Origin of the sequence: Neoaquamicrobium sediminum, assembly GCF_040970315.1 — a bacterium.
Lineage (GTDB): Bacteria > Pseudomonadota > Alphaproteobacteria > Rhizobiales > Rhizobiaceae > Aerobium > Aerobium sediminum.
Window position 1 is genome coordinate 1 of record NZ_JAZHFV010000004.1, and the last position, 223375, is coordinate 223375.

The following is a 223375-nucleotide window of genomic DNA, read 5'->3' on the forward strand; positions in this document are numbered from 1 at the left end:
CTCTGGTCGGGCTACGCCCTCCCGACGTTCCCCGCTCGCAGCAGCGCCAGTGGCCTGGTTTTGCGCCGCCCAATGGCCGGTTTTTGCTCCGCCGTTGACAGATAGAATACGCGCGATAGTTTTGGAGCTCAATATTATCCAGACTAAGCGACAGTCGTGTCGTTGGCGAGACGGGGCAGCTCAGCAATGGCACTGATCCGGCCTAGGCTAACCGACCATCACGGAATCATGGTCGCTCAGCAAGAGCTGGATTTCGCGATCCCGTTCTTCGATGAAGATATCCCACTATACGTTGACCCATTCATGTTGTGGAGGTCACCTTCGCAACAGGATCAGGCGCTTCATACAAGCCTCATCAACGCATTCAACCACCTTGGCCAACTTGTTTCTAAAGGTCATGAAGCGCAAGCCCAAGCGACCCTAATTGCGGCATCCGAGTGCGACGAAGTTGGGTTAGGGTCTTCGGCCACTAGGAAAGGGAAGCGTATAGGAGAGGGGAAGGCGAAGGAGATTTTGGCCCTCTTCAAGCGGATTCCTCGTTATTCTCAAAGTGGATTCCGCCACTTTGAAGAAATACAGTTATTCGTAGACGGTATTTCTAAAGATAGAATTAGCGATATCAGCTGCAGCTTTCTTAAGTCATTTTTGATCGATTTTACTATTCAGCAGTGCGATAAGATAGGTATTCCGCGGCAAGCGGTTGATGTTGAAAATGTCTACGACTACCGGAAAAACGTATTTGAAACGCAGCGAGGACTGCTGCTCCCGGTGCATCCATCTGACGGCCGACCGCTTCTCTTTGTACCCAAGAGATGGCTGCGGTTCGTGCCTTGGCTCAGCTACGATGACTACTTTGAAACCTACTGTCCGCAGGACGAGATATCGCATAAGCCGGAAGAGCTTACCCGTGTAGAGGTTCTAGATTACAATCGCGATCACTATGGCATTGTTGATGCCTATGTGCAGACAAAAGAGCGTACGTTCGAGGATTGCAAAAATGATCCGCTATTCTCACAGATTCCGATTACATCCGCAAAGCGTAAGTTTGCGGCAATTAGGAAGCTACCCACCGGAAAAGACGACAACTCCGACCAGAAATATGAAAAGGCTATTGGTCAGTTATTGCCATCACTCCTATATCCGAAACTAGATTTTGCCCAAGAGCAAGCGAGAACAGACAGCGGTGCAAGTATCAGAGATCTTATATTCTATAATACATTAAGCACACCTTTCCTGCAGGATATGCACAAAGACTACGGCTCTAGGCAGATCACCGTTGAAATGAAAAACGTCGCAGAAATTAGCCGCGAGCACGTTGATCAGCTCAATCGCTATCTAGCCGAGGAGCTGGGCAAATTTGGGCTTTTTGTCACCCGGAACCCACTAAAAAAGGCGGTGTTTACTAGGACTATCGATCTTTGGTCCGGTCAGCGAAAGGCTTTAATCGCGCTCACCGACGATGACGTTGGGCAGATGGTTGAACTTTTTGAAAGCAAGCAGCGCGATCCGATAGATGTGATCGTAAAGAAATACAACGAGTTCAGGGCTAAGTGCCCCTAAGGAGAACGATGAAAAGCGAGGAAGATATTTATTCTCTGGAAAAACTCATTGGACAGCTGAAGGGGCTGCACGCGGAGATATCGCAGCTAGCAAAGAAGTCTCCGAACGATGGACTGAATGTGTTCAAGCTAAAGCTTGTGAACAAAGTTATTGCTTCAGCGAATGACATCCTGGAGGGCGATTACAAACCGTTCGACGACTTCGAACAATTCGATGCTGACGATGTGCCAACCAATAGCGACGTTACAATGATCCTCACCCAATACATGGATCAGACCGAGAGATTCCGATCCGACCATGTTGGTTGGTCTACCAGTAGCTACAGGTGGTACTACTTGCTTGGCGGAAAGCTTTCTACGTACGAAGGTGCCGCGCCCTCAAGAGTTGGCGAGGGGAAAAAATGAAAACGTACGATGCTGAGTTCGAACACGTCACTACAGCCGCAACGGTCGCTATCTACGAGTCCAGCCATCCAATATTTGAAGGCATCATTCGCGAGGTTCGGGAGCTCTCGAGGAAGAAGCCCGAGGCGACAATGAGCAAGAGCAAGGTCACGCTGATTAATCGCGTGTTGGCTGATTTATTGGTGATCTTGAAGGATGAGCCAGCAGGTAACTACCTTGAGATATTGGATGATGCTGCTCTGCCGCAGGTGAGCGACGCGGTTCTGGTAATGGTGCAATTCGAGACAGCTCTCAAAGCGTTTAAGATCCGGTACTATCGGCTCTTCGACGATGTTCGAAAACATTACTGGGTCACAGAAGAGCTCCTATCAAAATTCCGCAGCAAAAAATAACGAGCTCCAACGTCGTCGCGATACGCCTAACATACACTCACGGAATCGATAGGTTTCGGGTATTGCTGCAGCCAGCGCGCTGGGTATCAACAAGTTATTGAAGTGGTGCATCGTGGATGTGGCTTCGCAATTTCGCACGAAGCCGAGCGAGTGGGGCTTCTGTGGCCTAGGCGAAGCGCTGCACATAGGTGGCGTCGAGCGTCATTGTGGTGTTTATTCAATGGAGTTGGTAGTACTTCCAATGAAGTTGCCTTTGTCATCGAATAGCACTGACAGCTTGCCGCCCAAAATTGCTCTCTCGACTTTGTCCCTCGTGACGCCTGCGAACCTTAGTTGTGGCCATGCATACTCGAAGATGTTCCATAACATTAGCCCCCGCAATTCATAATTCCACTCTTGCAGTTCGGGTCGATCTGGGAGGTGCGCGACAATCTTGTGCTGTTCATTTCCCATATCCAGCTCGCTGCGAAACACTGGTCGCTCCTTTAGGTGCATGTTCAACAACGCGAACTCGGTCATAATCTCGCGAGCTTGCAGCTCGTTGATCGGCCCAGTGATCTTCGCCAGTTTGTTTTCCTGAAAGAAGCGCAGTGCGCCAGTCGAGTCGTTGAATACGACAAAGATGGCCGCTTCTCCCAAGCGGAGCATCATCGTTTGGCCAAAATGGAACTGAGCGAAATCAAATCGGTCCGGACTCCCATCCTGACGGCATGGGAGGACAAGCAGCGAGCCCATGACGTTCGCCTCGATTATCGTTGGAACGTAGAAGCACCGCACGACGGTGTGTATGTGATGCAGCAGGTCCCAATCATAGTCGTCGGCGATCATGCCGCTCGGAATCCGCTGGTCGGGCTCCGTCCGGTATGTCCTGTCCTTTAGATGTAGCTTCAAATAGATAAGGCCGAGCCATACGAAGAGTTCTAGACTGCCGCCATTCGCAAGGAAGTTCTGGATGGAGTCAGGTTTACCGTCGATGACCGAGCTAATCCGTTCCTCGATCTCGTTCCCCATTAGCGAATTACATTCGGCGCAGCATGGGACAGTGTGGCGGGCGTAGCGCATCTTCTGCCCGTTGGGCAACGTTATTGTTCGGGCAAACAAATTGTATCGCCGGAGTAGCCATTCGGGGAAGACGTGCTCTTCATTGAATGGCTTTTCTTCTGGCTTCGCGCCACAAATAAAGCAGCAATTGCCATTGCATATGTCGTTGATGAACCGCCGAGCGCTGAAAAAAACAACCTTGCCGTTCTTATCAACGATCGAACCGTCACTGGCTTTAATCCACGCCATCTTGTCCTTGTCTGGTGCTTGAACTCGCTATCGGTTCGCCCGCACAGCCGTATCTCTGCTTTCGCTCTAAGTATCAGAATGCATTGCGTTCACATTCCACGAAGTTTGAATCCGGATGAAAGAAGCGGGATGGCCCTGTCGGAAAATACGCCGAGATGGCCTGAGTTTCGTGATTGCGCGCTCGAAGTCGAAGCGCGACGCCCATCGCCCTGCGACCCGTCTTCCCACATCCGATCGCGCGTTTACCCCCATCCGCAGCAACGTCATATTGATACTCCCGGGACGCTCGATGCTCGCAGTCAATTACAAGGCGATATTTATCAGAGACCTCCGCTTGTACGGGTGCGTTCTTGTGGCCGTTCCGACGCTGGCAGTTCAAGTATCCGGTACACCTGCATCCGAGAACATCCAAGCTGCTTACCGATCTCTGATGGCCCAAGGCCCTCCGTACGAAGTTGACGAACACGACCGTGGTCGATGCGCGGTCGGCCACCCTTGTATTTACCTTTCGCCTTCGCCTGCTCGATCCCTTCGCGTTGCCGCTCCTTTATGAAGCGACGTTCCATTTCCGCGACCATGCCCAGCACTGTGATGACAACGCGACCCATGTCGCCGCGAGTAGAGACATTCGGGTCGAGCACGGTAACGGAGGCGCCCTTTTGTTCGCACTCGTGAACAAGATTGAGTACGTCGCGGGTAGCTCGGCCAAGCCGGTCAAGCCGCGTAACGACCAGTTCGTCGCCCGGCCGGAGGAAACTGATGATCGTTTCGAGTTCGGCGCGGCCCTCACGCGAAGCGCCAGAAATTTTCTCTGCGCGCACCACGTCACAGCCTTCGGCCTCTAGTCGTTTGAGTTGCCCTTCAAGATCTTGGTCGTTCGTGCTCACGCGCGCATATCCAATTCGTGCCATGTGTCACCTCGGGGTTTTGACCCGAGCGTACCGTGTCACAAATAGTCGGGGTCAACCTTCATGTTACGGGCCGATCTGTCACCGGGCACCTGTCACGTCAGGGCATACCGCGAAGTGAAACATGTCGCGTCGCCGTCATTCGAGAGGCAGGGTTGGCTGGTTTGCCGGAGCGCATATTTCAATCAACTGGGAGCGCTATGTTCGCAGCCCATCCAACCCCCTTCCCGTCAACGGCCCGCCCCGCAAGCAGCCAACATTTCATTTCCTGAATGTCCAAAACCTACCATATGTGCAGGAATAGTGCGGTGCGGCAGCCGGGTGAGTGTCAGAGTGTCGCCGCCCAGACTGCAACATCCCACCATGTCCCCTGTAAGGATCGACGTCGTCGGCCAGTACGATTCGCCTCATCAAAGATCGCGAAAATTGACGAGCGTCGCGCGAGCGTAATCAGGTATATTTAAGATCGCCTGCCACGCTTTCTTGCCTTGCGTACCGCGTAGGATGACGGTCTGGGGAAGCACGGGGAAAGCAGCATCTTCTCGTTGCTCGGTCTCAGCTGTGATATGATCAGCATGAATGATCTTATTGCAGGCTTCTCGGAATGTGAGTTCGACCTCCTCGGCAACGTCTTTGTCAACATCCGGAAGAAGGGTACCGCACGCATGGGTTACCGGCTTGAAGCTGAGCTCTGCCTTGTCTTGTCGCGGACCCATCATGTGGTCATCATGCGATCGGTTCATCACCGCCGTCGCGATCAGCAGGTGAACCAGTTCGTCTTCTATGAATTGATCTCTAAGATGGACCAGCACATCATGTTCGTCCCGCGCCACTTGCGCGAGCTCGCCGTCCGCCAGTACTGCGCACAATAGACGGTACACATCTCGAAGCACAGTTTGTGAATTGAGGACGTAGTTGTGTCGGCCCCGCCACGGCAATTGAACCTCCGAAGCCACTTTCGGTCGACGGCGAGCTTTCGGCAACTTGGCCAGCTTTGCCTTCTTTCGCGCCTTGGCCAATCTGACCTCCTTTTCCATGTTGATGAGCGTTAGCGAGGATAGGTTCACTCTCCCTGCCAGTGCTCGCTTCTCGCAGAAAATGCGACCGCGCAAATGGCCAGAAACGGAGCGCATAACCAGCTCTATGAGCGATGTCCGACGAAACCATCGGTGCGGTGTATTATCGTCCAAAAAATGTGGGGTAAATTGAGGGCTTAAACCCTCCGCATCGTGTAAAAATACAATAAAAGCAGATGGATGATAGTCAGCGCTGGCGGAGAGGGAGGGATTCGAACCCCCGATGGGCTTGCACCCATGCCGCATTTCGAGTGCGGTGCATTCAACCACTCTGCCACCTCTCCGCGGGGCGCGTGGGCCGTTGCCGGCGCGGGCGCACACATAGCGATTGTCGGGGCGTGCGACAAGAGCAAACTGGACGAAGTTTTCTTCCGCCTTACGTGAACGCGGGAGCGCGGTCCCGCAGCGTTGCAGCGGATGATAAGCAAGCTGCGTGATTGCAAGGCCAGCCTCCGCTCGCCTAGTCTCCGCCGGCGGCATCGGGCTTGCACGAGGGGAAGGGCAGCGGCAATGGCGAGTGAGCGGTTTGCGCGATGGTCCCGAGACGGCCTTGCGGGGGCTTGTTGGACGATCGCCTTACTCGCGCTGATGCCCGATCAGGCGTTCGCGCATGCGGCCGATCGCGGCCACGTGCTGCTGTTGCCGACGGGGCATTATCTCGTCGGCGGGGCTGCGGCCGTCATCCTGACCTTCATCCTGCTGGCGTTCGCACCGCTGCCCGCGCTCGACCGGCTGGCGCGGCAAAGGGTGCCGCTTGGAAGCGTGCCGGTGTGGCCGCGACTTTTGGGCAGTGCGGCCTGCCTGCTGCTTGTCTGCGCGCTGGTGGCCGCAGGCTTCCTCGGCAGCCGCGACCCGCTTTCCAACCCGCTGCCGCTGATGGTGTGGACCGTCTTCTGGGTCGGGCTGACGCTTATCCAGGGCATGTTCGGAAATCTCTGGTGGTGGATCGATCCCTGGTATGCGCCCTGGCGCGCTCTGGCGGCAATCGCCGGGCGAAAAGAGGGTTTCGTCGCGCTGCCGGTGTGGTTGGGCTACTGGCCCGCGATCATTCTGTTCTTCGCTTTTGCGTGGTTCGAACTCATCTATCCGGCGCCGGACGACCCGGAACGGCTGGCGGTGGCACTTATAGGCTATTTTCTGGCGAACCTCGCGGCGATGTTGGTTTTCGGCCACGAGCAATGGTCGCGGCGCGGCGAGTGCCTTTCGGTGTTCATGCGCATGATCGCCCGGCTCGGTGTGGTGGAGGCGGATCTGACCGCTGATGGCCGCCGCAGCGTCGCGCTCTGCCCGCCGGGGGCGAAGCTGGTGAACGCGGAACCGTTGCCGCCAAGCGGCACGCTCTTTCTGCTGTTGGCGCTGGGCTCGGTCTCGTTCGACGGCTTGATGCGCACCTTCTTCTGGCTTGGGCTGTTCGGTATCAATCCGCTCGAGTTTCCCGGCCGCAGCGCGGTGATAGGGCTCGGTACGTTTGGGCTGGTTGCGACCTTTGCCGTGCTCGCAATCGCATTCTGCACATCGATCGGACTCGGCGAGCGGCTCGCGGGCGCGGCAGGCACCATGCTGCTAGCCGCCGGCGCGCTGGTCTGGTCGATCATCCCGATCTCCATGGCCTATCATTTCTCCCACTACCTCGCCGCGCTGGTGGTGAACGGGCAGTATGCGCTAGCCGCACTGTCCGACCCGCTGATGAATGGCGCGGATCTTTTCGGGACAGCCGGCCTGCATGTGCAGGCGGGCGTGCTGATGGGCGCTGAGCGGGCGTGGATGCTCTGGAACATGCAGGCGGCCGCAATCATCGGCGGCCATGTGCTGGCGGTGCTGGTCGCGCACACGATCGCGTTTCGCCTTCACGGAAGTGCCAAGGCCACGGCACGCAGTCAGGCGCCGCTGGCCGTATTGATGGTGGCCTACACTGTTTTCGGCCTATGGTTGTTGTCGTCCCCCACGGGGGCGTGAGCCTTGTTCGAGGCTCGCATCCTTCCGCAACGGAATTGTCCGGTTGCCAGTCCCGGGGATTGGTGATTTAGTTTGTACACATGCAATTTTCAGCATCGGAAACTGCAGCAGATAATGGCGGAACGCTGCACCAGCAGGCTTATCGTCAAGGGGAACCCAGATGAACGATCGAACCAAGCCTTCCAGCCTTCTAATGACCGGCATTTCCAGGCGTGGCGCGTTGAAAGGGCTCGGTGCTGCCGCCGCGCTCGGCACGGCGCCGGGCTTCGTGCGCTATGCGCAGTCGCAATCGTCGGAGCCGATCAGGATCGGCTTCCAGGCGCATCGCACCGGCATCGGCGCGGCTTACGGGCGCTGGTACGAGCGGACAACCGCTGCCGCCATCAAGCGCATCAACGACGCGGGCGGCATCAACGGGCGCCCGGTGGAGATCATCACCGAGGATGACGGCACGGATGCGGCGCGCGGCGCCGAGGTGGTGGAGAAATTTGCCAACCAGCACAAGACCGACATCGTCTACGGAACGCTGTTCAGCCATGTGGTGGTCGGTTCCGCGCCGGCGGCCGGCGAACTCAAGATGCCGTATTACGTGGTCAGCGAGGGCTACCACGTCGCTTCCGGCAAGATGAACCGCTACGTGCTCCAGCCCGGCATCACCGATGTACGCGCGCAGTGCCGCTCCGTTGCGCCCTGGATCACGTCGAATGTAGGCAAGAAGATCACCATGATCTATCCGGACTATGCGTTCGGCCACGACCATCGCGACTTCTTCGGGCCGGCCGCCGCCGAGCAGGGCGGCGAGGTGATCGCACAGATCCCGATCCCGCCGACCGAGTCCTCGTTCACGCGCTACCTGCCGCAGATCCCGTCGGACACTGATGTGATCTATCATGTGATGGTGGGGCCGGCCGTGCTGACCTTCGTCAAGGAACTCGGCGAGTTCTACGGCGGCAGCGGTCCGAAGCTGTTCGGCTTCATCGACAGCCTCGAGGCCGTCGACATCAACAGCCCTGGCCTCGAATTCCTGGAGGGCAGCCATTTCTGGGAAGGCATGCCGCGCTATCTGCAGGACGGCGCGTCGGAGCATGAAAAAGCCTATCGCGAAGCTGTCGGCCTCGACGAGAACGGCGCGTCGGTGAACGATGCCAAGGACGTGTCCACGGCGGCCCACATGTTCGGCTGCTGGGAGACGCTCTACATCATCAAGGCAGCGATGGAAGCTGCCGGCTACCGTGGTCCCGAGGACCGTGCCAAGCTGGTCGAGGCGACCGAGGCGATGACCGAGTTTCCAGAAGGCGCCGAGCATCCACAGGGTGCGAAGGTCTTCGACGGCAAGGTCCATCAGGTTTTCGGCAGCCAGAACATCTCCGTCGTGGAGAACGGGCGGCTGAACGTCGTGCACCGCACCTCCATCGAGGACGGTCGCTACGAGCCGGAAGCCGACTACACCACGCAGCCGCTCTGACGGCCTTATCCTTCGGGCGCGACCCCTGCCTTCGCCAAGGCAGGGGAGCCGAACTATCGAAAAGACCTGAATGGCCTTCGGACCCTATTTCCTGCTCGCCTCGCTTGAGGGTCTCGTCACGGCGGCGGTGCTGGCGCTAACGGCACTTGGCCTGTCGCTGGTGTTCGGGGTTATGCGCGTCGTCAACGTCGCGCATGGCGAGTTCTTCATGCTCGGCGCGGTGCTGGCCTGGGCGGTTTCGACCGCCTTTGCCGGCCATCCTTCGGTGGGATTCGTAGCCGCGCTGTTCGTGGCGCCACTGGTCGTGGGTGGCGCGGCGCTCCTGTCCGAGCGGCTGGTGCTGCGCAGGCTGGGTTACGATCCCGAGGCGACCATCGTCGCGACGATCGGCATACTCTACATCATCCAGCAGCTCGCGCTGACCTTCTACGGCGCGGATGCGCGGCCGGTGCAGGCACCCTTCAACGTCCGTATCCAGCTCCCGTGGTTCGGCTATTCTGGTTACAAGCTTTTCGTGATCGTCGCGGCGATCGTGCTGATACTCGCGGCCTGGTTCGTGCTGACGCGAACGAAGATCGGCCTGGTTATGCGCGCCACGCAATACGACAGGGAGACGGCGCAGGCGTTCGGCATCCCGGTCGACCGTGTCTATGCAGGCGTCTTCGCGCTCGGTGCGATGCTTGCAGCGGTTGCCGCCGTGCTGATCGTGCCGATCCAGCAGGCGCACTACCTGATGGGGCGCGATCCGTTATTGCTCTCCTTCATCGTCGTCATCATCGGCGGGCTCGGCTCGCTGCGCGGCACCGTCATCGCAGCGCTGCTGATCGGGCTTTCGGACGGCATCATTTCCGTCTTCTTCTCGCCAACGCTCGCCAAGATGCTGGCGACAGGCCTCGTTGCCATGGTGCTCGTCTTCCGGCCCCAGGGCCTGTTCGGAGTGCCGGCACGATGACCATCACGACGCGCGACTGGGCGCTGCACCTCGGCGTGATCGCGCTGCTGCTCGCAGCCAACTTCCTGCTGCCGGAGTATCATCGCGGCGTGTTTTCGCGCGTGCTGGTGCTGGCGGTTTTCGCGATGGGCTACAATCTGCTCTTCGGCTACACAGGCCTTCTCAGCCTTGGCCATGCGATGTTCTTTGCCGCCGGGCTCTATGGGGCGGGCCTGCCGCTCTATCACCTTGGCTGGAGCGTGCCCGTATCCTTCGGCACTGGTCTGTTGGCTGGCATGGCCGTCGCGGCCGTCGTCGGCGTGCTGGCTCTGCGCACCACCGGCGTCGCCTTCATGATCGTGACCATGATGTTCGCGCAGGTGTTCTATCTGGGCACGCTCTACTTCACCACATGGACACGGGGCGAGGAGGGGCTGGTGCTGTCACAGGCAATGCGCAGCCTCGAATTCGGCGGCTTGAGCCTCAATCTCTCCGACCCGTCGACGCGTTACATGCTGGCACTGGCGCTTTTCGCCGTCGTGTTGCTTGTCATGCTGCGGCTCGTGCGCTCGCCCTTCGGGCGCACGCTGGTGGCGATCCGCGAGAACGAGGAACGCATGCGCATGCTTGGTTACGACGTGTTCCGCGCCAAGCTGACGGCGGTGGTTGTGTCCGGGCTTTTCTGCGCGGCAGCAGGCGCGGCTTACGGTCTGCTGTTCGGCTATGTCGGTTCCGGCTTCGCCTCGATCCAGTACTCGATCCTGCCCCTTTTGTGGGTGCTGCTCGGGGGGGCTGCGACTACGCTGGGGCCGCTGCTCGGCACGCTCTTCATGTTCTATATCATCGACTACAGCTCGGGGTACACCGCCGCCTATCTGCTTGTCGTCGGCGTGGCGCTGATCCTGCTGGTCCTGTTCTTCCCCAAGGGCCTGCTCGGGTCGGTCCGCGAGCGCTGGCTAAGGTGGCTGCCGTGACGGCGCTTGTCGAGACACGCGCTCTGACGCGCCATTTCGGCGGGCTCAAGGCCGTAGAGAGCGTCGACTTCAGGCTCGAGAAGGGCGAGATTCGGGCGATCATCGGACCCAACGGCGCCGGCAAGACCACTTTCGTGAGCCTGATCTGCGGGCGTATTGCGCCAAGCTCCGGCGCGATCGTGTTCGAGGGGCGAGATATTACCGCGCTGCCGGCGCACAGGCGCGTGCGCGCCGGCATTGCCTATACGTTCCAGATCACCAGCATCTTTCCGCGACTGACGGTCTTCGACAATGTCGCGCTGTCGGTGCAGCGTCGGCTGCTTTCGGCCGGGCGGCCGAAGCCATCTGCGCTGAAGGCGGGTGTCGGCGAAGCGCTGGAGCGCGTTGGCCTCACCGAGCGGGCCGGTACGCTTGCCGGCAACCTCGCCTACGGCCACCAGCGGCTCGTCGAAATCGCGATGGGGCTGGCGCTGGAACCGAAGCTGCTGATCCTGGACGAGCCGACGCAGGGACTATCGGACGGCGAGGTCGAGGGCTTCATTGCGCTGGTTCGCGAGATCGCCAGCGATGCCACCGTGCTCCTGATCGAGCACAACATGCAGGTGGTGATGGATCTTGCGCGCAGGATAACGGTGATGAATTTCGGCCAGGTGCTTGCCGAAGGATCGCCGGACGAGATTCGCGCCAACAACGCTGTCCAGGACGCTTATCTGGGGACCGGCAGCGATGGGTGACGTGCTCACGCTTTCCGCGGTCGATGCCTATTACGGCGAGGTGCAGGTGTTGCGCGGCTTCGACCTGGCGCTGACCAGGGGCGAGGTTTTGTGCCTGCTCGGGCGCAACGGCGCCGGCAAGACGACCGCGCTCAAGGCGATCATGGGGCTGGTCGCGGTGCGCGGCGGGACGATCGTGAAGGACGGGGCCGACCTGTCGAAGCTCGCCCCCCACGAGGTGCCCAAGGCAGGTGTTGCCTATGTACCGCAGGGCAGGCGGCTCTTCGCCGAGTTGACGGTTGCCGAAAATCTCGAGATCGGCCTGATGGCGCGGGGTAAGGGCCGCGTGACGCGCGAAGCCGTGCTCGACCTTTTTCCGGTCCTGCGCGAGCGCCTGTCGCAACGCTCGGGCACGCTTTCAGGCGGGGAACAGCAGATGCTGGCGATGGCGCGGGCACTGTGCATCGAGCCCGACGTGCTTTTGCTCGACGAGCCGACGGAAGGGCTGATGCCGTCGATGATCGCGCGCATCCGCGAGACGGTGGCCGGGCTGCGCGAACGGGGGGTGTCCACCATCCTTGTCGAGCAGCGTGTCGACGCGGTGCTATCGCTCGCCGACCGAGTGGCCTTCATCGAGAATGGCCAGAACCGCGAGACCGTCGACGTGGAAAAGGTGCGCGCCGATCCCGCCTATGTCCACCGATATGTGGGCGTCAGTTGATCGCTCAGGCGAGCGTTACTCCGGCCTTGGCCATCTCGTCCTTCATCGTCGCCAGCGAACCGCCGAGATCGATCGCCCGGCAGGCATCGAGTAGCACGGTTGCCTTGAAACCGGAGCGGACGGCGTCGAGGGCGGAATAGGCGACACAGAAATCGGTGGCGAGGCCGACGAGCGTCAGGTCGGAAATGCCGCGCTCACGCAGGTAACCAGCGAGGCCCGTCGGCGTCCTACGGTCGTTCTCGAAGAACGCCGAATAGGAATCGATCGCGGGGCGAAACCCCTTGCGAATGACCAGCTCGGCTTTGGTCCACTCGAGGTCCGCGTGGAATGCCGCCCCATCCGTGCCCTGCACGCAGTGGTCCGGCCACAATGTCTGCGTGCCGTAAGGCATTTCTGTCGTTTCGAACGGGTTTTTGCCGGGATGGACGGATGCGAAACTCGAGTGGCCGGCGGGATGCCAGTCCTGGGTGAGCACCACGTGATCGAACTCGCCGATCAGCCGGTTGACCATAGGCACGATCTCGTCGCCACCCGCAACGGCCAGCGCGCCGCCGGGACAAAAATCGTTTTGGACGTCGATGACGATCAGCGCTTTCTCACTCATGGCCTCTCTCCGTTTGGCTGGCGGCACAAGCTGGCGGCGAAATGATGGAATGGCAAGGGCGGCTTCTCGATATCGTTTGCATACGAACTAATTTCGGCGCATTCTCCTGTCGGGAGCAGGAACGATGCGATACGCGAAACCGAAGTCGATTGACGAGGCACTCGCGCTACTGGCCGATGGAAGCTGGACGCTTCTGGCCGGGGGTACGGACTTTTATCCGGCGCAGGGCAATCGACCCATCAAAGACCACGTGCTCGATCTCAACGGGCTGCAGCAACTGCGGCATATCTCGCAGACCGACAGCCATTACATCTTTGGCGCCCGCGCGACCTGGACGGATATCATCCGTGCCGACATGCCGCCCGCCTTCGACGCGCTGAAGCTCGCGGCGCGGGAAGTCGGCTCCATCCAGATCCAGAACAGCGGCACGATTGCCGGCAATCTGTGCAACGCCTCGCCGGCCGCTGACGGTGTGCCGCCGCTGCTCACGCTCTCAGCCGAGGTGGTGCTGCGCTCGGCCGGCGGCGAGCGCGTGGTCGGGCTGTCCGACTTCATCCTCGGCAACCGGCGGACGGCGCGTGCACCGGGCGAGTTGCTGACGGCCGTGCGGGTGCCCAAAGAGGCCGCCATTGGCAATTCGTATTTCGTCAAGCTTGGCGCGCGGCGCTATCTCGTCATCTCGATCGCCATGGCGGCAGCCCGCGTCGTCGTCGACGAGGCAGGCAAGCTGTCGGATGTCGCGCTGTCGGTCGGCGCCTGTTCCGCCGTGGCGACGCGACTTCAGGCGCTCGAAGAACGGCTGCGCCAAGCTGTTGCTCCGGGCGATGTCGCCCGCTTGGTCGAGGCCCACGATTTTGCAGAGCTGACGCCGATCGACGATGTGCGCGGCAGTGCCGAATATCGCCGAAAAGCAGCGCGCGAGATCGTCCTGCGCGCGCTAGTCGGTGCGCTCGCCGCCAGCGGCAAGACCGAGGATGTCGCGGCATGAGCATGGACCGTCTTTCCGTCAGCTTCACGGTCAATGACGAAGCGCGGCAGGTTGAGGTGCCGCCGCTTGCGCGGCTGTCGTCTGTGCTGCGCGAAGAACTTCATCTGACCGGCACCAAGGTGGGGTGCGACGCCGGCGATTGCGGCGCCTGCACCGTGCTGGTGGATGGCGCGCCGGTCTGCGCTTGCCTGGTGCCTGCGGCAGGTATGGAAGGCGCTAGCGTGCGCACGGTGGAGGGGCTCGCTAACGGACGGCTTTCCGCCTTGCAGGATTCGTTCCTGCGTCATGGTGCTGCGCAATGCGGGATCTGCACGCCGGGTCTGCTGGTCACCGCCACGGCGCTGCTTGAAGCGAACCCGAGGCCCAGCGAAGCTGAAGTGCAGGACGCGTTGGGCGGGGTGCTGTGCCGCTGCACAGGCTATCGCAAGATCGTCAAGGCGGTGATGGATGTGGGCACTGCCGGGGCACCGCCACCGGTCGCGCTCGCCGGCGTCGGGGCAGCGATCCCCCGGCTCGACGGCGAGCCCAAGGTGCGCGGCGACGATCTTTTCGGCGCCGATGAGCGGCCCGAAGACGCTCTCTCGGTCGCGGTGGTGCGCTCGCCTTACTGGCATGCGCGCTTCACCTTCGGCGACCTCGACGCATTCGTGAAAGCGCATCCCGGCATTGTTGGTGTCTTCACCGCAGCCGAAATTCCCGGTCGTAACCGCTTCGGCGTCATCCCGCCCTTTGCCGACCAGCCGGCGCTCGCAGACGGCACCGCGCTGTTCCGCGGCGAGGCGGTTGCCGCGATTGCCGGTGAACGGAATGCGATTGCGGCCCTGGACTTGTCTGCGTTTCCGATTGCCTGGGAGGAACTGGCCCATGCGCTGACGGTTGCCGAGGCCCGGAACGGGTTCGCGGCGCTGCATGAAGATCGCAAGGGCAACGTGCTGCTCGAAGGCACCGTGGAGCGCGGCGACGCGGATGCGGCGCTCGCATCCGCCGCAGTCACCGCCGCCGGTTCGCTCGAGACCTCCTATGTCGAACACGCCTATATAGAGCCGGAAGCCGGCTATGCATTCATGGATGGCGATGTGCTGGTCATCAAGGCGTGCACGCAGTCGCCGATCATGGATCGCGACGACACCGCCGCTATCCTCGGCCTGCCAGCAGAAAAAGTCCGTATCATCCCGACCGCGACCGGCGGTGGCTTCGGCTCGAAGCTAGATCTTTCGGTGCAGCCGCTGATCGGGCTCGTGGCGCTGAAAACCGGTCGCCCGGCGGCGCTCACTTATACGCGGCAGGAGTCGATGGCATCGACGACGAAGCGGCACCCCGCCGTGATGTCGGCAACCATCGGTGCGGACGCGGAGGGTCGTGTCGTTGGCATGGTGTTCGAAGGCGACTTCAATACGGGGGCCTACGCAAGCTGGGGGCCGACCGTGGCAACCCGCGTGCCCGTGCACGCCTCGGGACCCTACTACACGCCGAGCTACCGCGCGCTCGGACGCGCAATCCACACGAACGGTCCTATCTCGGGCGCATTCCGCGGCTTCGGCGTGCCGCAGGCCGCGCTGATGCAGGAAACGCTCTACGACGAACTTGCCTTGAAACTCGATGTCGACCGGCTCGAATTCCGGCTGCGGAATGCTCTGCGCGACGGCCAGCCGACGGTCTGCGGCCACGTGATGGATAGCGGCATTGGCATCGCCGCCTGTCTGGAAGCGTTGGAACCGCATTGGGCGCGCGCGATGAAAGATGCCGACGCCTTCAATGCCGAAAACCGACATCGCCGGCGCGGCGTTGGCGTGGCGTCATGCTGGTACGGTTGCGGCAATACTGGCATCGCCAACCCTTCGACGATCAAGATGGGCATCGCTGCCGGCGGTCGCGTGGTCATGCATCAGGGCGCGGTGGATATCGGGCAGGGCTCCAACACCGTCATCCCGCAGATCGCGGCCGAAGCGCTCGGCCTGCCGCTCGAAAGCTTCGATTTCATCTATGGCGACACCGCGCTGACACCCGATGCAGGCAAGACCTCGGGTTCGCGGCAGACCTATATTTCCGGCCGTGCCGCCGAACTTTCGGGCAAGGCGCTGCGCGAGAGGGTTTTGCGCTTTGCCAATGTGTCGGATGCCGCCGAGCTGTCGCTGAAGGATGGCATGCTCACGGTTCGCGAAGGCGAGGCGAGCCGGACTATAGCGCTTGCCGAACTGCCCACGGATGCCGACGGCTTCGTCTTTGCTGCCTGCGAAAGCTACGACCCGCCGACCGTGCCGCTCGACGCCAAGGGGCAGGGCAAGCCTTACGCCGTCTATGGCTGGGGTGCGCAGATGGCGGAACTGGAAGTCGACATGCGCCTCGGCACGGTAAAGCTTATCAAGATCACCGCCGCGCACGATGTCGGCAGGGCGATCAACCCGCTGCTCGCCGAGGGGCAGGTCGAGGGCGGCATCGCGCAGGGCATCGGCCTTGCGTTGATGGAAGAATATGTTCCAGGCCGCACCGAGAACCTGCATGACTATCTTATCCCGACCATCGGCGACGTGCCGCCGATCGAGACGATCCTGGTGGAGGTGCCCGATGCCGAAGGTCCCTACGGGGCGAAGGGGCTTGGCGAGCATGTGCTGATACCCACCGCACCGGCGATACTCAACGCGATCCGCGATGCTTCGGGGGCGAAGATCACCAAAGTACCGGCCACCCCCGACCGGGTTCTGGCGGCGATCAACGCGGCAAGAGGATGAGAGCTTTCGGCAAAGAACCTTGCGTTCCTTCGCGCCCCCCTCTGTCCTGCCGGACATCTCCCCCACGAGGGGGGAGATCAGGCGGCCTAGCAGTTTTCGCCAATAGCCAACGCGGCAGTACGGATGCCAGCGGCGAACTTGCCAATCTCCCCCCTCGTGGGGGAGACGTCCGGCAGGACCAACGTAGGGCATTATCGTCTCTCTGCCATGCAAGCACAGCAACAGCGCCGGTCGCGTCATGAGCGAACTGTCCGAACGTTTCGAAACACACGATCCCGGTCAGCCGAAGGTTGGCGAGAAGCTGCGCTGCGATGCCTGCCCGGTAATGTGCTACATCGCCGAGGGGCGCACCGGTGCCTGCGATCGCTACGGCAATTTCGGCGGCCGGATCGTGCGGTGCGATCCAGTGACGATCCTCGAACACCGGGCCGAAAGCGGCGGCGAGGTCGTGTCTTTCGCCGGCGAAGAATGGGATGGTAATCCCGTCAACCGCGCCCGACGCTTCGTGACCGGCATCGGGGCTGGCACGACCTATCCGGACTACAAGCCCGCGCCTTTCATCGTCAGCCAGGAGGTTGAGGGCGTCGATCTGGTGACGGTCGTCACGGAAGGCATCTTCTCTTATTGCGGCGTCAAGGTGAAGATCGACACTGACCGCCATCTCGGCCCCGAGACCGCGACCGTGCGGGCTGGAGGAGAGCCGGTCGGCCATGTCACCACCGCCGAATACGGTTCGCAGATGTTGTCGCTGGGCGGCGTGCGACACCTGACGGGCGGTTCGAAACCGGAAGGGCGCATCACCTGCGATACGCTGCTGGCGCTGTGCAATCGCCAGCCGGTCGAACTGACGATCGACGAGGGCTCGACGATTGTTGTGCAGGCGGGCAAGCCGCCGGTGATCGACGGCGCGGTTGAGCACCGGATGCGGGTCGGCTGCGGCTCTGCGACGATCGGCATGTTCGCCACGCAGTGGAAAGGTCTGGTCGACGAGGTCGTTGTCGTCGACGATCACATTACGGGCGTCGTTTCCGAGCATCAGGCGGGCAAGGTGATTGACTGGCCCGACACCGGCATCAAGATCCTCGGCCGCCGCTCGACGCCCGGGCGCTATTTCAAGGTTTCCGAGCCGGGGCTTGGATGGGGTGGCACGACAATCTCCGATCCGCTCGAAATCCTCGGACCCTGGAACGAAAAGAAAGGCGCGCGCCCCGGCCTTTCGTTGCTGATGGTCTCCACCACGGGCGAGCAGTTTGGCTATTACGAACTCGACGAGACGCTGACGCCGGTGGAAAAGCCGTTTCCGGACAGGCTGCGACGGTCCGTCGAACTGATCGAGGAAAATTGCGAGCCGGCGCTGTGCACGGTGCTTTTCATGGGTGGTGCCGGCGGCAGCCTGCGGGCGGGCGTGACCGAGAACCCGGTGAACCTGACGCGTTCGGTGCAGCGCCTGCAGACCTACGTCACTTGTGGCGGTGCACCGGCCTATGTCTGGCCCGGCGGCGGCATCACGCTGATGGTCGACGTGACGCGGCTGCCGGAAAACGCGTTCGGCTATGTGCCGACGCCGGCGCTCGTCGCGCCGATCGAGTTCACCTTACGGCGCGAGCACTACGAAGCGCTGGGCGGTTATGCCGGACATGTGCGCTCCGTCGACGACGTGCAGCGTGCAGGCGGCGAGTATTTCAACGACCGCGCCGTCCATGGTGCGATGCCAGACAATCCGTGGCCCCTGCTTCAGCAGCTTCGGCGCGAGCGGTCGACATGAGTGGCGCACAGGCGGCAATGCTGCCCGACGGCCGGCGGCTACACCTCAACCATGGCCCGATAGACCTGATCGTCGAAGCCTTCGGTGACACCGCCGAAGTGGCGACTGCATATGCGCAGGCAAAGGATCGTTTCGCTACCGTTCTGGAGGAATTGGTTGCCGAACTCGTTGAATTGCGGCGACCGACCAATGTTCAGCCCCGTGCGTTTCGTGGCCCCACGGCGCGACGCATGGAGGCGGCTTCCGTGCCGTTCTCCGACCGGTTCGTCACGCCGATGGCGGCAGTGGCGGGAGCGGTGGCCGACGAGATGGTGGCCGCGATGGTGAAAGGGCGACGACTTACCCGCGCCTATGTCAACGATGGTGGCGACATCGCCATGCACCTTGCACCCGGAACGGCGATGAAGGCGGCCATTGCCGGTACGGGCCATGGTGTCGTCGACCGTGTGACCATCGCTGCATCCGATCCGGTGCGCGGCATTGCCACCAGCGGCTGGCGGGGCCGCAGCCACTCGCTCGGCATCGCCGATGCCGTCACTGTGCTGGCACGCACCGCGGCGGCGGCGGATGTCGCCGCAACCCTGATCGCCAACGCCGTCGACCTGCCCGGCCACCCGGCAATCGAGCGGCAACCGGCCAGCGAATTGGCGCCCGATAGCGATCTCGGAGATAGACCGGTCACCGTCGCCGTGGGGCGATTGTCTTCGGCGGATATGGATGAGGCACTGCGCGGGGGCGTGCGGGTCGCCGACGAGTTCGTTGCAGCTGGCCTGATCGTTTCCGCGGCGCTGTTTCTGAACGGCCGGAGCCGGGTCGTCGGCGCGCTTGCTCTCGAACAAAAAACCAGCATTGAGGAGCCGGCTTATGGCTAATTTCACCATCCGCAAGATCGCGGTGCTGACCGAAGAGATCCATCATGACGGCGGGCCGGTGCCGGAAGAGCCTCGACGCAGGGCTGCGGCGCTCGCGTTGGTGAAGAATCCGTTCGCCGGCGCTTTCGTCGAGACCATTCAACCCGCGATGGACGATCTGAAGCCGCTGGGGCTGGAGCTGACCGACCGGCTGGTTGCCGCGCTCGGTGGCGATGTCTCGGTCATCGACAGCTATGGCAAGGGCGCGATCGTCGGCACCGATGGCGAGATCGAGCACGGCGCGCTGTGGCACGTGCCGGGCGGCTATGCGATGCGTGAGCGGCTGGGTGCTTCCAAGGCGATCGTGCCATCTGCGATGAAGGTCGGCGCGTTCGGCTCCAGCCTCGACGTGCCACTCGGACACACCAATGCCGCCTATGTGCGCAGCCACTTCGACGCGATGGTGGTGGGCATGCCCGACGGGCCGCGACCGAACGAGATCCTGTTCTGCCTTGCGATGGCTTGCGGCGGACGCATCCATTCCCGCATGGGTGGACTGGAAGCATGGCAGGTCAAGGGCGAGGATGGGCTCAGGTGAGCGGCCAGCCGCCCTATCACCTGGAAGACCAGATCGGCTTCGTCTTACGCAAGGCCAGCCAGCGGCATATCGCGATCTTTGCTCGCCATATCGGCGAGCTGACGCCGCCGCAGTTCGCAGCGCTCGCCAAGCTTGCCGAGGTTGGCGACACGTCGCAAAACCAGCTCGGCACGCTAGTGGCGATGGATGCGGCGACCATCAAGGGCGTGATCGATCGCCTGAAGGCGCGGGGCCTTGTGGCGCTCACCCGGCATGACGGGGACAGGCGGCGGCTGGTGGTCAGCCTGACCTCCGAGGGGCAGGCGACCGTGGAACGGCTGTTGCCCCTGGCAAAGCACATTACGCACGAGACGGCCTCCCCGCTAAACGACCGTGAACTGGCCACGCTGATGCGGCTTCTGTCGAAGCTTACCTGACCGGCACGCGCGCGGGACCGGTCGCAGTGGGCCGGCGCGTTACCCACCAGACGGTTGCGGCCGTCGCAAGCAGCATGATCACCGCCAGTCCGACGACCCCGACGAAGGCATTGTCGAAGGCTGCGCGCGCCAGGAAGACGAGCTGCTTCGCGAGTGCTGGATCGAGGCTTTCGGCAGCCAGCAGCGCCTCGTCGAGGCTGTCACGCGCAGTCGGGCTCACGCTGGCGTCGGTCGGCAGCACAAGGGTGGCCGAATAGAGTGCCGACATCACGCTGCCAAGAACGGCAATGCCCATCGCGCCGCCGAGTTCGTAGGAGACCTCCTCCACCGAAGCCGCCATGCCGGCGCGGTTTTCCGGCGCGCTCAACATGATCGCGCTCGAAGCTGCCGTCATGGCCGCGCCGATGCCGAAGCCCATGACACCCATTGCGGCCAGCCAGATCGCAGGATCGGCGTCGTAGCAAAGAAGAAATGCCGCCAGGCCGACACCTGAGATCGCCAGCGAGCCCGAAAGGATGCGCTCGCTGCCCAGCCGGGGCAGGGCGAGACCGGTGAGAGGGCCGGCGACGAACGATGCGAGTGGGATCGGAAGGATGAGCAGGCCGGCTTCCAGCGGCGAGAAGCCCGAAACGAGCTGCAGCCGCTGGCTGAAGACCAGTTCGACACCCATGAGCGCGGCCGAAGCGACCAAAGCAGTTGCAACGCCCGAGGAAAAGCGCCTGTTGCGGAACAGCGAGAAATCGACGAGCGGTGCGGCGCTTGTGCGCTGACGCTTGACGAACAGAACTGTCGCGACAATGCCGATCGCTGCGGCAACCAGCGAGGCCTCAATGGATGCTTCGCGCTTGCTCACTTCCTTGATCGCATAGGCAAGGCCGATGAGGCCGACCATGATCTGCAGCGAGCCGATCAGATCCCACGGTCTGCTGGCGTCGCCGGGCCGCGAAGGCAGCAGCAGGGCCGCGAAGAAGAAGGCCGCGACGACGATCGGCACGTTGATGAGAAAGACCGAACCCCACCAGAAATATTCGAGCAGCACGCCGCCGATCACAGGGCCGAGCGCCGCGCCACCCGAGGCGACCGCCGCCCAGATGCCGATCGCGAAGGCGCGTTCCTTCTCGTCCGTGAAGGTCAACCGGATGATCGAGAGTGTGGCGGGCATCATCATCGCGGCGCCGACCGCAAGCAGCGCACGGGCAGCGATGAGAATGGCGGGTGTTGACGAAAACGCCGCCATCAGAGATGCGGCGCCGAAGACGACCAGACCCGCCATGAAGAGGCGCCGGTGTCCGAGGCGGTCACCCAGGGCACCGAGACCGGGCAGCAGCCCTGCCACGACGAGCGGATAGGCGTTGACAATCCAGAGCTTTTCCGACGCGGTGGCACCAAGGTCGTGTGTCAGCCGGGGAAGTGCGGTGTAAAGCACCGTCATGTCGATAACGATGAGGAAAAGAGCGCTCGATACGATCGCCAGAACGAACCAGCGGTTGTTGGAAGTCATCGGTGTGGCCTCGGTCTTGCCGCCGCAAATGGCAGGCTGGTCATGTCGAGCAGCCTATATAAATACATTCGTATTGAAATTAAAGAGGTAAGGATGGCGGGCCGACCGAGAACGATCGATCGCGACAAGGTGCTCGATGCGGCGGAGGCCGTGGTGACGCGCGAGGGTGCTTCCGGGCTGACCATCGATGCCGTCGCCAAAGAGGCCGGCATCACTAAGGGCGGCGTGCAATACGCCTTCGGCTCCAAGGAGAACCTCATCCGCGCGATGATCCGGCGGTGGGGCGACACCTTTGAGGAGGAAGTGATGGCCTTTGCCGGCGAGAACCCGGCACCGGAAACGGTGATCCTCGGGCATATCGAAGCGTCGCGGCGCACCGACAAGGACGAGGCTTCACGCTCGGCGGTGATGATGACCGCCTTGCTGCAGCAGCCGGATCAGGTTGCCCAGAGCCGCGAATGGTACAATAGCAGGCTGCAAGGGCTCGACCCGTCGAGCGAGCATGCCCGTAGGACGCGGCTCGCCTTTCTGGCCAGCGAAGGGGTGTTTTTCCTGAAATCCTTCAACCTCATCGACCTCGACGACGAGGCGTGGGAGGAGGTGTTCGGTGACATTCTGGCGCTGGCAGGGCCGGATAGTGCTGAAAAGTAACCGCGCCGGCGACAGGACCGCTACTTGCCGACCTCATTGTCGCCCGCCGCAACGCCGAAGAGTTGCTCGGCCTGTTCGGCGGTAAAGTAGCCCAGCCGCACGTCGTGGCGCACCCTCTCGGGATCGCGCTCCGACGGGAGGCCGTAGCCGCCGCCGCCGGGCGTGCCGACGCGGACGCGATCGCCCGCCTTCATCGGAATGTCCTGCTCCTTGGACAGGTGCTTCGGCACGTGGGCCTGTCCGTCGCGATAGACGGTGACGGTGTTGACCGCGCCGTCCTGGCCGCCCAGTGCGCCCTGCGGCCCGTAGCGGCCGTGATCCATGACGAACGACGCCCGTGCCTCGCCGCGCAAGAGCTCGATCTCGTAATCGAGGCCCAAGCCGCCGCGATGCCTGCCGGCGCCGCCCGAGCCTTCCCGGAGCCGATAGTGGTTATAGAGGATGGGGTAGGACTGCTCCATGATCTCGACTGGCGGCGACTTGGAGATGCCGATGGTCGAGCAGCCGTTGGATAGGCCGTCATGGTCGGCGTTGCCGCCATAGCCGCCGCCGGAGAGCTGGTAGAGCACGAAGGGGCGGCCGCGCACCGGGTCGAACCCGCCAAGCCCGAAATTGCCGCTCGAGCCTGCGGGTGCTGCCGTCACCTGCTCGGGCAATGCTTTTACCATGGCGGAGAATACCGCTTCCGCGATGCGTTGCGAGACTTCCGCCGCGCAGCCGGAAACCGGGCGCGGATACTGCGCGTCGAGGAACGTACCTTCAGGGCGCCGGATCACTAGCGGCTCGAACGCGCCGGCGCTGATCGGAACATCGGGAAAGATGTGGCGCATGGCGAGATAGACGGAGGAATGCGTCGTCGCCAGCACCGAGTTCATCGGGCCGATGCAGGGCGGGCTGGAGCCGGCGAAGTCGAAGGTGAGCGTGTCGCCCTTCTTCTCGACCGCGAGCCTGATCTCCAGCGGTTGATCCACGACGCCGTCGGAATCGACGAAAGCGAGGCCGTGGTAGACGCCGTCTTCGATGGCCGCGATCTTTGCGCGCATCTGTACGGCAGCGCGGCGGCGCAGTTCGGCAATGGCCTCGTTGACAGTTTCGTCGCCGTAACGGTCGAGGATTTCGAACAGCCGCGACTGGCCGACCTGGAGAGCGGCGGCCTGGGCCTTGATGTCGCCGATGCGCTGTTCGGCAATCCGGATGTTGGACGTAATGATCGCGTAGATCTCGGGGTCGAGCGCGCCTTTCTTGAATAGCTTAACCGGCGGCAGGCGCAGGCCCTCCTGCTCGACCGCCGTTGCGGAAGCCGAAAACCCGCCCGGCACCGCACCGCCGATGTCGGGCCAGTGGCCCGTATTGGACAGCCAGCAGAAAATCTCGCCGTTTCGCCATACCGGCATGGCGAAACGCACGTCCATCAGGTGGGTGCCGCCGAGATAGGGGTCGTTGACGATGTAGATATCGCCTTCCTCCGGTGGCAGGCAGCGGCCGTCGCGGATCATCTCGATGAGCGTCCGTGTGGAATATTGCATGACGCCGACGAACACCGGCAGGCCGCCGACACCCTGCGCGATCAGCGATCCATCATCTGCCGCATAGATGCCGTCGGACCGGTCGTTCGCCTCGGCGATGATCGGCGAGAAGGCGGATCGGGAAAAGGCGAGGTCCATCTCGTCGCACGCCTGCTGCAAGGCGGCTTCGATGACCGAAAGCGTGATGGCGTCGAGGGTCATGCTCCCACCTCGATGATCAGATTGCCGTCGGCGTCCTGGGTGACACGGTCGCCGGGTTCCACAACCGTGGTGGCATCGAGCTGCTCGAGGATCGCAGGTCCTGTGATTGTCGCGTCGAGCGGCAGCTTTTCGCGGGCGTAGACCGGGGTCTCGATCCAGCTTCCGTCGAACCAGACGGGTCGCGTTCCCGTCTGCGCCTCAGTGAGTGTTGCCGTCCGGCCCGCGGGGTCGATCAGCAGCGACAGGTCGATCTCGCGGCGTTCGCCGATGACCGAGGTGTTGAGGTTGACGAGGTTGGCGCGAATTTCCGGCAACGACACCTTGAAACGGGCGAAGTAGGCGGCCTCGAAGAGCGATTGCAACTCGGCGGCCGACACTGTGGCGCTCGGGAGCGCGACGTTGATGAGATGTGTCTGGCCGACGAACTGCATGTCGGCGGAGTGCACGAAGCGCAGCGTCTGCGGCTTCACCGCCTCCTTGGCGATCAGCGTGCGGCCTTCGTCGGCCTGTGCTGCCAGAATGGCGGCAAGCTCGGCTTCGTCAATCTCGGCCACCGGGACGTTCACCGTGCGCACGAAATCGTGCCGCATGTCCGCCACCACGCAGCCGAGCGCATTGGTGATACCCGGGCGCGCCGGTACGATCACCTTCGGGATCGAGAGTTCGCGTGCGAGGGCTGCAGCGTGCAGCGGTCCGGCTCCACCGAATGCGAAGAGCGCAAAGTCGCGCGGGTCGTGCCCCTTGGCGACTGAGACCATACGAATCGCGCCTGCCATTTTCAGGTTGCCAAGTTTCAACACCGCGCCCGCAGCGCCAACGCCGTCCAGGCCGGCCCTGCGACCGATCCGTTCAGCGAAAATGTCGGTGACGGCTTCGACAGAAACCGGATTTTCGACAGCCAGCAGCCGGTTCGGGTTCAGCCGCCCGAGCACCAGATTTGCGTCCGAAACGGTCGGTTCCGTGCCTCCACGACCGTAGCAGATCGGGCCGGGGGTCGCGCCTGCGCTCTCCGGGCCCACGCGGATGAGGCCTGCGTCATCGATGCGTGCGATCGAACCGCCCCCGGCACCGACCGTATGCACGTCGACCATCGGGACATGGATCGGCATCGCATATTCGATCTCGATCTCATTGGAGACCGCCGGGCGGGCGTTGCGGATCAGCGCGACATCCGTCGAGGTGCCGCCCATGTCGTAGGTGACTACGTGCGGGAAACCGGCGCGGCGCGCCGTATAGGCGGCGGCCATGACGCCGGAGGCCGGTCCAGACATGACGGTTTTTGCCGCCTCCTCTGTGACGAAACGCGCCGAGATCATGCCGCCATTGCCGTTCATGACGAGGAAGTCGCGCGCGTAGCCCCGCGCGTTCAGTTCATCCGCAAGCCTGCCGATGTAGCGCTTGAGGATCGGCTGCACGGAAGCGTTGACGGCGGCGGTTACGCCGCGCTCGAACTCGCGGGCCTCCGACAGCAGCGAATGACCCGTCGTCACATGCTCGTTGGGCCACATCGAGCGGGCGATCTCGGCAGCGCGCAGCTCGTGCGCCGGATTGGCGTAGGCGTGAAGGAAATGGATCACCAGCGACTCGCAGCCAGCGTCCAGCAGGTGTTGGACTGCTTTGCGCACGGCCTGCTCATCCAGCGGAATGCGGACGCTGCCGGACGCCTCCATCCGCTCTGGAACCTCCAGCCGAAGGTCGCGCGGGATGACAGGCACGAACACACCCGTCATGCCGTAGGGTTGCGGGCGGGTACGCCGGCCGAGTTCGATCACGTCGCGGAAGCCGGCTGTGGTGATCATGCCGGTCCTGGCAAGGCGCCGCTCCAGCACCGCATTGGTCGTCGTGGTGGTCCCGTGGACGATGAGGTCGATTTCGGAGATAGCCTTGCCGGTGGCCTCGAGCGCCGCGACCACGCCGAACGCCTGGTTTTCGACGGTGGTGGGCACCTTGGCGATGCGCACCCTGCCGTCTTCGGCGCCATCGATCAGGAGCAGGTCCGTGAAGGTTCCGCCGACGTCGATCCCCGCAACCGTGCCTGCTGTGGCATCTTTCTCAATCATGGCGCAATTCCGGGATAGAGAATCTGCTGAAGACGCGCAATTTGGAAAGCCGCCCTACTGTGCTGCCTTGACGTAATAATCATTTGTATACTAATAAACTTGACTGGCAAGCACAGACCTTGCAACAGCCGCGACCTCTTTTCTCCGGCACCATTTCAAGCAGCAGGATCAAAGGAATGAACACAGCCGCGCGCCAGGAAGTCGGTTCAGCACGGCCGACCGAATTTCCAATTCCCGCCGGTGTATATGCCGAGCGCGTGGTCTCGGTCCGCCATTATACCGACCGGCTGTTCTCGTTCCGGATCACACGTCCCCAGGCCTTCCGTTTCCGCTCTGGCGAATTCGTGATGATCGGCCTGCCCAACGCCGAGAAGCCGGTGTTCCGCGCCTACTCCATCGCCAGCCCTGCATGGGACGAGGAGATCGAGTTCTTCTCGATCAAGGTTCCGGACGGTCCGCTGACCCAGCACCTGCAGAAGATCCAGCCTGACGACACGGTGTTGATGCGCCAGAAGTCGACGGGCACGCTGGTGCTCGACGCGCTGACGCCCGCCAAGCGGCTGTGGATGATCTCGACGGGCACCGGCATCGCACCGTTCGCCAGCCTGATGCGTGATCCCGAGACCTACGAGAAGTTCGAACAGGTCATCCTGACCCACACCTGTCGCGACGTGGCCGAACTCGTCTACGGTAACGACCTCGCCCAAGGACTGGTCGACGACCCGCTGATCGGCGAACTGGCGGCCGGCCGTTTCACGCACTACGCCACGACGACGCGTGAGAACCACCCCAAGATGGGTCGTATCACCACGCTGATCGAAAGCGGACAGCTCTTCACCGATCTTGAAGTGCAGCCCTTCGATCCGGCTGTCGACCGCGTGATGATCTGCGGCTCGATGGATATGATCCGGGACGTCAAGGCGCTCGTCGAAACCTTCGGCCTCACCGAAGGGGCCAACAACAAGCCTGCGGAATTCGTGGTCGAACGCGCCTTCGTCGGCTGACCTTGTCGGGGTTTCAGGCGACAGCTTGAAGCTCGGCCACGACCTTGTCGCGTCCGCTATCCTTGGCTCTGTAGAGCGACGTGTCCGCGCGGTGAAGCACGCTTTCGAAGCTTTCGCTTTGGATCTGGACAAGCGCGACGCCGGCGCTGGCGGTGCCGGAAATCAAACCGTTCGCTGTTTCGACCCGGCTCTGCGCGAAGATGGCGCGAATGCGCTCCGCCGTGCTGGTGGCAAGCAGGGAAGATGCATTCCTTAATACGAGGACGAACTCCTCACCGCCGATCCGGGCGGCAATGTCGTCCTCCCGCAGGGCCACACGCATGGCGTCGGCGAAACGGCGCAGGACTTCATCCCCGATCGCATGGCCGTGGCGGTCGTTGATGGCCTTAAAGTCATCAAGGTCGAAAGCCACCACGGCGTGTCCGGGTTGAAGGTCCTGTGCCGACATGCTGTCGAACAGGGCGCGGCGGTTGAGCAGGCCGGTCAGAATGTCGGTGCGGGCCTCCTGCCTGTGCCGCCGCGCCGCGCGCGCATGGTTGAGGCCGAGAGAAAGCGCGCCGACCCCGGTTATGCCGATTATGCACATGATGGCGTTGAACTGTTCTGCCCAGTTGTCAGGCCTGCGCCCCATGATCCATTCGGCCTCATGCAGAAGCACGGCGCCACAGGCAAAGAAAGAGAGGGCTGCCAGTACGTAGAGCAGGCAAAGGAGCGCCATCGATGAAGGCGCTTCGGAGCGGGTCGTCCAATACTGGCCCGCGCTCGCGGCGAGAAACCCGCCTGCGAGAAAGTTGTAGATCATGATGCCGAACCCGTCGAAGCCGAGCGCGATCGGGACTCCGACAGAGACTGCCGTCAGCAACAGCAGCATCACCTGCAAGAGGGAGGTTTCCCTGCCGGCGAACTGCCGGGCGGCAACGAACACGATCACGAAGCCGACGATTTCCATCGTGAACGCCGTGGCAGCAATCGCCATGTTGTCAGGCGGCAGCACGGAATAGAGGATCACACCGGTCGCGAGCAGGAGCATGCCGGCCGCCCAGCCTATCAGGAAGCGGTCGGAGCGATTGTGAATCCAGACACTAAGCATCGGCAGAGCCAGCGCCGCAGCGCACAGGCCTGCCGCAATGAAGAGCGAATCCCTATCGATCAACTTCGCACACCCTACGGATTTCCGCGTTTCTACCATGCGGGTGACTGCCGAAGTGTATAGGTCGTGCGAAAGCTCGCCGCGTGGTGAAAAATGTCTTATCCCGCGCTGGCGGGCTACAGCGGCAGCGCCGTTTCCTGCTTGATGTCCTTGAGCACGAGGTTGGTGCGGACATTGGCGATGCCCGGCAGGCGAAACAGGAAGCCTTCCAGGAACCGGTTGTAGGCGTCGAGATTCTCGCAGGCCACACGTAGGTGATAGTCGGCCTCGCCTGTGGTGGCGAAGCAGTCGAGCACTTCCGGTCGCCTGCGCACCTCGGCGATGAAAGTGTCGACGTGGCTGTGGTCGTGCCTGGTCAGAGACACATGTGCAATTGCGTGGAACTTCTGGCCGGCGCGGGCCGCATCGAGGATCGCCGCATAGCGTCGTATCACGCCGGCATCCTCCAGTGCCCTGACGCGTCGCCAGCAAGCTGATGGCGACATGCTCGCCTGTTCCGCAAGGTCCTGGTTGGAGATGCGCGCATTGTCCTGAAGAATGCGCAGCAGACGGCGATCCTGTTCCGTCAGTTCCTCCATATCTTTTTTTCCCTGTGGTTATTTCTTTCAATCTTTATGCTGATCTGGTCATTCTTACCGGATTTGTGCCTTCTTTGCGGAAATCTGGCAAGTTCTACCGCTACAGGCGCGTTAGAATGGGGAAAGGCACCTCAGGGAGGCACCCATGACCGCGCACGCGCCGCTTCGCGACCTCACACGCTATCGCCTGGAAGATCGCTACACGCAGACCAACGGCAGCGTCTTCATGACCGGAACGCAGGCGCTTGTGCGCATTGCGCTGGACCAGGCGCGACGCGACCGTGCGCAGGGCCGCAAGACGGGCGGTTTCATCTCCGGTTATCGCGGCTCGCCGCTGGGAGGGCTTGATCTGGAAATATGGCGCAACAAGCGCCTCGTTGCCGATGCCGGCATCGAGTTCCTGCCCGCAGTCAACGAGGACCTTGCAGCGACCGCCGTTCTGGGCTCGCAGCAGGTCGAGACCAACCCGGACCGGCAGGTCGAAGGCGTGTTCGCCATGTGGTATGGCAAGGGACCTGGCGTCGACCGGGCCGGCGATGCCCTCAAGCACGGTAACGCCTATGGCTCGTCATCGAATGGCGGGGTGCTCGTGGTTGCCGGTGACGACCATGGCTGCGTCTCGTCGTCCATGCCGCATCAGTCCGACGTCGCTTTCATGGCGTGGTTCATGCCGACGCTGAACCCCGCAAGCGTGTCCGAATATCTGGAGTTCGGCGAATACGGCTACGCGCTGTCGCGCTTTTCCGGCATGTGGGTCGGCTTCAAGGCCGTATCTGAAACGGTGGAATCGGCCGCGTCGTTCGAGCTGAAACCCGACCGATTGTTCAATACGCCCGATTTCATGCCGCCACCCGCAGGGCTCCACTATCGCTGGCCCGATCTGCCCGGCCGGCAGATCGAGGAGCGTATGGAGGCGAAGAAGCAGGCGGTCTTCGCTTTCGCTGAGGCAAACCCGATCGACCGTCACATCTACGACGTGAAGCACGCGCGGTTCGGCATCGTCACCACCGGCAAGGGCCATCTCGACCTGATGGAGGCGCTGCGCCTGCTCGGAATTGGTGAAAGCGAATGCCGCGAACTCGGCATCGACATCTACAAGGTCGGCATGGTGTGGCCGCTGGCGCGGCGCGACGCGCTCGACTTCGTGCGCGGCAAGGAGGAGGTGCTGGTCGTCGAGGAAAAGCGCGGCATCATCGAGAGCCAGTTCAAGGAATATTTCTACGACTGGCCGGGCGACAAGCCGAAGCGCATGGTCGGCAAGCGCGACGAGAACGGCGAAAGGCTGATCCCGTGGACCGGCGAACTGTCGCCGCGCCAGCTCGTGCCTCTGGTGGCAAAGCGGCTGGACGGGATCTTTCCGGGGCAGGGCTTTGCCGAACGCGCGGCGCGCATCGCCGGCGAGCCAGCGATTTCCATCAGCGTCGAGGGTGCGACGCGCACGCCCTATTTCTGTTCCGGCTGCCCGCACAACACCTCGACCAAGGTCCCCGAGGGTTCAAAGGCGCTGGCCGGGATCGGTTGTCATTTCATGGCGAGCTGGATGGATCGCGAAACGAGTTCGCTGATCCAGATGGGTGGCGAGGGCGTCAACTGGGCGGCTTCGTCGCTGTTTACCGGCAAGGGGCACATCTTCCAGAATCTGGGCGAGGGGACCTATTACCACTCCGGTTCGATGGCGATCCGGCAGGCCATCGCGGCAAAGGCCAACATCACCTACAAGATTCTCTACAACGACGCGGTCGCAATGACCGGCGGCCAGCCGGTTGACGGGCCGGTCAGCGTGCAGGCGATCGCGCAGGAGGTTCGCGCGGAGGGCGTTGAACGCATCGCGCTGGTTAGCGACGATCCGGCCAAGTTTCATTCCGGCGATTTTCCGCCAGGCGTGACCATCCATGATCGCCGTGAACTCGATGCGGTGCAGCGCGAACTGCGCGACGTCGAGGGCGTATCCGTACTCATCTACGAGCAGACCTGCGCCACGGAAAAGCGCCGGCGGCGCAAGCGCGGCACGATGGCCGACCCCGGCAAGGTGGTCGTCATCAATGAACTGGTCTGCGAAGGTTGTGGCGATTGTTCTGTGGAATCCAACTGCCTGTCCGTCGAGCCGGTCGAAACGGAGTTCGGGACCAAGCGGCGCATCAACCAGTCGTCCTGCAACAAGGACTTTTCTTGCGTGAATGGCTTCTGCCCCAGCTTCGTGACGCTGGAAGGGGCAGTGCGGCGGAAGCGGACCGGGCGAGAGCTCGATCTCACCGCCTTGGCCAGTGATCTGCAAGAGCCGGAACTTCCGGCGCTCGACAAACCCTACGACCTGCTGATCACCGGCGTCGGCGGAACCGGCGTGGTGACCATCGGAGCGCTTGTCACCATGGCGGCACATCTGGAGGCGAAGGGTTCTTCGGTGCTCGACTTTACCGGGTTCGCGCAGAAATTCGGCCCGGTGCTCTCATTCGTTCGCATCGCGTCGAAACCAGCTGCGATCAACCAGGTGCGCATCGACCGCGGCGCGGCGGATGCGCTTATCGGTTGCGATATCGTCGTCTCGTCGTCGCCCAAGGCTTCGGCCAGCTATAGGCCTGAAATGCGGGCGGCGGTCAATCTCGCCAAGATGCCGACCGGCGACATAGTGCGCCGGCGCGACGCCGACCTCGCGGTCGACCGACGTGTCACGGCGATCACCAATGTCATCGGTGCCGAGCGCCTGTCGGCAGTCGATGCCAACCAGCTTGCCGAGACGCTCATGGGCGACGCGGTCTTCGCCAACGTCATGATGCTTGGCTTCGCCTGGCAGAAGGGGCTCGTGCCAGTCGGCGCTGCTGCGCTTGCACAGGCCATCGAGCTGAACGGCGTCGCCGTCGAGGCCAACCATCGCGCGCTTCTCATTGGACGGGTTGCTGCCGCCAACCCGGAACGGCTGGTCGCCCTTTTACGCCCGGAAAAGCCGAAGCCCGAAACGATTGACGAGATGATCGGCCGCCGCGCTGATTTCCTCACGCAGTATCAGGATGCCGCCTATGCGCTGCGATACCGGGAAGTTGTCGACAAGGTGCGCGAAGCGGAGGCATCGCTCGGATCCGACCGACTGACTATGGCCGTGGCGCGCTCGCTGTTCAAGCTGATGGCCTACAAGGACGAATACGAGGTGGCGCGCCTGCACACGCAGACTGGCTTTGCCGACGGGTTGAGGGAGCAGTTCGAAGGCGACTTCCGCATTGTCCATCACCTCGCGCCGCCATTCCTTGCCTCCGAAAAGGATGCGCGCGGGCGTCCGCTGAAGCGGGAATTCGGCCCCTGGATCAGGCTGCCGTTTGCCGCGCTGGCGCGGATGAAGCGGCTGCGGGGCACGCCCTTCGACCTGTTCGGCTACACTGCCGAGCGCCGCATGGAACGCGAACTGATCGGCTGGTACGAGCGGGCGGTGGAGCACTGCCTGTCACGCCTTTCGTCTGAAAGCCATGACGCTCTTTGCTCGACCATGGAAAAGCCGATGCAGATTCGCGGCTACGGGCCGGTCAAGGAACAGGCGGCCCATCGTATCCGTGCCGAGGTCGACACCGCCTTGGCGGGATAGGCCCCAACCTCGACGTTTATTCCGAAAGAAATTGAACCCGACTGTCGGTCGGTAGCATAGTCGCGCGTCCTTAGAACCGAACGATGAGGAAGCGTCATGCTTTATGCCCTTCTCTGCTACAACAACGAGGCAGCCGTCTGCGGCCTTTCCAAGGAAGACGACGAGGCCATGATGAGCCGCGTCCGCGCAGCCGAGGAGAAGATCGTTGCCAAGAGCAAATTCGGTCCACGGTTGCGGCTGATGCCGACCACCGCCGCCACCTTCGTCAAGGCGGGGCAGGATCCTTTGGTCATTGACGGTCCCTTTGCCGAGACCAAGGAGCAGCTGCTGGGGTTCTGGATCGTCGACTGCGCCTCGCTCGAAGATGCCATCGAGGCCGGGAAGCATCTGGCGCGAGAACGCGAATTCGGCGGTGTCGAGGTGAGACCCATCTCGGCCTATGTACCCCCTGCGGAGGCAACGTGAACGACCTTTCCTGGATAGATCAGGCCCTTTCGGCGGCACGGCCGCAGGTTGTGGGCGCGCTGATGCGCTATTTCCGCGACCTCGATACGGCCGAGGAAGCCTTTCAGGAGGCCTGCCTGCGGGCGCTGAAGAATTGGCCGCAAAAGGGACCGCCGCGCGATCCTGCAGCATGGCTGATCTTCGTGGGGCGCAATGCCGGCGTCGACGACATCAGGAAGCGTAGCCGCCAGCAGGCGTTGCCCGACGAAGAAACCCTGTCCGATCTTGAAGACACCGAGCCGTCGATGGCGGAACGCCTCGACAATGCCGACTATCGCGACGACGTGCTGCGGCTGTTGTTCATCTGCTGTCATCCGGACCTGCCCGCCACGCAACAGATCGCCATGGCGCTGCGGATCGTATCCGGTCTCACCGTACCGGAAATCGCGCGGGCCTTTCTCGTTTCCGAAGCCGCCATGGAGCAGCGCATCACCCGCGCCAAGCGCAAGGTGGCTGCCGCGGGGGTCGAATTCGAGACGCCTTCCGCAGTCGAGCGTGTCGAGCGCATCGCCACCGTGACCGCGATGGTCTATCTGCTTTTCAACGAGGGCTATTCCGCAAGCGGCGGCGAGGCTCACATCCGCGAGCCGCTATGCGACGAGGCGATCAGGCTCGGCTACCTGCTCCTGAGAATGTACCCGGGCGAGCCGGAGCTGATGGGGCTGGTGGCGCTGATGCTTTTCCAGCATGCCCGCGTGCCCGCGCGGCTCGATGCCGAGGGCGAAATCGTGCTGCTGGACGAGCAGGACCGCAGCCTGTGGCGCGGCAAGCTGATGGCGGAAGCCGCAGCCCTGATCGAGAAGGCGGCACGTCATAGCCGGCCCGGCACCTACCAGCTTCAGGCGGCGATCGCCTATGAGCATGCCAGGGCAAAGCAGGCTGCCGATACCGACTGGCGCGCGATCGACCAATATTACCAGATGCTCGAGACCTTGCAGCCTTCACCGGTCATCACGCTGAACCGCGCGGTTGCGGTCTCCAAGCATGCCGGAGCGGCCGAAGCGCTTCGACTGATCGAACCGCTTTCAGGCTCGCTCGACGGGTATTTCCATTTCCACGGCGTGCGCGGCGCACTGCTGCTTGATCTCGGTCGGTCGCGGGAGGCAAGGGCTGCGTTCGAGAAGGCGATTTCATGTGCCAATACGACCGCCGAGGCGAGTCACATCCGACGGCATCTCGACAGGCTGCAGAAGGGCGCCGAGGGTATGCCGGCCTGAGGGACGGGGCCTGCCTTGGGCGAAACGTAGCGGTCGTTGCCTTAACTTTTAGCCGACTGGGCGCGCTTGTATTAGCGGCTTATTAATCTTGTGCGGACATGAGTACCAAAGCACCTCTGCTTGGGGCGACAGGTGCTGTGCCCGGCGCGGGGCCGGGGCGATTGCACGAGATTGTGGGGGTCACCGTGTCGTTCAAGAATCTGAAAATTTCACGGAAGCTGGCGATCGGCTTCTTCGCGGTTATCGCAACCATCATCGGTATGAGTGCGGCGGTTTACCTGAACCTTCAGACACTTAGGCAAGCAACAGCCGAGGAGAACGGCGCGCGGACCGCGATCGACCTCATCACGCAGGCCGAATTCAAGCTGGCCCGTCAGGAAAACAGCTATCGCGGTTTTCTTGTTTCGGGAGACGATTTCTATCTGGGTCTTCTGGATAAGCACCGCAAGGGCTTCTACGAAGCACTGGACAAGATGAAGGCATCACAGGCCGGGCATGGCAACGAAGCCGAAATGCTCGGAGCGATCCAGACCGCCGAGGCGGCGATGCAGGCATGGCAGACGAATATCGTCGATGTCGGCCTGAAGTATTACGCGGATCCGATCAACCGGTTCAGGGCCATCGAGATGATTGGCCAGAGCGGTCCCGCCGACGGCTACATGGAAGCCGTTGAAAACATCCTTGCGGGGCTTTCCGAAGGCGAGCGGCTCGAGCTTGCCGAGGTTGCCTCGATAAGTTCCAGAGCGATGAGCCAGACCGAGATGGCCATCATCGTCGGCCTGGCTTTGTCGGTTCTCATCGCTGTCGCGCTTGGCTGGCTGCTTTCGCGTATGATTGCGGCGCCGGTGAATGCCCTGACGGGCGTGATGGGCGAACTGGCTTCGGGCAATCATTCGGTGGAAGTGCCCGCCGTGGAGCGCAAGGACGAGGTGGGCGAGATGGCTCGCGCGGTGCTTGTGTTCAAGGACGCGGCGATCGAGAAGATCCGGCTCGAAGGCGAAACGGAGCATGCGCGCGGTGCGGCGGAAGCCGAGCGGTCGCGCAATGAGAGCGAAAAGGCCCGCAAAGCCGAGGAAGATCACGTCGCGATCTCGGCGCTGGCGACCGGTCTGTCGGCGCTTGCAAATGGCGACCTGACCTATCGCATCACCGATACCTTCTCCCCGGAAGCGCAGCGTTTGAAGGACGATTTCAACGCCACCGCGCAGCAGCTTCAGGACACGATGGTGACGATCACCGGGGCGATCGAGGGAATGCGCTCCGGCACCGGCGAAATCAGCCAGGCAGCGGACGACCTGTCGCGGCGCACCGAACAGCAGGCTGCAAGCCTGGAGGAGACCGCGGCGGCGCTGGACGAGATCACCGCAACGGTAAAGAAGACCGCCGAAGGCGCCCATCAGGCTTCGCAAGTGACCGATCAGGCGCGTGTTGGCGCCGAGAAGTCGGGAGCCGTGGTGCGCGAGGCGGTCGAGGCGATGGCGCAGATCGAGAAGTCTTCGCAGCAGATCGGCCAGATCATCGGTGTGATCGACGAGATCGCCTTCCAGACCAACCTGCTGGCGCTCAATGCCGGCGTGGAGGCAGCGCGTGCGGGCGATGCCGGCAAGGGCTTCGCTGTGGTCGCGTCGGAAGTGCGCGCGCTGGCCCAGCGTTCGGCAGAGGCCGCCAAGGAGATCAAGGATCTGATTTCGACCTCTACCCAGCAGGTGGATCAGGGTGTCGACCTCGTCGGCCAGACAGGCTCGGCGCTGGAGAAGATCGTGGCACAGGTTGGAGAGATCACCGGTCTGGTGACGGAGATCGCTGCTTCGGCACGCGAGCAGTCGACCGGGCTCGGCGAAGTGAACACGGCCGTCAACCAGATGGACCAGGTTACCCAGCAGAACGCGGCGATGGTCGAACAGTCCACAGCCGCCAGCCACCATCTGGCACAGGAAGCCGACGAACTGGCACGGCTGGTGTCGAAGTTCCGCCTCGGCACCCAGGCCGGAGCACAGACAGCACCCCGCAAGGTTGCCGTGGCTGCAAACAGCTCGGCCCCTGTTGCTGCGGCGACGCCAAAGCCTCAGTCGGCGCGGCCTGCTCTCAAGACAGTCTCAGCCGGTGGCGGCCACGCCGCCGCCCTGCTCGCGGCGCAGCCGCAGGACGACGGTTGGGAAGAGTTCTGACCAGACAGTGAGACCGTCGCTGGAACAGCGGCGGTCTCATCTTTCGGCAACCCAACGTGCTGGCTGCGCTAAACGTGAAATTAACGCCGTCCGGCACATTCTCGGCACGTGCAGTTTCTGCTGTTGCTTCGTGTATCGGCGGAGTCTCAGGACAAAAAATGAGCGAACATCTGAATAGAAGGGCGTCCGATCGCCGCCGCGAACTGATCGCATTTCGTGTGGGCGCGCAGGAATTCTGCGTCGACATCATGTCGGTGCGCGAAATCCGCGGCTGGACACCGGCAACCCCGCTGCCGCATGCGCAGAAGTTCATGCGCGGCGTCATCAACCTGCGGGGGACCGTGTTGCCGATCATCGACCTCTCGGCCCGCCTTGGCTTCGGCTTCACAACGCCGGAAGCTCGCCACGTCATCATCGTTGTGCGCGTCGGCGAGCAGGAGACTGGACTGCTGGTCGATGCCGTCTGCGACATTCTCAGTGTAACGGAAGACATGCTGCAGCCAACGCCAAATGTTGCGAGCGAAACGGTACGCTCTTTCATTCGCGGCATCCTTGCCGTCGAAGGGCGCATGATCGGCGAGATCGGCCTGGAGCGCATTCTGCCCGAAAAGGAAGCTGAGGCAGCATGACGACCGCCATCAGGCCTGCGACGGGTGCACGCCAGCAGGCGTTGGTCGAGGGCGAGTTCCTCTTCACCAACGATGATTTCCTCTCCATCGCGCGGATGCTGTACGACGACGCCGGCATTGCGCTGACCGAAAGCAAGGCCTCGCTGGTCTATTCCAGGCTCGCGAAGCGGTTGCGGGCGCTGGGGCTGGAGAGCTTCCGGGATTACTGCAAGTTCGTCGGCGGCTCCGAAGGAACCAGCGAGCGCCAGAACATGCTGGCCGCGTTAACGACCAACGTGACACGCTATTTCCGTGAGCCGCATCATTTCGAGCATCTGAAAAGCCGGGTTCTGCCGGAACTCGTCAGCCGTGCCAAGGCGCGGGGGCGTGTGCGCATCTGGTCGGCGGGTTGCTCGACCGGGCAGGAGCCCTATTCGATCGCGCTGACACTACTCGACATGCTGCCGGATGCGGCACAATACGACGTGCGCATTCTCGCGACCGACATCGATCCCAACGTGGTCGCGACGGGACGTGCCGGCGTCTATTCCGACGAGGCCGTGCAGCCGGTGCCTTCGGCTCTGCGCGATCGCTGGATGGTCAGGGTAAAGGACGGGGCACGAGATGCCTGGGGTGCCGGCGAGGAAATGCGGCGTCTGGTCTCGTTCCGCGAGCTGAACCTGATGGGTAACTGGCCTATGAAGGGCAGGTTCGACGCCATCTTCTGCCGCAACGTGGTCATCTATTTCGATGAGGCGACACAGGCGCGGATCTGGGCGCGCTTCGCGCCACTTCTGAACCCGGGCGGGCGGCTCTATGTCGGCCATTCGGAGCGCGTCACCGACATGGCCAAGTTCGAAACCGACGGGCTCACCACTTACCGCCTCAGGGACGGTGTTCGATGAGTTCGGTGAGGGTTCTCGTCGTCGACGACAGTGCGACGATGCGCAGCCTCATTTCCGCCGTGCTCCGTCGGGATCCGGAGATTTCCGTGGTCGGCCAGGCCGGCGACCCGCTCGAAGCGCGAGAGGCCATCAAGCAGCTCAATCCGGACGTCATCACGCTCGACGTCGAGATGCCGAACATGAACGGCCTGGCGTTCCTGGAGAAGATCATGCGCCTGCGGCCAATGCCGGTGGTCATGGTCTCTACTCTGACGCAGGTCGGAGCCGACGTAAGCCTTGCGGCGCTGGAAATCGGCGCCATCGATTGTGTTGGTAAGCCATCTGCCGGCGTGCCCGCCGAGCAGGCCTTTGCCAGTTTGGCGGCCAAAGTGAAGGCAGCCGCGCGGGCAAGGGTGCGTCCAGGTTCCGATCGCGCACCCAGCCATGCCGCCGGTGGCGATTTCAAACCCGACGGTCGGATCGTCGCAATCGGTTCGTCGACCGGTGGCGTCGAAGCGCTGCTGTCTGTGCTGTCGGCCTTTCCGGCCAACTGTCCGCCGACCGTTATTACACAGCATATGCCGGGCACCTTCACCAGAAGCTTCGCTGAGCGTCTCAACCGGACCTGCGCCGCCCATGTCGAGGAAGCCAGCGAAGGCGCACAGCTCCGCGTCGGCCAGATCTATCTGGCGCCAGGAGGCGACAACCATCTCCAGGTCGTCGGATCGACGCAGCTTCGTTGCAGGCTGGTTCCTGAGCCTGCGGTCAACGGGCACCGCCCCTCTGTGGATGTTCTGTTCGATTCTGTCGCCCGCGCTGCCGGCAAGGGCGCTGTCGGCGTCATCCTTACGGGCATGGGGCGCGACGGGGCCAATGGGCTTTTGTCCATGCGCAATGCGGGCGCCGCGACGATTGGCCAGAATGAACAGACATCGGTGGTCTACGGCATGCCGAGGGTTGCATTCGAGGTAGGGGCGGTCGAGCGGCAATTGCCGCTGGAGCGCATCGGTGCGGAAATCATCAACCGGTGCAACGCCACCAGGGAAACAGCTTGATGTGCAGAGGGGGGCCATATGCACGCAATCACCGAAACACCACCTGATGGGTCGGGATCGACCGGACTTCGCCTGCGGAGTGTATGGCGATGACACGCGGCATGATCGAGCGAAGCCCGCTCGGCGTACCGTCTTCCGTCACCGGCGGGCTGCGCGTCCATGTCGTGCAGGGCGAGCAGTTCGTTACCGACGATCCTGAAGCCGTGCTGACGACGCTGCTGGGAAGCTGTGTGGCCGCATGCATGCGCGACCCCGTCGCCGGTGTTGGCGGCATGAATCACTTTCTTCTGCCGGGCAATCGATCGCAAGGCACGGATTCCCAGGCGCAGCGCCATGGCGTGCATGCCATGGAGTTGCTCGTCAACGCGCTTCTGTCGCGCGGAGCGCGGCGCGAGCGGCTCGAAGCCAAGCTTTTTGGGGGAGCGCGGCTCATCGACGGTCTCACCGACGTCGGCCGGCAGAACGCGGAGTTTGCCGAGCGCTTTCTCGCTGCCGAACGCATTCGTCATGTGGGCGGAAGCCTGCTTGGCGAGCATGGGCGAAAGGTGCAGTTCTGGCCAGTCTCCGGGCGTGCCCGGCAATCGCTGATGGAACGCGAGAGCATCCAGGTGTTCGATGTCGAGCGCCGTACCCGGCCGGTGCCGCCGGTCGAAAGCGATGGCTCAGTCGAGCTGTTCTAGGTTGAAGCGTTGTTGTCGCGGGCAGCAACGCGGGCGCGTCGAGCTGCGATAGCGTTCGCGACTGCAGCCCGCTAGAGTCGCGGCGTGAAGAATATTGCGCACTGGCTTGGTCTGCTGTCGGCGGTGACGTGGTTGCTGCTTGCCGCCCTTGTTGCGGCCAGCGGACTGATCATGCCCTCGACGTTGCCTATCAACTCGGTCGGGGCGATGCCGTTGGCGGTTGTGTCGTTGCTGCAGTGGTGGCGCGTCCGCGCCATGAAACGCGTTTCTGACGAGGCGTCGGCAGGCATCGTCCTAAACCCGTTGCATCGTGTCGACATTGCAACGTCGGCCGCGATGTCGGTAACGGGTGCAACTCTGCTTTTTGGAGCGTCTATGAGGGTCTTTGTAGAAGGGATGCCCGTGTTCGGCTGAAACCTGTCAGAACAGGTCGACTTCGCCCGCAGCGGCTTCGTCCTTAGCCTGGACAGAGGAACCCGTCTGCCCGATCGAGCGCGCCAGCTCAGTCAGCTTGAGGGCACCTGTCGCGGCGCTTGTATCGATCCGCCATTGTGGATGCGCGGCATCGCCAATGGCGCGCAGGAAATCCGCCACGCCGGCAATACGTTGGGCGCTGAGGTCGGCATCCTGCATGGCCTGAACGTAGGCGGCGTCTGCCGCCCCTACATCCCAGGTCGACCGTGCGATGGCGGCCTGGTTGCGGTCGATACGGCGCGCGATATCTTCAAGCTCGAACTGGATGCGGGCAAGAACGTCGGCCACAAGCTCGGCCGTTTCTGCCGCGTCTTCGCGCTGTGCATGGTTCATCGTACTCAACCCTACGCTTTACTCGCACTTCCGACCAAAACCGCGCCCGGCATTCTGCCCCTTGCGTGCGGACTGCCCGCAAGAAGATCCTCAGTGAAGCTTGCCCACGATCGCTTCCAACGCCCTGCGAAGCTGGTCGGGGTTGAAAGGCTTCGTCAGATAGTTGTTGAGGCCGAGCTTGCGCCCCTCGTCCAATACAGCCCGGTCTGGGCTGCCGGTGAGAATCATGAAGGGCGTGCGCGACGTCGGCTTGTAGGTCCGGATCGCGTGCAGGAGCTGCAGCCCGTTCATCTTGGGCATGTTCATGTCGGATATGATGAGATGAGACGGTGTCGTCATCATCATCTTCATCGCCTGTTCGCCGTCGGCCGCCACCTGGATGTTGCGGAAGCCGAGCGTTTCGAGCGCATCCCTGACGAGAAGCCGGCTGGTTGTCGTGTCGTCGACGACGAGGATTTTCAACTGAGCAAGAAGTGACATGGCTCGTTTTCCTTATTGCCCGCTCGCGCGGGATTTCCCTGTCTGTCGCCGCGTTCCCGGTCCCCGCGCGGCTGGGTTGTCAGTTCAGCAGGCCCTGTCCTGCTTGGTTCTGTGTCAGCACGTTGTCGAGCGCGATCAGGCTGATCATGCGGCCTTCCATCGCGATCACGCCCTTCATGAAGGTGCGTGCCAGATCCGAGGCGACGTTGGGGGTCGCCTGGATCGCGCCGGAATCGACGGTCAGGATGTCCGAGACGGCATCGACCAGCAGACCGATCGTCTGGTGTCCCACCTGCGTGATGATGATGACGTGGCGGGCACTCGGCTCCGCCGGCTCGAAACCCAGCCTGGCGGCCAGGTCGACAACCGGCAGCACAGCGCCGCGCAGGTTTATCACGCCCTTCACATAGGCCGACGAATGGGGCAGCGGCGTCGTCTGCGTCCAGCCGCGAATGTCGCGCACCGACATGATGTCGACGCAGAACTCCTGCTCGCCGAGGCGGAAAGCGATCAGCTCGTTGCTCGCCGTGGCGTCCTGTTCCCTGACCTGGATCATGCTGCGCTCCTCTTTCGGTTTGCGTCGGCTCGCGCGACATCGCTGCGAGAGCCGGCAACAATTGCATCGACGTCAAGAATGACAGCCACGCGGCCATCGCCGAGAATGGTGGCTGCCGCCACGCCGAAGACATGGCCGTAGTTGGTTTCCAGGCTTTTGATGACGACCTGCTGCTGGCCGATGATGCCGTCGACCATCAGTGCGCATTGCGATTGGTTCTCGGTCTCCACCATCACCGCCACGCCCTGCAGCGGATCGGCCTCCTCGTCGCGGTAGCTGAGCACGCTGCCGACATCGACAAGCGGGATGAAGGACCCTCGGATGGCGATCACGCGTGCCTTCTCGCCGAGCCCGTGAACATCTGTGGCTTTCGGCTGGAGAGTTTCGACGATGGCCGACAGCGGCACGACCAGCGTCTGCCCGGCAACCGTGACCACCATGCCGTCGAGCACGGCCAGCGTCAGCGGCAGCGACAGGGAGAACGTCGTCCCGTTGCCGGGGCGTGAGGAAATGGTGATGCGCCCGCCGAGCGCCTGGATGGAGCGGCGCACGACATCCATGCCGACGCCACGACCGGAAACGTCCGAGATGGTCGCCGCAGTGGAAAAGCCCGGTGCGAAAATCAGATCGTCGATCTCTGAGTCAGTGAGCTGGGCGTCGGCCTCGATGATACCCTTGTCGACCGCGATCTCGCGCACCTTGGCGCGGTTGATGCCGGCGCCGTCGTCGGAAACCTCGATCACCACGCGGCCGGAGCGGTGGGCCGCGACCATCTTGACCACGCCCTGCTCGGGCTTGCCGGCCTTCACGCGATCCTCCGGCTTTTCGAGGCCGTGGTCGATCGCGTTGCGGATCATGTGCGTCAGCGGGTCGGCCAGCCGCTCGATGACGGTCTTGTCGACCTCGCAATTCTCGCCTTCCGTGACGAGGCGGACCGATTTGCCCGTCATGTCGGCAACCTCGCGTACAACGCGGGACATGCGCTGGAAGATCGGTCGCACCGGCTGGGCGCGGATCGCCATGACGGAATCCTGGATCTCGCGGGTAAGATGCTCGAGGTCGTCAAGACCCACGGCAACGTCCGACAGACGGGCGATGCCAGCTTCGGTTACGCGCTGAGCCAGCATCGACTGGTTGATGACCAACTCGCCGACCAGGTCGATCAGGCGATCGACGCGGTCGAGGTCGACGCGGATGGTGGCGCCGGGCTGCTGGGCAGACTGTGCTGCTGGTTGGGACTGCTGGTTGGCTGCAACAGGTGTCTTCGGTGCGGGTTCCGGAGCCACTGCCGGTTCGATCGGGGCCGACACAGGCTCGACCGCCAGGGCCGGCAGCGCTTCCGACTGGGCTGCTTCCTCAGCGGCGACCTGCGCAAGGATTGCTTCCACGGTCTGGCTGGCACTTTCCTCGTCCATGCCGATGACATTGACGTCGATCGACAGATCGCAATCGAATTCCACGAACTCGAAGATCTCGCGCACCGACTTTTCGTCGGCGTCGGTGGACAGGTCGATCTTCCAGGTCAGGTAGGCGCCTTCCGGATCGATCTCGTCGAGCGGCGGCAGCGCGGACACGTCGCAGGCGACTTCCATATCTCCCAGCCGGCCGAGCTCGCGCAGCAGCCGCAGCGCATCGTTGGCCTTGGAGTAGAGCTCCGGCCTAGGCGTGAAGCTGATCTCGAAACGATGAGCGCCGGTGGCGACATCATCCGAAATCAAGGTATCGAAGGAAATCTGGACCGGTGCGAAGCCGAATTCATCCACCCCGGCGCCGTCGCCGCCCGCGGCCACAGGCTCGAAGGAAAAGTCGGCCGCGGGTGCGGGCTGAACCGCGGGGGCAGGGGCCATGCCGCCAGCCTTGCTCAACTCCTCCGTCATCTGCGCCACGCGCGTCGCATCCATCTCACCGCCATCGCGTGAGATGCGCACCAGATCCGACAGGACGTCGGCGGAACGCAGCATCAACTTGACGACCTGCGGGGTGATTTCGAGTTTTCCGCTGCGCATTCCGTCGAGCGTGGTCTCGAAGGTGTGTGCGAAGCGCACGAGGTCGTCGAGCCCGAAGGCTCCAGCGCCTCCCTTGATCGAGTGAACGGCGCGGAAGACGGCGTTGATCGTCTCGAGATCGCCCTCCTCGCGTTCGATCATCAACAGCCCTTCTTCCATCTCGGTGAGCTGTTCCTCGCACTCCTGAAAGAAGGTCTGCTTGATGGCGGCCATCGTATCCATGATCGGGTGTCCTCCTTCGCTCAGGCGGCGACGCGGTTGATCGCGGTGACGAGCTTGACCGGATCGAACGGTTTGATGATCCAGCCGCTTGCGCCAGCCCGGCGTGCCCGGTCCTTCTTCTCGTCGACGCTTTCGGTCGTCAGCACGAGGATTGGAATGGCGCGATGCCGTTCGGAACCACGCACGGCCTCGATGAAGCCGAAGCCGTCCATGCGGGGCATGTTGATGTCGGTGATGATCACATCCGGATCGCAGGTTTCCAGGACTTCGAGGCCATGCACGCCATCTTCGGCCTGCACGACTTCCATGCCGGCATCCAGAAGGGCCGCCTTCAGCATCTCGCGGATGGTGCGCGAATCATCGACGGTCAGGATTGTCTTCGCCATCGTCAGTTGCTCCGTGCCGTGAATTTTGCGAGGTCGAGGCCTGCGGTCTGGATCGCGTCGACGAAAGCGGGCGAAGGCTCTTCGATCGTCAGCTCGGAGCCGTCAGCGGCCCATGTCGCGGCAGCCGAAAGCAGCACCTGCAGGCATTGCCCGCCGACGCGCTCGATCTGCGACGCATTAAGGGTGAGGTCCTTTCCGCGTGCTGCCAGCAGCTCTGCCGCGAGCGGGCCAGCCGCCTTGATGTCGAGTTCGTTCGGAAGCGTCACGCTTTCCGTGGCGGTTTTGCCCATGCCCCTCTCCTCTAGAATTCTTCCCATTCGGAAGTTTCCGTCCTGACCGCCAATGCGGTCGCCCCTGCAGTTGCGTAAACCGGCTGCCCCCTTGCCGGCCGTCCCGTCTGTGATGCAGCCGCTTTCGCTTTTGCACGAGGCGCGCTGTCGAGAACGAATGCGGAGACGCCCTCGGCGAGCGTCGCGGCTTCGTTGCGCAGCGAGTGGACGGCGGCTGTCGTCTGCTCGACCATCGCCGCGTTCTGCTGCGTGCCCTGATCCATCTCGCTGACGGCGGTGTTGATGTCCGACAGGCCCAAAGACTGCTCTCGCGACGACGACGCGATGCCGGCTACCAGCTCATCGATTTCCACCACGCTGGCGATGATCCGCTCCGAAACGTCGCCGGTTTCGGCCATCAATTTCACGCCCTGCTCAACCTGTGCGGAGCTGGTCGCGATAAGCGTCTTGATTTCCTTGGCGGCGTCAGCGGATCGCTGCGCCAGAGCGCGCACTTCCTGCGCCACCACGGCGAAGCCTCTGCCCGCGTCGCCGGCACGCGCTGCTTCGACACCCGCATTGAGCGCCAGCAGGTTGGTCTGGAAGGCGATCTCGCCGGAGTGCCGTGCTTCTTCGCGTGTAGATACCACCTTGGCCGCAGCCTGCGAGGCGCCGTCGGCGGCGCGCTTGACGCTGCCGGTGATCTGGTTGAGCGCGGCAGCCGTCTGCTCCAGCCGCATGGCCTGGTGCTCGGTGCGACGCGAAAGGTCGTCGGCGGCCCGACCGACTTCCTCTGAGCTCGAACCGATGCTGTCCGCCGATTGCGCGACGGAGGAAAGCGTTCTGGCGAGCGCGGCTGCGGTGTGATTGAAATCGGCCTTGAGCTGGGCGAATTCCGGGGCGAGCCTGTCCTCAAGCCGCGTCGTCAGATCGCCGGCAGCGATACCGCCAAGCGCCCGGGTGATCGCCTTGACCGCCTCGCTCTGGCGCTGTTCGGATTCCAGCCGTGCGTTTTCCGCCTGCCGACGCTTCTCGTCCAGCGATTCCAGATAGGTGGTGATCGCGAGGTCCATGTCGAGCATGATCGCCTTGAGCAGCGCGACAAGCGCCTGGCTCATGGCTTCCGGCCCACTGCGCGACATCAGGCGCGGCCAGTTTTCCTTGACCACCGCTTTGACGAGATGCTCCGCCACGAGCGCATAGCCACCGATGTACCAGGTCGGTTCGAGGCCGAGACGGGCATGGGTTTCGCCGATGCGCCGGACCGCCTGCTCGTAGCTGTCGCCATAGGATGCTTCGGCAATGCCGGTCCAGTGCGTTGCCTGCCGACCCTTTGCGGACTCCAAATGGGTTGCGGACGAAAAGAAGCCGCTGGTCTGCGGGTTGGTCCGCACCTTGTCGTAAAAGACGTTCAGTGCCGGGCCGATTTCGCGCGAAAGGAGAGGCTTGAGGTTCCTCAGATTCTGACGGGTCGAGGAATCGAGACCGATGAAGTCGAGGCGTTCTTCGAGCGTCACCCGGGTCGCATTCGATGCGGCCATTGCAAAAGATTCCCGAGCCGCAGGGAACCGCGGCTATGCGCTGATCTGGATAATCGACATTCCGGTCCAGCCGGATCGGGAGCGCGGCATCATGCCTTTGGTTATTCCCCCACCAAGCCCCGCTGCATCAATAGGCGAGGATTGGTTTCGTTCATGTTAACGCAACCCCTGACGCGGCAAGGGTTTGGATGACGCTGGGGAATGGAAACGTGGCTTTTGCGGCGGCAGGATGCGAGGTGCGCGTGGCTGGAACGGTGAAGCCCCAGCCACGCAGCCGAAGCGGGATTAGTCGTTCTGCGCGGCGATGACGATGATTTCGACGCGGTATTTCGGGGCTGCGAGTTTGGCTTCGCCGGTGGCGCGGGCAGGCGCGTTACCGGGCGCGACCCAGGCATCCCAAGCGGCATTCATCTCGGCGAAGTCGGCCATGTCCGACAGCCAGATCTGTGCGGAGAGAATGCGCTCCTTCGACGAATTGGCCAGCGCCAGCAGGTTGTCGATCTTCGACAGGATCGACTTGGTCTGGTCGGCAACCGACTCGCCGTCGCCAACCTGGCCGGCGAGATAGACGACGCCGTTATGGATGTTGACCTGGCTCATGCGGGGGCCGGTTTCGTGACGGACAATGCTCATGGAATTCTCTCCTGTTGGTGTCGCCGCGTTTCTATTGGCTTCGCCGTTGCCGGGCAATGGGCGCCGTCGCTTGTTCACGTGAAGGTGGCGCGCTCGGCCTCCACGGCGGCGGCTATAAAGGCTGAAACCGCCTGAACGCGCCGCAGCGGGCGAACCGTCTCGTGATACACCAGCCAGTAGGCGCGACGGATCGGCGGGCAGACCGGAACGGGCACAAGGTCATCGTGCGCACGCGCGATAAAGGTGTGGAGGATGCCGATGCCGGCCCCGGACCGCACGGCCTCTACCTGGCCGAGTGCTGACGAAACGGCGAAATCGGCCTGCCAGTCCGGCAGGATTTCGGGCCCGTAGTCGAGTGAAGGGCTGATGAGCAGGTCGGGCACGTAGCCGATCAGGCGGTGGCCGCGAAGATCTTCCGGCGTTTCCGGCAGTCCCCGTGCCGCGGCATAGGCGCGCGAGGCGTAGAGACCAAGCGTGTAGTCGACAAGCTTGCCGGCGACCAGCCGCCCCTCCGTGGGGCGCTCCACAGTGATGGCGATGTCTGCCTCGCGGCGCGACAGCGAGAAGGAGCGCGGCACCGGCACGAGTTGGATCGACAATGCGGGATGGCGCTCGGTGAGTTGGCCGAGGCGTGGAGCGAGAAAGGCCACGCCGAAGCCGTCGGGTGCACCAATGCGCACCACGCCCGCCACCTCGTCGCTTTCCCCGGCGATCTCGGCGCGGGCGGCGATCATGTCCGCCTCGATGCGCTCGGCGACGTTCAGGAAACGCTCGCCTTCAGCCGTGAGCTCGGACCCCGTCGTCAGCCGGCGAAACAGCTTGGCGCCAAGCGCGCGCTCCAGCGCGGCGATGCGGCGCGAGACCGTTGCGTGGTTGAGTTCAAGCCTTCGCGCCGCGCCCAGAATCTGGCCTGCGCGCGCCACCGCCAGGAATATCCGCACGTCGTCCCAATTCATGGCTGCCTCCGCGCTGCGGGATTGCAGCAAATCATGTTCCCAATAGCAGGAACAGCAATCTGTGCACAACGGATGCTGATTTGCTCGCATTGCATTGGCGCAGCGGAAGCGGGACAATGCCGGCAACCAATGTACAGGGAGAGAGCCATGCTCGAGATCGGACATTTCATCGGCGGCAAGCACGTCGCCGGCGCCAGCGGACGCAGCCAGGACGTCATGCAGCCCATGGACGGCTCCGTGCGCGGCAAGGTTGCGCTTGCTTCCAAGGACGAGCTTCGCGCCGCGGTGGAGAACGCCAAGGCGGCGCAGGCCGGATGGGCCGCGACCAACCCGCAGCGTCGCGTGCGCGTGCTGATGAAGTTCCTGGAACTGGTACAGAACGAGTATGACGAGCTCGCCGAGATGCTGGCGCGCGAGCACGGCAAGACCATTGCCGATGCCAAGGGCGACATCCAGCGCGGGCTGGAGGTCGTCGAGGTCTGCATCGGCGCGCCGCACATGATGAAGGGCGAGTTCACAGATGGTGCCGGCCCGGGCATCGATGTCTATTCCATGCGCCAGCCGCTGGGCGTTGTTGCCGGCATCACCCCGTTCAACTTCCCGGCGATGATCCCGCTGTGGAAGATCGCGCCGGCGATCGCCTGCGGCAACGCTTTCATCCTGAAGCCGTCGGAGCGTGATCCGTCCGTTCCGATGCGGATCGCCGAGCTGTTCATCGAGGCGGGGCTTCCGGCCGGCGTGCTCAATGTCGTCAACGGCGACAAGGAGGTTGTCGACGCCATCCTGGACGATCCGGACATCAAGGCCGTCGGCTTCGTCGGTTCGACGCCGATCGCGCAATACATCTATTCGCGGGCAACCGCGAACGGGAAACGCGCCCAGTGCTTCGGCGGTGCCAAGAACCACATGATCATCATGCCGGATGCCGACATGGACCAGACCGTCGATGCGCTGATCGGCGCGGGTTACGGCTCGGCCGGCGAGCGCTGCATGGCGATCTCAGTCGCCGTGCCGGTCGGTCAGGAGACGGCCGATCGCCTCATCGAGCGCCTGATCCCGCGCGTCGAGAGCCTCAAGGTCGGCCCGTCGACCGACAACAGCGCCGATTTCGGCCCGCTGGTCACCAAGGAAGCGCTGGCGCGCGTGAAGAACTATGTCGACGTCGGCGTGCAGGAAGGCGCGAAGCTGGTGGTCGACGGCCGCAACTTTACCATGCAGGGCTATGAAAACGGCTACTATATGGGCGGCTGCCTCTTCGACAATGTCACCGAGGACATGCGCATCTACAAGGAAGAGATCTTTGGTCCCGTCCTGTCGGTAGTGCGTGCGCCGACCTACGAGAACGCCATCAAGCTCGCCAACGACCACGAGATGGGCAACGGCGTCGCGATCTTCACCCGCGACGGCGATGCCGCGCGCGACTTTGCATCCCGTGTGCAGGTCGGCATGGTTGGTGTGAACGTACCGATCCCGGTGCCGATCGCCTACTACACCTTCGGCGGCTGGAAGGCTTCGTCCTTCGGCGACCTGAACCAGCATGGCCCCGACGCCTTCCGCTTCTACACCAAGACCAAGACCGTCACGTCGCGCTGGCCGTCCGGCATCAAGGATGGTGCGGAATTCGTCATCCCGACCATGAACTGATCAGGCGAAACAACGCTTTTCATGTAAAATCAAGGCGGGGGTCCACCGGACCGCCGCCTTATCTTTTGTGAACGTTCAGCGGCGAAAATACCCGAAAAGCTGGATTTTCGTCCGTCATCTGCAGGCGATTGTTACAGACTGTCAAAAAAACGTGATGGAACGTGCGTGGTCCCTGAGAGCTTGTTTTCGCGAGACCCGTTGCATGCTGCGCGGGGCGGTAAACAAGCCGGACCGGTCGCCAATCAGGTGGTCGCCTCGGCATCAGGAGGCTGCAATGGCACGCATCCCACTTCTCATTTCGGCGCTGGCCGCTGGTGCCATGCTCGCTGTTTCTCCACTCGCTTCGGCGACGAGCCCTGAAGACAAGCCCGCTGCAGAGGCCGTTGGTGTCGCCGAAACCCCCGCGCTGAATGCCAACATGCTGGGCATGGCCATGTGCGGAGAGCGTGACGCCGTGGTGGCCGAGCTGTCACAGCAGTTTAACGAGACCCCAATGGCCGTGGGTCAGGTTGACGGTTCTTCGGTTGTCGAGATTCTCGTCTCCGCCAACGGTAGCTGGACGATTCTAGCAACGGGCACTGACGGGAAGAGCTGCATCGTCTCTGCCGGTGAGGGCTTCGAAAGCAACCAGCTGGTGCGTGGCGTCGACGCTTAGAACGTTGTCGCCGAACGTTGTCGCCCGGCACACTCTAAGTCGAGTCACCGGCGGGCAGCGTGTTCGGCAAGCTGACGCAGCATGAGCATCAGACGCTCCGCCTCGCGCCCGGCTTGCCATTCGTCTCCATCGATTACAGCGCGGATCAGCCGGATGTGATGTTCGGCTGATTGCGCGAGACCAGTGTCGCTTTGGTAGCGAAACCAGAAGCGACGGCTGTGGGTTTGCAGCGGAGCGGCTACGCGCACCGCAAAGCTGTTGTCGGAAGCGGCGGCGAAGACATCGTCGAGCTGCTTGTCGGCTTCGAGAAAGGCAAGCGCATCGGCCGCCGCAACGGCATCGTTCATCTGATCCGCCGCGTCGTGCAGGCGTTGCTTGTCTGCTGGCGACGCGTGGCGGGCCGCCGATCGCGCCAGAACGATTTCGACGCCCGTCCGTGCGTCGACCACCAGCGGCCAGTCGTGTGCGAGCAGTGGTGCGACTGCAAGGCCGGCGCGCGGCCTTATCTCGATCAAACCTTCCCATGCCAGACGCTGGATCGCCTCGCGGACAGGGGTGCGACCCAGAGCGAGCCTTTCTATCAGAGCGCCTTCGGTGGTGATGCCGCCAGGCTGAAGGTCGAGCGTGACGATCATCCTTTCCAGCGCACGATAGGCACGCTGTGCCGCGGGCTCGTTGGCGACTTCCGTTTCGATCATCAACCGACTCTCCATCATTCCCTTGATATATCAGCATCCAACGTCGCTTGACAGTCCGCATGCCAACAGATATATCAGTGATATATCAGAAGGAGCAAGGTGATGTGGGCAGGTGTTCTCCCGGCGGTGACGACAAAGTTCACCGAAAACGATGAGCTCGATCATGCCGAGATGGAGCGCTGCTTTTCACTGCAGATCGAGGCGGGTTGCGACGGGCTGATCGTTTGCGGTTCCTTGGGCGAAGGTCCCATGCTGCATGTCGACGAGAAGCTCGCCGTGTTGAAGACGGCCCAAGGCGTCGCCGGGAACAGGCCGGTGCTCCTCACGATTAACGAAGCCGCGACGCGCGACGCATGCTCGCTGGCCAAGGCGGCCGCGAAGGCGGGAGCGAACGGCCTGATGGTCGTGCCAAGTCCGATCTACCACACCAACCCGGAAGAGACCGTCGCCACGCTCAAGGCTGTCGCCGCGGCAGGCGACCTGCCGATAATGATCTATTCGAACCGGCTTGCCTATCGCGTCGACGTTACCGTACCGGTCATGGCGGAGCTTGCTTCCGACTCGCGTTTCATGGCGGTGAAAGAGTCTTCAGATGACATCCGCCGCTCCACCGAGATCATCAACGCTTTTGGCGACAGGTTCGATCTTCTGACCGGCGTGGACAATCTCGCATACGAGGCGCTGTGTGTCGGCGCGGTCGGATGGGTTGCCGGCCTCGTCACTGCTTTCCCGCGCGAGACGGTGGCGATCTACCAGCTTATGAAACAGGGGCGACGCGAGGAAGCGCTGGCCATCTATCGCTGGTTCCGGCCTTTGCTCGACCTCGACGTGTCGACCTATCTGGTGCAAAACATCAAGTTCGTCGAGGCGCTTGCCATCGGGTCCAACGAGCGGGTGCGCGCGCCGCGCCTGCCACTTGCGGGCGAAAGGCGGCAGGCGGCGGAGAAGGTCGTCAGGGATGCCATGGCGACGAGGCCGGAAATGCCGGCGTTCTGAGGCCGGCACCTCAATTCGCAAGCAGTGGGAGTGATGGCATTGCGGTCTGACCTGTCCCTCATCTCGATGGTGTCGCGCGTGCGGCGATGAGGGAGGTCGACGTCGCGATCATCGGTGCGGGCATTGTGGGTATCTGTGCTGCCGCCAGCCTCGCCGAAGCCGACCGCGCCGTCACGGTTTTCGACCGCACCGGCATCTGCGAGGAGACGAGCTCCGGCAACGCCGCCGCGCTGGCTTTTCCCGACGTCCTGCCGCTGGCGCAGAAAGGCATGATGCGGAACCTGCCGCGCTGGCTGGCCGATCCACTCGGGCCGCTTTCCATTCCGCCTTCCTACTTCCCGAAGCTCGCGCCCTGGCTATGGCGCTTCTGGCGCGCGGGCAGTCCGCGCCTTTACGAGAAGAGCCTCGCGGCGCAGTCGTCACTGATGAGGCTGGCCGAAGCGGAATGGATGCGGCTGCTCGATGCGTCCGGCACGCGTTCGATGCTGCGCGAAGAAGGTGCGCTCGAGCTTTACGAAAGCGATGGCGAGTTCAAGGCGTCCCTCCCGGGGTGGCAGGCACGCGACAGGTTCGGTTTCGAATTCCGCCATGTTGCGGGCGATGAGATGGCGGCACTGCAGCCGGGCCTCTCGCCGCGCTTCGTCAAGGGCACGTTCATGCCCGGCTGGAAGAACGTTGCTGATCCGAAATTGCTGGGTAAGGCCGTTTTCGAGCATGCGCGGCGGCGCGGCAGGGTGGCGTTCGAACAGCGCAGGGTGGAAACGATCGCGCCGAGTGACAAAGGTGCGCTGTTGCGGCTGGCCGACGGAGAGGAAGTGCTTTGTCGCGCGCTCGTGGTTGCCGCCGGTGCGTGGTCGCATCGGCTTGCGGCGCCGCTTGGCGACAGGATTCCGCTGGAAACCGAGCGCGGTTACAACACTACGCTGCCTATCGATGCTTTCGACGTGAAGCGGCAATTGATCTTCTCATCCCACGGCTTCGTCGTCACGCCGCTTGAAACCGGGTTGCGGATCGGCGGCGCGGTCGAGCTTGGCGGGCTGGACCGTCCGCCCGACTATCGTCGCTCGAAAGCGATGCTGGAAAAGACGCGGCAATTCCTGCCGGGTCTCAGAACCGAGGGTGGGCGCGAATGGATGGGCTACCGTCCCTCGCTGCCGGATTCCCTGCCGGTCATCGGGCGGTCGCGCAACTCCGCCAGCATTGTCTATGCTTTCGGTCACGGCCATCTCGGGCTGACGCAGGCAGCCGCGACGGGTCGGCTTGTGCGCGATCTCGTGACGGGCCAGTCTCCTGCGATCGATCTTTCGCCCTTTTCGCCGCAGAGGTTCTGAGCATGGCTCGCCATTCGTTTTTCTGCATTGACGGCCACACGTGCGGAAACCCGGTGCGGCTCGTGGCCGGCGGCGGCCCGCGTCTCGATGGCACGACCATGATGGAGCGCCGCGCGCATTTCCTCGAAGAGTTCGACTGGATCCGCCGCGGACTGATGTTCGAGCCGCGCGGACACGACATGATGTCTGGCTCGATCCTCTATCCCTCGACGCGGGAGGATTGCGACATTGCGATCCTGTTCATCGAGACATCGGGGTGCCTGCCGATGTGCGGGCATGGCACGATCGGCACGGTTACCATGGCCATCGAGCACGGGCTGGTGACGCCGAAAACGCCGGGCGTGCTGCGTCTCGATACACCGGCCGGGGTCGTTGTCGCGGAGTATCGCCAGGAAGGGCAATATGTGGAGGAGGTGCGCATCACGAACGTACCGTCCTTCCTTTATGCGGAGGGGCTTGAAGTGGAATGCCCCGACCTCGGCCGCCTCTTTGTGGATGTCGCCTATGGCGGCAATTTCTATGCGATCGTCGATCCGCAGGAGAACTTTTCCGACATGGCGGCGTATTCCGCCGGCTCGCTGATCGCGTGGAGCCCGGTGCTGCGGCAGAGGTTGAATGATCTCTACACCTTCGCGCATCCGGACAATCCGACGATCAACCGGCTGACGCACATCTTGTGGACAGGTGCGCCGACGGTCGAAGGGGCCGATGCCCGCAACGCCGTCTTTTATGGCGACAAGGCCATCGACCGGTCGCCCTGTGGCACCGGCACGTCGGCCCGCATGGCGCAACTGCATGCCAAGGGCAGGCTGAAGCAGGGCGACGATTTCGTACACGAGTCGATCATCGGTTCGCTGTTCAAGGGCAGGGTGGAAAATGAGACACAGGTGGCCGGCCGGCCGGCAATCGTGCCGTCGATCGGCGGCTGGGCACGCATGACGGGGCTCAACACCATCTTCATCGACGACCGCGATCCGTTCGCGCACGGTTTCTCGGTTTTGTAGGGCCTTGCGCATGGTCGGCTTCAACCATGAACCGCAATTCAGGGAGCCGCCATATGATGCAACAAAACGCCGATATCTATCCATTTTTGACGCTTGTTTGCGTGACAGCGTCAATATTCGCCGTGCCGAGACAAGGACATTGCGTTGGGCCGGTGCTAGCTTCCGCCGTGGTCCAAGGGGCGGATGGCGAAGAAGCGCACAACCGTTCGACGTTGCCGGAACCGTCCGGTCGTCGAATTTAAGCGTTGCAATCCGGTCTCGACATAATAGGACTAGGGGAACCAAAGAAAAGGATGCGTCGTACCGGCGACATCCTCGAGGGGTCGCGTAACAATGGAATATTTCGTCCAGCAGCTCATCAACGGGCTGACGCTAGGCTCCATCTATGGCCTGATCGCGATCGGCTATACGATGGTCTACGGCATCATCGGCATGATCAACTTTGCTCATGGCGATATCTTCATGATCGGGTCGTTCATCGCCCTGGCAACTTTCCTGGTGCTGACGACGGTGCTCGGTTTTGCCTTTCTGCCGGTGGTGCTTCTGATCGTTCTGATCGTGTCCATGCTGTTCACGTCCGCCTGGGGGTGGACGGTGGAGCGGCTGGCCTACAGGCCGTTGCGCGGGTCCTTCAGGCTGGCGCCGCTGATCACAGCGATCGGCATGTCGATCGTTCTTCAGAATTTCGTCCAGGTCACACAGGGCGCGCGCGTCAAGCCGCTGCCGCCCCAGATTCAGGGCGGCATCACGCTGATGGAAGGCAACACGGAAAACGGCGCGATCGTCGTCCAGCTTTCCTACATGCAGATCATCATCATCGTCACGACGCTGGTGCTGATGACGCTTTTCACCCTTCTGATCTCGCGCACCTCGCTGGGACGCGCCCAGCGCGCCTGCGAGCAGGACCGCAAGATGGCCTCGCTGCTCGGCGTCAACGTCGACCGGACGATCTCGCTGACCTTCGTGATGGGCGCCGCACTGGCTTCGGTCGCCGGCCTCATGTTCCTGCTGCTCTACGGTGTGATCGACTTCTACATCGGCTTCCTTGCCGGCGTGAAGGCATTCACCGCAGCGGTGCTCGGCGGCATCGGGTCACTGCCCGGAGCCATGCTTGGAGGCCTGCTGATCGGTCTGATCGAGGTGTTCTGGTCGGGCTACTTCAGCGTTGAATACAAGGACGTTGCAGCGTTTTCGATCCTTGCCATCGTGCTGATCTTCCTGCCTTCGGGCCTGCTCGGCAAACCGGAAGTGGAGAAGGTCTGATGTCGGCGGTTTCCACCAACGTGAATCCCGAGAACTCTTTTCAGGCCTCGATCAAGGATGCGCTTCTGGCCGCATTCCTGACCGGCGTGCTCGGCTTCTACTTCCTCGCCTTGCGCACGGACATCGCGCCCGGCGGCCTTGCGATCACCACCCGCTGGGGGCTTTGGCTCTCCGCCATCGCAATCGTCTTTGCGGGGCGCCTGCTGCTGAACCTGTTCGTCTGGCGCACCGACAAGCCCATCACACGGGGCCTCGCTTCCGCAGGCTCCGGCGTCGGCACGGCGTTGCCGGACCTCGGCAAATGGCTTGGCCGGGCACTGTTTGCATTCGCGGTCGTGCTGCCGTTCTTCTTCATCATCTTCTTTCCTGCGCAGCAGCGTCAGTACATCGATCTCGCCATCCTGATCATGACCTACATCATGCTCGGTTGGGGGCTGAACATCGTGGTCGGCCTCGCGGGCCTGCTCGACCTTGGTTACGTCGCCTTCTACGCGGTGGGAGCCTATTCCTTCGCGCTTCTGTCGACGCATTTCGAGTTCATCGGGTTCTGGACGGCGCTGCCGCTTGCCGGCCTGCTCGCCGCCTTCTGGGGGTTGATCCTCGGATTCCCGGTGCTCAGGCTGCGCGGCGACTATCTGGCGATCGTGACGCTTGCCTTCGGCGAGATCATCCGCGTGGTGCTGTTGAACTGGTACGAATTCACCGGCGGTCCGAACGGCATTTCCGGCATTCCGAAGCCGACCTTTTTCGGACTTGAGTTCTCGCGGGGCGAGGGCGGGTTCGCCGATTTCTTCGGGCTCGAATTCTCGACGATCCACCGTTTCGTCTATCTCTACTACATCATCTTCCTGCTCGCGATCATCACCAACATCGTGACGATGCGGCTGAGGCGGCTGCCCGTGGGGCGCGCCTGGGAAGCCTTGCGCGAGGATGAAATCGCCTGCCGCTCGCTTGGCATCAACACGACGAACACCAAGCTGACGGCATTTGCCATCGGTGCGATGTTCGGCGGCTTCGCTGGCTCCTTCTTCGCCACCCGACAGGGGTTCATCTCGCCCGAGAGCTTCACCTTCCTGGAATCGGCGATCATCCTTGCGATCGTGGTGCTGGGTGGTCTCGGATCGCAGATCGGCGTTGTGATTGCCTCCATCGTGATGATCGGCGGCATCGAGATGCTGCGCAATATCGGCTTCCTCAGCCAGATATTTGGGCCTGGCTTCGACCCGACCCAATACCGCATGCTCATCTTCGGCCTCGCCATGGTGCTCATCATGGTGTGGAAGCCGCGGGGACTGGTATCGACGCGCGAACCGTCGGCCGTGCTCAAGGAGAAAAAGAAAATCGGCGCGGACATGGTCGCGCAGGGCGAGGGGCACTGATGAGCGCTGCAGCTATCAGGAAGCCGGCCGAGAGCGCGCCGGCGAAGTGGGACGAGGATCCGGTCCTCACGGTCGAGCATCTGACGATGCGGTTTGGCGGGCTGGTCGCGATCAACGACCTGTCGTTCAATGTGGGCCGCGGCCAGATCACCGCGCTGATCGGCCCCAATGGCGCCGGCAAGACGACCGTCTTCAACTGCGTTACCGGCTTCTACAAGCCGACCGAAGGGCGCATCGTGATGCGGCACGGCCCCGGGCGCCAACAGCAGGCGATCGACAAGCTCACTGAAGGCGGCCTGAAATGGCAGGCGACTTCCGAGGGCGCGGTCTTCCTGCTCGAGCGGATGCCGGATTTCGAGATTTCGCATCAGGCAAAGGTGGCACGCACCTTCCAGAACATCCGTCTGTTCGGTGGCATGACGGTTCTGGAAAACCTGCTCGTCGCCCAGCACAACGTCCTGATGAAAGCGTCGGGTTTCACGCTCGGCGGCATTGTCGGCATTCCGTCATTCCGCAAAGCGGAACAGGCGGCGATCAACAAGGCTGTCTACTGGCTGGAGCAGGTCCATCTGATCGAACGCGCGGACGATCCGGCCGGCGATCTGCCTTATGGCGCGCAAAGGCGCCTCGAGATTGCGCGGGCGATGTGCACCGAGCCGCAGCTTCTGTGCCTCGACGAGCCGGCCGCGGGCCTCAACCCGCGTGAGTCCGCCGAGCTCAACGAACTGCTGCAGTACATTCGGGCCAATCACGAGACGTCGATCCTGCTCATCGAGCACGACATGGGCGTTGTGATGGAGATTTCGGACCACATCGTCGTGCTCGACTACGGCGTGAAGATTTCCGACGGCGATGCCGATTTCGTGCGCAACGATCCGAGCGTCATTGCCGCCTATCTCGGTGTCGAGGACGAAGAAATCGAGGCGGCTCCGGAGGTGGCGTCGCTGGTCGTGGAGGCCATCGGCGGGGATGCCGCCAAGGAGGTTGGCATCACGGCGGCCGCCGTGCCTGCGGCAGACGACGAAGCCCACCCCGGTTCCCGACCATCAGGCCTGGCCGCCGCCCGAGAGGGTGGACCGGACAAGCTGACGCGCATCAAGGGTGTGGGGCCGGTCAACGAGAAGAAGCTGAACGGCCTTGGTATCTGGCATTTCGACCAGGTGGCTTCCTGGAAGAAGGCCGAGGTTGAATGGGTTGGTTCCTACCTTGCCTTCCCCGGCCGCATCGAACGCGAGGAATGGGTGAAGCAGGCGAAGACGCTGGCAAAATCAAGCAAGGGCAAGAGAGGGGGCGCGAAATGAGCACGACAGCGCAAACCCCACTGCTTTCGGTACGCGGTGTCGAGACCTATTACGGCAAGATCGTCGCGCTGCGTGGCGTCGATGTCGACGTCAATCGCGGCGAGATCGTAACACTGATCGGCGCCAACGGAGCCGGCAAGTCGACGTTGATGATGACGATATGCGGCAGCCCGCAGGCGCGCACAGGCTCGGTTATCTACGACGGCACCGACATCACCATGATGCCGACGCACGAGATCATGCGTCTGGGCATTGCGCAGTCTCCCGAGGGACGACGCATATTCCCGCGCATGACTGTTCTGGAAAACCTGCAGATGGGCGCTCAGCTCGTCGCGCCGGAGCATTTCGACGACGACCTGCGCAAGGTCTACGAACTGTTCCCGAGGCTCAAGGAACGCGCCGGGCAGCGTGGCGGTACGCTCTCCGGCGGCGAACAACAGATGCTGGCGATCGCACGCGCTCTCATGAGCCGTCCGAAACTTCTGCTGCTCGACGAGCCTTCGCTTGGGCTTGCGCCGCTAATCGTGAAGCAGATCTTCGAGGCTGTGAAGGAGCTCAACCGCACCGAGGGTCTGACGGTCTTTCTGGTTGAGCAGAATGCATTCCACGCGCTCAAGCTGGCGCATCGCGGCTACGTGATGGTCAACGGCAATATCACGATGAGCGGAACGGGCGCCGAACTGTTGAAGCGCGAGGAGGTGCGTGCCGCCTATCTCGAAGGCGGAAGGCACTGAGGGGCGAGCGATGGAAAATCAGAACACGCTGATCTGGGAAGTCACGATCTGGGAGTTCGTCTTCGTCACGGTGATACTGGCCGGGGCGGCAGCCTACATGACGGGAAGGGCGCTCGCGAATTCATGGCTGGGGACCGGGCATATCATTGCCTATATGGTGCTGCTTGCCGCGGCGACGCGCTTCATCCACTTCGCGTTGTTCAGCGGAACGCTGCTCTCGCCTTATTATTATCTCGTCGACCTCGTGGTGCTGCTGGTCATCGCCACGATCGGCTTCAGGGTGACGCGGTCGAAGCAAATGGCAAGGCAGTATGGTTTTCTCGGCCGAGCGCAAGCCGGTTAACCTTGCCGAGCGGCAAGCTTGCCGCAGTCCGTTGCAGCGACGAAAGTTCGGCGTAAAAGCCTTTATTTCATTGGGAAATTGGGCTTTTATGTCGGTTCAAGCGGGTAGGGAACACCCGCATGCCGCCGGGCAGGGGCATTCGACACCAACCTCGCCGGCGCCGGTTTTGTCAGGTGTTAATGGGAGCAATCATGAAAAAAGCACTCTTGGCGGGCGTTGCGCTCAGCTTCGCATTCTCCACCCCCGCGCTTGCAGAGATCCTCATCGGCACCGCAGGTCCGATGACGGGCCAGTATGCGGCGTTCGGTGAGCAGATGAAGGCTGGCGCCGAGCAGGCCGTGGAAGACATCAACGCCGCCGGCGGCGTCAACGGCGAGATGCTGAAGCTCTTCGTCGGTGACGATGCGTGCGATCCGAAGCAGGCTGTCGCGGTCGCCAACCAGGCGGCGGGCGAAGGCGTGGTCTTCATGGCCGGTCACTTCTGCTCGGGCTCCTCGATCCCGGCTTCGGCCGTTTATGCCGAGGAAGGCATCGTCCAGATTTCGCCGGCTTCGACCAACCCGACCTTCACCGACGAGCGTCCGGGCGACGGCGTCTTCCGTGTCTGCGGTCGCGACGATCAGCAGGGCGACGTTGCAGGCAAGTTCCTCGTTGAGAACTTCGGCGACAAGAAGGTCGCTTTCGTCCACGACAAGACCGCTTACGGCAAGGGTCTCGCCGACGCCACGATGGCGGCTTACGAGGCTGCGGGCGGAAAGCCGGCCATGTACGAAGCCTACACCGCTGGTGAAAAAGACTACAGCGCGCTCGTCTCCAAGCTGAAGGCCGAAGGCGTTGGCGTCCTCTATGTTGGTGGCTACCACACCGAAGCCGGCCTGATGATGCGTCAGATGAAAGAGCAGGGCATGGACACCGTCCTGGTGTCGGGCGACGCTCTGGTCACCGACGAATACTGGGCGATCACCGGTGACGCAGGCGAAGGCACGCTGATGACCTTCTCGCCGGATCCGCGCAAGAACCCGGATGCAGCGCCGCTGGTCGAGAAGTTCCGCGCCAAGGGCGTCGAGCCGGAAGGCTACGTGCTCTACACATACGCCGCTGTCCAGGCATGGGCTGAGGCTGCAACCACGGCTGGCTCGACCGACTTCGACCCGATCGTGACGGCGCTGAACGACGGCAAGTTCAACACGGTGCTCGGCGAGCTCGAGTTTGACGACAAGGGCGACGTGACGCTGCCCGGCTACGTCTTCTACGAGTGGAAAGACGGCAAGTACGACTATCTCGAGCAGTAAGACACCGCATCAACCGGTATCGAACGGCCCGGCGCGCAAGCGCCGGGCCGTCTTGCGTTGCAAGACGAACGAATCTTGCTTCAGCTTGAGGTTTGCAGTGCAGCAAATTACCGCTAAGGAAAGCGGACCGTCCTACAAATGCCAACGGAGAGCCACCTTTGAAGATCAGGAAGCTGCTCGTCGCCAATCGTTCCGAGATCGCCATCCGCGTGTTCCGCGCCGCAAACGAACTGGGCATCAAGACCGTCGCCATCTGGGCGGAAGAAGACAAATATTCGCTTCACAGGTTCAAGGCAGACGAGAGCTATCCGATCGGGCGCGGGCCGCATCTCGCCAAGGATCTCGGCCCCATCGAGAGCTACCTTTCGATCGATGAGGTCATCCGAGTCGCCAGGCAGGCCGGCGTCGACGCCATCCATCCGGGTTACGGCCTTCTCTCCGAAAGTCCCGAATTCGCGGAGGCCTGTGCCGAAGCCGGCATTACATTCATCGGCCCGTCGCCCGAGACCATGCGGCGCCTGGGCAACAAGGTTGCTGCGCGTAATCTGGCCGTCGAGGTCGGCGTCCCGGTCGTGCCGGCGACGGAACCGTTGCCGGACGACATGGAGGCGGTCAGGAAGATGGCTGCCGAGATCGGTTATCCGGTCATGCTGAAAGCCTCTTGGGGCGGCGGGGGACGCGGCATGCGCGCGATCCGCGCGGAGGAAGACCTGGCCCGCGAGGTTACGGAAGCCAAGCGCGAGGCGAAGGCGGCGTTCGGCAAAGACGAGGTCTATCTCGAAAAGCTCGTGGAGCGCGCGCGCCACGTGGAAGTGCAGGTGCTGGGCGACACACATGGCAATGCGGTGCATCTGTTCGAGCGCGACTGCTCGATCCAGCGCCGCAACCAGAAGGTCGTGGAACGCGCCCCGGCGCCCTATCTCGACAACGAACGTCGCGCCGAGCTTTGCGGCTATGCACTGAAGATCGCCGAGGCCACCGACTATGTCGGCGCGGGCACGGTCGAATTCCTGATGGATGCCGATACCGGCAAGTTCTACTTCATCGAGGTCAACCCACGCATCCAGGTCGAGCACACCGTCACCGAGGAGGTGACGGGCATCGACATCGTCAAGGCGCAGATCCACATCCTCGAAGGCGAAGCCATCGGCACGCCTGCGTCGGGCGTTCCTGCACAGGGAGACATCAAGCTCCATGGCCATGCCCTGCAGTGTCGGATAACGACGGAAGACCCGGAGCAGAACTTCATCCCCGACTACGGCCGCATCACCGCCTATCGCGGCGCGACGGGTTTCGGCATACGGCTCGATGGAGGCACGGCCTATTCAGGCGCCGTCATCACGCGGTTCTACGACCCGCTGCTGGAAAAGGTCACGGCCTGGGCGCCCACCGCCGAAGAGGCGATCGCACGGATGGACCGCGCGCTGCGCGAGTTCCGTATCCGCGGCGTGGCGACCAACCTCACCTTTCTGGAAGCCATCATCGGCCACGAGAAGTTCCGCGACAACACATACACCACCAAGTTCATCGACACGACGCCGGAACTGTTCAGCCAGGTCAAGCGGCAGGACCGCGCGACCAAGCTGCTGAACTATCTGGCCGATGTGAGCGTCAACGGTCATCCGGAAACGCGGGGCCGGCCGAGACCCAATGCCGAAGCCGCCCCGCCGCGCGTGCCCTACGTCGACGCGCCGATCCCGAATGGCAGCAAGCAGACATTCGACGAACTGGGTGCCGACGGTTTCGCGAAATGGATGCGTGCACAAACGCGCGTGCTCATGACCGACACCACAATGCGCGACGGCCACCAGTCGCTGCTGGCGACGCGCGTGCGCACGCACGACATCGCCGGCATCGCCGGCGTCTATGCGCGCGCGCTGCCGCAGCTTCTCTCTCTCGAATGCTGGGGTGGGGCTACGTTCGACGTTGCGATGCGGTTCCTCACGGAGGACCCGTGGGAGCGGCTCTCACTGGTGCGGGAGGCAGCACCCAACCTTCTGCTGCAGATGTTGCTGCGCGGCGCGAACGGCGTCGGCTACACCAACTATCCCGACAATGTCGTGCGCTATTTCGTCAAGGAAGCGGCCGCTGGAGGGATCGATCTCTTCCGCGTGTTCGACTGCCTGAACTGGGTGGAGAACATGCGCGTCTCGATGGATGCCGTGCGTGAGGAAGGCAAGCTCTGCGAGGCGGCCATCTGCTACACCGGCGACATCCTCGACCCGGACCGCGCCAAATACGACCTGAACTATTATGTCTCGCTGACGCAGGAACTGGAGCAGGCCGGCGCGCATATCATCGCGGTCAAGGACATGGCGGGGCTTTTGAAGCCGACCGCGGCAAAGGCACTGTTCAAGGCGCTGCGCGAGGCTACCGACCTGCCGATTCATTTCCACACACACGACACCAGCGGTATTGCGGCAGCTACCGTGCTAGCTGCGGTCGACGCGGGTGTGGACGCGATCGACGCGGCGATGGACTCCTTCTCCGGTAACACTTCGCAGCCATGCCTGGGTTCGATCGTTGAGGCCCTGCGGGGCGACGCGCGCGACCCAGGGCTCGACCCCGAGTGGATCAGGAAGATTTCGTTTTACTGGGAGGCGGTGCGCAACCAGTACGCCGCGTTCGAGAGCGACCTCAAGGGACCGGCGTCGGAAGTCTATCTGCACGAGATGCCGGGCGGGCAGTTCACCAACCTCAAGGAGCAGGCACGTTCGCTGGGATTGGAAACACGCTGGCATGAGGTGGCGCAGGCCTATCACGACGTCAATCTCATGTTCGGCGACATCGTCAAGGTGACGCCGTCGTCCAAGGTCGTCGGTGACATGGCGCTGATGATGGTGAGCCAGGACCTTAGCGTCGCCGACGTCGAGAATCCCGCCCGTGACATCGCCTTCCCGGATTCGGTGATCTCGATGCTGCGCGGCGATCTCGGGCAGTCGCCCGGTGGCTGGCCCGCCGCGCTGCAGAAGAAGGCGCTGAAGAACGATAAGCCGATCACCGTGCGTCCGGGATCGCTGCTCGCACCGGCCGACCTCAAAAAGGACCGCAAGGAAATCGAGGAGAAGCTGGAGCGGCCGCTTTCGGATGCGGAATTCGCATCCTGGCTGATGTACCCCAAGGTGTTCAGCGACTTTGCCGCCGCGCAGGAAGAGTATGGCCCTGTCAGTGTGCTGCCGACGCCATCCTATTTCTACGGGATGGAGCAGGAGGACGAGATCTTCGTCGACATCGAGCGTGGCAAGACGCTCGTGATCCGCTGCCTTGCGATCGGCGAGACTGACGAGAAGGGCATGGTCACGGTGTTCTTCGAGCTCAACGGCCAGCCGCGCCGCATCAAGGTGCCCGACCGCGCGCATGGCGCTTCCAACGGCAAGGCGAGGCGCAAGGCCGAGCCGGGTAACGCCGCGCATGTCGGTGCGCCGATGCCGGGCGTGGTCTCGACCGTGGCTGCCAATGCGGGGCAGACGGTCAAGGCCGGCGACGTGTTGTTGTCCATCGAGGCCATGAAGATGGAGACGGCGCTTCATGCCGAACGCGACGGCGAAATCGTCGAAGTGCTGGTGAAGGCTGGCGACCAGATCGACGCCAAGGATCTGCTGGTGGTGTACGCCTAGCTATCCAGCGCTGCCCAATTGCCTTCGGCGGGTGCGGAGCGTACCGGGATGGCGGCTTGGCCGCCGTCCGGTCACTCGTAGCTGAGGAATGTCTTGTAGATGTAGCCGGTGCGACCGTCATATCGGACGGAGCACCAATCGCAGTCCGTCTCGGCCTCGATCTTTTCCAGCGCGGGTACAACCAGCAGCACTTCCGAGTCGTCGGCAGGTCCCGAACGCATATTCACATAGCGCGTGGTGGTGGCCTGCTGCATTGAAGACGCGCCGATGGCGCCGATCGATGCGGTTTCTTCTTCGGAGGGGGCTCCGACATCGGCCTCGACCTCGCGGCGCTGGATCGCTTCGAGCTTGGCGATCTCGTCTTCCGATTCCGCGACGGGAACTGAAGGTGCGAAGGCCGAGATGCCGGGCTTGGCTGGCAATATCGACGAGGTGCGCCCCAAATCCGGCTGGAACGCACTGCCGCTGCCAGCCAAGGTGGCCGGTTCCAGCAACTGGCCGGCAGATTCGACCGACGGAACGGCCGGTTTTGCTGCGGCTGCCGCAACCGCATCCTGATCGGGTGTACCGGACGCGCCGGATGTCTCGGCTTGCGCTGCAACCGGGCTGGCTTGTGCCGCCGGCTGCTCGACATCCGACACGCTGGCCGAAACCACAGCAGGCTGACTGTGATCCTTGCCGGCCTCGCGACCCAGGAACGTTCCCAACAACACGATCAGTGCCAGCCCGCCGACAAGGGTCACGGCGATCGGCGCGGCGGAGGCGGGAAGTTCGGCCCACGTTTCGCGTGACAGACGCGGAAGACGAGGGACGCGCGAGCGGGACCCGAGAGGTGCGAGAAAAGGCTGCTGGACTTGCTTGAACTTGAAGGGACTCTTCACGCTGTTCTCCATGTGGGCGATATGGTGCCCAAACCCGCCTGCCTGCACGAGCGCGCAGGCGGCTATGCCCCTCTCCTTTTGCCTAGTTCCATGGAACCGGAATGTGGCTGCGTTTGGTCGGCTTTGTGGCAATCCGCTTTTCCACAAGCCGCCTGCTGCATTCTGGTCCAATCTTTCTGTGCCTACATGGCCTTGACTGTCGATTAAATCGATTTAGTTTCGCCTGCGATTGATCAGGATGCGGAAATCAATGACGACGGATACGAAACTTGCCGCCCGGCGCGGCCGCCTTGCGGTTGCTGCGATGTTTTTCGCCAATGGATTTATCATCGGTAGCTGGGCACCGCAGATTCCGCTGGTGCTCTCGCGCCTCGGCATCACCGAGACGACGCTGGGTCTGTTGATCCTCGTGTTCGGGCTGGGGGCGCTGGTTGCGATGCCCTGGTGCGGCTATCTGATGGCTCGGCACGGCTCGCGCGCGATCCTGCGGGTGTTTGCGGTACTGTCTTCTTTCGCGCTTTTGTTGGTGGCTCTGGCCAACAACCTCTGGCTGATAGCGCCCGCCATGTTCTTCCTTGGCGGCGTGATCGGCGCAATGGATGTGGCCATGAACACCAATGCCGTCGTGGTCGAGAAGCGCCTCGGCCGCGCGGTCATGTCGTCTTCGCACGGCTTCTGGAGCCTCGGCGGCTTTGCGGGCGGGGCGAGCGGCGGGCTCATCATCCAGTCCGTTGGCCACCTCCCGCATGCCGGTATGGTCACGGTCGTGGTGTTTGCCATCGTGGCCGTGGCAATCGGCATGCTGGTCGAGGGCGAGCGGCCGGCAGCGCAGGAGCATGCGCGCTTTTCATGGCCTTCGAATCCGCTGGTCTATCTTGTCGGCTTCATGGCGCTGTTCTCGATGATCCCGGAAGGGGCTGTGCTGGACTGGGCCGCCCTCTACCTTCAGCAGGAGATGGGCAGCGACATTGCGACGGCAGGGTTCGCGTTTGCCGCGTTCTCGGCGACGATGGCTGCTATGCGGTTCCTGGGAGACGGTGTCCGCAACCGCTTCGGCGCCGTTGCCACGTTGCGGGTCTCGGCCCTCATTGCTGCTGCGGGGATGCTGGTCGCGGGACTGGCGCCGCATGCATGGCTTGCGATTGCGGCTTTCGCGTTCTCGGGGCTCGGCATTGCCAACATGGTGCCGATCGCCTTCTCGGCGGCCGGAAACCAGGATGGCATCGAATCCGGCACCGGCATGAGCGTGGTTACCACAATGGGCTATTCGGGCATTCTGGTTGCGCCCTCGGCGATCGGCTTTCTGGGCGAACGCGTCGGCTTTGCCATCATATTCGTCGCGCTGTCGGGGCTGCTGGTGGTGGTGAGCCTCATGGCGGGGCTTGCCCGCTCGGCGGACTTCGTGGCTCACCAGCCCGCCGAGTAGGTACTGTCACGTGGGCAGGGTCAAATCCTGCCCATCAACACCAGGATCAACACGACTACCAGCACGACGCCGAGAATGCCGGACGGGCCATAGCCCCAACCGCGCGAGTGCGGCCACGCCGGCACAGCGCCGAGCAGGATCAGTATCAGGATGATGATGAGAATTGTGCCGAGCGACATGATGGTCCCCTTCGCATAGTGGCGTGAAACACGACATAAATGCTGCTTGGAGGGGATTGGTTCCCGGCAGGACGGTCGGCGCCCCCGGAATGATCCGGAGGCGCCGTTTCCTTATTCGGCTGCCTTGGGGTAGGCCACGCCTTCATCGTTGGCGATCGCAGGCTTACCGTCGACATCCTTCGTCTCGACCGTGCCGCCTTTGCCGCGCCTGAACAGGCGCGACAGCAGGCTGCGGTGGCCTTCCGGCCGCTTGTCGCGGGTGAACACCATCAGTGCCGAGGGCGTCACGACGAGCGTCAGCACGGTCGCGAAGGCGAGGCCGTAGACAATGGCGCTCGACAGAGAAATCCACCACTGCGTCGACGGCGCGTTGATCGTCGTTTCATGGTGGAACAGTTCCAGCCCCAGACCGAAGGCGATCGGCAGCACGCCCATGATCGCCGAGACGGCGGTCAGAACCACAGGGCGCGCACGTTCGCGGCAGGTCTGCAGCACCGCGTCCATCTTCGACCAGCCTTCATCGCGAAGACGGTCATAGGTGTCGATGAGAACGATGTTGTTGTTCACCACCACGCCAGCGAGCGCGATGACGCCGATACCCGACATCACGATGCCGAAGGTCTGGCCGGTCAGCAGCAGCCCGAGGAACACGCCGATGGTGGACATGACCACCGTCATCAGAACCAGGAACACGCTGGTGAACTTGTTGAACTGCGCCAGTAGCACGATGAAGATCAGGAAGATCGCCGCGCCGAAGGCGTTTGCGAGGAACGCACTGGCCTCGTCGCTCTCCTGGCTGGAGCCGGCGAGTTTCCAGTTCGTGCCGGCGAGTTCCATGCCGCCGACAGCCTCGGCCACCTGTGCCTGGACTTCGGCTACCTGGAAGCCATGGCCGACATTGGCCTGCACCACGATCGTGCGCTGGCCGTCGATACGCGACAGGATGCCGGTGCGGGGCTCGGCGACACGCGAGACGAAATTCGAGATCGGCACCGACCCCTGCGCCGTCTCGACGCGAAGCTGGTCCAGCGTCGACAGCGTGCGGCGATCCTCGGGCAGGCGCAGGCGAATATCCACCGCATCGTCGGCCCCGGCGGGGCGATAGTCGGTCAGCTTGAGACCAGTGGTCACGAGCTGGACGACCGTACCGACGGAGGACGGGCTGATGCCGTATTGGGCGGCCTTGGTGCGGTCGACTTCCAGTGCCCAGTCGACGCCGGGTGGCGGCAGTCCGTCCGAGATGTCGATGACGCCGGGCACCTGGGCGATCTTTGCGGCCACCTCACGCGCATGGTCATTGAGGCTCTGGGGATCGGTAGCCGACAGGCGAACCTGAATGGGCTTGCCGGTTGGCGGGCCCGCATCGGGCACGCGCACCTCAACGTCGACGCCGGGAATGCCAGCCATCGCTACGCGCAGGTCATCGAGAATGGCGTTCGCGGACTTGCGTTCGCGCCAGTCGACGAACTCGTACTGGATGACGCCGACGACATCCTCGGGGATGTCCTGACCGCCGCCCTGCGTCTTGCCGACGCGGGTATAGACGGATTCGATGCCCGGCCAGCCAAGCAGACGGCTTTCGGCCTCGCTCGTCGCGGCGTCCATCTCTGCCAGCGAGAGATTGCCGCGGGCGTGCACATAAAGCAGGCCGTAGTCGGGCTCCACGCTCGGGAAGAATTCCACGCCGGCGCCGTATTGCGAATAGGAGTAGAAGACACCGGCGAGCAGGCCCACCGTCAGGACTAGAACGGTGACCGGGAAACGCACTGCCTGCTTGACGATCGCCATGTACCAGCCGTCGCGATGCGAGCCTTCCGGCTCGACATGCGCCTTGGCGAACATGGCCCCGAGCGTCGGGGTAAAGACCAGCGCATAGAGCATCGAGGCCGCGAGCGTGACGATCAGTGTGATCGGCATGTACTTCATGAAGTCGCCGACGATGCCGGGCCAGAACAGCAGCGGCGAGAAGGCCGCGATACGGGTCATGGTTGCGGCAATGACCGGGCCGGCCATGCGCTTGGCCGCCAGCTCGAACGCCTGCTCGCGCGGCATGCCTTCCGACATCCGCCTTTCCGCGAACTCGGTGACGATGATCGCGTCGTCCACCAGCATGCCCACGGCAAGGATAAGACTGAACAGCACGATCATGTTGATCGTGTAGCCCATCATCGCCAGCGCCAGGATGCCCATCAGGAATGAGGACGGGATTGCAAGGCCGATCAGCATCGAGGAGCGGCCGGACAGCGAGTAAAGAATGATGATGAAGACCAGGATGACCGCGATGAGCACGTGGTTCTGGAGGTCGTTCAGGAGCTGGTTGACGAAGACCGATTTGTCCTGGGTGTAGGTGACGGTCATACCTTCCGGCAACTCGGCTGCAAACTGATCCGCGAGCGCCTTCGCGCCATTGATCGTATCGACGATGTTGGCGCCCGTGCGCTTCTTGACTTCGATCGCGATCGCCGGCGCGCCGTTGATGCGCGTGATCGTCTCGGCGTCCTTGTAGGTCGAGCGGATGGTGGCGAGATCCTGCGCCCGCACCACAGCATTGGGGCCGGCGACGATCGGCAGGTTGGCGACGTCTTCGACCGTCTCGATCAGCGAGGGCACCTTGACGGCAAACTTGCCCTCGTTGCCCTCGAGAGCGCCGGCTGCCACAAGGCTGTTGGAGGCCCCGATTGACTGGATCATCTGGTCGAGGCGCAAGCCGTAGGAAGAAAGCTTCATCGGGTCGATCACGACCTCGACGAGATCGTCGCGCGCGCCCTGCAGCGAGGCTTCCAGCACGCCCGGAATTTCTTCCATACGGTCGCGCAGCTCGCGCGCTGCTCTCGTCAGCACGCGCTCGGGCACATGGCCGGAAAGCGTGACGACCAGAACCGGAAATTCGGAAACGTTGACCTCGTGAACCGTCGGCTCGTCCGCGCCCTGAGGAATGTCACCCCGGGCGTCGTCGACCTTGCTGCGGGTGTCGTCGAGCGCCGTCTTCAGGTCGGTCGAAGGGTCGAATTCAAGCAGCACAAAGCCGCCGCCCTGATAGGCGGAGGAGCGCATTTCCTTGACGCCCTTGATCGTCTTGAGCTTGGTCTCGACAGGCCGCAGCAGCAGGCGCTCCGAATCTTCCGGAGAAATGCCCTGGTAGGTCAGGCTCACATAAATGATCGGGATCGCAACGTCAGGCTCGGCTTCCTTTGGCACCGACTGGTAGGCGAGAGCGCCAGCGATGACCAGAAACAGAAGGACCGAGAGGGTCAGTCTTGCGTTGCGTATGGCAAGTTTGACGATGTCCATGAGCTCATTGCGTCCCGCCGGTCGCTTCGCTGACCAGCTTGTTGATCATCTCTTTGTCGGCTTCGACGGGGTTCACGACATCGCCTTCGGTGACCAGTTCCTGGCCTTCAACGATTACCCGTGCATCTGCGGGGATGCCGCCGAGGACCAGGCCTTTGGGCGTGTCGTCGACCAGATCGATCGGGTAGAACACCACTTCGTTGTCGCCATTGACAGCGCGAATGCCGAGGTCGCCCGTATTGCTGAGCGTAACGACCGAACGCGGCAGGATCGTTGCTGAGACCGGGTCGGCGCGCAACGTGACCTCGGCGGTCATGCCGGCCGGCACCTTGCGGTCCGCATTCGGCACGGCAACCTCGACGCGGAATGTGCGGGTGGCGGCGGTCGCATCGCGGCTGATGTAGCGGATTTCGCCTTCGACCGTCATGCCGTTGACGAGGCGAACCTCGGCTTTGTCGCCGGTTTCGACGTAAGCGAGGTCGCGTTCGGAAACTTCTCCGCGAGCCAGGATAGGATCGAGGTTGATGATGGTGGCGACCTGCGCGCCCTGGCTGACCGAACTGCCAAGCTCGACGTCGACCTTGTCGATGATGCCTGCAAACGGTGCCCGCAGCGTGTTGCGGTCAAGTTCGGCCTGCGCCATCTCGAGCTGCGAGCGGGCGGAAGCGAGCGCGGACATCGCGTTGTCGAGCTGAAGCTTGGGCATGCTACCCGTCTTGGCCAAGCGGCTGGCCGCGTCGGCCTCGGCTTCGCGCTGGGCGAGCAACTGGCGTGCTGTTTCGACCGAGGCTTCCTTGCCTTCGGCTTCAAGCTTGGCGATCAGGTCGCCCTTCTCGACACGCGAGCCTTGGCGGATCGGCAGGTCTTCGATGACACCGGCCGCACGCGTGGCAAGCACGGCCCGCTTGTCCGCGTCGGTGGTTCCCGACAGACGGATCGCACGCGAATGGTCGACGCGCGGCGGCTGAACCACCGCGACTGTGCGCGGCGGCGTCTGCTCTTCCTGGGTTTCTGCGGGCGTTGGCGCAGCGGCTTCTTCGTCTGCGGCGCTGCCGACCGACGAGAATTCGCCCGTTGCCACCCAAGCGGCGGTTGCGATGAGAACGGCGACCGCCGCTACCTTGTGGAACTTGATCTTTGGCATGTTCTTCGAAATCCAGCGAGCGATGCCCCAGTGGGTCGCGTACCCCTACGGAAGGCGTCGATATGGGGGTGCGTCGTTTCCCATTCAATCCGGCGGTCCGCAATCAATGCGAAAAGCACGGGGTTCTACCTCAATTTTGCGGTGCAACATAGTCAGAACTTGTGATCTTCCGATCACTCCTGACAATGGGTTGTCAGCCTTCGCCGCGAAGGACGTTTGACGAACCGGCAACCCGACAGCATCCGTTCAATATTGTATTCGGCTCATCACCACCGGCTGTCGCCGGCATTGCAACCTGACCTTGAGGCGACATAAAATAAAGACAATTCAAGGACATGGGGCTCCCGCAGCCTCCCATGCGAGAATTGCCTCATAGGTTTCCTCCGCGCTGCCCGGAGCGGGTTCCCGTCCGGGGCCAGGGTCCCAGCCCCAGGCAACCAACGCGTCGTCGCGAACATGCGTGGCAACCTCCTGAAGGGAACGATCGCCGTTTCGCGCCGGGTCCTTGATCTGCTCGCAGATTTCGGCCGAAGTCTTGCCGAACCACACCATCTCCGCCGGCGCCAGATGCCAGTTCTCGGCACCCGGCGGGCCGTGCAGGACCTGCGAATTGGTCTCGAAATGGCAGGTCGAGCAGCGCAGGCCTGCATTGCCGAAACCGGATCCATCGTCGCCGCGCTGCACGTTGAAGGCGTGGAAACGCGTTCCGCCGTAATGAGGGCCCGACCAGCGTGGATGCTCGTCCTCGACATGGCAGTTGGCACACCGCGGATGCGAGAAAACTGCGTTAACCTTCTCCCACTCCGCAAGCCCGCGCTCACGGTCGACGACGGGTTCTGCCTGCTGGGTGGTTTGCGCGGAGGCGCTCATCAAAAGCGCTGGCGCAAACAAGGAAACAAGTGCAGCCAGGATGGTGGGTCTCGAAGTCATGCGAAGGCAACCTCCTTGCCGAGCGGGAGGGAGCGTATGCGCTTGCCGGTCAATGCGAAGATTGCATTTGCCAGCGCGGGAGCGGCGGGTGGCGTGCCGACTTCGCCGACGCCGCCCATCTTGTGGAAGTTCTGGAGGATCGCGACCTCGAACGCCGGAGCCTGATGCATGCGCACGGCGTCGAAATCGTGGAAATTCGACTGGTCGACCTTGCCGTCCGTGAAGGTCAACTCCTGGCCCATGGCCGCTGAAAGGCCGAAGACGGCGCCGGACGTCATCTGTGTCTCGATGATGCCGGGGTCGAGCGCCGTGCCGACATCCACGGCGATCCACATCTTTTCCAGCTTGATGCCCGCCGGGGTGTCGGCGATCTGGACAACCTGTCCGCACCAGCTTCCAAACGAAAGGGTGAAGGCGAAGCCTCTTGCCTTGCCTTCAGGCAGAGGTTCGCCCCAGCCCGACATTTCCGCGACCTTGTCTACGACGGCGACGGCCGCCGGAAAGTCGGCCATGAGCTTTCGCCTCATCTCCACCGGATCGATGCCGCCGGCATGGGCGATCTCGTCCATGAAAGCCTCGTGGAAGAAGCCGTTGACCGAGTTGCCCACCGAGCGCCAGAAGCTGACTGGGATGGTCAGCGGCACCTGGATCTCCGACACCCGGTAATTGGGGATCGTGTAGGGCTGATTGCGCGACCCGTCGGTGATCGCAGGATCGGAACCGCCAGCCGGCAGGGACGGAAACAGCCGCGACGTAAGCGATGCCATCATGTTCTGCGCGGCGATGCGCATATCGACCGCAACCGGCAGGCCGTCGTCGCCGATGCGCGCCCGGAAAAGGCCAGCCGAGGCAGGGCGATAGACCCCGCGTCGCATATCTTCCTCACGGGTCCAAGTCACTTGCACCGGGCGTCCATCAGTCTCTTTGGCGAGGATCGTCGCATAGAGCGCGTAATCCAGTTCGCCGCGCCGCCCGAACGCACCGCCCATCGATGTGGTGTGGACGTTGGTGCGCTCGCCCGGCACGCCAGCGATGTCCGAGCAAAACCAGCGAACGAGCACCGGCATCTGGTTCGGCGCCCAGACATCAAGCACGCCATCTTTCAGGCGCGCGGTGCAGTTCATCGGCTCCATCGGCGCATGCGCCAGGTAGGGAACCGAATATTCGGCCTCGATGACGCGCTCGGGTGGCGCGTCGGCGAAGGCGACATCCACATCCCCATCGTCCCTCATCGCGGCCGCGTCGCCGGAGCGCGCGGCATCGGCGATCATTGCGACGATGGCGTCATGAGTGGCGGGATAGGCGGGTTCGCCCCATTCGACATCGATCGCTTCCGCAGCCTTGAAGGCAGCCCAGGTGTTCTCCGCGATGACGCCGAAGCCGCTGCCATAGGTCGATTCGATCGGCACGATCTTGACCACTCCCGGCATGGCTTCCGCCGCCGTGAGGTCTGATCGAATGGGCTTCGCGCCGAAGACCGGACTCATGCGCACCGTCGCGAACAGCATATCGGGTTCGCGGATATCGATGCCGAAAATCGGGGCGCCGGTGACCTTGTCGAGCATGTCGACGCGCGGCTGCGGCTTGCCGAGCAGTTTCCACTGCGCGGGCTCCCTCAGGCGCACCTCGGAAGGAGGCGACAGCTCTGCGGCGTCCGTCGCCACGCTTCCATAGGTGAGGCTGCGGCCAGAGGCCTCGTGCACGATGGTGCCGTTTTCGGTCTCGAGTTCTGTGGCTGCAACGCCCAGACGCGCGGCGGCTGCGTCGATCAGCATCGTTCGCGCGGCAGCGCCGGCCTGGCGCATCCTGTCGAAGCCGTCGCGCGCAGCGGTCGAGCCGCCGGTTGCCTGCAGACCCAGCATCTTGCCTGCGCCGCCCATCATCCCGCGCACTGTCTCGGCGGTAAAGCTGTCGTCCCAGAAATTGAAGCCGCCGCCTTCTTCAAGCAGCGCCGCATTGTAATAGGCGTAAGACGCAGGGCCGTGCTCGACCCTGACGCGGTCCAGCGTCACGTCGAGCTCTTCCGCGACGAAGGCCGCCAGCGTCGTCGAGATGCCCTGGCCCATTTCGGCGCGCGGCGCGATGACGGTGATGGTCTCGTCGGTGCCGATTTTCACGTACGGGTTGAACGTGACTTCGCCCTCGGCGAGGCCGTCTTCAAGCGGGTTGGGGTAGGGCTTGCGGTAGTAGTAATAGCCGACGGCGATGCCGCCGGCCGCGACCGCTGCCAGCCCGAGAAAGGTTCGCCGGGTGATCGTTCCGAGACGCGACATGGTCAGGCCTCCGTCCCGTTGCCGGCAGCGCGCTTGATGGCGGCCCGTATCCTGGGATAAGTGCCGCAGCGGCAAAGATTGCCGGCCATGGCCTTGTCGATGTCTTCGTCGGTGGGGTCGGGTATCTCTTCGAGCAGCGCCACCGCGGTCATGATCTGTCCTGCCTGGCAATAGCCGCACTGCGCGACCTGCTCGTCCAGCCAGGCCTGCTGAACCCGGTGAAGCGCCCCGTCGCGGGCAAGCCCCTCAATCGTCGTGACCCGGCCCGTGACGTCGCCCACCGGCAATACGCAGGACCGGACGGGAGCGCCGTCGATGAGAACGGTACACGCGCCGCAGGCCGCGATACCGCAGCCGAATTTCGGACCGAGGACGCCCGCGACATCGCGCAGGGCCCACAGGAGTGGCATCTGGGGATCGACCTGGATATCGATCTGCCGACCGTCGACTTCGAGTTGCATGGGAATACCTTTGCAGGCCGTCGGGGGTTGATCGCGGACACCTTGACAAATTTTGTTATTTTGTCAAGACAGTCTCATGACCATGGCCTCGCCAACCAGCGACAAACGACTTCAGACCTCAGATGAGCGCCGCGAGCGCATCCTGGAGGGCGCGTTCAAGGTCTTCCTTGCGTATGGCTACGATCGCACCACCATGGACGATATCGCCAGGGCGGCCGAAATCTCCCGGCCGGCACTCTATCTCGTCTTCCGCAACAAGACCGACATCTACAGGGCGCTCGCTTCACAATTCCTGAACGAACTGCTGGCTCGCACGGAAGCGGTGCTGGCAGAGGAAGGCCCGTTGGCGGCCCGGCTGGACCGGATGTGCGAAGGTGTCTTCTACTGCATGATGCGCGAGATAGAGGAGACGCCGCACGGGCCCGAACTCCTCGACGTCAAGAATCACCTTGCCGGCGATGTGATGACCGAATGGCGGGGACGACTGGACGCGGTCCTGGCGCAGGTCATCGAGACCGAGGCGCTCAAGAATGGCGTCGACCTGGAAGCCAAGGGTTTTTCCGCTCAAACCCTCGCGACGATGCTGAACGACGCGATGGAAGGTATGAAGGCCCGCATTGCCGATCCCAAGGAGCATATGGAACGCGGCAAGCTCTATCTGAAGGTTATCGGCGCGGTTCTGAATCCGTAGGCTCGCCGCGCGGGCGGTGATGGTTTGCCGACGGCGGCCGCTTGCGGGTGGCCAGAAAATCGCGCACGCGGGCGCCGGTCGTCTTGCGTGGCCGCGCTGCAAGGCCCGGAGCGAGTTCCCCGGAAATGTCGAGCGAGGCGCGCTCGCCGACATCGTCGTAGCTCTCCGCCAGCCAGTCGTCGGCGGCCGATCGGCCGAGATCGCGCAGATATTCAAGGAAAGCCCATTCGGCGTTGACCTTCGACGAGGCGGAGAGATCCTTGAACGCCTCGTCGGCGTCGATCCTGTGCATGCGGATCTGCCGATACTGGCCACGCTCAAGCTGGCCGCTCTCGATCAGTTCGTTGACGAAGGCGATGGCACGGAATTCGCGCAGCATCGCCGCGTTGAAGGTGATCTCGTCGATGCGGTTCTGGATTTCGCGGGCGGAGCGGGGGGCGCCCTCGCGTTCCACCGGGTTGATCTGTACCAGCAGCACGTCCTCGACCGGTGTCGCGTAGAAGAACGGATAGAGCGCGGGATTGCCGCCATAGCCGCCGTCCCAATAAGGCGTGCCGTCGATCTCGACCGCCTGGAATATTTGCGGCAGGCAGGCCGAGGCCATCACCGTGTCGAGTGTGATCTCACCCGTCTCGAACACGCGCAACTGGCCTGTCTCGACATTGGTGGCCGAGATGAACAGTTTCGGCCCCGTGCAGCGGCGCACAAGATCGAAGTCGATTTCTGCGCGGACCACATCGCGCAGCGGATTGTGGTTGAACGGATTGGCGCTGTATGGCGAGAAAATCCGCGAGAAGGCGTCGAACCACAGATAGCCCGGCGTGTTCTCGACCGACCAGTTGCCCCACAGCACGTCCCACGGCATCCGGCGAACGGGGCTGAAGCGGCCTTGCCGGGCAACCGCGCGCCAGAAGTCGTGAAGCTTTTCACGCGCGCCCTCGGCTCCATTGGTGGCCCAGCCATGCGCCAGCGCCACCGCGTTCATTGCGCCCGCGCTGGTGCCGGATATGGCGGCAATGTCCAGCCGCGCGTCTTCAAGCAGGCGATCAAGCACACCCCAGGTAAAGGCGCCGTGCGAACCGCCACCCTGCAGCGCTATGTTGACCGGTTTTTTGTCGGCCGATGTCGCGTCCGCGTTCATGTCGTGCTCCATGCCTCCCGGTCGCCTCCCGAAAGGTTGGAGATCCTATTGCGCCGTCCAGCCGCCATCGACTGAGAGCGTCGTGCCCGTGATCTGCGCCGCATCGTCGGAGCACAAAAAGGCCGTCGAGGCGGCGATCTGCTCGACGGTCGCGAACTGCTTCGACGGCTGCTTGGCAAGGATAACGTCGCGGATGGTGGTCTCGCGGTCGAGGCCCGTCTCTTTCGCGCGGTCCTCGATCTGCGTTTCGACGAGCGGCGTGAGCACGAAGCCGGGGCATACGGCGTTGCTGGTCACACCCTGACCTGCCAACTCGAGCGCGATGGTCTTGGTAAGCCCCACCACGCCGTGCTTGGCCGCGACATAGGCAGACTTGTTCGGTGAGGCCCGTAGCCCATGCGCCGATGCAATGTTCACGATGCGGCCCCAGCCGGACGCTTTCATGTGGGGGATCGCTGCCGCCGCAGTGTGGAAGGCCGAGCTCAGATTGATGGCGATGATGGCATCCCAGCGTTCCGCAGGGAACTCGTCGACGGGGGCCACGAACTGGATGCCCGCATTGTTGACGAGAATATCGACCGTGCCGAAGCGCGAGACCGTCTTCTCGACCAGCATGCGGCAGTCGTCAGGCTTCGACATGTCCGCCTTGATGTAGACGGCTTCGGCGCCATGGCGCTCCGCCACGCCGGCGGCTATCGCATGGTCTTCCTGGCTGTCGGAATAGGAATTGATGACGACGGCACAGCCCTTGGCTGCCAGCGCCTCGGCTATGGCCAATCCGATGCCTGAGGTCGATCCCGTCACGATTGCCGTTTTTCCGGTCAGCATGGCTCTTCCTTCGCGTTTCCATTTCCCTTGCTGCAGATATATTGCAGCGCAGCATAAAATCCAACCGCACTCGCTCTTTGCGGCTGCGTCGCCTTTGTCATGTCAGATTTGGCGGATTGTGCTAGACGGGATCAAGGCATAGATATCGCCGCGAACAGGCGACAACGAGTTCGACCCGATGCAGCAATTCCTCGACCGCCCCCTTGCACGACGCCGTTCGGTCGGTGTCGCCGTCGGCGATGTCATCGTGGGAGGCGACGCCCCGGTCGTCGTTCAGTCGATGACCAATACCGACACGGCCGATATTGACGCGACCGTGGCCCAGGTGGCAGCACTCCACCGCGCCGGCTCCGAGATCGTGCGGATCACGGTGGATCGCGACGAGGCCGCTGCCGCCGTGCCCCGCATACGGGATCGCCTGGCGCGGCTCGGCTGCCACGTGCCGCTCGTCGGCGACTTCCACTATATCGGGCACAAGCTGCTGGCCGACCACCCGGATTGCGCCGAAGCGCTGGCCAAGTACCGGATCAATCCGGGCAATGTCGGCTTCAAGGAGAAGAAGGACCGGCAGTTCGGCGCCATCGTCGAGACCGCCATCCGCTACGACAAGCCGGTGCGCATTGGCGTCAACTGGGGCTCGCTCGACCAGGAGCTGCTGACGCGCCTCATGGACCAGAACCAGGCTCAGGGTTCGCCCATGACGGCGATCGAGGTGATGCGCGAGGCGATCGTGCAGTCGGCGCTGATTTCGGCGACGATGGCCGAGGAGATTGGCCTGCCGCGCGACAAGATCATCCTGTCGGCCAAGGTGAGCCAGGTTCAGGACCTTATCGCCGTCTACGTGGAGCTTGCCAAGCGTTCCGATCATGCGCTGCATCTGGGTCTCACGGAAGCGGGCATGGGCACCAAGGGCGTGGTCGCATCGTCGGCCGCCATGGGCATCCTGCTGCAGCAGGGCATCGGCGACACGATCCGCATCTCGCTGACGCCGGAACCCGGCGGCGACCGTACGCGCGAGGTTCAGGTCGCTCAGGAACTTCTTCAGACCATGGGCTTCCGCCAGTTCGTGCCGATCGTGGCGGCTTGTCCCGGTTGCGGCCGCACGACGTCGACGGTGTTCCAGGAGCTGGCCGCTACCATCCAGGATGATCTCCGGCGCAACATGCCGGTCTGGCGCGAGAAATATCCGGGCGTCGAGGAACTAAAGGTCGCCGTGATGGGATGCATCGTCAACGGCCCGGGCGAGTCCAAGCATGCCGACATCGGCATATCCCTGCCCGGCACGGGCGAGACGCCTTCGGCGCCCGTCTTCATCGATGGTCAGAAAGCCGCGACGCTGCGCGGCCCGCAGATCGCCGACGATTTCCAAAAGATGGTCGCGGAGTACATCGAGCAGCGCTTCGGCGCCGGCGGAAGGCAGGCGGCGGAGTAGGGCAGCCGGTCTAGGCGCTCAACGCTACCGCATCACTGCCGATCCATGCGTTGATCTTGGCGGCGAGCTTGTTGGGCGAAACCGGCTTGGACAGGTAGTCGTCCATGCCCGCTTCGATGCACATCTCACGGTCGTCCTTCAGCGCATGGGCGGTGACGCCGATGATCGGCGTACGGGTGCCCATGCCGACTTCCGCGCGGCGGATCGCGGCTGCCGCCTCCAGCCCGTTCATCTCCGGCATCGACACGTCCATGAGGATGAGGCGCGGCTTCAATGTGCGGTGCATCTCCACGGCCGTGCGTCCGTTGGAAGCGATCCTGTAGGCAAGGCCGAGGCCATCGAGGATCTGGCTGAAGACGAGCTGGTTCACCTCGTTGTCCTCGGCGACGAGAATGTCTAGCGGCCGGCAGCCGCCGGATCGAACGGAAGCAATCGGCCGATCGGGATTGCGGACGACCGGCTTGGGCGCGAAATTGTGGACAGCTTTAGGGCTGGCGGCAAGGCGGTCGCGTTTCGGCATCGCCTTTGCCTTCTGCATGATGGTGACGAGGGTCTCCAGCAGGGCGGAAGCGCGCGCTGGCTTGTTCAGATGCGCCGAAATCCCGGACTCTATCGTCAGGTGCCCGGTGATCGCCTGATCCACGGAAGTCAGGAGCAGGACAGGAATATCCCATGTCGCCGGATTCGCGGCGATCCTGCGGGCAACCTCAAGCCCGTTGATGCCGGGCATCTGATAGTCGAGAATGATGCAGTCGACACGAGCGCCGAGCTGTGTGGCGCGATCGAGGAACGCGAGGCCGACTTCGCCGTTTTCGGCGGCTGCGCAGTCGAAATGCCAGCTTCTGAGCTGCTCCAGAAGAATATCTCTGTTGACGCGGTTGTCGTCGATGACGAGCACGCGTGCCCCGGAAACATCGACTGGGACCGGCAGCGTCGGTTCAAGATCGGCGTGAACCGGCAGCGGGACCGTAAACCAGAAGGTCGAACCTTTGCCGAAGTCGCTCGAGACGCCCATCTCGCCGCCCATCAATTCGACAAGCCGCGAGGCGATGGCCAGCCCGAGACCGGTTCCTTCATGCCGGCGGGTGGACGAAGCGTCGACCTGGCTGAACTTCTCGAACACTTTGGCCAGCATGTCGTCGGGAATGCCGATGCCGGTATCCTCTACGCGGACGGTAACGTAGGCGGTGTCGCTTTCGACGTGACCGCTTACATCGACCAGCACGTGACCCTTCTCGGTGAACTTGACGCCGTTGCCGACAAGGTTCGTGACAATCTGGCGGATCCGTCCGACGTCGCCGACGACGCATCCCGGCAGGTCGGGATCGACCCGAACGATGAGTTCGAGATCCTTTTCGGCAACGCGCGTCGAGACTAGGGTTGCGACATCTTCAATCGCCTCGCCAAGACGGAATGGCGCAGGGTCGAGGCTAAGCTGTCCCGCGTCGATCTTCGAGAAGTCGAGAATGTCATTGATAATCGTCAGCAGTGCATTGCCGGACTTGAGGATCACATCGGCGAAGGTTTTCTGCCGGCTGTCCAGATCGGTGCGCACCAGCAATTCGGCCATGCCAAGCACGCCGTTCATCGGCGTCCTGATTTCGTGGCTCATATTGGCCAGGAATTCCGACTTGGCCCGGTCTGCCGATTCCGCTTTGATGCGGGCGGCTTCCATCGAGGCGTTCGCCTCGCGCAAATCGTCGTGCGCCTTGGCGATGTTGCGCATCATCGGCACGAAGACCCACAGGGTCGTGCCGACGCTGACCAGAAAGATCACCCCGGCCACTGCGTAGAGGATTTTTTCCAGCCAGCCGTAGCCCTTGATGGTGTCTGCGCGCAGTTCGGCGGTGATGCTGTCCAGATTTGGCCGGACACGCTCGCTGGCGATCGTCTGCATCTGGGTGAATACGCGCTGGGCGGCAGGCAGCGAATAGTCCGCGAAGAGATCGAGACGGTTCGCGAGCGTAACGACTTCAAGCACGTCCTGTTTGAGGGAGTCGGATTGACCTCCACCGTTCCAAAGCCGGATGATCGATTCCGGCGCCGTCAGGCCTTCGATCTCCGCAAGGACCGGCTTGAGATCGGCCTGATCACGAATGGGAGTGTCGAGCTGCGATTCGCCCACGGCGATTTCCGTGCCCGCAGCGCGTCCGAATGCCCTGTATGCCAGATCGAGACGGTCGATGGCCCCGTGAAGTTTGCCTTGCACGTCTGCCATGGCGGCACTGCCACCGGCGGCGGGGCGCGCTTGGGTGGAGGGAGGCAGTCCTACGTCGCCATTTCCGAGTTCTACGGAAACCGATCGTCGCGCCTTCTGGGCTGCGAGTTCAGACTTCAGGCGGGTCTGGTCCAGCATCAGCGCGTAATAAATGACCTCGCCGGTGGCCTCGCTCATTTCGCCGAGAACGGCGCCGAATTTGGCGCTGGTCTTGGCCTCGCCTGCCTGCCAGTTGATCAGCGCGGCGCCGATGCCGACAGCAAGCAGGAAGCCGGTCATGATGAAGATCAGACGGCCGCGCATATAAGCGCGTGTTACAGCAAACGACATTGACCCCGAAGACCCGTTACCCGACACACATCGCTCAAAATCGAGCAATCCGATTAAAGCGCTGTTAATCGAGGGAGTTTGGGCTTCAGAACGAACGCAGCGCGATGAATTGTGCGGCCTGACGCAGTGTCGCAGCGCGCTCGCCGAATGGTTCAAGCAACGCGTTTGCCTGGTCCACCAGTCCGGAAAGCTGTTGGCGCGTCCAATCGATGCCATGCAGGGCGACGAGCGTTGCCTTGCCAGCCTCGGCATCCTTGCCCGCTGCCTTGCCAAGTGCGGTGGCATCCGACGTGGCGTCCAGCAGGTCGTCTGCAAGCTGGAATGCAAGGCCGATCGCCTGTCCGAATTCAGCGAGCCGTTGCCGCTCCGGCTCCGCTGCCGCGCCGATAATCGCGCCTGCCTCGCAGGCAAAGCGTATCAGCGCGCCGGTCTTCATCGCCTGAAGCTTGATGATGCCCTGTTCGTCGGGTTTCTCGCGCTCCGCCTGCAGGTCGAGGGCCTGGCCTCCAGCCATGCCGCCCATGCCGGCTGCACGCGCAAGCAGGAGCACGAGCCGTGCGCGCGTTTCGGCGGGCAGCTCGGTCTCCTCGTCGGCAACGATGTCGAAGGCGTAGGTGAGCAGGCTGTCGCCGGCGAGAATCGCGGTTGCTTCGTCGAACGCCCGATGAACGGTCGGACGGCCGCGGCGGAGGTCATCATCGTCCATCGCCGGCAGGTCGTCATGGATCAGCGAATAGCAGTGAACGCATTCCAGCGCGGCAGCCACGCGCAGGGCCGCAAGCCCGTCGGAATCGAACAAGGCGGCGCTTTCCATCAGAAGGAACGGGCGCAGGCGCTTGCCGCCGCCCAGCACGCCGTGCCTGATGGCCTGCATCAGTTCCTCTGGCCGTGCAATCTCGCCCTCGCGAGGTTTGGAGGTCAAAAGCGCCTGCAGGCACTGCTCGACATTCCGTGCCCTATCGGCGAGCGCCATCTCGAAATCAGCGGGGGCGGTCATCTGTTCCATGGCGCGAGGCATGGGGGCAAATACAGCCCGCGTCAAGCGCTCCGCGGCGTTGCGCATTGCCCTTTGCGTCTGTATTCGGGAAAGATGAAGTGCGAGGCGCAAGGGTGGACAAGCCGACCACAGAGCCGGTTGTCGAGATCGAGCCGGAGATGAGGCGGAAACGCTGGAAGGGCGGGCGACAGCGCAGCCGGCTGAGCGTCTGGCTGCGCCGCGTTGTGCTTTTTGTCGTGGTGCTGGGCCTGCTGCCGGCGCTGCTGACGTTCGCCTATCTGCCGCCGGCCGTGCACCCGCTGTCAACGCTGATGATTAAGGACATCGTCACGCTGCAAGGATACGATCGACGCTGGACGCCTATCGATGAGATCGGCGACAGGCTCGTCCACTCGGTCATGATGTCGGAAGATGGACAGTTCTGCTCGCATGACGGTGTCGACCTCGCCGAGTTCAAGGTACTGCTTGAAGAGACGCTCGCCGGCGAGACGACGCGCGGCGGCTCGACCATTACGATGCAGACGGTCAAGAATCTCTATCTCTGGCACGGCCGATCCTACCTGCGCAAAGCGATCGAGCTGCCTTATTCGATCTACCTCGACATCGTGATGCCCAAGCGGCGGATCATGGAAATCTACCTCAACATCGCCGAATGGGGGCCGGGCATCTACGGGGCCGAAGCCGCCGCACAATACCATTTCGGCAAGTCGAGCAGCGAACTGACGTCGCGACAGGCCGCACTGCTGGCGGTGACGCTTCCAAGCCCGCTCACGCGTACGCCGGGCAAGCCGGGGGCGGGTCTGGAACGGCTCGCGCGCACCATCGAGCGGCGGGCCGGCCACGCAGGCGGCTACAATCAGTGCCTGCGTTAACGCGGCGCGCAAAAATTTGCGCGCCGGTGCTGGTCAAATCCGGCGCGTGAGTGTATAGGCACGCAACTTTCCTGGTTCTCGGCCGCGATGCGAGGCCCTTTTGTCGAGGGCGGCAGCGGCCGTTTGACCGAACACCGGAGCAGGACAATGGCTGTACCAAAAAGAAAGACCTCGCCGTCGAAGCGCGGCATGCGTCGCTCCGCCGACGCGCTCAAGGCCCCGACCTATGTCGAGGACAAGAATTCCGGCGAACTGCGCCGCCCGCACCACATCGACCTGAAGACCGGCATGTATCGCGGCCGTCAGGTGCTGGAGCCGAAGGAAGGCTGAGCGAAAGCTAGCCAATACACGGATTGAAAGGACCGGCCTCGCGCCGGTCTTTTTCGTTTCGGGCTGATCTATAGTTCCTTCGCCATCTCGCGCAGGCGGAACTTCTGGATCTTACCGGTCGAGGTCTTGGGGATTTCCGCGAAGATCACCGTGCGCGGGCATTTGAAGCGGGCAAGCAGCGCGCGGCAGTGTGCGATGATTTCCTCTTCGGTCGCGGTCCGGCCAGGCTTCAATTCCACATAGGCGACGGGTGTCTCACCCCATTTGTCGTCCGCGCGCGCCACAACGCCGCAGGACGCCACCGCCGGGTGCTTGTAGAGTGCATCCTCCACCTCGATGGACGAGATGTTCTCTCCGCCCGAGATGATGATGTCCTTGGACCGGTCCTTGAGCTGGACGTAGCCGTCGGGATGCATCACGCCGAGATCGCCAGAGTGGAACCAGCCGCCGGCGAAGGCTTCGTCGCTGGCTGCCTTGTTCTTCAAGTAGCCCTTCATGACGATGTTGCCGCGGAACATGACTTCGCCGATTGTCGTTCCGTCGGCGGGCGTTTCTTCCATCGTCTCCGGGTCCATGACGGTCAGGCCCTCGAGCGCAGCATAGCGCACGCCCTGGCGTGCCTTCCTGGCCGTGCGCGCGTCCTTGTCGAGCTGGTCCCAGTCGTCGTGCCATTCGTTGACGACGGCCGGGCCATAGGTCTCGGTCAGTCCGTAGAGATGCGTGACGGCGAAGCCGGCGTCGGCCATGCCGGACAGCACTGCTTCCGGCGGTGGTGCGGCCGCGGTGTTGAAGGTGACGGTCTGCGAGAAATCCCGCTTCTCGACGTCAGCCGCGTTGATCAGCGTCGACATGACGACCGGCGCGCCACACAGGTGTGTCACGCCATGGTCGGCGATGGCGTCGTACATGGCTCTGGCGCGGACCCAGCGCAGGCAGACATGGGTTCCGCCGGTGACTGCCAGCGTCCACGGAAAGCACCACCCGTTGCAGTGAAACATTGGCAGGGTCCACAGATAAACCGGATGCCTGCCCATGCCTGCATGGATCGTGTTGGCATATGCCATCAGCGCCGCGCCGCGATGGTGGTAGACGACACCCTTGGGATTTCCGGTGGTGCCCGACGTGTAGTTCAGCGCGATCGCATCCCATTCGTCGTCCGGCATCGCCCAGGCGAAGTCTTCGTCGCCGGATGACAGGAAAGCCTCGTAGTCGCTGTCGCCGATGCGCTCGCCCTTCGGATACGGTGCATCGTCGCCGTAGTCGGGATCGTCATAATCGATGACAAGCGGCTTGACCGTCGCCAGTGCAAGCGCCTCCTTCATCACGCCGGAAAATTCCCGGTCGACGATCAGTACCTTGGTTTCCGCATGGTCGAGCTGGAAAGCGATGATCGCCGCATCGAGCCGCGTGTTGAGCGAGTGCAGCACAGCCTTGACCATCGGCACGCCGTGATGCGCCTCCAGCATCGGAGGCGTGTTGGACAGCATGACCGAAACCGTGTCGCCCTTGCCGATGCCCTTGCCTGCAAGCGCGGAGGCCAGCCTGAGCGAACGCCGCCAGAACTCGCGATAGGTGGTGCGCGATGCGCCGTGGACGATGGCGACCTGTTCGGGGAAGACCTTTGCCGCACGCTCCAGATAGGTAAGCGGCGTCAGCGGCTGGTAGTTCGCGGCGTTTTTCTCAAGGCCGAGCGCGTAGGGATTGGTCATGCGGAGCTCCTTCACGCTGCGATTATGCACACGGCGCGGCGGCGGTCATCAGGGTTGCGCCCATATCTCGAAGGCGCCGTCCCACACCAGCTTGGCGCCGACGATCAGCACCATGCCGTACATCAACGGATAGAAGATTTCCGGCTTCATGCGGCGAACGATCCACGCGCCGGCAAGCGTCGCCAGCGGAGCGATGGGCATGAGCACCAGCGAGGCGGTGACATTAGTGGCATCGAACTGGCCGAGGGCGAAATAGGGGATCAGCTTCACCGCATTGACGACGGCGAAGAAGATGACGCTGGTGCCGACGAAAAGTGCGGGCCGCTGGCCGAGCGGCAGGGTATAGACCTGATAGGGCGGGCCGCCTGCATGGGCGACGAAGCTGGTGAAGCCGCTGACGATGCCCCAAAAGCCCGCCCGCGCGGGACTGTGATCCGTCGGCCGCTCGACGGTCGCCATCCCCTGCGTTGCCCAGCGGGCGAAGAACGCGATCGCGACGAGCCCGACGATAAGCCGTACGGCGCCGGTGGTCACCACCGCCGCCGTCAGCCAACCAAGCCCGATGCCGAGCATGGCCGCCGGCAGCATCAGCTTCAGCGTCACGGGGTCTCGTTCGCCGCGCCACGTCCACAGCGACACGACGTCCATGACGACGAGGATCGGCAGCAGGATCGCCGCAGCCTGGACGGGGGACACCACCAGAGCCATCAGCGGCACGCCGATCAGCGCCATCGCGCCGCCCAGTCCGCCCTTCGACAGGCCGACGAGCACCACCGCCGGAATGGCGGCAGCATAGAACCATGGATCGGAAAGCAGCGGGACCATTGCGGGCGGGAACAAGCCTTTCGCCGCAAGCCATAGCCGCTGCAACTGGCTTTGGCGAGGCCCAGCATGCGCCAAAAGAAAAGGCGGCCGCGAATGCGACCGCCTTTCTGAAACTGCGTGACTTGTGCTTCGCGAAGGCTCCTCGCTACGCTCGGAGACTTGTCACCCTTGGGGCTGGGGCTCCATGCCGGCGTCGGGCTCTTCGCCACCCTTTTTCTTGTCGTCCTTGCGGGCACCGGCCTTCGGCACGGTGGAACCACGCGACGGCGGGGTGTCGTCGCCGAGATCGCGCGCGGGCTTCTCGCCCTTGATGATCGCCTTGATCTCGTCGCCCGAAAGCGTCTCGTATTCGAGCAGCCCCTCGGCGATGGCGAGCCACGCGTCGCGATGCTCCTTGAGGATACGATGCGCTTCCTTGTAAGCCTCGTCGATCAGGCGGCGCACTTCCGCGTCGATAAGCTGGGCCGTTTCCTCCGACACGTTCTGCTGGCGCGCGACGGAATGGCCGAGGAAGACCTCTTCCTGATTGTCGCCGTAAGCGACATGGCCGAGCTTGTCGGAGAAGCCCCAGCGCGTGACCATCGCACGTGCGAGCTTGGTCGCCTGGTCGATGTCGGAGGCCGCGCCAGAGGTGATGTTTTCCTTGCCGAACTTGATTTCCTCGGCAACGCGCCCACCCATCATGATGACGAGACGCGAGATCATGTATTTGTAGCTCATGGAGTAGCGATCGCCCTCCGGAAGCTGCATGACCATGCCGAGTGCGCGGCCGCGGGGGATGATGGTCGCCTTGTGCAGCGGATCGGCCGAGGGGACCTGCAGCGCGGTGATGGCGTGGCCTGCCTCGTGATAGGCGGTCAGCTCCTTCTCGGCCTGCGTCATGGCGTTGGAGCGTCGCTCCGCGCCCATCATGATCTTGTCCTTGGCGTCCTCGAACTCCAGCATCGTCACGAGGCGCTTGTTACGGCGCGCGGCCATCAGGGCGGCCTCGTTGACGAGGTTCATCAGATCGGCACCGGAGAAGCCCGGCGTGCCGCGCGCGAGAACCTTGAGGTCGACATTCGGCGCCAGCGGCACGTTGCGCACATGCACCTTGAGGATCTTCTCACGGCCGATGATGTCCGGGTTGGGCACGACCACCTGGCGGTCGAAACGGCCCGGACGCAGAAGTGCGGGATCGAGCACGTCGGGCCGGTTGGTCGCGGCGATGAGGATGATGCCCTCATTGGCCTCGAAGCCGTCCATCTCAACCAGAAGCTGGTTCAGCGTCTGCTCGCGCTCGTCATTGCCGCCGCCGAGCCCGGCGCCGCGATGGCGGCCGACCGCGTCGATTTCGTCGATGAAGATGATGCAGGGCGCATTCTTCTTGGCCTGCTCGAACATGTCGCGGACGCGGCTCGCGCCGACGCCGACGAACATCTCGACGAAGTCCGAACCGGAGATCGTGAAGAACGGCACGTTGGCTTCACCGGCAACGGAACGCGCAAGCAGCGTCTTACCGGTTCCGGGAGGGCCGACGAGCAGCACGCCGCGCGGAATCTTGCCACCAAGTCGCTGGAACTTCTGCGGGTCGCGCAGGAACTCGACGATTTCCTCCAGGTCCTGCTTGGCCTCGTCGACGCCCGCCACATCCTGGAAGGTGACGCGTCCGTGGGCCTCGGTCAAAAGCTTGGCCTTGGACTTGCCGAACCCCATTGCCCGGCCGGAGCCAGACTGCATCTGGCGCATGAAGAATATCCATACGCCGAGTATGAGGATCATGGGCAGCCAGGAAATCAGGTAACCGAAGATCGAATTGGAGCCATCGGTTTCCGGACGCGCGTTGATCGTGACGCCGCGCTGCTCAAGCCGCTCGACCAGCGAGGGATCACCTGGCGAATAGGTCTGGAACCCGCTGTTGGAGTCGCCGTAGGTGCCGGAAATCCGGCTGCCCGAAATAGTCACCGTGTTGACGCGGCCCGATTCAACTTCCTGCAGGAACTCCGAATAGGGAATCTCTCGCGATACGCCACGCTGCTGTGGCGCCTGGAACAGATTGAAAAGTGCGATCAGCAGGACGGCAATGATCGCCCAGAGCGCGAGGTTGCGATAATTCGGATTCATCGTGTTTCCCGTTGGTGTCCGGCCGGGCGAGCCATCACGGACACTGGTCCCATTGAGCAAGTGCTGCGACTAACATAGGCAGCGGCCCCAGCCTTGCCAAGCGCAACTAAGGCATGCGGTTAAGCATCGGCGTCAATGTGGTTCTTCCAAGGCGAGGGGGGCAGGGTGTGGCGAGCAATCACACGGCGGAGTGCCTGTGCTGCGGTGAGATCGAATTCGGGCAGGAAGTGCGCGAAAAGTGCCTCGACGGGCAACGCCGAGATGCCCAGGGCATCGGCATCGCCGCTGTCCGCCACGCCAACCATCCGGTCTCCGCGAAATATGCAGGGTTCGGCGGAAAATGCCGCTCGAACAAGACTTTCCGGTATGTCGGAGCGGCTTGCGGCATCGGCAGTCGGCCCCGCTTGGCGGCAAGCGCTGACCTGCAGTCCCATGGCCTCGTTCTTCACCGCGATACGCCAGCGTCCATCCCATAAAGTCGGTGTCGCAGACAGTTGCGTGACAGGCAGGTTGCGGTTCTCGCGCCTTATCCAGACGCCCGACTTTCGCGCGTCGACCAGCGCGCGCGACAATGCGACGCGCAAGGGGCCGGCTGCGAGGCGGCAGGCGAGAGTGGTCGCACGATCGTGATCGGGCAGGCGAGGCGTGCCTCCGGCAACGGCCAGGAAGATGCGCAGCGCATGGGTCGCCGCGTTGCTGCCGTCGAACATCTCCGGGTCGAGGCGGAAAAGCCCGCGCGCCGGCATGGTCACGAACCGAGCGATCAGCTTCGCGGCCTGTCGGCCAAGCTCGGCCCGCGCCTTTCCTGCCCTTGCGGCCTGATCGGCGAGGGCCCGTACCTCGTTATCTTCGAGAGCGGCGCGAACCCTGACGCGTTCGTAGCGCCGGTTGTCGTTGGTGGGATCGTCGATCCAGTGAATGCCGGCGGCGGCGAGATGGTCTCGCAGCGCCTGCCGGCGGACCTGCAGCAGTGGTCTGACGAGCCAGATGCGCTCGTCATAAAGTGTCGCGCGCGCCATGCCGGCGAGACCTAGCCCTTCGCCGCGTCGTGCACGCATGGCGACTGTCTCGGCCTGGTCGTCCATCGTGTGGGCGATAAAGACCGTATCCGCGCCAACGTTATCGGCAGCCTCTGCCAGCAGGCGGTAGCGCGCCTCGCGGGCAGCGGCGATCAGGCCCGTCCGGGGTTTGTCGCCGGTCCAGACCATCGTCCTGTGCTCGACGCCGATCTTTTGGCACAAGGTCGCCACGGCGTGCGCCTCGGCGGCGGCTTCCGTGCGCATGGCATGATCGACCGTCACGGCAAGTACGCGGACAGCTGGTGCCCGCAGGTCGAGGAAATTCTTGAGAAGAAGGAGGAGGGCGAGGGAATCGCTGCCGCCGGAAACGGCTATGACCAGGCTCTGCCGTTGCGAGAGAGCGAGATCGCCAAAGATGCGATCGAGGTCGAGCGCCATTGGCCGCTCGTCAGCAGGAGGCCAGGGCCTGTTCCTGCTTTATGCGCTCGCGCAGCGCGTCGGTCGTATTCGGATAGCGCTGCAGCACTTCAGTGAACGTGGCGCAGGCGACATCGCGCTGGTTCAGCGCAGCCAGTGAAACGCCGAGCTTGAAAAGCGTGTCGGGCGCCTTGCGTGCCTGCGGATAGTCGCGGCTGGCCGCTAGAAAGATTTCGGCCGCCTCGCGCGGCTTCTGTTGTGCCAGCAGTGCCTCGCCCAGCCAGAAATGCGCGTCCGCTGCGTGCTCGCTGTCCGGATACTGGGCCAGCAGATCGCGGAAACCGGTTTCGGCAGTGCCGTAGTCGCCGGAGAGGATGAACTCGTAGGCGTTGCGGTAAAGCTCGTCATCGCCGCCGCTGCCGCTCGGCAGCGCGGCGACCGTCGTGTCCTGATCGGTCTGTTCCGGCAGACCGGCGCCGGTCGCATTGCCGTTCTCATCGAAGGTGATGGTGCCGAAGGTGCGCGGCGGCGCGCCTGTCACCGTGCTGCCGTCTTCAACGCGCGGCGCAGCAGCGTAAAAGTCATCGTCGCCACTACCCCCGGAGCCGCGGCTGCCAGAGTTTTCGCCGGCCGCGGCGCGATCCTGCCTAGGGGCTGCGCCTCCGGCGTCGGAACGCTTCTGCTCCAGCTCCTGGAAACGAATCTCGTTGTCTTCCTGCATACGGCGGAGCTGGTCCTGCATCTGCAGGATCTGGAAATTCAGTTCTTCCAGAGTGCCGGTGAGCTGGCGCACCTGCTCTTCAAGCTGCGCGACGCGCGGATCCGTCACCTGGGCGTATTGCACAAGCTCGGCGCGGGGCGCGGGTTGTGCTGCACCGGGCAGGCGCAGCGACGGCATCGAAAAGGCGGTCGCGGGCGCTGCAGTCGACGTCGGGACGCTTGCTGCGACGTCGCGCGCCTGTGCGGCCCCCGACAGCATGATCGGCAGCGCCACGATGCCACCGAGGAAGGTTCTCAGGAACATGTCAGGTCTCTTCACCTTTGGCTCTTTCGCTGGGTCTAGTGGTCGATCTTGGCCCTTTTATCAGGACCGCCGAGTTCGGCCAAATTTTGTTTCGGGTAATGCAAAAGAGGCGGCCTTGAAGGCCGCCTCCCGCATTTCTCGACGCATATCGGTCCGGTTCAGCTTCCGGCGCCGTTCAGCACTGTGACGGCGCGACGGTTCTGCGACCAGCAGGAGATGTTGTCGCAAACGGCAACCGGGCGTTCCTTGCCGTAGGAGATGGTGCGGATGCGGTTTGCCGCGACGCCGCGTGCGACAAGGAAGTCGCGGGCTGCTGCCGCGCGGCGCGCACCCAGAGCAAGGTTATATTCGCGGGTTCCGCGTTCGTCGGCATGGCCTTCGACGGTGATCGCGTAGGTGCCGTACTGGTTCAGCCACTGGGCCTGACGGCTCAGGGTCTGCTGGGCGTCCGCGCGGATCAGGGAGGAGTCGGTGTCGAAGAAGATGCGGTCTCCGATATTCACCGTGAAGTCCTGGCTAGACCCCGGGGTCGCGGAGCCGGCGCCGCCGAGGCCGAGATCGCCGGGATTGTTCGGCGTCTGCTTGTTGGCGCAGCCGGCAATCGCCAGCATGGCGATCAGCACAATGGCGGCAGGGTTACGTGTGATGGCTGCGATACGGCGCATGCCGCCTCTCCTTCGCAATTTATTGAATGTGGTGAACGTCTAGTAACCATGTCGCGGTTAACTTGCGCTCAACAAACAGGGTTAACGATGTCCTAATGGCCCGTCCGTGCCATGCCGATTCAGACCGTCGACTCACCAGCATTGTCGCGCACACTAGGCCGAAATGCGGCGGAAACGCGGCGTTTTGACGGGAAGGCGGTTCGACACCGCCTTCCGTTCCACGGCTTCCATTAGTCGAGCAGGGGTGACCATGCCGGGTCTGAGGCGAAGTTCGGCGTCGGTATCGACTGCTCGTTACGACCGGTCAGGTCGATCGAGAAGAGACGGGGTCCACCGCCGCCCGCAGCTTCGCGGAAGAACATGAGAACACGCCCATTCGGGGCCCAGGTCGGCCCTTCCTGAAGGAAGCCGGAGGACAGGATGCGCTCACCGGAGCCGTCGACACGCATGACGCCGATCTGGAACTCGCCGCCCGTCTGCTTTGTGAAGGCGATGAGATCACCGCGCGGCGACCACACCGGCGTCGAGTAGGTTCCGTCGCCGAAGGAGATGCGCTGCGGGTTCGAGCCGTCTGCGCCCATCACGTAGATGTGTGGGCGGCCGCCACGGTCCGAAGTAAAGACGACCCGGTTGCCGTCCGGCGAGTAAGAGGGGGAGGTGTCAATCGAGTTGGAGCTGGTCAGGCGCGTGGTGGTGCGGCTGCGCAGATCCATCGTGTAGATGTTGGAGTTTCCGTCGTCGCGCAGGAGGCTCATGATTACCTTCTGCCCATCTGGCGAAAAGCGCGGGGCGAAGGTCATGCCGGGGAAATTGCCGACAAGTTCGCGCTGTCCCGTCTCGATCTGCAGCAGGTAGACCTGCGGCTGACCGCTTTCGTAGGACATGTAGGTTATTTCCTGCCGGTTCGGCGAGAAGCGCGGGGTCAGAACGATCGATCGTCCGTCAGAGAGCGCACGTTGATTGGCGCCGTCCTGGTCCATGATCGCCAGACGCTTGACGCGCTGGTTCTTGGGGCCGGTTTCCTCGACGAAGACCACGCGCGTGTCAAAATAGCCTTTCTCGCCAGTCAGCCGCTCGTAGATGGCGTCGGCGATGATGTGGGCGACGCGCCGCCAGTTCGTTGGGTTGGCGAAGAACTGCTCGCCGACCAGCTGCTGACCCGCGAAGGTATCCCATAGGCGGAATTCGGCGCGCAGCCTGCCGTCGGCTTCCTTGGTAACGCGCCCGGTGACGATGGCCTGCGCGTTGATGACCTTCCAGTCATCGAAGCGGGGTGCAACATCAGGGTTGGCCACGGTCTCGATGAATGCAGCCTTATCGATCGGGGCGAACAGGCCGGAGCGTTTCAGATCCGCGGTGATGACCGCCGAGATCTCCTGCCCGATGGCGTCCGACGACACGAAATCGGTGATTGCCACCGGCAGAGGCTCGACCACGCCCTGCGTGATGTCGATCTCGAGCACGGCGCGTGCGGGCTGCGAGGCGGCGAGCGCGAGGCCGGCTGCCAGCATTCCGATCTTGAATAGGTTTGTCAGGGATTTCATCATTCGTTTGGCCTCATGGGTCCGATAGGGCTCATGCCGGTTTGATGGCGTTCCATTCAGGTCAGAACATGTCACGTGGGTCGAAGTTCACGACGACTTCCGACCAGGTGTTGTATTTGTCACTGGGAAGCTGGAAGCCGCGCTGGCTGCAGATGCGGATGGCGCGCGTGGTGCTTTCATCGAATTGCCGGTTGCCGCTTGCCTTCTCGATAACCGGGCTCCCCTCAAGGGTGCCCGAGGGGTCGAGACGGAACCGAACCGTGGTCTGCAGGTCAGATGAGCCTTCTGCTCCCACCGGCACGTTCCAGCAACTGCGCAGCTGGGCGATGATCGCATCGCGCTCGGTCTGGGTGAGCTGAGCGCCGGTGGTTTCCCGGCCGCCGAGCGCCGCCTGTTCATTCGAGCGCTGCGCGCCGCCGCCCGACGCGCGATCGCGGTTGAGTAGGGCGGCAACCTGATCCTCGAGGTTCTCGGAGTCGCGGTCGCTGGCGGCGGCCTGCTGACGCTGCTCCCTCTGGCGCTCGGGTTCGCGACGTTCCGGTGTGCGTGCGGCCTGTGCCTGCGGCGGCTGCGGACGCGACTGCGGGGTGGGCGCGCTCGTGGGCAGGCTCACGCTTTCTGTCGCGGGAGCCTCGGCGACCTCGGTTTCCGGTACCGGATCAGGCGCGACTTCCTGCTGCGGGCGAGGCTCGGGAGCAACCTCGGTGGTCGGCACCGGTTCGGGGCGTTCCGGTTCGGCCTGAGGCTCTGGTTCGGGGGCCGGCTCGGGTGCGGGCGTCGGAGGGGTCGGCGCGGGAGGCGGTGCCTCGGCCGTTTCGACGGGCCGCGGCCGCGGGTCGGGTGTCGGCGGCGCGGTCGTGTCGACCGTGTTGTCGCCAACGCGCTGCGCATCCTCGACGACATCGGTCCGTGTGGTTGGCGTGGGCGCGGGACGCTCGGCGGCGGGCGCCTCGCGTTCGCCCTGTACGCTTTGCGCGAACTCGGCCATGGGGACGATGTCGACCGGGAAGGACTCGACGTCGGCAACCTCCATCGGACGCGGCGACGACAGCGTGAAGAGCCCGAAGCCCAGCACGACCGTATGCAGCACCAACGATGTCGTCAGCCCGGCCTTCATGCCTTTCAGCTATCCTGTTCCTGCAGCGTCACGAGGCCCAGGTTGCGGTAACCTGCCGACGAGATGCGCGCCATGACGCGCATGACGGTGCCATAATCGGCATCGCGGTCACCGCGCACGAAAATACGCTCCTCGTAACCCGTCTGAGCGATCGCCTGCAGCTTGGGAACGATCTCGTCGATCGCGATCTCGGTTTCCTGAAGGAATATCTGACCTTCGCGATTGACCGATACGGTGATGGGCTGCGTCTCAGCATTCAGAGCGCGGGCCTGCGTTTCGGGCAGTTCGATTGGCACGCCGACCGTAAGCAGGGGTGCTGCGACCATGAAGATGATGAGCAGCACCAGCATCACGTCCACGAACGGCGTGACGTTGATCTCCGACACGAGCTTATGATGTCGCCCGCGTCGTCTGTGGCCGCGTCCACCGCGTCCGCCGGTCTGGCCGATTGACATTCCCATGGAACCCGCTCCTAAGCCGCCGCCCGCGTGACGACCTTTTCATCGATTTGCCGCGACAGTATGGCCGAGAACTCGTCGGCGAAGCCTTCCATACGCAGCCCGATCTTGCCTGCGTCGGACGACAGTTTGTTGTAGGCGATTGTCGCGGGAATAGCCGCCAGCAGGCCGAGTGCAGTGGCCAGAAGAGCTTCGGCGATACCGGGCGCGACAACGGCGAGGTTGGTGGCCCCGGAACCCGCGATCGCCTGGAATGAGGTCATGATGCCGATGACGGTGCCGAACAGCCCGATGAAGGGTGCGGCGGAACCGACGGAAGCTAGGAAGCCGAGCCGCCCTTCCAGACGCTCCATCTCGCGCGTCAGTGCCAGGTCCATCGCCTTGTCGATGCGGGTCTGGAGGCTGAGCGGCGATTTCACGCCCTTTTCGAAGCTCTTCTTCCATTCACGCATAGCGGCGACGAAGATCGAGCCCATGCCGGTCGTCTTGCGTTCAGAAAGCGACCGGTAGAGATCTTCGAGCGACTGTCCCGACCAGAAAACCTCCTCGAAGCGGCTCAGCGAAGCGCGCATGCGACCGTAGGAGAGCAGCTTGTCGACGATGATGGCCCAGGTCCAGACCGATGCAGCGATAAGGCCGATCATCACCAGCTTGACAACCCAGCCGGCCTGCATGAACAGGGCCCATATGGAGTGGTCGCCGCCGGGCGCGGCAAGAGCCATTTGTTCCATGAATCCTTAGTCCCTAAAGAGTGTCGGGCATTCGCCAGCGGCTGCCCGTGCGCATCATTCCCTATCGACCTCGGTCCGTCGTCGGTCCGAACTCGCCCTCAATGCGCGGTTTCGGCCTTTTCCGGGCCAAATTTGGTGAAACGAAGGCGCGCCGAATTCACGCGATGTTCACCACGATCTTGATGGACCGTTAAGGTTAAGGATCTGTTATGCGGGTCTGCTCAGGAGCGCGGCATGAAGGCGGCTACCCATTCCCTGGGAAATCTGCGCGGCCGGCCGCTCTCGGAGATGATCGCAGCCTCGACTATTGCCTCGACCAGCAGCTCCTCGCCGCGCTTGAGTTGTTGCGCCATTAAGATACGCGCGCCGGACACCTTTTCGGTGCGGGTTTCCACACTCAGGATGTCGTCGATGCGGGCAGGGGCCCGGAAATCGATTTCCATGCGCTTGACCACCCAGACAAGCTTTTCGCCATGCTTGCCGTCGGCGAGCTCGGTATGATGCACGCCGGCAAGGCGCAGGAAATCGGAGCGGCCGCGCTCGAAGAATTCCAGATAGCGGGCATGATAGACGACGCCGGAGAAATCCGTGTCGGCATAATAGACCCGCGCGTCGAGGCGATGCCCGTAATCGGTCAGTTCGCCGGAGAGCCCGACGGGTATTGTTTCGCTAGCGCTCATTCTTCCTGAAACAGGTTTATCTGCTGCTGGGCGATGTTGGCAGGCGCATCCAGCCCCAGATGACGCCATGCATTGGCGGTGAGCACACGACCGCGCGGCGTGCGCTGGATGAAGCCCTGCTGGATCAGATAGGGCTCGATGATGTCCTCGATCGCGTCGCGTGGTTCGGAAAGGCCGGCCGCGATCGTTTCGATGCCGACCGGCCCGCCGCCGAAATTGCGGGCGATCATGCCAAGATAGCGCCTGTCGAGATTGTCGAGGCCGAGCGCGTCGACCTCGAGTCGCGTCAAAGCCGCATCGGCCACCTTGCGGTCGACAACCTCGGCGCCGGCGACGGAGGCGAAATCCCGCACGCGCCGCAACAGGCGACCGGCGATACGCGGGGTGCCACGCGCGCGCCGCGCAATCTCGGTGGCACCATCGTCGTCCATCGCCAACGACAGGATGCGGGCCCCGCGCCGCACGATCAATTCCAGTTCCTCGACTGTATAGAAGTCGAGCCGCACCGGAATGCCGAACCGGTCACGCAGCGGGTTGGTGATGAGCCCCAGGCGGGTGGTGGCGGCGACAAGCGTGAAGCGTGCGAGATCGATCTTCACCGACCGCGCAGCCGGTCCCTCGCCGATGATGAGATCGAGCTGAAAGTCCTCCATTGCAGGATAGAGGATTTCTTCCACTGCCGGGTTGAGACGATGGATTTCGTCGATGAATAGGACGTCGCGGTCCTCGAGATTGGTCAGAAGGGCCGCAAGGTCGCCCGCCTTGGCGATGACGGGGCCAGAGGTCGAGCGAAAATTGACGCCCAGCTCGCGCGCCATGATCTGCGCCAGTGTGGTCTTGCCGAGGCCCGGCGGACCGACGAACAGCACGTGGTCGAGCGCCTCGCCGCGATTCTTGGCGGCTTCGATGAAGACTTTGAGGTTGGCGCGCGCCGCCGCCTGGCCGACGAATTCGTCAAGCGACTGCGGACGTAGCGTCTGCTCGACGTCCTCGCCGCGCTTTTCTGCCGATATGAGACGGGGGGCGGTGTTCATGGCTTTTTCATTTCACGCGGCGCGCTTCGGCACAAGCCTGCTCACCGCGCCAGTTCCTTCAGCCCGAGCCGGATGAGCTTGGCCGCATCCGCATCCTCGCCGGCGGCTTTCATGGCAGCCGCGACGGCGTTTGCAGCCATGTCGCGCGAGTAGCCGAGATTGGTCAGCGCCGAGATCGCGTCGGCAATCGGCGCCGGCGCCACGCCTTCGCCGATCTCCTGCTTGAAGCCGATCGTGCCGGATGCATCGCCTGCGAAGGCGGGCGCCTTCGATTTAAGCTCGGTGACGATGCGCTCGGCTACCTTCTTGCCGACGCCCGGCGCCCTGGCCACCATGGCGATGTCGCGCAGCGCGATCGCGTTGGCGAGTTCCGAAGGCGACAGGGTCGACAGCACCGCCAGCGCGACCTTGGCGCCGACGCCCTGGACATTGTTTTGCAGCAGGCGGAACCACTCCCGCTCTAGCACCGTCGCGAAACCGTAGAGCCGGATCATGTCCTCGCGCACATAGGTCTCGATGAAGAGCACGGCCGCCTCGCCCCTGCCGGGCAGCGCCGCCAGCGTACGAGCCGGGCAATAAGCAACATAGCCGACGCCGTGAACGTCGATAATGCAGTGATCCTCGTCGATCTCGTCGACCGTTCCCTTGAGCTTGCCGATCATCCCCGCCACCCGCTCGTTGTTTTAACCGGCCGCCGCAAGTGCGGCCGCCGCCAGCCGCCCCGTCACGCTCTGGCGATGGTGAACATGGCAGATGGCGATGGCGAGCGCATCCGCCGCATCGTCGCTGTCGAAGGACGCTCGCGGCATCAGCACGCGCACCATCATATGAATCTGCTTCTTGTCGCCATGGCCGACGCCGATCACCGCCTTCTTGACGGCGTTGGGTGCATATTCCGAAACCTGCAGGCCGGCCAGCGCCGGCACCAGCATCGCGACGCCGCGCGCCTGGCCGAGCTTCAGCGTCGCGGTCGCGTCCTTGTTGACGAATGTCTGCTCGACGGCCGCCTCGTGCGGCATCTGCCCGTGCACGATTGCAGACAGACCGTCGTGGATCTGACGCAGGCGAGATGCGAGGTCGTCCTTGTCGTTCGAGCGCACCGTGCCGGCCGCGACAAAGCGCAGCGTGTTGCCCTGTGCCTCCACCACACCCCAGCCGGTGCGGCGCAGGCCGGGGTCGATGCCGATGACGCGAATCGTGTCGTTCATGATGTCACCCTAGTCCGATCATCGGGCAATGCCATGGAAAAGTGAACAAACCGGCAACAAATGGCAGGGCTGTGTGCTGGACCAGCGTTGCGGTTCCCCCCTTGTACTGTCTCTATGCGGTCTCGGGCTGTATCGCCTTGCCGCAACTTCCGATCGCATACAGCCGGACAAGATGAACCTTCCGCCGCTCGACCTTTCAATGATGACCCTGCTGGCAGTCGTGCTCGTTGCCGGCGTTGCCAAGGGACTGTCCGGCTTCGGCACCGGCATGATCGTGGCTCCGGTGGCGGGTGCCTTGTATGGGCCGAAGGCGGCCCTGGTCATTATCGTCATCATCGACTCGCTGCCATCCGTGCCTGTCACGGTGCCGGCGCTGCGTATCGCGCGCTGGCAGGAAGTGCTGCCGGTCACGCTTGGACTGTTCCTTCTGTTCCCGGCGGGCATCTGGCTGCTGACACATGGCGACGAGACGGTGCTGCGCTGGATGATCTGTGGCGCAATCCTATGCTGTGTCTTCGTGTTGTGGACGGGCTGGCGCTATAAGGGCCCGCGCAACCGGCTCACTTCGCTGGGCGTTGGCGGTGTGGCGGGCGTGCTCTCCGGCGTGGCGTCGATACCCGGCCCGCCCGTCATCGCCTACTGGATGGCGAGCGGGATCCCGGCCACCATCATCAGGGCCAACCTGCTGTCGCTGTTCCTGCTCGGGGAGTTCGTCTCGATCGGCAATCTCTGGTTTGCCGGGCTGTTCCAGCGAGACATCGTCACGCTGGGGCTGCTGGCTGCGCCTGCCTATTTCGTCGGCATTCTTGCCGGCTGGGCGATGTTTTCCCGAGGCGGCGAGTGGCTCTACCGGATGGTGACCTTCGCGCTCGTCGTCATGGCGGCGCTGCTGGCGCTGCCCGCCTTCGATAGCGTTTTCGATGCAATTGCCCGCCAACTGGCCGGATAGCGACTACCCGCGGGCAAAAGCCGTGTGCAGCAGATTGATCTGGTCAGACACCGGGTTGCCGCGCTGCGGGGCCACGTAGCGCTGGCTCGCCGACTCGCCGTAGATCTCGTCGTCCATACGACGCACCAGCGCCTGAAGACGCAGCGAATGATCGACGATCGTGCGGAAAGTGTCCGGCAATTCGGTCCAGCCAGCCGTGTCGGTCGGTGCTGAGGTCGTGTCGAGCCGTACCTTGGCCTTCTCGGCGGCCACCTGGTCGCGGGTCATCTCACCGGAGTTCGCAGCGCGCTGGAGCAGCAGCCACGAGGCAATCTGCATCAGCCGTGTCGTCAGCCGCATCGACTCTGCAGCGTATAGTGTCGCGCCGACGCGCGTCAGCGTCTTTGCGGCCGCTCGGCCTTCACCGTCGAGATATTCGGCAGCCCGTTCAACCAGCGTCATGCCTTCGTTGTAGAGGGGCTTGAAGGAATTGGAAAAGACGCGCCTCTCGGCGAGCTTGATCGTGTTGGTTTCCCCGTGACCCTGCTCTTGCATGACCTGCACCCCGCGAATTTACTGACGCTGCATTCCCTCGTCCGGCGGTCCCGGCTCTCGGTCGCCGGTGCCTAAACGATATCGACCGGACTTTGATCCCTCGGCCTTCCGAAGGCAAGCACGTGTTTAACGAAAGGTTAACGCGGTCGAGATGGCGGAAATAAGGGAACCGGGCATAAAAAAAGAGCCGCAAAGGCGGCTCTCAGGAGTTAACAGGGAGGCGTCAAACGGAGTGGCCCAGCCACTCGGTAAGAATCCAGATCACTGGATGCACACAGTAATGCCATGTAAAGCTTAATCGAAGCTTAACAGGATGGTTAATTTTGATCGAAACTGTATCGATCCGGAACAGATCAACGCTGCGGCACGCCTCATCATAAGTGTCTGGAAGCGGGTGATTCGTGGTCTCTCGCCTGAAGCAGATGCTTGACCGCGCAGCGGTTTTTCGCGCTACAAAGTAACCCACGTGTCCGGAGCCCGCCATGTTCGCCCATATCCCGCTGATGATCGTTCCCTTCGTCGTCTTTAACCTCGGCCTTGCGGGGCTGTTCGGCGACCTCGGCGACCCGTGGCAGGCGGAGATGTTCTCGCTGACCATGCTCTCGGGCGGCATATGGGCCATGAGCATCGCCGATATGATCGTGCTGCTTGCGCTGGCGCTGCTGTTCGTCGAGATCGTCAAGGCGACCCGTACGTCGAACGCTTCCGTGGTCGACCACCTGCTTTCAACCTTCGTTTTCGTGGCGTTCCTTGTCGAATTCCTGCTTGTGCGGCAGGCGGCCAGCTCGCTGTTCTTCATCCTGATGGCGATTACGTTGGTCGACGTTCTGGCAGGGTTCGCAGTGTCGCTCCGTGCGGCCTCGCGCGACGTGAATTTCCGCTAACAGGCCGGAGCTGAGCATGCGCGATTTCGACCAACCCGGACGGTCACCCGTCATCGCGGAAAACGGCATGGCGGCCACGTCGCACCCGCTGGCTACGGCAACAGCGCTTGCCGTGCTGAAGGATGGCGGCAATGCGGTCGATGCCGCGATCGCTGCTTCCGCAACACTATGCGTTGTCGAGCCGCATATGACCGGCATCGGCGGTGATTGCTTCGTCATTCTCGCCGAGCCCGACGGAACCGTTCATGGGCTCAACGGTTCGGGCCGCGCGCCAGCCGCCTCCGATCCGGCCTGGTATCGCGACAATGGTTTTGCCTCGATGCCGCAAACAGGCGTTCATGCAGTGACGGCGCCGGGCGCGATGGACGCCTGGTCTCGCCTGAGTACGCGCTTCGGCACGATGGGGTTCGACCGGCTATTCGCCGATGCGATCCACTACGCCGAGGAGGGCTTTGCGGTTCATGCGCGGGTTGCTCGCGACTGGGCGCTGCATGTCCCGGCGCTGCGTGGCGATCGCGGCGCGGCGATCCACTGTCTACGTGACGGGGATGCACCGGCGGCCGGCACGCGGTTTCGCTTTCCGGCGCTTGGCGCGACTTTGCGGGCCATCGCCAAGGACGGTGCAAGGGCATTCTACGAAGGCGAGATCGCGGCCGAGATGGCAGCGACCGTTCGCGGGCAGGGCGGCTTTCTCAGCGAAGAGGACCTTGCCGCGGTCGCTGCTGACTGGGTGGCGCCGCTCTCCGTTTCCTACGGCGGGTATGACGTGCTCGAAATTCCGCCCAGCGGGCAGGGCGTGACGGCGCTTATCCTGCTGCGGCTGATGGAGGCGCACGGTATCGGCAAGCTCCCCACGGGCAGTGCGGAGCGCTATCACATGGAGATCGAGGCGGCACGGCTCGCTTATTCCGTGCGCGATCATCTTGTTTCCGACCCCGCCACGATGACGCGGACACCGGAGGAGCTGCTTTCCGACAGTTTTATACATTCGCTTGGCGCGCAATTGAGCGCGGAGCGACGCAATCCGTCCGTTGTCCTGCCGGAAATGGCGCGGTCGGATACGGTCTATCTGACGGTGGCCGATCGCGACCGGCGCGCCGTCTCTTTCATCAATTCGGTCTATAGCGCCTTCGGCTCCAAAGTGGTCACGCCGCGTTCCGGGATCGCGCTTCAAAACCGGGGCGGCTGTTTTACGCTCGAAGAGGGACACCCAAACGAGCTCGGTGGCGGGAAGCGACCGATGCACACGATCATTCCCGCGATGGCTATGAAGAACGGGCGTGCTGCAGTCTCTTTCGGTGTGATGGGCGGCGACTACCAGCCTATGGGGCACGCCCACGTCTTTTCCAACCTGGTCGACCGCGGCATGGACGCTCAGGAAGCGCTCGATCACCCTCGGCTGTTCTGGGGCGATGACGGTATTCTCGACGCGGAAGGCGGGATTCCGGCGCAGATCCGCAGCGATCTGGTTGCGCGGGGACATCAGGTGCGCGACGCCGGCGCACCGCATGGCGGTGGGCAGATGATCGTTATCGACGACGAGAACGGGTTCCTCGTCGGCGGGTCCGATCCGCGCAAGGATGGTTGCGCTCTCGGCTGGTAATGCTGCCTGACATCTATTTCTGGAGATACCGATGCAGACCCTGAAGGTCGTCGCCCGACTGTTCCCCCTGGTGGAAAGCGGCGAAAAGACTTCCACCATCCGCTGGCGCGAGCATCGCATCGAGCCAGGCCTGATGACCTATGTCTGCGAAGGCGATGATTGCAGGTCTGCCGTCGTGCGGGTCACGAAATGCACGGACATGCCGCTCAGCGAAGCGGCTACCTTCCTCGGGCGGCAGGAGGAATGGCCCGACGCCGTGATGCTCGAAGGCATGCGCGAGCACTATCCTGAGATCGAGCTGACGAGCATCGTGCAGGTCGTCGAGCACCTGTCGCCGGCGGAAACAAGCGCGCTGCGCGAGGCGAGTGATCAAGACAAACCAACAGGCGCCTGATCAGCGACCGGGCAGAGCCTATCCACGCCCCATCTGGTCGAGTTTGCGCTGCATGGCCGCGATCTGATCCTTCAGGTCCTGAAGGTCGTCAGGCTTGTCGCCGGTAGCGTCTTCCTCAGTCGTGTCCTGCGTCGTTTGCGGAGGAAATGGCGTGAACATGCGCATGGCGTTCTGGAAGAGCTCGACGTTGCGGCGCGTCTGTTCCTCGATCGCCTTCATCGGGGTCGTGATCTTCATCATCTCCATCGGCGACTTGCCGATGGCGTCCTTCATCTGCTCGCGAAAGCGTTCCTGCTCCTTGGCGAACGCCATCATCGACTGCTCGAGGAAGCTTGGCACGACCATCTGCATCTGGTCGCCGTAGAAGGCTATGAGCTGGCGCAGGAACGGGATCGGCAGCATGTTCTGCCCGTCCTTGTTCTCCAGCTCGAAGATGATCTGGGTGAGTACCGGATGAGTGATATCCTCGCCGCTCTTGGCGTCCTGGACGGTGAATTCCTCGCCCTTCTTCACCATTTCCGCCAGATCTTCCAGCGTCACATAGGTGCTGGTGCCCGTGTTGTAGAGGCGGCGGTTGGCGTATTTTTTTATCACCACCGGATCGTCTTTTGCGGGCATTCATGACCTCCCGGAATGCGGCTACACAGACGTCGTACAAGGCCCATCTGCGACCCTGACCGGCAGGATATGCGCAAATGACCGGCAAATGAAAGCGCTTTGTGCAGTGCAAGACCGCCGGCCTCACATTCCGGTTTGACTCGTGCCCGTGATCGGGCAAGAAACATGAGTAGAGGCCAACATGCCAACGAGTTCGAGGAAACCGCCATGCCCGCTCCCGCCATCGTCATCGCCAGTGCCGCGCGCACGCCCGTCGGCTCCTTCAACGGCGCATTTGCAGCAACCCCGGCGCACGAGCTTGGCGCCGTGGCAATCCGCGAGGCGCTTGCGCGTGCCGGCGTCGATGCGGCAGAAGTGGACGAGGTCATTCTTGGTCAAGTGCTGACCGCGGGCCAGGGGCAGAACCCAGCGCGCCAGGCCGCGATCGCCGCCGGCGTTCCGAAGGAAGCGTCCGCCTGGGGGCTGAACCAGGTCTGTGGCTCGGGCCTTCGCACAATCGCCATCGGCATGCAGCAGATCGCCAGCGGGGATGCAGGCATCATCGTGGCCGGCGGGCAGGAATCGATGTCGCTATCCACCCATTGCGCGCATCTGCGCGCGGGCGTGAAGATGGGCGATTACTCGATGATCGACACGATGATCCGCGACGGGCTGTGGGACGCCTTCAACGGCTATCATATGGGCAACACGGCCGAGAACGTCGCCCGGCAGTGGCAGCTCACCCGCGACGAGCAGGACGCATTCGCGGTCGCCTCGCAGAACAAGGCGGAGGCCGCGCAGAAGGCCGGGCGTTTCAAGGACGAGATCGTTCCGGTAACGATCAAGACGCGCAAGGGGGAGGTCGTGGTCGGCGACGACGAATATATCCGCCACGGCGCGACCCTGGAAGCCATGCAGAAATTGCGGCCCGCCTTCGACAAGGACGGCACGGTAACCGCCGGTAACGCGTCCGGCATCAACGACGGCGCCGCCGCGGTCGTCCTGATGACGGAGGACGAGGCTCAACGTCGTGGCATCACGCCGCTCGCGCGCGTCGTTTCCTGGGCGACGGCAGGCGTCGATCCGAAAATCATGGGCACCGGCCCGATCCCGGCATCGCGCAAGGCGCTTGAGAAGGCGGGCTGGAAGGTCGAGGACCTCGATCTGGTCGAAGCCAACGAGGCCTTTGCCGCGCAGGCCTGTGCGGTCAACAAGGACATGGGCTGGAACCCGGACATCGTGAACGTGAACGGCGGCGCGATCGCCATCGGTCACCCGATCGGGGCATCTGGCGCGCGCATCTTCAACACGCTGGTCTACGAGATGAAGCGGCGCGGCGCGAAGAAGGGCCTGGCAACGCTCTGCATCGGCGGCGGCATGGGTGTCGCGATGTGCGTTGAAGCGATGAACTGAGCGAATAGGTCGGTAAGGCAATAAGGCGAGTAAGGCCGTAGGGGGAAAGAGCGACCAGAAGCGCCATCCCCTACTGCCTTGGTCCCCTATTTCCTTACTCGCTAAATTGGGAGGAGGAACCACATGACCAGGACGGCAATTGTCACCGGCGGCTCGCGCGGCATCGGCGCGGCCATATCGGCAGGGTTGAAGCAGGCAGGCTACAAGGTGGCCGCGAACTATGCCGGCAACGACGAAGCGGCTGCGAAGTTCAAGGAAGAGACAGGTATTCCGGTCTATAAATGGTCGGTCGCCGACTACGACGCCTGCGTCGAGGGGATCAAGCAGGTCGAGGCTGATCTCGGCCCCGTCGACATTCTGGTCAACAATGCCGGCATCACCCGCGACGGCATGTTTCACAAGATGACGCCCCAGCAGTGGAGGGAGGTCATCGACACCAATCTCAACGGCGTCTTCAACATGACGCATCCGCTGTGGTCAGGCATGCGCGACCGCAAGTTCGGCCGTGTCATCACGATCTCGTCGATTAACGGCCAGAAGGGCCAGGCGGGGCAGGCGAACTATTCGGCGGCCAAGGCCGGCGATCTCGGTTTCACCAAGGCGCTGGCGCAGGAAGGCGCGCGCGCCGGGATAACGGTGAACGCGATCTGCCCCGGCTATATCGCAACCGAAATGGTCAAGGCGATCGACGAGAAAGTGCTCAACGAGCGCATCATCCCGCAGATTCCGGTCGGCCGGCTGGGCGAGCCGGAGGAGATTGCACGGATCGTCGCCTTCCTGGCCTCGGATGACGCAGGCTTCATCACCGGCTCGACCATTTCAGCCAATGGCGGACAATTCTTCGTCTGAGCCACGTTTCTGCTTATGGAAAGGAGCGGCCCCCAACGGGGCCGTCTCTTTTTGGGCGAAGCTGCTGACCCGACGCATGCAACAACCCAGCTGCGAGTGCGCAAGAACAGACTGGTTCCGAGCGTAAGTGGTTAACGCCTGACTGCTGCTACTGTGGAAATGCAGTGCACAGCCTGTGGAATTGCGGTGGAAAAGCGGTGCATGACACAACATCTTGCGGTGAACAAAACAGGAAAATGCATAAGTCAGTGATTCGTCGCCGGTTCGTTCCGTGTTTGGCCGGAACGTTAACGGACAATGCGCCGACGCAGCCACAGGGTTAACAGTGCCTAAAAAATTCACTAACGAATTCTGAAGCTTGCGGCGCTGTTGACGATGCTAGAGCGCCAATTCAGCAGCTGCTGCCGCAAAAAGTTAACGGGTATGGTCCCGCTAGGGAAAATGGTTCGTGCGCAGATTCCGCATGTGGTGACTAATGTGTGGCATACCTCTATATGTTGCGGTGATCAAAGCGGGAACATGCGAAAGTCAGTGATTCGTAGCCGATTCGTTCCAGACTCGTTCCAACCGTTAAAAACGCTGGTTGCCGCGTTGGCTTGGCGAGCCTTACGACCTATCTAGAAGGCGCGTCGGCATCTTCCGTTGGACCGTGCAGACATGCTAACGGAAGCGTCCACCGCTTTGCGGCGCGGCAAGAGGCCGACCTCGTACGATGAACATCCAGACCAGAACAGACGCGCCGCTCGTCCTTTCCGGACGGGATGTCACCGCCGTGCTCGGCCCGACCAACACCGGCAAGACCCATCTGGCCATCGAGCGGATGGTCGCGCATGAGAGCGGGGTCATCGGGCTGCCGTTGCGGCTGCTTGCGCGCGAGGTCTATGCGCGCGTGTGCGAGAAGGTAGGGGCCGAGAAGGTCGCGCTGATCACCGGCGAAGAGAAGATCGTGCCGCCCGGCGCGCGCTATTCGGTGTGCACGGTCGAGGCGATGCCGCGCGAGACGGACGCCGCTTTCGTGGCTATCGACGAGGTGCAGCTGGCGGCTGACCTTGAGCGCGGGCACATCTTTACCGATCGCATCCTGCATCTGCGCGGCCGGCAGGAGACGCTGCTGCTGGGCTCAGCCACCATGCGCGGCATTCTGGAGAAGCTGCTGCGGGGCGTGTCTGTCGTCACACGGCCGCGTATGTCGCATCTCGCCTACGCAGGGCAGAAGAAGCTGACGCGGTTGCCGCGCCGTAGCGCCATCGTCGCCTTTTCGGCTGACGAAGTTTACGGCATCGCCGAACTGATCCGCCGTCAACGCGGCGCCGCCGCGGTTGTGCTCGGTGCGCTCAGCCCTCGCACCCGCAATGCGCAGGTCGAACTCTACCAGTCGGGCGACGTCGACTATCTGGTCGCGACGGATGCCATCGGCATGGGCCTCAACCTGGATGTGGACCACGTCGCGTTTGCGCAGAACCGCAAGTTCGACGGTTATCAGTACCGCGATCTCAGCGCGGCGGAACTTGGCCAGATTGCCGGCCGCGCCGGTCGCCACCTTCGTGACGGCACTTTCGGCGTCACGGGGCAGGTGGCCCCCCTGGACGACGAGCTGGTTGAGCGCATCGAATCGCACAGTTTCGAGTCGGTAAAGGTGCTGCAATGGCGTACGGCATCCTTCGACTTCTCGAGCATCGACAGCCTCAAGCGTTCGATCGAACGCATCCCGCAGGTGGAGGGCCTGACGCGGGCGCTTCCGGCGGTCGACGCACGCGCGCTCGATCATCTGTCGCAGGACGAGGATGTGCGCCGGCTTGCCACGGACGCCCGTCGCGTCGAGCTGCTGTGGGAAGCGTGTGCTCTGCCGGACTATCGTCGCATTGCGCCCGCGCAGCACGCAGACATCATCGGCAGCATCTATCTGGACCTAGCCCGCAAGGGACATGTCGATGAAAATTACATGGCTGAACAGGTGCACCGCGCCGACACGACCGATGGCGACATCGACACGCTGTCGCATCGGATTGCGCAGATCCGCACCTGGACCTTCGTCTCCCATCGGCCCGGCTGGCTGGCCGATCCGGCACACTGGCAGGAAAAAACGCGCGAGATAGAGGACAAGCTGTCCGATGCGCTCCACGAAAGATTGACGAAACGGTTCGTAGACCGCAGGACTTCCGTCCTCATGAGGCGCCTGAGAGAAAACGCAATGCTTGAAGCAGAAATAAACCCGTCGGGTGACGTCGTCGTTGAAGGACATCACGTCGGCGCGTTGCAAGGGTTCCGGTTCTCGGCCGATCAGGCGGCCGATGGCGAGGATGCCAAGGCGGTCAAGGCAGCCGCGCAGAAGGCGCTGGCGCAGGAGTTCGACACGCGGGCCGAGCGCTTTGCCGTTGCCAGCAATGGCGATTTCGCGCTCGCATCCGACGGACTGCTGCGCTGGATCGGAGCGCCGGTGGCGACGCTGACGGCGGGAGAAGACCCGCTGATCCCGCGCGTGATCCTGCTGGCCGACGAGCAACTCACGGGTCCAGCCCGCGACAAGGTCGCGGCACGAGCCGAGCGTTTCGTGCGCTACCAGATCGAGATGCTGCTCAAGCCGCTTTTCGATCTCCGGAATGCCGAACAGCTCACCGGCATCGCGCGCGGTATCGCTTTCCGGCTGACGGAGAATTTCGGACTGCTCAACCGGCGCGATGTCGCGGACGACGTCAAGGCGCTCGACCAGGAGGCACGCGCGGCGCTGCGGCGGCTGGGTGTGCGTTTCGGCGCGTTCCATATCTTCGTACCGGCGCTGTTGAAGCCCGGTCCGGCTGGTCTGGTCACGCTGCTCTGGTCGCTGGGCAATGACGGCAAGGACAAGCCCGGCTTCGGCGACGTGGTCAATGCGCTCGCATCCGGCCGCACCTCGCTCGTTGTGGAGCCTTCCTACGAGCCGACATTCTACCAATTGGCGGGCTACCGCACGCTTGGACGACGTGCGGTGCGTGTGGATATTCTGGAGCGTCTGGCCGATCTGATCCGTCCCGCGCTTGCTTGGCGGGCAGGCACCGGACCCCGCCCCGAAGGCGCTTTCGATGGCGCAGCCTTCACCGTCACCCCGGCGATGATGTCGATCCTGGGCGCGACCGCCGACGACATGGAAGAAATCCTCAAGGGCCTTGGCTACCGCGCAGAGGCGAAGCCGGCAGCCGAGGTCCAGGCGAGGCTCGATGCCTTCGACACTGCGGAGCGTGAGCGCGTCGCGGCGGCGCAGGCGGCTGCCGATGCAGCCAAGCAGGTAGCTGTCGAAACGCCGGCCGAAGCGCCTGCGGACGAACCCGCCACGGAACCCGTGGCCGCTGGTGAGGCCGAGGGCGAGCCCGCCACCAGTGAGGCGCCCATCGAGCCTGCCGCGCCCAGGGAATCCACTACGGAAGCGACGCCGGCGGCAACCGCCGAAGATCAGCCCGCCGAAGCGGTTTCGAACGCATCTGCCCCCGTACCCGCGGAGGATGAGGCCGTGGTCGAGGAACCGAAGCCGATCCTTCTGTGGCGGCCGGTTCGTCACGATGGCCGCCAGCGCCATGGACGTGGGCGAGGCGCGCCCAATCACGGCCCCAATCAGGGCAAGGGCGAACAGCGGCGTGAGGGTGGCGAGCGTCAGGGTCGTGGCGGCGACGGGCGCGATCGTGAGCGGGAGCGCGGCAAGAAATTCAAGGGCAAGGGTGACGGCCGGCGCGACGAGCGCCGCGGCAATGACCGTCCCGGCGGCAAACCGCGCGAAGAGCGGCCGGCGAGGATCGATCCGGATTCGCCCTTCGCCAAGCTCGCCGCACTGCGTGAGCAGCTCAAGAAGTAAATGTCGGGCGAGGGTCGCCAGCGCATCGACAAGTGGCTGTTCTTCGCACGCGTCGTCAAATCGCGATCGCTTGCGGCGAAGGTCGTCCAGTCCGGCCGGGTACGGCTAAACCGCGACAAGATCGACCTGCCGTCCCAGCAGGTCAAACCCGGCGACGTGCTCACGATCACGCTCGAACGCCGGGTGATCGTCTACCGCGTGCTCGAGCCGGGCACGCGGCGCGGCCCTGCCGAGGAAGCGCGTACGCTCTACGAAGACCTGACACCGCCGCCCGCGGGCGGCGGTGAGGCCGTGCCTGACGCGATCGCGCCGGTTCGCCCGCAGGGCAGCGGCCGACCGACGAAGAAAGATCGTCGCCGCATGGACGCGCTGCGGGACGACGAGTGAATTCGGCCGTGGTGGAATTTCATTTCCCAAGCAGTCGATTGCGCGCATACGCCACCCTTGCGCGGTTGCCGCAAAGGCGTTACCTCACCGCCGATCGTACAAGAATGCTGCCGGCCGGAGCCGTTTCATGACTTATGTCGTCACCGACAACTGCATCAAGTGCAAGTATATGGATTGCATCGAGGTGTGCCCGGTCGACTGTTTCTACGAAGGCGACAACATGCTCGTCATTCACCCGGACGAGTGCATCGACTGTGGCGTTTGCGAGCCTGAATGCCCTGCAGATGCCATCAAGCCGGACACCGAACCGGGCCTTGAAAAGTGGCTCGAGATCAACACCGAATATGCCTCCAAATGGCCCAACATCACGGCCAAGAAGGACGCGCCGGCCGACGCGAAAGAGTTCGACGGCGTCGAGGGCAAGTTCGAAAAATACTTCTCGCCGGAGCCTGGCGAGGGGGACTGATCGAGCGGGAATTGACGTAACGTCACAATCGTCCTGCCGTTACCGTATCGCGCTACTTGCCGTGGCGGGGTTGTTCGCGCATGCGGCAAATTGTTGATTCTTTCGACTTTTTATGTTACAAACAATCAACATGCCGATGACAGACGTCGATTTATGGCGCAAGCGCTCTAATCATTGAAAGGCTGAAGCGTTTCCGGAACAGTCAAGCTGGGCCGGGCAGGTGTTTTGACACCGGGTCCGGGCCAAGGGCTTCTTTCGGAATGCTTCGCTCGTCTTGTCTCTGGCAGTTGGCTGGCCGGCTCATCGGCCATGGTCTGGGCACGAATCTTCCGGTTCGCGCCTCAAGGACATAAAAAGGAGTACAGGGCGTATGGCAACCCAGCAGAAGAAATCCGCGACAAGACAGGGCTTCAAGACCGGCGAGTATATCGTCTACCCGGCGCATGGCGTCGGACAGATCGTCACGATCGAGGAGCAGGAAGTCGCGGGCCACAAGCTGGAACTTTTCGTCATCGACTTCCAGAAGGACAAGATGCGTCTTAAGGTGCCGGTCGCCAAGGCGACGTCCATCGGCATGCGCAAGTTGTCTGAAACCGACTATGTCGATCGCGCGCTCAAGGTCGTGCAGGGCCGCGCACGCGTGAAGCGCACCATGTGGTCGCGCCGTGCGCAGGAATATGACGCAAAGATCAATTCCGGCGACCTGATCTCGATCTCGGAAGTGGTGCGCGACCTCTATCGCGCCGAAAACCAGCCCGAGCAGTCCTACTCGGAGCGCCAGCTCTACGAGGCGGCGCTGGACCGCATGGCGCGCGAGATCGCGGCCGTGAACAAGATGTCTGACACCGAGGCGGTGCGTCTCATCGAGACCAACCTCAACAAGGGTCCGCGTCGCGGCGCCAAGGCCGACAACGAGGAAACCGAGCAGGAAGAAGCGGCATAAGACGCATTTCCGCAGGTTTGACCTGACAGAACCCGGCTGCTTCGGCAGCCGGGTTTTCTTTCGTTTGTGAATGCCCGCTGGCCGGGATGCGCGTGCTGCTGCCGCTCACGTCTTTGTGCGCCGGAAGGCGTCGCCTATGGCTGGCGGCGACGGGAGGCAACTTCTATCATAGCTGGATGGAACTTTTACGGCCGTTGACGCGTATTCCTTGTTCGGGAGCGTGACATGGACGATCCAGCAAAGCGAAGCATGATCCGGGAGGCGATGCGAGCGCCCTATCTGGCGCGCGAGGAGGAGCATGAGCTCGCCCTGCGCTGGAAGGAGAAGGGCGATCAACAGGCGCTTCACCGCATAGCGGTAGCCCATATGAGGCTCGTGATTTCCATGGCTTCAAAATTTCGCCATTTCGGCCTGTCGATGAACGACCTCATTCAGGAAGGTCATGTCGGCCTGCTGGAAGCGGCGGCCCGTTTCGAGCCGGAGCGGGAAGTGCGCTTCTCGACCTATGCGACGTGGTGGATCCGCGCTTCGATGCAGGACTTCATCCTGCGCAACTGGTCGATCGTCCGTGGCGGCACGTCATCGGCCCAAAAGGCTTTATTCTTCAATCTGCGTCGTCTTCGTGCGCGTCTTGCGCAGGATTCGCGGATGCTGTCGAACGACGCGCTCTACAACGAGATTTCGGCAGCACTTGGCATCGCGGCGGCCGACGTCGCGACGATGGATGCACGTTTGTCCGGTCCCGATACTTCGCTGAACGCACCCGTTGCGGCTGACGGAGATACCGGTTCCGAACGGATGGATTTTCTCGTTTCCGACCAGCCGCTCCCCGACGAAGTCGTGGGTTCTCGCATTGATGAGGAGCGGCGTGCGCAATGGCTGAGCCAGGCTCTGGCAACGCTCAATCCGCGCGAACTGCGTATCATCCGTGAGCGCAGGCTGCGCGATGAGGGTGCAACGCTGGAGGCGCTGGGGGAGAAGCTCGGCATCTCCAAGGAGCGTGTGCGCCAGATCGAAGGCCGCGCGCTTGAAAAGCTGCGTACGGCACTGGTGAATATCGATCCCGCAGTGGTTCGCAGCGCAGCCTGAGACCTGATATAAGCCTTACCTGTCGGTGATGATCTTCACCTTGCTGCCGGCCGACACCGTCGCGCCGGAACTCATGGCGTTGATGAGCCGGAACATGTCCATTTTCCGGTCGACACCCTGCATCTGGGCGGCAAGGGTAGCCACGGTCTGTCCTGCGCGGACCGTTACCACCCGGACTCGAAGCGGACGCAGCGATGCTTTTTCGGCTGCGGTCAGCGTGCGGAAGCTGCTGCCGACCTGGCTCGCTATGGCATCGAGGGCGGTGCTGGCTGCCGGCGCTGCGGTCAGCAGGCGATAGACCTCACCTGCGGCACGGATCACGGTCACGTCGAACTGCCAGCCTTCGGCGCTTGCGCGGGCGGAAACAGCCTCGTTGCCGTTGATTGTGGTCTGCCGGATGCTCGATGTGTCGAGGCCCGCGACCCAGCCGCTGCGTACATAGTCGGCGAGCGAAACGCGCCGGTCGATCGACACGCCATCGAAGCGAATGGCCACATCGCCCGGCCCGGCGGCGGTTACGGCTGCCGCCGTGTTGTCGATCACGAAGCCCTCAGGCACCGAAAATGCCACGCCAAGTTTCGGGTGCATGAAGGTCAGCCCACGCACGAAGCCTTCTTCCGGCGTGTCACCGAACAGCATGCCGTCAAGGCCTTCCAGGAACTGGTCGCGGTCGCGCGTGCCCGTACCCGGCGCTCCGTACTGACGGGCGTGGCGAAGCGCGAGCTCTATGCGCTGCGGCGCAGTCGGGTGACTTGCCAGAAAGTCGAGGTTCTCGTCGACGGCACCCGTCACGTTGCGCGATGCGCTGTAGGATGCCATCGACTGCAGGAACCGTGCCGAGGCAAACGGATCGTAGCCGGCGCGCGCGATTGCACGGATACCGATCGCGTCTGCTTCGAGCTCCTGATTGCGGGAGAATTGCGCAAGCCGTAGCTTGCCGCGCACGAGCGCCACCCGTGCGGCGGGATCGCTGCCAAGAACGTCGTTGACCACCTGCGAGGCCAGAACCTCTTCGGCTTCCTTCTGTTGGCGCTGGATGCCGTGATTTGCGGTCACATGCGCCATTTCGTGCGCCAGCACGGCGGCAAGCTCGGCCGAATCGTTGGCGAGCGCCAGCAGTCCGCGCGTCACGTAGAGATAGCCGCCCGGCAATGCGAAGGCGTTGATGTTGGGCGAGTTGAGGATGGTGATCTGGTAGGTCTGGTTCGGGTTCTCTGGGTCGAGCGTCAGCGTGCCGACGACCCTGGCGACCATGCGCTCCAGCTTGCGATCGGAATATTCACCGCCATATGTCGCGAGAATGCGCGGATGCTGCTCGCGCGCGATTGCCGCCATGCGGTCGTTTCGGGTGACCGTATCGACGGTAACGGGATTGGCAGAGGGCTGGAACGCGTCGCTGTTGCCGGTCGCGCCTTCGAGCACCTGGCAGCCTGCAAGCGAAGAAATCAGGCCGAGCAAGATCACACCGCGCCGCAGAGCGCAGCCCGGTCCGGTTTGGGACCGGAGCTTCAACTTATCCTGCATTGGCGTGGACAGCTCGTTGTCCTTTCATCGAATTCGATGGTTCAGAAACGGAATAAAGGCAAAAGGGTTGCAAACGAGCTAAGCCAGAGTCCCGCTACGGAAACAAGCCACGCGCTTCGGTTTGCTGGATTTGACCGGGAATTGTGTCGGCTTCCGGGCAGGGATATCGGGAAGCTGGCCGTCAGGCTCCGATGTAAGCCCTGAATGCCGCAGGCGCGTTGTCCGAGAACATCTTTTCCGCTGCTGCGTAGGCAGCGATTCTTCCGTCTTCAATGAAAGCGACTTGGTCGGCGAGCGCTTCGGCGTCGTCAGGGTGGTGGGTAACCATCATGATCGTCATGCCCCGTTCTGCGTGCAGCTCGCGCACCAGTTCCAGCATCTCGCGGCGCAAGGCGGGCCCGAGCGAGGCAAATGGTTCGTCGAGCAGCAGCACCGGCCGATCGCGCACCAACACGCGCGAAAGCGCAACGCGTTGGCGTTCTCCGCCCGACAGTTCGGCGGGCAGGCGCCGTTCCTTGCCGGTCAGCCCCGTGCGGGCAAGAGCGGCAGCGACGTCCTCGCGATCCCTGGGCGACAGGCGGAGTGACGCCGATCGTCCGAGACCGACATTGCTGGCCACGTCCAGATGGGCAAAGAGATTGTTCTCCTGGAAGATCATGGAAACGGGACGTCTGGCCGGCGGCATGGTCGTTGCATCGAGATCGCCTATCAGCACATGGCCGGAGGCCGGCGTCTCGAAGCCCGCCACAAGATTGAGTAGCGTCGATTTTCCCGAACCGCTCGGCCCCATCACAGCGACGATGGAGCCCGTCCCGACAGCGAGGTCGAAGGTCATCGAGGTATCGCCATAGCTGAAGGTGACGTCATCGAGCCGGACTGCGGCACCACTCACCGGCTTCTCCTCGCGTTGTCGACAAGCATCATCAGCAGCAGGCAAAGGACGCCGAGAAAGAGCGCAAGCCCTGCGGCATCTTCGGTTCGATAGCTGCCCATACGCGCCAGCAGCAGATAGGGCAGGGTCTGCACCGAATCGGAGCCGAACAGGGCAATCACCCCGAGATCGCCAAGCGACAGCGCCATCGCAAAGGCGAGCGCCATCAACATTGGGCGGCGGATGGACGGCCAATCCACCAGGCGGAAGCGGTTGACGCCCGAAATGCCGAGTGAGGCGCACAGCCTTTCGTGGCGTGCGCTGGCCGCGTCGTAGGCGGGTCTGATCGCCCGGATCGCAAAAGGCATCGCCATTACGGCGTTGACGGTTATCACCATGATGGGGGCGACCGCAAAGACATTGCCGGTCTGGCGAAGCAGGATGAACCAGCCGGCACCGACGACTATAGGCGGCACGACGAGGACGAAGCCGGCACCGGTATCCAGCATACGCTCAAGCAGGGACGGTGATGCTGACGACGATCTGCGCAATTCCTCCGCGCGTCGGGCCATGGTGAGCGCCAGCGACAGCGCAACCGAAAGCAGAGCGGCGATAAGTGCCAGCAGAAGGCTGGTCATGGTGGCTGCATGCACGGCCGGGTCTGCCGCCAGCCGCGCAAGGTCGGCGCGCAGGCCTGCGATGACCGTCGCGGCAAGCGGCCCGGCAACGAAGACTAGGGCCGCAAGGATGAGCGCGCCATTGGCGACCTGCTCGAACTTTCCAGCCACCACGGGTCGGCGGGGGGCGACCGGAAGGTTTGCGTCGCCCGTCATGTTTGCCCCGAGCCGGATCAGTACTGCTACGACTGCCGCCGTGAGGACGATCTGCAACGCCGTCAATGTCACCGCGCGGGCAGGGTCGAAGTCGAAACGCAGTGCCTGGTAGATCGCGACCTCCAGCGTCGTTGCACGCGGGCCGCCGCCCAGCGTCAGCACGATGGTGAAGGAGGTTACGCAGAGCATGAAGACAAGGCCCGCGATCCCCGGCAACGCAGCGCGCAGCACCGGCCATTCTATGAGCCGGAAGCCGGTACGGGCGCCGATGCCCAGTTGAGCCGCAAGTCGCCACTGGTCGGCGGGAATGGTTTCGAGCGCCTGCAGGAACAGCCGCGTCGCCAGCGGCAGGTTGAAGAAGACATGGGCAACCAGAATTCCCGAAAGCCCGTATATGCCCTGCCAGCGCGCACCGGTCGCGGCGGTAAGGACATCGGCGAAAAGCCCCGCGCGGCCCAGCAGCGCCAGAACGCCGAGTGCTGCGACGATGGCGGGCAGCGCCAGCGGTAGCGCGAACAGCCGCAGGACGAGGCCGCGGCCGGGAAAGGCGGGGTGGCGCGCAAGCGCTCGCGCAACCAGCATCGCCGGCACGACGGAAAGAACCGTCGAAAGAACCGCCTGCCACAAGGTGAAACGAACGATCCGCAGGAGGTAGGCATTGAATGCGGAAAGCGCGCCCGACCAGTCTGAGAATGCTTCCCACGCGAGGCCGGTAAAGGCCCCGCCGATCAGCACCGCGATCGCCGTTAGAGCGGAAATGCCTGCCAGAATGCGGCGGTCGCGCGTCATCGAGGGTTCAGCGGCTCATCACGGCAAGCCACTCGTCGATCCAGCGCTGGCGGTTCTGGGCGACCTGCTCGGGCGTGAATGCGAGCGTTTTGGAAGGCTCGACGAGAGTGTCGAAGACCGGGTTGAGCGGTCCTGAGGTTTCGCCGGCCGGGAACATCCAGTTGGTCTCGGGGATCGCATCCTGGAAGCCAGGTCCCGTCATGAATTCGAGGAACTGGGCGGTCAGCGGGTTCTGCGCGCCCTTGAGCGTCGCGCCGGCAACCTCGACCTGCAGGTAGTGTCCCTCCTCGAAACTCGCGGCCTTGTAGCGCTGGCTGTCCTCCGCAATCTCGTGATAGGCGGGCGAGGTCGTGTAGGAGAGGACCATGCCTGCCTCGCTGCTGGTGAACAGGCCGTAGGCCTCGCTCCAGCCGGGCGTTACTGTCAGCACGCGCTGGCCGAGCTTCTCCCAGGCGGCCTGCGCCTCGTCGCCGTAGACAGCTTTAACCCACAAAAGCAGGCCGAGCCCGGGCGTCGAGGTGCGCGGGTCCTGGATGACGATCTTCTCCTCAGGGTCACCTTCGACCAGTTCCTTCAGGCTTGCTGGGGGCGTCGCGATCGCCTCGGTGTCGTAGACGAAGGCGAAGTAGCCATAGTCGAACGGCACGAACATGTCGTCGTTCCAGTCGCCCGGCACATCCACGCGTTCGAGCGAAATACCGTGTGGCGCGAACAGGCCTGTCTCACGCGCCTCATAGGTGAGGTTGGTGTCCAGCCCCAGAACGATGTCGGCCTGCGTGCCGCTGCCTTCGAGCTTGAGACGGTTCAGAAGCGCCACGCCATCGGCCACCGCAACGAATTCCAGGTCGCAGCCGCATTCTGCCTCGAACGCCTTCTCGACGACCGGGCCGGGACCCCATGAGGCGGTAAAGCTCTCATAGGTATAGACGGTCAGCTTTTCCTGAGCTGTGGCCGGCATGGCGGCGAGACCCAGCGAAGCTGTGAGGATAATGAGAAAACGGTCGCGCATCGGCGCCTCCTTGGTTTGTGTTTCAAGGGAAATCAGGCGCTTTGGCTGCAGCGTCTAATCCCTCCGCCGGTATGAGCCGGATCAGGTTCAGCGGGTTGGCAGGGTTGCCCCGTCATGCCTCTCAGCCGGTCCGCATGGTTCGCGTCCGGCACCCCGTTAGAGCGGTTCCAGAAATAGGGATGCGGGCAAGGCTAGGCAAGCGATTGTTTGGCGGACGCGATGCAAGGCGCTTTCGCTTCATTGGGCTCGCGTGATAGAGGCGACGCGCATGACCCGCTTCGCCATCCTTCTTGGCGGCGACCTCGTCGCCACGCCCCGGCTCGCCGGCCAACTCGAACACACCCGGGTGATTGCCGCCGATTCCGGCATCCGCCACGCAAGCGTGCTTGGCATCGTTCCGGAATTGTGGACGGGCGATTTCGATTCCGTCGACGACGGGTTGAGACAGGCCCATGGCGACGTGCCGACCGAGATATTCTCGGCCGACAAGGACAAGACCGACGGTGAAATCGCCATCGATGCCGCGCTGGCCCGTGGCGCTGACGAGCTTATCCTCGTTGGGGCGTTCGGTGGCGCGCGTGCCGACCACGCCTTCCTGCATCTTGCGGCCGCTTTGCGGCTGTCCGAAGGGGGCACACGGTGCCTGTTGACCAGCGGCCAGCAGGAGGGAACGCCGCTTCTGCCTGGCACCGCAAGGAGCTTCGATTACGAGAACGGGACGCTGTTCAGTGTGTTGCCGTTCTCCGACCTCGAAGGGCTTACGCTATCCGGTGCGAAATGGCCGCTTTCCGACCGGTCTGTGCCTTTCGGCTCGTCGTTGACGCTCTCGAATGAAGTGCGGGGCGACCTGAGCGTGACGCTCCAGTCCGGTCGCGCCCTTCTGATCGCCCATCCTGTTTCCTATTTTCGCATGTGACGATGGCTCCACCGCTTCTTACCCTTGATGGCATTCGGCTGACCTTCGGCGGCACTCCGCTGCTCGACGGCGCTTCGCTCTCGGCATCCTCCGGCGAGAAGATTGCGCTTGTGGGTCGCAACGGATCGGGCAAATCGACGCTGCTCAAGATCGCGGCCGGCATGGTCGAGTCGCAGGACGGCGAGATTTTCCGGCAGCCGACAGCGACTGTGCGCTATCTGCCGCAGGAGCCCGATATGGACGGCTACGCGAGTGTGCTCGCCTATGTCGAGGCCGGCCTGGGGCCGGCAGACGATCCATATCGCGCCACCTATCTGATCGAAAGCCTCGGGCTTTCGGGCGACGAGCGGCCGGGCACGCTTTCCGGCGGCGAGGCGCGGCGTGCCGCGCTCGCCCGCGTCATGGCGCCGGAACCCGACATTCTGCTGCTTGACGAACCGACCAACCACCTCGACCTGGCCACCATCGAATGGCTGGAAGGCGAACTGCAGCGCACGAAGTCGGCGCTCATCATGATCTCGCATGACAGGCGGTTTCTGGAACGCGTGTCGCGGGCGACGGTGTGGCTGGATCGCGGTACCACGCGGCGGCTCGACAAGGGGTTCGCGCATTTCGAGGAATGGCGCGACCGCCTCCTGGAGGAGGAGGAGCTGGAGCAGCACAAGCTCGGCCGCCAGATCGAGCGCGAGGAGCACTGGCTGCGCTACGGGGTGACCGCACGGCGCAAGCGCAACATGCGCCGGCTCGGCGAGCTCCATTCGATGCGCGAGCGGTTTCGTGGCAGGCGTGGCCCCGAGGGTGTCGCCTCGATGTCTGCAGCCGAAGGTGCGGAGTCCGGCAAGCTGGTCATCGAAGCCCGCAGTATCGCCAAGAGTTTTGGGGATCGCGCTGTCGTGCAGGATTTCTCGACGCGTATCCAGCGAGGCGACAGGGTCGGCCTCGTCGGACCAAATGGAGCCGGCAAGACCACACTCCTGAAGATGCTGATCGGTACGCTGGAGCCGGATGCCGGCAGCGTGCGGCTTGGGGCCAATCTCGAGATCGCCGCGCTCGACCAGAAGCGCGAACTCGACCCATCGGAAACGCTGGCTCACTATCTCACCGACGGCCGGGGTGACAGCCTTGTCGTCAATGGCGAAGAAAAGCATGTCGTTTCCTACATGAAGGACTTCCTGTTCAAGCCGGAACAGGCGCGGACGCCGGTGCGCGAACTTTCAGGCGGGGAGCGGGCGCGGCTGGTGCTGGCGCGCATCCTGGCGCGGCCTGCCAACCTGCTGGTGCTTGACGAGCCGACCAACGACCTCGACATGGAAACGCTCGATCTGCTGCAGGAGCTGGTTTCCGGCTATCCGGGAACCGTGCTTCTCGTCAGCCACGACCGCGATTTCCTCGACAGGACGGTTACGAGCGTGATTGCCCCCGACGGTGAGGGGCGCTGGATCGAATATGCCGGCGGATATTCCGACATGCTGGCGCAGCGCGGCGGGCAGGCACTGCAGGACCGCGCGCGTGCCGCGAAGAAGGAGCCTCGGGAGAAGAAGGAACCAGTCGCGAACGAGCCTCGGGCATCTGCGCGCAAGCTCTCCTACAAGCAGAAATTCGCGCTCGACAATTTGCCGAACCAGATTGCGGAAACCGAGGGCAAGATAGCTATTCTCGAAGGCAAAATGTCGGATCCAGCCTTCTACACAAAGGACCCTGACGGCTTTTCGAAGGTTGCGGGACAGCTCGAAAGCCTGCGGGTCAGCCTCGCTGGCATGGAAGAGGAATGGCTGGAGCTGGAGATGCTGCGGGAGGAGATCGAGGGCTAGTTGCCGAGCACACTCCATGCGTATATAACATGCACATGGAGTGTGCTCATGCTAACCAAGTCTCCGAAACGCAAATCCGTCAACCTTTCGATCGACGTCGACATTCTGGCCGAAGCCAAGGCTTTGAATGTGAACGTCTCGCGTGCCGCTGACGCCGGTATCGCCGAAGCTATAAGCAAGCGCAAAGCCGAGCTCTGGCTGCAGGAGAATCGCGAGGCAATTGAAGAGAACAACAGATATTTCGAGGAACACGGTCTCCCGTTCTCGGAATATCGCGGTTTCTGATGGCGCGGTATGATGTCTATCGCGATCCTCGGGGCAGCGAAAACCTGCTTGTGAGCATCCAGGCAGATATTTTCGACGGCCTCGACACCAGGATGGCTATCCCGCTACTGCCCGAACACCCACACCGAGCACCGTTGAAGAAGCTCAATCCGATCTTCGTTGTCGACGGGAAATACTACGCTCTCTACACGCAACACATGCTTGCAGTTCCCGTGTCCGCGCTCGGTGACCGCATTGCCAATGTAAGCGACCGGCGTGATGAAATCACCGCCGCGCTCGATATGCTCTTCCAGGGGTTCTGAGATCGGCGGCCATGAGGGGCTATCCGCGCAATGCCTGCGGGTCGACCTTTCGACTGACTGACCCGAGGCGGGTCAGGCGGGCAGGCCGTCGGCGTTCAGCTTTGCGGCAAGGCCTTCCATGCGTTCGGCCAGATTCGCCAATGCGCCGGTGAGCGCCGCATCGTTCTTGTCGGCCTTGGTCAGCGCGTCGTCGCGCGTCTTGCGCAGCGTGGCGATCTCGCTCTCCATGCCTTTCATGCGCTTCTGCAGTTCGGCAAGTTCGTCCATCACCATGATGCCGGCCATCACGGTCAGTCGCTGGTCACCGATTTCTCCGAACGATCCCTTGAGGTGGGAGACATAGCGGTCGAAGCGCGTCGCCAGATCGGTCAGGTGTTCTTCCTGCCCTTCATCGCAGGCCATGCGGTATGACTTGCCGTCGATCGTCACCGTCACCTGCGCCATGGGTCTGTCCTTTACCTGTCGAGTACCGCGCGGATAGTCTCCATCGCCGCCACGAGCCGGCGCGAGACCTCCTTGTTGGCTTCTTCCAGCCGTTCGGCACGTGCTTCGGAGCTATCGAGTTCCTGAGCGAGGCGGGCTCGGTCGGCGTTCATGCGCTGCACTTCCGCTTCGGCATCGCCATATTCCTGCTCACGCTCGAATCGTGCGGAAACCGCATCTTCGAGCGTCTCGATCGCCTTCCCGAGGCGGGCAATTACTTCCTTGAGGGTCGCTTCCCCGGTCATGGTATCCGTTCCAGCCCCTGAGATGGTGCCGAATCGCGCGCTTTCCCAGCGCGTTAGCCGTGAAACATTAGGCAGCGTGCGAAGCGGGCGTCAACGCGGCGCTCGCGACTATCCCCTTTAAACGCACTCGCAAGGAACGGGAAAGCGCTGCAAGCCTGCGGACAGAAGCCGTGTCAACGTTGACTCGGGGCGCGCGCCTGCTATGTGTCCCCTCGCTTTCCGGGCCGTATCCGGCCCTTTTCTTGCGCGGGACGACAAGCGAGCGATCATGACCACACGCGAAATGCACGACCGCATGGCCAATGCGATCCGTTTCCTTTCCATGGATGCAGTCGAGAAGGCCAATTCGGGCCACCCCGGTCTGCCCATGGGCGCGGCCGATATCGCGACCGTCCTGTTCTCCCGCTATCTGTCGTACGATCCGCAGAAGCCGGACTGGGCCGATCGCGATCGCTTCGTGCTGTCGGCCGGGCACGGGTCGATGCTGCTCTATTCGCTGCTCTACCTGACCGGCTACGAGGACATCGACCTCGAGCAGATCAAGCATTTCCGCCAGCTCGGCTGGCGCACCGCCGGCCATCCGGAATGGGGCCATGCCGCCGGCATCGAGACCACCACGGGGCCGCTCGGCCAGGGCCTTGCCAACTCTGTGGGAATGGCGCTTGCGGAGCGCATAATGAATGCGCGCTTCGGCGACGACCTCGTCGATCACTACACCTATGTGCTGGCCGGCGACGGCTGCCTGATGGAAGGTATCAGCCAGGAGGCGATCTCGCTTGCGGGCCATCTGAAGCTGAACAAGCTGATCGTCATCTGGGACGACAACAACATCTCCATCGATGGCGCGATCTCGCTGTCCGACTCTACCGATCAGTGCAAGCGTTTCGAAGCCTCCGGCTGGAACACGACGCGCGTCGACGGCCACAACCCGGATGCGATCGCTGCCGCGATCGAGGCGGCCCGCAAGTCGGACCGCCCGACGCTGATCGCTGCCAAGACGACGATCGGCTATGGCGCGCCGACGCGCGCCGGCACCAACAAGGCGCACGGTTCGCCGCTGGGTGCGGAAGAGATTGCCGGCGCGCGCAAGGCGCTGGGCTGGGATGCGGAGCCCTTCGTGGTGCCATCCGATGTTCTGGATGCCTGGCGTGTTGCCGGGCTGCGCGCTGCCAAGGAGCGCAAGGAATGGGAAAAGCGGCTTTGCGCCGCCGACGCGTCCACGCGCGCCGAGTTCGAACGGCGCATGCGCGGCGACCTGCCGCAGGGTTTCGACCAGCTCATCGTCGACTACAAGAAGAAGCTGGTCGAAGACAAACCCAAGGTCGCGACCCGCAAGTCGTCAGAAATGGCGCTTGAAGTCATCAACGCCCTGGTCACCGAAACCATCGGTGGCTCCGCGGATCTCACCGGCTCCAACAACACCAAGACCAGCCAGACCGGACCGATCAAGCCGGACGACTATTCCGGCCGCTACGTCTATTATGGCATTCGTGAGCATGGCATGGCGGCCGCCATGAACGGCATGACTCTGCACGGCGGCGTCATTCCTTACGGCGGCACCTTCCTCACCTTCTCGGATTATGCGCGGCCGGCGATGCGTCTGGCATCGCTGATGGGCATCCGGTCCATATTCGTGATGACCCACGATTCCATCGGTCTTGGCGAAGACGGGCCGACCCACCAGCCGGTCGAGCATCTGGCGGCGCTGCGCGCGATCCCGAACCATTACGTCATGCGTCCGGCCGATGCCGTCGAGGCGGCCGAGTGCTGGCAGATCGCGCTTGAATCCACCAAGACGCCGTCCACGCTTGCGCTGACCCGGCAGAACCTGCCGACGGTGCGCACCGAGCATGCGGTCGAGAACCTTTCTGCTCGCGGCGCCTACGAACTCGCCGGAACCAATGGCGACGCAGCCGTGACGATCTTTGCGACCGGCTCGGAAGTGGAGATTGCGCTCGCCGCTCGCGCCGAACTCGAGAAACGCGGTCACCGGACACGGGTCGTCTCCGTGCCGTGCATGGAAATCTTTGCTGCGCAGAGCGACGAGTATCGGACCGGTTTGATTGGCAATGCGTCGGTCAAGATCGCGATTGAGGCCGGCGTGCGGCAGGGCTGGGACGCGATCATCGGGTCCGACGGACTTTTTGTCGGCATGAGCGGCTTCGGCGCCAGCGGCAAGATAGAGGATCTCTACAAGCACTTCGGCATTACTGCCGAGGCCGCGGTCGAGGCCGTCGAAAAGCGGCTCGCGAGCGCCTGAGCCGGGGCAGGCGCACCGCGCCTGTTCTGTGCTAATCGGTTTTATCCCGGCTGACGCTGGATTCTTCCGCGCCGCGCCGCTATGGAAGCGCTGCCTTGGCGGCGGGCCTTGTGCCATGCCGCCAAAACACGCTTTCGAAGCCTCCTGGGAGACCGCCTCATGACCGTAAAAGTCGCAGTTAACGGATTTGGCCGCATCGGCCGGAACATCGTCCGCGCCATCTATGAGAGCGGCCGCAAGGACATCGACGTCGTTGCCATCAACGATCTCGGGCCGGTGGAGACCAACGCACACCTGCTGCGCTACGACAGCGTGCACGGCAAGTTCCCCTCCGAGGTGAAGGTCGATGGCGACACCATCTCCGTGGGTTCCGACTCCTTCAAGGTGTTCGCCGAGCGCGACCCCTCCAAGCTGCCGTGGGGCGAACTGGATGTGGATATCGTGCTTGAGTGCACGGGCATCTTCACCTCCAAGGAGAAGGCGTCCGCGCACCTGACCGCCGGCGCCAAGCGCGTCATCGTCTCGGCGCCCGCCGACGGTGCCGACCTGACGGTCGTCTACGGCGTGAACCACGACAAGCTCACGAGCGAGCACGTCGTGATCTCCAACGCTTCCTGCACCACCAACTGCCTCGCGCCGGTCGCCAAGGTCCTCAACGATGCCTTCGGCATCGAAAAGGGCTTCATGACGACGGTTCACGCCTATACCGGCGACCAGCCGACGCTCGACACCATGCACAAGGACCTCTACCGCGCCCGCGCGGCAGCGGTGTCGATGATCCCGACCTCGACTGGCGCGGCCAAGGCCGTCGGCCTCGTTCTGCCGGAACTCAAGGGCAAGCTCGACGGCGTGTCGATCCGCGTGCCGACCCCGAACGTCTCGGTCATCGACTTCAAGTTCGTGCCGAAGCGTAAGGTCACCGTCGAAGAGGTGAACGCGGCGCTGGTGGCGGCGGCGGACGGTCCGCTCAAGGGCATCCTCGCCTACACCGACGAGCCGCTGGTTTCGATCGACCTCAACCACAACCCGGCATCGTCCACTTTCGCGCTCGACCAGACCAAGGTCATCGAAGGCGATCTCGTGCGCGTGATGTCGTGGTACGACAATGAGTGGGGCTTCTCGAACCGCATGGCCGACACGGCCGTGGCGCTGGCGAAGACCATCTGATCGCGGCACGGGGAACGAAGATGACAGGCTTTCGCACGCTCGACGAGGCACAGGTTTCGGGCAAGCGGGTGCTTGTCCGCGTCGACCTCAACGTACCCGTCAAGGACGGGCAGGTAACCGACGCGACCCGCATCGAGCGGGTCGCGCCAACGATCACCGAACTCGCAGATAAGGGCGCGAAGGTCATCCTTCTTGCCCATTTCGGTCGCCCGAAAGGCGAGCCGAACCCGGAAATGTCGCTTGAGCCTATTGCCGCGGCGACGGAAGCCGTCATCGGCCGCAAGGTGGCCTTTGCCGCCGATTGCATCGGCGAGCGGGCTGCCAAGGCGGTCGCGGCCCTTGCCGATGGTGACATCCTGCTTCTGGAAAACACCCGTTTCCACAAGGGCGAGGAAAAGAACGATCCCGATTTCGTCAAGGCGCTCGCCGCCAATGGCGACGTCTACGTCAACGACGCCTTCTCCGCCGCCCATCGCGCGCATGCCTCGACCGAGGGCCTCGCGCACCTGCTGCCGGCCTATGCCGGACGCACGATGCAGGCTGAACTCGAAGCGCTTGAGAAAGGCCTTGGCAAGCCGGTGAAGCCGGTCGTCGCGATCGTCGGCGGCGCCAAGGTGTCGACCAAGATCGACCTGCTGATGAACCTCGTCAAACGGGTCGATGCCCTTGTCATCGGGGGCGGTATGGCCAACACGTTCCTTGCCGCGCGTGGCACCGATGTCGGCAAGTCGCTTTGCGAACACGATCTCGCCCCGACCGCCAAGCAGATCATGATCGAGGCCGCGACCGCGGGATGCGCGATCGTTCTGCCGACCGACGCCGTCGTGGCCAGGGAATTCAAGGCGAATGCCGCGAACGAAACCATTTCCGTGGAGGCCGTTCCGGCCGATGCGATGATCCTCGATGTCGGGCCGAAGACTGTCGAAGTGGTCAACCAGTGGATCGAAAAAGCGCAGACGCTGGTCTGGAACGGCCCGCTCGGCGCCTTCGAGATCGAGCCGTTCGACGCGGCGACCGTGGCTGCGGCGAAGTTCGCGGCCGACCGGACCAGGGCTGGCAAGCTGATCTCGGTCGCTGGCGGCGGCGATACGGTGTCGGCTCTGAACCATGCCGGGGTTGCCGATGACTTCAGCTACGTCTCAACCGCCGGTGGCGCCTTCCTTGAATGGATGGAAGGCAAGGAACTGCCGGGCGTGGTGGCATTGGCGAGATAAGCTAATCACGTCATCCCGGCCAAGGGAGCCAGCGACCGCAGAGCCGGGACCCATTGGTCGGAGTATCGTGGAGCACGGCCCGGTTCCGGCGCTGGCGCATACGACCGATGCTGCGCGAACCCGCGGCCCGGCCACGCTGCTCAATGGGTCCCGGCTCTGCGGTCGCTGCGCTCCCTTGGGCGGGATGACGCTTAACGGAGAACGCCCACTTCGCCGTTTACCCTCTTAAACATTTGAAATCGCTTTCAATCGATTCGACCTGCCCGGCTCCATTCCGCTTTCGGACCGCATCTGGTAAGCGGCCTGAAAGGACAATCTGGAGGCACAAGAATGAGCGAACGTCTTGAAAACGGCGCGGCGATGACGGATCAGGCCGCAAACAAGGACGGCTTCATTGCAGCGCTCGACCAGTCGGGCGGGTCCACGCCGAAGGCGCTGAAGCTCTACGGTGTCGAGCAGGGCGCATGGTCGAACGATGATGAGATGTTCGATCTCATCCACCAGATGCGGGCGCGGATCATCAAGTCGCCTGCGTTCACTGGCGACAAGGTGATGGGCGCGATCCTGTTCGAACAGACGATGGATCGCGACATCGACGGCACGCCGACAGCGAAATACCTCTGGGAGAAGCGTGGCGTCGTGCCGTTCCTGAAGGTCGACAAGGGCCTCGCCGACGAGGCCGACGGCGTCAAGCTGATGAAGCCCATGCCGGATCTCGATGCGCTGCTGGAGCGTGCCGTCGCAAACGGCGTCTTCGGCACCAAGATGCGCTCGGTGATCGACGCGGCAAATCCGAAAGGGATCGCTGCGGTCGTTGCCCAGCAGTTCGAGGTCGGCCGGCAGATCCTGGGTCACGGGCTCGTACCGATCATCGAGCCGGAAGTGACTATCTCGATCGCCGACAAGGCCGAAGCCGAAGACATGCTGCTTGCGGAAATCCAGAAGCATCTGGACGGCGTGCCGGCCGGCAAGCAGGTGATGCTCAAGCTGACGCTGCCGACGAAGGCGAACCTCTACAAGCCGCTGATCGACGATCCGCGCGTCATGCGGGTGGTAGCCCTTTCGGGCGGGTATTCGCGCGACGATGCGAACGCCAAGCTGAAGCAGAATGCGGGCATGATCGCCAGCTTCTCGCGAGCACTGACCGAAGGGCTTTCGGCCCAGCAGAGCGATGCCGAGTTCGACGCGGCACTTGGCTCGGCGATCGACAGCATATTCGAGGCATCCCGCGCAGGCTGACCGTTCGGTCAGCCGCCGTGGCTGAGCCCTGCCGTCACGACGATCAGGCCGAGCGCAACGACCGCCAGCTTCCAGAAGTCGGCGCGGCGCTTCAGACCGGGCAGACCCAGCGGCCTGATGATCTGCACGATCATCAGGCCGACGATCACCATCGATAGGATTTTGCTCATGCCGTTCCGGGTTGCGTTGCGATTGCGCCGCGCCCGTTTGAGCAGCATCCTTGACGTCTGTCAAAGCACGGGCAGCCATGCTTCCTTAGTCAGATGGACGGCAGGAGGCCGTGGCGGATAGAACAGCCCGACAAGCACTGCCAGGGGAGGAAGCATTGTCGTCGCGCTATCACGAGGTTTATGCCGGCTGGAAAAGCGATCCCGAAGCGTTCTGGGCGGAAGCAGCCAAGGCGATCGACTGGTTCACGCCGCCCGAGCGCATCTTTGATGCCGGGCAGGGCGTCTATGGCCGCTGGTTCACCGGCGCAACCTGCAACACCTGCTTCAACGTCCTCGACCGTCATGTCGACGGCGGGCGCGCCGACCAGACGGCCCTTATCTATGACAGCCCGATCACCGGAGCGAAGAAGAGCTTCACCTATGCGCAGTTGCGCGACGAGGTCGTTGCGCTTGCTGCCGTCCTGCGTGAGCAGGGTGTGGCCAAGGGCGACCGGGTCATCATCTACATGCCGATGGTACCTGAAGCCGTGTTCGCGATGCTCGCCTGCGCGCGGCTCGGGGCCGTCCACTCTGTCGTCTTCGGCGGTTTCGCGGCAAAGGAACTGGCAACACGGATCGACGATGCGCAGCCGAAGCTGATCGTCTCGGCATCCTGCGGTGTCGAGCCCGGCCGCATCGTTGCCTACAAGCCGCTGCTCGACGGCGCCATCGCCATGGCCAAGCATAAAGTTGAACATTGCGTGGTGCTGCAGCGCGAGCAGCAGCCCTGCGATCTCGTGCCTAACCGCGATCTCGACATGGCAGAGGTGACGGCTGCGGCAAAGAAGGCCGGCATATGGGTGGACTGCGAGCCGGTGGCTGCGACCGATCCGCTCTACGTGCTCTACACGTCCGGCACCACCGGCCAGCCCAAAGGTGTGGTGCGCGACAATGGCGGCCACATGGTCGCGCTCGAATGGTCGATGTGGAACGAATTCGGCGTCAAGCCGGGCGAGGTTTTCTGGGCGGCTTCCGATGTCGGCTGGGTGGTGGGCCATTCCTACATCGTCTATGCGCCTCTGCTTCACGGCTGCACCACGATCCTGTTCGAGGGTAAGCCGGTCGGCACGCCCGACGCCGGCACCTTTTGGCGCGTGATCGCCGAACACGGCGTCGCCGCGATGTTCACGGCACCCACGGCATTCCGCGCGATCAAGGGGCAGGATCCGAAGGGCGAATTCGTCAAGAAATACGATCTCTCCGGGTTCAGGACCCTGTTCCTCGCCGGCGAACGTGCCGATCCGGAAACCATCAAATGGGCGGAAGCGCAACTGGGCGTGCCGGTGATCGACCATTGGTGGCAGACCGAGACCGGCCACCCGATCAGCCAGAACCCGGTCGGGCTCGGGCTTCTGCCGGTCAAATACGGCTCGCCCGCCGTGCCGATGCCTGGGTTCGACGTTCAGGTGCTTGATGATGCGGGGCACGCGGTGCCAACCGGGACACTGGGCAACGTGGTCGTCAAGCTGCCACTGCCGCCCGGCTGCCTGCCGACGCTGTGGAACGCGGAAGATCGCTTCCGCAGCGCCTACCTTTCCGAGTTTCCCGGCTACTACAAGACGGCCGATGCCGGGCTGATCGACGAGGACGGCTACCTCTTCATCATGGCGCGCACCGACGACATCATCAACGTCGCGGGGCATCGCCTGTCGACGGGTGGCATGGAGGAAGTGGTGGCCGAGCACCCCGACGTTGCCGAATGCGCCGTGGTCGGCATCGCCGATCCGATGAAGGGACAGGTGCCGTGCGGCTTCGTCGTGCTCAACGCGGGTGTGGCGCGGGAGGGGCCGGAGATCGAAAAGGAGATCGTCGCCCTGGTGCGCGAGCGCATCGGTCCGGTCGCGGCGTTCAAGTCGGTTGTCACGGTCAAGCGGCTTCCAAAGACGCGATCCGGCAAGATCCTGCGCGGAACGATGCAGAAGATCGCCGACAAGGAAGGCTGGACCATGCCGGCCACGATCGACGACCCGGCGATCCTCGACGAGATCGAGGCGGCGCTGAAGGGCAGGGGCATCGGGGTCTGATCGCCGCGGATGATCGCCGCGGAAGAGGGGTTCTCATCCTTGCCGTGATGCGGTAGAGAGGCCGCCCTTTCCGATCATCCCTTCGCCCTGGCGTTTCGTCGCCCTCGGCGAAGCATTGCGGGCGTTTTGCGATGTCTCCCCATTATTGTGGCGTCGATTTCGGCACCACCAATTCCACCGTCGGCCTGTGCGCGGCCGGCGGCGATCCGTTCCTGATCCCCGTCGAAGACGCGCAGGTGACAATTCCCTCGGCGCTGTTCTTCAGCCTCGAAGACGGCAGCGTTCATTTCGGCCGCTCGGCGGTGCATGAATATATGGACGGCGCTGAAGGCCGTTTCATGCGCGCGCTCAAGTCGGTTCTCGGCTCGAGCCTGATGAAGGAAACGACGCAGGTCGGACGAGACCGCATGACGTTTCAGGGGCTGATCGGCCGTTTCCTGCGCCACCTGCGTGCGCGGATCGAGGCTCAGGCCGGCGATGTGCCCGACCATATCGTGCTTGGCCGGCCGGTCTTTTTCGTTGACGGCAATCCGGAGGCCGACCGAACCGCGCAGGATCAGCTCGAGGCGGCCGCGCGGGCCGAAGGCTTCCGACATATCGAGTTCCAGTTCGAGCCGGTGGCCGCGGCCATGGGATTCGAACGTGACCTGAATGCCGAGGTGCTTGCGCTCGTCGTCGACATTGGGGGCGGCACGTCCGACTTCTCGGTACTGCGCCTGTCGCCGGAGCGGAGCCGCGCTGCCGACCGCCGCGACGACATCCTCTCGACGTCGGGCGTTCATGTCGGCGGCACCGATTTCGACCGCCAGTTGAGCATTGCACGCGTGATGCCGCGCATGGGTCTCGGCACCCGCACGCGCGACGGCAAGCGCCATCTGCCGGTCTGGTACTTCAACGACATGGCGACCTGGCACAAGATCAACCAGCTCTATACGGCGGCGACGAAGCGGGACATCCAGTCGCTGAAGCGCGAGGCGGCAGAGCCAGAGAAACTTGAGATCTACCAGCACCTGCTGGCGCACCGCTCGGGCCATCGGCTGGCCGCGCAGGTCGAGAAGGCCAAGATCGAGCTGACGGATGCCGAGGATGCCGTCATCACGTTGCGCGAGCCCGGCCTGTCCCTGGAGGTGCCTGTTTCGCGCACCGAATTCACGCAGGCGACCGGCGAGCTGGTTTCCAGAATCGGCATTGCCATCGATGCCGCGCTCGTGGATGCGGGTGTCGTTGCGGAGGCCATCGACACGGTGGTGATGACCGGCGGCGGCGCGCAGGTGCCTGCGGTTCGCGATGCGGCGGTTACCCGTTTTCCGCATGCGCGCATCGCCCAGATCGACCGTTTCGGGGCCGTCGGCCTGGGGCTTGCGGTGGATGCGGCGAGGCGCTTCGCCTGACAGCATTCCGGTCGCTGAGGCTCCTGACGCAAGGCTGTCCGCAGGGGTGTGTCATTGTCTCTTTCCAAGGTGAAAGGAGACTATGTCATGCCCCGCACGCCCCTGTTGCTGTCGCTCGTAGAGGACGCCGTCACCCAGTTCCGCAGCTTCAACGAACGCCGACGCACGCGCCGCGCCATCGACGGTCTTTCGGCGCATCTGCGCAAGGACATCGGCTGGCCGGACGGTCTGCCTGACCGGCAGCGCGTGCCGGCTGGCCGCAACGGCTGACGGTTTCGGACGATGCGATCCGGCGGCTTTCCCTCCCGACAACCTCCTGACACTATGTTGTCAGGAGGCTGCTGGCATAGTCCGCCTCCCGGATTCATCCGTTCGAGGGCTTCTTTCCATGCGCCGTGCAGACCGCTTGTTTCAGATCGTCCAGCATTTGCGGGGCGGAAGGCTTGTGACCGCGCGCATGCTCGGGGAGCGGCTGGAAGTCTCGGAGCGCACGATCTACCGCGATATAGCCGACCTGCAGTCGACCGGTGTGCCGATCGATGGAGAAGCGGGTGTGGGCTATCTGATGAGGGAAGGTTTCGACCTTCCGCCGCTGATGTTCACGCGTGACGAAATCGTCGCGTTGGTTGCCGGCGCGCGCATGGTGCGCGCCTTCGGCGGTGCCGACATGGCGCGGGCGGCCGAGGAAGCGCTGGTCAAGATCGGCGCCGTGCTGCCCGACCAGGAAAAGGCGCGCATCGCGCGCACCGAAATCCACATGCCCGACTGGGTCGTGGGCGAGGCCGAGCGCAAGTCGATCGACCTGCTGGAACGCGCCGTGGACGGGCGCAGCGTTCTGAACATTGATTACAGCGACGAAGCCGGGCGGGCGTCCCAGCGCGACATACGGCCGTTAGGCCTGTGGTTCTGGGGCAAGGTCTGGACGCTGGTGGCGTGGTGCGAACTGCGCGACGATTTCCGCGCCTTCCGCATCGACCGCATTGCGCAGATAACGCCGTCCGGACGCACCTTCCGGCCGGAGCGCGGCAAGCAGCTCGCCGATTTCTACCGCACTCTTGAGATGCGCGGACAGTCGTAACCAGGCTCGCGAGCCGGACATCGACCTGAGCGATTGTCCGGCTGCTGATCTTGCGGGCTATTCCTCGTCTTCGTCCTGCGACGTAGACTTGAGCGAAGACAGCTTGGCGAAAACGGCATCCGCGTCGAGTTCGTCTTCGCTCTCGTCCTTTGCAGAACGGTCCGCGCCAACTTCCAGCGACTCGGTCATGGAAGCAGGCAGCAGGGTGTCGCCGGCCGGCGCCGCCGCAGGCTGGCCGCGTGAGGCGCGCTGCACTTCGAGGTCGAGATCGATCTGCGAGCACAGGCCCAGCGTCACCGGGTCCATCGGCACGAGGTTGTTCGAGTTCCAGTGGGTGCGGTTGCGGATCTGCTCGATGGTCGACTTGGTGGTGCCGACGAGGCGCGAGATCTGCGCATCCTTCAGTTCCGGGTGATTCTTGACCAGCCACAGAATCGCGTTCGGGCGGTCCTGGCGCTTGGAAAGCGGCGTGTAGCGCGGAGTGCGGCGCTTGGATTCGGGCACGCGCACCTTCGGCTCGGAGAGCTTGAGACGATGTTCGGCATCCGCCTCGCCCTTCGCGATCTCGTCGCGCGAAAGCTGGCCGGTCATCACCGGGTCGAGACCCTTGATGCCCTGCGCGGCCTCGCCATCGGCGATCGCCTTGACCTCGAGCGGGTGGAGTTTGCAGAACTGCGCGATCTGGTCGAACGACAGCGCGGTGTTGTCGACGAGCCAGACGGCTGTCGCCTTGGGCATCAGAAGCGTGTTGGCCATGGATAAAATCCTTCTCGTTCGCCCGCGTCCCTGTCGCGGGCGGTGGGCGAAGCCACCAAATTTGGGAAATCACCCCGCATATAACGTTATTCGGCGTCCTTCGCAATGCGAGCCGATGTCTTAGGCACAGGACAGCTGCATCTCACCGCTGCAATGGCAGCTCGCGCAGTGGATCGCCGCCGTCGATCAATAGCCGACCCTTAGGCTTCAAGGCTGCCGCGATGCGGGGCAAAGCCTTTTCGCCCGCTGCAGGGTGGCGACCATCGAACGCGCCCACACGTACGGCGAAGGCGAGATCGAATTTTTCTTCGCCAGGGAGGAGCTCGAAATCCTCCGCCGCGACCTGTCGCAGTGAGAGGGTTCCAGCCGTGATCTCGTCGCGGCAGGCGGTCTCGGCCTGCTCGATCGCCTTGCGAGAACGGTCTATGGCCAGCACATGGCCGTTTCCGATCCTGCGTGCGACCTCGCGTGCGGCGGCGCCCGGTCCACAGCCGATTTCCAGCACGCGCATGCCGGGACGTAGCGGCAGTGTGTCGACGATGGCGAGAAGGCGCGGCGACAGGCGATCAGTCATTTCGAGGTCCCACCGAGTTTGGCGGGCTATGCCACATCCAGCACGATCTTGCCGATATGGTCGCCTTCCTCCATCCGCTCATGCGCCCGCCAGGCTTCCTTCAGCGGGAAGATCATGTCCATGACGGGTGCGATCCGCCGTTCGGCAAGGAGCGGCCACACCTTAGTCTCCAGTTCGGCGGCGATCTGTCCTTTGAAAGCGACATCGCGCGGGCGCAGCGTGGAACCGGTATGGGTCAGGCGCTTGACCATGAGCCGCGCGAAATTCGCAGGCGCCTTGGGGCCGCCCAACGTGGCGATTTGGACAATGCGGCCATCGACGGCAGCGGCCTCATAATTGCGGTCGACATAATCACCGCCCACCATGTCAAGGATGACGTTGACGCCCTTGCCCTTGGTTGCCTCCTTGAGGACGGCGACGAAATCCTCCTCCCGGTAGTTGATCGCGCGGGTGGCGCCGAGTTTCTCGCATGCCTCGCATTTATCGGCGGAGCCGGCCGTGGTGAATACAGTGGACCCGAAGCTTGATGCGAGCTGGATGGCCGTGGTGCCGATACCCGAAGAGCCGCCGTGCACGAGCAGGCTCTCTCCCGGCTGCAACCCGCCCCGCTGGAAGACATTGTGCCAGACGGTGAAGAAGGTCTCCGGCAAAGCGGCTGCTTCGGTGAAAGTGAAACCGTGCGGGATCGGCAGGGCATTACTTTCGTGCACCGCGACATATTCGGCATATCCGCCACCCGGCGTCAGCGCGGTGACGCTATCGCCGGCCCGCCAGCGCTTTGCGCCCGATCCGACGGCGACGACCTCCCCGGCTGCCTCAAGTCCCGGCAGGTCCGACGCGCCCGGCGGGGGCGGGTAGGTGCCCTTGCGCTGGGCAACATCTGGCCTGTTCACGCCGGCCGCGCGCACGCGGATCAGGATTTGGCTATTGCCCGGCTTGGGGACATCGCGTCGCTCGGGTTTGAGGACCAGCGGCCCACCCGGCTCGACGATCGCTATCGCCGTCATTTTTTCCGGAATCTTGTCCATGCGTGCCTCGCCTGCGTCTGGTCAATTCGTGGCCGGGGCGTTTGCCTCGACCCGCCTCCCTTATGTAGACTTGTCGGCCACAAGGCAAAGTGGAAGGACAAGCAGGATGGCGTTGTTCGACGACGAACCGGTGAAGCCAAAACGCGTTCACGAGATCGGGCAGGATCTGTCGCTGCTGTCGGTCGGCGAGCTTGAGGAAAGGATCGGCCAGCTCAAGGCCGAGATCACGCGGCTCGATGCCGAACTCCAGGCCAAGGGCTCGACACGGCTCGCTGCCGAAGCGCTGTTTCGTCGCGAATAGGTGTGGATCGTTCGCGATCTGTCGGATATCGGCACGTAATCGCCTGATTCATTTCTAGTTTCGAATCAACGCCCCATAGCAAGAAGGCCGCCGACGAGACATGCTCGCGACATACCGCCCGATTTTTTCGCTGCTCTGCGGAACAGCCTTTCTTCTTGCCGCGTCGGGCCTCCATGGTCTGCTCCTGCCGCTGCGCGGCCAGGCGGAGGGCTTCTCGACCGCTTCCCTGGGGCTCTTCGGTACCGCATGGGCGGGCGGGTTCGTCGCAGGCTGCTATTTTGCGCCGCGGCTGGTACGCAAGGTCGGCCACGTGCGGTCCTTCGGCGTGTTTGCCGCCTCCGGCGCCATCATCGCGCTTCTGACCGGGCTGTGGGTTGACGAATACGCCTGGATCGCGCTGCGCGCAGGGACCGGCTTCACCATGGCCGGCGCGTTCATGATCATCGAGAGCTGGCTGAACGAGAAAGCGACCAACGACAATCGCGGCACGGTCTTCGGTCTCTACATGATGGTCACATACGCCTCCATCATGGGCGGCCAGATGATCGTGGCCGCAGGCGAAATCGTCAGCGCGGCTTTGTTCATGGTGGCTGGCATCTTCTTCTGCGCATCCCTCATTCCGACCGCGATCTCCTCTGCTGCGACACCGGAACCGCTTGCCGATGTGAAGCTCGATCTCAAGGGTCTTTACAACAATTCGCCGGTGGCGGCGGTGGGCTGCGTGCTCGTCGGCGTCGCCAACGGCGCGTGGGGCACGCTGGGCGCGGTCTACGGTGCCCGCGTCGGCATATCGACGGCCGAAATCGCGCTGATGATGAGCCTCGTGGTCGTGGCAGGCGCGGTGACGCAGCTTCCCGTCGGTCGCGCCTCGGATCGCACCGACCGCCGCTACGTGCTGGCGGCGGCAGCTTTCGGTTCGGCCCTCTTCGCGCTTCTGGTTTTTGCACTGGCGCCGCGTTCCAGCGTTGCCATACTGGTCCTGACGGCAGCGTACGGCGCGCTCGCCTATACGCTCTATTCGATCGCCGTTGCGCATGCCAACGATCACGCAAGCACGGAGGATTTCGTCAAGGTTTCGGGTGGCCTGCTGCTGCTTTACGGCTTCGGCACGATGATCGGCCCGCTGGTCGGTGCTTTCCTGATGGCGCAGATGCGGCCCGAAAGCCTGTTCCTGGCCACCGCGCTGGCGCACTTGTCGCTCGGTGGTTATGCGATGCTGCGCACGACGCGCCGGGCACCGGTGCCGCTTGAAGATCGCGAGGCCTTCAAGACACTGCCTTCCGAGCGTGCGGTCACGCCACAGGCAGGCCTGCTCGATCCGCGCGCGGATCAGGAGGCCCATGCGGCCTCCGACGATACGATCGGCACAAGCGAGCCCCAGCCACAAGCCAATTGAACTTCGCTGCGGGCGGGTTACAAATAACCATGACCCAGCCAGACGCGTTCATGGCCATTGCGGACACCAATCGCCGTCATCTGCTCGAGGAGCTGAGGCGCGGGCCGAAGACCGTCAACGAACTCGCCCTGGGGTTGCCAGTCTCGCGGCCCGCCGTTTCACAACATCTCAAGGTCTTGCTGGATACCGGACTGGTCAGCGCCCGCTCGCAGGGAACGCGGCGTATCTATGCGATCAGCAACCAGGGGTTCCTGAAGCTTAACATCTGGCTGGATCAGTTCTGGGAGGAATAGCGCCGCCTCGGCGCAGGCACATCCTCGTTGCGGCGTAGGCCCGCATGCGCATTTGCGGGCAGACAACGCCACTAAGCGCCGATGGCGCGGGCGCCATCGGCTTTGCTAGAAGTGCAGCACCGTTGCGGTGCCTATGTGCCGATTAATGTCGCGTCGGCGAACTCAGTTTTTCTATCTCGTCCTTGAGGGCCAGCTTGCGCCGCTTGAGCTTGGCGATTTCGAGGGTATCGCACGACGGGTGCGTCAAAGCCTCGTCGATCTCGCGTTCGATATCGCCATGCTTCCGTTGCAGCTCTGCAAGATGGGATGCAAGAGACATGATAGATTCTCCCTTCATCGTTCCTCGATCGCGCCATCCCGAGCGTCCACCGCAGGTCGCTTCGTGACAGCGCCATGACACTTTGCCATCGAACGACAATCGTGTCGAATGGAGCGTAGTAGCATTTCCTGACAGGTCGAAATGTGTTATGAGGCGCTCGCCGGTCGCGGAAGCTCCGGAACCCGCCCGCGCAGGCGATTCCCGCCTCACAATCTTCAGACGGTTGAGCATGTCGGAACAGGAACAGGCCGAGATTCGTCTCGAGTTTGCAAAGGTCAAACAGGAACACACGGACTTCGATGCCGCGATCAATGCTATGATCGCGGTGGGCTGCGATCCACTGCAGATCCAGCGCATGAAGAAGAAGAAACTGACCCTGAAGGACCGCATGCAGCAGCTGGAAGATCGTATCATTCCCGACATAATCGCGTGAGGGACGGACATGACCGGCCATAGCGCTGACGTCGCCATCATCATGGGCAGCCAGTCCGATTGGGCGACCATGCGGCACGCCGCAGATACGCTTGGCGAACTGGGCATTTCGCATGAATGCCGCATCGTGTCGGCACACCGCACTCCGCAGCGCCTCTACGATTTCGCGACTGGTGCCAAGGCGGCCGGGTTCAAGGTGATTATCGCCGGCGCCGGCGGTGCAGCGCACCTGCCCGGCATGACCGCTGCGATGACGCCGTTGCCGGTATTCGGCGTGCCCGTCGAATCGAAGGCGCTTTCGGGGCAGGATTCCCTGTTGTCGATCGTGCAGATGCCGGCCGGCATTCCCGTCGGCACGCTTGCCATTGGCAAGGCGGGTGCGACGAACGCGGCGCTCCTGGCCGCCGCAGTTCTCGCTCTTGGAGACGAGGCGCTGGCGGCGCGCCTCGATGGGTGGCGCGCGTCGCGTACCGCCGCCGTAGCCGACCACCCCTCCGACGACGCATGACCTTCCCGCTTCAGCCCGGCGCCTGCATCGGCATCATCGGGGGCGGCCAGCTTGGCCGCATGCTGGCGATGGCCGCAGCCCGCCTCGGCTATCGCATTATCGTGCTCGAACCGCAGGCGGATTGTCCCGCCGCGCAGGTCGCCAGCCGCCAGATTATTGCCGCCTATGACGATGCACATGCGCTGGCCGAACTGGCGCGGGAATGCGCCGTGGTGACCTACGAATTCGAGAACGTGCCTGTCCATGCAGCCGAAATGCTGGCTGCCGACGTGACTGTCGCCCCGCCGCCGCGTGCGCTTGAGGTTGCCCAGGACCGTCTCGCCGAGAAGACTGCCCTGAACGAGATGGGCATATCCACAGCGCGCTTCGTTGCCGTGGACAGCGATGCAGATCTCGACAAGGCTTTGAGCACCTTTGGTGGAGCAGGTGTGCTCAAGACACGGCGCATGGGCTACGACGGCAAGGGCCAGCGCGTGTTCCGGGCAGGCGGTACGGCAGAGATTGCCGGTTGCTATGACGAGATGGGTGGCGTGCCGCTCATCCTCGAGGCGCTGGTTCCGTTCGAGCGAGAAATATCCGTTATTGCGGCGCGCGGGCGAGATGGCGGCATCGCCGTCTACGATGCGGCTGAAAACGTCCACCGCGCCGGCATCTTGCATACGTCGACGGTGCCGGCCATTGCATCGCCGGATACGCTTTCAGCGGCCCGGGAGGCGGCGAAGGCAATCCTCGATGGGCTCGGCTATGTCGGCGTCATAGGCGTCGAGTTTTTCGTGATGGCGGATGGCAGCGTGCTTGCCAACGAGATTGCGCCGCGGGTGCACAATTCCGGGCACTGGACCGAGGCCGCATGCTTGGTCTCGCAATTCGAGCAGCATATTCGCGCGGTCGCCGGACTGCCGCTTGGCAACCCTGATCGGTATAGCGATTGCGTCATGGAAAATCTGATCGGCGACGATGTAGAGCGGGCACCAGCGTTACTCGCCGAACCGGGCGTGATGCTGCATCTCTACGGCAAGGCCGAGGCTCGACCTGGACGCAAGATGGGCCACTTCACGCGCCTCACGCGGTGATCCGCCGAGCGACGGCCGTGGGTCAGGTGTGCGGCTTCATCGGACGCTCCCGCCAACATTGCCATAATGTAACGAAACTAAAGGCCGGCCCTGCCGTTTCCTCAATGATAGGGACTTATGCAGGAGGCTGTTCGATGTTTAAATTATCATCCGCGCTTTGCCATGTGCTGGCGCTTTCATTTGCAGTTGGTACGGCGGTACCCGCTGCCGCTGCGCCGGTTTTCGTGCCCAATGCGCCGGCCGTATCTTCCGCTGTGACGAATGTGCAGTATCGGCGAGACCGTGACTACCGTCGCGACAACCGCAGGGATCGGGGCCGAGACAGGTTCGAACGCCGTGGAAACAGCACTTACTGGCGTGGTCACAGAGGCTACAGGGATCGTCGTCCCGGCTACCGGCAGTATAATGGTTTCTGGTTCCCGCCGGCGGCCTTCATCGCCGGTGCGATCATCGGCGGCGCCATGAATCAGGCGCCTGCGGTCAGATCGCGTGGAGGTTCAGCTCACGTCCAGTGGTGCTACGACCGGTGGCGGTCGTACCGGGCCTACGACAATACCTATCAGCCATATAACGGTCCGCGCCGCCAGTGCGTATCGCCATATAGCTGAGAATGAACGGATGCCCGGCCCCCGCCAAGCGGGCCGGGCACCCTCTGCAAGAGCGCTACAAGGCGTCGGCGCGGTTGACACGGCCCCGTCAACTCGTCTATGAGCCATCGCAGATTTGCGGCGCGCCTCGGGCGCGCTTTTATGTTGGCCCGCCAGGGCATCAGGAAACGGGCTATACCGATGAAGATCAAGAACTCGCTCAAGGCGCTCAAGAGCCGTCACCGCGACAACCGCATGGTTCGCCGCAAGGGCCGCGTCTACATCATCAACAAGACCGCGCCGCGCTTCAAGGCTCGCCAGGGCTGAGGCCCGCGCGCTTCTCACGCGAATTTCAGTTTGACGTTCCGCGATGCGGGGGTACCTTCTCCCGCATGCGGAACGTTTTTGCCATTTTGACGGTGATTCTGGCGGCATTGCCCCTTGCGGCCGCGCTCGCCCAGACAACCGGGCGGTCGTCCACCGGTATTGCTGCCGAAGAGCCGCAGGCGCGGGTCGACAGGCTATTCGATGAATTGAGGCGGGCGCGCAACGAACAGGCGGCAGAGCGTGTGGCCTCACGTCTACGCAGCGAATGGGCGCGGTCTGGAAGCGCCTCCGTCGATCTTCTGATGCAATGGTCGCAGGAGGCCATGAAGAAGGAAGACAACGCGGTCGCGATGGATTTCCTCGATCAGGTGGTGATGCTGGCACCCGACTACGCAGAAGGCTGGAACCGGCGCGCCACGCTGCATTTCACGATGGAGAATTATTCGAAGTCGATGGCGGACATTGGCCGTGTGCTTCGCCTAGAGCCACGCCATTTCGGCGCCCTTGGCGGCATGGCGACGATTCTCAAGAACACCGGTCACAAGGAAGCGGCGATGCACGCCTATGAGCGGGTGCTGAATGTTTATCCAATGATGCGCAGCGCCCAGACGGAATTGGGCAATCTGGCCGATGAACTTGCCGGCCAAGGCATTTGACGGCTGGCTGAAGCCAGGCGAAACTGATCCTCATACTTCCTCGTAATTATCCGCATGAATCTTCTTACCGCCGCGATCTGCGGCCTGCTCGCCCTCTTCCTCGCGCTCGTCGGGGTCAGCCGCGTTGGCGCATGGCTGATCGAACGGCGCTATCCGCCTGTCGGCAGCTTCGCGGAAGTCGGAGGTACGAAAGTCCATCACGTCCATATTCCGGCCGGTTCGGCGGCTGACCTGCCCCCGGTGGTGTTCATCCACGGCGCAAGCGGCAATCTGCTGGACCAGATGGTTCCCGTACGCCCGCTGCTGGAAGGCAGGGCCGAGATGCTGTTTGCGGACCGACCCGGACATGGATGGTCGGAGCGCGGCTCTGGCAATGGCGATCCCGTGGCGCAGGCGAATACGATCGCAGCTCTTATGGATCATTACGGCATGGAAAAGGCCATTATCGTCGGCCATTCCTTCGGTGGTGCGGTCGCTGCCGCATTTGCCGTTGAGCATCCCGAAAAGACGCAGGGGCTGGTATTCCTTTCGGCTGCGACGCACCCTTGGCCCGGCGGGGCGACATCCTGGTATTACAAACTGTCGTCGATGCCCGTGCTGGGGCGTCTTTTCGTGGAAGCGCTCGCATGGCCCGGCGGCACGCTGCAGATGGGGGCGGCTTCTGTCTGCGTGTTCGCGCCGAACCGGATGCCGGAGACCTATCTCGCCGACGCCGCGATACCCCTGGTGCTGCGGGCTTCCGCTTTCCGATGGAACGCGACCGATGTCGCGGGCCTCTACGACCATGTCGCCGTCTATTCGAAACGCTATGGCGAGATCGCGACCCCGACCGTCGTCATTTCGGGCAACCGCGATACGGTCGTCTACGAGGAAATCCATTCCGCCGGGCTTGCACGCGACATTCCGGGCGCCGAGATGATCTGGGTGAATAATATGGGCCACAAACCCGACTGGGTGGCGCCTGATCTGGTGGTCGCGGCGATCGAAAAAGTGTCAGGCAATGCCGTCGACATTCAAGCGGCAGCAAAGCAGGTTGAGGCCCGCATAGAAGACGACGCGTTCGGCCCTCCCGCTGCCTGCCCCGACGAGAAACCCGAACTCTCCCCGGCGGGTTGAAGACCGGTCAGAGACCGCTCATGCCGTCAGAGCCGATATAGGCGATGCGCAGCATGTTGGTTGCGCCCGGCGTGCCCAGCGGAACGCCGGCGGTGATGATGATGCGATCACCGGCGTGGCCGAAATCTTCCTGGAAGGTGATGCGGCAGGCGCGATCGACCATGTCGTCGAGGTTGCTTGCGTCCTGCGTCACGACGCAATGGGTGCCCCACACCAGCGACAGCCGTCGTGCGGTCTCGACAACGGGCGACAGCGCGATGATCGGTAGCTGCGGGCGCTCGCGGGCCGCGCGAAGACCGGTGGTGCCGGAGGAGGTGTAGGTCACGATCGCCGACAGCTTCAGCGTCTCGCCGATCTGCCGTGCTGCAAGCGAGATGGCGTCGGCGCCGGTCGCTTCGGGTTCGGAGCGTTGGGCGTTGATGATGCCGGGATAGAGCGGGTCCTTCTCCACCCGCGTCGCGATCGCGTCCATCGTGGCGACTGCCTCGACCGGATAGTCGCCGGCAGCCGATTCGGCTGAAAGCATGATCGCGTCGGCGCCTTCGAAAACGGCAATCGAGACGTCGGAAACCTCGGCGCGTGTCGGAACCGGCGCGGTGATCATCGATTCAAGCATCTGGGTGGCAACCACCACCGGCTTGCCGGCGCGCCGGGCGGCGCGGGTAATCTGCTTCTGGATGCCGGGCACCGCCTCAAGCGGCATTTCCACGCCGAGGTCGCCGCGTGCCACCATCAGCGCGTCGGACAGTTCTATGATCTCGGCAAGCCGCGTGACTGCCTGCGGCTTCTCGATCTTGGACATCAGCGCCGCGCGGCCGCGGGCAACCTTGCGCACTTCCGCCAGATCTTCAGGCCGCTGCACGAAGGACAGCGCGATCCAGTCGACGCCGGTGGCAAGAACCGCCTCGAGATCCTTGCGGTCCTTGTCCGTCAGCGCGCCGATCGGCAGGTCGGTATCGGGCAGGCTCACACCCTTTCGATTGGATATCTTCGTGCCGGCGACGACGGTGCAGACGATCTTGTGCCCGTCGGTCTCGACCGCCTTGAGCTGGAGCTTTCCGTCATCAATCAGAAGCCTGTGGCCCGGCTCGACCGACTGCAGGATTTCCGGGTGCGGAAGCTGCACGCGCGTCTCGTCGCCGGGCGCAGGGTCGTCATCCAGTACAAAGGTCTGGCCCGGCGTCAATTCGACGGAATCACTGGCAAACTTGCCTACGCGGAGCTTCGGCCCCTGCAAATCCGCAAGAATGCCGATCGGACGGCCGACATCCTTTTCCACCTTGCGGATGCGCTCGACCAGCGTGCGCATCAGCGGATGGTCGGCGTGGCTCATATTGATGCGGAACACGTCCGCCCCGGCTTCGAAAAGCCGCCTGATCATAACTTCTTCCGAAGATGCCGGTCCGAGCGTCGCGAGTATCTTGACCTTGCGGCTACGTCTCATTGATTACCCGTTCCCGTGACGGCAGCGCCGCCATTTGCCGGCTCGTCGGTGAGCTGGACCATCCAGCTCGCCTGTTCCCGTGTGTCGTATTCCTGGAAGCCAGCGCGCTGGAAGCCGCGCGCGAAGCAGTCTCCGGCACCGGCAATCTTGAACTCGCGCTCGGCCACGCACATGTTGACCGGCCCGTCCCAGCGTCCGCCGCGCTCGGCGTCTTCGGCATAAAGATAATAATAGCGTGAGGACAGTGCGCCCTCGATCAGCGTCTTGCAGGTCGAGCCTTCGATGTGCCACCAGCCCTCGGTGACCCAGCCGGTGCTGGCGCGATAGCCGATGGAAACGCCGACGAGGCTTTGCGTTGCGTTGCAGACGCGGAAATCGGCAAGCGCAGGTGTCGCGGTCGCCAGCGCGGAACCCGCTATGGCGAAGCCGGACAAGCCTGCCAGGAGGCAGAAACGTGTCGCTCTCGCCGAAGCCGTCTTCATCACCCTCGCCACCGGAATCGTCATCTCTCAAGTCCTTTTCGGGGAAGTGCAAGCCTGTGTCAACGCATGCCGACGGGCAGGTGAACCGATTTAGATTGCGGATTCGACAGCCGACGAGCATCCTCGCCGATCCTGCCCGAAAGCGTGTCGAAACAGCGGCATTGCATGGTTCGGCGGTTCATGAAACACAGGCCGCTGCATCTTTTCAACTTTCGGATTGTTTGATGACGCGTGACGCCCTTTTCGCTCCTTTCGAAGCCATCGAAGGCGACCGGACGAAGGGCCTGGTCCTCCTCGCGGACCATGCCGGACGCGCGCTTCCCGAGGAGTATGGCGATCTCGGCCTGCCTGCCGCGGAATTCGATCGGCACATAGCCTACGACATCGGCGTCGAGACCGTGACGCGCCGGCTGGCCGAGCGCCTCGGCGTGCCGGCGGTGATGGCGCGCTTTTCGCGCCTCCTCATAGATCCCAACCGCGGCGAGGATGATCCGACTCTGATCCGCCAGCTCTATGACGGCACGATCGTGCCCGCCAATTATCCGATGAGCGACGAGGAGCGGGAACGGCGGCTGGAGCGCTATTATCGCCCATACCACGACGCCGTCGGGTCGATGGTTGCCTCGGTCGCGTCGGCAACGGGCGCCGCACCTTTCATCTTCTCGATCCATTCCTTCACGCCTTCCATGCAGGGCCGCGCCCGGCCGTGGCATGTCGGGGTGCTGTGGGACTCAGACGCCCGCGCAGTGCGGCCGCTGCTCGACATGCTTTCCGCCGATCCCGCACTGACGGTGGGCGACAACGAACCCTATGACGGCGCGCTGCGCGGCGACACCATGTTCCGCCACGCCATCGTCAATGGCTACGCCCATGCGCTGATCGAGCTGCGGCAGGACCTGATCGTGGAAGCACGCGACGCCGAGGCGTGGGCGGATCGGCTGGTGCCCATCCTTGAAGCGATCAACGCGCTGCCCGATATTCATGAGGTGCAGCAGCATGGCTCGCGAACCGGGCCGATCTGAGCTGGCGAAGGAGCAATGACCATGCCCGACCTGACCGAGGACCAGAAGCGCGATTTCGAGGCGGCTGCCTTCCGCACCCTCGTGGAGCATTTGCGCACGCGCAGCGATGTGCAGAACATCGACCTGATGAATCTCGCCGGTTTCTGCCGCAACTGCTTGTCCAACTGGTATCGCGACGCGGCCGGGGAGGCTGGCGTCGCGCTCGACAAGGAAGATGCGCGGGAGATCGTCTACGGCATGCCCTATGCCGAGTGGCGCGCGAAATACCAGACCGAGGCGTCGGCCGAAAAGCAGACAGCATTCGAGGAAAACAGGCCGAAAGACCATTGATTCTTGGCTCCGTGTCGGGCAACCAAACGCCGACCTTTTGCCGCCCGAGTCGCGGCCCGACCAATCCGGAGATCCAAGCATGGCCGATGACATCACAGCCGAATCCGCCCAGACCGTAGCCGCGGGCCAGCTCCGCGCCTTCATCGAGCGCGTCGAGCGGCTCGAAGAAGAAAAGCAGACCATCGCGGACGACATCAAGGAAGTCTTCGCCGAGGCCAAGGGTACGGGCTTCGACACCAAGGCGATGCGCGTTATCATCCGGCTTCGCAAGAAGGACGCGAACGAGCGCCAGGAGGAAGAGGCGATCCTCGACCTCTACAAGGCCGCGCTCGGCATGGAATAGTTCACGGGCCGGCTCTGGCGGTTCCGGCAATCCGCTCCTAAGGTTGGTCAACCCACAACCGACGAAGGAGCCGACATGCCGATCCTCAACCGCGCGAGCGAGATGCAGCAGGATGCCGCCGGCTGGCGCCGGCTGCTGCACGAGCAGCCCGAGATCGGCTTCGACCTTCCCCGCACCACCGCTTTCGTTGCCGAAAAGCTCCGCGCATTCGGTTGCGACGAGGTGGTGACCGGCGTCGGCCGCACGGGCATTGTCGCGGTCATCCGCGGCAGGCTGGGCGAGGGGCCGGCCATCGGGTTGCGCGCCGACATGGATGCGCTGCCCATCGTCGAGGAGACCGGCAAGCCCTATGCGTCGAAGTCGCCGGGCCATATGCATGCCTGCGGCCATGACGGGCACACCACGATGCTGCTCGGCGCGGCGCAATATCTGGCCGAGACCCGCAATTTCGTCGGTTCCGTCGCGCTGATCTTCCAGCCGGCCGAGGAAATCGGCAGCGGCGCCAGGGCGATGCTCGATGATGGGCTGATGGAGCGTTTCGGCATCGAGCGCGTCTACGGCATGCACAACATGCCGGGAATCCCGACTGGCCAGTTCGCGGTCTGCGCCGGGCCGATCATGGCTGCCGTCGCCAAGTTCACCATCCGCATCAAGGGGCGGGGCGGGCACGCGGCCCGACCGCACACGACGATCGATCCGATTGTCACCGGGACGCAGCTCATCGATGCGTTGCAGTCGATCGTGGCGCGCAACGCCGATCCGGTCGCTTCCCTGGTGGTCACCATTACGCGGGTGATCGCGGGCACGGCCTACAACATCATTCCCGAAACGATCGAGATCTGGGGCACGACGCGCGCACTCGACATGGACAACGCCGCCATGGCCGAGCGCCGGATCGGGGAGGTCTGCGCCGGTATCGCCAAGGCGACGGGGGCCGAGATCGAGATCGACTACAGCCAGGCGCATCCGGTGACGTTCAACCGCGCGGAGGAGGCGGACTTCGTGGCGCAGGTCGCGCAAGAGGTGGCCGGAACGGTAGACCGGGCGGTGCGGTCGGTGATGGCCGGCGAGGATTTCTCGCACATGCTGACGGTGCGTCCGGGCGCGTTCATCTTCATCGGCAATGGCGACTCCGCCGGTTTGCACCACCCTGCATACGATTTCGACGACGAGGCGATCCCCGCCGGGGTAAGCTATTGGGTACGGCTGGTCGAGACGGCTTTGGCTTCGCGATAGCGTTTGGGTGCGTCCTTCGAGGCTCGCTGCGCTCGCACCTCAGGATGAGGACGGTTGTGCATCGCTCCCGCGGGCTCGGGGCTCGAAAGTCCTATCGTTGCACATGCATCAAGCTTGCTATCTCGCGGGACCAGTCGCCCACCTTCCTCATCCTGAGGTGCGAGCGGAGCGAGCCTCGAAGGACGCACGAACAGGCATTACGCCGGCTCGAACTCCAGCGCCACACCGTTGATGCAGTAGCGCAGGCCGGTCGGTGGCGGGCCGTCGGGGAAGACGTGTCCGAGGTGGCTGCCGCAATTGGCGCAATGCACTTCGGTGCGCACCATGCCGTAGCTGCGATCCTCGGTCATCTCGACCGAACCGGGCACCGGGTCGTTGAAGCTCGGCCAGCCGGTGCCGCTCTCGAACTTCAGCGTCGATTCGAACAGCGGCTGGTCGCAGCCGGCGCATTTGAAGGTGCCGGCGCGCTTTTCGTGCAGAAGGGCGCAGCTTCCGGGCCTTTCGGTGCCGTGCTGGCGCATGACTTGATACTGCTCGGGCGTCAGCAGCGCGCGCCACTCGGCGTCGGTGCGGGAGACGGGATAGGTCTTGGCGTCCATGGCGGTGGCTCCTGAATGGGGATCGCCACATATGTAATGCGGCCGCGTCCCGGCCTCAATGCCTGCGTGAACGGCCTTCTATAAGCATGTCCCACGTTACTGCTGCCGCTCGGCTGGAACTATCCAGAACACAAGTGACATGGTCACAAACACCGCCGCCGATATTGCACTTGCGGTAATTTGCGTGCCGCCCAAAAAGGATTCCGCTCCAACGCCAATATCGAAAACGTGTATCATAAAGTAGGATGAACATAAGACAGCAATGGAGCCGGAAATAAGAGAGAGTAAATTGCCTGCCGGTAGTTCTGGTCGTTTCCTGAGTTTTATGGAATAAATTGAGCAGCATATCGCTGGTATTGAAATTTCCGAAAACGATCTAAATTCAAAATAAAGTACGCCATATTTGATGTATAAAACTGAAACTGCTACCAATTTATAAATGAGCGCTGAAGCTATAAATGCCAAAACGTAGGCAATAGAAATCTTCAAATTCAATAACGCAATTGATTGTTTATTCTCTGCCTCGGGCATTTTTTAATGCCTCCTCGACAGCTCGCGCGTGGCCTGCTCCAGTCCGCTGAGCGTCAGCGGGTACATGCGCTGTGAGAAGAGTTCGGAGATCATGCCGATCGAATGCGTGTAGCCCCAGTGCTTCTCGCGGACGGGGTTGAGCCAGACGGCGTTGGGCCATTGCGCGGTGACGCGCGACAGCCAGGCGTGGCCCGGTTCCTCGTTCCAGTGCTCGACCGATCCACCGGGATAGGCAATCTCGTACGGGCTCATCGAGGCGTCGCCGACAAAGATGACCTTATAGTCCCTGCCGTATTTGTGCAGCACGTCCATGGTCGGGATGACCTCGGCGTGGCGGCGGCGATTGTCCTTCCACACGCCTTCGTAGAGGCAGTTGTGGAAGTAGAAATACTCCATGTGCTTGAACTCGACACGGGCCGCCGAAAACAGCTCCTCGACGACGCGGATGTGGTCGTCCATCGAACCGCCGACATCGAAGAACATCAGCAGCTTCACAGCATTGCGCCGCTCGGGCCGTGTCTGCACGTCGAGATAGCCATGCTCGGCCGTGGCATGGATGGTGCCGGGCAGGTCGAGCTCCTCTTCGGCACCCTCGCGCACCCAGCGGCGCAGGCGCTTGAGTGCGACCTTGATGTTACGCGTGCCGAGCTCGACGGAATCGTCGAAATTCTTGAACTCGCGCTTGTCCCACACCTTCACCGCGCGGCGATGGCGGCTTTCGTGCTGGCCGATGCGCACGCCTTCGGGATTGTAGCCATAGGCGCCGAAGGGCGAGGTGCCGGCTGTTCCGATCCATTTCGACCCGCCCTGATGACGGCCCTTCTGTTCCTCCAGCCGCTGCTTCAGCGTTTCCATCAGCTTCTCGAAGCCGCCAAGCGCCTCGACGAGCTTCTTTTCCTCTTCGCTCAGATGTTTTTCCGCGAGCCGGCGCAGCCATTCCTCGGGCAGGTTGGCAACGTCGACAGCCCCTTCGCCCGACACTGCCTCGACACCCTTGAAGACATGGCCGAAAACCTGATCGAAGCGGTCGATATGCCGCTCGTCCTTCACCAGCGCGGCGCGGGAGAGATAGTAGAACCCCTCCACGTCGTAGGTGACGAGATCGGCCTCCATGCCTTCGAGCAGGGTCAGATATTCCCGCAGCGACACGGGAACTTTTGCCGCTTTCAGCTCGAGGAAGAAGGGAATGAACATTTATTGATAATCTTATAGTTCGTGTTCGGATTGTGTTTGAGTTTTCTTCTTACAACAGAAGTCGATGGAAATAGATCAACTGCATTTCCTCGTTCGCTCAGCAGAGTCTGTCATCGGTTTCTGGTGGCAAGACGACCGACGGAATTGGTGTGCCTACTGTGGTATCCCGATGCGTCGCCGCGCGGGTGCCAACAAGCCTTTGCCCGTTACCAAAGCGACACGTGATCATATCGTCCCACGCCTTCTTGCCGGAGGACTAATCACCGTTCCCTGTTGCCTTGAGTGCAACCGAGCAAAGGGAACACAGTCTCTTCCGGAATTTCTTTGCGGGACGTATTTCATTGAAAAGCGGAAGAACAAACATCGACATCAATGGCCACTCGCGGACCTATGGCTTGTCGCGGGGCTGGCTTATCTGAAGAGAAGTCAAATACTCGCCAAACATGCACGCAAACTGGATCGCGGTTCGAGCCCATAATCCCTACCCTCCCTGGTACTTGATGAACGGCGTCAGCGTGCCGATGCGGTCGTAGAGCTTGCGCGCCGTCTCGTTGAAATGCTGGGTCATCCAGTAGACGCCGTTGGTGTCGAGCCGCTCGCCCTCGGCATAGACGGCCTCAATCAGCGCGCGGCCGATGCCCTTGCCGCGCACTTCGGGGTCGGCAAAGAGGTCCTGCAGATAGCAATTGTTCTTCACCGACCAGCAGGTGCGGTGGAGAATATAGTGGACGAGGCCGACCGCCTTGCCGTCGACGGTGGCGATGAAGCCGCGCGGCTCGTATTCGCCGTCGTCGAAGAGGCGCGCCCATGTCGAGGCGTAGACCTCCTCGGGCACCGTCGCCTCGTAGAATTTCAGATATTCGGTCCAGAGCCTGCGCCAGTCGGCGTGATCGGCCTCGGTCAGCGGGCGGATGGTGACGTCGGACACGCTACTCTCCCTGTTTCAGTATCGGTCCAGATTTGCCGCCGGGCCACGCGAGGGCAAGAGCCACGAAACCGCCGAAGGTTAACCCTGCCGTCATGTGCTGCTCCAGACCTTTTCGAATGCGAACCCGGTGAGGCCGGACGCATGTATCGCGTCCACTGCGTCGTCGCGCAGGAAGATGCTGCCTCGCGGCATACGCTCAAGCTTGAAGACGGGTCCGGCGTCGGCAACTTCCCGCCTGAACATGTAGCGGGCAACATCCATAATATCGCGCCCCGGCGTGAAATAGTGAATGTCCGACGCATTCTCGTCCAGCACATCGGCGAGTTTGTGGACATGGACGTAGTCGAGCTTCGGGTAGGGCGTTCCCCGCACCGGCACATACTGTGCCGCAGAACCGAAAAGCGGTTCGAGCAGGGCGCGGGCAGCGGGTTTCACCACCAGTCCGTGACTTCCCATCCACGGTGCATCGACGCTGCGCAAAGGCCGCCTGCGCGGTTCGTCGCCATGTGCCACGTGGAATGCCCTGATCGGCCGTTTCCACCACCGTATGCGGCTGGCGCCTGCGCCCAGCATCTTCTCCAGTTCCCGGGCGGTGTCGGTCACCACCCATTCGCCGCCTTCAGGTGGGATCGGGACGAAGATTTCCATAGCTGGCGAGCGCTCGCGCTATCCCTGCCGCCGGGCCATGAAGGCCAGCCGTTCGAAGAGGTGCACGTCCTGCTCGTTCTTCAAAAGCGCGCCGTGCAGCTTGGGCAGCGCGTTTTTCGGGTCTGCGCGCAGATCAGCCGGGTCGACGTCGTCGGCAACCAGTAGTCTGATCCAGTCGAGCGCTTCAGAGGTTGAGGGCTTCTTCTTCAGGCCCGGCACGTCCCGCACCTCGTAGAACTGGTTGAGGGCCGCGCGCACGAGGTTCTGCTTGATGCCCGGATAGTGCACGTCGACGATGCGCTGGAGCGTGTCCATGTCGGGGAAGCGGATGTAGTGGAAGAAGCAGCGGCGCAGGAAGGCGTCCGGCAGTTCCTTCTCATTGTTGGACGTGATGATGACGATCGGGCGTTGCCGCGCGCGCACGGTCTCACCGGTCTCGTAGACATGGAACTCCATCTTGTCGAGTTCCTGAAGAAGGTCGTTGGGGAACTCGATGTCGGCCTTGTCGATCTCGTCGATCAGCAGCACCACCTTGCGGTTAGCGGCAAAGGCCTCCCACAGCTTGCCGTGGCGGATGTAGTTGTTGATATCGTTGAAGCGATCATCGCCGAGCTGGCTGTCGCGCAGGCGCGAGACGGCATCGTATTCGTAGAGACCCTGCTGCGCGCGCGTGGTGGACTTGACGTGCCATTCGAGGAGATCGAGGCCGAGCGCGGCTGCGATCTGCTTGGCAAGCTCCGTCTTGCCGGTGCCGGGCTCACCCTTGACCAGCAGCGGCCGCTCCAGCGCGATCGCTGCATTTACCGCCACCATCAGGTCCTTGTCGGCGACATAGGCCGCCGTTCCTTCAAAACGCATTCATGCTCTCCTGTTCGTCGGGGCGGACAGTAGAGGCGGGCGCGGAACAGGGCAAGAAGACGCAGGGGCAGGCGGCAAAATCGTGGCCGGCGCGAAAAAGAGCCGCATGGAAACAGAAGTCATTCATTTCGCTGGCGAGACCGTTCGGTGAGCCCTATATTGGCTTTGGCGTTCTGCGCTTCCCGACAGGAGCAACTATTCCCCGGGGCCTTATTGATCCTTAGGGAGCTGTCCCTGGCCAGGCCCGTGGGCTTGGACATACGGCGCCCACCTACTTTGTAGGCTCCCGGGATCAACCGCTCCATCGGTTGTCGTGGAACGTCTCTTATTCCGGTCCGCCGGCGGCATCGTCCAGCATCAGAAGCATGATGAGGGCCGGCGCGAACTGTGTGTGCGTCTCGCCCGTCACCGCGAATCCGCATTTCTCGTAGAATCCCCTGGCCTCATGACCGGCGATGACGCTCATCCGCTTGGCACCCATGCCCGCGGCGATAGCCGCCGCGTGGCCCACCAAGAGCCTGCCTATCCCGCGGCCCCAGAAAGGCGGATCGACGAAAAGCCCTTCCAGTTCGTGTTCACCAGCCGATGCCGGCACGACCACGCAGAAGCCGGCAGGCTTCCGGTCCAACTCGGAGACAAACACGCGGCCTGCCTCGATCTGATCGACCGGCAACACCAGCACTTCCGGATGTGCCAGAAGCTGTTCGCGGTATCTGGATTCTGCAAGCGACGCCCGGCGCAAGATGCCTTCAAGTGCCGGCTGCTCGTCGGGCCGCGCAGGGCGCGCTGAATTTTCCTCGATCATGACCTAATCAGAATCGCTCGCATTTCGTGACGTCGATTTCAGGATAGAGCGGGGTCCGTCGAAGTTCTATGACCGGAGAGAGAAACTCGCGCGCCCGGCGCAAACCGGTGGAGGTGGCCTTGCACGCCCAGTTGAAGAAGCAGCTGCGCCAGGAAGCGCTGGCCCGGCGTGATGCGCTCGACGCCATATGGCGGGTCGAGGCCTCACTTACGATGGCCGAGGCGGCCTCGGCCATCGACATCGAGCCGGGAATGGTCGTTTCAGGCTTCTGGCCGATGCGTTCGGAGGTCGACGTGCGGCCGCTGATGTTCGCGCTGCGCGAAAAGGGGGCGCGGCTCTGCCTGCCCGCGATCCTCGACAAAACGACCATCGTGTTTCGCGAGCTCGTTCGGGGTGCGCCGTTGATCGACATGGGCTTCGGGACAGCAGGACCGGGCGAGGAGGCGGACGTGCTCGAACCTGCGCTGATGCTGATGCCGCTGGCGGCGTTCGATGCGCGCGGCCACCGCATCGGCTATGGCGCGGGCTACTACGATCGGGCGATCGACCGCCTGCATCGCAGGAATTTGACGCCGCGGCTGATCGGCATCGCCTTCGACTGCCAGCTCGTTCCAGAGGTGCCGAACCAGGACCACGATGTGCAGCTCGAAGAAATCCTCACCGAAAGCGGCTTGCGCGGGTTTCCCCTGGCCTTATAGACACCTGTCATGAGACTTCTTTTTCTGGGCGACATGGTCGGGCGATCCGGCCGCACGGCGGTGTGGGAAAGGCTTCCGGGCCTGATCTCCGATTTCCGGCTCGATTTCGTGATCGTCAATGGCGAGAACGCGGCCGGCGGCTTCGGCATCACCGAGGACATCTATCTGGCGACGCTGGAAGCAGGCGCCGACGTGGTGACCACCGGCAACCATGTCTGGGACCAGCGCGAGGCACTGGAATTCGCGTCGCGCTCCGATCGCTTCCTGCGGCCGGCCAATTTTCCGATCGGCACGCCCGGCAGGGGAACCGGCCTCTATGAGGCCCGCAACGGCGCGCGCGTGTTCGTGACCAACATCATGGGCCGGGTCTTCATGCATCCGGAGCTCGACGATCCGTTCCAGGCGGGCGAACGCGAGCTCGCGGCTTGCCCGCTGGGCGAGCAGGCGGATGCGGTGGTGATCGACTTCCACGCCGAGGCGACCTCGGAAAAGATGTGCTTCGCGCATTTTGTCGACGGGCGTGCAAGCCTTGTGGTCGGGACCCATACGCACCAGCCGACGGCCGACCACCAGATCCTCAATGGCGGCACGGGCTACCTGACGGATGCGGGTATGTGCGGCGACTACGATTCGTCGCTCGGCATGGACAAGGAGGAGCCGCTGAACCGCTTCTTGTCCAAGGTGCCAAAGGGCCGCTTCGAGGCTGCGAGCGGGCCGGCAACGATCTGCGGCGTTGGCCTCGACATCTCCGATCGCACGGGCCTTGCAGAGCGGATCGCGCCGCTGCGGCTAGGCCCGCGGCTCGAAGAGACGGTGCCCGCATTCTGGTAGGCGTGCGGGAACCAAACCGGCGCTCGTGGATTTCCGGCAGGCGCCGCGGCGGTTGACGCCGGGGCGCAGGGGCGCCTAATTCTCTCAACCTTTCTTTTTCTCCATAGCCGGGGACACCGATGATTGAGTTCTTCGCCGGACATTTCGACTGGCTTTCAGATCCCACCGCCTGGGTTGCACTGGTCACGCTGGTCGTGCTCGAGGTCGTTCTCGGCATCGACAATCTGATCTTCATCTCGATCCTGACCAACAAGCTCCCGGAAGAACACCGGGTAAGGGCAAGGCGGATCGGCATTGGCGGCGCGCTCATCATGCGGCTCCTGCTGCTCGCCACCGTTGCGTGGATCGTGCAGCTCACCACTCCGCTGTTCGTGCTGTTCGATCACCCGTTCTCCTGGCGCGACCTGATCCTGATCGCGGGTGGTCTGTTCCTGGTGTGGAAGGCCACCAAGGAAATCCATCATTCCGTGGATCACGATGACGGCAAGGAGAACATGATCGGCCAGACGATCCAGATCTCGCTCGCGGGCGCGATCTTCCAGATCCTGCTTCTGGACCTCGTGTTCTCGATCGACTCGATCATCACTGCGGTCGGCATGACCGACGAGATCGCCATCATGTACATCGCGGTCATCTTCGCGGTGACGGTGATGCTGGTTGCCGTCAATCCGCTGTCGCATTTCATCGAGAAGAACCCGACGATCGTGATGTTGGCGCTGGCCTTCCTGCTGATGATCGGCATGACGCTGATCGCCGACGGCATGGGCTTCCATGTGCCCAAGGGCTACATCTACGCGGCCATGGGCTTCTCGGCGCTGGTGGAGGGCCTGAACATGCTGGCGCGGCGCAAGCGTGCACGAGACAAGGCTGCGGGCATCGACGCGGCACATTGATGCCGCGTCAAACGCCCTTGAGCACCAGAATGGTGGGGCGCGGGGGCAGGGTGCGCAGAGATACGCTGAAGGACGGCTCCTCGGCGTGGCGGACATCGAAGGTTTCGCCCATGCGGCCGGTGAACTCGGCCATCGGCGTCGCATGGCGGTGCATGGGCAGGATGAGCGAGGAGAAAAGCCGGGTGGCGATCTCGCTCATCGCTCCGACCGAGAGCGTCATGCCGCCGTCGATCGGTACCATCAGTATATCGAGACGCCCGATGGCGCCGTAATGTGCGTCCTCCAGCCGGTGGTGCAGGTGGCCGAGATGGCCGATGCAAAGCCCGGCAACCTCGAAGATGAAGATCGAATTGCCACCTTCCTCCATGCCGCCCCACGAGCGTATGTCGGTTGGCACGTTGCGGATGTAGATGTCGTCCACGACGACGGTATGGCGGGCGGGTCCGCCTTCCGGGTTCCAGCCGCGCAGGACGTATTCGATGCCCGGATCCGGACTTTCCGTGAAATGGGTGCGGTGCGCCTTGTTCATCGTGACGATGCGCGGCAAAGGCTCGGCGCCGTAGTAACCGGAGAAATCGGTGGCGATGCGCACGCCGCCCGGCGTCTCGATCACGTAGGTCGAGTGGCCAGCATAAGTGATCGTCACGTCTCCATCGACGAAGGTCTGCGCAGGTGTAAAGTTTGCGTAGATGACATGGGGAAGCGTTTCTGCGATCGCGACGCATCTGCTCGGCGGTGGCTCCACCTGATCCTGGGCCATGGCGCCCGCAGGAAGGGTGGCAAGGATGGTGGCGGCAAGGGCGAGGCGGTGGAACAGGCACATAGCGGTTCTCCGGGCTTCGAGCGTCGCCCGGCAGGTTAAGCCAAACTTCCGATACCCGGCTTCACGTTTGTGCGAGCCCGCTACGGGGTCTGCGCGGTGGCCTGCTCCTTGACTGGCAGATGGCGGGCCTTGTAGCCGAGCGTGAGTGCAAGGGTTGCGCCAAGGCCAATCGTCGCGCGCTGCAGGGCTTGCGACTGCCCCGCAAGCCAGGTCGGGTCCAGCAGCGTCTCCCTCACCGTTAGCGCCGATTGCAGACGGTCGGTAAAGTTGCACGCCCGATCGGTCCTGCCCTGCTGCCCGAGCGCCACCAGCGTTTCGAAAAAATGCTGCGCGCGCTGCAGATTGTGCAGGTCCGGCTGGGGTGTCGTCACCGTCTGGCGCACATGCATTTCGCCGCTCCCCACATTGCGCGGATGAACGTGAACCGTGTTGCATGGGACATCGAAACTGTGGGGAGCGTCGGCGCGGTGTTCGCTATCGCCGATCCAGTATACGGCGCTGCCGGCAATGAGGTCGAAGCGTTCCGAAGCGAAGTCCGCCGGACCGGCGTGATAATGGCGCGTGTTCGGCAGCGTTTCTCCCGGGCCTGCAAACCAGTCCATGACCAGCCTGACGCCGCCATTGTCCTTTGGCAGCTCTGTGAACACGAGCCGCGTGTTGTTCACCGGATTGAAGTAGCTGTCCCCTTGCTCGGTCGTCATCACAAGCCTCCACGTGCCCCGACAAGCAGTTTCGGGCTCGAAACTGCGCGCGGCAAGGAGAATCTGCGTCGACATACGGTTGCTGCGCCTATCCGGCACCCGGCTTTTTCTGGACGTTCGGCGGGCTTTTCACTATAAGGCGCGCCATTCAACGACATTGCGAAGAAGTCCGCATAGGGGTGTTATGGCAGGTCATTCACAGTTCAAGAACATCATGCATCGCAAGGGCCGGCAGGACGCGGTCCGCTCGAAGATGTTTTCCAAGCTCGCGCGCGAAATCACCGTCGCAGCCAAGATGGGGGCACCCGACCCCGACATGAACCCGCGACTGCGCCTTGCCGTGCAGAACGCGAAGGCGCAGTCGATGCCCAAGGACAACATTCAGCGCGCCATCAACAAGGCGTCCGGCGGCGATGCGGAGAATTACGACGAAGTGCGCTACGAGGGCTACGGTCCCGGCGGCGTTGCCGTGATCGTCGAAGCCCTGACCGACAACCGCAATCGTTCCGCATCCAACGTGCGTGCCGCCTTCACCAAGGCTGGCGGGGCGATGGGCGAGACGGGCTCGGTCTCCTTCATGTTCGACCGGGTCGGTGAGATTGTCTACGGCGCGGCTGCTGGCGATGCGGACACGGTGATGGAAGCTGCGATCGAGGCCGGTGCGGACGACGTGCAGTCGGACGAGAACGGCCACGTCATCATCTGCGCCTTTGAGGACATCGGCGACGTGACCTCGGCGCTGGAGGCTTCGCTGGGCGAAGCGGAATCGGTCAAGACGATCTGGAAACCGCAGACCTCCACGCCGGTTGACGAGGACCGCGCCCAATCGATCCTCAAGCTGATCGCGACGCTGGAAGACGACGACGACGTGCAGAACGTTTATGCCAATTTCGAGGTCGACGACGAGACGCTGGCCAAGCTGAGCGCGGCATGACGGTCGGCTCGGGCGGGGCACCGCGTCCGCGCATCACGATCACCTACTGCACGCAGTGCCAGTGGCTGCTGCGTGCAGCCTGGATGGCGCAGGAACTGCTCTCGACCTTCGGCGCGGACATCGCCGAGGTGGCGCTTGTGCCCGGCACCGGCGGTGCGTACGAGATCGCGCTCGACGGCGAGCTGATATGGGAGCGCAAGCGCGACGGCGGCTTTCCGGAAGCCAAGGTGTTGAAGCAGCTCGTGCGCGACCGTGTATGGCCGGAGCGTGACCTCGGTCATTCCGACCGGAAGGATTGAGGGCTCAATTGGCCCGGCAACACGTCGCGGCGCTTGTCCTGGTTTGACCCTGTGTTCTGGCTCCAATCCTGACATGCGGCCAAGAAAAAACCCGCCTTTCGGCGGGTTTTTCACTTCTGCTTGATCTGACGCAAGGCTCAGATGCCGAGGCCTTCGTAGCGCTTCTTGAACTTGGACAGGCGGCCGCCGCGGTCGAGCAGCGTCTGCTGGCCACCGGTCCAGGCCGGGTGCGTGGTCGGGTCGATGTCGAGGTTCATCGTGTCCCCTTCCTTGCCCCAGGTCGAGCGGGTCGTGTATTCGGTGCCATCGGTCATGACGACCTTGATGGTGTGGTAGTCTGGATGGATATCGGCTTTCATCGGTGTCGTCCTGGCTTTCGGGGCTGTCGCGCGGCGCTACGCTGCGGCGATGCGCCCACTATCAAAACCTGAAGCCGCAGCTATGGAAAGGCCGCGGCTCCAAAAACGGTCGGGCTGGCCTATACATGAGCCGGCGGAAAACCACAAGGCCGACTGGCCGGCAAAATCGCCGCGGGACGGCGACAGGAAAGGGCTGATGGCGGATCTGATACCAGAACGGGGAGGGCGCGACCGTTCTCTGCAACCGCTTCGGCGGCTTTTTCCCTACATCCTGCCCTATCGCCGGCTGGTCGTCGGTGCGGTCATATCGCTGTTTGCCGCCGCATTGACGACATTAACCTTGCCGATCGCCGTGCGGCGCATGATCGACTTCGGTTTCAGCGATTCCGATTCCGCCCTGATCGCCAATTACTTTTCCATGCTGGCGGTGCTGGCCGGGATTCTGGCGCTGGCGTCGGCCGCCCGATACTACTTCGTCATCACCTTGGGCGAGCGGGTGGTCTCCGATATCCGCCGCGGCGTCTTCGCGCATGTGACGCGCCTGTCGCCCGGTTTTTTTGACACGGTGCAGTCGGGCGAGATCGTCTCGCGGCTGACGGCCGACACCACCCAGATCAAGTCCGCCGTGGGAGCGACCGCATCTGTCGCGCTGCGCAATCTCATCATGGGGCTCGGCGCGCTCGCGATGATGGTCGTGACCAGTCCGAAGCTCTCGGGCCTCGTCATCGCCGCGATCCCCATCGTCGTTCTGCCGTTGGTCGCCTTCGGCCGCTCGGTGCGGCGCAAGTCGCGATTCGCGCAGGATACTCTGGCCGATGCCACTGCCTATGCGAGCGAGCAGATCGGCGCGGTGCGGACGCTGCAGGCGTTCACCAACGAAAGGCTCGTGACGGAACGGTTTTCGGCGGCGGTCGAGACTGCGTTTTCCGCGGCGCGGGCTTCGGTGTTCGCGCGCTCCTTCCTCACCTTCTTTGCCATCTTCACGATCTTCACCTCCGTGGTGGCGGTGCTTTGGATAGGCTCCTACGACGTGCTTTCAGGCGCAATCTCGCCGGGCACGCTGGGCCAGTTCCTGTTCTACGCCGTGCTGGCGGCCGGCGCTCTCGGCGCCTTGTCGGAAGTGTGGGGCGAACTCAGTCAGGCGGCGGGAGCCGCCGAACGGTTGACCGAACTGCTGGCAGAGGAACCGACGGTGACCGCGCCTTTGTCGCCTCTGTCGATGCCTGAACCCGCGCGCGGCGCGATCGAGTTCCGGGACGTGTGCTTCGCCTATCCGGTACGGCCGGGGCAGTCGGCGCTCCATGGGCTTTCCTTCAGCATCGCACCGGGGGAGACGGTGGCGATCGTCGGCGCGTCGGGTGCGGGCAAAAGCACCGTGTTCTCGCTGCTGATGCGTTTCTACGATCCGCAATCCGGGGCGGTGCTTATTGATGGCGTGGACATCAGCGATGCAGACCCGGAAGCCGTACGCAGCCGTATCGCCATCGTGCCGCAGGACGTGACGATCTTTGCCGCGAGCGCTGCCGACAACATCGCCTTCGGGCGGCCGGGGGCGAGCCGCGCGGCGATTGAGGCGGCGGCCTGCGACGCTCATGCCGATACCTTCATCTCGAAGCTGGAGGATGGCTACGAGACCGCGCTCGGCGAACGCGGCGTGACCCTTTCCGGTGGCCAGCGGCAGCGGGTGGCAATCGCCCGCGCCATTTTGCGCGATGCGCCGATCCTGCTCTTGGACGAAGCGACTTCCGCGCTCGACGCCGAAAGCGAGACACTGGTGCAGACCGCGCTCGAGCGCCTGATGGAGGGGCGGACCACCATCGTTGTCGCGCACCGGTTGGCGACCGTGCTCAAGGCCGATCGCATCCTGGTGATGGATCAGGGGCGGATCGTCGAGGAGGGCACGCACCAGAGCCTGGTGGCGCGCGGCGGCACCTATGCGCGGCTGGCGCGGCTGCAGTTCGACCACGGTGCCGAGGCCTTCGGCAAGGCGGCCGAGTAAAGCTTGGGCCCATTTACGGCACCAGCTTGGGCGTGGTTATTTTTCTCTTCAGCCAAGCAATGACCGCGCCGTCCGCATGAAGATCCGCGAACCGATGGCGATCAGGTCATCAGGGAAGTCGTAGTCCGGGTTATGCAGTTCGGGAAGGTCGGTGCCGGCTCCAAGGAACAGCATCGCAGACTTCGACGTGTGCCCGAACAGGCCGAAATCCTCCGAGGCGCGCATCGGAAGCTGTTCCTCGTCGTGGGTGATACCTTCCGCGTCGAGTGCTGCGCGCAGGTGATCGACCGCCTCGGGTGCGTTCAGGCTGGCAACGAAAATCTCATGATAGTCGACGGCAAAGCGCAATCCGTCCTGCGCAGCGATTTCGCGCGCCAAACCTTCCGCGGCCGCGCAGAGATCGGCCATGCGCTCGTCGAGCCGCGTGCGCAGGGTGCACCACACCTCGGCACGGCCGGGCGCGATGCCGAAAACGGCTTCGCCCATTTCCGCATGCGTGACAGTGACCATGCCGAAATCGTCGTTCTCGAAACTGCCGCCGCCGAGTTTGGCCAGCGCTGGCATCAGCCGGCTGACGGCGAGCATCGGCGAGGTGCCGGTCTCGGGCATCGAGGAATGGGCCGTCTTGCCTTCCAGTACGATACGCATGCCACGCGAGGCGCAGTTGACGACGCCGGGCTTGAGACGGACGTGGCCGAACGGCGTGCCGGGCACATTGTGAAGCGAGAAGGCGAAGTCCGGTCGGATCGCCTCGTAGCGGGGATCGGCAACCACGCCGGCGGCACCGGCGCCGGTCTCCTCTGCCGGCTGGAACATCAACACCGCGCGGCCGCGCGCAGGGCGCTGCCGCCCAAGCTGGCGGCCGAGAGCGGCGAGGATGGTGGTGTGGCCGTCATGGCCGCACATGTGCGATTTGCCTGCAATCGTCGACCGGTGCGGCGCGTCGGAAAGCTCTTCGATGGGCAGTGCGTCGAGCTCGGAGCGGAACAACACGGTCGGACCAGGTAGCCCGCTGTCATAGACGGCAGCGACGCCGTGACCGCCGAGCCCGGTGAGCACCGTATCGGGCTGCGTATCGTCCAGGAACCCCACAACCCGGCGCGCCGTCTCGGCCTCCTCGCCGGAAATTTCCGGGAACCGGTGCAATTCGCGGCGGAACTCGACCAGATCGGCGATGTCCTGGTTGGTGAGGGTCATGATGTCTCCGTCTTTTTCGTGTCCGTTCAGGCGCTGGCGGCTGCGTGGCGACCGGCATTGCGGCCGGAGAAGATGCAGCCGCCGAGGAAGGTGCCTTCCAGCGCGTTGTAACCGTGATAACCGCCACCGCCGAAGCCCGCCACCTCTCCGGCCGCATAAAGGCCGGGCACCTTGGCGCCGGTGGCGTCAAGAACCTGTCCGTCGAGATTGGTGTGGAGCCCGCCCAGTGTCTTGCGGGTCAGGACGTGCAGGCGTACCGCGATCAATGGACCGTGGGCGGGGTCGAGGATGCGGTGCGGCTTGGCCGTGCGGATGAGCTTGTCACCGAGATAGGCGCGTGCTCCGCGAATGGCTGTTACCTGCGCATCCTTGGAGAACGGGTTCTCGATCTCGCGGTCGCGGGCCTGGATCTGCGCCGCGATCCGCTGAGGGTCGAGCAGGTTCTCGCCGGTCATCGTGTTCATCGCCGAGACGAGCTCGGGCAGGGTATCGCGGACGATGAAGTCGGCACCATGCTTCTTGAAGGCCTCGACCGGCGGCGGCGCGCCCGCGCCGCGACGGGTCTTGAGCACGTTCAGCCACTTGCCTGAGGTAAGGTCGGGGTTCTGCTCGGAACCCGACAGGGCGAACTCCTTCTTGATGATGCTCTGAGTGAGCACGAACCAGGAATAGTCGTAGCCGGTGGAAAGAACGCGTTTCAGCGTCGACAGTGTGTCGAACCCCGGCATGCAGGGCGCGGCGAGGCGGTCACCCAGTGCGTCGAACCACATGGACGATGGCCCCGGCAGGATACGGATGCCGTGGTCCGGCCAGATCGGCGCCCAGTTCTGCACGCCCTCTGTGTAATGCCACATGCGGTCGGCATTGATGAGCGCCGCCCCGGCGTCCTGAGCAATGGCGACCATGCGGCCGTCTACATGGTGCGGCACGCCGGCAACCATGGTTTTCGGTGCGGGTCCGAGGCGCTCGACAGGCCAGTTGGCGCGCACCAGGTCGAAATTGCCGCCGATGCCACCAGAGGTGACGATGACCTTTGGAGCGGAGAGTTCGAAGGCGCCGATCACGCCTCGCCCGGAGCGCCGGCCGCGTTCGGCGGTCGATGGTTCGAGCACTTCTCCGCCGATGCCTGTGACCGCACCATTGGTGGTGACGAGTCGGCTTGCCTGGTGGCGGTACCTGATCTTTATGCGGCCTGCCTGCTCATGTTCGCCGACGCGGCGGATGAAGGGCGCCAGCACGCCGGGGCCAGTGCCCCATGTAATGTGGAAACGCGGGACGGAGTTGCCGTGACCATCGGCCAGCGCGCCGCCGCGTTCGGCCCAGCCGACGACGGGAAACCAGCGCATGCCCATCGCGTGAAGCCAGGGGCGCATCTCGCCGGCGGCAAAATCGACATAGGCTTCGGCCGTGCAGCGTGGCCAGTAATCCTCCTCGCGATCGAACTGGGCGGAACCCATCCAGTCCTGCACGGCAAGTTCGCGACTGTCGCGGATGCGCATGCGGCGCTGCTCTGGGCTGTCGACAAAGAACAGGCCGCCCAACGACCAGAAAGCCTGGCCGCCCAGCGCATTGCTGCCTTCCTGCTCCAGGATGACGACCGAGCGACCGGCGTCGGCAAGCTCTGCGGCTGCGACAAGGCCGGCAAGTCCGCCGCCGATGACGATGGCGTCCGCCTCGTCGGCCATGATCCCCTCCCTAGGGTTTGTTTTCCGACGGCAAGATTGCCGTTGTTTGGAGCGGATGGTCAACGGGCGGCCAGAAGCAACGCACAAACTAAGAAGGCCGCCGAAAACGGCGGCCTTCTGGGCAATTCAACGGAGGTCAGACGGGATCAGCTACCGTTCTGGAGGCCGTGAATGGTCTGCTGGATGCCGCGAACCTGGCCGGAGAGCGCCTGATAGGAGGCGGCGCTCAGGTCGCCACCATTGGTGGCCTTCTCCTGGGCAGCGGCCTGCCTTACAGCGTCGATCTGCGCACGGACCTGGGACGCGCTGCCGGCGTCGACAGCGGTCGAGCGGTCACCGGCCTGCAGGTTGGTCTGAGCCGCAACCAGGGCTGCATCAAGCTGCCTTGCGTAGGAAGACTGCGCAGACGAGATCGAAGAGGTGTACATTGCATCCACGTTCGGGAGGCCACGCGTTGCGTCGTCCTCAGCAAAGGCACCTGCCAGGGGCACGGAAACCAGAAGCGCGGAAAGGGTGGTCTTGAGAGTAAGGTTACGCATTTTCTTTCGTCCATTCCTTGACCGACTGTTGGGAGCCAGTGGTCAGATCTTGGCCGTCTGAGCCTGCCTTGTCACAGCGTCCTTCCCAAAACGCCGCCGGCAGGTTCCGGCCACGACGAAGAATAGGTGTACCGTCTGGACGGTTCAAACTTACCTAACGTAAGCATAGGCGGTCAGAATTGATGAGACGGCTCACGAAACCTCGGAAATTCAATAACTTCGCGGCATGGTTGAATTTTTTTGAACGTGATTTTTTCTGTTCAGCCGCCATACCGGGCTTCGAGATGCCGGCGGAAATGGTCCGCGTTCAACGGTTCTCCGGTGGCGCGTTCGATCAATTCCGGCGTCGACCAGCGCGAACCCTGCGACCAGATACGCTCGCGTCGCCAATCGTTGACGCGATCGAAGCGCCCTTCGGCAAAGTCTGCCGATACGTCGGGATGCTCGCGCTCGATAGCCGTCCATTGCTGCGCGGCGATCATGGCGCCGAGCGTATAGGAGGGGAAATAGCCGAATGCGCCGGACGGCCAGTGGACATCCTGCATGGGGCCGTCGGCGGGATTGTCTATGGTGGAAAGGCCGAGATAAGCCTGCATGCGCGCATCCCAGGCTTCCGGTAGATCGGCAACCTCGAGGCGGCCGGCAACCAGATCCTGCTCCAGCTCGAAGCGCAGGATGACGTGCAGCGGATAGGTGACCTCGTCGGCATCGACACGGATCAGCCCGCGCTCGACCCGGTGCACGTGCGGCAGGATGTCGTCCAGCGACCAGTCCTCGCCAAGATGGCGCTCGACCATCGGCAGTGCCCAAGTCCAGAAGGCCGGATTGCGGCCGATCTGCTTTTCCACGAACAGGCTCTGGCTTTCGTGGATCGCCATGCCGCGCGCCTTGCCAAGCGGCCAATGTGCCCACTCGCGCGGCAGGCCCTGTTCGTAGAGCGCATGGCCCGTCTCGTGCAGCACGCCCATCAGCGCCGACAGGAATTCGGTCGTGCGGTAGCGCGTGGTGATGCGCACGTCCGTGGGCACGCCACCGCAGAATGGGTGGTGCGAGACCGAGAGGCTGCCATGCGTGACATCGAAGCCGACAGCGGCCATCAGCGCCAGCCCCAGCTCGCGCTGCCTGTCGACGGGATAGGTGCCGGAGAGCGCTTTCAGCGGTCGCTTGGCCAACCGCTTCTCTTGCACGTCGATGGCGCGCGGCACGAAGTCGACGAGGAACGTCTTCAGCTCTTCCAGAACCGGCCCGACATCGGCGACGCGGTTGCCCGGGTCGAATTGTTCCATCAGCGCGTCGTAGGGGTCTAGCTTCAACGCTTCGGCACGCAATTGCGCTTCCTCGCGCACGAGGTCGACCACACCTCCGAGCGCCGGCTGGAAGCCGGCCCAATCGTTGCGGGCACGCAGGTCGCGCCAGAGCTGCTCGCAGCGCATGCGGGTGCGCATCTGGCGTTCGACGAATTCCGGCGGCAGGCAGGTCAGGTTCAGATGCTGGCGCCTGAACTCGCGCAGTGCGGCCGCCTGATCCTCGTTGAGCGCCTCGTCTTGGGCCGCTTCGATCCAGTCGGCAATTTCCGGCGCCGTCGCCATGCGGTGATGCATGCCGGCCAGCGTGGCCATCGCCTCGGCGCGCGCCTCGCCACCGCCGACTGCCATCTGGGTGGCCTCGTCGGCGCCGAGGATGGCAAGGGCGTGGCCGAGGGCTTCGAGCCGATGGCCCAGTTCGTCGAGTTTCTGGAAGGACATGCGGATTTCCCAATTGCGATGATGGTGAAGGGGACACGAAGGCATAGCTGCTTGCAAGAGCCAGCAAAGCGCTGAAGTCTAGTCAGGGGTGGCGGCCAGCGCCCGTGCCAGCACTTCGAAGATTCGCGGCTCGCCCATTTGAGCCACGTTGAAGCGCATGTAACGGGAGGCGTTTTGCGAGACACTGAAGACATTGCCTGGGGCCAGCACCACGTCGTGATTCAGCGCGGCGTGCGCGACCTCGGCTGAATCGCACCCGACGGGCAGGCTGCACCACAGGTAGAAGCCGCCGCGCGGCATCATCCAGGGAGAAATGCCCAACCTTTCCAGCTTGTCCGCGACGTCGCGCCGGGCGCCGTTCAGCCGACGGCGTAGGCCGTCCAGATGCTTGCGGTAGCTGCCATCGCTGAGCGCTGCGAGCACCAGTTCGGCGGCAACGGGGCTGACGCCGCCGAAGCTGGTGGCAACCTGCAGATCGATCAAGGCCTCGATCCAGTCGGTGCGCGCGGCGATGTAGCCGCAGCGAATGGATGCGGAGAGCGTCTTGGAGAAGCTGCCGATGCGGATGACGGAGGACAAGCCGTCGAGTGCAGCGAGACGGGCCGAAGGCTCCGGTTCGAAATCCGCGAAGATGTCATCCTCGACGATCGTCATGCCGTGTTCTGCGGCAATCGTGAGGACGCGATGGGCGGCCTGCGGCGACAGCGTTGCCCCGGTGGGGTTATGCAGTGCCGAATTGGTGATGTAGAGCCGCGGCCGATGTTGCGCGACCACGTCCGCGAACCGCTCGATGTCCGGGCCGTTAGGCGTGTAGGGAACGCCGACAATTGTCGCCTGATGGGCGCGCAGAAGGGCCTGGAAATTGAAATAGCAGGGATCATCGACAAGCACGGTTTCGCCCGGCCTCACGAGAAAGCGGCAGATCAAGTCGATCGCCTGCGTTCCCGACCCCGTCAGCAGGATACCGTCTGGTCCTGCGTCAACACCTTCCGTGGCGAATTGCCTGGCCAGCAGGTGTCGCAAGGCCAAGGGGCCGCGCGTTGCGCCATAGTCCGAGAGAATTGCAGCGTCGGTTCTCGCTACCTTGCGCAAGGCGCGCCGGATAGCGTCGTTGGGCATCCAGTCGGCGGGCAGCCAGCCGCAGCCGGGCTTCGCGACCGCGGCGGCGGCATCCAGCGATTGGCGGGAAACCCAGAATGGATCCAGCGCCCGGTCGAGCTTCGGGCCGATTTCGGCCAGCGTCAGCGGCGGTGGTGCGCTGGCGACATAGAAGCCGGAACCCTGCCGGGCGCGGATAAGCCCCTCGGCGGCGAGGCGGTCATAGGCTTCGACAACCGTAGACGGCGACACCGCCATCGTGGCTGCAAAGGCGCGGATGGAGGGCAGGCGATCGCCGGTGCCGAGCGCCCGGCGCGCGACCCTGGCGCGGATCGCCTCCATCACCTCCTCGGTACGCGTCTGACGATCCTGCAAGATGCGATGCCTCGATTGTATTGTCGATCGATACCATACAGTTTTGCCGAATTGTATCGTACTGTCGCTGTCCGTGCCAGCCCTTGCCAGCTACGAACCCAGCTTTGCAGGAGGCATCATGAAAGCGGAAACGGCGGGGTGGGGCAGCGGGCTCCTGGGCGTGATCATCTTCAGCGGATCGCTGCCGGCGACGCGGGTTGCGATCGGCGGCTTCTCGCCACTGTTCCTGACGTCGGTGCGCGCGGTGATCGCTGCCTTGCTCGGAATGGTGCTACTCGTCGCGTTGCAGCAGAAGCGCCCGGCGCGAAGCGATCTGGGGTCACTTGCCGTCGTTGCGCTCGGCGTGGTGGTCGGCTTTCCACTGCTGACGGCACTGGCATTGCAGCATATCAACGCGGCGCGCTCGATCGTCTTTATCGGCCTGCTGCCGCTATGCACGGCAATATTCGGCGTGCTGCGGGGTGGTGAACGACCGAAGCCCGCTTTCTGGCTGTTTTCGATTGCCGGCAGCGCGCTGGTGGCCGGCTTTGCCTTGAGCGAGAGCGGCGACGGCTCGCTGACGGGTGATCTGCTGATGATCGGGGCCATCCTGCTTTGCGGGCTGGGTTACGCCGATGGCGCCACCCTGTCTCGCCGCCTGGGTGGCTGGCAGGTCATCTCCTGGGCCCTGCTGCTGTCGTTGCCGGTGATGGCCTTCCTTGCGCTGGCCACGTTGCCGGATACGCTTGCCGATGTGCAGATGCCGGCATGGATCGGGCTCGCCTACGTGTCGGTGTTCAGCATGCTGGTCGGCTTCGTGTTCTGGTATCGTGGGCTGGCGCTGGGCGGCATTTCCGGTGTCGGTCAACTGCAGTTGCTGCAACCGTTTTTCGGGCTCGCGCTGGCGGGTCTGTTGCTCGGCGAGCCGGTCGCCTGGAGCATGGTCGCGGTCACGGCTCTCGTGGTTCTCTGCGTGGCGGGAGCGAAGCGGTTCGCCTGAGCCTCGGCGCCAATGCAGCAAACCGCTTGCGTGCGGGACAGGATCGGTGCTGAAACTGCGGTGTCGAGGCAGAGAGGGAACCGCCATGATCGCCACCATCCTCATCGGGCTGGTCGCCCTGATCCACGTCTATATCGTCGTGCTGGAAATGGTGTTGTGGGACACGCCGCGCGGGCGCGCCGCCTTCGGCACGACGCCGGAGTTCTCCGCAGCGACAAAGGTGCTTGCTGCCAACCAGGGGCTCTATAACGGCTTTCTGGTGGCCGGGCTCGCGTGGGGGCTCTGGCTCGGCGAGGCGGGGTTCGGGGTAAAGGTATTCTTCCTGCTTTGCGTGCTGGTGGCGGGGCTCTACGGCGCTGCGACTGCCAGCATGAGGATACTCTACGTTCAGGCGGTGCCCGCAGCGCTGGCCCTTCTGGCGTTGTGGATCGGCATCTAGCGCTCGGTCAGCTTCAGCTCGATACGGCGATTGCGGTCGCGCGCTTCCTGCGTGTCGGCCGGGTCGAGCGGCTGGAATTCGCCGAAGCCGGCTGCGACCAGTCGCTCGGGCGGCACGCCGTTCTCGATCAGGAACTTCACGACGGATGTCGCGCGGGCGCTTGAGAGCTCCCAGTTGTCGCGATAGCGGCCCGTGCCCGATAGCGGGATGTTGTCGGTGTGGCCGTCGACGCGCAGTACCCAGTTGATTTCCGGCGGGATCTCGCGCTGCAGTTCGAGGATTGCTTCCGCCAGCTTCGCCATCTCCTCGCGGCCCGCGTCGTTGATCACTTCCGAACCGGAGGGGAACAACACCTCGGACTGGAAGACGAAGCGGTCGCCGACAACGCGGATGCCCTCGCGGTCGGACAGGATTTCACGCAGACGGCCGAAGAAGTCGGACCGATAGCGGTTCAATTCCTGGACGCGCTGGGCCAGCGCTACGTTGAGCCTGCGGCCAAGGTCAGCGATCTTGGTGTTGGATTCGCGATCACGCGCCTCCGAGACCTCCAGTGCGGCCTCGAGCGCGCCGATCTGGCTGCGCAATGCGGCTATCTGCTGGTTCAGCAGTTCGACCTGGCTGAGTGCGCGCTGGCTGAGCTGGCGCTCCTCGTCAAGCTCGCCCGAAAGCTGCGATGCGCGCTGCTCGGCTTCCGCACCGGCGCCTGCTCCAGTCGCCAAGAGCTGCTCGAGACGCGACCGCTCGCTTTCCGCTTGTGACAGCGAGGCACGCATGTTGGATAGCATGTCCTCGAGATCCTGCGAATTCGACTGTTCGAGGGCGAGAAGCTGGGTCAATTCATTGATTTGGGAGTTCAGCCGGGTGAGTACCGCATCCCGGCCGGTGATCTCCTGGCTGAGCAGGAACTGCGCCAGTACGAAGACCGACAGCAGGAACATGATGGCAAGCAGCAGCGACGACAGGGCATCGACGAAGCCCGGCCAGTAATCGACGCTGCGATTGTTGCGCCTGCGCGCCAGCGCCATCTCAACCCTTCTCCTGCTTGCGGATGGCGTCGGTGAGCTTGTCGAGCGTCACGCGCATTGCCTTCTGCTCGTTGGCTTGAGCCTCCACCCAGTCGCGCATCAATTGCTGCTCGGAACGCATGTTCTTAACCAGACCGCTGATACCATCGGCAAGGCTGGCCATGGAGGCTGCGATGCGGGGATTGGAGGTGCCATCGCCTTCCTGCATGGTGCGCAGACGCTCCGACAACGCCTTGAGTTCTTCCGACGTGTTTGCGGCATCCGTGCCGACGGCAAAGTCTGAGCCGACATCCGTAACCGACGACAGCCAGTTTTCCAGTTCCGTGTAGAAACGTGTCTGGGCGCGGCCTGCCTGAAGGTCGAGAAAGCCCAGCACCAGCGAGCCGGCAAGACCGAACAGCGAGGACGAGAACGCAGTGCCCATGCCGGAAAGCGGCGCCGAAAGGCCCGCCTTCAGCGTATCCAGCACATCGTTGACGTCGCCCGAGCCGGGATCGAGCGTCTGGATAGTGGTTCCGATCGCGCCGATGGTCTGCAGCAGGCCCCAGAAGGTGCCGAGCAGGCCGAGAAAAATCAGCAGACCGGTCAGGTAACGCGAGATGTCGCGGCTCTCGTCGAGGCGCGTGGCGATTGAATCGAGGATCGACCTCATGGAACTGGTCGACAACGTCATGGTGGACGAGCGTCCCAGTAGTGCCTTCATGGGGGCCAGCAATACAGGATCGCGCGCCTGCGTGCCGGCCCTGAAGGAATTGACCCAGCGAACCTCGCGCACAAGGCGGAACACCTGCCCGAAGACAAGCAGGATGCCGACCACCAGCACGCCGAGGATCAGACCGTTGAGGCCAGGATTGGTCTGGAAGGCGGTCGAAATCTGGCGGTAGAGAATGGCCGCGACGAAGCCCACGATGGCCAGGAATATGAGCATCGACAGCAGGAAGACCTGGGGGCTCGACAGGTTGCGCGGATCGTATTCCGCGCCCTCGCTGAGACCGTCGTCAGCTCCCAGGGTTCTGAGAAATGCCATTGGCGCGCCTCTGAATTGATTTCGGCATCAAAGTGATGGCGACTCTAAACGGAATTATGACTAAATTGAAAGGTGACGTGTTGGGTGCGTTGCGCATCATCGCGCCATTCTGAATTGGTAGTGCTCGAGCGGCGTGAAACCGAGCGCTTCTGCAAAGGCTTGATATCTCGCGGGAATGAGCTGCGGGACGCGGATCGGCCTTTCGCCGGCCAGCCCTTCGATAATGGAGAGAAGCGCGCGAGCGTGCCCTTGCCGTCTCGATCCACGCTGTACATGGATCATCCTGACCTCAATGGCGGTCTCTCGGGAAAAGTCGACGAGCGCGAGGGCGTCTCCGTTGCAGATCACCTGCCATGGCGCCTCAAGGCGGGCCAAGGTAACGGGTTGCAGTTGCCAGGGCAGGTCGTCGGTCTTTTCCTCGTGCATCAGTTCTACAAGGATGTCGGGCGAGGAAAGTTCCGGCGTAGCCGCGTCTAGCTGTGCGTTCGGCACCGGCTTCTCGAAGCCGATGAGCCTGTCGATGCAGGCGAAACCAAAACGTTCATAGAGCTTCACCGCTGGGTGGTTGTGCTCGAAAACCTCAAGCTCCATGCGGGCATCGCTCCGCGCCGTGCTCTCGTGCACGAGCCTGTCCAGAACCTGTGAGGCCATGCCCTTGCCGCGAAAGCCGGTGCTGACGCCGAAGGCGGCCAGACGCGACAGACGACCGCGCCGGGCGACCATGCCGATAGCCGCGACCTTGCCATCGACGAGCGCGATGCCGCTTGCCTGCATGTCGAGATCTTCGGCCGCGAAACGCGCTGCCATCTGCGGCGCGGTCATGCGTATGGGGATCAGGTAGCCATCGTAGCAGAGCCGGAAAGCTTCGGCGATTTCGTTCCAGCCGAGGCCGTCGAGCGGGCGCCAGTCGAGAGTGGCGTGCGGCGAGCGCGTTGTGTCATTCGCCGCCATTCAGCCATCCCCCGCTTCTGGTCGATCAGCTTTTCTGCTGGATCGTCTTCAGCAGTGCCTTGTGGATCGCCTCGTTGCCGGCGACGATGGTGCCGCTGTCGAACATCGCCTGTCCGCCGTCACGGTCGGAGCAAAAACCTCCCGCCTCGCGCACCATCAGAATGCCGGCGGCGAGGTCCCAGGGCGCCAGCCAGTTCTCCCAGAAGCCGTCCATGCGGCCGGCTGCGACATAGGCGAGGTCGAGCGCTGCCGAGCCGAGACGGCGGATGCCGGCCGTCTCGCCCATCACGTTCTTCAACTCGACGAGCGCGCGCCCGTGGTGACCCCGCCCGAGATGGGGGATGCCGGTGCCGACCACCGCGTCGGACAGCTTCGAGCGGGCCGCAACGCGCAGCCTGCGATCGTTCATGAATGCGCCGCCACCGCGCTCGGCGGTGTAGAGCTCGTCCATGGCCGGATTGTAGATGACGCCGGCGACGATCTGGCCCTGGCGCTCCAGTGCGATCGATATCGAGAAGATCGGAATGCCGTGCAGGAAGTTCGTGGTGCCGTCGAGCGGGTCCACGATCCAGCGATGCTGGTCGTCGTCGCCTTCGACCGCGCCGCGTTCCTCCATCAGGAAAGCATAGCCGGGCCGGGCCTTGGAAAGCTCGGCGTGGATGATCTCCTCGGCCTTGCGGTCGGCCTGGCTGACATAGTCGCCAGGCCCCTTGAGCGAGACCTGCAGGTTCTGCACCTCGCCGAAGTCGCGCGCGAGCGAGCGGCCGGCCTTCATGGCAGCCTGCACCATGACGTTGATGATCGCCGAACGCGCCATTTACAGTCTCCGAAGGTCAGGTGTCAGCCGCTCAGGCGCGGCTGATGTAGGTAATCTCGTTGGTGTCGATGATGATCTTCTCGCCGGACGAGATGAAGGGCGGGACCATGACGCGAATGCCGTTTTCCAGCACTGCCGGCTTGTAAGAGGACGCGGCCGTCTGGCCCTTCACCACAGGGTCGGCCTCGGTGATGGTCAGCGTCACCTGGTCGGGCAGGGAGATGCCGATCGGGCGCTCCTCGTGAAGCTCGACGGTCACCTTCATGCCGTCCTGCAGGAACGCCGCGCGCTCGCCGACGAATTCCTTGTCGAGTTCGAGCTGCTCGTAGCTCTCGTCGTCCATGAACACCAGCGCGTCGCCCTGTTCGTAGAGGAAGGTGAAGTCCTTCTGCTCGAGGCGGACCTTCTCGACGGTTTCCGCAGCGCGGAAGCGCTCGTTCAGCTTGGTGCCGTTGATGAGGTTCTTGAGTTCGACCTGGTTGTAGGCGCCGCCCTTGCCGGGCTTCACCGCGTTGGTCTTGACCGCCACCCACAGGCCGCCATCGTGCTCGATGACGTTGCCGGGACGGATTTCGTTGCCGTTGATCTTAGCCATTGTGTGGTTCCGGAATTTGTACGTGCCGCGCCGCAAGGGGCGCGCTTATCGGCGCTCCAAGACCACAAAACGGCCGGAGAGGCAAGAGAGCCGGCGCCGGCTTTCGCGAGAGCCTTCCGTCAGAGTACGGCGGCGCGCCTGCTGGCAAGCTGCATCTCATCTTCCGTGAGGCCGTTCAACTGGTCTTCCATGACCATGTCGACTAGGCCCGCCCGCCGCGCGCGCAGATACCATGCGGCGGCCGTCACCCGATCAGGTTCGACGCCGATGCCGGCGCGATAGAGCTTGGCGATACGGTTCTGGGCTGCGGGGTTACCGGCACGTGCCGCACGCAGCAGCCAGGCGAAACCGGCTTCCCGGTCGCGCTCGCCTCCAATCCCTTCCACCAGCCATGTGCCGAGCTGGATCTGCGCGGTATCGAAATTCTGCGCTGCCGCCAGTTCCAGCCATCGCCGCGCCTCGTTCATGTCGACCGGCTTGCCGCCGAAGCCCTGCTCGTAAATCTGCGCCATGGCGTACTGGGCATCGGCAAGGCCGGCCTCGGCGGCTTTCTCGTAATAGGCGGCGGCCGTCTTCATGCCTTCCGGCGACTGATCACGGCTGTTCGTCATCTGCGCGAAATTGAACTGAGCCAGCCTGTTGCCCGCGTCGGCAGCCTCCTTCAGAAGCGTATAGGCACGATCCGGATCGCCGATTTCCGCACCGCCGTCGAGCAGGATCATGGCGAGCTGGAAAACCGCCTCGGGCACCTTCTGCTCGGCAGCCTTCTCGTACCATTCCATCGCGGTCACGACATCCTGCCGGACGCCCAGCCCGCGCGAGTAGATCTCGGCAACGAGGGTCTGCGCTGCCGGATTGCCCTCGAGTGCGAGCGGCGTCGCCAGATTGAGTGCTGTCTTATAGAGCCCCCGCTGGAAGGCGCCGTAAGCGACGTCCGCCGGCCGCTCGGAAAAGCGGTCGGGATCGACTGCCTCCGGGGCTGGAGTCGTGACCCTGCCGCCATCCGGGCCGGTGGTTTCGGCCAGAGCGGGCATGATGACCATCGACAGGCCCGCAATCAGGATGAAGGCTGGCCTGCGCACAACTCAGCCCTCCAGCTGTGGAGCCTGCGCGTCCAACGCGGCGTTGACCGTGGCAACGCTCTCGGCGGGATCGCGGTCGCCGGAAAAGATCGCCTCGGACAGGGCTACGAATTCGACGCCGGTGGCTGCGACCGTCAATGCACTATCCAACTCCACGCCGCCGGCGACAATGCAGGGGACCTGCACCATCTCCGCCCACCATTGGCCGAGCTTCAGATTGCGCGGATGGGGCTCCGGTTTGTTGTCGTAGCCGAACCGGCCGAAGAAGAGATAGTCGGGCCGCGCCTCGCCAAGTTCCAGCGCATCGTCGCGATTTGTGGCACCGCCCGTACCGATCATCAGCTTAGCCTGATGCTTGGCGATGATTTCCTCAAGTTCGCGCCGGTCGGTCTCGACATGAAGGCCATCCGCGCCGGTGCGCATGGCGACACGGCTGCTCTCGCCGATCACCACGGCAACGCCGTGTTCCTGGGCTGCCGGCACAATGCGTTCTGCGTAAAGCTGGAACGCATCGTCATCCATTTCCCAGCCCGGCAGGATGAGGGATGCGACATCGCCCCCGTCGAGCGCAGCAATAAGCCGGCCTGCCTCAAGCTCGGGCGGCGCAATGAGCACTATACGGCAACGCGAGGGTGCTTCTGTCGGATTCATCGGATACCTGCGATTGCGCCTCAATGGCGGGCGATCATGGTTGGAATGCGGCATAGAACAACCCGGCCCGATTGAACAGGGGCGGTTCGAACTAGCGCTCCTCGACGATGCGCTCGACCATGAAAAGCAGATACGCCTCCGTCTCGGCACGCACCAGTGCCCGATCCGCCTGGGTTGGCGCTACGAGATAAAGGTCCACCATCGTGCCAAGTGCAGCACCCAGAAGCTGCATCTGGAGGGGATTCACTTCCGTGTCGCGCGAGAAACGCTCGAAGAATGGGGCCACAAGATCGGTAATGACACGGTCGCCGGTTGAAGTGCGATCAACCTCGATCGGACGCAGCAGACGCATCGTTGCAAGCAGCCCGGCATGCGCGGGCATAGCCTCCGCAGCTTCCAGGTAAACGCCAAGCAGATGCCGCGCCGCATCTTCGATCGGCGTCCCATCCTCCAGATCCTCGAGTGCTGCGTGGCATGTATCGATCAGCCTGGCGACCGTCGTGTCGTAGGCTGCCAGCAGCATCGCGTCGCGGTCGGCGAAGTAACGATAGATCGTGCCCACGGCCACGCCGGTGTCGCTGGCCACACGCGTCGTCGTGACCGCCTGCGTGCCTTCTTGGGCGACAATCGTCTCCACGGCCGAAAGCAGGCTTGCACGGGTCTCGATAGCCCTCTGCTGTCGTGGCCGCGCACCCTTCGGAGCGGTGTCTTCCTTCATATATGAATTCGTTTCATCTTTATTGACTTAATGCAATAGTACGATCATCGTGATGGTAAAGGGGAGGATGCGCCATGCGATTTGTCAAAGAATCTCTTGCGGCAACTGCGATACTGTCCTGTCTTACGTTCGCTTCATACGCTGCGGATCACCGCGTGATGCCGGGGCCGAACGCAAATGAAGAGCTCATTGAAGCGCTTATTCTGGCAGAACCGGGCGATACCGTGACCATTGCGGCGGGGCGTTATGATCTGGTCGATGGGTTATCGCTCGACGTCGACGAGGTGACGGTTCGCGGCGAAGGCGCCGACCGAACCGTGCTCTCATTCAAGGGGCAGGCCGGCGCTGGCGAGGGGCTGCTGGTAACATCTGACCGGGTTGTACTGGAGGACTTCGCTGTCGAGGACACCAAGGGCGACGGCGTCAAGTCGAAGGGCTCGGATCAGATCACATTTCGCAACCTGCGCGTCGAGTGGACCGGCGGACCAAAGCCCGAAAACGGTGCCTATGGGGTCTATCCCGTTTCCTCCAGCAACGTGCTGATCGAGGGCGTGACGGTTCGCGGCGCATCCGACGCCGGCATCTATGTCGGACAGAGCGAGGACATCATCGTTCGCAACTCGGTTGCCGAATACAATGTCGCGGGCATCGAGATCGAGAATTCCTACAGGGCCGATGTCTACGCAAACACCGCGCGCCACAACACAGGCGGCATCCTCATTTTCGACCTGCCGAACCTTCCAGTGCAGGGCGGGCACGACATTCGCGTCTTCGATAATGACGTCATGGACAACGATACGCCCAATTTCGCGCCCGAAGGCAACATCGTCGGGATCGTACCCAAGGGCATGGGCGTGATGGTGATGGCCAATCGCAACGTGCACGTCTTCGGCAACCGGTTCGACCGCAACGGCACGACCCATGTGCTGATCGCGGCCTACCCGAACGACTATGAAGACGACGCCTACATGTTCGTGCCGCGCGGCGTCTACGTGCACGGCAATACCTATGGCGAGGGCGGCGGCGAGCCGGATGGCGAAGTCGGCAAGATCATTTCCGACGTCTCCGGAACGCCGGTGCCGGACATCGTCTGGGACGGGGTGACGCGGATCCCGGAATATTTCTCATGGGTGTCGGCTGCGGACCGGATCTATATCGACGAAGCGGACGACACGACCTTCGCCAATCTCAAGATGATCTCGCAGATGCTGCTGCCGTGGGGCTGGTGGCCGGACAAGGACATTGCCGGCTACAAGGGCTCGCTGCCGGAGCCGGAGCCGGTGACGCTCCCGCAGGACAAGGGCGTGTAAGCGAAATGCGGCAATTGAGCCTTGCCGTCGAACGGCTGGGCGGCGCTGCGGTCGCATTCTTACTCTATTGCTGTGCCGCCGCCGCCGCTGCTCCTTCCGACACGGCGATCATGGCCGACAAACCGCCGAAGCTTTTGTCGGAATTCGGGTTTTTCTCGGATGCGCACGCGCAGGTGCCTACGGAAGGTGTCGTGCCGTTCGAGCCGCATACCGCGCTGTTTTCGGATGGCGCGCTGAAGTTTCGTTTCGTCTACGTACCGGAAGGCAAGGCTGCGCGCTATGTTGCCGACGAGGCGTTCGAGTTTCCGGTCGGATCGGCGTTGATCAAGAGCTTTGCCTTTCCGGCCGACTTCCGCAGCCCCGATGAAAAAGTCCGGCTTATCGAGACGCGGGTGATGTTGCGACACGAGGACGGCTGGCAGAGTTGGGCCTATCTCTGGAACGAGGAGCAGAGCGACGCGGAACTCAAGATTGCCGGCGCGAAGGTCGACGTCGCAACGATCGATGAAAGCGGGGAGCCCGTCTCATTCACTTATTCCGTGCCTAACAAGAACCAGTGCAAGGGCTGTCATCAGCTTGCCGGAGAAATCGTGCCGCTGGGGCCGAAGGCGCGCAATCTCAACTTCGAGTTCCAGTATGACGACGGCCCGGCGAACCAGCTCGAACACTGGAAAGAGGCGGGCCTGCTGGAGGGGTTGCCGGCTCCTATGACCGCGATTGACGCCGTGCCGGATTGGCGTGACGAGAGCGCAGATATCAATGCACGCGCAAGAGCATGGCTCGATGTGAATTGCGCGCATTGCCACCGCCGGGAGGGGCCTGCCAGCAATTCGGGGCTCTATCTAACCTGGGGTGAGGCGATCGGTCCGGCACTCGGCGTCCACAAGCGCCCCGTTGCAGCCGGGCAGGGCTCCGGCGGCAGGCTTTTCGACATAGAGCCGGGGGAGCCGGATGGCTCTATCCTGAACTTTCGCGTTGAGAGCACCGAACCAGGCATCATGATGCCGGAACTGGGCCGTGCGCGCGAGGATACCGCCGCGGCCGCGCTTCTGCGGGAGTGGGTCTCAAGCCTGCGCTAGCGCTACAAAGGCCCTGAGGCTTGGCCCGCGGTTGATGATACGGTCGTTGCTATAGCCTACGCTCTGCCACATTTGGGGAGCATGACGTCGCTTTCCAGCCAGCCAAATGGGGAATGCCGACTGGTGGTTGGCGTGTGGATACTGCATTTGCACGGGTTTACCACGTGCACAGCATTTCGTAACCGTTACTAATATATTGTGATACCTACGCGGTGAATTCTCGTGGCAGACCTTATTCGGGCGTAAGTAAGACTGGGGACTCTAGAGCAAGAATGACCAGGCAGTATTTCGGAACCGACGGTATCCGGGGGCGCGCAAACAGGCTTCCGATGACCGCCGAGGTGGCAATGCGTGTCGGCATGGCCGTCGGCATGTCTTTCCAGCGTGGAAGCCACCGCCACCGGGTCGTGCTGGGCAAGGACACGCGACTTTCAGGCTATATGATCGAAAACGCGATGGTTGCCGGGTTCTGCGCGGCGGGCATGGATGTGTTCCTGCTCGGCCCGATCCCGACGCCGGGCGTAGCCATGCTGGTGCGCTCGCTGCGTGCCGACATAGGCGTCATGATTTCCGCCTCGCACAACCCGTATTACGACAACGGCATCAAGCTGTTCGGACCCGACGGTTACAAGCTTTCCGACGAGATCGAGGCGCGCATAGAGCAGCTTCTGGATCGTGACGTCGACATTGCGCTGGCCGATGCGGATGCGCTGGGTCGCGCCAAGCGCGTCGACGGCGTGCATGATCGCTACATCGAGTTCGCCAAGCGGACGCTACCGCGGTCGATGTCGTTGTCGGGCCTGCGCATCGTCGTCGATTGCGCCAACGGCGCCGGCTACAAGGTCGCGCCCGCCGCCCTATGGGAACTGGGCGCGGAAGTGATCGCGATCAATTGCGAGCCGAACGGCCTGAACATCAACGAGGATTGTGGCTCCACGCATCCGCTGGGCCTGTCGAAGAAGGTTCACGAGGTGCGCGCCGATATCGGCATCGCGCTCGACGGCGATGCAGACCGTGTCGTGATCGTCGATGAGACCGGCGCCATCGTCGATGGCGACCAACTCATGGCCATGATTGCCGAAAGCTGGCATCGCAACGGCCGTCTGGCCGGCGGTGGCCTGGTGACGACCGTGATGTCCAATCTCGGCCTCGAGCGTTATATGGACGACCTCGGCCTTTCGCTTCACCGCACGAAGGTCGGCGATCGCTATGTGGTCGAGCATATGCGCGCTCACGGCTTCAATGTCGGCGGCGAACAGTCGGGCCATGTCATTCTGTCTGACTTCTCGACAACGGGTGACGGGCTGGTATCCGCGTTGCAGGTGCTGGCCTGCATCAAGCGCGCCGACAAACCGGTAAGCGAGGTTTGCCGTAAGTTCGAACCGGTACCGCAAGTGCTCAAGAACGTGCGTTTCAGGAGCGGCAGCGCTCCGCTGGAGGACAAGTCGGTCAAGGCCGCCATCGACGACGCCCGAGCCCGTCTGGGCGAAAAGGGCAGGCTGGTCATTCGGCCCTCGGGTACGGAGCCGCTGATCCGCGTGATGGCGGAAGCCGACGACAAGGTGCTTGTAGAACAGGTGGTCGACGACATCATCGGCGTCATTGCCGATGTCAAAAGCGCCGCCTGATTCATCGGCAATACGTGAAGTTTTCAAGGCCCGCGCGAGCGGGCCTTTTTGCATCGCCCGCTGGAAATTAGCCGGAACGTAGTTAATCCTCAGGGTTAATCAGCACTTAACCTTTACCCTGCATTATCCGTCTCGACTTAGCCGACGCCTTACGCGTCTGTCGTTGCCGAATCCTGGAGGGCGGACCTCATGCTGAAATACCTTATGCCTGCCGCGGCAGGAGCCGCATTGCTGGTCACCACGGCACTGCCTGCCGCTGCTGCCGATCTCTACGAGCCACCGGTCATCACCTACGAGCCGGAGCCCGTTCCGGTCTATGGTGGCTGGTATCTGCGCGGCCATCTCGGCATGTCCAACCAGCGCGTCAAAAGCCTCTACAACGTGCTGTTCGACGATATGGGACCGGACAACAACTTCGCGGTCGTCGACAAGAATTTCGAGTCCGGCCCGACCTTCGGCGTCGGCGCGGGTTACCAGATCAACGACTATCTGCGCCTTGACGGCATCGTCGAATATCGCGGCGAAGTTGGCTTCCATGGTCTCGACACCTGGGTCGACGATGACGGCAACAACCGCTTCAACAACTACACCGGCAAGAAGTCCGAATGGCTGCTCATGGCCAACGCCTATGCCGATCTTGGCGATTTCGGCGGGTTCGTGCCCTATGTCGGTGCCGGTATCGGTGCCAGCCGCGTCACCATCCATTCCTTCCGCGATGCGGGCATCGACCCGTCCGGTGCGCCGACGCTCGCTTACGCCGATGCGGCTTCGAAGTGGAACCTCGCCTGGGCCCTGCACGCAGGCGTCGGCTTCAAGGCTACGGACCGCATGACCATCGATCTTGGCTACAGCTTCGTCAATCTGGGTGACGGGCAGACGGGCGACATCGTCACGTATGATGGGCAGAACCTCATCGACAACCCGATGCACTTCCGCGACATCACCTCGCACGACTTCAAGCTCGGTGTGCGTTACGCGCTGAATTAATTCACGAGCAAAAAGACCTCCAAAGAAAAAGCCCGGTTTTTGCCGGGCTTTTTCTTTGCCGTCATTTTCGAGCAATCTGCGCGCTAACTCTCTGTTATCCTTAACCCCGGCTTAACCAAGATGGTTAAGAATGGCTCATGACAACACCAGCGGCCGCAGCGGGGGCCGCGCCCTGTGGAGTATGATTCATGAGCATCAGAAGCCGTCTCATCGCGTCCTGTGCCGCCTTTGCCGTACTTCCGGCCGCGCAGGGTCTTGCTGCCGACTACGATCCGCCGATCATCATCGAGCAGGCGCCGGAATGGGTGCCCGTCGAGATCGGCTCGGGCTGGTATCTGCGCGGCGACGTCAGCTACAATTTAGGCGATCCGGTCTACGACTTCGAATTGTTCGGCGAAACCACCTCGAACCGCCGTTTCGGTGGCGGCGTCGGTGTGGGTTATCACCTGACCGACAATTTCCGCGTTGACGCGACGCTGGCCTATCTCGGCAGTGACCGCTACCGCTACGATGACGGCTTTGATTTCGGCGAAGCATCCCACACGGCCTGGAGCGGTCTCGTGAACGGCTATTGGGACATCGCGACCGTGATGGGCGTGACGCCCTATGTCGGCGCCGGCGTCGGCGCGACCTACTCGAAGCATCATGTGAGCATCGATTCGCCGACGCTCGGCGTCTTCGACGAATGGTCGGACAGGCAAACGAACTTTGCCTATGCGTTGATGGCAGGTGCCAGCTACAAGGTCTCGCAGAACGCCTCCATCGATGTCGGATACCAGTTCCTGCACACGCCGGGGATGGAATATCTCGACACCGACACCTTCACGATTGCGGAAGGCGTCAAGCAGCACCAGATCAAGGTTGGCTTGCGTTACGATCTCTGGTAGTGAGCCGCTCATCTCAGGCAACCGCGGCGGGCTTCGGCCCGCCGTTTTGCGTTCTGGCTTCGTCGGATATCAGCGCGTTGCTGCTGCGACAGGTTCCGAAAGACCCGGCGTTTGACTTAGAAGTCGCTGGTAGATTTCATCAGCTTCATGGTTCCGTATGAAGTCATGTTCTTTCGCTGAAAGCGACAGTGCTTCGGGTGGCCTGAGGGCGAGCGAAGCAGCGCCCTTTTGCTCCAGTTCCTGGTAGACGTTGAAATTGCCGCCAACATAGTGCTGCTGCGATTCCCAGTATCGCAAAACGGATTCGACATTACCTTCGATTCCCAGAAGCTTCAGAAGTATGCGAAGCCGCTGCTCCGGTTGTGTCTGGAAGGCGTCGACATTCATGAAAATCTTGCCGCCTTCGGGGCGATATGTGTCTTCGACGAAATGTTTGTAAGCGGTCGCCCAACGGCGAGTTGCCTGCTGGATTGTATCTTGCCGCCAAGGCCTTTTGCGAATTGAAGACCAGAACTGGCGCGGCTCGCGGAACAGGATCAGAGCAGTATAGCGTTCTTTAGGGTCCAGCGCATTGACGAATGGTGTTTCTTTCTCGGACGAAACAAGCACGTTCGTCCCAAGGCGCGCGGCAACACGTTCGAACCAATCGACAGGGTCGCGCTGCAAGTCCATGCGAAATTCTTTCGTCCATACCTTGCAGGCGGATCCGCACAGCCGGCACTGCTCCATGCCCTCGTAATCGTTCCAGAGTTTGGGCGAAGCGTCTGCTTCTCCAAGACGTGGCACCAGCCAGTTTGATTCACCGACATTGGCGACGCCGGGAATCGCTCCCAAAATCAGGCCGATAAGCGTGCTGCCGGTAAAGGACGTGCCGCCGATGAAGATGTGCTTCACTGCCAAAGTCTACTCCTGACGGATGCTGTCGACCTATGGGATGTCCAAGGACAGCGCAACAGGCCCCGAGCGATATCTATGGTCCCAATGACGCAACCACTCAAGCCGTCCTGCCGCATGCATGCCCATTTGTAAATCATCGTGCGGCTACACATTTCATAGGTTTGCGAAACCTGGCTGACCCCGAAAGCAGGTTGCGAGCGTCAGCATCCATTTCGGAGATAAGGGCTTAAACGCTCTTGCGGATATTCGGCGCTTCCGCTAATGCCGTCCGTGGGCCACCCCTCCCCAACGAGGGGCGTGCTATCTGAAAGGGTAGAACCACAATGACGACATTTGCCAAGCCGGACGTGCGTCCGGCAAATTCCAATTTTTCTTCCGGACCCTGCACCAAGCGCCCTGGCTGGACGCTTGAAGCACTCGCCGACGCGCCGCTCGGACGGTCGCATCGGGCCAAGATCGGCAAGGCGAGGCTCGAACGGGCGATCGAACTCACCCGCGACGTTCTGCGCGTGCCGGCCGACTGGCGTATCGGCATCGTGCCGGCTTCCGACACGGGCGCCGTCGAAATGGCGCTCTGGTCGCTGCTCGGCGAGCGCGGCGTCGACATGGTCGCCTGGGAATCGTTCGGCTCCGGCTGGGTGACCGACGTGGTCAAGCAGCTCAAGCTCGCCGACGCTCGCAAGATCGAGGCCGGCTACGGCGAACTGCCCGATCTCGACCAGATCGACTTCTCCCGTGACGTGGTCTTCACCTGGAACGGAACAACGTCCGGCGTGCGCGTGCCGAATGCGGATTTCATCCCGGCGGACCGCGAGGGCCTGACGATCTGCGATGCCACCTCGGCCGCCTTTGCCCAGCCGCTCGACTTCTCGAAGCTGGATGTGGTGACCTTCTCCTGGCAGAAGGTGCTGGGAGGCGAAGCCGCGCACGGGATGCTGATCCTCAGCCCGCGCGCCGTCGAGCGGCTGGAAAGCTATACGCCGGCATGGCCGCTGCCGAAGATCTTCCGGCTCACCAAGGGCGGCAAGCTGATCGAAGGCATCTTCAAGGGCGAGACCATAAATACGCCGTCGATGCTGTGCGTTGAAGACTATATCGACGCGCTCGAATGGGCTGTCTCCGTCGGCGGGCTTGATGGGCTCGTGCAGCGGGCCGACGCCAATTTCGCGGTCATCGACGCCTTTGTCGCAAAGAGCCCCTGGCTCGGCCATCTGGCGGTTGAGCCGTCAACGCGCTCCAACACATCGGTGTGCCTGTCCATTGTCGATCCGGACATTGTCGCCCTCGACAAGGAAGCGCAGGCCGCGTTCGCCAAGAGCATGGTATCGCTGCTCGACAAGGAAGGTGTCGCCTATGACATCGGCCATTATCGAGACGCGCCTCCCGGACTTCGCATCTGGGCCGGGGCGACCGTCGAGACAACTGATCTCGAGCGGCTGATGCCATGGCTCGACTGGGCCTTCACGACCCAGAAGGCTGCGCTCAAGGCGGCTGCCTGACGCCATTCAAAGGCCGCGCCAAGCGGCCTTCCATTCCCGTTTTCCAAGACATGACGAAGGAGGCCATCATGGCGCCCCGCGTACTCGTTTCCGACAAACTCTCCCCGACTGCGGTCCAGATATTCAAGGACCGTGGCGTCGAGGTCGACTACCTGCCGGATCTCGGCAAGGACAAGGAGAAGCTGCTTGAGGTGATCGGGCAGTATGACGGCCTTGCGATCCGTTCGGCTACCAAGGTGACCGAGAAGCTGATCGCGGCAGCGACCAATCTCAAGGTCGTGGGCCGCGCCGGTATCGGCGTCGACAATGTCGACATTCCGGCTGCATCGCGTCGCGGTATCATCGTGATGAACACGCCTTTCGGCAATTCGATCACGACCGCCGAACACGCGATCGCGCTGATGTTCGCGGTGGCGCGGCAGCTTCCCGAGGCCAATGCGTCGACCCATGCCGGCAAGTGGGAAAAGAACCGCTTCATGGGTGTCGAGATCACCGGCAAGACGCTGGGCGTGATCGGCTGCGGCAATATCGGCTCTATCGTCGCCATGCGCGGCGTCGGCCTGAAAATGCACGTGATCGCCTACGACCCGTTCCTTTCGGAAGGGCGCGCATCCGAGCTGGGTGTCGAGAAGGTCGAGCTCGAAGACATCTTCGCGCGGTCGGACTTCATCACGCTGCACACGCCGATGACCGACCGCACGCGCGGGATCATCAACAAGGACGCCTTCGCCAAGATGAAGGACGGTGTGCGCATCATCAACTGCGCGCGCGGCGGCCTGATCGTCGAGGCAGACCTGATCGAAGCGCTGAAAAGCGGCAAGGTTGCGGGCGCCGGCATCGACGTCTTCGAGACCGAGCCGGCCACCGACAGCCCGCTGTTCGGCATGGAGAACGTGGTCTGCACGCCGCATCTCGGCGCGTCGACCTCCGAGGCGCAGGAAAACGTGGCCCTGCAGGTTGCCGAGCAGATGTCGGACTACCTCGTCAAGGGCGCGGTCTCCAATGCCATCAACATGCCGTCGATCACGGCGGAGGAAGCGCCGCGTTTGAAGCCTTTCATCAAGCTCGCCGAGGTACTTGGCGCATTCGTCGGCCAGGTGACCGAAGAGCCGATCCAGGAGGTCGAGATTCTGTTCGACGGCTTGACGGCCGAAATGAATACCCGCGCGTTGGTCTCTGCAACGCTGGCCGGGCTGATCCGTCCACAGGTTGCCGATGTCAACATGGTTTCGGCTCCGATCATGGCGAAGGAGCGGGGCGTGATCCTCTCGGAGGTCAAGCGCGACAAGTCCGGCGTGTTCGACGGCTACATCAAGCTTACGGTCAAGACCAAGAGCAAGACGCGCACGATCGCCGGCACCTGCTTCTCGGACGGCAAGCCGCGCTTCATCCAGATCAAGGGCATCAATCTCGACGCCGAGGTGGGCGAGCACATGCTCTACACCACTAATGCCGACGTGCCGGGGATCATCGGTCTTCTGGGATCGATCTGCGGCTCGAAGGGCGTCAACATCGCCAACTTCCAGCTTGGCCGCAACAAGCCGGGCGGCGACGCGATTGCGCTGCTCTATCTCGACGCACCGTTCCCGCAGGACGTGCTGGCCGAGCTGCGCGCCGATCCCAAGATAGAGTCGGCCAAGCCGCTGCATTTCGACGTGGCGGCGTAAGCGCCAAAGGAACCAAAACAGCCTCCCAAGGCTTATTGGGAACGCTCGTGCGAAAGCGCGGGCGTTCCTTTATGTTGGGGGTGTCGTGAATTCCGGCAAGATTTCAGCGCAGGCGCTGCGTGTCGCGATCGTCGGTGGCGGGCCGCGTGGGCTGGCGGCTGTCGAGGCGTTGGCGGACCATATGCGTGATCGCACGGCCGCCGTGACAGTGTTTGAGACGCACACGGCGCCGGGCGCCGGACCCAATTATGCGCCGGAGCAGACGCCGCTCAACCTTCTCAACATTCCCTTGCGCGCGATTGACCTGCCTGTGCCGAAGCACGGCCAGTCATTCGATGCCTGGCTCGATGGAGCGTACGGGCCGGATGAGTATCCGCCCCGCGCGGTGATCGGCGCATATCTGCGGGCTCGATTTGCGGCCCTGCGTGAAAGGTTGCCGATGGAGGTCATCGGTCACCACGTAGTAGCCTGCGAACCGGGGAAGGGCGGTTGGCTGCTGCGCACGGACGAGGGAAGCGATCACGGCCCGTTCGACGAGGTGCTCTTGTGCCTAGGCCATCAGCCGGTGAAGGACCGGCAGATAAAGCGCTGGCGCGAACATGCGCGCGACGCAGATGCGGTATTGTGCAAAGCCTATCCCAGCGCGGCCCTGCTGGCGGCGACGGATTGGCAAGGCAGGACTGTTGCGATCCGTGGCTTCGGCCTTGCGATGATCGATGTCACGAGAGTGCTGACAGAGGGCTTGGGAGGGCGGTTCGAGACCGAAAGTGATGGCCGACTGACCTACATCGCCAGCGGTCGCGAACCGGTAAAGCTGGTGCCTTTTTCGCTTAACGGTATTCCTCCGGCGCCGAAGCCGGCAACTGCGGCAGCAGATCAGCCCTACAGGGTGGAGGAGCGTGAGCGGCTTGCCTTCCGCGACGCGGTTGCCAGCGTGATGGAACTGGCTGACGGCGATCTGAAGCCGATTTTCGACATTTTGGCGGAGATGGCCGGCGCAAGGCTGCCGGAAGACGACAAGGGCGCGGTGTTCGCCTGGCTGCGCGACGGCGCAGAGGACGACCCCGATGTGCCGGACGATGGGCAGCCGGCGGAGGCGATGAGGCTTTATCTCGCGATGGCGCTGGGCAAGGCTAAGCCCTCCGTCGGCTACGTCACCGGGCAGGTCTGGCGGCACCTCCAGAACGATCTGCGCATCGCTTACAATCCGGCGCCTAAAACCGCTGCGGTCGCTGAAGCGCTGATACCGTTCGACGATGGCCTGAAGCGGTTCTCGTACGGGCCTCCGGCCGAGGCCACCGCGAGGCTATTGGCTCTCATCGACGCGGGAAAGCTGACACTACGACGGGTGGACGATCCCGATATCGAACTCGTCGACGGCGGCTGGCGTATTGCCGAGAATGGAGGGGCAGATGTGGCAACGGCGATGGTGGATTCTGTCCTCGCTGGGCCGAACATCGCCAAAGTGTCTTCACCCTTGATAGCCGATTTGCGTGAGCGCGGGTTTGTCTCGCAGCTTGGCAAGGGGCTCGGTGCATCGGTTCGACCGGACGGAAGGATCATCGATGCAAAAGGCGAGCCGGTGGAGGGTCTTTCGCTGCTGGGCAGACTCGCCAACGGGTCGGTGATTGCCACCGATTCCCTGCACGACTGCTTCGGCGAAGCGGTGAGACGCTGGGCCAGACGTGTGGCTGGCAGATGATAGATCAGGAACCGGCAGCCCGTTTCCTGCCGCTCTGTTCGGCCAGCCAGATGCCGCCCAGCACCATCACCAGCGCGATCGCATGGTAGAGATGGAAGGCTTCGCCAAGAATCAGGATCGACAGAAGCGTGCCGAAGATCGGCACCAGATTGATGAACAGACCAGCGCGGTTGGCCCCGATGAGTTCGACGCCGCGCATGTAGAAGGCCTGCGAGGCGATGGAGGGCAGGATGGCGGTGTAGACCACGATCATCCATCCGCGGGTGTCCGGCCAGGTTACCCGCTCGGTCGCGATTTCCCATGCTGCGAAGGGCATCGAGGACAGGAAGGCGGCGAAGCACATAACGAGCATGAGGCTCTTCCAGTGGATCGCCGGCTTGTATCGCAAGGCCACGGTGTAGCCGCCGTAAAGCACGATCGCCGCGAGCATCAGCGCATCGCCGAAATTGACGTCGAGTTCGGCCAGCCTCGTCAGGTCGCCGTGGCTTGCTGTCAGCGCCACCCCCACCAGGGACAGGGTAAAGCCGACTATCTGGCCAGGCGAGACGCCCATTCGGTAAAGTAGGAAGTTGGCGAGGAAGATGAACATCGGCATGCCGGCCTGCTCGATCGACACGTTGATTGCAGTGGTGAAGGTGAGCGCCGAATACATCGCCGCGTTGAACATGGTGAAGCCTGCCATGCCGAGCAGGAAGAGAAGCGGCAGATTGCGTTTTACCACGGACCAGTCGCGGCGAAGCTGCGGCAGTCCTATCGCTGCGATGACAAGCACGGCTAGCGCCCAGCGCAGTGTCGTCAGCAACATCGGGGATATGTGACCAACGGCCAGCTTTCCCGCAATCGCGTTGCCGCCCCAGAACAGGGTCGTCAGGATGAGGAGCAGATAGGCATTGCGGAACATGGATGCGGCCGGCCGGAGCAGAATGCTGAACTGGGACCCCGCCTAGCCGCCCGTGCCCGCGGGCGCAATGTGCCAAGGACGGATAAATCGCGGCAAAGTCGTGAGCGAACGCGGCAAGTGGGGGTCGCGTATCGAAAGACTTGACGTTATAGAGGCCTGTCATTTTGCCGGGCAGGGCCGTCCGGCCTCATCAGAAGGGAAGTTTCCATGGCCAATGTGGTGGTCGTCGGTTCGCAGTGGGGCGACGAAGGCAAGGGCAAGATCGTCGACTGGCTGTCTCAGCGCGCCGACGTGGTGGTGCGCTTCCAGGGCGGACACAATGCCGGCCACACGCTGGTGGTCGACGGCAAGGTCTACAAGCTGTCGCTGCTGCCTTCCGGCGTCGTACGCGAGGGCAAGCTGTCGGTGATCGGCAACGGCGTCGTCTTCGACCCGCACGCGTTTGTGGCCGAATTGTCGCGAATCCGCGAACTTGGGGTCGATATCGGCCCGGATCGCCTGAAAATAGCCGAAAACACCGCTCTTATCCTGTCGCTTCATCGTGAACTTGACGGGTTCCGCGAGGATGCTGCCTCGAATTCCGGTACCAAGATAGGAACCACACGGCGCGGCATTGGCCCTGCCTATGAGGACAAGGTCGGGCGCAGGGCAATCAGGGTCATGGATCTCGCGGACATGGAAACGCTGCCGACCAAGGTCGACAGGCTCTTGACCCATCACAACGCCCTGCGGCGCGGGCTGGGCCATGGCGAGGTCGCGCATGAAACCATCATGCAGGAACTGACTTCGGTGGCCGATCAGGTGCTGCCCTACATGGATCGCGTGTGGAAAATCCTCGACGACGCACGCCGCGCTGGCGAGCGAATCCTGTTCGAGGGCGCGCAGGGTACGCTTCTCGACATCGACCAGGGCACCTATCCGTTCGTCACCTCGTCGAACACGATCGCCGGACAGGCCGCGACCGGTTCCGGTGTCGGGCCGGGCGCGATCGGATATGTTCTGGGCATCACCAAAGCGTATACGACGCGCGTCGGCGAAGGACCGTTTCCGACCGAGCAGGATAATGAGGTCGGCGAGTTTCTCGGCACGCGCGGCCATGAGTTCGGCACGGTGACCGGACGCAAGCGCCGCTGCGGCTGGTTCGACGCCGTCCTGGTGCGCCAGGCCGTCGCCGTCAACGGCATCGACGGCATCGCCCTGACCAAGCTCGACGTGCTGGACGGGCTGGACGAAATTAAGGTCTGCACCGGTTATCGGCTCGATGGCGAGACGATCGACTACCTGCCGGCAAGCCAGGGCGCGCAGGCGCGCGTCGAGCCGATCTACGAGACGCTCGAGGGCTGGAAGGGAACGACGGCCGGCGCGCGGAGCTGGAACGATCTGCCAGCACAGGCCGTAAAATATGTGCGCTACATCGAGGAACTGATTGGCGCGCCGGTGGCGCTACTGTCGACCAGCCCCGAGCGCGAGGACACGATACTTGTTACGGACCCGTTTCAAGACTAGGTTTGGCAACCCTTTCCGGGACCGTTGATTTGGTCCTCTGCCGACCCGGAAACATGCGAGGACGATACAGAGAATGGCGGATTTCGTTGCGGTTCTGAGAAAGACGATCGACGCGCTCGGCGACAACACACCCGAGATGCGCGAGAAAGTCTATGACAAGGCCCGCGCCACCATCGAAGCGAAGCTGGCGGCGATCAACCCGCCGCCGCCTGCGGCCGTAGTCGAACGGCAGCGGAAGGCGCTGGAGGACGCGATAGCCGTTCTTCGCGCCGACTATGCCGAGGCAGATGACAGCGAGGATGACGACAGCCTCAACGACGCTTTCGCGACCCTTGAAGGCATAGGCACGCCGGCTCCCGCGACATCCGCGTCGGCTGCTGTACCAGAAGCTGAGGCGGCCAAGCCCGTGGTCGCGCCAGTTTCCACGGCGGCGCCCGAGCGTCCCCTGGCCGGAGAGCGGCCTGCCGCAGCGTCGTCTGCCGTCGATCCTGCCGCCGATGATTTCGCACCACAAGATGATGTAACGCCAGAATCTTCCGATAAGCCTGAGACTTTTGCTGCACCGGCGCGGGAGCGCAGCGCGCCCAGCGCATCCAGAAACCGCACGGGCCTGATGATTGGAGCATTGGTCCTTCTGCTGTTGGTTGCGGGCGCTGGCTATGCCGTGTGGATGAACCGTGACGACCTGTCGACGGTAGTCAGCACGGATGCGGGCCAGGACGAGCAGCAAGCGGCGGCGCCTGAAGGTGCGGAGACCGCAGAGGAGCTTAACCAGACACCGCCGGAAGAACCCGCTGCCGAAGAAGACGTCGCGAATCTTCCTGCTGCGGAGGAGCCGGAGACATCACCGGCACCGGCCGAGCAGCCGACGACAGACAGCGAGCCGGAGAAGTTCACCCAGCGTCTGATGCCCGATGGCAGCGAAGTCGATGAAGGTCCGGCCGGTGGCGAGCCGACTGTCGGCGAGGGGACGTCTATTGCATCGGTCGCCCAGCCGGAGGGCGGTCCTTCCGAGCCGGCACAGGCTGGTGAAAATCAGACCGCGGCCGAGTCCGGCGAACAAGGCGGCGAGCAGTCTGCGCAGCCCTCGGTCGCCGTCGGCCAGCGGGCGATCTTCTATGAGGAACGCACCAGCGCCGCACAAGGCTCGGCAGAGGCCGGATCGATCGTCTGGTCGACGGTGCAGGAATCGCCCGGAGGCGACCTGCCGCCGGAGCCGGCCATCCGCGCTGAAGCAACGATCCCCGGCAAGGACATCCAGCTTCGCATGACGATCCGCCGCAATGGCGACCAGACGTTGCCGGCAAGCCATATCATCGAGATGATCTTCCTGACCCCGGAAGGTTTCGAGGGCGGCGCGATCTCGAACGTCTCGCGCATCGCCTTCAAGGAAACGGAACAGGCGCCGGGCAATCCGCTCATCGGCATTCCGGCTAAGATCGCAGACGGTTTCTTCCTGATCGCGCTCGGCGATGCACCGGCGGAGGTGGAGGCCAACACCACGCTACTTCGCCGCCAGAGCTGGGTCGATATTCCGATCGTGTACCAGTCCGGTCGCCGCGCGCTGCTTTCACTTGAAAAGGGCATTCCGGGCGACCGCGTGTTCCAGGATGTGCTGCGCGCGTGGGATGAGGCCAGCAGCGGCTGAACCTTCTGTTTTGAGTTTGAACCAAAAGAAAAGCCGCCGGATCTTGCGACCCGGCGGCTTTTGATTGTCACGCTACCGCGCCACCGTCAGTGGGCAGGCTCCGCATCAATGGTACGCAGCGACTGTGCCTGACGGCGCGCCGCGGCCTTGACCGCATCCTGAACCTTCTCGAAGGCACGAACCTCGATCTGGCGCACGCGTTCGCGGCTGATGTCGAACTCGGACGACAGCTCTTCAAGCGTCATCGGCTCTTCCGAGAGGCGACGAGCCTCAAAGATACGGCGCTCACGGTCGTTCAGCACAGACATGGCGCTGGCCAGCATGTCGCGGCGATTGTCCAGTTCGTCCTGCTCGATCAGCATGGCTTCCTGGCTTTCGTGATCGTCCACGAGCCAGTCTTGCCACTCGCCGGATTCGCCTTCGGATGCCCGGATCGGGGCATTCAGCGACGCATCGCCCGACAGGCGGCGGTTCATCGAGACAACCTCTTCCTCGGAAACGTTGAGGCGGGTGGCGATCTCGGTGATTTGCTCCGGCTTCAAATCGCCCTCGTCGAGCGCCTGAATCTTGCCCTTCACCTTGCGCAGGTTGAAGAACAACCGCTTCTGGTTGGCGGTGGTGCCCATCTTCACGAGGCTCCACGAGCGCAGGATATACTCCTGGATCGAGGCCTTGATCCACCACATGGCATAGGTCGCGAGGCGGAAGCCGCGCTCGGGCTCGAACTTCTTGACGGCCTGCATGAGGCCGACATTGCCTTCCGAAATGACCTCGCCGATCGGCAGCCCATAGCCGCGATACCCCATGGCGATCTTGGCCACGAGACGCAGATGGCTTGTCACCAGCTTGTGGGCAGCGCCGGTGTCTTCATGCTCATGGTACCGCTTGGCGAGCATGTACTCTTCCTGCGGCTGGAGCATGGGAAAACGTCTGATTTCCTCGAGATAGCGGGAAAGTCCGCCTTCTCCGGAAACGATACTGGGTAGTGACTGGGCCATGAAGCGCCCTCCCTCATCTTGCGTGTTCTGCCCCCAAGGATGGCGGGCATCCGGCGCAGCCGCATTCTGGCGCACAACGCCGTTAGACCTTCAATATAGGTGTGTTTGCGGCAAAATCACGGTCTGTGAACACAGAAAACAGTGTGTCACCCGGGCTTGAACAGCCGGGGCAACCCTCGTGATTTAGGTATTGCCACCCTTGGTCTTCAAGTCCCAACGGCGAAAAGCGTCGAGGAGTTCCGCGAGATCGACCGGGTGGGGCGCCTCGAAACGCATCAACGCATCCGTGGTTGGGTGACGGAAGGCGAGCAACCGGGCATGAAGTGCCTGCCGTGGGAAGGCGCGGACGAGGCTGCCGAGCGGCTCTTCCAGCTTGTTGGCCTTGGTGAAGAAGGCTTTGCCGTATTCTTGATCGCCCAGCAGCGGATGGCCGATATGGGCCATGTGAACGCGAATCTGGTGGGTCCGGCCGGTTTCCAGCCGGCATTCGACCAGCGAAGCCATGGCCGTGGCATCCGGCTTCTCACCGAAGCGCTCCAGAATCGTGAAGTGCGTGACGGCGCGGCGCGCGTCGGCCGCCGTTTCGCGCACCACCGCCTGGCGCGTGCGATCCGTTCCCGATCGACCCAGTGGCGCATCGACCGTGCCGGTGACGCGGGCGGGCGACCCCCAGACCAGCGCGTCATAGGCACGCTCCAGATCGCCGGTTCGGCCGTGGTCGGCGAATGCCTCCGACAGGGCCCGGTGAGTGCGGTCGTTCTTGGCGACAACGAGCACGCCGCTCGTATCCTTGTCCAGCCGATGCACGATGCCGGGTCTGCGAACCCCTCCAATGCCGGAGAGTGACGCGCCGCAGTGATGAATCAGCGCATTGACCAGCGTGCCGGTCCAGTTGCCCGCCCCGGGGTGGACGACGAGGCCAGCCGGCTTGTTGACGACTACGAGATCGTCATCCTCGAACAGGATATCGAGCGGAATGTCCTCACCTTCGGGCGCGGCGGGTTCGGGCTCGGGCATCGCCAGCACGATGCGGTCGCCTGTGGTCAGCTTGCGCTTGGGCTCGGCTACGGGCGCACCGTTGACACTGACGGCACCCTCACGGATCAGCGCCTGGATGCGGCTGCGCGACAGGTCCGGGCCGAGGCGCGCGGCGAGCCACTGATCGATGCGCTCTCCGCCGGCATCGGCGACGAACTCTTTCAATGCGGCTTCGGCTTCGTTATCAGGATCGCTCATCGATCAACCGGACCCGACATGCCCATGGCCGCCCCCCTAGACGACGAACAGGAAAAGCCGCTCGACCCCGCGGTCGAAAGGGTCCGGCGCAAGCTTGTGCGGTTCGTCGCGATCAATCTGGGGCTCCTGTTTCTCGCCCTTATGGCGGTGGTGGTCGCCATTGTCTACCGCGCCAGCCGCGTGGAGGAGCCCGTACCCGCCGCAGTCTCGGAACTGCCGAGGCCGGCGGACGGCACCGTGCTCGAAGGCGAGATCGCGCTGCCGCGCGGCGCGCGCATCGTCAGCCACGCGCTTTCGGGCAGTGTGCTGAGCCTGCAGCTTCAACTACCGGATGGAGAGCGCTCTATCCTGCTCTACGACACGGTCCGTGGCGAACCCGTGGGCCGCTTCGCGGTTCGTGAGGCGCAATGAGCGCCGGCGGCACGCAGATGGAGCGGCCGAAGCTTGGCCGGCTCGCCACCGTCGCAATCGTCGTGGGCGATTATGACGAAGCGGTCGCCTGGTACCGCGACCGGCTCGGCCTTGATGTGGTCGAAGACACCGATATGGGTGAGGGCAAGCGCTGGGTGGTCGTCGCGCCGTCTTCGGGCGCCGGCGCGCGCATCCTGCTTGCAAAGGCATCCGGCGAGGCGCAGCAGAGCCGCATCGGCAACCAGACTGGCGGGCGTGTGGGCTTCTTTTTCGAGACCGACGATTTTGCGCGCGACCATGCCCGCATGATCGCCCAGGGCGTTGTTTTCAAGGAAGAACCGCGTCATGAGCCTTACGGCACCGTGGCCGTCTTTGCCGATCTCTACGGCAATCTCTTCGACCTGATCGAGCCACGCAAGGCAGCCGCGACCAAGGAATAACGCCCGACGGAAAAATCAGCGGCTGCAACAGGAAATGGACTTGGCGAGGTTGCATTCGCGAAAATTCCCCTCTATATCGCCGGTTCTGGCAAGCGCCCATCGTCTAGCGGTCAGGACGGCGCCCTCTCACGGCGCAAACAGGGGTTCGATTCCCCTTGGGCGTACCAGCAATTTCAAGTACTTAGCTCTACCCGCGCCAGATACGTCTAATATTCGTCAAATATGCAGCTCCTAGCGAGGCAAATCCTCGCCTGAAATCGGCGGTCTTGCCGACTGCTCTTTGATGCTGATGGGGCAGGGGAGTGGGGCTGATGTCACCTATCACCCCTGAGCAACGCAAACAGCGCCACCGCTCCAAGGACGGCGATTTGAGCCAACCGCTCGGCCACCTGTTTTCGCGATGCCTGTGCATCCGGCCCGACCGATGCCAGCCAGATAGCGGCGAAGGCGAACAGCAATGTCAGAGCGAGCGTAGCGGAAACGGCAAAATCGAACTGCATCACGTTTCACCTCCAGTAGATAAAGTGGAGGGCATGATGCGCCGAGGCTGACGGGGGTGGATAAGCAACCGTCCTATGGATAGCGATGCAGGACGAGCCGGCGCAGCTCGCGAGCGAGCCAATTGCCTGAGAACGCCGGCCCGCCACAGCCTTGCGGCTGCACAGCGACTGTCGACTTCGATGGCGTTGGAAGCAATCGCCGGCTGATTCTGTCCACGCCTACGCATGGGCAAGGTTAACGCCTGTCGGCTATTGCCTGCGCCAGTTCATTCCGGCCTCGATAGCGCTCAACAGCGCCAGGGCCTCCCCTGTCGGGTCTTTGACATCGTGCATGTTGCCGTAGTCCGCAGGGTTAGTCTGGAGCATGCACAGGAACGTTTCGACAAGCTCCTGAGCTGAGGCCGGATCGGATAACCGGCTTGCGGCCGCTTCTACCAAGCGGCGCGCGTGGTCTACATCAATCGCCGCATCGGCGAGTAGCAGCGCCCGTAGCTGCACGACTGCTGCTCTCGCGTTTACCGACACGCCCTTACCTCGCTCTGCCACCGCAGGCATGTTGCAGCCTGTAACGTCGGTGACAAGGGACTAAGGGTGCGCGTCCTCGTTGTCGCCCCAAATAAAGCCGGGGCCATCGTATTCGCCGTGATCGAGTTCTAGATCTGTGCTGCCTCCCGCGAGGTCGCAATCGCGTTCGTCGTCGCCCTCTCGGTCATCGGTGGGTTCGCCGGGAAGGCAGCCGCGCCCGTGGCCAGTCCAACCTAGTTCAGGCTCCCCGTCCGGATGAAGCCACGCTTCGATGGTTTCGAGCCGTCGCACCTGATCGATTTCCTCGGTTGCTCCTAGTTCGGCTTCGAGGTCATCGCGGCCGGCGCTCAGGTTGAGTTGGCTGCCCTCATCATGCCAGCCCATCGAGTATTCGCTATCCGCGCCCGTGAAGACATCGTCATCGTGCGGCTCATCTAGAATGTCGCCGCCATGTTCGTCCTCCGGTTCTCGGTCGGGGTCACCGTCTAGTGCGTCAAGGACACGCAGCAAACGCTCTATCGCGTCCTCCAGAGCGTGGCGATCGATGGGCAAACCTCTGGCATTCGCCCGCGTGACGTCGTTCGTCATGGTAATCTCCTGTTGAACAGCAGGTGACTGGTAGGCAGGTATCGCGCCGGCTACGGATCAGACTTGTGGGACTGATACGCGGGTCAGCGTGTTGATAAGGGCGTCAAAGGCATCTGTTCCTTCACCGAATTTGCTAAACAGGCTCGGCAGGAGCATCTGGACCGCCTCGGCCTTGAGAGCCACGCCGGCTGTGGTGAATGCGGTCTGCTTGCAAAGAGCAGCGACGGCGCTATCGCGCTTCTGGATCGCAGTCGCCACGTGCATTTTTACGCCTTCGACGCCTGACACGTTGCGCAGTCGAGCGGTTTCCGCCTCGTATTGGATTGCCAACTGAAGAGCCGTTTCGAACTTGCGGCGCGCTTCTTGAATCCAAGCGCGGTTACGAGCGAGAGCGCGGGGTGTCCTGCCGGTAGGCTTAAGGGCGCGAAAAGAATTGACGCGCTCTTGAAGGTCGATGGCAGTGTCGAGCTGAAAACAGGTTTTTTCGTTTGTCTGCCGGAAGCACTTCGACAGCCTCTTTGTCAGTGGTGCTGTATCACGGGGAAGCGGTCGACCTGCAAGATCGGTTTCGAGAACCGCATCTCCCCGCAAATACGGTGATGCATTGGCAGCGCCAAGGATTTCCTCCGGTGCGAGCGGCCAGAGGTGACGGTATTCGTCCACCAGCCATTCAAGCGCGTCTCTCGCAGCCTGCAACTCGGCATCCGCTGCCAACACCGCCTCATGCGCTGCCAGTAGCTTCGGATTCTCGGAAGGGGCTGCAACGGTTCCCTGGCCCATAGGCGCGGCAACAGCAGCGACGGCGGCGGGCGCGGCGGCTGCCGTACCGACCGCACCAGCGGCGGCGGTGTTTCGTAGGAAATGGCGGCGAGTGATGGTCTGCATGTCTTCCTCCTATGCAGCGAGCGCGGCCAGCTCGGCATTGAGCCGTGCGCGCGTGGGTTCGGTGTTGATGTGGAAGGACTTGAACTTGAGGGCGTCGATTTCGGCGCGGATGGCATCGGCGCGGCGTTCGGCCTCGCCCATTGCGGCGCGCTTGGCTTCAGCCCATGCGCAACGCAGCTTCCAAGCGAATTCTGTGCGGTCGAAGGCGCGGGGTCCGTGGATGCTCTCGCGCACTGCATGCCAGCGGCGGTAGTTCTCCCAAGCGGTGCGCATGATGGTCTGTCGGTCAAACATAACGTTGATCCAATGCCTAACGATTAACGTTAAGATGAACCTAAATCGTTGCATATGGCGTTGTCAAACGATTTTCGTTATGGTGACGCAAAAAGGAGATGCAGATTGCTTACACCATCACAATGCAGGGCGGCGCGCGGCTTGGTCGATTTCTCGCAGCAGCAATTGGCAGACGCGGCCAAGGTCGGACTATCCACGGTGCGGAATTTCGAGGCTGGTAGGAGCGTCCCGGTTCACAACAACCTCGCGGCAATCGTCGCAGCCTTGGAAGCGGTGGGGGTCGCTTTCATCCCTGAGAACGGCGGCGGCGCGGGCGTGCGTCTAGCTCGCCGCAGTGGATCAGAACCGGAATCGGGGACGCGTCCGCAAGACCTCAATGCCAGCAATGATGATTGAGCCGCGACGCCGCTGCGCGACTCAGCCTGCCGCGTGCCGAAATCACGAATCCTATATCCCCATCAATCCTCGTGAAGTCGGTGGAATGCGAGAATTACGTAAGGGCAGCACTAGCTAACAGTTGAGTAGATTTTCATGCTCCGCGCGCGGTGGGCGACCCCAGGTCAGCGGAGGAATTGACCATGCATGGAATGATAGGCCGCGAAAGCAGTCCGCCACGCCCCATCGTAAGGCGTCACAGCGATTGGACGCTCAAAGAACACGAGGTAGTCGTCTCGTTCTGGCCGGATATCGAGGAAATTGAGAAGCGCCTGCCGCACCGCACCAAAGCCGCAATTCGCGGCTTCGCGGGCAAGTGCAATCTGCGAAAGCAAATACACTCGTGGACTGATGAACAGCACAGCATTCTGCGGCAGCGGGTTCGGCATGGTGTTCCAACGGCCGAAATTGCGAAGGAGCTGGGGCTAACGAGGCTCCAGGTTGTTAATCGAATGCAGTATTCCCGGCTCACCTATCCACGCCGGCCGCCGAACCCAACAGGCAACGAACTCATCGATTCGATCCGCAAGCGCGCGTTCGAGTGCAACGTCTCGATGAAGGAACTAGATGAGGCGTGCAAGTCGGGGGCGCAGTTCAGACGATACTCAGCAAGCCGCCGCATTCACATCAAACATGTCGTTCGGGCAACGAAGGTTCTCGACGGGGATCTAGTAATTCGCTGGAGCGACCAATGATTCCGACGCGGGCCGAGATAGAGGCTGAGGTGGAGCGCCTCATTGCGATGCTGGACGAAATGGACGGCGATCCAGATTTCGAGTCCGAGCCGCCCGAAGAACAGCATGACACCGAGACCGATCTAACGTGGAACAGCGGCGTCGCACCGAACTGGTTTGTTGTTGCCGAAACCGCCCGCCGTAAATCGAAAGGCAGGCGCTAGAAACCCAACAAGGCCTAGGCAGCGGGCGGCTGCCCCACGGACACCGCCCGTCGTCCTGAACCCCTCATACCTAGTCGGCTAGACTCTCACGGGTTTACGCGCGATGGTTCGCTCGGGTTGGGAGGGTACACATGAAATATCTAAGCTTGGCGGCTCTTGTCGTTCTTGCCGGTTGTGCCGGCACGAACGCAATTCGAACGTCTCAAGACACGGTAATCATTCAGGCGAGCGCAGCTCCGGTGTGCGGAAGCATAGGGGCAGCCAAGGTTGCCCAACGGCAGGCGGCAATCGAAACCATCAAGGCGGGGTTCGACCGCTATATCATCGTGAACGCTGCATCTGCCAACAACGTGAGGGCAAGCCAGATGCCTGGCACCTACCACACGACCGGCCAATACGGCGGCGGATGGATGAGCGCACAGACAACCTATACGCCCGGTCCAGTCATCTATTCCGGCAGCCATGACCAATCATTTGCGGTGAAAATGTTCCGCGAAGGTGAGCCGTACGCCGCTCAGGCAATCTCGGCTCGCGAGACCTTGGGGCCGAAATGGCAGGAAGCGATAAAGGGCGGATCGCTGACCACATGCACGTAGGCCGGGAGGGGAATATGAAGGTCACACTATCGGCTGCGATAGCCGTCCTGCTGGCGCTTACTTGCACGGCGGCTGCCCACGGCGGGGGTTGCCGCAAGAGTTCGCCAGCAGGCCAATGCTGCCACGCCGACAACAGCAACGGCGGGCGCGTGCACTGTCATTGATGCGAAGACGGCTACGCGGGGCGCTATTTGCACGCGATTGGGCGTTCGACTACGATTAGCGCCGGCTTGGGGTTGATCATGTCGCGTGTCGTTGCTGCCGTCTCTGGAATCCTTTTCTCGTGCCTCGTAAACGCCGCAGGCGCGCAGCCTGAAGCTTCCAGCTCAGGCTCAGGATTCTTCGTGAACGGAGACGGCTGGGTCGTCACCAACGCCCATGTCCTCGAAGGCTGTACCAAGGCCAGCGTGCCGAAGCTTGGCGGTGCGACGGACTGGATCGTAGATAGACAGAATGATTTAGCGGCAGTGAAGGTGGCCGGAGGTGCGGGCAAACCGTTCTTGCGACTACGCAGCCTAGCGCCGCGCCTCGGCGACGACATTGCCGCTTTTGGTTACCCGCTGGACGGCGTTTTATCGGATTCCATCAAGGTAACGACCGGGAACATAAACTCCCTTGTGGGCATCGACAACGATACGCGTTACCTCCAGATATCGACACCGCTCCAGCCGGGCAACTCAGGCGGACCTGTAGTGGATCGCTCCGGCTCGGTCCTTGGCGTTGCGACGGCCGTGCTTGGATCTCGGTTCGCAGAAAACACAGGCATTCTCCCTCAAAACGTCAATTTTGCAGTTCGCTCAAACGTTCTGGAGCTATTCCTGCAAAGCAGAGAGATCGAATACGAATCCGCACCACGTTCAAACGATGAGCTTAAAAGCGCTGATCTCGCGGAGTTGGTAGCGCCAGCTGTCGTTCAAATTCGTTGCCTTTCAGAGCCCCCTGCACCGCCTGTTGCGACCGATCCTCCCTCCGAGCAGGAAGCAGAATCCGGCGCGTTGCCAAAATTGGGTGCAGAGGAACTGGCTGCCATTTTTGCACATGCCTATCATGGAGCTTGGTCATCTCCGAACGAAGCAGCACTCACATTCATGAGTGGCATCTACACGGAGAGCATCGAATTTTATGGCAACGTAGTCTCTGCTGCGGCTGTCATGGAGGAAAAGCGCAAGTTCGCGCTGCGCTGGCCCGTTCGAGACTACAGTGTTCGTGACCGCTCCCTCTCCGTTGCCTGTAAAGACTCCGTTTGCTCCGTTTCAGCGGTCGTTGATTGGTTCGCGCATAGCCCTGCGAGGGCGCGAAGCTCTAATGGAGTTGCTTCATTCGAGTTCCAGATCAATATCGATCGTCTGTCCGTGATCCGAGAGACCGGCAGCGTGCTACGCGGCCAGGCTGCTAATCCCGAAGGGATGCTAACCCGTTGGCAGGACCAAAACGGGAAGTGCAGAGGTGGTTCAGGCGATTCCCAAGAGACGCTCCGCGCTTGCGATGCCAGGACACATACTGAGAAATCATTGGCCGCTGCCGGTTGGTGTTACGGGCGACAGGGCGAGTACGGCCACCAGATGGAATGGCATCGCTGTGATGCGCGTTCAATTCGGAACTGAAGCCCGTGTTCGCATTGATTGCCGCCACAGTTCTAGCCTGCTCCAGCCTCACCGCCGTTGACGGAGATACCATCCGCTGTGGCACCGAACGGATGCGCGATATGGGACCAGGAGCGCCCAACAAGAGCGGCTATGACGCGCCAGAAATCCGAAACGCCAACTGCGCAAGCGAGAGGCTGTTGGGTGAGCAGGCCCGTATGCGCCTTCAGGAGCTTCTAGACCAGCCAGGAACGCGGGTAGAGGATAGCGGGCGCAAAGACCGCTACGGGCGCGCTTTGGTCGTCGTGAGGCTCAAGAGCGGCGTCACTGCCGGCGAGGTGCTGATGCGCGAGGGATACGCGGTAAGATGGCAGCCCGGATATAAGTCTTCGTGGTGCGAGGGGGCGAGTGCCAACCAAGGCGGCGACCGGGCAGGACTATCTAGCGGCGGACGCTCTGAGAGAAGCAGCCGAGGTAGCGGCGGCGGTAGTAGCTATGGTCGCGAGGATTCAGCGTTTCCAAGTTTGACCGTGACCGTACTTGCCGTCGTCTGCGGCGGGTGGGGAATACGGTCCCTCATCAGAAATATACCTGCGTGGCGGCGCAATAGGGAAAGCGCAGCGGGCGGCAATTGCAGCCCAGCGAGCTGAATTGGAGGCTAGCAGCTCAGCTCGTTACGCGCGCTTGGCTCGTAAATCGGCAGAGCTGGAGACGGAAGCGTTCAAGAAATGGCGAGAAGGTTGACAGCGCTTTCAATCGCTATTGCAGCCGCCTTCCGTCACCGGCTGCCGACACACCCTCATAAATCCGTTTCACGTTAGACAGCAGCGTTGCGCGCCCCTCGGGGTCGTTAGCAAGGAATGCGTTCGCCACGCCTATCAGCGCGTCAACATCCTTCTGCTTGAGCGAACTGAGAGCGTTTGCGAGGACCGCCCCTAGATACGCCGTCTCGAAATCAACCTCAGGCTTTGGCCGGTCGGTGGTCATGGAAATTCCTCCGTCTGCCATCAAACTGGATAGGTCGAGCCTACGTTAGAGCGGCTGAAGGCGCAGTCCCTGAATTCCGGTAGGGGAATTACCGAGGGCGAGTGCTATTCTTCTCGCCACCGCACCCGCCGAACCGACGACACCGCCTGACAGTCCCGCTTGACAAAAACCTCCCTTAGCACCCAGATCTTTGCCATGGGAGAATACCTGAACCACCAGCTGGAATGTCCCTACTGTCTCACGATCCGGCTGCGGCTGCCGGCTGAGGCCAAGCCATCAGCGCAAATCGTGTGCGACGACTGCGGTGAATTTCTCGGAACATGGGATGAGCTGCTGAGCGACTTCGAAAAGCAGGGTGGCGAAGACGGTGTTTTCCGGCTCGACAAGGGCCGGATAAGACGCGTTGATTGAGACGGGGCGATAGTGAGTACAGTAAGCCAACTGCGACCGGAATTCCAAATCAGGTGCGGTCTGACAGCGAGAGGAGCCTGATTAGCAGAACGTCAGTTCCTTCAGGCCTGGCATCTAGCTCTTGTGCTTTTGCGTCTCGCAATGCCGCTGCTTCATCCTCATCAGTGATGCATAACCTCACCAGCTTCGGCACCGTCGCAGCCGGCCGGGCCCGCTCCAGCTTTTCCAGTCTGCGGCCAAGGTCCACCATCTCAAGCGCCTCCACTCACGCTCAGGATGCGCGGGGCGATCTGGCTTGGCGGCTGGCCCTCTGGCGTCACGATAAGCCGGGTTATGACGATATCGCGCCCCTCTGGCGATACTGCATGGCCGCTCTGCCTCAGCAGTGCATTGGCATCCCCATCCCAGCCGGCTGGAGCCACGATGCGCACCACGCGCGAGACAATGCTCTGTGAGCCGAGTGTCATTTCCTCCAGCTTCGAAAGACGGGTTGCCAGGTTCATAGCGCGGCCCTCACCTCAAGTGCTGCAATCCTGCTCGCGAGCTGTTCCGTCTCGATAGCCTTGCGCCGCGCGTCCAGCAGCCCAACGATGACGGCTCCCTCGTCAGGCGAGATGATGCCCTCGGCTACTTGTGCCGTGACCTCGCCAATCGCGCCGGGGATGTCTTCCGCCTTCGACACCTCGGGTAGATCGAACTCGAAGCGCGTTCCCTTCCGGGGTGGCCATACCCTATCAAGGATGATCCGTGCGGCCTGTGCATCACCTTCCTTGGCCTTGTCCATCATGGCCTTGATGATGTCCTGCACCTCGCCCTCCCCAAGAGCGTCCAGAGCCACGAGCGCCTTGGAGCGCGAACCGGCACGCCTGCCGCGTGGGTTGCCTGACTGCCCCGGCTGAAAGCGCGTTTCCTTCGGCGGTTCGGATTGCTTGTCCGTCATGCTGAGCCCGTCTCGATGATGATGAAAGTCTGTTCCCTGCCCTGCTCTGGCAGGGGATGATGCAGAGCGCGGCCATTGACTGCGACATCATCCATGATGTGCTGCCACACGGCGCTGATGACGCTTTTGACGGTTGGGTTGTCCATACACTCGGCAGCGAAAGACGACGCCGTTGCGCCCTCCCGGCCGATCCGCTTGGCGGCAGCGGTAGCGTTCACGTCAACGAAATACTCGCTGACGAATGCAAACTGGTCCTGGCTAAGCATCAATCCCTCCAGTTGCCGCAAGAGCCTGCTGCATTCTCATGGCGGTATCGTTGATGTGTGCGTGTATCTTCCGGGCGGTCGGCACGACGGCACGCGCAAACTCGGGATATTCCCTGGAAACGTAGCGGCCATATGCCTGCGCGTGTTCGCCGCTCCAATGCGCGGGGCAAATCCAGCAATCGAGAGAGTCAGGCACTTCCGAATAGTGCGATGGCAGCTCGACGCCCTCTGCATCGGCGAACGCAAACACGTCCTCGTCCGTCCAGTCTTCGATTGGGGAGACCACTGTCACATGTGGCGGGGTCTGGTCGTTCTTGCCACTGAACCGCCAATCATCAGCCTTCCGTTGCCCGTGCAGCAGCGTAAGCGGGCCGGCGTGGTTCTGGCAAAACACCTTCACCGGGAATGCCTTCGACGCGGTGCAGCACATCGGCCACGGCTGGAGCCGCATGCCCTTCTCGCCGGAGAAGAAGTCCGGCACCGTTATGACCTCGCTAGGAAGCCCGCTCGCTTCCCACGCCAACATCAGATCCGACTTGAGTTCAACCAGCCCGAACCGCTCGCCATGCCTGCGAACTAGCGCCTCCACATGGGGGAACGTGTAGCCAGTGTTCGACCACACCAACTTGAAGCGCCCTTGATGTGGCTCGCACAGCTTCAGGATGACGAGCGAATCCTTGCCCCCGCTCATGGACAGGTAGACGGGCTGTTGTCTGGCGAAGATATCCGCAATTGCGGCCTCAGCCTTCTGCTTCTTTGCAGTGAGTTCGGGGGAGACGGCCATGGGCATCAGTTCAGCGCCTCTCTATTGGTGGTAGGCGTAAGGAGCACCACGGCTGAGAGGGTGAGCCGGTCCAGCTTGGGGCCTTTGCCTTCCGGCTCTCGGCAATCGATGACCGCGCTGTCCTTCCATGCCATGGCGTGCTGAATGCCCAGCACTCGCAAATGAGCATCGGGGGCTGTCACCACGGCTGTTCGCGACGGCAGCAGGGTCTTGAGAGCATCGGAGGTAGACAGGCGTAGCGAGGGGTTACCTGTGGCCTCTGTAGACAGGCATAGGACGGCATTGAAGCCTAGCGACAGAAGCGGCACCGGGACCGCCAGGAGATTGACACCGCCCACCGGAGGCAATGAGGGATACCCATCGCCGTTGCACGGCACGCCGAACGCTTCAGCGACTTCCTCATAGGTGCGATCGGTCGCGGTTGCGAAGGCCGCAATCATGCAGTCGTCATGGGTGCGCTGGGGGACGTAGGCGACCATCACTGACGCCCTCCGAGAATATCGAGGCTCTGAACGGTCAGGTTCTCGACCGCAAACAGAGCCTTTGTGAGCATGTCCTGCCCGATGGCGTGATATAGGTCGGCGTTGTCGTCATTCCCCTGCACACGGTAAATCGCTGCCATCTCGTGACACCCGCGCGCGTAGATGATGAGGTTGGACAGTTGGGCTTCCGTGCTTGCGCCACCGCCGTAGACCTGCGCAATGGCACCTGTGACGGCGTCCAGTTCTTCCGGGTTCGTCGGATCAAGAACGGCATCCGTCAGGCGCGCGCTGACAGCTTCCATCACGTCAAGAATGGTCGGGATAGAGCTGCCGGGGGTGTTTGCTTCCGCTTTCATCGGTTTCCGCCTATATTCTCTGCACAGCACCTGAACGGATGGCTTCGCCCATGGACCAGAGACCGCATAAGACCGAGCAAGCCCCGAAAGAGGCGAAGCCCAAAGCCACAGCGATTTCCATCATCACGACGGCTGTAATCCTCGGCGTTGGCCTGTCGCTCGCCCGGGGCGATGCTGAGGGCATTCCTGCCTACGACGTGCCATGGCTCATTGCCCTGGCGCTGTTGGCTGGCGGTCTCTATTTCGGTGCTGTTCATTTGCTCCTGAAGGGTTGGGACAGGGTGTGGGCTTCGCTCAAGGCTCGGGTCACCGGGCGGGCGTGACAGTCAGCTCAAGCGGCTGACGGGGCGACGTTCCAACCGCAAGGCTCTGGATAATCTCGCGCGCTTTCGCAGCCGTCAGGTCTCCCCTGCGCTGCGCAGCCTGAACGGTCTTGATGACCCTCGTCATCGCCTTTGGATCGCGCGACGTGAGCAGCTCCCCGAGTTCGCTCAGGTTCTTTTCGTTCCACGCTGTCCGAACGCCACCAGTGAGGCGGTCGCCAAGGCGAGCTAGGGAGTCACCCACATTGAGGTTGAGGGCAGATCGGAGCATGCCGCGCTCATCACTGCCACGGATGCCCAAATCCTTCTGCGCCATCTGACGACCGGCCGTTACAGACTGCCCGGTGATTTCCTGATTGGTGGCCGCGAACGTTGTTTCCGCGTGCAAGGATTGCAGCAGACGCGATGCCTGTTCATCCCCCAGGATGATGCCCAGCTTTTCCTTGTTCCAGCCCTTGTCGAACAGAGAGCGGGCAGCGAGCGCATCATTGCGAGCCGTGCCCATGTTCTTGGCGATTTCCGCCCGTGCGCCCTGCACGAAAGCATCCTTCTCCGCATCGCCCATCTTCATCATCTGCGTGCGAAGCTGGCTCGGGGTCAGGTTGCGGGAAAAGACCTTCTGGCCTTCCTCCAGCGAATCCAGCACTGAGGCGGGACCGGAGAACGCCGCCCGCGCCTGCTTGTATTCCGGCACGGCTTCATCAACGAAACCGATGAGCTTCTTGCGGAGCTGGTCGAAGATGCGGGCCTCGTTGTTGTTCCCGGCCCGCTGTGCAGTGGAATACATGTCGTCAAGCGCACGCTTGGTCATGTCCAGTTCGTAGACGCTAGGCGTGCGCGAAATCTTCACCGCGCCATCGTCGGCTATGTTGGCAAACCAACCACGTGTTGCCACGTCGAAGGTCTCGTCATCCGAAGCAAGCCGTTTTGCTGCCTGCATGGCACGTCCGACCGAAGGGCGCTTCAACAGGTTTTCCAGCTCCTGCGTGAATGGCACGGGCTTGGAATAGGCTGCGTTATAGAGCGGCTTTGCAGCAGCCGAACGCTGGGCAATGATGTCGTCGGCAAGAGCAACGGTATCCACCGGAGCGCCGAGAGCATCGTCCAGGGTGACGCCAATGCGGTTACCGGCACGAGCCTGGCGACCTGTCACCGCAGAGCGAACCACCTCCTGCCCGCGTCCTGGGGTGGTGGCGATTGCGCCGGCCTGTCCCCTAAGATTGGGGCCAAGGTCCATTGGCATTGCGTCAGGACCAAGTGCCGAGAGGCGGGCGCCCATGTCATCGACCGCATCGGCACCGGCCGCGCGTGCTAGATGGCCCTGAGCCGGCGTGACGCCCGCAGCCTTGCGATAAGCCCACCGCCCCACACCGCCAACCGCATCGCTGAGCGCGGGCGCTAGGGCCCCGATAGCTCCACCCGTAACTGCGCCAGGGATGATTGCATCGGCACCGTGGCGCACGCCGGCATCCGCGCCGCCGATAGCTGCACCGGATGCACCGCCAGCCAGCGCACGCATGGCTAGGGGGCCGGCATTGGCACCAAACAGACCCGGCGCGGCTGCGACCGCCGGCAAGGTACCCGCCACGCCGCCAAGAACGTTGCCCGTGAAATTGACATACGGATGCTGCGCAGAGGCCTCATCGACCATCTGCCCCATTTCCGCGCGAACCTCCTCCTGTGGCCTGCCCGTGAGTGTCGAGCCGGCGAAAGCTGCCGCGTTCTCAATACCGGATTGCAGGTAGGGGCCGGCAACCGGTATGCCTTCCACAAAACCCGAAAGGGCGGACTGGAGAGCCGGCGCAGAGGATCTAGCAGGCTGGCGCTCGACCAGCCCGGTTTCGGGGTCGTAGCCTTCGACGCCAGGAGGAATGAACTCCGGCACGCCGGCATGACCTTGCGATGCCCGCTCACCGACAATCGGGGCTGCGTCCCACCAGTTCTGAGGCTGGCTGACGACGGGTGCGGATTCCCACCAATTGGCCATTAGGGCTTCCTCCGAACCGTGCCGTCAGGGGCAACAAACTGCGTGCCGCTCGGAAGCCGCTTGTAATCCTCCACGTCCATAATCTGGCGCGGAGCGTCATTAGTCGCGGTCTCGAAAAGCGGGTTGGCGTTGGCATAATCGCGAAGATACGAGTTGAACCCGGCATCAAGCCGGCCATTCTGCTGCACGTACTCGTCAGCGATGCGGGCGATTTCAATCTTGCGCTGTTCCATCAAGCGATAGGCTTGCAGCATGCGCTTGTTGCCTTCGGGCGAGCGATCGATGCCGATCTGCGAATCCTTCAGGAACTTGATGTCACGGTCGGACAGTGCGCCGGGCATACCCATGCCGCCATCAGGCGAACGCATCATCAGGGCCATGCGGTTCTGAACCGAACGGATCAACTCGCCACCGGCCAGCTTTTCCGGGTCTGTGTCGATACCCATGGCCGCGCCCAACTGGCGAAGGGTCAATTCGGTTTCAGCGCCGAAACCGGTACGCACGCCGCTGTCGAACGCCTGTTCAGCAAGGTCGTACATGCCGAGCATCTGCTGCGAATTCATCGCGCCAGCAGTGATGTCATCATAACGCTTCGCCCAAAGCTTAGCGCTTTCCGTGTCCCACGCCTTTTCTGCCGCAAGGTTGTTGTTAATGGTGGTCGCGCCGGCCTGCTTCATCTCCATCTGCCAGGAGCGGAAATCGCCCTGATAGCCTTCGCGCTTGGCCTGCTGGTATTCGCGGATGTCGGTCGTCTTTTCCGCGTTGGAGCGCTCGAAATCGAATTTGCGTTCATCGAGACCAAGGCGGCTGGATTCGTAGGGCGACATGCGCGGATTGCGCAGGTTTTCCACCTCAAGCTGGGTCTTCTCGCGCTCCAGTTGATTGCGTGGGTCACGCGCATCTACGTACTGCTTGAGGTAGTGCTGCAAGAGCGGCGGATTGGCAGCCAGGCCGCGCGCCGTCCCCTCGTCCAAGCCCTGCTGCTGGAGCCAGTTGACCGTCTGATTGACCTTCTGGCCCTCGCCGCCGCTTAGCCAATCCGAGATGCCGGAAAGGAAGCCACCGCCCCGCTTCTGCCCGCCATGCGGCTGACTGCCCGTGTCGAAACCGAGATGCGCCTCGTTGCTCATTGAGGTCGTACGAGGGCGCAGGGCCGAACCAGACTGCTCGAACGCAGGCGGCATATTGTCGGACTGCTGCGGCGTCTGCTGCTGATTGAATATGGCATCGGTGCCGTAGAGCCGGGCGACAAGCTCAGCCTGAGAGCCGAGACCGGCAGCAGCCAGCCTTTCCGGGTCCATCATCGAAGGGGGAATGTAGGGAAGCATTAGCGGCCTCTCATGTTGGCGAGGATGCGCAGGAGCTGTTGCCCATCCGCGTTGGGACCACCGGGGAACGGCGCGGGCTGAAGCGGCTGCATCTGGTTGTCGCGCTCCATGCTGCTGGCAGCGTTGGCGATGACATCGCGCTGATCGACGTTGAGCTGAAACGGATTGAACCCGTCCATCGGTGGGGCTGGCGGGAAATAACTGGTCGGGCTGGCCTGAGCCGAAATGCTGCTGCCTAGCTTGCCGGGGGAGAACATCACGCAGCCCTCTTGCGGATGGCTGCAAGCGCCACGTTGCGGTCTGTGACAGCAAAGCCCGATCCACCTGCGACGGGCTCGACACCCGGAAGGCTGCCACGATGGGCTTCGGCTAGGACACGGCGCATGGGCAGGCAATCACGATGATGAAGCCGCACAAGCTGGCGCAGGCTGATGGGCGGGGCATAGACGGCCATGACTACACCGCCACCCGCTGCGCCGCCTCGGTCGCCGTCTGGCGAAGGAAGTCGGAAAGGGTCAGGCCACGCTTGCGGGCCACCTCGGCAAGTCGGCGCTTTTCATCGCGCGCCACCCTTACCTGAATCAGGCCGTCCATTGGTTCGGAAAATCGCATCTCTGTCTCCAAATCACTGAAGACAGCATACCACAGACCGGCTCGCTCGTAAGTACGAATTGCTAGCAATTACAATTAGTTATCCATCGTCCTGTGCCGTCCTAGTGTGTTTGCCGCCGTCCTGTTGTGTTCACCGGCCGGCGCCCGCATTCCCCAACTTCACGCGTTCGTGATTGATGCAATTGGTAGTGGTCCTTCGAGATGGCGGTATCGGATCGGCGCAATAGATGAACGAGGCACGGAAGCGTTGAAAGAGTCGCGCCGCAAAAGAATCGCGGTATACTTTTCCGGTGCTTGGGAGAGTAAAATGAGCCACGTATTCCGCAGCAAGGACGAGGACGTTGTCTCGCTTGGCGATTACAAGCCCTACAGCGTGCACAAAAGCGAAGGAGGAGATTACACAAACTATCCGATACACAGCGGCCGGATACTCGACCTCAAGGAAAACAAGCCGCACGCCGTCAAACACTTTTCAGACTTATTGGATCCGGAATTACACGACGGAATAGCTATCGCGGTCGTGCCATCACACGACCCCGAGGCAATCGGAGGCGGCCTCGCGAGTATCGCCTCCCAGCTTGCTACCAAGGGAAACAGGATCGATGCATCGTCGGCGCTTCGCCGCACAGTCAAGATACAGAAGCTCGCGCATGGCGGCGACCGGAGCATTACGGTTCATCGGGAAAGCATCGAAGTAGCTGACGCCGCCTCTATCAAAGGCAAGCATGTCCTGCTTCTTGACGACGTACACAAGTCAGGCAATTCGCTCGCAGCATGCAAGGAGAAACTGCTGGCGGCAGGTGCCGCAAGCGTCCATTCGGCTTGTCTCGGAAAAACGTGGGGATGACTAGTGAGCAACGGCTTCGAGTATCTGCGCAACGTCTTCCAGTTTAGCGCACTTCTCATAACCGAGGAATTTCGCCGGCCATTCAAGGTCCGGATTCTCAGCAACCGATTTCATGATGAACAGCCAACGGCCCAATTTTACACATTCGGCCGCCTGATGAAGCGTCCCGGAACTATCCGACGCCTCAACAATCACACTTGCGTCTGTAAGCGCCGCCATCAATCGATTTCGTTTCGGGAAGTCGGATGGAAAAGTCCGCGTTCCCGCCTTAAACTGCGAAATAAGCAAGTGTTGGGACCAAATCTCCTCTTGAATTGAGGCATGATCTATAGGGTAGCATTTTCCCAACGGCGTACCGATCACGGCAACCGTATCGCCACCGACTTCAAGGGTTGCGCGGTGGGCTTCGATATCGACTCCCTTCGCGAGGCCACTGACAACGACTACCCCTGCATCCGCAAGAGAGCGGGCAATCTTCCGAGCGCGACCGGCCCCTTGCTCCGAGACATCTCGTGCGCCGATGACCGACACGCATCGCCGCTTCAACAACGACAGATCACCAGCGTAAAACACATCTAGGTCAGCGTCCGTCTGCTCCCGGAAGAGACTCTTTTGCTCAATGTTCTTGGTCCGGCTTGTGAACTCCAAAAGCTCATTCAAGCGTATTTGGCATGAATTTGTAGGCGGCGTGTATCGCCGCGCCCGCTGCCCTCTATCGATGTTTGCCATATGCTGCAGCACTGTTCACCTCAGAGCTATCGACGCGTCAAAAGGTACCCGATTCCGCGTATTCGATACATAGAAATCGGACGATGTGGATAAAACAGATCCAGAGAGAACGCCAACGCTGACGCTTGGCGCCCTCTCATAAGCCCATTGCGACATTCCCACCGCGACTGACCCTCGCGAGTGCGCACGAGGGTCTAGGTCTCTGGTCTGTGTCTCGGTCTGGGTCTCGGTATTTCGATACGGTTTCCAGAGCAAAAAACCGGGTATCGGAACGGTATGCAAACGGTTTGGATAGGGTTGTTTCCGCGCCATCAGCCTACGCCCTTCATCAGACGGGTATTCAGTAGATGACCGCTCGCACCCACCGGCTGAAGCGTCCCATATCCCCGCTGAGACCTGGCGGCCTCTTTCTGCGCAACTTCGAGCTGACGCCGCGTCTCGTCCTCCTCTTTGCGAATTTGGTACGCCTGCCAAGCCTCGGTAAGCGCTGCCTCGGCTTTCTCTCGCAGGCGGTCGGATTCGATTTCGGACACGAGGCGCGATGTACCCTTGTGGTGGTTCGGGTTCATCGGCGGGTTGTGACGAAACCAGCGCTCTACGAGGATTTCACTGGTCGCCGGGTCGAAATCGATCATCTCGCCGGCCAACAGCGCGTCACGTGCAATGGTATATGCTTCAGCCTCGCAACCGAGGTCGGCGCAGGCATACAGGTCCGGAAGCGCATAGCAGCCAGCGGAGTTTACATGCGTGTTCGTCACAAAATAGAAGTAGACCAGCTTGGGCGTTACCGGCCCTTGCAGGCGGTGGAATCTCCCCGACCGCCATACGGCCGGGGAAACCTTGCTAAACTCGCGCGCGCTCATCAAGCAGCCCTCGCGATTTCCTCGATAATGGACACCTGAGAGTGCAGCACGTACCGCGCATGAGTGCCGGGGAACGGTCCCGTGTGCGCCTCATGGATCGTTTCGATAACGAAACCATGCTTGCGCAGCTTGAGAACGTAGGCGCTCCAGCGGGGCCCGGGGTGCGTGATGGGGGTACAGCCCGCCGTTCCGGCTTTGATGAGTTCTTGAAGCGCCCAAGCATCGCGCCCCTTCACGGTGAGAGTAGCGCCGTCCGGCTCGATCTTGGCGATGATAGTGAGAGTAGTGTTGCGCATGGTGCTATTCCTTGTGCTCGGACGCACGCAGGCGGTTCGCCTCGCGGATCGCGTCGATTGCCTGCACAGCGGTCAGACCGAACTGGCGGCGGATTGTCGGGACGATAGGGTTGGCGCGGCGGTCGCCGTGGCTGAGAAGCCAGTGCGCCGCCTGGAGCGTTTGCGGGGTCATGCTCGCGCCTCCCCGAATGCCAGTTCGGCCGTGAGACGAGCCAAAGGCCATGACAGCGGAAACCGCTCGCGAAGGCGAAGCGCTTGAAGCTGACGGGGGTTTGGGCTAGGGTCCTGAGGTTCGAATTTGCTGGCGAGCATTTCGATTTTCTGGAGGCCGGTCGTCTTGCACACGACCGGCTTTCGCGCTTCTAGGGACATGCTACACCCCCTTCGGCAGCGACTTGATATAGCTCTCCAGTTCCTCAACGAGAACAAGAGTGCGCTTGCCGGACTTCCGGGGAGTCAGCTTTCCCTCACTGAAAAGTTTGTAGAGGCTGCTGCGCCCGATGCCGGACAACTGGACGGCTTCGGAAATGGGAACAGATATTTTTGTCATGTGCTTTGCCCATGTGCTGTTGTGCTTACATGGACAATCGTGAACGCTTGAAAATACGCAGTCTATCGGCGCAGTTATTGCGCAGGAGTCCTAAAAAATGCGCAGCACGCAGTTAAAACGCGCAGCAGCGGGGAAAGGCGATAAGACTGCGCAATTCGTCAAATCTAGCCATTTTTCGGGATTCGGCCGCGTTCTTTCCAAGCAGGCGGCGCGTGTTCGTCCCATATGGCGCGGAATTCGACGCTTGAGAGTCGGGGAAAGGGGCCATCCGGTGCTTTTGCCTTTTCCCAAAGCTTTTCCCGGCCGATCCGTCGATTCTTTTCGGGGTCAGCCTTCCAGGCTTCGACGCGCTGAATGAACCATCGCACAACATCCTCTCGGGGGTGCGCTATGGTTTTCGGCGTTTTAGACAAGGCCTCGCCGGGGGGTGCGGGAGGCCAGGTTTCCAAGATGACCGAAACGGGAATACGCACGCCATTCCACCGATCCATGCCGACCTCAACGCTACCACAGTCCTCGCGTTGTTCTGCGTCATCGATGGGCGAAAACCGTGGGTCGTTCTGATGCCCTTTGTTCATCCGGGCCCATATGCCATGAGGCAAGTTCTCGTATTCTCGTTTCCCAGGCCGATAGCCTGAAACGGTTGTGGAGCCCGCATCCAAAAAATCGAACAGTTGCTGCTCGGCATCTTGCCAGCCATCCGCCAAGATAGCGGTGTCTGTATCGCGGCCGCGACAGATGATCCACTGTATGGCCTGCCCTAGAAACAGGTATGGCTTTGCCCTGACATCATCCTCGGTGAGGCGGAACGGGTAGGATACAGCGTCAGTCAGGCTCATGCGTTTTCACCCCGCATCAAGTGCTCTCATCGGCAAGACGTTATCCGTGCGCTCGGGCACCAGAGGGATAACCGCTGCTGCGGACAGATCGTCCAGCGCATCCACAATCGCGGCAGCGTAATGCCGCTCGATGATAGCCGCGCTGGTATCATGTGCTTTTGCCACCAACTGGACCGGCAACGCCTTCCGAAGCTGTCGCACGATTGACGAGTGCCGCAGCGCATAGGGAACAACTGACTGCGGTAGGCCAGCCTCGGCGAGGATTTCAAGCCAGGGGCGTGTCAACTCTGCCGCGTTGGTCCATGGGCCACGATTTTCACGCACCCATTTCGGGCGGCCCTTGTTGCTAGGGTCTTTCTCCTGCCTGTGTCGCCAGCGCAGAAGCAGCGGCTCATCTGGTCGTCTGTCGTGTAGGGCAGGGCGCAGAGCCTCGATAACGTCGCTGCCAACGCGCACAGGTATATGGGTTGTCTTTTTCTTGCCGCGCCCTTTTCGAGAGGAAGGAACCATGAGCCTACCGTGAGCGGCCTGCACGTCTGATACAGTAAGGCGCATCAATTGGCTGAAACGCGCACCCGTTGCAGACATGACCAACACCATTCTATAAAGGTCACCATCCCATGCATCGCGTGCGTCTACGGCGAGTGCTGCCTCAATGATGCGGCGGATATCGGCGTCGGGCAGGGCTTGTTTGTCCCTTGCTACAGGTTGGGAATCTTCCCCCGCCGTAAGGCCGGCTTTGATGCGGGCGGCTAGATCGGCTGGCATTTGGGCGCGGTGGGCTTCAACACCCCCATTCAAGGCCGCTTTCATGTCGTTGCACAGGCGTCGAATAGTCGAGCCCTTCAAATTGGCGGGTAATCCCGAGATCCATTTTTTCAGGCGCTCGCTCGTCAGCGTATGGAATTGGGTAGCCGATAGCGCGCTGTCGCTTAGGACGTGGCGGGCCAGCCGCCTATGGGCGTCACTCTTGCCTCGGCCGCCTTGTGCCGCGTGGCGAGCATCGCGCGCCGCAATGTAGGTCTCCACAACTGACCTGATAGTCGGGATTTCACCAAGCGCCGCGATTTCTGCCTCGGCCCGCTTCGAATCAACCAATGCGACGGCGGCATTGCGCGCTTGATGATAGCTGAAGGTCGTTATGCCGTCCGCTGTGACAGCGTCATCGGCCGCCCCCAGTGGAGCCTGGGCGTATCTCTGATTCCCGAGATACCATCGTACCAACCACCGACCCGCGCGAACGCCTTTTCGGTATCCGAGATGAGTATTGGCATCCAAGCCACGCCAATGGGTGCCCCGCGCGAGCTTCTGGCGAGCGTTCGGTGTGGTAAGTGGGGACTCGTTGAGCGCGCGAGGCATGCGAAACCGTCAAATATTTCGTCAAATATACCCTCCTGCACATTGGCGCACAATAGCGGATGCGCCGTGATTCAATCATGAACAACGTGTGAACATAGGCGGAAAATGGCGGACGACTGGCCTGTAAGGCAGTTGCCCTCTCACGGCGCAAACAGGGGTTCGATTCCCCTTGGGCGTACCACTTCCGTGCAGAACTGCGAACACCGGACATGGCAAAGCCTTTGCCGCCGATAGCCTGTTCCAGGGTGGTCTTGTCCCCGATGATCCTGACGACATCATCATCGACCTCGATCCGGTCGATCACGGATCGCAGGTAGGCCTTCCGGAACGGGACCTCCCCGCTTTTGATGTTCTCGCGCATGGCGCACCCGAACCGTTCGATGACGTCCGGCGAGATTTCGGTCGCAGGAGCGGCGTTTGCCCTGATGCGATCGAGGGCCGCCTGATTGCGTTCGCGATCAAGCTTGAGCGTGTCGACGCGTTCCTTCAGGAGGTCGTCCAACTCGGCGATGCCGTCCTCGACCATCTTGTAAAGCCGCTTCAGCTTGTCCTCGGCATTTGAGACTTCACGCTGCAAGGTGGCAATCCGGCCGTCGACTTCGGCGACCCGGCTGGCGCGCCGTGCAGAGAGAGAGGTAAGGATCGCGGTCAGACGCTCTGCGGTAAACAGTTGCGCCGAGAGTTCATCGACCACCATTGTGTCGAGCCGGTCCATCGGGATGGAACGGCCCTTGCAGGCGGTCTTGCCCTTTCGGCTGCACGTGGAGCAGCTGTAGTAGCGATGGACGGTCCCGCTCTTCGATGTGCCGGTGCGCAGCACCATGCTGCCATTGCAGGTGGCGCAGACGGCCAGCCCGGTCAGCAGGATCGGGCCGCTGATCACGCGTGGCGGTGCCACCCGCGGATCGCGTGATTTGAGCGTCGCTTGGACGGCGTCGAATTCCGCCCGTTCGATGATGGCCGGCACCTCGATGGAGATGTGCTCGGCTGCCGGCTTCTGCCGCCCGGACTTCGACTCGGAACGGTTGAACAGCCACTCTCCGACGTAAATCCTGTTGGTGAGGAGCTTGTGGATTGTACCGACGCCGAAGCGCGCGTTGCGCCTTGTGCGATAGCCCCTTTCGTTCAGCCGCTTGACGATTTCCTTCATACCGACCGGACCGGACTTGCCGTCGCCGTGCAGGTAGAAGCGGAAGATCAGCTTGATGGTCTCGGCCTCGACAGGATCGATCACGAGTCGCTTCTTGATCCGCGCGCCGCGTTTCTCCACCTCTTCCGCCCGGTATCCGAGCGGGACGGGCGATCCGTTCCAGAACCCCTGCCGGGCGTTCTCCTTCATGGCGCGCAGGACGTGCTTGGCGAGTTCCCGGCTCTGGTACTCATCGAAGAGTGCGATCACCTGCCGCATCATCACCTGCGCGGGATCGTCGCCGAGTTCCTGGGTAATAGAAATCAGCCGTACGCCAGCCTTGGCCAGCTTGCGGACATACATCTCCAGTCCAAAGGAATCGCGGAAGAAGCGAGAGTAGCTGTGAACGAGAATGACGTCGAAGGGACGGTCGCTGTCAGTGGCGCGCTCGATCATCTTCTGGAATTCGGGGCGGTTGTCGTCGGTCGCGGACGCGCCCGGCTCGACAAACTCCAGAACGAGGTTCCAGCCTCTTGCCGCGCAGAAGGCGGCGATCTGTTTCCTCTGGTCAGGAAGCGACAGATCGCTTTCCGCCTGCCTGCCGGTCGACACGCGCAGATAGGCGCAGACCCGAAGTGGACCGGCAACCGACTCGGTGTCGTTGTTGAGATCGTGTTGAGGGCGTGCGTTCATGGCCACAGGTTCCTTTCGTTTCCAGGGAGAATAGCATCGCGAAGGGGCTGCCGGAGCCCGTCATCTGCTCCGGCCGAGCGCGGAGAAGCCTGGTTGCACGATCATGCGGCAGGCCGGATGGCGAGGAGTTCGTCCAGGAGATCGCCGAGATGGTTTTCGATCACATCGAGTTCGGCCGACCTCACCGGCAGCGGATGAGACGCATCCAGGATGACGCTCCGGCGCTGAGCCTCACCTTGCCGCCGTCGCTGCTGGCCGGCGCGGCGGGCATGCCCCCACGACCGTTCCCCGATGCCTGCGGATAGAACTGTAGCGTTGGTAGAAACCGAGAGTGTCCCGGCTGTTTTGATTTCTGTTGCGCCGGCTACCGCGCCTGACTTCGACGTGCCGCGGCGGCGAACGCCGTCGGCTGGTACTCTTGTTGACATGACGGAAGTCCGCCCGCACCAGCCGACGACCTACGACATCAGGGGCGGTCGCCGACCGGTGCGGACATTTTCCTCACCTTCCCCGAGCGGCCCGCTCACCCGGTCGCGAAGGCGCGAAGGGGGAAGCGGACACGAAAATGCTGACGCCGATTTCCACTGAGCGCAAGTGTCTTTCTGCACTCGCAGAACGGGAGTGCACTTAGGCGGATGCTGCTGGCCGGAGCTGTGGTACCGGCTTCTCTCTCCGGATTCGGTTCGCCTCTGGTCTCTTCGTCATTTCTGGCCTGACGCACCGCCCCGTCAACGGACAAGCCGTTCCCCTGCGGTGACGGGGCGGCTTTCGGGTCCGGCCTTTCTCCTGCGTGTCCTGCGGGACGAACCGAAACAAGAAGAGAGAAAATGACCGCCACCAGCATCACCAGCATCCAGCCTGTCACCGCCGACACCGTCATCCAGGGCGACTGCATCGAAATCATGCGTGGCATGGAAACCGGATCCGTTGACATGATCCTGACCGATCCGCCCTACATCGCGCGCTACCGGTCGCGCGACGGGCAGACGGTGAAGAACGACGATAACGCCCGCTGGCTCCGACCGGCCTTCGCCGAAGCGTATCGCGTTCTGAAGTCGGGCGGCTTCTGCATTTCATTCTACGGTTGGAACAACGCCGACACTTTTCTCGCTGCCTGGCGCACCGCAGGCTTCCGCCCGGTTGGGCACGTGGTTTTCCGGAAACGCTACGCCTCGGCAAAGCGCTTCCTGAGCTATCAACACGAGCAGGCCTACCTGCTGGCCAAAGGCCAGGTGCAGATGCCGCTGTTGCCGATCCCCGATGTCATCGACTGGCGCTACGAGCGAAACGCGCTCCACCCGACCCAGAAACCGGTGTCGATTCTCACGCCGCTGATCGAAGGATTTACCAGCCCCAGCGAGATTGTCCTCGATCCGTTCTGTGGCTCCGGATCCACGCTGGTGGCTGCCAAAGAACTCGGGCGCCGGTTCATGGGCATTGAATTGGATGCCACCCATCATGCGACTGCCACGCGCCGCATTGCGGGAACTGACAACAGGGGATGGCCGCGTAAGCGGCCACTTTACCTCTCAAATGAAGACGAACGTGCGACCGTTCCGAGCACGGTTCAATTGCCCCTGAGAGGCGTTCAAACGTTCGATCACTATCGCGCTACGAACCCCCGGGAAAAAAACCAACAGGGCAAGATAGTTCCTGACCCGCCGCGGCAAGGTCAGCTTCTTGGCAGATCGGTAAATTGCCGATGCCTCCTTTAACGGTATCGAAGATTGGCAAGCGATAGGTGGCGGTCCGTCACGCAATAAAAGGGGAGTGGCCGCCATGTCCGCACGCAGCAGAATCCTTGAACTCCACCGAACCGGCCAACTGCGGTTCACGTCCGTGCCTCTCCCGGAAAGTGACAGCCGGCTGTTGCGGAGCCTGATGCCGGGAATTCTCGAAAAGATGGCGAACCCCGACACCTTCGAGTTTTCGTGGGAAAATTCGGGCATCGAACTCGATGACGAGTTGGACGTGTACTATCCGGATGTCGACGACGATGAGTGGAAGGCGGCAATCAAATGCCCGATACCCCACCCGTACATCTGGGTAGAGACTGGCGTGCGCGATCCGCGTCTGCATGACGACAGGGCTTATAGCTGGTTCATTGAGCGTACCGACGAGCGTGGTTATGTCGCGACGCCGCTGGTCTTCTACAAAGATACCGTTTCCTACTTTGGCGTCTATTTTGAGATGGACCCCGACGGCGTCGACGATTTTGGCATCCCCGGCCGAGTGACGGTCTACAACTGTCTGGAAAGCTACGCGCAAGAATACGAGCTTGATGAGTTTTTCAGACAAGCTGACGTGCTGGCGCGCTTTTTCCGCATCCTTTGCCTTCCGGCTACACAAATCGAGACGGTCGAGCCGAACGAACGACGCAATCGAACGCGTGTCCGGAATGGGAAGGTGGCGATCGCAGTTCGCAGGACGGTCAGGATCGATACGGAAGCTCTGCGTGAAACACTGGGATCGCGAACCGGCCAAACTCATGCCTCGCCCGTGGAGCATTTTCGGCGTGCCCATCAGCGTCACCTCAGGAATGGCCGCGTGGTGAATGTGCGCGACTGCATCGTCAATCGGGGGCAGTCTGCAAATGGCCCCATTCCGCAAGCGTTCGTCGTAAGCTGATCGGGTCGGCTGGGAGAGTGTAACTCTTGCAGTGAAATAACGCCTGCCGCCGAACTTATGCCACGAAGAATCTCGCGGCGGCAGGCCCCTCCAGACAACTGCGACCCATTCCTCAAAGGGACAACGACAAGGTCGGTGACCTCCGTCCGTCTCGTTCGTGCAGCCGTGAGCCCGCATTCAGGGAACTGACGACACTCATATCGAACGTCGAACTCTTCACCACGGCCCGGGAGAGCCTCTCTGCCAGCCACTTCTGCCGTTCGTCTTCGGAAGTGTCGAGCGGATCGTCCTGCCGGTCGAGCGGGCGGTCGGCAGCCAGGCGCATATCGATCGCCGATCGGTCCACGATCAGAGTCGTGGCGTTCCGTGCGCGGCTCGCCGCGACATGGATGGCATGGCGGTCGAATGCCGGATCGAGAAAGACGACGGCACGATCAACGGTCATGCCCTGCGAGCCGTAGACCGTGGTGGCGTAAGCCCAGCCCAGCCTGGCCCGTCCCCTCTCGTCGGCCAGATCGTCGGGCGAGAAGCTGACGCGCCGGCCATCGACCATGGCTTCGATCCTGATGGCTGCAGGATTACCGGCTTCGTTCTCCGCGGTGACGATTTTCGTTACGATGCCGGTGGTGCCGTTGACAACGCCGAGTCTGTCATTGCGGGCGAGGAACCGGATGCGGTCGCCGGCCGCCAGATCGATGGTCATTTCATGGCCGGACGGCGTAACCGCGCGGAACGATACATCCGGTCCCGTGAGCTGGCCGGTCGCCCTCAGATCGTTGCGCACGGTGCGGGAAATCGCGGCAACCTGGGCATTTGTCCGGGCAACGACAAGGAACCGCTCCTGATCCGTCGCCTGCATGTGCTCCCGCCGCAGGGTTGCGATTTGATCGAGGGCCGCCCTGTTCGTCTCCGTCTCGACCAGATGCCCGTGATCGGCGAAGGCTGCCAGGGCGCTGACAGCGTCGCCGCGGCCGAACGCCATGACGGCCTCACGTGTCCATTCCTCCCGCTGGCGGACAATGGTGTCGACACGGTTGGCATCGATGGCGCTCGCGACCAGATCGAGTCCCGGGCCGGCGCCGATCGCCTGAAGCTGCCGACGATCGCCGACGAGGATCAGCTTTGCATCGGCGCGATGGATCGCGGTCAGGAGGGCATGCATTTCGCGGGAGGAGAGCAGCCCGGCTTCATCAACGACGAGAACGCTGCTGCGATCGAGGAATGACCTGCCCTGCCTCAGGCGCTCCATCCAGGAGGCCGTCGCGCGCGCCTCAATGCCGAGGTCGTCGCGCAGCGCATTAGCGACGCGCCAGGCTGTCGCGGTGCCGACCACGCGCAGACCAGCGGCGCGATGGGCGGCAACGACGGGAGCAAGCATCGTAGACTTGCCGGAGCCTGGCGCACCTTCCACGATGACGATCGCCGAGGGGCCGGTTGCCGCGAGAGCAGCATCTCTCTGTTCCGGGTTGAGCACCAGAGTGTCGTCTCCAACGGTCAGAACCGACTGGTCGGCGGCGTGCCACGACCGCGTTGCCATGTCCCCGGCAAGACGGACGATGTCGCGCTCGATCTCGATCATCTCCGGGGTCGAATAGCGCGGCAGACCGAGCGCATCCTGGCCAATCTCCACTACAGCGCCATCGGCAAGCAAACGCTCGACTTCGGCGTTGGCTCGCTCGACCGGAAACCCGGTGCCGACAAGAGAGGCTGTGACCGCCCGCACCAGTTCACGCCGGTCGATGACGCTCTCATGTTCGGTCAATTCCCGCGGCAATGCAGCCATCTTCTCCTGAAGCAGAATCCCTGCCTGTCCAGGCGCAAATATGGCTCCATGAACGAACAGGCCTTGCGTAAACTTCTGCTCATCGATTCCACTATCGACAGCAGCCTTCCGCCAAGTTTTTTCCCGTGACGAAGCCGCTTTCCCATCCTTGGCGTTGCGCGTTGCCCTGGTCACTGCCGCAGCGAGCGCGGCCGCCTCCGTACTCGTCGTGCCGGCCAGATCAAGTTCGGCCTCGATCTCGCTGCGGCGAGCCGAGAAGTAGCGGATAATATCATCATCAACGCCTTCAAGCTCGAAGATGCCGTTGCGGCCGATGCGATCGATGCCAAAACCGATTGCCTGAAGCTCGGCGGCAAGCGCCGAATGATAGGTGGCACCGGCAGCCATCTTCCAGTCGCGTAGGATCTTGGAATGGAGCGCACCGACACTGCCGTCGGCGCGCTCCGCCATGTTGAGGACGACGCAGTGGGTATGCAAATTGGGATCGGCGAAGACACGGCCGTCAGCATGGATTGCCGGCCTGCTTTCGCCATGCTGGAAGCAGGCAGCGGTCAGCGCGACCGGCTCGATGATGGCACCGTTCCTGCCGCGGCGGGCGAACGCCGCCTCGCGCTCCAGCAGATCAAGCGTGGCGCGCGAGGCCTTCGCCTGCGCCTCCTCGATCAGCACCCTTGTTGCCGGATCGGCAAAGGCCCAGGCGAGCGAGACCGAGCGCGGCGCCGACAATGTCACATCGAAGGCAGGCGTCCTATCGAGACGCCTGCCGGCCTTCGAGAGCAGGGAGTTACCTTCGGCATCATGGCCAAGGAACAGCCGTTCGAATTCTCCCCTGTCCACCTTCGCGCCATCGAAGAGGCTAAAGTCGCCCGCCGGCGCATGCCAGATTCCTGCCGGCTCCTCGCCGCCGAGATAGTAATCCGACTGACGCAAATAATAGCCCGATGCCGCCGCCGGGTTCCAGGTCGCCACCATCGCCGCCTCCACCGCTTCTTTGCGAACCAGTGTGGCGGTTGATGGTGGGGCGCTGCCGTAACGACATTGCAGCCGATCAACGCGAGCGGGAGCATGGCGGTGGGCCAACGTCAGAGCTGACCTACCCCACTGGCAGCGGTGAGGATGAGCGAGACTTCGCGACCATCGACGGCCGCCGGTCGCGCCACAGCCCGACCGGCCATTCGAGAAGGCAGACATCGCCATGGCCAAGCACGAGGGTGCGCACGACCGGGCAGCTGCTCACAGCGCTGCCAAGGCCAAGTCCGTCCGACAGGAGCTGCGGCTCGACCACAGGGATGTCGGCAGTCCTGCGCTCGCTCCGGATTGCGCCGTTGGCGTCACGCGCGCCAGTCTCCCAGTAGTCGACCGTTCGCTTGCCGATCCAGTGCTCGGCGATTTCCGACGCCGTTTTCCCCGACGAGGTCCTGCCGACGATCTTTGTGGTGAGATTGTCGAGGAGATGCTGGCAGCCTTCGGCTCCATAGATCTCTCGCAACTGGGCAGGGCTCTGGACCGTGACGACAAGGCGGATGCCGGCGGAGCGGCCGATCGCCGCCAGCCTTGGAACCGCCGGTGTCTTGCCGATCTGCGGTAGTTCGTCCAGCATCAGCCAGACAGGATCCGGAGCGGCTTCCGCCGTGCAATCCGCCGCCGCGTCGGCCACGAATTTGAGGCCCAGCCTGGCAATGGTCGCCGAAAGTTCGGGATAGCGCTGCGACTGGCGCAGGATCAGCACCTGTGGTGCGTTGGCCGCCGTGACCCATTGTCGGAACGAGAGGCCCGGCCCTTTCGGGGATCCCATCCGCGCACAGGCGGAAACCACGGGCAGCGCATTGGCGATCAGAACCAGATAGAACGACATCGCCTGCTTGCGGGTCTCGTCTTGGCTCGTGTCCAGGAAGATGGCTGTGGCCGGCTCGCGTTCCAGGACCGTGCCGTAGAGCACCTCAATCGGGCTCATGAGCAACCGCTCCATCTCGACCCACGACCAGCTTCGAGCCGAGCGGCCATGCTCGTCCTGAAGATAGCCGACCAGACATGCGAGCACCCGCCGCGCGCCGGCGCTCCAGGACGGATCGCTGGTTTCCGGAATAAGCTCCATTGCCAGTTCCTCGGCATCTTCCCCGCTCACGACGTCGAGCCCCAGATCCCAGCGCCGGCTGCGTGCATCGCCCAGCGACAGCAGCGCCGCTTTGCCGGTCGGCAACCTTGCGGTGACATCGCCCTTGACATCAAGCGCGAGCATCCTGTCACCGCGTTCGATCACGCCCTCCATCATCGACTGCAGGATGGTGGTCTTGCCGGCGCCGGTGCCGCCGGCAATCAGGAAGTGTTCCGTTTCCAGCTGGCGCGGCATCGGGATTCCCTTCGCAAGGTCAATGCCCGGTTCCGTCACGCCATAACGGCGATGCCAGGCGGCCAGAAGCGCCGAACCTGCCGCCCGGCCGCTGAGCAGGCGCGGCCCCTTGAGATGCCGCACCGATGGCTGGGCGAGCGTGCGGTCCATGACCAGCTTGTGTGCGGTCATTCCCGACACCATCGCAGCCAGGATGATTGCCGCTGTCCGAATGGCAAGTGAGACATGCAGATCGAGGAGCCGCAGCGAATCCACAATCGTCCAAGGCAGCGCCAGAATGCCGTTGATCCGGGACGACAGGCTGGGCGACAACAAGGCCTCGTCCAGCAGCGTCTGGCCCATCAGGAACATGAAGGAGAGATCGGCAGTGCGAGCCTCATCGGCAGCTGGCAGCCATGCAAGAGGCGGGAACGCTACGAAGTGAACCGCGATGCCGAGGAGGAAGATGACGGCAAACGCGACGACGTAGGCGAGTGCCGCCGGCAGCCGGGGTTTGCGCGGCGTCAGGGGATGGATGGTCATTGCGGGGCTCCTGACAGTTTGAGCCGGCCACGCCAGATCACAACCTGGCTGCCTCGCGGCAGCGCGGTTTCCGGAGCAGTAGAAATATGACGGTTGGCGCCGGTCACCTGATCGACCGCAATCCCGGTCAGCGAGGCTACGCGACGAAGCGACAGGGTTCCGCCACCGGTGACGTAGACGCAGCCATCGACATGGGCATCGAGACGCGGGCATGCCGGCCAGCGCGACGTTTCGCGCGGACGGATCCCGGGATCGAGGAATGCCGATACCAGAAAAGCCTGAGCCAGATCCACCGCAAGGCCGATGGCGATGATCGACACCACCATCATCAGCGCCGAGCGGATCGGACGCACGGTCGCGACAGATTTGAGTTTGCCGCCCTTCTCCGGTTGTGGCCTTACGGTCGCAGCGACGGTCCGAGGCGCAACTCCGGCAAGGCCTTCGCGCATCGCCGCCAGCTGCGCCAGCCCATGCGGTCCGAGGAGGGCGAGGGAGCTCGCCGGCAGCGCGATCACCTTGTCCATCGGCATGCGCGCCAGCTTGTGAAGGAGTTCCTCCCGACCTGCCGCGCCTTCCTTCCTGGCCGTCTCCAGCCTCTTCTCGAACTCCGTGGCCGCCGTGTCATTGCGCATCGGAGCCTCCATGGGAAAGCCCGATCAGATCACCAAGCGCCTCCTGCGCCGCAGACAGGAAGAAGGCGACATCGCCGCGCAACACCTTTGCCGCAGGGCGGCTGCGTCCGGTCCAGCGCTGGATTTGCGGGATCTCGGCCGCCACCACGTCGACGAAGCGCTTTCCCGCCGCCTCGAACGGCGCCCATGAGCCCGGTGCGATGGCCGGAATCCTGGCCGATACGACCGTTTCGATCAGAGCTTTGAGCTCAGCGCCCCAGATCCGGTCGGCGGGCGAGCCGGGATAGAATCGGAAATTTCCGTCACGCTCATTGAGGATCAGCGTGCGCCGCACCGAAGGCAGAACCCGCTGGATCGCAGCCGACGTGCGAACCGCAGCCCGCATGGCTTCGGGTTCGGCGGTCGCCGGCACCAGCCAGACGGCGCTTATGCCAGCCTCGACAAGATCGGCGTCGAGATCGACCAGACCGCAATATTCTTCGACGGCCGTCTGCTGCGGACCGCCGATGTCGACAACGGTCGGAACGTGATCGGCGATGCTTTCCTCAATCGCGGCATAGAGCGGATCGAAAGCCGCAACGATTGCGCCCGGATCGCGGCGCACGTCGTCCATGCTTGCGAGCGACACCGTTGTTACGCGGTCTGGATAAAGCGCCGGCAGCCGCTCCTGCTCGTCGATCTGGACGATGCGCGGGGCAATGCCGGCGACATCCAGCAGATCGGCGGCAAGCGCGGTGACAAAACTCTTGCCGATGCCGCCCTTGTCGGAGCCGACGAAGATCAGTGACGGCGAACCTGCGGGATTGGCTGCCGCGTCTGTCGAGCGGCTGGTTTTGCTTCTGGACATGAGAGAAAACTCCTTGTGTTGTTCATATGTCCATTGAGCCGCAACACTGGTGGCCGACTGCCGTAACGACATACGGATCTGGTGGACGCGGGCGCCGGTGGCCGGGCGCGGCATGGGAAAGCTCTGCGCCTTGAA

Annotated in this window: 227 protein-coding genes, 2 tRNA genes, 1 other RNA gene and 1 riboswitch; of the genes, 114 read left to right on the forward strand and 116 right to left on the reverse strand. The window is 62.8% G+C overall.

The features are described 5' to 3' along the window. Nucleotides 1–186 precede the first annotated feature (186 nt). The 3 genes from V1479_RS13155 to V1479_RS13165 are packed head-to-tail and all read left to right on the forward strand — an operon-like array spanning nt 187 to nt 2356. Nucleotides 187–1560, forward strand: coding sequence for a DUF8370 family protein (locus tag V1479_RS13155; protein ID WP_368803295.1), 1374 nt, complete (start codon nt 187–189; stop codon nt 1558–1560). A gap of 8 nt (nt 1561–1568) precedes the next feature. After that, nucleotides 1569–1964, forward strand: a complete 396-nt coding sequence (locus V1479_RS13160) for a hypothetical protein (protein WP_368803296.1) — start codon at nt 1569–1571, stop codon at nt 1962–1964. After that, nucleotides 1961–2356 (forward strand): hypothetical protein, encoded by a 396-nt coding sequence (locus V1479_RS13165; RefSeq protein WP_368803297.1) that lies wholly within the window; start codon nt 1961–1963, stop codon nt 2354–2356. The genes V1479_RS13160 and V1479_RS13165 overlap by 4 nt, the downstream gene beginning before the upstream one ends. Before the next feature lie 213 nt (nt 2357–2569). Here V1479_RS13165 and V1479_RS13170 read toward each other — a convergent pair whose 3' ends face one another. The 4 genes from V1479_RS13170 to V1479_RS13185 all read right to left on the reverse strand — a co-directional run bounded on the left by V1479_RS13170 (nt 2570) and on the right by V1479_RS13185 (nt 5914). Continuing rightward, nucleotides 2570–3646, reverse strand: coding sequence for a hypothetical protein (locus V1479_RS13170; protein WP_368803298.1), 1077 nt, complete (start codon nt 3644–3646; stop codon nt 2570–2572). Nucleotides 3647–3966: 320 nt separating this feature from the next. Then, the gene (locus tag V1479_RS13175; protein WP_368803299.1) at nt 3967–4557 is read right to left on the reverse strand and encodes a recombinase family protein; all 591 of its coding nucleotides are present in this window, start codon (nt 4555–4557) and stop codon (nt 3967–3969) included. A gap of 407 nt (nt 4558–4964) precedes the next feature. Further along, entirely contained in the window at nt 4965–5573 is a 609-nt protein-coding gene (locus V1479_RS13180; protein WP_368803300.1) for a hypothetical protein, read from the reverse strand. Between the two features lie 251 nt (nt 5574–5824). Further along, a tRNA-Ser gene (locus tag V1479_RS13185) sits at nt 5825–5914 on the reverse strand. Nucleotides 5915–6218: 304 nt separating this feature from the next. Here V1479_RS13185 and V1479_RS13190 point away from each other — a divergent pair. The 6 genes from V1479_RS13190 (at nt 6219) to V1479_RS13215 (ending at nt 12390) form a co-directional block, all read left to right on the forward strand. Next, nucleotides 6219–7586: a hypothetical protein gene (locus V1479_RS13190; RefSeq protein ID WP_368803301.1), complete on the forward strand. Its 1368-nt coding sequence runs from the start codon at nt 6219–6221 to the stop codon at nt 7584–7586. A gap of 160 nt (nt 7587–7746) precedes the next feature. After that, nucleotides 7747–9051 carry an ABC transporter substrate-binding protein gene (locus V1479_RS13195; RefSeq protein WP_368803302.1) on the forward strand — a complete coding sequence of 435 codons (1305 nt, stop codon included), beginning with the start codon at nt 7747–7749 and terminating at the stop codon, nt 9049–9051. 70 nt (nt 9052–9121) lie between these two features. Next, on the forward strand, nt 9122–10003 hold the full coding sequence (locus tag V1479_RS13200) for a branched-chain amino acid ABC transporter permease (protein ID WP_368803303.1): 882 nt from the start codon (nt 9122–9124) through the stop codon (nt 10001–10003). Then, complete coding sequence (locus V1479_RS13205) at nt 10000–10956, forward strand: branched-chain amino acid ABC transporter permease (protein ID WP_368803304.1); 957 nt, start codon at nt 10000–10002, stop codon at nt 10954–10956. The genes V1479_RS13200 and V1479_RS13205 overlap by 4 nt, the downstream gene beginning before the upstream one ends. Next, on the forward strand, nt 10953–11690 hold the full coding sequence (locus V1479_RS13210) for an ABC transporter ATP-binding protein (protein WP_368803305.1): 738 nt from the start codon (nt 10953–10955) through the stop codon (nt 11688–11690). The genes V1479_RS13205 and V1479_RS13210 overlap by 4 nt, the downstream gene beginning before the upstream one ends. Continuing rightward, complete coding sequence (locus V1479_RS13215; protein ID WP_368803306.1) at nt 11683–12390, forward strand: ABC transporter ATP-binding protein; 708 nt, start codon at nt 11683–11685, stop codon at nt 12388–12390. Before V1479_RS13210 ends, V1479_RS13215 begins: the two co-directional genes overlap by 8 nt. A 4-nt stretch (nt 12391–12394) precedes the next feature. Here the strand turns inward: V1479_RS13215 and pncA are convergent, their stop codons facing one another. Then, nucleotides 12395–12994: a bifunctional nicotinamidase/pyrazinamidase gene (gene pncA, locus V1479_RS13220; protein WP_368803307.1), complete on the reverse strand. Its 600-nt coding sequence runs from the start codon at nt 12992–12994 to the stop codon at nt 12395–12397. A 124-nt stretch (nt 12995–13118) separates the two neighbouring features. Here pncA and V1479_RS13225 point away from each other — a divergent pair, with 124 nt between their 5' ends. The 6 genes from V1479_RS13225 (at nt 13119) to V1479_RS13250 (ending at nt 20341) form a co-directional block, all read left to right on the forward strand. Further along, nucleotides 13119–13982, forward strand: coding sequence for an FAD binding domain-containing protein (locus tag V1479_RS13225; RefSeq protein WP_368803308.1), 864 nt, complete (start codon nt 13119–13121; stop codon nt 13980–13982). After that, the gene (locus tag V1479_RS13230; protein ID WP_368803309.1) at nt 13979–16711 is read left to right on the forward strand and encodes a molybdopterin-dependent oxidoreductase; all 2733 of its coding nucleotides are present in this window, start codon (nt 13979–13981) and stop codon (nt 16709–16711) included. Before V1479_RS13225 ends, V1479_RS13230 begins: the two co-directional genes overlap by 4 nt. Before the next feature lie 238 nt (nt 16712–16949). Beyond that, complete coding sequence (locus V1479_RS13235; RefSeq protein WP_368803310.1) at nt 16950–18476, forward strand: 6-hydroxynicotinate reductase; 1527 nt, start codon at nt 16950–16952, stop codon at nt 18474–18476. Beyond that, on the forward strand, nt 18473–19348 hold the full coding sequence (locus V1479_RS13240) for a UPF0280 family protein (RefSeq protein WP_368803311.1): 876 nt from the start codon (nt 18473–18475) through the stop codon (nt 19346–19348). Before V1479_RS13235 ends, V1479_RS13240 begins: the two co-directional genes overlap by 4 nt. After that, a complete protein-coding gene (locus V1479_RS13245) occupies nt 19341–19925 on the forward strand; it encodes an amino acid synthesis family protein (RefSeq protein ID WP_368803312.1) in 585 nt (194 codons plus the stop codon). Before V1479_RS13240 ends, V1479_RS13245 begins: the two co-directional genes overlap by 8 nt. Next, entirely contained in the window at nt 19892–20341 is a 450-nt protein-coding gene (locus tag V1479_RS13250) for a MarR family winged helix-turn-helix transcriptional regulator (protein WP_438620525.1), read from the forward strand. The genes V1479_RS13245 and V1479_RS13250 overlap by 34 nt, the downstream gene beginning before the upstream one ends. Here V1479_RS13250 and V1479_RS13255 read toward each other — a convergent pair. Next, the gene (locus V1479_RS13255; RefSeq protein WP_368803314.1) at nt 20334–21842 is read right to left on the reverse strand and encodes an MFS transporter; all 1509 of its coding nucleotides are present in this window, start codon (nt 21840–21842) and stop codon (nt 20334–20336) included. The two genes, V1479_RS13250 and V1479_RS13255, sit on opposite strands and share 8 nt — an antisense overlap. A gap of 93 nt (nt 21843–21935) precedes the next feature. Between V1479_RS13255 and V1479_RS13260 the strand changes: the two genes are divergently transcribed. After that, nucleotides 21936–22493, forward strand: a complete 558-nt coding sequence (locus tag V1479_RS13260) for a TetR/AcrR family transcriptional regulator (RefSeq protein ID WP_368803315.1) — start codon at nt 21936–21938, stop codon at nt 22491–22493. A 20-nt stretch (nt 22494–22513) separates the two neighbouring features. On the opposite strand, the gene V1479_RS13265 is transcribed toward V1479_RS13260, so the two are convergent. Both V1479_RS13265 and V1479_RS13270 read right to left on the reverse strand, forming a co-directional pair. Beyond that, the gene (locus tag V1479_RS13265; protein ID WP_368803316.1) at nt 22514–24220 is read right to left on the reverse strand and encodes a hydantoinase B/oxoprolinase family protein; all 1707 of its coding nucleotides are present in this window, start codon (nt 24218–24220) and stop codon (nt 22514–22516) included. After that, complete coding sequence (locus tag V1479_RS13270) at nt 24217–26280, reverse strand: hydantoinase/oxoprolinase family protein (protein WP_368803317.1); 2064 nt, start codon at nt 26278–26280, stop codon at nt 24217–24219. Before V1479_RS13270 ends, V1479_RS13265 begins: the two co-directional genes overlap by 4 nt. 176 nt (nt 26281–26456) lie before the next feature. Here V1479_RS13270 and V1479_RS13275 point away from each other — a divergent pair, with 176 nt between their 5' ends. After that, complete coding sequence (locus V1479_RS13275; protein ID WP_368803318.1) at nt 26457–27284, forward strand: ferredoxin--NADP reductase; 828 nt, start codon at nt 26457–26459, stop codon at nt 27282–27284. Nucleotides 27285–27297: 13 nt separating this feature from the next. On the opposite strand, the gene V1479_RS13280 is transcribed toward V1479_RS13275, so the two are convergent. Together V1479_RS13280 and V1479_RS13285 are read right to left on the reverse strand one after the other, a co-directional pair. After that, the gene (locus V1479_RS13280; RefSeq protein ID WP_368803319.1) at nt 27298–28437 is read right to left on the reverse strand and encodes a GGDEF domain-containing protein; all 1140 of its coding nucleotides are present in this window, start codon (nt 28435–28437) and stop codon (nt 27298–27300) included. A 113-nt stretch (nt 28438–28550) separates the two neighbouring features. After that, nucleotides 28551–29012 (reverse strand): Lrp/AsnC family transcriptional regulator, encoded by a 462-nt coding sequence (locus V1479_RS13285; RefSeq protein WP_368803320.1) that lies wholly within the window; start codon nt 29010–29012, stop codon nt 28551–28553. A gap of 145 nt (nt 29013–29157) precedes the next feature. Between V1479_RS13285 and V1479_RS13290 the strand changes: the two genes are divergently transcribed. The 9 genes from V1479_RS13290 to V1479_RS13330 all read left to right on the forward strand — a co-directional run bounded on the left by V1479_RS13290 (nt 29158) and on the right by V1479_RS13330 (nt 40113). Further along, nucleotides 29158–32583, forward strand: a complete 3426-nt coding sequence (locus tag V1479_RS13290; protein WP_368803321.1) for an indolepyruvate ferredoxin oxidoreductase family protein — start codon at nt 29158–29160, stop codon at nt 32581–32583. A 96-nt stretch (nt 32584–32679) separates the two neighbouring features. Then, nucleotides 32680–33048: a YciI family protein gene (locus tag V1479_RS13295; RefSeq protein ID WP_173194710.1), complete on the forward strand. Its 369-nt coding sequence runs from the start codon at nt 32680–32682 to the stop codon at nt 33046–33048. After that, nucleotides 33045–34304: an RNA polymerase sigma factor gene (locus V1479_RS13300; protein ID WP_368803322.1), complete on the forward strand. Its 1260-nt coding sequence runs from the start codon at nt 33045–33047 to the stop codon at nt 34302–34304. Before V1479_RS13295 ends, V1479_RS13300 begins: the two co-directional genes overlap by 4 nt. Nucleotides 34305–34402: 98 nt before the next feature. Further along, nucleotides 34403–36472 (forward strand): methyl-accepting chemotaxis protein, encoded by a 2070-nt coding sequence (locus tag V1479_RS13305; protein WP_368803323.1) that lies wholly within the window; start codon nt 34403–34405, stop codon nt 36470–36472. Between the two features lie 158 nt (nt 36473–36630). Continuing rightward, a complete protein-coding gene (locus V1479_RS13310) occupies nt 36631–37101 on the forward strand; it encodes a chemotaxis protein CheW (RefSeq protein WP_173194707.1) in 471 nt (156 codons plus the stop codon). After that, nucleotides 37098–37985, forward strand: coding sequence for a CheR family methyltransferase (locus tag V1479_RS13315; RefSeq protein ID WP_368803324.1), 888 nt, complete (start codon nt 37098–37100; stop codon nt 37983–37985). Before V1479_RS13310 ends, V1479_RS13315 begins: the two co-directional genes overlap by 4 nt. Then, entirely contained in the window at nt 37982–39019 is a 1038-nt protein-coding gene (locus tag V1479_RS13320; protein ID WP_368803325.1) for a protein-glutamate methylesterase/protein-glutamine glutaminase, read from the forward strand. Before V1479_RS13315 ends, V1479_RS13320 begins: the two co-directional genes overlap by 4 nt. A gap of 89 nt (nt 39020–39108) precedes the next feature. Then, nucleotides 39109–39699, forward strand: coding sequence for a chemotaxis protein CheD (locus tag V1479_RS13325; protein WP_438620526.1), 591 nt, complete (start codon nt 39109–39111; stop codon nt 39697–39699). An 84-nt stretch (nt 39700–39783) separates the two neighbouring features. After that, complete coding sequence (locus V1479_RS13330) at nt 39784–40113, forward strand: hypothetical protein (RefSeq protein WP_368803326.1); 330 nt, start codon at nt 39784–39786, stop codon at nt 40111–40113. Between the two features lie 6 nt (nt 40114–40119). Here V1479_RS13330 and V1479_RS13335 read toward each other — a convergent pair whose 3' ends face one another. The 9 genes from V1479_RS13335 to V1479_RS13375 all read right to left on the reverse strand — a co-directional run bounded on the left by V1479_RS13335 (nt 40120) and on the right by V1479_RS13375 (nt 47555). Continuing rightward, nucleotides 40120–40506 carry a DUF8776 family protein gene (locus tag V1479_RS13335; protein ID WP_368803327.1) on the reverse strand — a complete coding sequence of 129 codons (387 nt, stop codon included), beginning with the start codon at nt 40504–40506 and terminating at the stop codon, nt 40120–40122. A 90-nt stretch (nt 40507–40596) separates the two neighbouring features. Continuing rightward, nucleotides 40597–40986 carry a response regulator gene (locus V1479_RS13340; RefSeq protein WP_173194702.1) on the reverse strand — a complete coding sequence of 130 codons (390 nt, stop codon included), beginning with the start codon at nt 40984–40986 and terminating at the stop codon, nt 40597–40599. Between the two features lie 79 nt (nt 40987–41065). Next, a complete protein-coding gene (locus tag V1479_RS13345) occupies nt 41066–41542 on the reverse strand; it encodes a chemotaxis protein CheW (RefSeq protein WP_173194701.1) in 477 nt (158 codons plus the stop codon). Beyond that, nucleotides 41539–43770 (reverse strand): chemotaxis protein CheA, encoded by a 2232-nt coding sequence (locus V1479_RS13350; protein ID WP_368803328.1) that lies wholly within the window; start codon nt 43768–43770, stop codon nt 41539–41541. Before V1479_RS13350 ends, V1479_RS13345 begins: the two co-directional genes overlap by 4 nt. Before the next feature lie 20 nt (nt 43771–43790). After that, a complete protein-coding gene (locus V1479_RS13355; RefSeq protein WP_368803329.1) occupies nt 43791–44156 on the reverse strand; it encodes a response regulator in 366 nt (121 codons plus the stop codon). A gap of 2 nt (nt 44157–44158) precedes the next feature. After that, nucleotides 44159–44446, reverse strand: a complete 288-nt coding sequence (locus V1479_RS13360; protein ID WP_368803330.1) for an STAS domain-containing protein — start codon at nt 44444–44446, stop codon at nt 44159–44161. An 11-nt stretch (nt 44447–44457) separates the two neighbouring features. Then, a complete protein-coding gene (locus tag V1479_RS13365; RefSeq protein WP_368803331.1) occupies nt 44458–45966 on the reverse strand; it encodes a protoglobin domain-containing protein in 1509 nt (502 codons plus the stop codon). A gap of 285 nt (nt 45967–46251) precedes the next feature. Next, a complete protein-coding gene (locus V1479_RS13370) occupies nt 46252–46599 on the reverse strand; it encodes a RidA family protein (protein WP_368803332.1) in 348 nt (115 codons plus the stop codon). Nucleotides 46600–46673: 74 nt separating this feature from the next. Next, nucleotides 46674–47555 (reverse strand): LysR family transcriptional regulator, encoded by an 882-nt coding sequence (locus V1479_RS13375; RefSeq protein ID WP_368803333.1) that lies wholly within the window; start codon nt 47553–47555, stop codon nt 46674–46676. A gap of 147 nt (nt 47556–47702) precedes the next feature. Here V1479_RS13375 and V1479_RS13380 point away from each other — a divergent pair, with 147 nt between their 5' ends. Both V1479_RS13380 and V1479_RS13385 read left to right on the forward strand, forming a co-directional pair. Next, on the forward strand, nt 47703–49199 hold the full coding sequence (locus V1479_RS13380) for a CoA-acylating methylmalonate-semialdehyde dehydrogenase (protein WP_173194696.1): 1497 nt from the start codon (nt 47703–47705) through the stop codon (nt 49197–49199). Between the two features lie 274 nt (nt 49200–49473). Continuing rightward, nucleotides 49474–49854: a hypothetical protein gene (locus tag V1479_RS13385; protein ID WP_368803334.1), complete on the forward strand. Its 381-nt coding sequence runs from the start codon at nt 49474–49476 to the stop codon at nt 49852–49854. Nucleotides 49855–49898: 44 nt separating this feature from the next. Here V1479_RS13385 and V1479_RS13390 read toward each other — a convergent pair whose 3' ends face one another. Continuing rightward, nucleotides 49899–50552 carry a GntR family transcriptional regulator gene (locus tag V1479_RS13390; RefSeq protein ID WP_368803335.1) on the reverse strand — a complete coding sequence of 218 codons (654 nt, stop codon included), beginning with the start codon at nt 50550–50552 and terminating at the stop codon, nt 49899–49901. Between the two features lie 102 nt (nt 50553–50654). Between V1479_RS13390 and V1479_RS13395 the strand changes: the two genes are divergently transcribed. From V1479_RS13395 to pyc, 10 genes are all read left to right on the forward strand, one after another. Next, a complete protein-coding gene (locus tag V1479_RS13395; RefSeq protein ID WP_368803336.1) occupies nt 50655–51548 on the forward strand; it encodes a dihydrodipicolinate synthase family protein in 894 nt (297 codons plus the stop codon). An 86-nt stretch (nt 51549–51634) separates the two neighbouring features. After that, nucleotides 51635–52879: an NAD(P)/FAD-dependent oxidoreductase gene (locus tag V1479_RS13400; protein WP_368803337.1), complete on the forward strand. Its 1245-nt coding sequence runs from the start codon at nt 51635–51637 to the stop codon at nt 52877–52879. Nucleotides 52880–52881: 2 nt separating this feature from the next. Beyond that, a complete protein-coding gene (locus V1479_RS13405; RefSeq protein ID WP_368803338.1) occupies nt 52882–53883 on the forward strand; it encodes a 4-hydroxyproline epimerase in 1002 nt (333 codons plus the stop codon). A gap of 333 nt (nt 53884–54216) precedes the next feature. Continuing rightward, complete coding sequence (locus V1479_RS13410; RefSeq protein WP_368803339.1) at nt 54217–55146, forward strand: ABC transporter permease subunit; 930 nt, start codon at nt 54217–54219, stop codon at nt 55144–55146. Next, entirely contained in the window at nt 55146–56525 is a 1380-nt protein-coding gene (gene livM, locus V1479_RS13415) for a high-affinity branched-chain amino acid ABC transporter permease LivM (protein ID WP_368803340.1), read from the forward strand. Before V1479_RS13410 ends, livM begins: the two co-directional genes overlap by 1 nt. Beyond that, on the forward strand, nt 56525–57826 hold the full coding sequence (locus V1479_RS13420; protein ID WP_368803341.1) for a helix-hairpin-helix domain-containing protein: 1302 nt from the start codon (nt 56525–56527) through the stop codon (nt 57824–57826). Before livM ends, V1479_RS13420 begins: the two co-directional genes overlap by 1 nt. After that, nucleotides 57823–58560, forward strand: a complete 738-nt coding sequence (locus V1479_RS13425; RefSeq protein ID WP_173194689.1) for an ABC transporter ATP-binding protein — start codon at nt 57823–57825, stop codon at nt 58558–58560. Before V1479_RS13420 ends, V1479_RS13425 begins: the two co-directional genes overlap by 4 nt. A 10-nt stretch (nt 58561–58570) precedes the next feature. After that, nucleotides 58571–58903, forward strand: a complete 333-nt coding sequence (locus V1479_RS13430; protein ID WP_173194688.1) for a DUF6867 family protein — start codon at nt 58571–58573, stop codon at nt 58901–58903. A 191-nt stretch (nt 58904–59094) separates the two neighbouring features. Next, nucleotides 59095–60195, forward strand: a complete 1101-nt coding sequence (locus V1479_RS13435) for a branched-chain amino acid ABC transporter substrate-binding protein (protein ID WP_368803342.1) — start codon at nt 59095–59097, stop codon at nt 60193–60195. Between the two features lie 158 nt (nt 60196–60353). Then, nucleotides 60354–63812 carry a pyruvate carboxylase gene (gene pyc / locus V1479_RS13440; protein WP_368803343.1) on the forward strand — a complete coding sequence of 1153 codons (3459 nt, stop codon included), beginning with the start codon at nt 60354–60356 and terminating at the stop codon, nt 63810–63812. 71 nt (nt 63813–63883) lie between these two features. Here the strand turns inward: pyc and V1479_RS13445 are convergent, their stop codons facing one another. After that, nucleotides 63884–64693: an SH3 domain-containing protein gene (locus V1479_RS13445; RefSeq protein ID WP_368803344.1), complete on the reverse strand. Its 810-nt coding sequence runs from the start codon at nt 64691–64693 to the stop codon at nt 63884–63886. A gap of 250 nt (nt 64694–64943) precedes the next feature. Here V1479_RS13445 and V1479_RS13450 point away from each other — a divergent pair, with 250 nt between their 5' ends. Continuing rightward, nucleotides 64944–66119, forward strand: a complete 1176-nt coding sequence (locus tag V1479_RS13450) for an MFS transporter (protein WP_368803345.1) — start codon at nt 64944–64946, stop codon at nt 66117–66119. A gap of 20 nt (nt 66120–66139) precedes the next feature. On the opposite strand, the gene V1479_RS13455 is transcribed toward V1479_RS13450, so the two are convergent. From V1479_RS13455 to V1479_RS13480, 6 genes are all read right to left on the reverse strand, one after another. Next, complete coding sequence (locus V1479_RS13455; protein WP_173194683.1) at nt 66140–66298, reverse strand: DUF3309 family protein; 159 nt, start codon at nt 66296–66298, stop codon at nt 66140–66142. Between the two features lie 111 nt (nt 66299–66409). Then, complete coding sequence (locus tag V1479_RS13460; protein WP_368803346.1) at nt 66410–69589, reverse strand: efflux RND transporter permease subunit; 3180 nt, start codon at nt 69587–69589, stop codon at nt 66410–66412. Between the two features lie 4 nt (nt 69590–69593). After that, nucleotides 69594–70733, reverse strand: a complete 1140-nt coding sequence (locus V1479_RS13465; RefSeq protein WP_173194682.1) for an efflux RND transporter periplasmic adaptor subunit — start codon at nt 70731–70733, stop codon at nt 69594–69596. A 327-nt stretch (nt 70734–71060) separates the two neighbouring features. Further along, nucleotides 71061–71663, reverse strand: coding sequence for a hypothetical protein (locus tag V1479_RS13470; RefSeq protein WP_368803347.1), 603 nt, complete (start codon nt 71661–71663; stop codon nt 71061–71063). Then, on the reverse strand, nt 71660–73936 hold the full coding sequence (locus tag V1479_RS13475; RefSeq protein WP_368803348.1) for a xanthine dehydrogenase family protein molybdopterin-binding subunit: 2277 nt from the start codon (nt 73934–73936) through the stop codon (nt 71660–71662). Before V1479_RS13475 ends, V1479_RS13470 begins: the two co-directional genes overlap by 4 nt. Nucleotides 73937–73938: 2 nt before the next feature. Then, the gene (locus V1479_RS13480) at nt 73939–74397 is read right to left on the reverse strand and encodes a (2Fe-2S)-binding protein (protein WP_368803349.1); all 459 of its coding nucleotides are present in this window, start codon (nt 74395–74397) and stop codon (nt 73939–73941) included. 76 nt (nt 74398–74473) lie between these two features. On the opposite strand from V1479_RS13480, the gene V1479_RS13485 reads away from it, so the two are divergent. Further along, entirely contained in the window at nt 74474–75088 is a 615-nt protein-coding gene (locus V1479_RS13485) for a TetR/AcrR family transcriptional regulator (protein WP_368803350.1), read from the forward strand. Here the strand turns inward: V1479_RS13485 and V1479_RS13490 are convergent. Together V1479_RS13490 and V1479_RS13495 are read right to left on the reverse strand one after the other, a co-directional pair. Next, the gene (locus V1479_RS13490; protein ID WP_368803351.1) at nt 75063–76229 is read right to left on the reverse strand and encodes a patatin-like phospholipase family protein; all 1167 of its coding nucleotides are present in this window, start codon (nt 76227–76229) and stop codon (nt 75063–75065) included. The genes V1479_RS13485 and V1479_RS13490 overlap by 26 nt on opposite strands. A 45-nt stretch (nt 76230–76274) precedes the next feature. Further along, entirely contained in the window at nt 76275–77057 is a 783-nt protein-coding gene (locus V1479_RS13495) for a 3-hydroxybutyrate dehydrogenase (RefSeq protein ID WP_173194678.1), read from the reverse strand. 178 nt (nt 77058–77235) lie between these two features. Here V1479_RS13495 and ispG point away from each other — a divergent pair, with 178 nt between their 5' ends. Beyond that, nucleotides 77236–78489 (forward strand): flavodoxin-dependent (E)-4-hydroxy-3-methylbut-2-enyl-diphosphate synthase, encoded by a 1254-nt coding sequence (gene ispG, locus V1479_RS13500; protein ID WP_368803352.1) that lies wholly within the window; start codon nt 77236–77238, stop codon nt 78487–78489. Between the two features lie 10 nt (nt 78490–78499). On the opposite strand, the gene V1479_RS13505 is transcribed toward ispG, so the two are convergent. Beyond that, nucleotides 78500–81010 carry a response regulator gene (locus V1479_RS13505; protein ID WP_368803353.1) on the reverse strand — a complete coding sequence of 837 codons (2511 nt, stop codon included), beginning with the start codon at nt 81008–81010 and terminating at the stop codon, nt 78500–78502. Nucleotides 81011–81122: 112 nt separating this feature from the next. Next, nucleotides 81123–82034, reverse strand: a complete 912-nt coding sequence (locus V1479_RS13510) for a polyprenyl synthetase family protein (protein WP_438620527.1) — start codon at nt 82032–82034, stop codon at nt 81123–81125. Nucleotides 82035–82147: 113 nt separating this feature from the next. Between V1479_RS13510 and mtgA the strand changes: the two genes are divergently transcribed. Together mtgA and rpmF are read left to right on the forward strand one after the other, a co-directional pair. Beyond that, a complete protein-coding gene (gene mtgA, locus V1479_RS13515) occupies nt 82148–82906 on the forward strand; it encodes a monofunctional biosynthetic peptidoglycan transglycosylase (RefSeq protein WP_438620528.1) in 759 nt (252 codons plus the stop codon). Nucleotides 82907–83053: 147 nt separating this feature from the next. Next, nucleotides 83054–83236 carry a 50S ribosomal protein L32 gene (rpmF, locus tag V1479_RS13520; protein WP_047147461.1) on the forward strand — a complete coding sequence of 61 codons (183 nt, stop codon included), beginning with the start codon at nt 83054–83056 and terminating at the stop codon, nt 83234–83236. 68 nt (nt 83237–83304) lie between these two features. On the opposite strand, the gene V1479_RS13525 is transcribed toward rpmF, so the two are convergent. The 14 genes from V1479_RS13525 to ruvC all read right to left on the reverse strand — a co-directional run bounded on the left by V1479_RS13525 (nt 83305) and on the right by ruvC (nt 97770). After that, the gene (locus V1479_RS13525; protein ID WP_368803355.1) at nt 83305–84945 is read right to left on the reverse strand and encodes an acyl-CoA synthetase; all 1641 of its coding nucleotides are present in this window, start codon (nt 84943–84945) and stop codon (nt 83305–83307) included. Nucleotides 84946–84993: 48 nt separating this feature from the next. Then, nucleotides 84994–85770 (reverse strand): sulfite exporter TauE/SafE family protein, encoded by a 777-nt coding sequence (locus V1479_RS13530; protein WP_368803643.1) that lies wholly within the window; start codon nt 85768–85770, stop codon nt 84994–84996. Nucleotides 85771–85932: 162 nt separating this feature from the next. Next, complete coding sequence (gene ftsH / locus V1479_RS13535) at nt 85933–87873, reverse strand: ATP-dependent zinc metalloprotease FtsH (RefSeq protein WP_368803356.1); 1941 nt, start codon at nt 87871–87873, stop codon at nt 85933–85935. Nucleotides 87874–87992: 119 nt separating this feature from the next. After that, complete coding sequence (gene tilS, locus V1479_RS13540; RefSeq protein WP_368803357.1) at nt 87993–89330, reverse strand: tRNA lysidine(34) synthetase TilS; 1338 nt, start codon at nt 89328–89330, stop codon at nt 87993–87995. 10 nt (nt 89331–89340) lie between these two features. Continuing rightward, on the reverse strand, nt 89341–90303 hold the full coding sequence (gene ybgF, locus V1479_RS13545) for a tol-pal system protein YbgF (RefSeq protein ID WP_368803358.1): 963 nt from the start codon (nt 90301–90303) through the stop codon (nt 89341–89343). A gap of 188 nt (nt 90304–90491) precedes the next feature. Next, nucleotides 90492–90998 (reverse strand): peptidoglycan-associated lipoprotein Pal, encoded by a 507-nt coding sequence (gene pal / locus V1479_RS13550; protein ID WP_368803359.1) that lies wholly within the window; start codon nt 90996–90998, stop codon nt 90492–90494. A gap of 230 nt (nt 90999–91228) precedes the next feature. Beyond that, nucleotides 91229–92509: a Tol-Pal system beta propeller repeat protein TolB gene (gene tolB, locus V1479_RS13555; protein ID WP_368803644.1), complete on the reverse strand. Its 1281-nt coding sequence runs from the start codon at nt 92507–92509 to the stop codon at nt 91229–91231. Nucleotides 92510–92603: 94 nt separating this feature from the next. Next, nucleotides 92604–93659, reverse strand: coding sequence for a cell envelope integrity protein TolA (gene tolA, locus V1479_RS13560; protein WP_368803360.1), 1056 nt, complete (start codon nt 93657–93659; stop codon nt 92604–92606). A 5-nt stretch (nt 93660–93664) separates the two neighbouring features. Further along, complete coding sequence (gene tolR, locus V1479_RS13565) at nt 93665–94120, reverse strand: protein TolR (RefSeq protein ID WP_173194672.1); 456 nt, start codon at nt 94118–94120, stop codon at nt 93665–93667. Nucleotides 94121–94131: 11 nt separating this feature from the next. Next, entirely contained in the window at nt 94132–94848 is a 717-nt protein-coding gene (gene tolQ / locus V1479_RS13570; protein ID WP_368803361.1) for a protein TolQ, read from the reverse strand. A gap of 221 nt (nt 94849–95069) precedes the next feature. Further along, nucleotides 95070–95528 carry a tol-pal system-associated acyl-CoA thioesterase gene (gene ybgC, locus V1479_RS13575; RefSeq protein WP_368803362.1) on the reverse strand — a complete coding sequence of 153 codons (459 nt, stop codon included), beginning with the start codon at nt 95526–95528 and terminating at the stop codon, nt 95070–95072. After that, entirely contained in the window at nt 95525–96562 is a 1038-nt protein-coding gene (gene ruvB, locus V1479_RS13580; protein WP_368803363.1) for a Holliday junction branch migration DNA helicase RuvB, read from the reverse strand. The genes ybgC and ruvB overlap by 4 nt, the downstream gene beginning before the upstream one ends. Before the next feature lie 41 nt (nt 96563–96603). Beyond that, nucleotides 96604–97224: a Holliday junction branch migration protein RuvA gene (gene ruvA, locus V1479_RS13585; RefSeq protein ID WP_368803364.1), complete on the reverse strand. Its 621-nt coding sequence runs from the start codon at nt 97222–97224 to the stop codon at nt 96604–96606. Nucleotides 97225–97245: 21 nt separating this feature from the next. Next, entirely contained in the window at nt 97246–97770 is a 525-nt protein-coding gene (gene ruvC / locus V1479_RS13590; RefSeq protein WP_368803365.1) for a crossover junction endodeoxyribonuclease RuvC, read from the reverse strand. Between the two features lie 172 nt (nt 97771–97942). Here ruvC and V1479_RS13595 point away from each other — a divergent pair, with 172 nt between their 5' ends. Then, entirely contained in the window at nt 97943–98719 is a 777-nt protein-coding gene (locus V1479_RS13595) for a TSUP family transporter (protein WP_368803366.1), read from the forward strand. A gap of 3 nt (nt 98720–98722) precedes the next feature. On the opposite strand, the gene rcdA is transcribed toward V1479_RS13595, so the two are convergent. After that, on the reverse strand, nt 98723–99253 hold the full coding sequence (gene rcdA / locus V1479_RS13600) for a protease adaptor protein RcdA (RefSeq protein ID WP_368803367.1): 531 nt from the start codon (nt 99251–99253) through the stop codon (nt 98723–98725). A gap of 482 nt (nt 99254–99735) precedes the next feature. Between rcdA and V1479_RS13605 the strand changes: the two genes are divergently transcribed. From V1479_RS13605 to V1479_RS13615, 3 genes are read left to right on the forward strand one after another with little or no spacing between them, the layout of a single operon-like run. Continuing rightward, nucleotides 99736–100137 carry a hypothetical protein gene (locus tag V1479_RS13605; RefSeq protein WP_173194665.1) on the forward strand — a complete coding sequence of 134 codons (402 nt, stop codon included), beginning with the start codon at nt 99736–99738 and terminating at the stop codon, nt 100135–100137. A gap of 16 nt (nt 100138–100153) precedes the next feature. Further along, nucleotides 100154–101740: a gamma-glutamyltransferase family protein gene (locus V1479_RS13610; protein ID WP_368803368.1), complete on the forward strand. Its 1587-nt coding sequence runs from the start codon at nt 100154–100156 to the stop codon at nt 101738–101740. A 31-nt stretch (nt 101741–101771) separates the two neighbouring features. Beyond that, nucleotides 101772–102134, forward strand: coding sequence for an ASCH domain-containing protein (locus V1479_RS13615; RefSeq protein WP_173194663.1), 363 nt, complete (start codon nt 101772–101774; stop codon nt 102132–102134). Between the two features lie 18 nt (nt 102135–102152). Here the strand turns inward: V1479_RS13615 and phaR are convergent, their stop codons facing one another. Beyond that, the gene (gene phaR, locus V1479_RS13620) at nt 102153–102752 is read right to left on the reverse strand and encodes a polyhydroxyalkanoate synthesis repressor PhaR (protein WP_173194662.1); all 600 of its coding nucleotides are present in this window, start codon (nt 102750–102752) and stop codon (nt 102153–102155) included. A 165-nt stretch (nt 102753–102917) separates the two neighbouring features. Here phaR and V1479_RS13625 point away from each other — a divergent pair, with 165 nt between their 5' ends. From V1479_RS13625 to V1479_RS13655, 7 genes are all read left to right on the forward strand, one after another. Continuing rightward, nucleotides 102918–104144: an acetyl-CoA C-acetyltransferase gene (locus V1479_RS13625; protein ID WP_368803369.1), complete on the forward strand. Its 1227-nt coding sequence runs from the start codon at nt 102918–102920 to the stop codon at nt 104142–104144. A gap of 123 nt (nt 104145–104267) precedes the next feature. Then, complete coding sequence (phbB, locus tag V1479_RS13630) at nt 104268–104993, forward strand: acetoacetyl-CoA reductase (RefSeq protein WP_368803370.1); 726 nt, start codon at nt 104268–104270, stop codon at nt 104991–104993. Nucleotides 104994–105705: 712 nt separating this feature from the next. Continuing rightward, a complete protein-coding gene (locus V1479_RS13635) occupies nt 105706–108816 on the forward strand; it encodes a helicase-related protein (protein WP_368803371.1) in 3111 nt (1036 codons plus the stop codon). Beyond that, entirely contained in the window at nt 108817–109203 is a 387-nt protein-coding gene (locus V1479_RS13640; protein ID WP_368803372.1) for an RNA-binding S4 domain-containing protein, read from the forward strand. Between the two features lie 127 nt (nt 109204–109330). After that, nucleotides 109331–109669 carry a ferredoxin FdxA gene (gene fdxA / locus V1479_RS13645; RefSeq protein WP_173194659.1) on the forward strand — a complete coding sequence of 113 codons (339 nt, stop codon included), beginning with the start codon at nt 109331–109333 and terminating at the stop codon, nt 109667–109669. A gap of 370 nt (nt 109670–110039) precedes the next feature. Continuing rightward, nucleotides 110040–110612 (forward strand): CarD family transcriptional regulator, encoded by a 573-nt coding sequence (locus V1479_RS13650; protein ID WP_173194658.1) that lies wholly within the window; start codon nt 110040–110042, stop codon nt 110610–110612. Nucleotides 110613–110837: 225 nt separating this feature from the next. After that, the gene (locus V1479_RS13655; RefSeq protein WP_173194657.1) at nt 110838–111701 is read left to right on the forward strand and encodes an RNA polymerase factor sigma-32; all 864 of its coding nucleotides are present in this window, start codon (nt 110838–110840) and stop codon (nt 111699–111701) included. A 15-nt stretch (nt 111702–111716) separates the two neighbouring features. Here V1479_RS13655 and V1479_RS13660 read toward each other — a convergent pair whose 3' ends face one another. The 4 genes from V1479_RS13660 to thiB all read right to left on the reverse strand — a co-directional run bounded on the left by V1479_RS13660 (nt 111717) and on the right by thiB (nt 116727). Continuing rightward, nucleotides 111717–113225 (reverse strand): M48 family metalloprotease, encoded by a 1509-nt coding sequence (locus V1479_RS13660; RefSeq protein ID WP_368803373.1) that lies wholly within the window; start codon nt 113223–113225, stop codon nt 111717–111719. Nucleotides 113226–113406: 181 nt separating this feature from the next. Then, complete coding sequence (gene thiQ / locus V1479_RS13665; RefSeq protein ID WP_438620557.1) at nt 113407–114060, reverse strand: thiamine ABC transporter ATP-binding protein; 654 nt, start codon at nt 114058–114060, stop codon at nt 113407–113409. A gap of 53 nt (nt 114061–114113) precedes the next feature. After that, the gene (gene thiP / locus V1479_RS13670; RefSeq protein WP_368803375.1) at nt 114114–115718 is read right to left on the reverse strand and encodes a thiamine/thiamine pyrophosphate ABC transporter permease; all 1605 of its coding nucleotides are present in this window, start codon (nt 115716–115718) and stop codon (nt 114114–114116) included. 7 nt (nt 115719–115725) lie between these two features. Beyond that, on the reverse strand, nt 115726–116727 hold the full coding sequence (thiB, locus tag V1479_RS13675) for a thiamine ABC transporter substrate binding subunit (RefSeq protein WP_368803376.1): 1002 nt from the start codon (nt 116725–116727) through the stop codon (nt 115726–115728). Between the two features lie 41 nt (nt 116728–116768). Beyond that, nucleotides 116769–116893: riboswitch (TPP riboswitch) on the reverse strand. Nucleotides 116894–116995: 102 nt separating this feature from the next. On the opposite strand from thiB, the gene V1479_RS13680 reads away from it, so the two are divergent. The 4 genes from V1479_RS13680 to V1479_RS13695 are packed head-to-tail and all read left to right on the forward strand — an operon-like array spanning nt 116996 to nt 120041. Next, nucleotides 116996–117643 carry a thiamine diphosphokinase gene (locus tag V1479_RS13680; RefSeq protein WP_368803377.1) on the forward strand — a complete coding sequence of 216 codons (648 nt, stop codon included), beginning with the start codon at nt 116996–116998 and terminating at the stop codon, nt 117641–117643. Nucleotides 117644–117645: 2 nt separating this feature from the next. Beyond that, nucleotides 117646–119454: an ABC-F family ATP-binding cassette domain-containing protein gene (locus V1479_RS13685; protein ID WP_368803378.1), complete on the forward strand. Its 1809-nt coding sequence runs from the start codon at nt 117646–117648 to the stop codon at nt 119452–119454. Between the two features lie 48 nt (nt 119455–119502). Continuing rightward, nucleotides 119503–119739, forward strand: coding sequence for a type II toxin-antitoxin system CcdA family antitoxin (locus V1479_RS13690; protein ID WP_173194652.1), 237 nt, complete (start codon nt 119503–119505; stop codon nt 119737–119739). Beyond that, the gene (locus V1479_RS13695; protein WP_368803379.1) at nt 119739–120041 is read left to right on the forward strand and encodes a CcdB family protein; all 303 of its coding nucleotides are present in this window, start codon (nt 119739–119741) and stop codon (nt 120039–120041) included. The genes V1479_RS13690 and V1479_RS13695 overlap by 1 nt, the downstream gene beginning before the upstream one ends. A gap of 72 nt (nt 120042–120113) precedes the next feature. Here V1479_RS13695 and V1479_RS13700 read toward each other — a convergent pair whose 3' ends face one another. Further along, nucleotides 120114–120485 (reverse strand): cell division protein ZapA, encoded by a 372-nt coding sequence (locus tag V1479_RS13700; protein ID WP_173194650.1) that lies wholly within the window; start codon nt 120483–120485, stop codon nt 120114–120116. An 11-nt stretch (nt 120486–120496) separates the two neighbouring features. Continuing rightward, nucleotides 120497–120769, reverse strand: coding sequence for a DUF4164 domain-containing protein (locus tag V1479_RS13705; protein ID WP_173194649.1), 273 nt, complete (start codon nt 120767–120769; stop codon nt 120497–120499). A gap of 268 nt (nt 120770–121037) precedes the next feature. On the opposite strand from V1479_RS13705, the gene tkt reads away from it, so the two are divergent. The 4 genes from tkt (at nt 121038) to V1479_RS13725 (ending at nt 126649) form a co-directional block, all read left to right on the forward strand. Next, on the forward strand, nt 121038–123029 hold the full coding sequence (gene tkt, locus V1479_RS13710) for a transketolase (RefSeq protein WP_368803380.1): 1992 nt from the start codon (nt 121038–121040) through the stop codon (nt 123027–123029). A gap of 159 nt (nt 123030–123188) precedes the next feature. After that, nucleotides 123189–124196, forward strand: a complete 1008-nt coding sequence (gene gap, locus V1479_RS13715; protein WP_368803381.1) for a type I glyceraldehyde-3-phosphate dehydrogenase — start codon at nt 123189–123191, stop codon at nt 124194–124196. A gap of 20 nt (nt 124197–124216) precedes the next feature. Beyond that, a complete protein-coding gene (locus V1479_RS13720; protein WP_368803382.1) occupies nt 124217–125410 on the forward strand; it encodes a phosphoglycerate kinase in 1194 nt (397 codons plus the stop codon). A 330-nt stretch (nt 125411–125740) separates the two neighbouring features. Continuing rightward, nucleotides 125741–126649 carry a fructose bisphosphate aldolase gene (locus tag V1479_RS13725; protein ID WP_368803383.1) on the forward strand — a complete coding sequence of 303 codons (909 nt, stop codon included), beginning with the start codon at nt 125741–125743 and terminating at the stop codon, nt 126647–126649. Nucleotides 126650–126657: 8 nt separating this feature from the next. On the opposite strand, the gene V1479_RS13730 is transcribed toward V1479_RS13725, so the two are convergent. Beyond that, nucleotides 126658–126819 (reverse strand): hypothetical protein, encoded by a 162-nt coding sequence (locus tag V1479_RS13730; protein WP_368803384.1) that lies wholly within the window; start codon nt 126817–126819, stop codon nt 126658–126660. A gap of 155 nt (nt 126820–126974) precedes the next feature. On the opposite strand from V1479_RS13730, the gene V1479_RS13735 reads away from it, so the two are divergent. The 4 genes from V1479_RS13735 to V1479_RS13750 all read left to right on the forward strand — a co-directional run bounded on the left by V1479_RS13735 (nt 126975) and on the right by V1479_RS13750 (nt 131351). After that, the gene (locus tag V1479_RS13735; protein WP_368803385.1) at nt 126975–128882 is read left to right on the forward strand and encodes a propionyl-CoA synthetase; all 1908 of its coding nucleotides are present in this window, start codon (nt 126975–126977) and stop codon (nt 128880–128882) included. A gap of 131 nt (nt 128883–129013) precedes the next feature. Beyond that, nucleotides 129014–130273, forward strand: a complete 1260-nt coding sequence (locus tag V1479_RS13740) for an Hsp70 family protein (protein ID WP_368803386.1) — start codon at nt 129014–129016, stop codon at nt 130271–130273. Between the two features lie 87 nt (nt 130274–130360). Beyond that, entirely contained in the window at nt 130361–130543 is a 183-nt protein-coding gene (locus tag V1479_RS13745) for a YjiS-like domain-containing protein (protein ID WP_368803387.1), read from the forward strand. Between the two features lie 118 nt (nt 130544–130661). Continuing rightward, nucleotides 130662–131351 (forward strand): helix-turn-helix transcriptional regulator, encoded by a 690-nt coding sequence (locus V1479_RS13750; protein ID WP_173194644.1) that lies wholly within the window; start codon nt 130662–130664, stop codon nt 131349–131351. A gap of 57 nt (nt 131352–131408) precedes the next feature. Here V1479_RS13750 and V1479_RS13755 read toward each other — a convergent pair whose 3' ends face one another. The 3 genes from V1479_RS13755 to V1479_RS13765 all read right to left on the reverse strand — a co-directional run bounded on the left by V1479_RS13755 (nt 131409) and on the right by V1479_RS13765 (nt 133709). Continuing rightward, the gene (locus tag V1479_RS13755) at nt 131409–132107 is read right to left on the reverse strand and encodes a DUF1013 domain-containing protein (RefSeq protein WP_368803388.1); all 699 of its coding nucleotides are present in this window, start codon (nt 132105–132107) and stop codon (nt 131409–131411) included. 142 nt (nt 132108–132249) lie between these two features. Then, nucleotides 132250–132681: an SAM-dependent methyltransferase gene (locus V1479_RS13760; protein ID WP_368803389.1), complete on the reverse strand. Its 432-nt coding sequence runs from the start codon at nt 132679–132681 to the stop codon at nt 132250–132252. A 26-nt stretch (nt 132682–132707) separates the two neighbouring features. Beyond that, complete coding sequence (locus tag V1479_RS13765; RefSeq protein WP_368803390.1) at nt 132708–133709, reverse strand: NAD(P)H-quinone oxidoreductase; 1002 nt, start codon at nt 133707–133709, stop codon at nt 132708–132710. A 106-nt stretch (nt 133710–133815) separates the two neighbouring features. Here V1479_RS13765 and V1479_RS13770 point away from each other — a divergent pair, with 106 nt between their 5' ends. The 3 genes from V1479_RS13770 (at nt 133816) to V1479_RS13780 (ending at nt 135699) form a co-directional block, all read left to right on the forward strand. Beyond that, the gene (locus V1479_RS13770; RefSeq protein ID WP_368803391.1) at nt 133816–134010 is read left to right on the forward strand and encodes a DUF1192 domain-containing protein; all 195 of its coding nucleotides are present in this window, start codon (nt 133816–133818) and stop codon (nt 134008–134010) included. A 100-nt stretch (nt 134011–134110) separates the two neighbouring features. Beyond that, nucleotides 134111–135406 carry an MFS transporter gene (locus V1479_RS13775; protein ID WP_368803392.1) on the forward strand — a complete coding sequence of 432 codons (1296 nt, stop codon included), beginning with the start codon at nt 134111–134113 and terminating at the stop codon, nt 135404–135406. A 29-nt stretch (nt 135407–135435) separates the two neighbouring features. Next, nucleotides 135436–135699, forward strand: coding sequence for an ArsR/SmtB family transcription factor (locus V1479_RS13780; RefSeq protein ID WP_173194641.1), 264 nt, complete (start codon nt 135436–135438; stop codon nt 135697–135699). A gap of 142 nt (nt 135700–135841) precedes the next feature. Here V1479_RS13780 and V1479_RS13785 read toward each other — a convergent pair whose 3' ends face one another. Next, a complete protein-coding gene (locus tag V1479_RS13785; protein WP_368803393.1) occupies nt 135842–136018 on the reverse strand; it encodes a YdcH family protein in 177 nt (58 codons plus the stop codon). Between the two features lie 229 nt (nt 136019–136247). On the opposite strand from V1479_RS13785, the gene V1479_RS13790 reads away from it, so the two are divergent. From V1479_RS13790 to V1479_RS13820, 7 genes are all read left to right on the forward strand, one after another. Then, on the forward strand, nt 136248–136451 hold the full coding sequence (locus V1479_RS13790; protein WP_173194639.1) for a YdcH family protein: 204 nt from the start codon (nt 136248–136250) through the stop codon (nt 136449–136451). Between the two features lie 9 nt (nt 136452–136460). Then, on the forward strand, nt 136461–136958 hold the full coding sequence (gene purE / locus V1479_RS13795; protein ID WP_368803394.1) for a 5-(carboxyamino)imidazole ribonucleotide mutase: 498 nt from the start codon (nt 136461–136463) through the stop codon (nt 136956–136958). Next, entirely contained in the window at nt 136955–138031 is a 1077-nt protein-coding gene (locus tag V1479_RS13800) for a 5-(carboxyamino)imidazole ribonucleotide synthase (protein WP_368803395.1), read from the forward strand. Before purE ends, V1479_RS13800 begins: the two co-directional genes overlap by 4 nt. Before the next feature lie 461 nt (nt 138032–138492). Then, nucleotides 138493–138639: a BA14K family protein gene (locus tag V1479_RS13805; RefSeq protein WP_368803645.1), complete on the forward strand. Its 147-nt coding sequence runs from the start codon at nt 138493–138495 to the stop codon at nt 138637–138639. A gap of 180 nt (nt 138640–138819) precedes the next feature. Then, nucleotides 138820–138945, forward strand: coding sequence for a type B 50S ribosomal protein L36 (ykgO, locus tag V1479_RS13810; protein WP_148913503.1), 126 nt, complete (start codon nt 138820–138822; stop codon nt 138943–138945). 65 nt (nt 138946–139010) lie between these two features. After that, nucleotides 139011–139601, forward strand: coding sequence for a tetratricopeptide repeat protein (locus V1479_RS13815; protein WP_368803396.1), 591 nt, complete (start codon nt 139011–139013; stop codon nt 139599–139601). A 54-nt stretch (nt 139602–139655) separates the two neighbouring features. Continuing rightward, entirely contained in the window at nt 139656–140717 is a 1062-nt protein-coding gene (locus V1479_RS13820; protein WP_368803397.1) for an alpha/beta fold hydrolase, read from the forward strand. A gap of 7 nt (nt 140718–140724) precedes the next feature. On the opposite strand, the gene pyk is transcribed toward V1479_RS13820, so the two are convergent. Together pyk and V1479_RS13830 are read right to left on the reverse strand one after the other, a co-directional pair. Continuing rightward, complete coding sequence (gene pyk / locus V1479_RS13825) at nt 140725–142161, reverse strand: pyruvate kinase (RefSeq protein WP_368803398.1); 1437 nt, start codon at nt 142159–142161, stop codon at nt 140725–140727. Continuing rightward, entirely contained in the window at nt 142158–142643 is a 486-nt protein-coding gene (locus tag V1479_RS13830; RefSeq protein WP_173194833.1) for a DUF1036 domain-containing protein, read from the reverse strand. The genes pyk and V1479_RS13830 overlap by 4 nt, the downstream gene beginning before the upstream one ends. A 224-nt stretch (nt 142644–142867) precedes the next feature. On the opposite strand from V1479_RS13830, the gene V1479_RS13835 reads away from it, so the two are divergent. The 4 genes from V1479_RS13835 (at nt 142868) to V1479_RS13850 (ending at nt 145574) form a co-directional block, all read left to right on the forward strand. Then, on the forward strand, nt 142868–143665 hold the full coding sequence (locus V1479_RS13835; RefSeq protein WP_368803399.1) for an N-formylglutamate amidohydrolase: 798 nt from the start codon (nt 142868–142870) through the stop codon (nt 143663–143665). A gap of 21 nt (nt 143666–143686) precedes the next feature. Continuing rightward, complete coding sequence (locus V1479_RS13840) at nt 143687–143995, forward strand: DUF1244 domain-containing protein (protein WP_368803400.1); 309 nt, start codon at nt 143687–143689, stop codon at nt 143993–143995. 79 nt (nt 143996–144074) lie between these two features. After that, nucleotides 144075–144338 carry a DUF2312 domain-containing protein gene (locus V1479_RS13845; protein WP_173194630.1) on the forward strand — a complete coding sequence of 88 codons (264 nt, stop codon included), beginning with the start codon at nt 144075–144077 and terminating at the stop codon, nt 144336–144338. A gap of 75 nt (nt 144339–144413) precedes the next feature. Continuing rightward, on the forward strand, nt 144414–145574 hold the full coding sequence (locus V1479_RS13850) for a M20 aminoacylase family protein (RefSeq protein ID WP_368803401.1): 1161 nt from the start codon (nt 144414–144416) through the stop codon (nt 145572–145574). A gap of 197 nt (nt 145575–145771) precedes the next feature. Here V1479_RS13850 and msrB read toward each other — a convergent pair whose 3' ends face one another. From msrB to V1479_RS13880, 6 genes are all read right to left on the reverse strand, one after another. Continuing rightward, the gene (gene msrB, locus V1479_RS13855; protein WP_368803402.1) at nt 145772–146173 is read right to left on the reverse strand and encodes a peptide-methionine (R)-S-oxide reductase MsrB; all 402 of its coding nucleotides are present in this window, start codon (nt 146171–146173) and stop codon (nt 145772–145774) included. A 96-nt stretch (nt 146174–146269) separates the two neighbouring features. Then, nucleotides 146270–146704 carry a hypothetical protein gene (locus V1479_RS13860; RefSeq protein ID WP_368803403.1) on the reverse strand — a complete coding sequence of 145 codons (435 nt, stop codon included), beginning with the start codon at nt 146702–146704 and terminating at the stop codon, nt 146270–146272. Nucleotides 146705–146707: 3 nt separating this feature from the next. Next, entirely contained in the window at nt 146708–147898 is a 1191-nt protein-coding gene (locus tag V1479_RS13865; protein ID WP_368803404.1) for a vWA domain-containing protein, read from the reverse strand. A 481-nt stretch (nt 147899–148379) separates the two neighbouring features. Then, complete coding sequence (locus V1479_RS13870; protein ID WP_368803405.1) at nt 148380–148826, reverse strand: GNAT family N-acetyltransferase; 447 nt, start codon at nt 148824–148826, stop codon at nt 148380–148382. A 90-nt stretch (nt 148827–148916) separates the two neighbouring features. Further along, entirely contained in the window at nt 148917–149474 is a 558-nt protein-coding gene (locus tag V1479_RS13875; RefSeq protein WP_368803406.1) for an imm11 family protein, read from the reverse strand. Between the two features lie 18 nt (nt 149475–149492). Further along, nucleotides 149493–150332 carry an AAA family ATPase gene (locus tag V1479_RS13880; RefSeq protein WP_368803407.1) on the reverse strand — a complete coding sequence of 280 codons (840 nt, stop codon included), beginning with the start codon at nt 150330–150332 and terminating at the stop codon, nt 149493–149495. Nucleotides 150333–150499: 167 nt separating this feature from the next. On the opposite strand from V1479_RS13880, the gene ssrS reads away from it, so the two are divergent. After that, a non-coding RNA gene (ssrS, locus tag V1479_RS13885) (6S RNA) lies at nt 150500–150656 on the forward strand. 1 nt (nt 150657) lies between these two features. Here the strand turns inward: ssrS and V1479_RS13890 are convergent. Next, the gene (locus tag V1479_RS13890) at nt 150658–151137 is read right to left on the reverse strand and encodes a GNAT family N-acetyltransferase (RefSeq protein ID WP_368803408.1); all 480 of its coding nucleotides are present in this window, start codon (nt 151135–151137) and stop codon (nt 150658–150660) included. Between the two features lie 119 nt (nt 151138–151256). Here V1479_RS13890 and V1479_RS13895 point away from each other — a divergent pair, with 119 nt between their 5' ends. The 3 genes from V1479_RS13895 to V1479_RS13905 all read left to right on the forward strand — a co-directional run bounded on the left by V1479_RS13895 (nt 151257) and on the right by V1479_RS13905 (nt 153559). Then, complete coding sequence (locus V1479_RS13895) at nt 151257–151835, forward strand: 5-formyltetrahydrofolate cyclo-ligase (RefSeq protein ID WP_438620529.1); 579 nt, start codon at nt 151257–151259, stop codon at nt 151833–151835. A 9-nt stretch (nt 151836–151844) separates the two neighbouring features. Further along, nucleotides 151845–152666, forward strand: a complete 822-nt coding sequence (locus V1479_RS13900) for a TIGR00282 family metallophosphoesterase (protein ID WP_368803409.1) — start codon at nt 151845–151847, stop codon at nt 152664–152666. Nucleotides 152667–152785: 119 nt separating this feature from the next. Then, complete coding sequence (locus V1479_RS13905; RefSeq protein WP_368803410.1) at nt 152786–153559, forward strand: TerC family protein; 774 nt, start codon at nt 152786–152788, stop codon at nt 153557–153559. A 7-nt stretch (nt 153560–153566) separates the two neighbouring features. Here V1479_RS13905 and V1479_RS13910 read toward each other — a convergent pair whose 3' ends face one another. After that, the gene (locus V1479_RS13910) at nt 153567–154382 is read right to left on the reverse strand and encodes an MBL fold metallo-hydrolase (RefSeq protein WP_368803411.1); all 816 of its coding nucleotides are present in this window, start codon (nt 154380–154382) and stop codon (nt 153567–153569) included. A gap of 80 nt (nt 154383–154462) precedes the next feature. Next, nucleotides 154463–155086 (reverse strand): hypothetical protein, encoded by a 624-nt coding sequence (locus tag V1479_RS13915; protein ID WP_368803412.1) that lies wholly within the window; start codon nt 155084–155086, stop codon nt 154463–154465. Nucleotides 155087–155267: 181 nt separating this feature from the next. Here V1479_RS13915 and V1479_RS13920 point away from each other — a divergent pair, with 181 nt between their 5' ends. Further along, complete coding sequence (locus V1479_RS13920) at nt 155268–156017, forward strand: YebC/PmpR family DNA-binding transcriptional regulator (RefSeq protein ID WP_368803413.1); 750 nt, start codon at nt 155268–155270, stop codon at nt 156015–156017. Further along, complete coding sequence (locus V1479_RS13925) at nt 156014–156316, forward strand: Rdx family protein (RefSeq protein ID WP_173194617.1); 303 nt, start codon at nt 156014–156016, stop codon at nt 156314–156316. The genes V1479_RS13920 and V1479_RS13925 overlap by 4 nt, the downstream gene beginning before the upstream one ends. 137 nt (nt 156317–156453) lie before the next feature. Here V1479_RS13925 and rpmE read toward each other — a convergent pair whose 3' ends face one another. Beyond that, on the reverse strand, nt 156454–156675 hold the full coding sequence (gene rpmE / locus V1479_RS13930) for a 50S ribosomal protein L31 (RefSeq protein ID WP_173194616.1): 222 nt from the start codon (nt 156673–156675) through the stop codon (nt 156454–156456). Nucleotides 156676–156871: 196 nt separating this feature from the next. Between rpmE and V1479_RS13935 the strand changes: the two genes are divergently transcribed. Then, the gene (locus V1479_RS13935; RefSeq protein WP_368803414.1) at nt 156872–158674 is read left to right on the forward strand and encodes an ABC transporter transmembrane domain-containing protein; all 1803 of its coding nucleotides are present in this window, start codon (nt 156872–156874) and stop codon (nt 158672–158674) included. Between the two features lie 48 nt (nt 158675–158722). Here V1479_RS13935 and V1479_RS13940 read toward each other — a convergent pair whose 3' ends face one another. From V1479_RS13940 to V1479_RS13960, 5 genes are all read right to left on the reverse strand, one after another. After that, nucleotides 158723–159871 carry an amidohydrolase gene (locus tag V1479_RS13940; protein ID WP_173194615.1) on the reverse strand — a complete coding sequence of 383 codons (1149 nt, stop codon included), beginning with the start codon at nt 159869–159871 and terminating at the stop codon, nt 158723–158725. 26 nt (nt 159872–159897) lie between these two features. After that, nucleotides 159898–161556 (reverse strand): FAD-binding dehydrogenase, encoded by a 1659-nt coding sequence (locus V1479_RS13945; protein WP_368803415.1) that lies wholly within the window; start codon nt 161554–161556, stop codon nt 159898–159900. A 146-nt stretch (nt 161557–161702) separates the two neighbouring features. Beyond that, on the reverse strand, nt 161703–162095 hold the full coding sequence (locus V1479_RS13950) for a hypothetical protein (protein ID WP_368803417.1): 393 nt from the start codon (nt 162093–162095) through the stop codon (nt 161703–161705). Nucleotides 162096–162355: 260 nt separating this feature from the next. Beyond that, nucleotides 162356–163840, reverse strand: coding sequence for a carboxypeptidase M32 (locus V1479_RS13955; protein ID WP_368803418.1), 1485 nt, complete (start codon nt 163838–163840; stop codon nt 162356–162358). 78 nt (nt 163841–163918) lie between these two features. Next, a complete protein-coding gene (locus tag V1479_RS13960) occupies nt 163919–165280 on the reverse strand; it encodes an aminotransferase-like domain-containing protein (protein WP_368803647.1) in 1362 nt (453 codons plus the stop codon). A 151-nt stretch (nt 165281–165431) separates the two neighbouring features. On the opposite strand from V1479_RS13960, the gene V1479_RS13965 reads away from it, so the two are divergent. Both V1479_RS13965 and V1479_RS13970 read left to right on the forward strand, forming a co-directional pair. Next, entirely contained in the window at nt 165432–166292 is an 861-nt protein-coding gene (locus V1479_RS13965; RefSeq protein WP_368803419.1) for a DMT family transporter, read from the forward strand. Between the two features lie 85 nt (nt 166293–166377). Continuing rightward, entirely contained in the window at nt 166378–166731 is a 354-nt protein-coding gene (locus tag V1479_RS13970; protein WP_368803420.1) for a DUF1304 domain-containing protein, read from the forward strand. Here the strand turns inward: V1479_RS13970 and V1479_RS13975 are convergent. The 8 genes from V1479_RS13975 to V1479_RS14010 form a co-directional block, all read right to left on the reverse strand. Then, the gene (locus tag V1479_RS13975) at nt 166728–167756 is read right to left on the reverse strand and encodes a peptidoglycan -binding protein (protein ID WP_173194610.1); all 1029 of its coding nucleotides are present in this window, start codon (nt 167754–167756) and stop codon (nt 166728–166730) included. The genes V1479_RS13970 and V1479_RS13975 overlap by 4 nt on opposite strands. Before the next feature lies 1 nt (nt 167757). After that, nucleotides 167758–168783, reverse strand: a complete 1026-nt coding sequence (locus V1479_RS13980; RefSeq protein WP_173194609.1) for a MotA/TolQ/ExbB proton channel family protein — start codon at nt 168781–168783, stop codon at nt 167758–167760. Nucleotides 168784–168879: 96 nt separating this feature from the next. Further along, nucleotides 168880–169734: a GNAT family N-acetyltransferase gene (locus V1479_RS13985; protein WP_368803422.1), complete on the reverse strand. Its 855-nt coding sequence runs from the start codon at nt 169732–169734 to the stop codon at nt 168880–168882. A 25-nt stretch (nt 169735–169759) separates the two neighbouring features. Continuing rightward, on the reverse strand, nt 169760–170551 hold the full coding sequence (locus V1479_RS13990; RefSeq protein WP_173194607.1) for an inositol monophosphatase family protein: 792 nt from the start codon (nt 170549–170551) through the stop codon (nt 169760–169762). 31 nt (nt 170552–170582) lie between these two features. After that, entirely contained in the window at nt 170583–171146 is a 564-nt protein-coding gene (gene efp / locus V1479_RS13995) for an elongation factor P (protein ID WP_173194606.1), read from the reverse strand. Nucleotides 171147–171265: 119 nt separating this feature from the next. Next, nucleotides 171266–172228, reverse strand: coding sequence for a tetratricopeptide repeat protein (locus V1479_RS14000; protein WP_368803423.1), 963 nt, complete (start codon nt 172226–172228; stop codon nt 171266–171268). Nucleotides 172229–172231: 3 nt separating this feature from the next. After that, nucleotides 172232–172879 (reverse strand): thiamine phosphate synthase, encoded by a 648-nt coding sequence (locus V1479_RS14005; protein WP_368803424.1) that lies wholly within the window; start codon nt 172877–172879, stop codon nt 172232–172234. Nucleotides 172880–172970: 91 nt separating this feature from the next. Further along, a complete protein-coding gene (locus V1479_RS14010) occupies nt 172971–173597 on the reverse strand; it encodes a TetR/AcrR family transcriptional regulator (RefSeq protein WP_173194604.1) in 627 nt (208 codons plus the stop codon). Nucleotides 173598–173755: 158 nt separating this feature from the next. Here V1479_RS14010 and V1479_RS14015 point away from each other — a divergent pair, with 158 nt between their 5' ends. From V1479_RS14015 to V1479_RS14035, 5 genes are all read left to right on the forward strand, one after another. Then, complete coding sequence (locus V1479_RS14015; RefSeq protein ID WP_368803425.1) at nt 173756–174907, forward strand: parallel beta-helix domain-containing protein; 1152 nt, start codon at nt 173756–173758, stop codon at nt 174905–174907. Between the two features lie 14 nt (nt 174908–174921). Beyond that, on the forward strand, nt 174922–175986 hold the full coding sequence (locus V1479_RS14020; RefSeq protein ID WP_368803426.1) for an SO2930 family diheme c-type cytochrome: 1065 nt from the start codon (nt 174922–174924) through the stop codon (nt 175984–175986). 272 nt (nt 175987–176258) lie between these two features. Further along, nucleotides 176259–177614: a phosphoglucosamine mutase gene (gene glmM / locus V1479_RS14025; protein WP_368803427.1), complete on the forward strand. Its 1356-nt coding sequence runs from the start codon at nt 176259–176261 to the stop codon at nt 177612–177614. A 189-nt stretch (nt 177615–177803) separates the two neighbouring features. After that, a complete protein-coding gene (locus V1479_RS14030) occupies nt 177804–178601 on the forward strand; it encodes an outer membrane protein (RefSeq protein ID WP_368803428.1) in 798 nt (265 codons plus the stop codon). A 188-nt stretch (nt 178602–178789) separates the two neighbouring features. Next, nucleotides 178790–179488 (forward strand): outer membrane protein, encoded by a 699-nt coding sequence (locus tag V1479_RS14035; protein WP_368803429.1) that lies wholly within the window; start codon nt 178790–178792, stop codon nt 179486–179488. Between the two features lie 69 nt (nt 179489–179557). On the opposite strand, the gene V1479_RS14040 is transcribed toward V1479_RS14035, so the two are convergent. Further along, nucleotides 179558–180382 (reverse strand): hypothetical protein, encoded by an 825-nt coding sequence (locus V1479_RS14040; protein ID WP_368803430.1) that lies wholly within the window; start codon nt 180380–180382, stop codon nt 179558–179560. 326 nt (nt 180383–180708) lie between these two features. Here V1479_RS14040 and V1479_RS14045 point away from each other — a divergent pair, with 326 nt between their 5' ends. From V1479_RS14045 to V1479_RS14055, 3 genes are all read left to right on the forward strand, one after another. Then, nucleotides 180709–181884, forward strand: a complete 1176-nt coding sequence (locus tag V1479_RS14045) for a phosphoserine transaminase (RefSeq protein WP_368803431.1) — start codon at nt 180709–180711, stop codon at nt 181882–181884. Nucleotides 181885–181952: 68 nt separating this feature from the next. Further along, nucleotides 181953–183551 (forward strand): phosphoglycerate dehydrogenase, encoded by a 1599-nt coding sequence (serA, locus tag V1479_RS14050; RefSeq protein ID WP_368803432.1) that lies wholly within the window; start codon nt 181953–181955, stop codon nt 183549–183551. An 85-nt stretch (nt 183552–183636) separates the two neighbouring features. Next, nucleotides 183637–185253 (forward strand): FAD/NAD(P)-binding protein, encoded by a 1617-nt coding sequence (locus V1479_RS14055; protein WP_368803433.1) that lies wholly within the window; start codon nt 183637–183639, stop codon nt 185251–185253. Between the two features lie 4 nt (nt 185254–185257). Here the strand turns inward: V1479_RS14055 and V1479_RS14060 are convergent, their stop codons facing one another. After that, complete coding sequence (locus tag V1479_RS14060; protein ID WP_368803434.1) at nt 185258–186154, reverse strand: DMT family transporter; 897 nt, start codon at nt 186152–186154, stop codon at nt 185258–185260. A gap of 207 nt (nt 186155–186361) precedes the next feature. Between V1479_RS14060 and V1479_RS14065 the strand changes: the two genes are divergently transcribed. Together V1479_RS14065 and V1479_RS14070 are read left to right on the forward strand one after the other, a co-directional pair. Continuing rightward, complete coding sequence (locus V1479_RS14065; protein ID WP_368803435.1) at nt 186362–187660, forward strand: adenylosuccinate synthase; 1299 nt, start codon at nt 186362–186364, stop codon at nt 187658–187660. A 73-nt stretch (nt 187661–187733) separates the two neighbouring features. After that, a complete protein-coding gene (locus V1479_RS14070) occupies nt 187734–189308 on the forward strand; it encodes a hypothetical protein (RefSeq protein WP_368803436.1) in 1575 nt (524 codons plus the stop codon). 86 nt (nt 189309–189394) lie between these two features. Here the strand turns inward: V1479_RS14070 and rpoH are convergent, their stop codons facing one another. Then, on the reverse strand, nt 189395–190306 hold the full coding sequence (rpoH, locus tag V1479_RS14075) for an RNA polymerase sigma factor RpoH (protein ID WP_368803437.1): 912 nt from the start codon (nt 190304–190306) through the stop codon (nt 189395–189397). A 183-nt stretch (nt 190307–190489) separates the two neighbouring features. Then, nucleotides 190490–191542, reverse strand: a complete 1053-nt coding sequence (locus V1479_RS14080) for an RluA family pseudouridine synthase (protein WP_368803438.1) — start codon at nt 191540–191542, stop codon at nt 190490–190492. Nucleotides 191543–191566: 24 nt separating this feature from the next. On the opposite strand from V1479_RS14080, the gene V1479_RS14085 reads away from it, so the two are divergent. The 3 genes from V1479_RS14085 (at nt 191567) to V1479_RS14095 (ending at nt 192560) form a co-directional block, all read left to right on the forward strand. Beyond that, nucleotides 191567–191953, forward strand: coding sequence for a fimbrial protein (locus tag V1479_RS14085; protein ID WP_368803439.1), 387 nt, complete (start codon nt 191567–191569; stop codon nt 191951–191953). After that, entirely contained in the window at nt 191950–192393 is a 444-nt protein-coding gene (locus tag V1479_RS14090; protein ID WP_368803440.1) for a VOC family protein, read from the forward strand. The genes V1479_RS14085 and V1479_RS14090 overlap by 4 nt, the downstream gene beginning before the upstream one ends. Nucleotides 192394–192485: 92 nt before the next feature. Continuing rightward, nucleotides 192486–192560: transfer RNA gene (locus V1479_RS14095), tRNA-Glu, on the forward strand. A 147-nt stretch (nt 192561–192707) separates the two neighbouring features. Here the strand turns inward: V1479_RS14095 and V1479_RS14100 are convergent. From V1479_RS14100 to V1479_RS14120, 5 genes are all read right to left on the reverse strand, one after another. After that, nucleotides 192708–192896 carry a hypothetical protein gene (locus V1479_RS14100; RefSeq protein ID WP_368803441.1) on the reverse strand — a complete coding sequence of 63 codons (189 nt, stop codon included), beginning with the start codon at nt 192894–192896 and terminating at the stop codon, nt 192708–192710. A gap of 246 nt (nt 192897–193142) precedes the next feature. Further along, nucleotides 193143–193448 (reverse strand): hypothetical protein, encoded by a 306-nt coding sequence (locus V1479_RS14105; RefSeq protein WP_368803442.1) that lies wholly within the window; start codon nt 193446–193448, stop codon nt 193143–193145. A gap of 30 nt (nt 193449–193478) precedes the next feature. Beyond that, complete coding sequence (locus tag V1479_RS14110) at nt 193479–194006, reverse strand: hypothetical protein (protein ID WP_368803443.1); 528 nt, start codon at nt 194004–194006, stop codon at nt 193479–193481. A 57-nt stretch (nt 194007–194063) separates the two neighbouring features. Beyond that, a complete protein-coding gene (locus tag V1479_RS14115; protein ID WP_368803444.1) occupies nt 194064–194891 on the reverse strand; it encodes a hypothetical protein in 828 nt (275 codons plus the stop codon). A gap of 9 nt (nt 194892–194900) precedes the next feature. Further along, complete coding sequence (locus V1479_RS14120) at nt 194901–195185, reverse strand: hypothetical protein (RefSeq protein WP_368803445.1); 285 nt, start codon at nt 195183–195185, stop codon at nt 194901–194903. A 105-nt stretch (nt 195186–195290) separates the two neighbouring features. Between V1479_RS14120 and V1479_RS14125 the strand changes: the two genes are divergently transcribed. The 6 genes from V1479_RS14125 to V1479_RS14150 all read left to right on the forward strand — a co-directional run bounded on the left by V1479_RS14125 (nt 195291) and on the right by V1479_RS14150 (nt 199347). Beyond that, nucleotides 195291–195581, forward strand: a complete 291-nt coding sequence (locus tag V1479_RS14125) for a helix-turn-helix domain-containing protein (protein ID WP_368803446.1) — start codon at nt 195291–195293, stop codon at nt 195579–195581. A gap of 182 nt (nt 195582–195763) precedes the next feature. Further along, nucleotides 195764–196315 (forward strand): hypothetical protein, encoded by a 552-nt coding sequence (locus V1479_RS14130; protein ID WP_368803447.1) that lies wholly within the window; start codon nt 195764–195766, stop codon nt 196313–196315. Next, nucleotides 196312–196518 carry a hypothetical protein gene (locus tag V1479_RS14135; RefSeq protein ID WP_368803448.1) on the forward strand — a complete coding sequence of 69 codons (207 nt, stop codon included), beginning with the start codon at nt 196312–196314 and terminating at the stop codon, nt 196516–196518. Before V1479_RS14130 ends, V1479_RS14135 begins: the two co-directional genes overlap by 4 nt. 131 nt (nt 196519–196649) lie before the next feature. Continuing rightward, a complete protein-coding gene (locus tag V1479_RS14140) occupies nt 196650–197114 on the forward strand; it encodes a hypothetical protein (RefSeq protein ID WP_368803449.1) in 465 nt (154 codons plus the stop codon). Nucleotides 197115–197356: 242 nt separating this feature from the next. Next, complete coding sequence (locus V1479_RS14145; RefSeq protein ID WP_368803450.1) at nt 197357–198718, forward strand: S1 family peptidase; 1362 nt, start codon at nt 197357–197359, stop codon at nt 198716–198718. A 101-nt stretch (nt 198719–198819) separates the two neighbouring features. Continuing rightward, complete coding sequence (locus tag V1479_RS14150) at nt 198820–199347, forward strand: thermonuclease family protein (protein ID WP_368803648.1); 528 nt, start codon at nt 198820–198822, stop codon at nt 199345–199347. 109 nt (nt 199348–199456) lie between these two features. Here the strand turns inward: V1479_RS14150 and V1479_RS14155 are convergent, their stop codons facing one another. Further along, nucleotides 199457–199684, reverse strand: coding sequence for a hypothetical protein (locus V1479_RS14155; protein ID WP_368803451.1), 228 nt, complete (start codon nt 199682–199684; stop codon nt 199457–199459). A gap of 195 nt (nt 199685–199879) precedes the next feature. Here V1479_RS14155 and V1479_RS14160 point away from each other — a divergent pair, with 195 nt between their 5' ends. Beyond that, nucleotides 199880–200095 (forward strand): hypothetical protein, encoded by a 216-nt coding sequence (locus tag V1479_RS14160; protein WP_368803452.1) that lies wholly within the window; start codon nt 199880–199882, stop codon nt 200093–200095. A 251-nt stretch (nt 200096–200346) separates the two neighbouring features. Here V1479_RS14160 and V1479_RS14165 read toward each other — a convergent pair whose 3' ends face one another. The 6 genes from V1479_RS14165 to V1479_RS14190 are packed head-to-tail and all read right to left on the reverse strand — an operon-like array spanning nt 200347 to nt 202923. Next, a complete protein-coding gene (locus tag V1479_RS14165; RefSeq protein ID WP_368803453.1) occupies nt 200347–200598 on the reverse strand; it encodes a hypothetical protein in 252 nt (83 codons plus the stop codon). After that, nucleotides 200595–201035 carry a DUF5681 domain-containing protein gene (locus V1479_RS14170; protein ID WP_368803454.1) on the reverse strand — a complete coding sequence of 147 codons (441 nt, stop codon included), beginning with the start codon at nt 201033–201035 and terminating at the stop codon, nt 200595–200597. The genes V1479_RS14165 and V1479_RS14170 overlap by 4 nt, the downstream gene beginning before the upstream one ends. Further along, on the reverse strand, nt 201032–201301 hold the full coding sequence (locus V1479_RS14175) for a terminase small subunit (protein ID WP_368803455.1): 270 nt from the start codon (nt 201299–201301) through the stop codon (nt 201032–201034). The genes V1479_RS14170 and V1479_RS14175 overlap by 4 nt, the downstream gene beginning before the upstream one ends. Next, complete coding sequence (locus V1479_RS14180) at nt 201294–202091, reverse strand: phosphoadenosine phosphosulfate reductase domain-containing protein (RefSeq protein WP_368803456.1); 798 nt, start codon at nt 202089–202091, stop codon at nt 201294–201296. The genes V1479_RS14175 and V1479_RS14180 overlap by 8 nt, the downstream gene beginning before the upstream one ends. Next, nucleotides 202091–202564, reverse strand: a complete 474-nt coding sequence (locus tag V1479_RS14185) for a hypothetical protein (protein ID WP_368803457.1) — start codon at nt 202562–202564, stop codon at nt 202091–202093. The genes V1479_RS14180 and V1479_RS14185 overlap by 1 nt, the downstream gene beginning before the upstream one ends. Beyond that, nucleotides 202564–202923, reverse strand: coding sequence for a hypothetical protein (locus V1479_RS14190; RefSeq protein WP_368803458.1), 360 nt, complete (start codon nt 202921–202923; stop codon nt 202564–202566). The genes V1479_RS14185 and V1479_RS14190 overlap by 1 nt, the downstream gene beginning before the upstream one ends. Nucleotides 202924–202973: 50 nt before the next feature. On the opposite strand from V1479_RS14190, the gene V1479_RS14195 reads away from it, so the two are divergent. After that, nucleotides 202974–203246 (forward strand): hypothetical protein, encoded by a 273-nt coding sequence (locus V1479_RS14195; protein ID WP_368803459.1) that lies wholly within the window; start codon nt 202974–202976, stop codon nt 203244–203246. Here the strand turns inward: V1479_RS14195 and V1479_RS14200 are convergent. The 5 genes from V1479_RS14200 to V1479_RS14220 all read right to left on the reverse strand — a co-directional run bounded on the left by V1479_RS14200 (nt 203230) and on the right by V1479_RS14220 (nt 207173). Beyond that, nucleotides 203230–205233, reverse strand: coding sequence for a hypothetical protein (locus V1479_RS14200; protein ID WP_368803460.1), 2004 nt, complete (start codon nt 205231–205233; stop codon nt 203230–203232). The genes V1479_RS14195 and V1479_RS14200 overlap by 17 nt on opposite strands. Next, on the reverse strand, nt 205233–206207 hold the full coding sequence (locus V1479_RS14205; protein WP_368803461.1) for a hypothetical protein: 975 nt from the start codon (nt 206205–206207) through the stop codon (nt 205233–205235). The genes V1479_RS14200 and V1479_RS14205 overlap by 1 nt, the downstream gene beginning before the upstream one ends. Nucleotides 206208–206560: 353 nt before the next feature. Further along, entirely contained in the window at nt 206561–206818 is a 258-nt protein-coding gene (locus tag V1479_RS14210; RefSeq protein WP_368803462.1) for a hypothetical protein, read from the reverse strand. After that, nucleotides 206818–207015, reverse strand: coding sequence for a hypothetical protein (locus tag V1479_RS14215; RefSeq protein WP_368803463.1), 198 nt, complete (start codon nt 207013–207015; stop codon nt 206818–206820). The genes V1479_RS14210 and V1479_RS14215 overlap by 1 nt, the downstream gene beginning before the upstream one ends. 2 nt (nt 207016–207017) lie before the next feature. Next, complete coding sequence (locus tag V1479_RS14220) at nt 207018–207173, reverse strand: plasmid mobilization protein (protein ID WP_368803464.1); 156 nt, start codon at nt 207171–207173, stop codon at nt 207018–207020. Between the two features lie 307 nt (nt 207174–207480). On the opposite strand from V1479_RS14220, the gene V1479_RS14225 reads away from it, so the two are divergent. Continuing rightward, the gene (locus V1479_RS14225) at nt 207481–208020 is read left to right on the forward strand and encodes a ComF family protein (protein WP_368803465.1); all 540 of its coding nucleotides are present in this window, start codon (nt 207481–207483) and stop codon (nt 208018–208020) included. Here the strand turns inward: V1479_RS14225 and V1479_RS14230 are convergent, their stop codons facing one another. The 8 genes from V1479_RS14230 to V1479_RS14265 form a co-directional block, all read right to left on the reverse strand. After that, the gene (locus V1479_RS14230; protein WP_368803466.1) at nt 208021–208680 is read right to left on the reverse strand and encodes a DNA-processing protein DprA; all 660 of its coding nucleotides are present in this window, start codon (nt 208678–208680) and stop codon (nt 208021–208023) included. It lies immediately after the preceding gene. Nucleotides 208681–209060: 380 nt separating this feature from the next. Beyond that, nucleotides 209061–209612: a hypothetical protein gene (locus V1479_RS14235; RefSeq protein WP_368803467.1), complete on the reverse strand. Its 552-nt coding sequence runs from the start codon at nt 209610–209612 to the stop codon at nt 209061–209063. Continuing rightward, nucleotides 209612–209908, reverse strand: coding sequence for a winged helix domain-containing protein (locus V1479_RS14240; RefSeq protein WP_368803468.1), 297 nt, complete (start codon nt 209906–209908; stop codon nt 209612–209614). Before V1479_RS14240 ends, V1479_RS14235 begins: the two co-directional genes overlap by 1 nt. Nucleotides 209909–209912: 4 nt before the next feature. Continuing rightward, the gene (locus tag V1479_RS14245; RefSeq protein WP_368803469.1) at nt 209913–210080 is read right to left on the reverse strand and encodes a hypothetical protein; all 168 of its coding nucleotides are present in this window, start codon (nt 210078–210080) and stop codon (nt 209913–209915) included. 201 nt (nt 210081–210281) lie between these two features. Beyond that, nucleotides 210282–210458 carry a helix-turn-helix domain-containing protein gene (locus tag V1479_RS14250; RefSeq protein ID WP_368803471.1) on the reverse strand — a complete coding sequence of 59 codons (177 nt, stop codon included), beginning with the start codon at nt 210456–210458 and terminating at the stop codon, nt 210282–210284. Between the two features lie 164 nt (nt 210459–210622). After that, complete coding sequence (locus V1479_RS14255; RefSeq protein ID WP_368803472.1) at nt 210623–211297, reverse strand: hypothetical protein; 675 nt, start codon at nt 211295–211297, stop codon at nt 210623–210625. 6 nt (nt 211298–211303) lie between these two features. Then, nucleotides 211304–212395 (reverse strand): tyrosine-type recombinase/integrase, encoded by a 1092-nt coding sequence (locus tag V1479_RS14260; protein WP_368803473.1) that lies wholly within the window; start codon nt 212393–212395, stop codon nt 211304–211306. Nucleotides 212396–212459: 64 nt separating this feature from the next. Further along, the gene (locus V1479_RS14265) at nt 212460–214478 is read right to left on the reverse strand and encodes a recombinase family protein (protein WP_368803474.1); all 2019 of its coding nucleotides are present in this window, start codon (nt 214476–214478) and stop codon (nt 212460–212462) included. A gap of 149 nt (nt 214479–214627) precedes the next feature. Between V1479_RS14265 and V1479_RS14270 the strand changes: the two genes are divergently transcribed. The 3 genes from V1479_RS14270 to V1479_RS14280 all read left to right on the forward strand — a co-directional run bounded on the left by V1479_RS14270 (nt 214628) and on the right by V1479_RS14280 (nt 217106). Further along, complete coding sequence (locus V1479_RS14270) at nt 214628–214783, forward strand: hypothetical protein (protein WP_368803475.1); 156 nt, start codon at nt 214628–214630, stop codon at nt 214781–214783. A gap of 522 nt (nt 214784–215305) precedes the next feature. Further along, entirely contained in the window at nt 215306–216193 is an 888-nt protein-coding gene (locus tag V1479_RS14275; protein ID WP_368803476.1) for a DNA methyltransferase, read from the forward strand. Between the two features lie 64 nt (nt 216194–216257). After that, complete coding sequence (locus V1479_RS14280; protein ID WP_368803477.1) at nt 216258–217106, forward strand: hypothetical protein; 849 nt, start codon at nt 216258–216260, stop codon at nt 217104–217106. A gap of 112 nt (nt 217107–217218) precedes the next feature. Here V1479_RS14280 and mobF read toward each other — a convergent pair whose 3' ends face one another. The 4 genes from mobF to V1479_RS14300 form a co-directional block, all read right to left on the reverse strand. Then, entirely contained in the window at nt 217219–219861 is a 2643-nt protein-coding gene (mobF, locus tag V1479_RS14285; protein ID WP_368803478.1) for a MobF family relaxase, read from the reverse strand. 121 nt (nt 219862–219982) lie between these two features. Further along, entirely contained in the window at nt 219983–221761 is a 1779-nt protein-coding gene (locus V1479_RS14290) for a helicase HerA-like domain-containing protein (RefSeq protein ID WP_368803479.1), read from the reverse strand. Next, complete coding sequence (locus tag V1479_RS14295) at nt 221758–222393, reverse strand: hypothetical protein (RefSeq protein WP_368803480.1); 636 nt, start codon at nt 222391–222393, stop codon at nt 221758–221760. The genes V1479_RS14290 and V1479_RS14295 overlap by 4 nt, the downstream gene beginning before the upstream one ends. Then, nucleotides 222383–223240 carry a P-loop NTPase family protein gene (locus V1479_RS14300; RefSeq protein WP_368803481.1) on the reverse strand — a complete coding sequence of 286 codons (858 nt, stop codon included), beginning with the start codon at nt 223238–223240 and terminating at the stop codon, nt 222383–222385. The genes V1479_RS14295 and V1479_RS14300 overlap by 11 nt, the downstream gene beginning before the upstream one ends. Between the last annotated feature and the right edge of the window lie 135 nt (nt 223241–223375).

What these genes read in the sequence shown, in the direction of transcription:
- V1479_RS13155 (WP_368803295.1), top strand. Translation starts at nt 187, where the DNA reads ATGGCACTGATCCGGCCTAGGCTAACCGACCATCACGGAATCATGGTC.
- V1479_RS13160 (WP_368803296.1), top strand. Translation starts at nt 1,569, where the DNA reads ATGAAAAGCGAGGAAGATATTTATTCTCTGGAAAAACTCATTGGACAG.
- V1479_RS13165 (WP_368803297.1), top strand. Translation starts at nt 1,961, where the DNA reads ATGAAAACGTACGATGCTGAGTTCGAACACGTCACTACAGCCGCAACG.
- V1479_RS13170 (WP_368803298.1), bottom strand. Translation starts at nt 3,646, where the DNA reads ATGGCGTGGATTAAAGCCAGTGACGGTTCGATCGTTGATAAGAACGGC.
- V1479_RS13175 (WP_368803299.1), bottom strand. Translation starts at nt 4,557, where the DNA reads ATGGCACGAATTGGATATGCGCGCGTGAGCACGAACGACCAAGATCTT.
- V1479_RS13190 (WP_368803301.1), top strand. Translation starts at nt 6,219, where the DNA reads ATGCCCGATCAGGCGTTCGCGCATGCGGCCGATCGCGGCCACGTGCTG.
- V1479_RS13195 (WP_368803302.1), top strand. Translation starts at nt 7,747, where the DNA reads ATGAACGATCGAACCAAGCCTTCCAGCCTTCTAATGACCGGCATTTCC.
- V1479_RS13200 (WP_368803303.1), top strand. Translation starts at nt 9,122, where the DNA reads ATGGCCTTCGGACCCTATTTCCTGCTCGCCTCGCTTGAGGGTCTCGTC.
- V1479_RS13205 (WP_368803304.1), top strand. Translation starts at nt 10,000, where the DNA reads ATGACCATCACGACGCGCGACTGGGCGCTGCACCTCGGCGTGATCGCG.
- V1479_RS13215 (WP_368803306.1), top strand. Translation starts at nt 11,683, where the DNA reads ATGGGTGACGTGCTCACGCTTTCCGCGGTCGATGCCTATTACGGCGAG.
- pncA (WP_368803307.1), bottom strand. Translation starts at nt 12,994, where the DNA reads ATGAGTGAGAAAGCGCTGATCGTCATCGACGTCCAAAACGATTTTTGT.
- V1479_RS13225 (WP_368803308.1), top strand. Translation starts at nt 13,119, where the DNA reads ATGCGATACGCGAAACCGAAGTCGATTGACGAGGCACTCGCGCTACTG.
- V1479_RS13230 (WP_368803309.1), top strand. Translation starts at nt 13,979, where the DNA reads ATGAGCATGGACCGTCTTTCCGTCAGCTTCACGGTCAATGACGAAGCG.
- V1479_RS13235 (WP_368803310.1), top strand. Translation starts at nt 16,950, where the DNA reads ATGAGCGAACTGTCCGAACGTTTCGAAACACACGATCCCGGTCAGCCG.
- V1479_RS13240 (WP_368803311.1), top strand. Translation starts at nt 18,473, where the DNA reads ATGAGTGGCGCACAGGCGGCAATGCTGCCCGACGGCCGGCGGCTACAC.
- V1479_RS13245 (WP_368803312.1), top strand. Translation starts at nt 19,341, where the DNA reads ATGGCTAATTTCACCATCCGCAAGATCGCGGTGCTGACCGAAGAGATC.
- V1479_RS13250 (WP_438620525.1), top strand. Translation starts at nt 19,892, where the DNA reads ATGGCAGGTCAAGGGCGAGGATGGGCTCAGGTGAGCGGCCAGCCGCCC.
- V1479_RS13255 (WP_368803314.1), bottom strand. Translation starts at nt 21,842, where the DNA reads ATGACTTCCAACAACCGCTGGTTCGTTCTGGCGATCGTATCGAGCGCT.
- V1479_RS13260 (WP_368803315.1), top strand. Translation starts at nt 21,936, where the DNA reads ATGGCGGGCCGACCGAGAACGATCGATCGCGACAAGGTGCTCGATGCG.
- V1479_RS13265 (WP_368803316.1), bottom strand. Translation starts at nt 24,220, where the DNA reads ATGACCCTCGACGCCATCACGCTTTCGGTCATCGAAGCCGCCTTGCAG.
- V1479_RS13270 (WP_368803317.1), bottom strand. Translation starts at nt 26,280, where the DNA reads ATGATTGAGAAAGATGCCACAGCAGGCACGGTTGCGGGGATCGACGTC.
- V1479_RS13275 (WP_368803318.1), top strand. Translation starts at nt 26,457, where the DNA reads ATGAACACAGCCGCGCGCCAGGAAGTCGGTTCAGCACGGCCGACCGAA.
- V1479_RS13285 (WP_368803320.1), bottom strand. Translation starts at nt 29,012, where the DNA reads ATGGAGGAACTGACGGAACAGGATCGCCGTCTGCTGCGCATTCTTCAG.
- V1479_RS13290 (WP_368803321.1), top strand. Translation starts at nt 29,158, where the DNA reads ATGACCGCGCACGCGCCGCTTCGCGACCTCACACGCTATCGCCTGGAA.
- V1479_RS13295 (WP_173194710.1), top strand. Translation starts at nt 32,680, where the DNA reads ATGCTTTATGCCCTTCTCTGCTACAACAACGAGGCAGCCGTCTGCGGC.
- V1479_RS13305 (WP_368803323.1), top strand. Translation starts at nt 34,403, where the DNA reads ATGAGTACCAAAGCACCTCTGCTTGGGGCGACAGGTGCTGTGCCCGGC.
- V1479_RS13310 (WP_173194707.1), top strand. Translation starts at nt 36,631, where the DNA reads ATGAGCGAACATCTGAATAGAAGGGCGTCCGATCGCCGCCGCGAACTG.
- V1479_RS13315 (WP_368803324.1), top strand. Translation starts at nt 37,098, where the DNA reads ATGACGACCGCCATCAGGCCTGCGACGGGTGCACGCCAGCAGGCGTTG.
- V1479_RS13320 (WP_368803325.1), top strand. Translation starts at nt 37,982, where the DNA reads ATGAGTTCGGTGAGGGTTCTCGTCGTCGACGACAGTGCGACGATGCGC.
- V1479_RS13325 (WP_438620526.1), top strand. Translation starts at nt 39,109, where the DNA reads ATGACACGCGGCATGATCGAGCGAAGCCCGCTCGGCGTACCGTCTTCC.
- V1479_RS13335 (WP_368803327.1), bottom strand. Translation starts at nt 40,506, where the DNA reads ATGAACCATGCACAGCGCGAAGACGCGGCAGAAACGGCCGAGCTTGTG.
- V1479_RS13340 (WP_173194702.1), bottom strand. Translation starts at nt 40,986, where the DNA reads ATGTCACTTCTTGCTCAGTTGAAAATCCTCGTCGTCGACGACACGACA.
- V1479_RS13345 (WP_173194701.1), bottom strand. Translation starts at nt 41,542, where the DNA reads ATGATCCAGGTCAGGGAACAGGACGCCACGGCGAGCAACGAGCTGATC.
- V1479_RS13350 (WP_368803328.1), bottom strand. Translation starts at nt 43,770, where the DNA reads ATGGATACGATGGCCGCCATCAAGCAGACCTTCTTTCAGGAGTGCGAG.
- V1479_RS13355 (WP_368803329.1), bottom strand. Translation starts at nt 44,156, where the DNA reads ATGGCGAAGACAATCCTGACCGTCGATGATTCGCGCACCATCCGCGAG.
- V1479_RS13360 (WP_368803330.1), bottom strand. Translation starts at nt 44,446, where the DNA reads ATGGGCAAAACCGCCACGGAAAGCGTGACGCTTCCGAACGAACTCGAC.
- V1479_RS13365 (WP_368803331.1), bottom strand. Translation starts at nt 45,966, where the DNA reads ATGGCCGCATCGAATGCGACCCGGGTGACGCTCGAAGAACGCCTCGAC.
- V1479_RS13370 (WP_368803332.1), bottom strand. Translation starts at nt 46,599, where the DNA reads ATGAGCATTGTCCGTCACGAAACCGGCCCCCGCATGAGCCAGGTCAAC.
- V1479_RS13375 (WP_368803333.1), bottom strand. Translation starts at nt 47,555, where the DNA reads ATGAATTGGGACGACGTGCGGATATTCCTGGCGGTGGCGCGCGCAGGC.
- V1479_RS13380 (WP_173194696.1), top strand. Translation starts at nt 47,703, where the DNA reads ATGCTCGAGATCGGACATTTCATCGGCGGCAAGCACGTCGCCGGCGCC.
- V1479_RS13385 (WP_368803334.1), top strand. Translation starts at nt 49,474, where the DNA reads ATGGCACGCATCCCACTTCTCATTTCGGCGCTGGCCGCTGGTGCCATG.
- V1479_RS13390 (WP_368803335.1), bottom strand. Translation starts at nt 50,552, where the DNA reads ATGATCGAAACGGAAGTCGCCAACGAGCCCGCGGCACAGCGTGCCTAT.
- V1479_RS13395 (WP_368803336.1), top strand. Translation starts at nt 50,655, where the DNA reads ATGTGGGCAGGTGTTCTCCCGGCGGTGACGACAAAGTTCACCGAAAAC.
- V1479_RS13400 (WP_368803337.1), top strand. Translation starts at nt 51,635, where the DNA reads ATGAGGGAGGTCGACGTCGCGATCATCGGTGCGGGCATTGTGGGTATC.
- V1479_RS13405 (WP_368803338.1), top strand. Translation starts at nt 52,882, where the DNA reads ATGGCTCGCCATTCGTTTTTCTGCATTGACGGCCACACGTGCGGAAAC.
- V1479_RS13410 (WP_368803339.1), top strand. Translation starts at nt 54,217, where the DNA reads ATGGAATATTTCGTCCAGCAGCTCATCAACGGGCTGACGCTAGGCTCC.
- livM (WP_368803340.1), top strand. Translation starts at nt 55,146, where the DNA reads ATGTCGGCGGTTTCCACCAACGTGAATCCCGAGAACTCTTTTCAGGCC.
- V1479_RS13420 (WP_368803341.1), top strand. Translation starts at nt 56,525, where the DNA reads ATGAGCGCTGCAGCTATCAGGAAGCCGGCCGAGAGCGCGCCGGCGAAG.
- V1479_RS13425 (WP_173194689.1), top strand. Translation starts at nt 57,823, where the DNA reads ATGAGCACGACAGCGCAAACCCCACTGCTTTCGGTACGCGGTGTCGAG.
- V1479_RS13430 (WP_173194688.1), top strand. Translation starts at nt 58,571, where the DNA reads ATGGAAAATCAGAACACGCTGATCTGGGAAGTCACGATCTGGGAGTTC.
- V1479_RS13435 (WP_368803342.1), top strand. Translation starts at nt 59,095, where the DNA reads ATGAAAAAAGCACTCTTGGCGGGCGTTGCGCTCAGCTTCGCATTCTCC.
- V1479_RS13450 (WP_368803345.1), top strand. Translation starts at nt 64,944, where the DNA reads ATGACGACGGATACGAAACTTGCCGCCCGGCGCGGCCGCCTTGCGGTT.
- V1479_RS13455 (WP_173194683.1), bottom strand. Translation starts at nt 66,298, where the DNA reads ATGTCGCTCGGCACAATTCTCATCATCATCCTGATACTGATCCTGCTC.
- V1479_RS13460 (WP_368803346.1), bottom strand. Translation starts at nt 69,589, where the DNA reads ATGGACATCGTCAAACTTGCCATACGCAACGCAAGACTGACCCTCTCG.
- V1479_RS13465 (WP_173194682.1), bottom strand. Translation starts at nt 70,733, where the DNA reads ATGCCAAAGATCAAGTTCCACAAGGTAGCGGCGGTCGCCGTTCTCATC.
- V1479_RS13470 (WP_368803347.1), bottom strand. Translation starts at nt 71,663, where the DNA reads ATGACTTCGAGACCCACCATCCTGGCTGCACTTGTTTCCTTGTTTGCG.
- V1479_RS13475 (WP_368803348.1), bottom strand. Translation starts at nt 73,936, where the DNA reads ATGTCGCGTCTCGGAACGATCACCCGGCGAACCTTTCTCGGGCTGGCA.
- V1479_RS13480 (WP_368803349.1), bottom strand. Translation starts at nt 74,397, where the DNA reads ATGCAACTCGAAGTCGACGGTCGGCAGATCGATATCCAGGTCGATCCC.
- V1479_RS13485 (WP_368803350.1), top strand. Translation starts at nt 74,474, where the DNA reads ATGACCATGGCCTCGCCAACCAGCGACAAACGACTTCAGACCTCAGAT.
- V1479_RS13490 (WP_368803351.1), bottom strand. Translation starts at nt 76,229, where the DNA reads ATGAACGCGGACGCGACATCGGCCGACAAAAAACCGGTCAACATAGCG.
- V1479_RS13495 (WP_173194678.1), bottom strand. Translation starts at nt 77,057, where the DNA reads ATGCTGACCGGAAAAACGGCAATCGTGACGGGATCGACCTCAGGCATC.
- ispG (WP_368803352.1), top strand. Translation starts at nt 77,236, where the DNA reads ATGCAGCAATTCCTCGACCGCCCCCTTGCACGACGCCGTTCGGTCGGT.
- V1479_RS13505 (WP_368803353.1), bottom strand. Translation starts at nt 81,010, where the DNA reads ATGCGCGGCCGTCTGATCTTCATCATGACCGGCTTCCTGCTTGCTGTC.
- V1479_RS13510 (WP_438620527.1), bottom strand. Translation starts at nt 82,034, where the DNA reads ATGACCGCCCCCGCTGATTTCGAGATGGCGCTCGCCGATAGGGCACGG.
- rpmF (WP_047147461.1), top strand. Translation starts at nt 83,054, where the DNA reads ATGGCTGTACCAAAAAGAAAGACCTCGCCGTCGAAGCGCGGCATGCGT.
- V1479_RS13525 (WP_368803355.1), bottom strand. Translation starts at nt 84,945, where the DNA reads ATGACCAATCCCTACGCGCTCGGCCTTGAGAAAAACGCCGCGAACTAC.
- V1479_RS13530 (WP_368803643.1), bottom strand. Translation starts at nt 85,770, where the DNA reads ATGGTCCCGCTGCTTTCCGATCCATGGTTCTATGCTGCCGCCATTCCG.
- ftsH (WP_368803356.1), bottom strand. Translation starts at nt 87,873, where the DNA reads ATGAATCCGAATTATCGCAACCTCGCGCTCTGGGCGATCATTGCCGTC.
- tilS (WP_368803357.1), bottom strand. Translation starts at nt 89,330, where the DNA reads ATGGCGCTCGACCTCGATCGCATCTTTGGCGATCTCGCTCTCTCGCAA.
- pal (WP_368803359.1), bottom strand. Translation starts at nt 90,998, where the DNA reads ATGCGCCGTATCGCAGCCATCACACGTAACCCTGCCGCCATTGTGCTG.
- tolB (WP_368803644.1), bottom strand. Translation starts at nt 92,509, where the DNA reads ATGCTGGCAGCCGGCCTCGCGCTCGCCGCCTCGCAGCCCGCACGCGCC.
- tolA (WP_368803360.1), bottom strand. Translation starts at nt 93,659, where the DNA reads ATGAAGGCCGGGCTGACGACATCGTTGGTGCTGCATACGGTCGTGCTG.
- tolR (WP_173194672.1), bottom strand. Translation starts at nt 94,120, where the DNA reads ATGGGAATGTCAATCGGCCAGACCGGCGGACGCGGTGGACGCGGCCAC.
- tolQ (WP_368803361.1), bottom strand. Translation starts at nt 94,848, where the DNA reads ATGGAACAAATGGCTCTTGCCGCGCCCGGCGGCGACCACTCCATATGG.
- ybgC (WP_368803362.1), bottom strand. Translation starts at nt 95,528, where the DNA reads ATGAGCGCTAGCGAAACAATACCCGTCGGGCTCTCCGGCGAACTGACC.
- ruvB (WP_368803363.1), bottom strand. Translation starts at nt 96,562, where the DNA reads ATGAACACCGCCCCCCGTCTCATATCGGCAGAAAAGCGCGGCGAGGAC.
- ruvA (WP_368803364.1), bottom strand. Translation starts at nt 97,224, where the DNA reads ATGATCGGCAAGCTCAAGGGAACGGTCGACGAGATCGACGAGGATCAC.
- ruvC (WP_368803365.1), bottom strand. Translation starts at nt 97,770, where the DNA reads ATGAACGACACGATTCGCGTCATCGGCATCGACCCCGGCCTGCGCCGC.
- V1479_RS13595 (WP_368803366.1), top strand. Translation starts at nt 97,943, where the DNA reads ATGAACCTTCCGCCGCTCGACCTTTCAATGATGACCCTGCTGGCAGTC.
- rcdA (WP_368803367.1), bottom strand. Translation starts at nt 99,253, where the DNA reads ATGCAAGAGCAGGGTCACGGGGAAACCAACACGATCAAGCTCGCCGAG.
- V1479_RS13605 (WP_173194665.1), top strand. Translation starts at nt 99,736, where the DNA reads ATGTTCGCCCATATCCCGCTGATGATCGTTCCCTTCGTCGTCTTTAAC.
- V1479_RS13610 (WP_368803368.1), top strand. Translation starts at nt 100,154, where the DNA reads ATGCGCGATTTCGACCAACCCGGACGGTCACCCGTCATCGCGGAAAAC.
- V1479_RS13615 (WP_173194663.1), top strand. Translation starts at nt 101,772, where the DNA reads ATGCAGACCCTGAAGGTCGTCGCCCGACTGTTCCCCCTGGTGGAAAGC.
- phaR (WP_173194662.1), bottom strand. Translation starts at nt 102,752, where the DNA reads ATGCCCGCAAAAGACGATCCGGTGGTGATAAAAAAATACGCCAACCGC.
- V1479_RS13625 (WP_368803369.1), top strand. Translation starts at nt 102,918, where the DNA reads ATGAGTAGAGGCCAACATGCCAACGAGTTCGAGGAAACCGCCATGCCC.
- phbB (WP_368803370.1), top strand. Translation starts at nt 104,268, where the DNA reads ATGACCAGGACGGCAATTGTCACCGGCGGCTCGCGCGGCATCGGCGCG.
- V1479_RS13635 (WP_368803371.1), top strand. Translation starts at nt 105,706, where the DNA reads ATGAACATCCAGACCAGAACAGACGCGCCGCTCGTCCTTTCCGGACGG.
- V1479_RS13640 (WP_368803372.1), top strand. Translation starts at nt 108,817, where the DNA reads ATGTCGGGCGAGGGTCGCCAGCGCATCGACAAGTGGCTGTTCTTCGCA.
- fdxA (WP_173194659.1), top strand. Translation starts at nt 109,331, where the DNA reads ATGACTTATGTCGTCACCGACAACTGCATCAAGTGCAAGTATATGGAT.
- V1479_RS13650 (WP_173194658.1), top strand. Translation starts at nt 110,040, where the DNA reads ATGGCAACCCAGCAGAAGAAATCCGCGACAAGACAGGGCTTCAAGACC.
- V1479_RS13655 (WP_173194657.1), top strand. Translation starts at nt 110,838, where the DNA reads ATGGACGATCCAGCAAAGCGAAGCATGATCCGGGAGGCGATGCGAGCG.
- V1479_RS13660 (WP_368803373.1), bottom strand. Translation starts at nt 113,225, where the DNA reads ATGCAGGATAAGTTGAAGCTCCGGTCCCAAACCGGACCGGGCTGCGCT.
- thiQ (WP_438620557.1), bottom strand. Translation starts at nt 114,060, where the DNA reads ATGACCTTCGACCTCGCTGTCGGGACGGGCTCCATCGTCGCTGTGATG.
- thiP (WP_368803375.1), bottom strand. Translation starts at nt 115,718, where the DNA reads ATGACGCGCGACCGCCGCATTCTGGCAGGCATTTCCGCTCTAACGGCG.
- thiB (WP_368803376.1), bottom strand. Translation starts at nt 116,727, where the DNA reads ATGCGCGACCGTTTTCTCATTATCCTCACAGCTTCGCTGGGTCTCGCC.
- V1479_RS13680 (WP_368803377.1), top strand. Translation starts at nt 116,996, where the DNA reads ATGACCCGCTTCGCCATCCTTCTTGGCGGCGACCTCGTCGCCACGCCC.
- V1479_RS13685 (WP_368803378.1), top strand. Translation starts at nt 117,646, where the DNA reads ATGGCTCCACCGCTTCTTACCCTTGATGGCATTCGGCTGACCTTCGGC.
- V1479_RS13690 (WP_173194652.1), top strand. Translation starts at nt 119,503, where the DNA reads ATGCTAACCAAGTCTCCGAAACGCAAATCCGTCAACCTTTCGATCGAC.
- V1479_RS13695 (WP_368803379.1), top strand. Translation starts at nt 119,739, where the DNA reads ATGGCGCGGTATGATGTCTATCGCGATCCTCGGGGCAGCGAAAACCTG.
- V1479_RS13700 (WP_173194650.1), bottom strand. Translation starts at nt 120,485, where the DNA reads ATGGCGCAGGTGACGGTGACGATCGACGGCAAGTCATACCGCATGGCC.
- V1479_RS13705 (WP_173194649.1), bottom strand. Translation starts at nt 120,769, where the DNA reads ATGACCGGGGAAGCGACCCTCAAGGAAGTAATTGCCCGCCTCGGGAAG.
- tkt (WP_368803380.1), top strand. Translation starts at nt 121,038, where the DNA reads ATGACCACACGCGAAATGCACGACCGCATGGCCAATGCGATCCGTTTC.
- gap (WP_368803381.1), top strand. Translation starts at nt 123,189, where the DNA reads ATGACCGTAAAAGTCGCAGTTAACGGATTTGGCCGCATCGGCCGGAAC.
- V1479_RS13720 (WP_368803382.1), top strand. Translation starts at nt 124,217, where the DNA reads ATGACAGGCTTTCGCACGCTCGACGAGGCACAGGTTTCGGGCAAGCGG.
- V1479_RS13725 (WP_368803383.1), top strand. Translation starts at nt 125,741, where the DNA reads ATGAGCGAACGTCTTGAAAACGGCGCGGCGATGACGGATCAGGCCGCA.
- V1479_RS13730 (WP_368803384.1), bottom strand. Translation starts at nt 126,819, where the DNA reads ATGAGCAAAATCCTATCGATGGTGATCGTCGGCCTGATGATCGTGCAG.
- V1479_RS13740 (WP_368803386.1), top strand. Translation starts at nt 129,014, where the DNA reads ATGTCTCCCCATTATTGTGGCGTCGATTTCGGCACCACCAATTCCACC.
- V1479_RS13745 (WP_368803387.1), top strand. Translation starts at nt 130,361, where the DNA reads ATGCCCCGCACGCCCCTGTTGCTGTCGCTCGTAGAGGACGCCGTCACC.
- V1479_RS13750 (WP_173194644.1), top strand. Translation starts at nt 130,662, where the DNA reads ATGCGCCGTGCAGACCGCTTGTTTCAGATCGTCCAGCATTTGCGGGGC.
- V1479_RS13755 (WP_368803388.1), bottom strand. Translation starts at nt 132,107, where the DNA reads ATGGCCAACACGCTTCTGATGCCCAAGGCGACAGCCGTCTGGCTCGTC.
- V1479_RS13760 (WP_368803389.1), bottom strand. Translation starts at nt 132,681, where the DNA reads ATGACTGATCGCCTGTCGCCGCGCCTTCTCGCCATCGTCGACACACTG.
- V1479_RS13765 (WP_368803390.1), bottom strand. Translation starts at nt 133,709, where the DNA reads ATGGACAAGATTCCGGAAAAAATGACGGCGATAGCGATCGTCGAGCCG.
- V1479_RS13770 (WP_368803391.1), top strand. Translation starts at nt 133,816, where the DNA reads ATGGCGTTGTTCGACGACGAACCGGTGAAGCCAAAACGCGTTCACGAG.
- V1479_RS13775 (WP_368803392.1), top strand. Translation starts at nt 134,111, where the DNA reads ATGCTCGCGACATACCGCCCGATTTTTTCGCTGCTCTGCGGAACAGCC.
- V1479_RS13780 (WP_173194641.1), top strand. Translation starts at nt 135,436, where the DNA reads ATGACCCAGCCAGACGCGTTCATGGCCATTGCGGACACCAATCGCCGT.
- V1479_RS13785 (WP_368803393.1), bottom strand. Translation starts at nt 136,018, where the DNA reads ATGTCTCTTGCATCCCATCTTGCAGAGCTGCAACGGAAGCATGGCGAT.
- V1479_RS13790 (WP_173194639.1), top strand. Translation starts at nt 136,248, where the DNA reads ATGTCGGAACAGGAACAGGCCGAGATTCGTCTCGAGTTTGCAAAGGTC.
- purE (WP_368803394.1), top strand. Translation starts at nt 136,461, where the DNA reads ATGACCGGCCATAGCGCTGACGTCGCCATCATCATGGGCAGCCAGTCC.
- V1479_RS13800 (WP_368803395.1), top strand. Translation starts at nt 136,955, where the DNA reads ATGACCTTCCCGCTTCAGCCCGGCGCCTGCATCGGCATCATCGGGGGC.
- V1479_RS13805 (WP_368803645.1), top strand. Translation starts at nt 138,493, where the DNA reads ATGAATCAGGCGCCTGCGGTCAGATCGCGTGGAGGTTCAGCTCACGTC.
- ykgO (WP_148913503.1), top strand. Translation starts at nt 138,820, where the DNA reads ATGAAGATCAAGAACTCGCTCAAGGCGCTCAAGAGCCGTCACCGCGAC.
- V1479_RS13815 (WP_368803396.1), top strand. Translation starts at nt 139,011, where the DNA reads ATGCGGAACGTTTTTGCCATTTTGACGGTGATTCTGGCGGCATTGCCC.
- V1479_RS13820 (WP_368803397.1), top strand. Translation starts at nt 139,656, where the DNA reads ATGAATCTTCTTACCGCCGCGATCTGCGGCCTGCTCGCCCTCTTCCTC.
- pyk (WP_368803398.1), bottom strand. Translation starts at nt 142,161, where the DNA reads ATGAGACGTAGCCGCAAGGTCAAGATACTCGCGACGCTCGGACCGGCA.
- V1479_RS13830 (WP_173194833.1), bottom strand. Translation starts at nt 142,643, where the DNA reads ATGAAGACGGCTTCGGCGAGAGCGACACGTTTCTGCCTCCTGGCAGGC.
- V1479_RS13835 (WP_368803399.1), top strand. Translation starts at nt 142,868, where the DNA reads ATGACGCGTGACGCCCTTTTCGCTCCTTTCGAAGCCATCGAAGGCGAC.
- V1479_RS13840 (WP_368803400.1), top strand. Translation starts at nt 143,687, where the DNA reads ATGCCCGACCTGACCGAGGACCAGAAGCGCGATTTCGAGGCGGCTGCC.
- V1479_RS13845 (WP_173194630.1), top strand. Translation starts at nt 144,075, where the DNA reads ATGGCCGATGACATCACAGCCGAATCCGCCCAGACCGTAGCCGCGGGC.
- V1479_RS13850 (WP_368803401.1), top strand. Translation starts at nt 144,414, where the DNA reads ATGCCGATCCTCAACCGCGCGAGCGAGATGCAGCAGGATGCCGCCGGC.
- msrB (WP_368803402.1), bottom strand. Translation starts at nt 146,173, where the DNA reads ATGGACGCCAAGACCTATCCCGTCTCCCGCACCGACGCCGAGTGGCGC.
- V1479_RS13860 (WP_368803403.1), bottom strand. Translation starts at nt 146,704, where the DNA reads ATGCCCGAGGCAGAGAATAAACAATCAATTGCGTTATTGAATTTGAAG.
- V1479_RS13865 (WP_368803404.1), bottom strand. Translation starts at nt 147,898, where the DNA reads ATGTTCATTCCCTTCTTCCTCGAGCTGAAAGCGGCAAAAGTTCCCGTG.
- V1479_RS13875 (WP_368803406.1), bottom strand. Translation starts at nt 149,474, where the DNA reads ATGGAAATCTTCGTCCCGATCCCACCTGAAGGCGGCGAATGGGTGGTG.
- V1479_RS13880 (WP_368803407.1), bottom strand. Translation starts at nt 150,332, where the DNA reads ATGCGTTTTGAAGGAACGGCGGCCTATGTCGCCGACAAGGACCTGATG.
- V1479_RS13890 (WP_368803408.1), bottom strand. Translation starts at nt 151,137, where the DNA reads ATGATCGAGGAAAATTCAGCGCGCCCTGCGCGGCCCGACGAGCAGCCG.
- V1479_RS13900 (WP_368803409.1), top strand. Translation starts at nt 151,845, where the DNA reads ATGAGACTTCTTTTTCTGGGCGACATGGTCGGGCGATCCGGCCGCACG.
- V1479_RS13905 (WP_368803410.1), top strand. Translation starts at nt 152,786, where the DNA reads ATGATTGAGTTCTTCGCCGGACATTTCGACTGGCTTTCAGATCCCACC.
- V1479_RS13910 (WP_368803411.1), bottom strand. Translation starts at nt 154,382, where the DNA reads ATGTGCCTGTTCCACCGCCTCGCCCTTGCCGCCACCATCCTTGCCACC.
- V1479_RS13920 (WP_368803413.1), top strand. Translation starts at nt 155,268, where the DNA reads ATGGCAGGTCATTCACAGTTCAAGAACATCATGCATCGCAAGGGCCGG.
- V1479_RS13925 (WP_173194617.1), top strand. Translation starts at nt 156,014, where the DNA reads ATGACGGTCGGCTCGGGCGGGGCACCGCGTCCGCGCATCACGATCACC.
- rpmE (WP_173194616.1), bottom strand. Translation starts at nt 156,675, where the DNA reads ATGAAAGCCGATATCCATCCAGACTACCACACCATCAAGGTCGTCATG.
- V1479_RS13935 (WP_368803414.1), top strand. Translation starts at nt 156,872, where the DNA reads ATGGCGGATCTGATACCAGAACGGGGAGGGCGCGACCGTTCTCTGCAA.
- V1479_RS13940 (WP_173194615.1), bottom strand. Translation starts at nt 159,871, where the DNA reads ATGACCCTCACCAACCAGGACATCGCCGATCTGGTCGAGTTCCGCCGC.
- V1479_RS13945 (WP_368803415.1), bottom strand. Translation starts at nt 161,556, where the DNA reads ATGGCCGACGAGGCGGACGCCATCGTCATCGGCGGCGGACTTGCCGGC.
- V1479_RS13950 (WP_368803417.1), bottom strand. Translation starts at nt 162,095, where the DNA reads ATGCGTAACCTTACTCTCAAGACCACCCTTTCCGCGCTTCTGGTTTCC.
- V1479_RS13955 (WP_368803418.1), bottom strand. Translation starts at nt 163,840, where the DNA reads ATGTCCTTCCAGAAACTCGACGAACTGGGCCATCGGCTCGAAGCCCTC.
- V1479_RS13960 (WP_368803647.1), bottom strand. Translation starts at nt 165,280, where the DNA reads ATGGAGGCGATCCGCGCCAGGGTCGCGCGCCGGGCGCTCGGCACCGGC.
- V1479_RS13965 (WP_368803419.1), top strand. Translation starts at nt 165,432, where the DNA reads ATGAAAGCGGAAACGGCGGGGTGGGGCAGCGGGCTCCTGGGCGTGATC.
- V1479_RS13970 (WP_368803420.1), top strand. Translation starts at nt 166,378, where the DNA reads ATGATCGCCACCATCCTCATCGGGCTGGTCGCCCTGATCCACGTCTAT.
- V1479_RS13975 (WP_173194610.1), bottom strand. Translation starts at nt 167,756, where the DNA reads ATGGCGCTGGCGCGCAGGCGCAACAATCGCAGCGTCGATTACTGGCCG.
- V1479_RS13980 (WP_173194609.1), bottom strand. Translation starts at nt 168,783, where the DNA reads ATGGCATTTCTCAGAACCCTGGGAGCTGACGACGGTCTCAGCGAGGGC.
- V1479_RS13985 (WP_368803422.1), bottom strand. Translation starts at nt 169,734, where the DNA reads ATGGCGGCGAATGACACAACGCGCTCGCCGCACGCCACTCTCGACTGG.
- V1479_RS13990 (WP_173194607.1), bottom strand. Translation starts at nt 170,551, where the DNA reads ATGGCGCGTTCGGCGATCATCAACGTCATGGTGCAGGCTGCCATGAAG.
- efp (WP_173194606.1), bottom strand. Translation starts at nt 171,146, where the DNA reads ATGGCTAAGATCAACGGCAACGAAATCCGTCCCGGCAACGTCATCGAG.
- V1479_RS14005 (WP_368803424.1), bottom strand. Translation starts at nt 172,879, where the DNA reads ATGAATCCGACAGAAGCACCCTCGCGTTGCCGTATAGTGCTCATTGCG.
- V1479_RS14010 (WP_173194604.1), bottom strand. Translation starts at nt 173,597, where the DNA reads ATGAAGGAAGACACCGCTCCGAAGGGTGCGCGGCCACGACAGCAGAGG.
- V1479_RS14015 (WP_368803425.1), top strand. Translation starts at nt 173,756, where the DNA reads ATGCCGGGGCCGAACGCAAATGAAGAGCTCATTGAAGCGCTTATTCTG.
- glmM (WP_368803427.1), top strand. Translation starts at nt 176,259, where the DNA reads ATGACCAGGCAGTATTTCGGAACCGACGGTATCCGGGGGCGCGCAAAC.
- V1479_RS14030 (WP_368803428.1), top strand. Translation starts at nt 177,804, where the DNA reads ATGCTGAAATACCTTATGCCTGCCGCGGCAGGAGCCGCATTGCTGGTC.
- V1479_RS14035 (WP_368803429.1), top strand. Translation starts at nt 178,790, where the DNA reads ATGAGCATCAGAAGCCGTCTCATCGCGTCCTGTGCCGCCTTTGCCGTA.
- V1479_RS14045 (WP_368803431.1), top strand. Translation starts at nt 180,709, where the DNA reads ATGACGACATTTGCCAAGCCGGACGTGCGTCCGGCAAATTCCAATTTT.
- serA (WP_368803432.1), top strand. Translation starts at nt 181,953, where the DNA reads ATGGCGCCCCGCGTACTCGTTTCCGACAAACTCTCCCCGACTGCGGTC.
- V1479_RS14060 (WP_368803434.1), bottom strand. Translation starts at nt 186,154, where the DNA reads ATGTTCCGCAATGCCTATCTGCTCCTCATCCTGACGACCCTGTTCTGG.
- V1479_RS14065 (WP_368803435.1), top strand. Translation starts at nt 186,362, where the DNA reads ATGGCCAATGTGGTGGTCGTCGGTTCGCAGTGGGGCGACGAAGGCAAG.
- V1479_RS14070 (WP_368803436.1), top strand. Translation starts at nt 187,734, where the DNA reads ATGGCGGATTTCGTTGCGGTTCTGAGAAAGACGATCGACGCGCTCGGC.
- rpoH (WP_368803437.1), bottom strand. Translation starts at nt 190,306, where the DNA reads ATGGCCCAGTCACTACCCAGTATCGTTTCCGGAGAAGGCGGACTTTCC.
- V1479_RS14080 (WP_368803438.1), bottom strand. Translation starts at nt 191,542, where the DNA reads ATGAGCGATCCTGATAACGAAGCCGAAGCCGCATTGAAAGAGTTCGTC.
- V1479_RS14085 (WP_368803439.1), top strand. Translation starts at nt 191,567, where the DNA reads ATGGCCGCCCCCCTAGACGACGAACAGGAAAAGCCGCTCGACCCCGCG.
- V1479_RS14090 (WP_368803440.1), top strand. Translation starts at nt 191,950, where the DNA reads ATGAGCGCCGGCGGCACGCAGATGGAGCGGCCGAAGCTTGGCCGGCTC.
- V1479_RS14105 (WP_368803442.1), bottom strand. Translation starts at nt 193,448, where the DNA reads ATGCCTGCGGTGGCAGAGCGAGGTAAGGGCGTGTCGGTAAACGCGAGA.
- V1479_RS14110 (WP_368803443.1), bottom strand. Translation starts at nt 194,006, where the DNA reads ATGACGAACGACGTCACGCGGGCGAATGCCAGAGGTTTGCCCATCGAT.
- V1479_RS14115 (WP_368803444.1), bottom strand. Translation starts at nt 194,891, where the DNA reads ATGCAGACCATCACTCGCCGCCATTTCCTACGAAACACCGCCGCCGCT.
- V1479_RS14120 (WP_368803445.1), bottom strand. Translation starts at nt 195,185, where the DNA reads ATGTTTGACCGACAGACCATCATGCGCACCGCTTGGGAGAACTACCGC.
- V1479_RS14130 (WP_368803447.1), top strand. Translation starts at nt 195,764, where the DNA reads ATGCATGGAATGATAGGCCGCGAAAGCAGTCCGCCACGCCCCATCGTA.
- V1479_RS14135 (WP_368803448.1), top strand. Translation starts at nt 196,312, where the DNA reads ATGATTCCGACGCGGGCCGAGATAGAGGCTGAGGTGGAGCGCCTCATT.
- V1479_RS14140 (WP_368803449.1), top strand. Translation starts at nt 196,650, where the DNA reads ATGAAATATCTAAGCTTGGCGGCTCTTGTCGTTCTTGCCGGTTGTGCC.
- V1479_RS14145 (WP_368803450.1), top strand. Translation starts at nt 197,357, where the DNA reads ATGTCGCGTGTCGTTGCTGCCGTCTCTGGAATCCTTTTCTCGTGCCTC.
- V1479_RS14150 (WP_368803648.1), top strand. Translation starts at nt 198,820, where the DNA reads ATGGGACCAGGAGCGCCCAACAAGAGCGGCTATGACGCGCCAGAAATC.
- V1479_RS14155 (WP_368803451.1), bottom strand. Translation starts at nt 199,684, where the DNA reads ATGACCACCGACCGGCCAAAGCCTGAGGTTGATTTCGAGACGGCGTAT.
- V1479_RS14160 (WP_368803452.1), top strand. Translation starts at nt 199,880, where the DNA reads ATGGGAGAATACCTGAACCACCAGCTGGAATGTCCCTACTGTCTCACG.
- V1479_RS14165 (WP_368803453.1), bottom strand. Translation starts at nt 200,598, where the DNA reads ATGAACCTGGCAACCCGTCTTTCGAAGCTGGAGGAAATGACACTCGGC.
- V1479_RS14170 (WP_368803454.1), bottom strand. Translation starts at nt 201,035, where the DNA reads ATGACGGACAAGCAATCCGAACCGCCGAAGGAAACGCGCTTTCAGCCG.
- V1479_RS14175 (WP_368803455.1), bottom strand. Translation starts at nt 201,301, where the DNA reads ATGCTTAGCCAGGACCAGTTTGCATTCGTCAGCGAGTATTTCGTTGAC.
- V1479_RS14180 (WP_368803456.1), bottom strand. Translation starts at nt 202,091, where the DNA reads ATGCCCATGGCCGTCTCCCCCGAACTCACTGCAAAGAAGCAGAAGGCT.
- V1479_RS14185 (WP_368803457.1), bottom strand. Translation starts at nt 202,564, where the DNA reads ATGGTCGCCTACGTCCCCCAGCGCACCCATGACGACTGCATGATTGCG.
- V1479_RS14190 (WP_368803458.1), bottom strand. Translation starts at nt 202,923, where the DNA reads ATGAAAGCGGAAGCAAACACCCCCGGCAGCTCTATCCCGACCATTCTT.
- V1479_RS14195 (WP_368803459.1), top strand. Translation starts at nt 202,974, where the DNA reads ATGGACCAGAGACCGCATAAGACCGAGCAAGCCCCGAAAGAGGCGAAG.
- V1479_RS14200 (WP_368803460.1), bottom strand. Translation starts at nt 205,233, where the DNA reads ATGGCCAATTGGTGGGAATCCGCACCCGTCGTCAGCCAGCCTCAGAAC.
- V1479_RS14210 (WP_368803462.1), bottom strand. Translation starts at nt 206,818, where the DNA reads ATGTTCTCCCCCGGCAAGCTAGGCAGCAGCATTTCGGCTCAGGCCAGC.
- V1479_RS14215 (WP_368803463.1), bottom strand. Translation starts at nt 207,015, where the DNA reads ATGGCCGTCTATGCCCCGCCCATCAGCCTGCGCCAGCTTGTGCGGCTT.
- V1479_RS14220 (WP_368803464.1), bottom strand. Translation starts at nt 207,173, where the DNA reads ATGCGATTTTCCGAACCAATGGACGGCCTGATTCAGGTAAGGGTGGCG.
- V1479_RS14225 (WP_368803465.1), top strand. Translation starts at nt 207,481, where the DNA reads ATGAGCCACGTATTCCGCAGCAAGGACGAGGACGTTGTCTCGCTTGGC.
- V1479_RS14235 (WP_368803467.1), bottom strand. Translation starts at nt 209,612, where the DNA reads ATGAGCGCGCGCGAGTTTAGCAAGGTTTCCCCGGCCGTATGGCGGTCG.
- V1479_RS14240 (WP_368803468.1), bottom strand. Translation starts at nt 209,908, where the DNA reads ATGCGCAACACTACTCTCACTATCATCGCCAAGATCGAGCCGGACGGC.
- V1479_RS14245 (WP_368803469.1), bottom strand. Translation starts at nt 210,080, where the DNA reads ATGACCCCGCAAACGCTCCAGGCGGCGCACTGGCTTCTCAGCCACGGC.
- V1479_RS14250 (WP_368803471.1), bottom strand. Translation starts at nt 210,458, where the DNA reads ATGACAAAAATATCTGTTCCCATTTCCGAAGCCGTCCAGTTGTCCGGC.
- V1479_RS14255 (WP_368803472.1), bottom strand. Translation starts at nt 211,297, where the DNA reads ATGAGCCTGACTGACGCTGTATCCTACCCGTTCCGCCTCACCGAGGAT.
- V1479_RS14265 (WP_368803474.1), bottom strand. Translation starts at nt 214,478, where the DNA reads ATGAACGCACGCCCTCAACACGATCTCAACAACGACACCGAGTCGGTT.
- V1479_RS14270 (WP_368803475.1), top strand. Translation starts at nt 214,628, where the DNA reads ATGGTTTTCGATCACATCGAGTTCGGCCGACCTCACCGGCAGCGGATG.
- V1479_RS14275 (WP_368803476.1), top strand. Translation starts at nt 215,306, where the DNA reads ATGACCGCCACCAGCATCACCAGCATCCAGCCTGTCACCGCCGACACC.
- V1479_RS14280 (WP_368803477.1), top strand. Translation starts at nt 216,258, where the DNA reads ATGTCCGCACGCAGCAGAATCCTTGAACTCCACCGAACCGGCCAACTG.
- mobF (WP_368803478.1), bottom strand. Translation starts at nt 219,861, where the DNA reads ATGGTGGCGACCTGGAACCCGGCGGCGGCATCGGGCTATTATTTGCGT.
- V1479_RS14290 (WP_368803479.1), bottom strand. Translation starts at nt 221,761, where the DNA reads ATGACCATCCATCCCCTGACGCCGCGCAAACCCCGGCTGCCGGCGGCA.
- V1479_RS14295 (WP_368803480.1), bottom strand. Translation starts at nt 222,393, where the DNA reads ATGCGCAATGACACGGCGGCCACGGAGTTCGAGAAGAGGCTGGAGACG.
- V1479_RS14300 (WP_368803481.1), bottom strand. Translation starts at nt 223,240, where the DNA reads ATGTCCAGAAGCAAAACCAGCCGCTCGACAGACGCGGCAGCCAATCCC.